The 222,567-nt window shown below is 64.9% G+C and carries 226 protein-coding genes, 2 tRNA genes and 1 riboswitch (2 of these 229 cut by a window edge); of the genes, 109 read left to right on the top strand and 119 right to left on the bottom strand.

Annotated elements, in window-relative coordinates; all coding sequences use genetic code 11:
• Positions 1–527: the start of an indolepyruvate ferredoxin oxidoreductase family protein gene (locus FBZ93_RS15445; RefSeq protein WP_146986781.1), read on the bottom strand. Its footprint begins 2,950 nt before the window's first position; the window shows 527 of its 3,477 coding nt (coding positions 1–527); it begins with the start codon at positions 525–527; its stop codon lies off the left edge, out of view.
• Positions 528–683: 156 nt separating this feature from the next.
• On the opposite strand from FBZ93_RS15445, the gene FBZ93_RS15450 reads away from it, so the two are divergent.
• Positions 684–1,139: an Lrp/AsnC family transcriptional regulator gene (locus FBZ93_RS15450; protein WP_146986782.1), complete on the top strand. Its 456-nt coding sequence runs from the start codon at positions 684–686 to the stop codon at positions 1,137–1,139.
• Positions 1,140–1,327: 188 nt separating this feature from the next.
• On the opposite strand, the gene FBZ93_RS15455 is transcribed toward FBZ93_RS15450, so the two are convergent.
• The gene (locus FBZ93_RS15455) at positions 1,328–1,834 is read right to left on the bottom strand and encodes a hypothetical protein (protein WP_246667499.1); all 507 of its coding nucleotides are present in this window, start codon (positions 1,832–1,834) and stop codon (positions 1,328–1,330) included.
• A 62-nt stretch (positions 1,835–1,896) separates the two neighbouring features.
• A complete protein-coding gene (locus FBZ93_RS15460; protein ID WP_246667500.1) occupies positions 1,897–2,244 on the bottom strand; it encodes a hypothetical protein in 348 nt (115 codons plus the stop codon).
• A 190-nt stretch (positions 2,245–2,434) separates the two neighbouring features.
• Here FBZ93_RS15460 and FBZ93_RS15465 point away from each other — a divergent pair, with 190 nt between their 5' ends.
• The gene (locus FBZ93_RS15465; protein ID WP_146986784.1) at positions 2,435–3,355 is read left to right on the top strand and encodes a LysR family transcriptional regulator; all 921 of its coding nucleotides are present in this window, start codon (positions 2,435–2,437) and stop codon (positions 3,353–3,355) included.
• A 358-nt stretch (positions 3,356–3,713) separates the two neighbouring features.
• Here FBZ93_RS15465 and FBZ93_RS15470 read toward each other — a convergent pair whose 3' ends face one another.
• The 3 genes from FBZ93_RS15470 to FBZ93_RS15480 are packed head-to-tail and all read right to left on the bottom strand — an operon-like array spanning position 3,714 to position 6,953.
• Positions 3,714–4,499, bottom strand: a complete 786-nt coding sequence (locus tag FBZ93_RS15470; RefSeq protein ID WP_146986785.1) for a fumarylacetoacetate hydrolase family protein — start codon at positions 4,497–4,499, stop codon at positions 3,714–3,716.
• A gap of 12 nt (positions 4,500–4,511) precedes the next feature.
• On the bottom strand, positions 4,512–5,876 hold the full coding sequence (locus tag FBZ93_RS15475; protein WP_146986786.1) for an LLM class flavin-dependent oxidoreductase: 1,365 nt from the start codon (positions 5,874–5,876) through the stop codon (positions 4,512–4,514).
• 24 nt (positions 5,877–5,900) lie between these two features.
• Positions 5,901–6,953, bottom strand: a complete 1,053-nt coding sequence (locus tag FBZ93_RS15480) for an Ldh family oxidoreductase (RefSeq protein WP_146986787.1) — start codon at positions 6,951–6,953, stop codon at positions 5,901–5,903.
• A 401-nt stretch (positions 6,954–7,354) separates the two neighbouring features.
• Between FBZ93_RS15480 and FBZ93_RS15485 the strand changes: the two genes are divergently transcribed.
• Positions 7,355–11,461 carry a bifunctional diguanylate cyclase/phosphodiesterase gene (locus FBZ93_RS15485; protein WP_146986788.1) on the top strand — a complete coding sequence of 1,369 codons (4,107 nt, stop codon included), beginning with the start codon at positions 7,355–7,357 and terminating at the stop codon, positions 11,459–11,461.
• Here the strand turns inward: FBZ93_RS15485 and FBZ93_RS15490 are convergent.
• From FBZ93_RS15490 to FBZ93_RS15500, 3 genes are all read right to left on the bottom strand, one after another.
• Positions 11,435–11,776, bottom strand: coding sequence for a hypothetical protein (locus FBZ93_RS15490; protein ID WP_146986789.1), 342 nt, complete (start codon positions 11,774–11,776; stop codon positions 11,435–11,437). The two genes, FBZ93_RS15485 and FBZ93_RS15490, sit on opposite strands and share 27 nt — an antisense overlap.
• A gap of 57 nt (positions 11,777–11,833) precedes the next feature.
• Positions 11,834–12,073: a DUF2171 domain-containing protein gene (locus tag FBZ93_RS15495; RefSeq protein WP_146986790.1), complete on the bottom strand. Its 240-nt coding sequence runs from the start codon at positions 12,071–12,073 to the stop codon at positions 11,834–11,836.
• A 68-nt stretch (positions 12,074–12,141) separates the two neighbouring features.
• Entirely contained in the window at positions 12,142–12,612 is a 471-nt protein-coding gene (locus tag FBZ93_RS15500; RefSeq protein WP_246667501.1) for a cupin domain-containing protein, read from the bottom strand.
• A 219-nt stretch (positions 12,613–12,831) separates the two neighbouring features.
• On the opposite strand from FBZ93_RS15500, the gene FBZ93_RS15505 reads away from it, so the two are divergent.
• Positions 12,832–13,431, top strand: coding sequence for a 3-keto-disaccharide hydrolase (locus FBZ93_RS15505; RefSeq protein WP_146986791.1), 600 nt, complete (start codon positions 12,832–12,834; stop codon positions 13,429–13,431).
• 62 nt (positions 13,432–13,493) lie between these two features.
• Here FBZ93_RS15505 and FBZ93_RS15510 read toward each other — a convergent pair whose 3' ends face one another.
• Both FBZ93_RS15510 and FBZ93_RS15515 read right to left on the bottom strand, forming a co-directional pair.
• Positions 13,494–14,996 carry a hypothetical protein gene (locus FBZ93_RS15510; protein ID WP_246667502.1) on the bottom strand — a complete coding sequence of 501 codons (1,503 nt, stop codon included), beginning with the start codon at positions 14,994–14,996 and terminating at the stop codon, positions 13,494–13,496.
• A gap of 94 nt (positions 14,997–15,090) precedes the next feature.
• A complete protein-coding gene (locus FBZ93_RS15515; protein WP_146986792.1) occupies positions 15,091–16,200 on the bottom strand; it encodes a glycoside hydrolase family 5 protein in 1,110 nt (369 codons plus the stop codon).
• Between the two features lie 242 nt (positions 16,201–16,442).
• Here FBZ93_RS15515 and FBZ93_RS15520 point away from each other — a divergent pair, with 242 nt between their 5' ends.
• Positions 16,443–17,390, top strand: a complete 948-nt coding sequence (locus FBZ93_RS15520; protein WP_146986793.1) for a cupin-like domain-containing protein — start codon at positions 16,443–16,445, stop codon at positions 17,388–17,390.
• 64 nt (positions 17,391–17,454) lie between these two features.
• Here FBZ93_RS15520 and FBZ93_RS15525 read toward each other — a convergent pair whose 3' ends face one another.
• The 3 genes from FBZ93_RS15525 to FBZ93_RS15535 form a co-directional block, all read right to left on the bottom strand.
• Entirely contained in the window at positions 17,455–18,402 is a 948-nt protein-coding gene (locus FBZ93_RS15525) for a DUF5996 family protein (protein WP_146986794.1), read from the bottom strand.
• Positions 18,403–18,579: 177 nt separating this feature from the next.
• A complete protein-coding gene (wrbA, locus tag FBZ93_RS15530) occupies positions 18,580–19,179 on the bottom strand; it encodes an NAD(P)H:quinone oxidoreductase (protein WP_146986795.1) in 600 nt (199 codons plus the stop codon).
• Between the two features lie 92 nt (positions 19,180–19,271).
• Entirely contained in the window at positions 19,272–19,970 is a 699-nt protein-coding gene (locus FBZ93_RS15535) for a pirin family protein (protein ID WP_146986796.1), read from the bottom strand.
• A 126-nt stretch (positions 19,971–20,096) separates the two neighbouring features.
• Between FBZ93_RS15535 and FBZ93_RS15540 the strand changes: the two genes are divergently transcribed.
• Both FBZ93_RS15540 and FBZ93_RS15545 read left to right on the top strand, forming a co-directional pair.
• The gene (locus FBZ93_RS15540) at positions 20,097–21,011 is read left to right on the top strand and encodes a LysR family transcriptional regulator (protein ID WP_146986797.1); all 915 of its coding nucleotides are present in this window, start codon (positions 20,097–20,099) and stop codon (positions 21,009–21,011) included.
• Between the two features lie 242 nt (positions 21,012–21,253).
• A complete protein-coding gene (locus FBZ93_RS15545; protein ID WP_146986798.1) occupies positions 21,254–23,725 on the top strand; it encodes a hypothetical protein in 2,472 nt (823 codons plus the stop codon).
• On the opposite strand, the gene FBZ93_RS40600 is transcribed toward FBZ93_RS15545, so the two are convergent.
• Positions 23,722–24,039 (bottom strand): hypothetical protein, encoded by a 318-nt coding sequence (locus FBZ93_RS40600; RefSeq protein ID WP_167529039.1) that lies wholly within the window; start codon positions 24,037–24,039, stop codon positions 23,722–23,724. The genes FBZ93_RS15545 and FBZ93_RS40600 overlap by 4 nt on opposite strands.
• 5 nt (positions 24,040–24,044) lie before the next feature.
• On the opposite strand from FBZ93_RS40600, the gene FBZ93_RS15550 reads away from it, so the two are divergent.
• Positions 24,045–24,419, top strand: a complete 375-nt coding sequence (locus FBZ93_RS15550) for a hypothetical protein (protein ID WP_146986799.1) — start codon at positions 24,045–24,047, stop codon at positions 24,417–24,419.
• Positions 24,420–24,479: 60 nt separating this feature from the next.
• Here FBZ93_RS15550 and FBZ93_RS15555 read toward each other — a convergent pair whose 3' ends face one another.
• From FBZ93_RS15555 to FBZ93_RS15570, 4 genes are read right to left on the bottom strand one after another with little or no spacing between them, the layout of a single operon-like run.
• Complete coding sequence (locus FBZ93_RS15555; protein WP_146986800.1) at positions 24,480–24,947, bottom strand: YbaK/EbsC family protein; 468 nt, start codon at positions 24,945–24,947, stop codon at positions 24,480–24,482.
• Between the two features lie 20 nt (positions 24,948–24,967).
• Positions 24,968–25,711, bottom strand: a complete 744-nt coding sequence (locus FBZ93_RS15560) for a haloacid dehalogenase type II (RefSeq protein WP_146986801.1) — start codon at positions 25,709–25,711, stop codon at positions 24,968–24,970.
• Positions 25,708–26,550, bottom strand: coding sequence for a dienelactone hydrolase family protein (locus FBZ93_RS15565; protein WP_146986802.1), 843 nt, complete (start codon positions 26,548–26,550; stop codon positions 25,708–25,710). The genes FBZ93_RS15560 and FBZ93_RS15565 overlap by 4 nt, the downstream gene beginning before the upstream one ends.
• A 36-nt stretch (positions 26,551–26,586) precedes the next feature.
• Positions 26,587–27,471: an amidohydrolase family protein gene (locus tag FBZ93_RS15570; protein WP_146986803.1), complete on the bottom strand. Its 885-nt coding sequence runs from the start codon at positions 27,469–27,471 to the stop codon at positions 26,587–26,589.
• 458 nt (positions 27,472–27,929) lie between these two features.
• On the opposite strand from FBZ93_RS15570, the gene FBZ93_RS40605 reads away from it, so the two are divergent.
• Both FBZ93_RS40605 and FBZ93_RS40610 read left to right on the top strand, forming a co-directional pair.
• Positions 27,930–28,100 (top strand): hypothetical protein, encoded by a 171-nt coding sequence (locus FBZ93_RS40605; protein WP_167529055.1) that lies wholly within the window; start codon positions 27,930–27,932, stop codon positions 28,098–28,100.
• Between the two features lie 268 nt (positions 28,101–28,368).
• Entirely contained in the window at positions 28,369–28,542 is a 174-nt protein-coding gene (locus FBZ93_RS40610; protein WP_167529056.1) for a hypothetical protein, read from the top strand.
• A 24-nt stretch (positions 28,543–28,566) separates the two neighbouring features.
• Here the strand turns inward: FBZ93_RS40610 and FBZ93_RS15575 are convergent, their stop codons facing one another.
• Entirely contained in the window at positions 28,567–29,652 is a 1,086-nt protein-coding gene (locus FBZ93_RS15575; RefSeq protein WP_146986804.1) for a P63C domain-containing protein, read from the bottom strand.
• 140 nt (positions 29,653–29,792) lie between these two features.
• On the opposite strand from FBZ93_RS15575, the gene FBZ93_RS15580 reads away from it, so the two are divergent.
• Together FBZ93_RS15580 and FBZ93_RS15585 are read left to right on the top strand one after the other, a co-directional pair.
• Positions 29,793–29,900 (top strand) — tRNA-Val (locus FBZ93_RS15580).
• Between the two features lie 161 nt (positions 29,901–30,061).
• Positions 30,062–30,952 (top strand): transposase, encoded by an 891-nt coding sequence (locus FBZ93_RS15585; protein ID WP_146986805.1) that lies wholly within the window; start codon positions 30,062–30,064, stop codon positions 30,950–30,952.
• 9 nt (positions 30,953–30,961) lie between these two features.
• Here FBZ93_RS15585 and FBZ93_RS41090 read toward each other — a convergent pair whose 3' ends face one another.
• A complete protein-coding gene (locus FBZ93_RS41090; RefSeq protein WP_208764016.1) occupies positions 30,962–31,360 on the bottom strand; it encodes a hypothetical protein in 399 nt (132 codons plus the stop codon).
• Between the two features lie 331 nt (positions 31,361–31,691).
• Between FBZ93_RS41090 and FBZ93_RS15595 the strand changes: the two genes are divergently transcribed.
• The 3 genes from FBZ93_RS15595 (at position 31,692) to FBZ93_RS15605 (ending at position 33,482) form a co-directional block, all read left to right on the top strand.
• A complete protein-coding gene (locus tag FBZ93_RS15595) occupies positions 31,692–31,934 on the top strand; it encodes a hypothetical protein (protein WP_146986806.1) in 243 nt (80 codons plus the stop codon).
• A 658-nt stretch (positions 31,935–32,592) separates the two neighbouring features.
• Entirely contained in the window at positions 32,593–32,718 is a 126-nt protein-coding gene (ykgO, locus tag FBZ93_RS15600; RefSeq protein WP_002718645.1) for a type B 50S ribosomal protein L36, read from the top strand.
• Positions 32,719–32,825: 107 nt separating this feature from the next.
• Complete coding sequence (locus FBZ93_RS15605; protein ID WP_146986807.1) at positions 32,826–33,482, top strand: tetratricopeptide repeat protein; 657 nt, start codon at positions 32,826–32,828, stop codon at positions 33,480–33,482.
• A 95-nt stretch (positions 33,483–33,577) separates the two neighbouring features.
• Here FBZ93_RS15605 and FBZ93_RS40615 read toward each other — a convergent pair whose 3' ends face one another.
• Positions 33,578–33,754: a hypothetical protein gene (locus FBZ93_RS40615; RefSeq protein WP_167529057.1), complete on the bottom strand. Its 177-nt coding sequence runs from the start codon at positions 33,752–33,754 to the stop codon at positions 33,578–33,580.
• Positions 33,755–34,142: 388 nt separating this feature from the next.
• On the opposite strand from FBZ93_RS40615, the gene FBZ93_RS15610 reads away from it, so the two are divergent.
• Both FBZ93_RS15610 and poxB read left to right on the top strand, forming a co-directional pair.
• Positions 34,143–35,117 carry an alpha/beta fold hydrolase gene (locus FBZ93_RS15610; RefSeq protein ID WP_146986808.1) on the top strand — a complete coding sequence of 325 codons (975 nt, stop codon included), beginning with the start codon at positions 34,143–34,145 and terminating at the stop codon, positions 35,115–35,117.
• A gap of 109 nt (positions 35,118–35,226) precedes the next feature.
• Positions 35,227–36,963 (top strand): ubiquinone-dependent pyruvate dehydrogenase, encoded by a 1,737-nt coding sequence (poxB, locus tag FBZ93_RS15615; RefSeq protein ID WP_146986809.1) that lies wholly within the window; start codon positions 35,227–35,229, stop codon positions 36,961–36,963.
• A 60-nt stretch (positions 36,964–37,023) separates the two neighbouring features.
• On the opposite strand, the gene cycA is transcribed toward poxB, so the two are convergent.
• Positions 37,024–37,419 (bottom strand): cytochrome c-550 CycA, encoded by a 396-nt coding sequence (gene cycA / locus FBZ93_RS15620; protein WP_146986810.1) that lies wholly within the window; start codon positions 37,417–37,419, stop codon positions 37,024–37,026.
• A 248-nt stretch (positions 37,420–37,667) separates the two neighbouring features.
• Here cycA and FBZ93_RS15625 point away from each other — a divergent pair, with 248 nt between their 5' ends.
• Positions 37,668–39,161 (top strand): FAD-linked oxidase C-terminal domain-containing protein, encoded by a 1,494-nt coding sequence (locus FBZ93_RS15625; protein ID WP_146986811.1) that lies wholly within the window; start codon positions 37,668–37,670, stop codon positions 39,159–39,161.
• Here FBZ93_RS15625 and FBZ93_RS15630 read toward each other — a convergent pair.
• Positions 39,158–39,571, bottom strand: coding sequence for a hypothetical protein (locus tag FBZ93_RS15630; RefSeq protein WP_146987051.1), 414 nt, complete (start codon positions 39,569–39,571; stop codon positions 39,158–39,160). The genes FBZ93_RS15625 and FBZ93_RS15630 overlap by 4 nt on opposite strands.
• Positions 39,572–39,797: 226 nt before the next feature.
• On the opposite strand from FBZ93_RS15630, the gene FBZ93_RS15635 reads away from it, so the two are divergent.
• A complete protein-coding gene (locus tag FBZ93_RS15635; RefSeq protein ID WP_246667503.1) occupies positions 39,798–40,943 on the top strand; it encodes an acyltransferase family protein in 1,146 nt (381 codons plus the stop codon).
• 142 nt (positions 40,944–41,085) lie between these two features.
• Here the strand turns inward: FBZ93_RS15635 and FBZ93_RS15640 are convergent, their stop codons facing one another.
• Positions 41,086–41,571 carry a putative quinol monooxygenase gene (locus tag FBZ93_RS15640; protein ID WP_246667504.1) on the bottom strand — a complete coding sequence of 162 codons (486 nt, stop codon included), beginning with the start codon at positions 41,569–41,571 and terminating at the stop codon, positions 41,086–41,088.
• Positions 41,572–41,763: 192 nt separating this feature from the next.
• On the opposite strand from FBZ93_RS15640, the gene FBZ93_RS15645 reads away from it, so the two are divergent.
• The 5 genes from FBZ93_RS15645 to FBZ93_RS15665 all read left to right on the top strand — a co-directional run bounded on the left by FBZ93_RS15645 (position 41,764) and on the right by FBZ93_RS15665 (position 47,057).
• The gene (locus FBZ93_RS15645; protein ID WP_146986813.1) at positions 41,764–42,453 is read left to right on the top strand and encodes an ArsR/SmtB family transcription factor; all 690 of its coding nucleotides are present in this window, start codon (positions 41,764–41,766) and stop codon (positions 42,451–42,453) included.
• Positions 42,454–42,485: 32 nt separating this feature from the next.
• Positions 42,486–43,724: an FAD-binding protein gene (locus tag FBZ93_RS15650; protein ID WP_146986814.1), complete on the top strand. Its 1,239-nt coding sequence runs from the start codon at positions 42,486–42,488 to the stop codon at positions 43,722–43,724.
• Complete coding sequence (gene glcF / locus FBZ93_RS15655; protein WP_146986815.1) at positions 43,721–45,037, top strand: glycolate oxidase subunit GlcF; 1,317 nt, start codon at positions 43,721–43,723, stop codon at positions 45,035–45,037. Before FBZ93_RS15650 ends, glcF begins: the two co-directional genes overlap by 4 nt.
• Positions 45,038–45,294: 257 nt before the next feature.
• Positions 45,295–45,684, top strand: a complete 390-nt coding sequence (locus FBZ93_RS15660) for a histone (RefSeq protein WP_074129708.1) — start codon at positions 45,295–45,297, stop codon at positions 45,682–45,684.
• A 383-nt stretch (positions 45,685–46,067) separates the two neighbouring features.
• Positions 46,068–47,057 (top strand): TorF family putative porin, encoded by a 990-nt coding sequence (locus FBZ93_RS15665; RefSeq protein ID WP_146986816.1) that lies wholly within the window; start codon positions 46,068–46,070, stop codon positions 47,055–47,057.
• A gap of 149 nt (positions 47,058–47,206) precedes the next feature.
• Here the strand turns inward: FBZ93_RS15665 and FBZ93_RS15670 are convergent, their stop codons facing one another.
• Positions 47,207–48,949, bottom strand: coding sequence for an ABC transporter ATP-binding protein/permease (locus FBZ93_RS15670; RefSeq protein WP_146986817.1), 1,743 nt, complete (start codon positions 48,947–48,949; stop codon positions 47,207–47,209).
• 309 nt (positions 48,950–49,258) lie between these two features.
• On the opposite strand from FBZ93_RS15670, the gene FBZ93_RS15675 reads away from it, so the two are divergent.
• Complete coding sequence (locus FBZ93_RS15675; protein ID WP_146986818.1) at positions 49,259–50,929, top strand: L-lactate permease; 1,671 nt, start codon at positions 49,259–49,261, stop codon at positions 50,927–50,929.
• A gap of 208 nt (positions 50,930–51,137) precedes the next feature.
• Complete coding sequence (locus FBZ93_RS15680) at positions 51,138–51,545, top strand: META domain-containing protein (RefSeq protein ID WP_167529058.1); 408 nt, start codon at positions 51,138–51,140, stop codon at positions 51,543–51,545.
• Positions 51,546–51,573: 28 nt separating this feature from the next.
• Here the strand turns inward: FBZ93_RS15680 and FBZ93_RS15685 are convergent, their stop codons facing one another.
• A complete protein-coding gene (locus tag FBZ93_RS15685) occupies positions 51,574–52,254 on the bottom strand; it encodes a hypothetical protein (RefSeq protein ID WP_146986819.1) in 681 nt (226 codons plus the stop codon).
• A gap of 255 nt (positions 52,255–52,509) precedes the next feature.
• On the opposite strand from FBZ93_RS15685, the gene FBZ93_RS15690 reads away from it, so the two are divergent.
• Both FBZ93_RS15690 and FBZ93_RS15695 read left to right on the top strand, forming a co-directional pair.
• Positions 52,510–53,163, top strand: a complete 654-nt coding sequence (locus tag FBZ93_RS15690) for a bifunctional transcriptional activator/DNA repair enzyme AdaA (protein ID WP_146986820.1) — start codon at positions 52,510–52,512, stop codon at positions 53,161–53,163.
• Complete coding sequence (locus tag FBZ93_RS15695) at positions 53,103–53,582, top strand: PaaI family thioesterase (RefSeq protein ID WP_146986821.1); 480 nt, start codon at positions 53,103–53,105, stop codon at positions 53,580–53,582. Before FBZ93_RS15690 ends, FBZ93_RS15695 begins: the two co-directional genes overlap by 61 nt.
• A gap of 90 nt (positions 53,583–53,672) precedes the next feature.
• Here the strand turns inward: FBZ93_RS15695 and FBZ93_RS15700 are convergent, their stop codons facing one another.
• From FBZ93_RS15700 to FBZ93_RS15710, 3 genes are all read right to left on the bottom strand, one after another.
• Complete coding sequence (locus tag FBZ93_RS15700; protein WP_146986822.1) at positions 53,673–54,137, bottom strand: ester cyclase; 465 nt, start codon at positions 54,135–54,137, stop codon at positions 53,673–53,675.
• A 198-nt stretch (positions 54,138–54,335) separates the two neighbouring features.
• The gene (locus tag FBZ93_RS15705; protein ID WP_146986823.1) at positions 54,336–55,535 is read right to left on the bottom strand and encodes a hypothetical protein; all 1,200 of its coding nucleotides are present in this window, start codon (positions 55,533–55,535) and stop codon (positions 54,336–54,338) included.
• A 151-nt stretch (positions 55,536–55,686) separates the two neighbouring features.
• A complete protein-coding gene (locus FBZ93_RS15710) occupies positions 55,687–56,163 on the bottom strand; it encodes a MarR family winged helix-turn-helix transcriptional regulator (protein WP_146986824.1) in 477 nt (158 codons plus the stop codon).
• Positions 56,164–56,260: 97 nt separating this feature from the next.
• On the opposite strand from FBZ93_RS15710, the gene FBZ93_RS15715 reads away from it, so the two are divergent.
• On the top strand, positions 56,261–56,629 hold the full coding sequence (locus FBZ93_RS15715; RefSeq protein WP_146986825.1) for an antibiotic biosynthesis monooxygenase family protein: 369 nt from the start codon (positions 56,261–56,263) through the stop codon (positions 56,627–56,629).
• Positions 56,630–56,822: 193 nt separating this feature from the next.
• On the opposite strand, the gene FBZ93_RS15720 is transcribed toward FBZ93_RS15715, so the two are convergent.
• From FBZ93_RS15720 to FBZ93_RS15730, 3 genes are all read right to left on the bottom strand, one after another.
• The gene (locus tag FBZ93_RS15720) at positions 56,823–57,113 is read right to left on the bottom strand and encodes a hypothetical protein (RefSeq protein ID WP_146986826.1); all 291 of its coding nucleotides are present in this window, start codon (positions 57,111–57,113) and stop codon (positions 56,823–56,825) included.
• A 94-nt stretch (positions 57,114–57,207) separates the two neighbouring features.
• Positions 57,208–58,851 (bottom strand): chaperonin GroEL, encoded by a 1,644-nt coding sequence (gene groL / locus FBZ93_RS15725; protein WP_050628570.1) that lies wholly within the window; start codon positions 58,849–58,851, stop codon positions 57,208–57,210.
• Between the two features lie 239 nt (positions 58,852–59,090).
• A complete protein-coding gene (locus FBZ93_RS15730; RefSeq protein WP_018269780.1) occupies positions 59,091–59,387 on the bottom strand; it encodes a co-chaperone GroES in 297 nt (98 codons plus the stop codon).
• A gap of 318 nt (positions 59,388–59,705) precedes the next feature.
• Between FBZ93_RS15730 and FBZ93_RS15735 the strand changes: the two genes are divergently transcribed.
• Complete coding sequence (locus tag FBZ93_RS15735) at positions 59,706–60,224, top strand: hypothetical protein (protein ID WP_074129204.1); 519 nt, start codon at positions 59,706–59,708, stop codon at positions 60,222–60,224.
• A 425-nt stretch (positions 60,225–60,649) separates the two neighbouring features.
• Here FBZ93_RS15735 and FBZ93_RS15740 read toward each other — a convergent pair whose 3' ends face one another.
• From FBZ93_RS15740 to FBZ93_RS15750, 3 genes are all read right to left on the bottom strand, one after another.
• Positions 60,650–60,913 (bottom strand): hypothetical protein, encoded by a 264-nt coding sequence (locus tag FBZ93_RS15740; protein WP_146986827.1) that lies wholly within the window; start codon positions 60,911–60,913, stop codon positions 60,650–60,652.
• Between the two features lie 200 nt (positions 60,914–61,113).
• Entirely contained in the window at positions 61,114–61,860 is a 747-nt protein-coding gene (locus FBZ93_RS41095) for a hypothetical protein (protein WP_208764018.1), read from the bottom strand.
• A 296-nt stretch (positions 61,861–62,156) separates the two neighbouring features.
• Positions 62,157–62,933, bottom strand: a complete 777-nt coding sequence (locus FBZ93_RS15750; protein WP_146987054.1) for a protein phosphatase CheZ — start codon at positions 62,931–62,933, stop codon at positions 62,157–62,159.
• Between the two features lie 310 nt (positions 62,934–63,243).
• Here FBZ93_RS15750 and FBZ93_RS15755 point away from each other — a divergent pair, with 310 nt between their 5' ends.
• On the top strand, positions 63,244–64,053 hold the full coding sequence (locus FBZ93_RS15755; protein ID WP_146986828.1) for a L,D-transpeptidase: 810 nt from the start codon (positions 63,244–63,246) through the stop codon (positions 64,051–64,053).
• Between the two features lie 153 nt (positions 64,054–64,206).
• Here the strand turns inward: FBZ93_RS15755 and FBZ93_RS15760 are convergent, their stop codons facing one another.
• The 6 genes from FBZ93_RS15760 to FBZ93_RS15785 form a co-directional block, all read right to left on the bottom strand.
• Positions 64,207–65,010, bottom strand: coding sequence for a DUF2076 domain-containing protein (locus FBZ93_RS15760; protein ID WP_167529059.1), 804 nt, complete (start codon positions 65,008–65,010; stop codon positions 64,207–64,209).
• 194 nt (positions 65,011–65,204) lie between these two features.
• Complete coding sequence (locus FBZ93_RS15765) at positions 65,205–66,047, bottom strand: ChbG/HpnK family deacetylase (RefSeq protein ID WP_146986830.1); 843 nt, start codon at positions 66,045–66,047, stop codon at positions 65,205–65,207.
• Entirely contained in the window at positions 66,044–67,090 is a 1,047-nt protein-coding gene (locus tag FBZ93_RS15770; protein WP_146986831.1) for a glycosyltransferase family 2 protein, read from the bottom strand. Before FBZ93_RS15770 ends, FBZ93_RS15765 begins: the two co-directional genes overlap by 4 nt.
• Positions 67,091–67,228: 138 nt before the next feature.
• Positions 67,229–68,206, bottom strand: a complete 978-nt coding sequence (gene hisG, locus FBZ93_RS15775) for an ATP phosphoribosyltransferase (RefSeq protein ID WP_146986832.1) — start codon at positions 68,204–68,206, stop codon at positions 67,229–67,231.
• The gene (locus FBZ93_RS15780; RefSeq protein ID WP_146986833.1) at positions 68,203–69,369 is read right to left on the bottom strand and encodes an ATP phosphoribosyltransferase regulatory subunit; all 1,167 of its coding nucleotides are present in this window, start codon (positions 69,367–69,369) and stop codon (positions 68,203–68,205) included. Before FBZ93_RS15780 ends, hisG begins: the two co-directional genes overlap by 4 nt.
• Positions 69,370–69,661: 292 nt before the next feature.
• On the bottom strand, positions 69,662–70,408 hold the full coding sequence (locus tag FBZ93_RS15785; protein WP_146986834.1) for a 16S rRNA (uracil(1498)-N(3))-methyltransferase: 747 nt from the start codon (positions 70,406–70,408) through the stop codon (positions 69,662–69,664).
• Between the two features lie 84 nt (positions 70,409–70,492).
• Between FBZ93_RS15785 and FBZ93_RS15790 the strand changes: the two genes are divergently transcribed.
• The 3 genes from FBZ93_RS15790 (at position 70,493) to ubiA (ending at position 73,108) form a co-directional block, all read left to right on the top strand.
• Positions 70,493–70,975: a hypothetical protein gene (locus FBZ93_RS15790; protein ID WP_146986835.1), complete on the top strand. Its 483-nt coding sequence runs from the start codon at positions 70,493–70,495 to the stop codon at positions 70,973–70,975.
• A 458-nt stretch (positions 70,976–71,433) separates the two neighbouring features.
• Entirely contained in the window at positions 71,434–72,165 is a 732-nt protein-coding gene (locus FBZ93_RS15795) for a hypothetical protein (protein WP_146986836.1), read from the top strand.
• Positions 72,166–72,175: 10 nt separating this feature from the next.
• Positions 72,176–73,108 (top strand): 4-hydroxybenzoate octaprenyltransferase, encoded by a 933-nt coding sequence (ubiA, locus tag FBZ93_RS15800; protein ID WP_146986837.1) that lies wholly within the window; start codon positions 72,176–72,178, stop codon positions 73,106–73,108.
• Positions 73,109–73,350: 242 nt separating this feature from the next.
• Here the strand turns inward: ubiA and FBZ93_RS15805 are convergent, their stop codons facing one another.
• Complete coding sequence (locus tag FBZ93_RS15805) at positions 73,351–73,875, bottom strand: DUF6101 family protein (protein ID WP_146986838.1); 525 nt, start codon at positions 73,873–73,875, stop codon at positions 73,351–73,353.
• Positions 73,876–74,152: 277 nt separating this feature from the next.
• Here FBZ93_RS15805 and FBZ93_RS15810 point away from each other — a divergent pair, with 277 nt between their 5' ends.
• The 6 genes from FBZ93_RS15810 to lpxK all read left to right on the top strand — a co-directional run bounded on the left by FBZ93_RS15810 (position 74,153) and on the right by lpxK (position 79,753).
• On the top strand, positions 74,153–75,541 hold the full coding sequence (locus FBZ93_RS15810) for a TldD/PmbA family protein (protein ID WP_146986839.1): 1,389 nt from the start codon (positions 74,153–74,155) through the stop codon (positions 75,539–75,541).
• Positions 75,528–76,337 (top strand): 3'(2'),5'-bisphosphate nucleotidase CysQ, encoded by an 810-nt coding sequence (locus FBZ93_RS15815; RefSeq protein WP_146986840.1) that lies wholly within the window; start codon positions 75,528–75,530, stop codon positions 76,335–76,337. Before FBZ93_RS15810 ends, FBZ93_RS15815 begins: the two co-directional genes overlap by 14 nt.
• Before the next feature lie 145 nt (positions 76,338–76,482).
• Entirely contained in the window at positions 76,483–76,731 is a 249-nt protein-coding gene (locus tag FBZ93_RS15820) for a DUF4170 domain-containing protein (RefSeq protein ID WP_050628541.1), read from the top strand.
• Positions 76,728–77,441, top strand: coding sequence for a lysophospholipid acyltransferase family protein (locus FBZ93_RS15825; protein ID WP_146986841.1), 714 nt, complete (start codon positions 76,728–76,730; stop codon positions 77,439–77,441). The genes FBZ93_RS15820 and FBZ93_RS15825 overlap by 4 nt, the downstream gene beginning before the upstream one ends.
• Entirely contained in the window at positions 77,404–78,738 is a 1,335-nt protein-coding gene (locus tag FBZ93_RS15830) for a 3-deoxy-D-manno-octulosonic acid transferase (protein WP_146986842.1), read from the top strand. The genes FBZ93_RS15825 and FBZ93_RS15830 overlap by 38 nt, the downstream gene beginning before the upstream one ends.
• Positions 78,731–79,753, top strand: a complete 1,023-nt coding sequence (gene lpxK / locus FBZ93_RS15835; protein WP_146986843.1) for a tetraacyldisaccharide 4'-kinase — start codon at positions 78,731–78,733, stop codon at positions 79,751–79,753. Before FBZ93_RS15830 ends, lpxK begins: the two co-directional genes overlap by 8 nt.
• 14 nt (positions 79,754–79,767) lie before the next feature.
• Here the strand turns inward: lpxK and FBZ93_RS15840 are convergent, their stop codons facing one another.
• A complete protein-coding gene (locus FBZ93_RS15840) occupies positions 79,768–79,995 on the bottom strand; it encodes a DUF2093 domain-containing protein (protein ID WP_076864917.1) in 228 nt (75 codons plus the stop codon).
• Between the two features lie 187 nt (positions 79,996–80,182).
• Between FBZ93_RS15840 and FBZ93_RS15845 the strand changes: the two genes are divergently transcribed.
• A complete protein-coding gene (locus FBZ93_RS15845) occupies positions 80,183–81,013 on the top strand; it encodes a dienelactone hydrolase family protein (RefSeq protein WP_146986844.1) in 831 nt (276 codons plus the stop codon).
• Positions 81,014–81,095: 82 nt separating this feature from the next.
• Here FBZ93_RS15845 and xseA read toward each other — a convergent pair whose 3' ends face one another.
• On the bottom strand, positions 81,096–82,712 hold the full coding sequence (gene xseA / locus FBZ93_RS15850) for an exodeoxyribonuclease VII large subunit (RefSeq protein ID WP_146986845.1): 1,617 nt from the start codon (positions 82,710–82,712) through the stop codon (positions 81,096–81,098).
• A 149-nt stretch (positions 82,713–82,861) separates the two neighbouring features.
• On the opposite strand from xseA, the gene FBZ93_RS15855 reads away from it, so the two are divergent.
• From FBZ93_RS15855 to purD, 4 genes are all read left to right on the top strand, one after another.
• Positions 82,862–83,404, top strand: coding sequence for a DUF2306 domain-containing protein (locus FBZ93_RS15855; protein ID WP_146986846.1), 543 nt, complete (start codon positions 82,862–82,864; stop codon positions 83,402–83,404).
• Positions 83,401–83,952 (top strand): hypothetical protein, encoded by a 552-nt coding sequence (locus tag FBZ93_RS15860; RefSeq protein ID WP_146986847.1) that lies wholly within the window; start codon positions 83,401–83,403, stop codon positions 83,950–83,952. Before FBZ93_RS15855 ends, FBZ93_RS15860 begins: the two co-directional genes overlap by 4 nt.
• Before the next feature lie 4 nt (positions 83,953–83,956).
• Positions 83,957–84,256: a winged helix-turn-helix domain-containing protein gene (locus tag FBZ93_RS15865; RefSeq protein WP_146986848.1), complete on the top strand. Its 300-nt coding sequence runs from the start codon at positions 83,957–83,959 to the stop codon at positions 84,254–84,256.
• Positions 84,257–84,353: 97 nt separating this feature from the next.
• The gene (purD, locus tag FBZ93_RS15870) at positions 84,354–85,631 is read left to right on the top strand and encodes a phosphoribosylamine--glycine ligase (RefSeq protein WP_146986849.1); all 1,278 of its coding nucleotides are present in this window, start codon (positions 84,354–84,356) and stop codon (positions 85,629–85,631) included.
• Between the two features lie 97 nt (positions 85,632–85,728).
• Here the strand turns inward: purD and FBZ93_RS15875 are convergent, their stop codons facing one another.
• Entirely contained in the window at positions 85,729–86,961 is a 1,233-nt protein-coding gene (locus tag FBZ93_RS15875) for an acyl-CoA dehydrogenase family protein (RefSeq protein ID WP_076864913.1), read from the bottom strand.
• A gap of 115 nt (positions 86,962–87,076) precedes the next feature.
• On the opposite strand from FBZ93_RS15875, the gene FBZ93_RS15880 reads away from it, so the two are divergent.
• A complete protein-coding gene (locus FBZ93_RS15880) occupies positions 87,077–87,982 on the top strand; it encodes an alpha/beta fold hydrolase (RefSeq protein WP_146986850.1) in 906 nt (301 codons plus the stop codon).
• A 255-nt stretch (positions 87,983–88,237) separates the two neighbouring features.
• Here the strand turns inward: FBZ93_RS15880 and FBZ93_RS15885 are convergent, their stop codons facing one another.
• Positions 88,238–88,684 carry a nucleoside deaminase gene (locus FBZ93_RS15885; protein WP_246667505.1) on the bottom strand — a complete coding sequence of 149 codons (447 nt, stop codon included), beginning with the start codon at positions 88,682–88,684 and terminating at the stop codon, positions 88,238–88,240.
• A 144-nt stretch (positions 88,685–88,828) separates the two neighbouring features.
• On the opposite strand from FBZ93_RS15885, the gene FBZ93_RS15890 reads away from it, so the two are divergent.
• The 3 genes from FBZ93_RS15890 to FBZ93_RS15900 all read left to right on the top strand — a co-directional run bounded on the left by FBZ93_RS15890 (position 88,829) and on the right by FBZ93_RS15900 (position 92,197).
• Positions 88,829–90,901, top strand: a complete 2,073-nt coding sequence (locus FBZ93_RS15890) for a pseudouridine synthase (RefSeq protein WP_146986852.1) — start codon at positions 88,829–88,831, stop codon at positions 90,899–90,901.
• Between the two features lie 6 nt (positions 90,902–90,907).
• Complete coding sequence (gene rsmD / locus FBZ93_RS15895) at positions 90,908–91,465, top strand: 16S rRNA (guanine(966)-N(2))-methyltransferase RsmD (protein WP_146986853.1); 558 nt, start codon at positions 90,908–90,910, stop codon at positions 91,463–91,465.
• 117 nt (positions 91,466–91,582) lie between these two features.
• Positions 91,583–92,197 (top strand): hypothetical protein, encoded by a 615-nt coding sequence (locus tag FBZ93_RS15900; protein ID WP_146986854.1) that lies wholly within the window; start codon positions 91,583–91,585, stop codon positions 92,195–92,197.
• A gap of 278 nt (positions 92,198–92,475) precedes the next feature.
• On the opposite strand, the gene mutL is transcribed toward FBZ93_RS15900, so the two are convergent.
• A complete protein-coding gene (mutL, locus tag FBZ93_RS15905; RefSeq protein WP_146986855.1) occupies positions 92,476–94,293 on the bottom strand; it encodes a DNA mismatch repair endonuclease MutL in 1,818 nt (605 codons plus the stop codon).
• Positions 94,294–94,526: 233 nt separating this feature from the next.
• Here mutL and FBZ93_RS15910 point away from each other — a divergent pair, with 233 nt between their 5' ends.
• Complete coding sequence (locus FBZ93_RS15910; RefSeq protein WP_146986856.1) at positions 94,527–94,847, top strand: ribbon-helix-helix domain-containing protein; 321 nt, start codon at positions 94,527–94,529, stop codon at positions 94,845–94,847.
• 75 nt (positions 94,848–94,922) lie between these two features.
• Here the strand turns inward: FBZ93_RS15910 and FBZ93_RS15915 are convergent, their stop codons facing one another.
• The 4 genes from FBZ93_RS15915 to FBZ93_RS15930 all read right to left on the bottom strand — a co-directional run bounded on the left by FBZ93_RS15915 (position 94,923) and on the right by FBZ93_RS15930 (position 97,884).
• Positions 94,923–96,491 (bottom strand): GMC family oxidoreductase, encoded by a 1,569-nt coding sequence (locus FBZ93_RS15915; protein WP_146986857.1) that lies wholly within the window; start codon positions 96,489–96,491, stop codon positions 94,923–94,925.
• A 24-nt stretch (positions 96,492–96,515) separates the two neighbouring features.
• Positions 96,516–97,064, bottom strand: a complete 549-nt coding sequence (locus FBZ93_RS15920) for a gluconate 2-dehydrogenase subunit 3 family protein (RefSeq protein WP_146986858.1) — start codon at positions 97,062–97,064, stop codon at positions 96,516–96,518.
• A gap of 103 nt (positions 97,065–97,167) precedes the next feature.
• Positions 97,168–97,563, bottom strand: coding sequence for a VOC family protein (locus FBZ93_RS15925; RefSeq protein ID WP_146986859.1), 396 nt, complete (start codon positions 97,561–97,563; stop codon positions 97,168–97,170).
• The gene (locus FBZ93_RS15930) at positions 97,564–97,884 is read right to left on the bottom strand and encodes a c-type cytochrome (RefSeq protein WP_167529072.1); all 321 of its coding nucleotides are present in this window, start codon (positions 97,882–97,884) and stop codon (positions 97,564–97,566) included.
• A 402-nt stretch (positions 97,885–98,286) separates the two neighbouring features.
• Here FBZ93_RS15930 and FBZ93_RS15935 point away from each other — a divergent pair, with 402 nt between their 5' ends.
• Positions 98,287–98,601, top strand: coding sequence for a hypothetical protein (locus FBZ93_RS15935; protein ID WP_146986860.1), 315 nt, complete (start codon positions 98,287–98,289; stop codon positions 98,599–98,601).
• Between the two features lie 211 nt (positions 98,602–98,812).
• Here FBZ93_RS15935 and arfB read toward each other — a convergent pair whose 3' ends face one another.
• The 8 genes from arfB to FBZ93_RS15975 form a co-directional block, all read right to left on the bottom strand.
• Positions 98,813–99,232: an alternative ribosome rescue aminoacyl-tRNA hydrolase ArfB gene (gene arfB, locus FBZ93_RS15940; RefSeq protein WP_146986861.1), complete on the bottom strand. Its 420-nt coding sequence runs from the start codon at positions 99,230–99,232 to the stop codon at positions 98,813–98,815.
• Positions 99,233–99,570: 338 nt separating this feature from the next.
• Complete coding sequence (locus FBZ93_RS15945) at positions 99,571–100,935, bottom strand: M16 family metallopeptidase (protein WP_433995412.1); 1,365 nt, start codon at positions 100,933–100,935, stop codon at positions 99,571–99,573.
• Positions 100,932–102,323 (bottom strand): M16 family metallopeptidase, encoded by a 1,392-nt coding sequence (locus FBZ93_RS15950; RefSeq protein ID WP_208764019.1) that lies wholly within the window; start codon positions 102,321–102,323, stop codon positions 100,932–100,934. The genes FBZ93_RS15945 and FBZ93_RS15950 overlap by 4 nt, the downstream gene beginning before the upstream one ends.
• 150 nt (positions 102,324–102,473) lie before the next feature.
• Complete coding sequence (locus FBZ93_RS15955; protein WP_146986864.1) at positions 102,474–103,205, bottom strand: hypothetical protein; 732 nt, start codon at positions 103,203–103,205, stop codon at positions 102,474–102,476.
• 100 nt (positions 103,206–103,305) lie between these two features.
• A complete protein-coding gene (gene lspA / locus FBZ93_RS15960) occupies positions 103,306–103,803 on the bottom strand; it encodes a signal peptidase II (RefSeq protein WP_146986865.1) in 498 nt (165 codons plus the stop codon).
• A 162-nt stretch (positions 103,804–103,965) separates the two neighbouring features.
• Positions 103,966–106,965, bottom strand: coding sequence for an isoleucine--tRNA ligase (gene ileS, locus FBZ93_RS15965; protein WP_146986866.1), 3,000 nt, complete (start codon positions 106,963–106,965; stop codon positions 103,966–103,968).
• Between the two features lie 263 nt (positions 106,966–107,228).
• Entirely contained in the window at positions 107,229–107,756 is a 528-nt protein-coding gene (locus FBZ93_RS15970) for a sugar O-acetyltransferase (RefSeq protein ID WP_146987056.1), read from the bottom strand.
• A gap of 17 nt (positions 107,757–107,773) precedes the next feature.
• The gene (locus tag FBZ93_RS15975; RefSeq protein WP_146986867.1) at positions 107,774–108,745 is read right to left on the bottom strand and encodes a bifunctional riboflavin kinase/FAD synthetase; all 972 of its coding nucleotides are present in this window, start codon (positions 108,743–108,745) and stop codon (positions 107,774–107,776) included.
• Positions 108,746–108,959: 214 nt separating this feature from the next.
• Here FBZ93_RS15975 and FBZ93_RS15980 point away from each other — a divergent pair, with 214 nt between their 5' ends.
• The gene (locus FBZ93_RS15980; protein ID WP_016844467.1) at positions 108,960–109,355 is read left to right on the top strand and encodes a response regulator; all 396 of its coding nucleotides are present in this window, start codon (positions 108,960–108,962) and stop codon (positions 109,353–109,355) included.
• Positions 109,356–109,619: 264 nt separating this feature from the next.
• Here FBZ93_RS15980 and FBZ93_RS15985 read toward each other — a convergent pair whose 3' ends face one another.
• From FBZ93_RS15985 to uvrC, 7 genes are all read right to left on the bottom strand, one after another.
• Positions 109,620–110,474 (bottom strand): TIGR01459 family HAD-type hydrolase, encoded by an 855-nt coding sequence (locus tag FBZ93_RS15985; protein ID WP_146986868.1) that lies wholly within the window; start codon positions 110,472–110,474, stop codon positions 109,620–109,622.
• Between the two features lie 15 nt (positions 110,475–110,489).
• The gene (locus tag FBZ93_RS15990) at positions 110,490–111,905 is read right to left on the bottom strand and encodes an EAL domain-containing protein (RefSeq protein WP_146986869.1); all 1,416 of its coding nucleotides are present in this window, start codon (positions 111,903–111,905) and stop codon (positions 110,490–110,492) included.
• Positions 111,906–112,080: 175 nt separating this feature from the next.
• A complete protein-coding gene (gene prmB, locus FBZ93_RS15995; RefSeq protein ID WP_146986870.1) occupies positions 112,081–113,031 on the bottom strand; it encodes a 50S ribosomal protein L3 N(5)-glutamine methyltransferase in 951 nt (316 codons plus the stop codon).
• Positions 113,031–113,498, bottom strand: a complete 468-nt coding sequence (locus FBZ93_RS16000; protein WP_146986871.1) for a molybdenum cofactor biosynthesis protein MoaE — start codon at positions 113,496–113,498, stop codon at positions 113,031–113,033. The genes prmB and FBZ93_RS16000 overlap by 1 nt, the downstream gene beginning before the upstream one ends.
• 8 nt (positions 113,499–113,506) lie before the next feature.
• Positions 113,507–113,758, bottom strand: a complete 252-nt coding sequence (gene moaD / locus FBZ93_RS16005; protein ID WP_146986872.1) for a molybdopterin converting factor subunit 1 — start codon at positions 113,756–113,758, stop codon at positions 113,507–113,509.
• Positions 113,755–114,369 (bottom strand): CDP-diacylglycerol--glycerol-3-phosphate 3-phosphatidyltransferase, encoded by a 615-nt coding sequence (gene pgsA, locus FBZ93_RS16010; protein ID WP_016844474.1) that lies wholly within the window; start codon positions 114,367–114,369, stop codon positions 113,755–113,757. Before pgsA ends, moaD begins: the two co-directional genes overlap by 4 nt.
• A gap of 192 nt (positions 114,370–114,561) precedes the next feature.
• Positions 114,562–116,670 carry an excinuclease ABC subunit UvrC gene (gene uvrC, locus FBZ93_RS16015; RefSeq protein ID WP_146986873.1) on the bottom strand — a complete coding sequence of 703 codons (2,109 nt, stop codon included), beginning with the start codon at positions 116,668–116,670 and terminating at the stop codon, positions 114,562–114,564.
• Between the two features lie 265 nt (positions 116,671–116,935).
• Between uvrC and FBZ93_RS16020 the strand changes: the two genes are divergently transcribed.
• Positions 116,936–117,559, top strand: a complete 624-nt coding sequence (locus FBZ93_RS16020) for an outer membrane protein (RefSeq protein ID WP_146986874.1) — start codon at positions 116,936–116,938, stop codon at positions 117,557–117,559.
• Between the two features lie 275 nt (positions 117,560–117,834).
• On the opposite strand, the gene FBZ93_RS16025 is transcribed toward FBZ93_RS16020, so the two are convergent.
• The 4 genes from FBZ93_RS16025 to FBZ93_RS16040 form a co-directional block, all read right to left on the bottom strand.
• On the bottom strand, positions 117,835–118,047 hold the full coding sequence (locus FBZ93_RS16025; protein ID WP_016844477.1) for a cold-shock protein: 213 nt from the start codon (positions 118,045–118,047) through the stop codon (positions 117,835–117,837).
• A 260-nt stretch (positions 118,048–118,307) separates the two neighbouring features.
• Positions 118,308–119,168: a 23S rRNA (adenine(2030)-N(6))-methyltransferase RlmJ gene (locus FBZ93_RS16030; protein ID WP_146986875.1), complete on the bottom strand. Its 861-nt coding sequence runs from the start codon at positions 119,166–119,168 to the stop codon at positions 118,308–118,310.
• A gap of 230 nt (positions 119,169–119,398) precedes the next feature.
• Complete coding sequence (locus FBZ93_RS16035) at positions 119,399–120,085, bottom strand: ribonuclease T2 family protein (RefSeq protein WP_433995413.1); 687 nt, start codon at positions 120,083–120,085, stop codon at positions 119,399–119,401.
• 113 nt (positions 120,086–120,198) lie between these two features.
• Complete coding sequence (locus tag FBZ93_RS16040; RefSeq protein WP_146986876.1) at positions 120,199–120,675, bottom strand: hypothetical protein; 477 nt, start codon at positions 120,673–120,675, stop codon at positions 120,199–120,201.
• Positions 120,676–120,841: 166 nt separating this feature from the next.
• Between FBZ93_RS16040 and FBZ93_RS16045 the strand changes: the two genes are divergently transcribed.
• From FBZ93_RS16045 to FBZ93_RS16055, 3 genes are all read left to right on the top strand, one after another.
• Positions 120,842–121,141, top strand: a complete 300-nt coding sequence (locus tag FBZ93_RS16045; protein WP_146986877.1) for a hypothetical protein — start codon at positions 120,842–120,844, stop codon at positions 121,139–121,141.
• A gap of 44 nt (positions 121,142–121,185) precedes the next feature.
• The gene (locus FBZ93_RS16050) at positions 121,186–121,716 is read left to right on the top strand and encodes a DUF3617 domain-containing protein (protein WP_146986878.1); all 531 of its coding nucleotides are present in this window, start codon (positions 121,186–121,188) and stop codon (positions 121,714–121,716) included.
• A gap of 682 nt (positions 121,717–122,398) precedes the next feature.
• Positions 122,399–124,585 carry a TonB-dependent siderophore receptor gene (locus FBZ93_RS16055; protein ID WP_246667506.1) on the top strand — a complete coding sequence of 729 codons (2,187 nt, stop codon included), beginning with the start codon at positions 122,399–122,401 and terminating at the stop codon, positions 124,583–124,585.
• Between the two features lie 68 nt (positions 124,586–124,653).
• On the opposite strand, the gene FBZ93_RS16060 is transcribed toward FBZ93_RS16055, so the two are convergent.
• From FBZ93_RS16060 to FBZ93_RS16070, 3 genes are read right to left on the bottom strand one after another with little or no spacing between them, the layout of a single operon-like run.
• Positions 124,654–126,039 carry an ATP-binding protein gene (locus FBZ93_RS16060; protein ID WP_146986880.1) on the bottom strand — a complete coding sequence of 462 codons (1,386 nt, stop codon included), beginning with the start codon at positions 126,037–126,039 and terminating at the stop codon, positions 124,654–124,656.
• 9 nt (positions 126,040–126,048) lie between these two features.
• Positions 126,049–126,753, bottom strand: coding sequence for a response regulator transcription factor (locus tag FBZ93_RS16065; protein WP_433995416.1), 705 nt, complete (start codon positions 126,751–126,753; stop codon positions 126,049–126,051).
• A 20-nt stretch (positions 126,754–126,773) separates the two neighbouring features.
• Entirely contained in the window at positions 126,774–127,322 is a 549-nt protein-coding gene (locus FBZ93_RS16070) for a MarR family winged helix-turn-helix transcriptional regulator (RefSeq protein ID WP_050424914.1), read from the bottom strand.
• 331 nt (positions 127,323–127,653) lie between these two features.
• Here FBZ93_RS16070 and FBZ93_RS16075 point away from each other — a divergent pair, with 331 nt between their 5' ends.
• From FBZ93_RS16075 to FBZ93_RS16095, 5 genes are all read left to right on the top strand, one after another.
• Entirely contained in the window at positions 127,654–128,733 is a 1,080-nt protein-coding gene (locus FBZ93_RS16075; protein ID WP_146986882.1) for a branched-chain amino acid aminotransferase, read from the top strand.
• A 253-nt stretch (positions 128,734–128,986) separates the two neighbouring features.
• The gene (locus FBZ93_RS16080) at positions 128,987–129,451 is read left to right on the top strand and encodes a YegJ family protein (protein ID WP_246667519.1); all 465 of its coding nucleotides are present in this window, start codon (positions 128,987–128,989) and stop codon (positions 129,449–129,451) included.
• 72 nt (positions 129,452–129,523) lie between these two features.
• Positions 129,524–131,038 (top strand): histidine--tRNA ligase, encoded by a 1,515-nt coding sequence (hisS, locus tag FBZ93_RS16085; RefSeq protein WP_146986884.1) that lies wholly within the window; start codon positions 129,524–129,526, stop codon positions 131,036–131,038.
• A gap of 113 nt (positions 131,039–131,151) precedes the next feature.
• Positions 131,152–131,355, top strand: coding sequence for a tautomerase family protein (locus FBZ93_RS16090; RefSeq protein ID WP_018269806.1), 204 nt, complete (start codon positions 131,152–131,154; stop codon positions 131,353–131,355).
• Positions 131,356–131,509: 154 nt separating this feature from the next.
• Positions 131,510–131,920 (top strand): thioesterase family protein, encoded by a 411-nt coding sequence (locus FBZ93_RS16095; RefSeq protein WP_146986885.1) that lies wholly within the window; start codon positions 131,510–131,512, stop codon positions 131,918–131,920.
• Between the two features lie 158 nt (positions 131,921–132,078).
• Here the strand turns inward: FBZ93_RS16095 and proC are convergent, their stop codons facing one another.
• Together proC and FBZ93_RS16105 are read right to left on the bottom strand one after the other, a co-directional pair.
• Entirely contained in the window at positions 132,079–132,909 is an 831-nt protein-coding gene (proC, locus tag FBZ93_RS16100; RefSeq protein WP_146986886.1) for a pyrroline-5-carboxylate reductase, read from the bottom strand.
• A 166-nt stretch (positions 132,910–133,075) separates the two neighbouring features.
• Positions 133,076–133,576: a YbjN domain-containing protein gene (locus FBZ93_RS16105; protein ID WP_016844492.1), complete on the bottom strand. Its 501-nt coding sequence runs from the start codon at positions 133,574–133,576 to the stop codon at positions 133,076–133,078.
• A gap of 443 nt (positions 133,577–134,019) precedes the next feature.
• Positions 134,020–134,173: riboswitch (FMN riboswitch) on the top strand.
• A gap of 79 nt (positions 134,174–134,252) precedes the next feature.
• Here FBZ93_RS16105 and FBZ93_RS16110 point away from each other — a divergent pair.
• Positions 134,253–134,834, top strand: coding sequence for a 6,7-dimethyl-8-ribityllumazine synthase (locus FBZ93_RS16110; RefSeq protein ID WP_146986887.1), 582 nt, complete (start codon positions 134,253–134,255; stop codon positions 134,832–134,834).
• A 201-nt stretch (positions 134,835–135,035) separates the two neighbouring features.
• Complete coding sequence (locus FBZ93_RS16115) at positions 135,036–135,842, top strand: SDR family NAD(P)-dependent oxidoreductase (RefSeq protein WP_146986888.1); 807 nt, start codon at positions 135,036–135,038, stop codon at positions 135,840–135,842.
• A 161-nt stretch (positions 135,843–136,003) separates the two neighbouring features.
• On the opposite strand, the gene FBZ93_RS16120 is transcribed toward FBZ93_RS16115, so the two are convergent.
• The 8 genes from FBZ93_RS16120 to FBZ93_RS16155 all read right to left on the bottom strand — a co-directional run bounded on the left by FBZ93_RS16120 (position 136,004) and on the right by FBZ93_RS16155 (position 142,852).
• Positions 136,004–136,957 (bottom strand): ribose-phosphate pyrophosphokinase, encoded by a 954-nt coding sequence (locus FBZ93_RS16120; protein WP_028344316.1) that lies wholly within the window; start codon positions 136,955–136,957, stop codon positions 136,004–136,006.
• Positions 136,958–137,136: 179 nt separating this feature from the next.
• On the bottom strand, positions 137,137–137,745 hold the full coding sequence (locus tag FBZ93_RS16125) for a hypothetical protein (protein WP_146986889.1): 609 nt from the start codon (positions 137,743–137,745) through the stop codon (positions 137,137–137,139).
• Positions 137,746–137,847: 102 nt separating this feature from the next.
• Positions 137,848–138,780, bottom strand: a complete 933-nt coding sequence (locus FBZ93_RS16130) for a MerR family transcriptional regulator (protein WP_146986890.1) — start codon at positions 138,778–138,780, stop codon at positions 137,848–137,850.
• Positions 138,781–138,854: 74 nt separating this feature from the next.
• Complete coding sequence (gene pgeF / locus FBZ93_RS16135; RefSeq protein ID WP_146986891.1) at positions 138,855–139,622, bottom strand: peptidoglycan editing factor PgeF; 768 nt, start codon at positions 139,620–139,622, stop codon at positions 138,855–138,857.
• Entirely contained in the window at positions 139,619–140,677 is a 1,059-nt protein-coding gene (locus FBZ93_RS16140) for a class I SAM-dependent methyltransferase (protein WP_146987058.1), read from the bottom strand. Before FBZ93_RS16140 ends, pgeF begins: the two co-directional genes overlap by 4 nt.
• An 84-nt stretch (positions 140,678–140,761) precedes the next feature.
• Positions 140,762–141,607, bottom strand: a complete 846-nt coding sequence (gene lgt / locus FBZ93_RS16145; RefSeq protein ID WP_146986892.1) for a prolipoprotein diacylglyceryl transferase — start codon at positions 141,605–141,607, stop codon at positions 140,762–140,764.
• A gap of 5 nt (positions 141,608–141,612) precedes the next feature.
• The gene (locus FBZ93_RS16150) at positions 141,613–142,104 is read right to left on the bottom strand and encodes a GNAT family N-acetyltransferase (RefSeq protein ID WP_146986893.1); all 492 of its coding nucleotides are present in this window, start codon (positions 142,102–142,104) and stop codon (positions 141,613–141,615) included.
• A 16-nt stretch (positions 142,105–142,120) separates the two neighbouring features.
• Positions 142,121–142,852 (bottom strand): dienelactone hydrolase family protein, encoded by a 732-nt coding sequence (locus tag FBZ93_RS16155; RefSeq protein WP_146986894.1) that lies wholly within the window; start codon positions 142,850–142,852, stop codon positions 142,121–142,123.
• A 178-nt stretch (positions 142,853–143,030) separates the two neighbouring features.
• Between FBZ93_RS16155 and FBZ93_RS16160 the strand changes: the two genes are divergently transcribed.
• From FBZ93_RS16160 to ychF, 4 genes are all read left to right on the top strand, one after another.
• Positions 143,031–143,291, top strand: a complete 261-nt coding sequence (locus FBZ93_RS16160) for an accessory factor UbiK family protein (RefSeq protein WP_146986895.1) — start codon at positions 143,031–143,033, stop codon at positions 143,289–143,291.
• Between the two features lie 323 nt (positions 143,292–143,614).
• Complete coding sequence (locus FBZ93_RS16165) at positions 143,615–144,340, top strand: 50S ribosomal protein L25/general stress protein Ctc (RefSeq protein ID WP_050424926.1); 726 nt, start codon at positions 143,615–143,617, stop codon at positions 144,338–144,340.
• A gap of 55 nt (positions 144,341–144,395) precedes the next feature.
• Positions 144,396–145,007, top strand: coding sequence for an aminoacyl-tRNA hydrolase (pth, locus tag FBZ93_RS16170; protein ID WP_146986896.1), 612 nt, complete (start codon positions 144,396–144,398; stop codon positions 145,005–145,007).
• A gap of 53 nt (positions 145,008–145,060) precedes the next feature.
• On the top strand, positions 145,061–146,158 hold the full coding sequence (gene ychF / locus FBZ93_RS16175; RefSeq protein ID WP_074128000.1) for a redox-regulated ATPase YchF: 1,098 nt from the start codon (positions 145,061–145,063) through the stop codon (positions 146,156–146,158).
• Positions 146,159–146,430: 272 nt separating this feature from the next.
• Here the strand turns inward: ychF and FBZ93_RS16180 are convergent, their stop codons facing one another.
• Positions 146,431–146,706 (bottom strand): metal-sensitive transcriptional regulator, encoded by a 276-nt coding sequence (locus tag FBZ93_RS16180; protein ID WP_050424929.1) that lies wholly within the window; start codon positions 146,704–146,706, stop codon positions 146,431–146,433.
• A 65-nt stretch (positions 146,707–146,771) separates the two neighbouring features.
• On the opposite strand from FBZ93_RS16180, the gene FBZ93_RS16185 reads away from it, so the two are divergent.
• Positions 146,772–149,225 (top strand): heavy metal translocating P-type ATPase, encoded by a 2,454-nt coding sequence (locus FBZ93_RS16185; RefSeq protein WP_146986897.1) that lies wholly within the window; start codon positions 146,772–146,774, stop codon positions 149,223–149,225.
• Between the two features lie 105 nt (positions 149,226–149,330).
• On the opposite strand, the gene FBZ93_RS16190 is transcribed toward FBZ93_RS16185, so the two are convergent.
• From FBZ93_RS16190 to trxB, 3 genes are all read right to left on the bottom strand, one after another.
• Complete coding sequence (locus FBZ93_RS16190; protein WP_146986898.1) at positions 149,331–150,251, bottom strand: 4-hydroxy-tetrahydrodipicolinate synthase family protein; 921 nt, start codon at positions 150,249–150,251, stop codon at positions 149,331–149,333.
• Between the two features lie 526 nt (positions 150,252–150,777).
• Positions 150,778–151,698: a LysR family transcriptional regulator gene (locus FBZ93_RS16195; RefSeq protein ID WP_028344089.1), complete on the bottom strand. Its 921-nt coding sequence runs from the start codon at positions 151,696–151,698 to the stop codon at positions 150,778–150,780.
• A gap of 2 nt (positions 151,699–151,700) precedes the next feature.
• The gene (gene trxB, locus FBZ93_RS16200; RefSeq protein ID WP_146986899.1) at positions 151,701–152,666 is read right to left on the bottom strand and encodes a thioredoxin-disulfide reductase; all 966 of its coding nucleotides are present in this window, start codon (positions 152,664–152,666) and stop codon (positions 151,701–151,703) included.
• A 283-nt stretch (positions 152,667–152,949) separates the two neighbouring features.
• Here trxB and FBZ93_RS16205 point away from each other — a divergent pair, with 283 nt between their 5' ends.
• Positions 152,950–153,429: an Lrp/AsnC family transcriptional regulator gene (locus FBZ93_RS16205; RefSeq protein WP_050402725.1), complete on the top strand. Its 480-nt coding sequence runs from the start codon at positions 152,950–152,952 to the stop codon at positions 153,427–153,429.
• 120 nt (positions 153,430–153,549) lie between these two features.
• On the opposite strand, the gene FBZ93_RS16210 is transcribed toward FBZ93_RS16205, so the two are convergent.
• The 4 genes from FBZ93_RS16210 to FBZ93_RS16225 form a co-directional block, all read right to left on the bottom strand.
• Positions 153,550–153,945 (bottom strand): DoxX family protein, encoded by a 396-nt coding sequence (locus FBZ93_RS16210; RefSeq protein ID WP_146986901.1) that lies wholly within the window; start codon positions 153,943–153,945, stop codon positions 153,550–153,552.
• Between the two features lie 353 nt (positions 153,946–154,298).
• Positions 154,299–154,772: a transcription elongation factor GreA gene (greA, locus tag FBZ93_RS16215; protein WP_089025704.1), complete on the bottom strand. Its 474-nt coding sequence runs from the start codon at positions 154,770–154,772 to the stop codon at positions 154,299–154,301.
• Positions 154,773–154,968: 196 nt separating this feature from the next.
• On the bottom strand, positions 154,969–158,433 hold the full coding sequence (carB, locus tag FBZ93_RS16220) for a carbamoyl-phosphate synthase large subunit (protein WP_146986902.1): 3,465 nt from the start codon (positions 158,431–158,433) through the stop codon (positions 154,969–154,971).
• Between the two features lie 160 nt (positions 158,434–158,593).
• On the bottom strand, positions 158,594–159,769 hold the full coding sequence (locus tag FBZ93_RS16225) for an MFS transporter (protein WP_146986903.1): 1,176 nt from the start codon (positions 159,767–159,769) through the stop codon (positions 158,594–158,596).
• A 109-nt stretch (positions 159,770–159,878) separates the two neighbouring features.
• Between FBZ93_RS16225 and FBZ93_RS16230 the strand changes: the two genes are divergently transcribed.
• Positions 159,879–160,247: an ArsR/SmtB family transcription factor gene (locus FBZ93_RS16230; protein ID WP_146986904.1), complete on the top strand. Its 369-nt coding sequence runs from the start codon at positions 159,879–159,881 to the stop codon at positions 160,245–160,247.
• 175 nt (positions 160,248–160,422) lie between these two features.
• On the opposite strand, the gene FBZ93_RS16235 is transcribed toward FBZ93_RS16230, so the two are convergent.
• Together FBZ93_RS16235 and FBZ93_RS16240 are read right to left on the bottom strand one after the other, a co-directional pair.
• Positions 160,423–160,498 (bottom strand) — tRNA-OTHER (locus FBZ93_RS16235).
• Positions 160,499–160,575: 77 nt separating this feature from the next.
• Complete coding sequence (locus FBZ93_RS16240) at positions 160,576–161,265, bottom strand: class I SAM-dependent methyltransferase (protein ID WP_146986905.1); 690 nt, start codon at positions 161,263–161,265, stop codon at positions 160,576–160,578.
• A gap of 139 nt (positions 161,266–161,404) precedes the next feature.
• Here FBZ93_RS16240 and FBZ93_RS16245 point away from each other — a divergent pair, with 139 nt between their 5' ends.
• On the top strand, positions 161,405–161,932 hold the full coding sequence (locus FBZ93_RS16245) for a Dps family protein (RefSeq protein WP_146987059.1): 528 nt from the start codon (positions 161,405–161,407) through the stop codon (positions 161,930–161,932).
• Between the two features lie 169 nt (positions 161,933–162,101).
• Here the strand turns inward: FBZ93_RS16245 and FBZ93_RS16250 are convergent, their stop codons facing one another.
• From FBZ93_RS16250 to carA, 4 genes are all read right to left on the bottom strand, one after another.
• A complete protein-coding gene (locus FBZ93_RS16250; RefSeq protein ID WP_146986906.1) occupies positions 162,102–162,623 on the bottom strand; it encodes a cupin domain-containing protein in 522 nt (173 codons plus the stop codon).
• A 72-nt stretch (positions 162,624–162,695) separates the two neighbouring features.
• Entirely contained in the window at positions 162,696–163,796 is a 1,101-nt protein-coding gene (locus FBZ93_RS16255) for a mandelate racemase/muconate lactonizing enzyme family protein (protein WP_146986907.1), read from the bottom strand.
• Between the two features lie 141 nt (positions 163,797–163,937).
• Positions 163,938–164,432 (bottom strand): PaaI family thioesterase, encoded by a 495-nt coding sequence (locus FBZ93_RS16260; RefSeq protein ID WP_146986908.1) that lies wholly within the window; start codon positions 164,430–164,432, stop codon positions 163,938–163,940.
• A 140-nt stretch (positions 164,433–164,572) separates the two neighbouring features.
• Positions 164,573–165,766 carry a glutamine-hydrolyzing carbamoyl-phosphate synthase small subunit gene (gene carA / locus FBZ93_RS16265; protein ID WP_146986909.1) on the bottom strand — a complete coding sequence of 398 codons (1,194 nt, stop codon included), beginning with the start codon at positions 165,764–165,766 and terminating at the stop codon, positions 164,573–164,575.
• A gap of 160 nt (positions 165,767–165,926) precedes the next feature.
• Here carA and FBZ93_RS16270 point away from each other — a divergent pair, with 160 nt between their 5' ends.
• The 8 genes from FBZ93_RS16270 to FBZ93_RS16305 all read left to right on the top strand — a co-directional run bounded on the left by FBZ93_RS16270 (position 165,927) and on the right by FBZ93_RS16305 (position 172,321).
• Positions 165,927–166,628: an alpha/beta fold hydrolase gene (locus FBZ93_RS16270; RefSeq protein ID WP_146986910.1), complete on the top strand. Its 702-nt coding sequence runs from the start codon at positions 165,927–165,929 to the stop codon at positions 166,626–166,628.
• Positions 166,629–166,742: 114 nt separating this feature from the next.
• Positions 166,743–167,198, top strand: coding sequence for a GatB/YqeY domain-containing protein (locus FBZ93_RS16275; protein WP_146986911.1), 456 nt, complete (start codon positions 166,743–166,745; stop codon positions 167,196–167,198).
• Between the two features lie 15 nt (positions 167,199–167,213).
• Entirely contained in the window at positions 167,214–167,681 is a 468-nt protein-coding gene (locus FBZ93_RS16280; protein ID WP_146986912.1) for a hypothetical protein, read from the top strand.
• Between the two features lie 60 nt (positions 167,682–167,741).
• Positions 167,742–169,259, top strand: a complete 1,518-nt coding sequence (locus tag FBZ93_RS16285) for an FAD-dependent oxidoreductase (protein WP_146986913.1) — start codon at positions 167,742–167,744, stop codon at positions 169,257–169,259.
• Between the two features lie 57 nt (positions 169,260–169,316).
• On the top strand, positions 169,317–170,927 hold the full coding sequence (locus tag FBZ93_RS16290) for an acyl-CoA synthetase (protein ID WP_146986914.1): 1,611 nt from the start codon (positions 169,317–169,319) through the stop codon (positions 170,925–170,927).
• A 32-nt stretch (positions 170,928–170,959) separates the two neighbouring features.
• Complete coding sequence (locus tag FBZ93_RS16295) at positions 170,960–171,430, top strand: MarR family winged helix-turn-helix transcriptional regulator (RefSeq protein ID WP_146986915.1); 471 nt, start codon at positions 170,960–170,962, stop codon at positions 171,428–171,430.
• Between the two features lie 81 nt (positions 171,431–171,511).
• The gene (locus FBZ93_RS16300) at positions 171,512–171,880 is read left to right on the top strand and encodes a nuclear transport factor 2 family protein (RefSeq protein ID WP_146986916.1); all 369 of its coding nucleotides are present in this window, start codon (positions 171,512–171,514) and stop codon (positions 171,878–171,880) included.
• A gap of 3 nt (positions 171,881–171,883) precedes the next feature.
• On the top strand, positions 171,884–172,321 hold the full coding sequence (locus FBZ93_RS16305; protein ID WP_146986917.1) for a hypothetical protein: 438 nt from the start codon (positions 171,884–171,886) through the stop codon (positions 172,319–172,321).
• A gap of 183 nt (positions 172,322–172,504) precedes the next feature.
• Here the strand turns inward: FBZ93_RS16305 and FBZ93_RS16310 are convergent, their stop codons facing one another.
• The 4 genes from FBZ93_RS16310 to FBZ93_RS16325 are packed head-to-tail and all read right to left on the bottom strand — an operon-like array spanning position 172,505 to position 174,284.
• The gene (locus tag FBZ93_RS16310; RefSeq protein WP_146986918.1) at positions 172,505–173,020 is read right to left on the bottom strand and encodes an SRPBCC family protein; all 516 of its coding nucleotides are present in this window, start codon (positions 173,018–173,020) and stop codon (positions 172,505–172,507) included.
• 32 nt (positions 173,021–173,052) lie between these two features.
• Complete coding sequence (locus FBZ93_RS16315) at positions 173,053–173,520, bottom strand: SRPBCC family protein (RefSeq protein WP_146986919.1); 468 nt, start codon at positions 173,518–173,520, stop codon at positions 173,053–173,055.
• Positions 173,513–173,977 carry an SRPBCC family protein gene (locus FBZ93_RS16320; RefSeq protein ID WP_146986920.1) on the bottom strand — a complete coding sequence of 155 codons (465 nt, stop codon included), beginning with the start codon at positions 173,975–173,977 and terminating at the stop codon, positions 173,513–173,515. Before FBZ93_RS16320 ends, FBZ93_RS16315 begins: the two co-directional genes overlap by 8 nt.
• Positions 173,970–174,284 carry an ArsR/SmtB family transcription factor gene (locus tag FBZ93_RS16325; RefSeq protein WP_097671540.1) on the bottom strand — a complete coding sequence of 105 codons (315 nt, stop codon included), beginning with the start codon at positions 174,282–174,284 and terminating at the stop codon, positions 173,970–173,972. Before FBZ93_RS16325 ends, FBZ93_RS16320 begins: the two co-directional genes overlap by 8 nt.
• A gap of 120 nt (positions 174,285–174,404) precedes the next feature.
• On the opposite strand from FBZ93_RS16325, the gene FBZ93_RS16330 reads away from it, so the two are divergent.
• The 3 genes from FBZ93_RS16330 to FBZ93_RS16345 all read left to right on the top strand — a co-directional run bounded on the left by FBZ93_RS16330 (position 174,405) and on the right by FBZ93_RS16345 (position 177,207).
• Positions 174,405–175,844 (top strand): LVIVD repeat-containing protein, encoded by a 1,440-nt coding sequence (locus tag FBZ93_RS16330; RefSeq protein ID WP_146986921.1) that lies wholly within the window; start codon positions 174,405–174,407, stop codon positions 175,842–175,844.
• 7 nt (positions 175,845–175,851) lie between these two features.
• Positions 175,852–176,385 carry a hypothetical protein gene (locus FBZ93_RS16335; protein ID WP_146986922.1) on the top strand — a complete coding sequence of 178 codons (534 nt, stop codon included), beginning with the start codon at positions 175,852–175,854 and terminating at the stop codon, positions 176,383–176,385.
• A 204-nt stretch (positions 176,386–176,589) separates the two neighbouring features.
• Positions 176,590–177,207: a LysE family translocator gene (locus FBZ93_RS16345; RefSeq protein ID WP_050426284.1), complete on the top strand. Its 618-nt coding sequence runs from the start codon at positions 176,590–176,592 to the stop codon at positions 177,205–177,207.
• A gap of 26 nt (positions 177,208–177,233) precedes the next feature.
• On the opposite strand, the gene FBZ93_RS16350 is transcribed toward FBZ93_RS16345, so the two are convergent.
• From FBZ93_RS16350 to FBZ93_RS16360, 3 genes are read right to left on the bottom strand one after another with little or no spacing between them, the layout of a single operon-like run.
• Complete coding sequence (locus tag FBZ93_RS16350; RefSeq protein ID WP_146986923.1) at positions 177,234–178,157, bottom strand: FAD binding domain-containing protein; 924 nt, start codon at positions 178,155–178,157, stop codon at positions 177,234–177,236.
• Positions 178,154–180,835 (bottom strand): molybdopterin-dependent oxidoreductase, encoded by a 2,682-nt coding sequence (locus FBZ93_RS16355; protein WP_146986924.1) that lies wholly within the window; start codon positions 180,833–180,835, stop codon positions 178,154–178,156. The genes FBZ93_RS16350 and FBZ93_RS16355 overlap by 4 nt, the downstream gene beginning before the upstream one ends.
• On the bottom strand, positions 180,832–181,494 hold the full coding sequence (locus tag FBZ93_RS16360; protein ID WP_146986925.1) for a TetR/AcrR family transcriptional regulator: 663 nt from the start codon (positions 181,492–181,494) through the stop codon (positions 180,832–180,834). The genes FBZ93_RS16355 and FBZ93_RS16360 overlap by 4 nt, the downstream gene beginning before the upstream one ends.
• Before the next feature lie 172 nt (positions 181,495–181,666).
• Here FBZ93_RS16360 and FBZ93_RS16365 point away from each other — a divergent pair, with 172 nt between their 5' ends.
• Positions 181,667–181,900 (top strand): DUF6894 family protein, encoded by a 234-nt coding sequence (locus FBZ93_RS16365; protein WP_050426421.1) that lies wholly within the window; start codon positions 181,667–181,669, stop codon positions 181,898–181,900.
• A gap of 9 nt (positions 181,901–181,909) precedes the next feature.
• On the top strand, positions 181,910–182,077 hold the full coding sequence (locus FBZ93_RS40625; protein WP_167529061.1) for a hypothetical protein: 168 nt from the start codon (positions 181,910–181,912) through the stop codon (positions 182,075–182,077).
• An 18-nt stretch (positions 182,078–182,095) separates the two neighbouring features.
• Here FBZ93_RS40625 and FBZ93_RS16370 read toward each other — a convergent pair whose 3' ends face one another.
• From FBZ93_RS16370 to FBZ93_RS16380, 3 genes are all read right to left on the bottom strand, one after another.
• Complete coding sequence (locus FBZ93_RS16370; RefSeq protein WP_146986926.1) at positions 182,096–182,788, bottom strand: response regulator transcription factor; 693 nt, start codon at positions 182,786–182,788, stop codon at positions 182,096–182,098.
• A 78-nt stretch (positions 182,789–182,866) separates the two neighbouring features.
• On the bottom strand, positions 182,867–184,564 hold the full coding sequence (locus FBZ93_RS16375) for a PAS domain-containing sensor histidine kinase (RefSeq protein ID WP_146986927.1): 1,698 nt from the start codon (positions 184,562–184,564) through the stop codon (positions 182,867–182,869).
• On the bottom strand, positions 184,561–185,277 hold the full coding sequence (locus tag FBZ93_RS16380) for an RrF2 family transcriptional regulator (RefSeq protein ID WP_246667508.1): 717 nt from the start codon (positions 185,275–185,277) through the stop codon (positions 184,561–184,563). The genes FBZ93_RS16375 and FBZ93_RS16380 overlap by 4 nt, the downstream gene beginning before the upstream one ends.
• A gap of 154 nt (positions 185,278–185,431) precedes the next feature.
• Between FBZ93_RS16380 and FBZ93_RS16385 the strand changes: the two genes are divergently transcribed.
• The 9 genes from FBZ93_RS16385 to FBZ93_RS16430 all read left to right on the top strand — a co-directional run bounded on the left by FBZ93_RS16385 (position 185,432) and on the right by FBZ93_RS16430 (position 193,389).
• The gene (locus FBZ93_RS16385; protein ID WP_146986928.1) at positions 185,432–186,379 is read left to right on the top strand and encodes a helix-turn-helix transcriptional regulator; all 948 of its coding nucleotides are present in this window, start codon (positions 185,432–185,434) and stop codon (positions 186,377–186,379) included.
• A gap of 548 nt (positions 186,380–186,927) precedes the next feature.
• Positions 186,928–188,133, top strand: a complete 1,206-nt coding sequence (locus FBZ93_RS16395; protein ID WP_146986930.1) for an NAD(P)/FAD-dependent oxidoreductase — start codon at positions 186,928–186,930, stop codon at positions 188,131–188,133.
• A gap of 73 nt (positions 188,134–188,206) precedes the next feature.
• On the top strand, positions 188,207–188,998 hold the full coding sequence (locus FBZ93_RS16400) for an acetoacetate decarboxylase (protein WP_146986931.1): 792 nt from the start codon (positions 188,207–188,209) through the stop codon (positions 188,996–188,998).
• 31 nt (positions 188,999–189,029) lie between these two features.
• Positions 189,030–190,205: a DUF3734 domain-containing protein gene (locus FBZ93_RS16405; protein ID WP_146986932.1), complete on the top strand. Its 1,176-nt coding sequence runs from the start codon at positions 189,030–189,032 to the stop codon at positions 190,203–190,205.
• Positions 190,206–190,249: 44 nt separating this feature from the next.
• On the top strand, positions 190,250–191,032 hold the full coding sequence (locus FBZ93_RS16410) for a 3-hydroxybutyrate dehydrogenase (protein ID WP_146986933.1): 783 nt from the start codon (positions 190,250–190,252) through the stop codon (positions 191,030–191,032).
• Between the two features lie 37 nt (positions 191,033–191,069).
• Positions 191,070–191,504, top strand: coding sequence for a DUF1275 family protein (locus FBZ93_RS41740; protein WP_146986934.1), 435 nt, complete (start codon positions 191,070–191,072; stop codon positions 191,502–191,504).
• Positions 191,483–191,800, top strand: coding sequence for a DUF1275 family protein (locus FBZ93_RS41745; RefSeq protein WP_167529062.1), 318 nt, complete (start codon positions 191,483–191,485; stop codon positions 191,798–191,800). The genes FBZ93_RS41740 and FBZ93_RS41745 overlap by 22 nt, the downstream gene beginning before the upstream one ends.
• A gap of 235 nt (positions 191,801–192,035) precedes the next feature.
• Entirely contained in the window at positions 192,036–193,199 is a 1,164-nt protein-coding gene (locus FBZ93_RS16425) for a PepSY-associated TM helix domain-containing protein (RefSeq protein ID WP_146986936.1), read from the top strand.
• A gap of 7 nt (positions 193,200–193,206) precedes the next feature.
• On the top strand, positions 193,207–193,389 hold the full coding sequence (locus tag FBZ93_RS16430; protein WP_146986937.1) for a hypothetical protein: 183 nt from the start codon (positions 193,207–193,209) through the stop codon (positions 193,387–193,389).
• Between the two features lie 5 nt (positions 193,390–193,394).
• Here FBZ93_RS16430 and FBZ93_RS16435 read toward each other — a convergent pair whose 3' ends face one another.
• Positions 193,395–194,192, bottom strand: coding sequence for an N-formylglutamate amidohydrolase (locus FBZ93_RS16435; RefSeq protein WP_146986938.1), 798 nt, complete (start codon positions 194,190–194,192; stop codon positions 193,395–193,397).
• 103 nt (positions 194,193–194,295) lie between these two features.
• On the opposite strand from FBZ93_RS16435, the gene FBZ93_RS16440 reads away from it, so the two are divergent.
• From FBZ93_RS16440 to FBZ93_RS16450, 3 genes are all read left to right on the top strand, one after another.
• Complete coding sequence (locus tag FBZ93_RS16440) at positions 194,296–195,198, top strand: transglutaminase family protein (RefSeq protein ID WP_146986939.1); 903 nt, start codon at positions 194,296–194,298, stop codon at positions 195,196–195,198.
• 2 nt (positions 195,199–195,200) lie between these two features.
• On the top strand, positions 195,201–196,013 hold the full coding sequence (locus FBZ93_RS16445) for a transglutaminase-like domain-containing protein (protein ID WP_146986940.1): 813 nt from the start codon (positions 195,201–195,203) through the stop codon (positions 196,011–196,013).
• 125 nt (positions 196,014–196,138) lie between these two features.
• Positions 196,139–196,537 (top strand): gamma-glutamylcyclotransferase family protein, encoded by a 399-nt coding sequence (locus FBZ93_RS16450; protein ID WP_146986941.1) that lies wholly within the window; start codon positions 196,139–196,141, stop codon positions 196,535–196,537.
• 5 nt (positions 196,538–196,542) lie between these two features.
• Here the strand turns inward: FBZ93_RS16450 and FBZ93_RS16455 are convergent, their stop codons facing one another.
• Entirely contained in the window at positions 196,543–197,097 is a 555-nt protein-coding gene (locus FBZ93_RS16455) for a chlorite dismutase family protein (protein WP_146986942.1), read from the bottom strand.
• Between the two features lie 200 nt (positions 197,098–197,297).
• Between FBZ93_RS16455 and dnaG the strand changes: the two genes are divergently transcribed.
• Positions 197,298–199,313, top strand: coding sequence for a DNA primase (dnaG, locus tag FBZ93_RS16460; protein ID WP_146986943.1), 2,016 nt, complete (start codon positions 197,298–197,300; stop codon positions 199,311–199,313).
• A 253-nt stretch (positions 199,314–199,566) separates the two neighbouring features.
• Positions 199,567–201,699, top strand: a complete 2,133-nt coding sequence (gene rpoD, locus FBZ93_RS16465) for an RNA polymerase sigma factor RpoD (protein ID WP_146986944.1) — start codon at positions 199,567–199,569, stop codon at positions 201,697–201,699.
• A gap of 355 nt (positions 201,700–202,054) precedes the next feature.
• On the opposite strand, the gene FBZ93_RS16470 is transcribed toward rpoD, so the two are convergent.
• From FBZ93_RS16470 to FBZ93_RS16480, 3 genes are all read right to left on the bottom strand, one after another.
• A complete protein-coding gene (locus FBZ93_RS16470; RefSeq protein ID WP_050426044.1) occupies positions 202,055–202,291 on the bottom strand; it encodes a hypothetical protein in 237 nt (78 codons plus the stop codon).
• A 182-nt stretch (positions 202,292–202,473) separates the two neighbouring features.
• The gene (locus FBZ93_RS16475; protein ID WP_146986945.1) at positions 202,474–205,308 is read right to left on the bottom strand and encodes a CHAT domain-containing protein; all 2,835 of its coding nucleotides are present in this window, start codon (positions 205,306–205,308) and stop codon (positions 202,474–202,476) included.
• Positions 205,305–205,646 carry a hypothetical protein gene (locus FBZ93_RS16480; protein ID WP_146986946.1) on the bottom strand — a complete coding sequence of 114 codons (342 nt, stop codon included), beginning with the start codon at positions 205,644–205,646 and terminating at the stop codon, positions 205,305–205,307. The genes FBZ93_RS16475 and FBZ93_RS16480 overlap by 4 nt, the downstream gene beginning before the upstream one ends.
• A gap of 99 nt (positions 205,647–205,745) precedes the next feature.
• Between FBZ93_RS16480 and FBZ93_RS16485 the strand changes: the two genes are divergently transcribed.
• From FBZ93_RS16485 to FBZ93_RS16495, 3 genes are all read left to right on the top strand, one after another.
• A complete protein-coding gene (locus tag FBZ93_RS16485) occupies positions 205,746–206,156 on the top strand; it encodes an ester cyclase (protein WP_146986947.1) in 411 nt (136 codons plus the stop codon).
• A 163-nt stretch (positions 206,157–206,319) separates the two neighbouring features.
• Positions 206,320–207,126, top strand: a complete 807-nt coding sequence (locus tag FBZ93_RS16490; protein ID WP_146986948.1) for a lytic murein transglycosylase — start codon at positions 206,320–206,322, stop codon at positions 207,124–207,126.
• 121 nt (positions 207,127–207,247) lie between these two features.
• Positions 207,248–208,093, top strand: a complete 846-nt coding sequence (locus FBZ93_RS16495; RefSeq protein WP_146986949.1) for an FRG domain-containing protein — start codon at positions 207,248–207,250, stop codon at positions 208,091–208,093.
• A gap of 317 nt (positions 208,094–208,410) precedes the next feature.
• On the opposite strand, the gene FBZ93_RS16500 is transcribed toward FBZ93_RS16495, so the two are convergent.
• Positions 208,411–209,295, bottom strand: a complete 885-nt coding sequence (locus FBZ93_RS16500; protein ID WP_146986950.1) for an SDR family NAD(P)-dependent oxidoreductase — start codon at positions 209,293–209,295, stop codon at positions 208,411–208,413.
• Positions 209,296–209,456: 161 nt separating this feature from the next.
• Here FBZ93_RS16500 and FBZ93_RS16505 point away from each other — a divergent pair, with 161 nt between their 5' ends.
• The 4 genes from FBZ93_RS16505 to FBZ93_RS16520 all read left to right on the top strand — a co-directional run bounded on the left by FBZ93_RS16505 (position 209,457) and on the right by FBZ93_RS16520 (position 213,159).
• Positions 209,457–209,858 (top strand): response regulator, encoded by a 402-nt coding sequence (locus tag FBZ93_RS16505; RefSeq protein WP_146986951.1) that lies wholly within the window; start codon positions 209,457–209,459, stop codon positions 209,856–209,858.
• 103 nt (positions 209,859–209,961) lie between these two features.
• Positions 209,962–210,573 carry a LysE family translocator gene (locus tag FBZ93_RS16510; RefSeq protein ID WP_146986952.1) on the top strand — a complete coding sequence of 204 codons (612 nt, stop codon included), beginning with the start codon at positions 209,962–209,964 and terminating at the stop codon, positions 210,571–210,573.
• Between the two features lie 714 nt (positions 210,574–211,287).
• Positions 211,288–212,502 (top strand): GGDEF domain-containing protein, encoded by a 1,215-nt coding sequence (locus FBZ93_RS16515; protein ID WP_146986953.1) that lies wholly within the window; start codon positions 211,288–211,290, stop codon positions 212,500–212,502.
• A gap of 36 nt (positions 212,503–212,538) precedes the next feature.
• A complete protein-coding gene (locus tag FBZ93_RS16520) occupies positions 212,539–213,159 on the top strand; it encodes a peptidoglycan recognition protein family protein (protein WP_146986954.1) in 621 nt (206 codons plus the stop codon).
• Between the two features lie 48 nt (positions 213,160–213,207).
• Here the strand turns inward: FBZ93_RS16520 and FBZ93_RS16525 are convergent, their stop codons facing one another.
• Positions 213,208–214,029 carry a phosphotransferase gene (locus FBZ93_RS16525; protein WP_146986955.1) on the bottom strand — a complete coding sequence of 274 codons (822 nt, stop codon included), beginning with the start codon at positions 214,027–214,029 and terminating at the stop codon, positions 213,208–213,210.
• Positions 214,030–214,221: 192 nt separating this feature from the next.
• Between FBZ93_RS16525 and FBZ93_RS16530 the strand changes: the two genes are divergently transcribed.
• Positions 214,222–215,304, top strand: coding sequence for a dienelactone hydrolase family protein (locus FBZ93_RS16530; RefSeq protein ID WP_167529063.1), 1,083 nt, complete (start codon positions 214,222–214,224; stop codon positions 215,302–215,304).
• Positions 215,305–215,432: 128 nt separating this feature from the next.
• Here the strand turns inward: FBZ93_RS16530 and FBZ93_RS16535 are convergent, their stop codons facing one another.
• The 3 genes from FBZ93_RS16535 to FBZ93_RS16545 form a co-directional block, all read right to left on the bottom strand.
• Positions 215,433–216,350 (bottom strand): NADP-dependent oxidoreductase, encoded by a 918-nt coding sequence (locus tag FBZ93_RS16535; RefSeq protein WP_146986957.1) that lies wholly within the window; start codon positions 216,348–216,350, stop codon positions 215,433–215,435.
• A gap of 327 nt (positions 216,351–216,677) precedes the next feature.
• Positions 216,678–217,574, bottom strand: coding sequence for an RNA polymerase sigma factor RpoH (rpoH, locus tag FBZ93_RS16540; protein WP_021077401.1), 897 nt, complete (start codon positions 217,572–217,574; stop codon positions 216,678–216,680).
• Positions 217,575–217,790: 216 nt separating this feature from the next.
• Positions 217,791–218,810: an RluA family pseudouridine synthase gene (locus FBZ93_RS16545; protein ID WP_146986958.1), complete on the bottom strand. Its 1,020-nt coding sequence runs from the start codon at positions 218,808–218,810 to the stop codon at positions 217,791–217,793.
• Between the two features lie 11 nt (positions 218,811–218,821).
• Here FBZ93_RS16545 and FBZ93_RS16550 point away from each other — a divergent pair, with 11 nt between their 5' ends.
• The 3 genes from FBZ93_RS16550 (at position 218,822) to FBZ93_RS16560 (ending at position 221,733) form a co-directional block, all read left to right on the top strand.
• Positions 218,822–219,157, top strand: coding sequence for a hypothetical protein (locus tag FBZ93_RS16550; protein WP_146987061.1), 336 nt, complete (start codon positions 218,822–218,824; stop codon positions 219,155–219,157).
• Between the two features lie 126 nt (positions 219,158–219,283).
• A complete protein-coding gene (locus tag FBZ93_RS16555; RefSeq protein ID WP_146986959.1) occupies positions 219,284–219,931 on the top strand; it encodes a ubiquinol-cytochrome c reductase iron-sulfur subunit in 648 nt (215 codons plus the stop codon).
• A 71-nt stretch (positions 219,932–220,002) separates the two neighbouring features.
• Positions 220,003–221,733 (top strand): methanol/ethanol family PQQ-dependent dehydrogenase, encoded by a 1,731-nt coding sequence (locus tag FBZ93_RS16560; protein WP_076866523.1) that lies wholly within the window; start codon positions 220,003–220,005, stop codon positions 221,731–221,733.
• 323 nt (positions 221,734–222,056) lie between these two features.
• Here the strand turns inward: FBZ93_RS16560 and FBZ93_RS16565 are convergent, their stop codons facing one another.
• Positions 222,057–222,567, bottom strand: the 3' end of a protein-coding gene (locus FBZ93_RS16565; RefSeq protein WP_146986960.1) for a xanthine dehydrogenase family protein molybdopterin-binding subunit. 1,805 nt of this gene lie beyond the right edge of the window; 511 of the gene's 2,316 nt are visible here — the last part of the coding sequence; its start codon lies off the right edge, out of view — the gene reads right to left on this strand; the stop codon is at positions 222,057–222,059.

Here is a 222,567-nt window from a genome sequence, read left to right on the forward strand (position 1 = left end):
TGCAGCGTCGGCATGAACCAGCTCATGAAGGCGACATCGGACTGGTGCGGCATCGAGGACGACACGCAGCCATGATCATCGCCGGCGACGACAAGCACGCCGCCATGCGGCGAGGAGCCATAGGCATTGCCGTGTTTCAGCGCGTCGCCGGAGCGATCGACGCCGGGACCCTTGCCGTACCACAGCCCGAACACGCCATCGACCTCGCGATCCCGCTGCGTCTCGACCTGCTGCGAGCCGAGCACGGCGGTCGCCGCGAGGTCCTCATTCACCGCGGGCAGGAATTCGATGCGGCTTTCCTTCAGAAGCGCGCCGATCTTCCACAGTTCGAGATCGACGCCGCCGAGCGGCGAGCCGCGATAGCCGGAGATGAAGCCCGCGGTGTTGAGTCCGCTCGCGCGGTCGCGCCTGATCTGGTCGAGCGCGATGCGGACGATCGCCTGCGTGCCGGTGAGGAAGACGCGGCCGCGCTCCCTGCTGTAACGCTCGGACAGCTGGTAGGCGTCGAGCAGCGGCATCTGGCCCATGAGTGACCCTTCCAGGAATCGAAATGTCTGATTGGACAAGGCTATGCCCGTGGGGCTGGTAGGTCTTACCTATGTATCCTCCCTGCACCCTGGATTCGGTCGAAGATTGCTGAAGTCGGGTGTATTTGGTAAAATCTACCAAATCGGAGGCTCGACATGGTCGAAGAGCAAGACGAGCGCATTCTCGCCGAACTGCAAAAGGACGGCCGCGCCACCAACCAGCAACTTGCCGAAACTGTCGGGATGTCGACCTCGGCGTGCTGGCGCCGGGTCCGCGCGCTGGAGGAGTCCGGCGTCATCTCGGGCTATTCGGCGCTGGTCGCGCGGGAGCGCGCGGGCTTTGCGACCTCGGCGATCCTGCACGTCTCGCTGGAGCGGCACGACGTGAAGTTCGTCGACGAGTTCGTCGCGCGGGTGACGAAGCGCCGCGAAGTGCTGGAATGCTTCGCGACCACAGGCGATGCCGACTACCATCTGCGCGTCGTCGTGCGCGACATGGATGCCTACAACAAATTCCTCGACGAGTTCATGTTCCGCATCCCCGGCATCCGCCACGTCCGCACCAACGTGATCCTGAAGGAAATCAAGACCGGCGTGGCGCTGCCGTTTTGATGGAGATGCCGCGACGGCCCTGCCACAAGCGCGCTGTCGTCCCGGCGCAGGCCGGGACCCATAACCACCAATGCGCATTGTTGCGTGCAGCTGGAACGACAAATCCCGTCCACGACATCCGCTGCGGAGTATGGGTCCCGGCCTGCGCCGGGACGACGATGTTGATGCAGCGCTGCGCTCTACCCGTCCTACGCCTCAGCCGCCTTGGCCCGCATCAGCAGCATGAAAATCATCACGTGGCTCACCAGCAGCAGCGGCACATACAGCGCCGGAATGTAGATGCCGGCGCCGAACAGGCCGGGACCCGCGTTCTTCGTCGCGCCCATGTAGTAGGCGTTGAGAAGATCCAGCGTGCCCCAGATGTTGAACAGCCAGACGATCGGAAGGGCGATCGGCCAGCGCCACGATAGCGCCGCCATCGCGAGCAGCGCGAGAACAGCGGCGGTCAGATCGCCCCAGCCGACCGCGCCGGCAAACACCGGATTCACCTCCGGCGACACGAAGCCTGTGACCAGGAAGTTCATCCCGAGAAACCGGAAAGCATGGAACGCCGCAAGCAGCCGGAGCGCCTCATGGCGCGGCATCGCGCGGAGCGCCGGCCAGACATAGGTGGCGGCCACCACGGTACTCGTCAGAAAAGCTCCGGCGACGCTGAGCAGGAATGGAATGTTGAGAGTGATTGGCACGGCCGGCATCCTCTATTGTCGATGTGGTCGCGAGGCCGAACCCGTCGACCGGGTTCGACCTCGGCTTGCGTTCAGGGCTTGGTGACCAGCAAACGCAGCGGCAGCAGCGGGCCGACCGCGATGTATTCGTGGTCCATGATGTCCAGCTTGGACAGCGGCAGGCCTTCCATGATCGCGTGCGCCTCGGCGGTGTCCTTGGCGTCGAGCAGGAAGACGACGCCGCGCCCGTCGGAGCGCGAATACCATTCGCGCACCTTGCCATTGAGATAGAGCTGCACGGTCTGCCGGATTTCATCCGGCATCACGGCCATCACCTGGTCGCGGGTGACGCCGGGCTTGACGGTCAGGATGACCATCACGCCGGTGGTGATGGTCGAGGTGGCTTGTGCTTGGGCCTGGGCAGGGGAGGGAGTGGTCATGGTGGTTAAGCCTGTCAAAGTGAGGGTGAGGGCAAGGAGGGTGTGACGGATTGGTTTCATCGGTCGCATGTCTCCGTTCACGACTTACGTCGTGATGTCGCGTGGAGCAGCGTGTGTCGCGGTGCTGCTGCCTGTGGCTGATGTAGGGCGGCTTTCCGCGAGCGACTATTCGCGATAATGTTGACGGGCCATGAAGCAGAACTTCACAGTCCGGCAGGGCGCGCTGGACGGCGTGGAGGCGTTCCTCAGCGTCGCGCAGCACCGCAGCTTTCGCCGTGCGGCGACCGAGCTCGCGGTGACGCCATCGGCGATCAGCCAGGCGGTGCGCGCGCTCGAGGCGCGCCTCGGCGCCGTGCTGTTCATCCGCACCACCCGCAGCGTCGGCCTCACCGAAGCCGGCGAACGCTTCCTGGCGCGCGCAAGGCCTGCGTTCGAGGAACTGGTCGCCGCGAGCGGGGCCGCGCGCGAGCTCGGGCAGAAGCCGGCCGGGCTGCTGCGCCTCACCGTGCCGCGCTCGGTGGTGCCGATCCTGCTGGAGCCGCTGATCGCCTCATTCTGCAAGGCCTATCCCGAGATCGAGGTCGAGCTCGCCGCCAGCGAGGAGCTGCTCGATCTCGCCGCCGGCGGTTTCGATGCCGGCATCCGGATGGGCCAGTTCATCAACCCCGACATGGTCGCGGTTCGCCTGACCAAGCCGTTTCCTTTCGCCATCGTCGGCAGCCCGGACTATCTCGCGCGCCGCGGCCGGCCGAAGCGTCCCGACGATTTGCGCGATCACGCCTGCCTGCGGTTGCGCCGATCGAACGGCGGGCTGGCGCCGTGGTCGCTGAACGACAATGGCCGTTCGATCGATCTCGCCGTGTCCGGATCCTTCATCGGGCATGATTTCCCGACGCTGGTCGGTGCGGCCATCGAAGGTGTCGGACTGGCGCAAGTGCCCGCGCCGCTCGTCACCGGTGCCGTGAGGGAGAAGAAGCTGGTCCGCGTGCTGGAGTCCTTCGCGACGACGACGCCGGGCGTGTTTCTCTACTATCCCGGCCACCGCCAGATCATGCCGAAGCTGCGCGCCTTCATCGATCATGTGAAGAGCCAGCCGGGGGCCGTGCGCTAGCTCGAATGTAGGATGGGTGGAGCGAAGCGTGATGACACCGCGCTGCTTGAAATCTTGAATCGAGAACCATCCCCATCGTCGTCCCGGCGAAGGCCGGGACTCATTACCACGAATGTGAATCATTGTGCGACGCCGTGGCCACAGCGCGCTTCAACAACACAACCCTGTGGTTATGGGGCCTGGCTTTCGCCAGGACGACGAACGGACAGAAGCGTGTACTTGGGCTCTATCACCGTCACCCTGAGGAGGCCGCGCAGCGGCCGTCTCGAAGGGTCGACGGCCACCAGCTGGGCCGTTCATCCTTCGAGACGCGCGTTCCGCGCTCCTCAGGATGACGGATCTATCGGAGTGCACGCCCTCACACCTTCTCCTTCACGAACCTGTTCCGCAAGGTCCCGATGCCGGTGATGTCGACCTCGACCACGTCGCCGTCCTTCAAATCCGGCGAGGCGCCGTCGGTGCCCATCCAGATCACGTCGCCGGGCGACAGCGTGAAGTATTTGCTGAGCTCGACCAGGAACGGCACGATGCCGAAGATCATCTCGTTGGTCCGGAAGCGACCGGTCTCCCTGCCGTTGACCCGGATCGCGGTCTCCATGCGATCGAGATCGACGTCGGTCTCGATCCACGGGCCCATCGGCTTGAAGGTGTCGGCGTTCTTGGCGCGCCACAGCCCGCGATCGGCCTTCTGCCAGGTGCGCTCCGACACATCGTTGCCGATCGTGTAGCCGAACACACAGTCCATCGCATTGGCTTCGGTCAGGTGTTTGGCCGTCTTGCCGATCACGACGACGAGCTCGCCCTCGTAATGGATCTTCTCGGTCGCGCTGGCCGGGATCACGACGTTCTCATCATGGGCGATCAGCGCGTTCTGCGCGCGATAGCCGATCTCGGGCCGATCGGGCACATTCGGCACCGTGCCGGCCTTGTCCGCGGCCTCCTTGAGGTGCTTCAGGTAGTTCAGCCCGACGCAGTAGAAGGTGCGCGGGATCAGCGGCAGCTCGATCTTGACGTCCTTCAAGGCGTGGGTCTTCGCCGTCTTGCTCCATTCGCCGAACGGATCGCCGTTGACGGTCGTGACGGTGTCGCCCTCGACGAGACCCCAGGAGGTCGTGCTCGCGGCAGTGAATTTCAGCCAGCGCATGATGATGTCCCTCTATTCCGCGGCCAGCGCGCGGGTCTTCCAGGCGCCCGCCGCCGGGCGCTTGAGTCCAAGATTTTCCCGCAGCGTCGTGCCGGCGTAGTCCTTGTGGAACAGCCCGCGCTTCTGCAACTCGGGCGCCACGTGGTCGACGAAGTCGGCATAGGACCCCGGCACGTAGCTCGCCGCGACGACGAAGCCGTCGCAGCCGCGACCTTCGAACATTTCCTCCAGCCGGTCGGCGATCTCCTTCGGGCCGCCGACCATCGCGTCCTGCACCTGGCCGCGGCCGGAGAAGGTGATGAAGTCGCGGGTCGAGGGATTGGTCTTGCCGGAGGTGCGCAGCACGCCGTCGCGGATGCCGAGCATGCCTTGCATGCCCTGCAGCTCCTCTGTGGTGAGCGGCTCGTCGATCCCCTTGGCGCCGAAATCGAAGTTGAGGCCTTCGGCGAGCAACGACAGCGCATCGATCTCGAGCGGCAGCTTCTGGATCACCGCCATGCGATCTTCGGCCTCGGCCTTGGTCGCGCCCGTGACCGGCGTGATCAGGTTGCAGAGGAACATCTGGTCGGGATCGCGGCCGGCCTTGGCGGCTTCGCCCCGGATCGCGTCATAGCCCTGCTTGGCGTTGGCAAGGTTGCGCGCCGCGGTGAAGATCACCTCGCCCCAGCGCCCGGCAAAGCGCTGGCCGCGGCCAGAGGCGCCGGCCTGGATCACGACGGGGTGGCCCTGCGCCGAGCGCGGCACGGTGAACGGGCCGCGCGAGGTGAAGAACTGTCCTTTGTGGTCGAGCCGCTTCACCTTGGTCGGATCGGCGAAGCGGCCGCTTGTCTTGTCGATCACCAGCGAGCCGTCTTCCCAGGCGTCCCAGTGACCGAGCACCACCTCCATGAACTCGTCGGCACGGTCGTAGCGGAGATCGTGCTCGAGATGCTGCTCGCGGCCCATGTTGAGTGCTTCGCCGTCATTGACCGACGTCACCACGTTCCAGGCGGCGCGGCCGCCCGTCATCAAATCGAGCGTGGCGAAGCGGCGGGCGACGTCGAACGGCTCGAAATAGGTGGTGGAGGCGGTCGAGGCGAGCCCGAGCTTGGTGGTGACCATGCCCATCGTGGTCAGCACCACGATCGGGTCCATCTTCACGCAGCGGATGCCGTATTCGACGGTGTGGGCGTGATCGTTGCCGTAGCGATCGGGCATTGCGAGGCGATCGTCGAAGAACGCCATGTGGAATTTGCCGCGCTCCAGGATGCGCGCGATCTCCTGGTAGTAGTCCGCCGACATCGAATCGTCGCGCGACTCCGGGTGGCGCCAGGAGCTCGGCAGGTTGGTGCAGTTCTGCGCCTGCAAAAAGCCAACCAGCGCCATTTGCCGTGTCATGTCGTTCTCCTTTGCTCGGATGGTTCAGCGAAGGTCGAGGTCGTTGGTGAGCTTGTAGTCGGCGGCGAGCGCCTTCAGCTTGTCCCAGGTCGCATCCTCGATCTCGATGCCGTCCTTGCGTCGCTGTTGCTCGCGCAGATGTTCGATCTCGCCCGGATAGAACACGCCGCGGCTCCCTTCCGAGGGCGGCGTCGATTTCAGATAGCGGGCGAAGTCGGCGACCTCCTTCTTGAAATCCATGAGCGGGCGGAACGCAGCGACGTTGAACACCGCCATGAAGCAGCCGTCGTTGTGCCGGCCGGTCGGCTCGACGCCGAAACCGAGGCCGGTCAGAAGGCCGCACAGCACCTCGACCATCGCGGCAAGGCCCGAGCCCTTGTAGCCTTCGCTGCCGCCGAGCGGCAGCAGCGCGCCGCCCTTGCGATAATCCCTGGGGTCGGTGGTGTCGCGCCCCTCGGCATCGATGATCCAGCCCTTCGGGATCTGCTCGCCGCGCGCCACCGCGAGCTGGATCTTGCCCGCCGCGACCGCCGAGGTCGCCATGTCGAGATAGAACGGCGCCTCGAGATCGGAGGGCACCGCGATCGACAGCGGATTGGTGCCGAGCCGGGCCTCGCGGCCGCCGAACGGGGCGACATGCTTCGGCGAGCGGCCGGAATCCGCGGCCGCGATCCCGATCATGCCCTCGCGCATCGCCATCAGCGGATAATGCGCAAGACGCCCGACATGGCTCTGCCGGAACACGGTGCAGGCCGCGACATTGGCGGTCTTCGCCTTGTTGATGGTCATCTCCATCGCCTTGGCGTTGACGTGAAAGCCGAACCCCCAATGACCGTCGATCACGGTCGTGGTCGGCGTCTCCTGCACGACGGTCCATTTCGCGCCGGGCACGATGTGGCCGGCCTTGATCCGGTCGATATAGGTTGGGATCGCGATCACGCCGTGGGAGTCGTGGCCGGCGAGGTTGGCGTTGACGCAGCCGGAGGCGACGGCGCTCGCCTCCTCCTCCGATGCGCCGGCGCCCTTCAGGAGCGCCGCGCCGATGCGCGTGAGACGGTCGGCCTGGACGATCGGCATGGGATTTTCCTCGCGGTCGGCCCGCGTGATGCGCGGGTCTTGCTTGCTGTTGTCGGCGTCATGCTCTCAAAGCGCCGAGGTGCGAGCAAGGGCAGAAAATCCGGTCCGCCATACCGCCAGCAGGGTGCTCGCGGCCATGTTTTCACGGAGTGGAACGGGTGCGGTCGCGAAGCGGAATTTGGCGGCTCGGACGGCCCAGGCAGGCCCGGGATCCGGGCCCCTCAAGCCTCCGCCTCAGGCTGGCACACCGGCGTCCGTAATATCCCGGAAAACGGCCGTCCGCGTTCGTCAGCCGTTTACTTTGTCGTGCAACTTGCCGGATACGCTAACCACCACTTAGGCCTATCGCGGGCAATCTTCCGCTCCAGTTTGGAGGGGTGGCCCCGGGGCCTTCAGGAATCGTGCAGTCGAGCATCGGGCGTACATTCGCGGCGTTGAATGCCACCAACGAAGCGATCCTGTACGCGAAATCACCAGAAGAACTGTACGCAAAGGTTTGCGAAGCCGCGTTCTCGAGCGGGAGCTTCCTGGCCACGACTGTCTTTTTGCTGGAGCCGGATACCGGTCTGCTGACATTCGCAGCCGGTTGCGGCGACGATGTCGCGCGTCTGCGTAGCATCAGGATCTCCGCGACCGCCAACACCCCGGAAGGGGAGGGCGTCGCCGGCCGCGCGTTCCGCGATCAGAGCGCCAATGTCAGCAACGACTATGTCAACGACGCCCGTTCCGCGGCCTGGCGCAGCGGCCTCGCGGCGGCCGGCGTCGGCGCGGCGGCGGCGATGCCGCTGGTCTGTGGCGGGCGCAGCGTCGGCGTCTTCATGGTGACCCGGCGCGAGGTCGACTCGCTCGGTGAGGAGATCGTGTCGCTGCTGGAGCGCATGGCGGCGAACGTGTCCTACGCGCTCGACAATTTCGACCATGAGGCGTCACGCAAGAGCGGCGAGCGGGCGATGCGCCGGCTGAACCGCATGTTCGGCGCCATCAGCGCAACCAATGAGGCCATCCTTCGCGCCAAGACCGAGCACGATCTCTATCAGCGGGTGTGCGATGCCGCGGTGTTCAGCGGAAAATCCTTCGCTACCGTGGTGCTGCTGGCCGAGCCTGACACGCACTGGCTCGAGCCCGTCGCCGGCACCGGCGAGGCGATCGACCTGATCACGCAGACGCGCTTCTCGACCGATCCGGACAATCTCTACGGCAAGGGGATCTGCGGCGAGGCGTTCCGCACCCAACGGCCGTGCGTCGAGCACGATATCCCGATATCGGCGAGCCCCTCTCAGAAGCAGGCCGGTGGCAGCGGCCTGATGGCCTGCGTCGCGCTGCCGCTCACCCGGTTCGGCAGGAGTATCGGCGTCCTGATCTTCTTCACCGGCAATTCCTGGGCCCGCGACGAAGAGATCATCGCGCTGCTGGCGGGCATCGCCGAGAACGTCTCGGTCGCGCTCGACACGTTCGGCCGCGCCACCGAGAAGGCCAGGGCCGACGCCGAACGCGAGCGGCTGTCGCGGATGTTCGCGGCGCTGAGCGCGACCAACGAGGCGATCATGCGGGCGCGGTCGCGGCTCGAGATGTTCGAGCTGGTCTGCGCCGCGGCGGCGCATGGCGGCGGGTTCAACTCCACCAGCATCCTGATCGCGAAACCCGGCGATGATTTCATGGAGATGATGGCGGTCGCGGGACCGACCGCCGAGAATGCACGCCGCCTCAACGTCTCGCGCAGCGAGGCGCGGCCCGAAGGACGCGGCGTCTGCGGCAGGGCGTTCCGCTCCCGGCGCGCCTGCATCAACAACGATTTCATGGGCGATGTCGCCAACAGCCCGTTCCGCGACGTCATCGACCGCGAGGATGCGCGGTCGGGCGCGGCATTTCCGTTGATCGTCGACGACGAGCCGGTTGGCGTGATGCTGTTCATCTCCGCCAAGCGCAACACCTTCTCCGCGGAATTCGCCGAGCTGCTGCAACGGCTCGCCGACAACGTCTCCTATGCGCTCGGCAGTTTCGATCGCGCCGACGAGAAGGCGCGGACCGAGGAGCAGAAGGAACGGCTGAGGCGGATGTTCGCGGCGCTGAGCGCGACCAACGAAGCGATCATGCGGGCGAAATCCCGCAGCGAGCTGTTCGATCTGGTCTGCGACGCCGCGGCGGTCGGCGGTCAGTTCATTTCGGCCACGATCCGCCTGGTGCGTCCGGGCGAGGCCTTCCTGGATAACGTGGCGGCTTCCGGCCCCGACCGGGTGCGGGCCCGCGAGGTCCAGTTGTCGGCCGATGCGACGCGCCCGGAGGGACAGACGCTGACCGGCGTTGCGATCCGCACCCGCAGGCCCTGCATCAGCAACGATTATCTCAGCGACTTCGACCCTGAATCGCATGTCTATCCGATCGTTCGCGACAGCGGCAGCAAGTCCGGCGCGGCCCTGCCGTTGCTCAAGAACGGCGAGGCGATCGGCGCGCTGGTGTTCCTCTCCAGCGAATTCGGCACCTTCAGCCCGGAAATGATGGCGTTGTTGCAGCGGCTCGCCGAGAACGTGTCGTTCGCGCTCGCCAATTTCGACCGCGCCGATGAAAAGGCGCGGGCCGACGAACAGAAGGAGCGGCTGTCGCGGATGTTCGCGGCGCTGAGTGCGACCAATGAGGCGATCATGCGGGCGAAGTCCCGCACCGAATTGTATCAACTGGTCAGCGAGGCGGCCGCGACCGGCGGCAAGTTCACGTCGACCACCATCGCGATGGCGCAGGGCGGCAGCGATTATCTTAGTATTGTCGCGATCGCGGGCCCGGCAGCCGAGGGCGCGAGCCAGGTGACGCTCTCGGTCAACGAGGCGCACCCGGAGGGCCGCGGCGCCTGCGGCAGGGCGTTCCGGTCGGGCAAGGCCTGCATCATCAACGACTATTTTGCCGACACCGAGACCACAGCCTTCCACGAGCGGGCTCGCCTCGACGGGACGAAGTCCGGTGCCTCCTTTCCGCTGATCGTCAGCGGGCGGGTGGTCGGCGTCATGATTTTCGTCGCGATCGAGAAGGACACCTTCACGCCGGAGTTCGCCGAGCTGTTGCAGCGGCTCGCCGACAATCTGGCATTCGCGCTCGAAAGCTTCGATCGCGCCGACGAGAAACACAAGGCGGACGAGCGGATCGAATACCTCGCCTCACATGACAGCCTGACCAATCTGCCGAACCGCGAAACGTTCAATGAGATGCTGCGTCACGCGATCTCGGCTGCGGATCGCCATCGCCGGCAGGTCGCGGTGCTGTTCATCGATCTCGATCGATTCAAGATCATCAACGATTCGCTCGGCCACGACGCCGGCGACATGCTGCTGGTGGCGATCGCCGAGCGGTTGCGCGGATCGTTGCGCGCGAGCGACGTGGTGGCGCGGCTCGGCGGCGACGAGTTCGTGGTCATCCTGGAGGAAACCGCCGAACGGGGCGACGTCGAGCGCATTGCCGGCGATCTCCTGATTTCGTTGAGCCAGCCGCTGACGATCAGCGGGCACGAGTGCCACACCACGGCCTCGATCGGGATTGCGATGTATCCCGCCGACGGCTCCGACGTGCAGACGCTCACCAAGAACGCCGACATGGCGATGTATCTTGCCAAGGAGGACGGCAAGAACGGCTTCCGTTTCTTCTCCAATGAGGTCAGGGCGCAGTCGATCGAGCGTCTGACCATGGAGAGCGCGCTGCGCCGCGCGCTGGAACGCGAGCAGTTCTCGCTCGACTATCAGCCCAAGGTCGACATGGCGAGTGGGCAGATCAGCGGCGTCGAGGCGCTGCTGCGCTGGACCCATCCCGAGCTCGGCAAGGTCTCGCCGGGGCAGTTCATCCCGCTCGCCGAGGAGATCGGGTTGATCGTGCCGATCGGCCGCTGGGTGCTGAAGGAGGCCTGCGCGCAGAACATGGCGTGGCAGCACCGCGGCCTCAAGGCGGTGACCATGGCGGTCAACCTCTCGCCGCGACAGTTCGGCGATCCGCATCTGCTCGACGATATCGACGAGGCGCTGGCGGCGAGCGGCATGTCGCCGGCGCTGCTGCAGCTCGAGGTCACCGAGAGCATGGTGATGCGCAACGTGACGCGTGCGGTCCGCGTGCTCGACGCGATCCAGAACCGCGGCATTCGCCTCGCGATCGACGATTTCGGCACCGGCTATTCGTCGATGTCGCTGATGAAGCAGTTCCCGATCGACACGATCAAGATCGATCGCTCCTTCGTGCGCGACCTGCCCGATGATTCCGAGGACGTCGCGATCGCGCAGGCGATCATCAGCATGGGCAAGGCGCTCGGCATGACCATCGTGGCCGAGGGCGTCGAGACCTCCGAGCAGCAGGAGTTCCTGCGCGCGCATGCCTGCGACGAGATGCAGGGCTTCCTGTTCAGCCGGCCGCTGCCGCCGCGCGATCTTGCCGAGCTGCTGAAGGCGTCGACGTCGCCCTCGCTGCAGCCGTCGCTGGAGGACGAGGCGACCGGCGAGGCCGAGGCGGACCTAGGGCGGAAACGCGCTGTCGTCTGACGGCTGCACCGGCAGGTCGCGGACGTCGGAATCGGTGGATGCGACCTTGCGCGAGAAATCATAGGGCCAGGGCAGCGTGGTCTGGCCGGCCAGGGTCTGGCGAAGCACGCGCGTGCCGTCTGCAAAGCTCGCGCCGTCAGGCAGGCGGAGCTGACGGCACCAGTTCGACGGCAGCGGGCCGACGGCATCGCGCAACTCGAACGCCGGTCCCCACCACCACGCCGGGGCCGGAGGCCGCTCCGGCTCGGGAATGGCGCGCCAACGCGCGAACTCGTCGGCGATGCGGGCAAATTGCAGCTTGGCGGCGGGATGCATCGAAACCCCTTCCTTAGGGCCGCGATGATAGCATCGCCGCCTCCTCGCGCAACGCAGCTATTGGCGGCCGTGCTGCCAATGCGCCGTAACGTCGGCGCCCGATTTGTTGAGGTGGACGTGCTGGTCGACATGGTCGACCCAGGACAGCGGAATGAAGTGATGGTGCTGGCCGTCGGGCGAGCTTTGCTTGGTCAGCTTGATCTTATCGGTGCCTTCCATGTGGTCGACCTTGCCGACCGTCTTCTTGTCCGACGAGATCACATCCATATGTTCCCGAATGTCGGCGGCTTTCGCCATGCGTTATCTCCTCGTCATGATGAGGGGATGAAACGCCGCCTGGATGCGAAGGTTGCTATAGGCTTCCGCTACTTCTGCTCGACTTCTGTTGCGGTGGCCGGGCCTTCGCCCATGATCAGCAGCACGGCATCCTCGTCCTTGGCGCCGTCCCAGTGTACCTGCTTGCCGAAATGAGTGACGAAGCTTCCGGCCGGCATCGCCACCGTGCCGTGATCGGGATCGAATTTCGGACCCGAGCCGACCCACCAGGTGCCTTTCAGCACGACGATGTAGCGATCGTTGGGATGGAAGTGCGGCCGGCTGAAGTGATTGCCCTTGGTCCATTTGGTGTAGACCATGTAGAAGCCGGGCTTCGACGGATCACCGACCACGACGGCATTCTGCGCGCCGCGCGCGTCGACCGGGCTCCAGGGAATCTGGTCCGGCAGTTTGTAGGTGACGGCGGCCGGATTGAGCTCGGCCGCGGAGCTGACGCTCAGCGTGCCGGCAAACACCAGCGGCATCATCAGGTATCGCCAGGACCGGTTCGACGCCGTCATCGTATCCTCCGAGTTCAATTCGTTCGGGCAACGGCTGCGCCCGTATGTCGCATGATGCTAGTCGCTCTCGCTTCCAAAGGACAAGGCGCGTCCATGCATGTCTGACCTCAAGATTGCGTCAGCGGCGCGTGACACAACGCAGTTGCAATATCAAAAACGCATTTACGCGGCTGCAGACGATGATAGGTTGCGCGCCAACCAAAAGACGGGAGAACAACCTTGAAGAAGCATCTGTCGATACTGGCGGCGGGACTTGTGATCGGTGCGGCCGCGCTGCAATTCTCCACCAGCGCATCGGGGGACGACGGCTGGATTACGCTGCTCGACAGCTCCAAGAAGGGTGACTGGGACGAGGTCGGCAAGGCCAACTGGGCGATGAAGGACGGCGCGCTGGTCGCCGACAAGCTCGACGGCAAGGATCTCTCCTATCTCGTCAGCAAGACCCAATACAAGGATTTCCAGATCCGCGCCGAGTTCTGGACCGACGAGGACGCCAATAGCGGCGTGTTCATCCGCTGTGAAGGCAACAAGACGATCGACTCCAAGGTCTGCTACGAGGTCAACATCTTCGACAAGCGGCCGGACCCGACCTACGGCACCGGCGCGATCGTCGACGTCGGCAAGGTCGATCCGATGCCGAAGGCGGCCGGCAAGTGGAATGTCTACGAGATCACGGCGCAGGGACCGCATTTCGTCGTGACGCTGAACGGCCAGAAGACCGTCGACGCGCAGGACTCCAAGCACGCCAGCGGCTACGTCGCGCTCCAGTATGGTTCGGGCGTGGTCAAGTTCCGCAAGGTGCAGATCAAGCCGCTCTGACGGCGCAAGGTCGAGAGGAGCCCGGTCGCGCCGCGGCCGGGCTTCCTGCCGCGTCGCGTGCGCTATCGGCCGGCGGCCTTTGGATCGTCGCCTTGCGTGCGCAAATGATGGCCGATCACGAGCCCGGTCAGGCACAGCAACAGCCCGAGCGCCGGCGGCGCAAACAGCGCCTCTTCCTGGAAGATGCCGTTCACCAGCACGACCATCGTGCCGAATGCGGCGAGCCCCTGGATGAGGATTCCGGACGAGGCGTAGAGGCGCCAGGCCTTCAGCGCCATCGCAAGAAAGAAGCCGAGCGGCACCAGTGCGCCGATGCCCATCTGGTAGAGCAGCACGCCGACCGCGCTTTCCACCGCGCCGTCCATCGTGCCGGCCGCTTGCGCGGCGTTCCAGTCGATCGAGAAGTAACCTTCGGAGAGATTGCCGCCGACGCCGAGGCCGCGGCCGATCGGGTTCTGCCGGAATCCGTCCCAGCCGCCCATGAAGCCGATCACGTGAAAGTCGCCGATCTGGAGTCCGATATGGATGGCTGCGATGGCGTACACCACGAGCCCGACCAACGCGACGGCAAGGGTGATGGTGGCGCCGAACAGCCAGGTTGCCGTCCAGGCCAGGGCCACGAAGATGACCAGGATGAGCGCGCCCTTGACGCTGCAGAAGATCAGCAACGGGATCGCGGCCAGCGCCAGCCAGCGAAATCCGACCGCGAACAGAAACAGGATGGAGAAGGCGATCCCGTAGCCGAAGCTGATCGGGCTCATATTCGGTCCGAAGATGCGCAGAATTGACGACAGTCCGAGATCCTCGAACAACGGGCTGTTGAGAAAGCTGAAGCGGAAGCGGTCGATCAGATCCACCGGCACGTTGCCGGTTTGGCGCATCTCGGCTTCCCAGGATCCGGAGCGGGTCGCCTTCAGCTCGTCGAAATGCCAGAACGTGTAGCCATTGGTGATGGTGAGCCAGAAATCGCGGAACATCAGTTCGACATAGCCGCAGACGATCAGCAGCACAGACACCGCCACCAGGAACGGCGTGACGCGGATCTCGAAGCTAGCGGCGGTCAGCAGCGACAGCTGGAACAGAAAGATCGGAAACGCGATGTTGCGCAGATAGACGAGGGCCGCATGCGGGTCCTGCGTGGCGCCGAGCAGGAAATACCCCGTCACGACCGCGAGGGTTAACAGCCCCCATTTCATGATCCGGTCGACGTCAGTTGAATGCTTGCGTTCGCGCAGCACATACAGCGCCAGCGTCACCAGCCACATGACAGCGCAGATCAGGAAATTGTAGCCTTTGACGAAATCCATCTCCTGCTCGGTCGTCATGTAGGATGACAGGATCGAGACGAACAGGTTCTGGAAGAAGATGATGAAGACGGCGATCGACGGCGCGTAGGCCGGCGCCGCGAGCACGATGGCGCAGCCGATCAGGCTTTCGACGACGATCGCGAGCCCGGCGTTCGCCGCCTGCATGATTGGCGCGAAGGCGATCGATGCCACGGCGATGCCGAGCGCCGGAAGCAAGTCGCCGGCCAACAGCGGCCGCGGGGCTATCTCTGCTCGCACAGGCTCTGACCTAAGATGACCGGACGTGTGGGCACACCACACCGCATCGTCGATCTAGCCGCGCATTGTGTAAAAACGGGTTAACCAGACGGGGCTAGCGGGTTCCGAGCAGCGCCTTGAGCACCCCTTGGTCGGCCTTGCCGGTCACGGCGTCGGCCAGGCCAAAGCCCTGTGACATTTCCCAATGTGTCCAGCCCCAGCATTGCTGCCGGGCGTAAGCCGTGACGCCGGCGAGCCAGCGCAACCGGCTGTCGCGCGGCGCGCCGGCCTTGAGCACCCCGAACTCATTGATGATGATCGGCCGGGAGTATTGCCGCTGCCAGGCGGCCGCGGGTTCGAGCCATTTGTCGATGCCGCGGTCGGGGATGGCGCGGTCGACCATCGCGAGCGCCCTGGGCCTGTTCAGCACGGTCAGCTGTTCCCGCAGCTGTTGAACCCTGGGATCGTCGGCGCGGGCCGGATAGGGCAATCCGACGACGTTGTGGAGCGGCTCGTTCGGATCCCAATGCGCCTGATGGGTGAACACCATCGGATCGTAGAAGTGGATGGCATAGACGACGTTGGGATCATCGAGCGGCTTAAAGTCGGGCAGCGAATCCGCGCGTTGCCAATTGACCGGACCCGTGATCAGCGTGGTCTGCGGCAGCAATTGGCGAATGAAGCCGGCAAGCTCCCGGGCTTCGCCTTGCCATTGCGCGGCAGCAACCTCCGGCTCGTTCAGGAGTTCCGCAAAGACCCGATCGGACGGGTAGCGCTGGATGATCCGCGCCAGCTCGCGCCAGGCGCTCTTCATTTCGGTCATCGCGCCCTGCGGATCGTCCTTGTGCAGCGCGTTGAAGTACCGGCCCGAATGCAGGTCGATCGACACCGCATAGCCGAGCCCGAGCAGGGTCTTCAGCGCGCTATCGACGGTTTGCAGGCGGGCGTCGATGTCTGCCTTTGTAGCGAAGCGCGGCATGACGAAGTCGGCAGGCACCGGCAGCCGGATGTGGGTCAGGCCGGCCTTGCGCAGCTCGAGCAGCAGGCCGCGCGGCGGCGCCGAGCGCGGATCGGCGATCCAGCCGTCGGCATTGACGCCGCGCGACAAGGCCTCGAGCCGGTCGGCGGGAACGCCGTCGATCAGGGAAGGGCAGGCCCGCGCGGCGACGGACAGCAATATGGATGCGGCGGCAAAAACGACGGGGATCGACGATAGCCGGGCCATTGGACGATCAACTCGCGATCATGTTGCAGCGGCGACGTGGTTCGGTCATTCGGTCCTGTCGGCCATGGCGGCCGGCTCCGGAAACGTCGCGGTTAGCCATATCGGCGAGACATTAGCGTTGCGTAACCCCGCGCGCATACGCGACGGCACCGTTCTTGCCAATCCCTGTTCAAGAGCAGCCCGCTCGTCCCGGAACGGGACATCGGATGAAGCGAAACGGCGCAGCTTCCAGGAGCGCGACCATGACGACAGGCAGGATCTTCACGGATTGGGATGACAACCATTCGAGGCTCTGGAGCCGTCGGCCGATCCGGCTCGAGCACACCATGCACCGGCAGCCGGCGTTCTCGATCGACGATCTCGCGAAGCTGATTGAGCACTATCCGCGCGAGCACTACAGCCTGGTCAAGACCGGCACGAAGGGATCGAGCCGGGTCTGGCGCGAGGGCGAGATCGGCAGGCTGCGCGGCCATCAGGTGATCGAGGCGATTTCGCGCGGCGGCCTGTGGCTGAACCTGCGCAACGTCACTGCGGTCGATCGCCGCTACCGCGACATGATCGAGCGGATGTTCGGCGAGATCGCAGCCAGGGTTCCCGGCTTCGACGCGCCGACGCATCAGGCCGGCATCCTGATCTCGTCGCCCGATGCGCAGGTCCATTACCACGCCGATCTGCCGGGGCAGGGCCTGGTCCAGATCGCCGGCCGCAAGCGCGTCTATATCTATCCCAACACGCAGCCGTTCATCCGGCCCGAGCATCTGGAGAACATCGCGCTGTTCGACGTCGAGGTCGATATCCCCTACGAGCCCTGGTGCGACTGGCATGCGCAGGTGATCGATCTCGAGCCCGGCGAGATGCTGAACTGGCCACTCAATGCGCCGCACCGCGTCGAGAACCTCGACACCGTCAACATCTCGATGACGATCTCCTATGTGAACGACGACATCCGCCGCACCCAGATCCTGCATCTCGCCAACGGCATGCTGCGTCATCGCTTCGGCTACGCGCCGCGCAGCCGCAGCATCCGCGGCCCGGTCTTCTTCGCCAAGCAGGTGATGCAGAAGCTGCTGCGCGACGGCAAATGGGTGAAGCGCGAACGCGCCGTGCAGCGCGCGATCGACTTCCGCCTCGACGAGAGCGATCTCGGCAAAATTGTCGACCTGCCCAACGCGGCGCTGGCGGCGGCGTAAGCGAGCTTGCCGGTTGCAGGTGCTGGAATGACGGTGTTGACGACACCGGTTGAGAAACCCGGCGCTAGACCGCTCTGACTACGCCCGGCTGGCCCGGCGTGCATTCCAGCGCAGCACGGTCCCAGTTCGCGTTGATCGCCGCTGCCTCATAGCTCGATTGCAGGAATTCGAGCAGCACCTTGTCCGGGTCTGCGGCCGCCCGCACGGCGTCGTAGGGCAGGATGAATTCGCCGAGTGCCTCGCTGAAGAATGCCGCGCCGGGGCGCACCGGCGTGCTGCGATAGCCCGCGGGTTCGGGATAGGCGTAGGAGTAGAAAGCGGGATAATCGATTGCGCCGCCGCCCGGCCAGAAGCCGGCGCTGCTGACCTCGTGCGAATAGGCCTCGTGCGCCACCGCGTCGGGCAAATGGGGCACGCCGCCGGGATGTTGCGGGGCCGTTCTGCCGGAAAAGCGCGTCACCGCGAGATCAAAGCTGCCCCAGAAGAAATGCACCGGGCTCGCCTTGCCGAGGAAGCCGGTCCGGAATTGCTTGAACACGCGATCGCAGTTGACGAGGATCTGGTGAAACCGGCGCACCGCATCCGCGTCGTACGACGCATGCTGCGTATCCTGCGAGAACGGGATCGGGGCGGTGACTTCGTTTGGGATCTCGTCGATGGCGACGTCGATCCCGAGGTCCTTCAGATTGGTCATCGTCGCCGCGTAGAAGCTTGCGACCGATTGACCGGCCAGCGCCAATTGCCGCTCGGTGCCGTCGCTGGTCGAGATGCGGAGCATGTGATCGACGAAGTCGAAGTCGATCTGGAACGTGCGGTCGCCGTCGGGGATCGGCGAGGTCGTCAGCCCGCGCGCCGTGACGTAGAGCGTGACGTGCCAGGAGTGATTGAGCCAAGGCGACTTCGCCAGCCGGATCTTGCCGGCGATCTGGGTGAAGAGCTGGAGCGTGGCACTGCTGTCGCGCCACGCCGCGGTCGGCAGTTCCGGCCAGCGGGTCTTCTGTGTGTTGGTCATGGCAAACCTCTAGGCTGCGCCGACAGGAAGTCTTGCGGAATATCACGAAAATGGTCCCGATGATTTCGGGAACCGTCGCTTCCAAAAAATGCAGACAGGGCGGCAATCGCCAGGAAGTGCCGCCCTATCGCGTGGCCGTTAGGCGTGAAACCCAACCGCAAAGCTCAGCCGTTCGGTTTAGCCGTGCAGTTTCCTGGCGGCCTCCGCGACCGCGCGGCCCTGATAGCGGGCGCCGGCCAGTTCGTTCTCGCTCGGCTGGCGGCTGCCGTCGCCGCCGGTGATGGTGGTCGCGCCGTAGGGCGCGCCGCCGGTGACCTCGTCGAGCTTCATCTGGCCGGCAAAGCCGTAGTTCAGGCCGACCACCGTCATGCCGAAATGCAAGAGGTTGGTGATGATCGAGAACAGCGTCGTCTCCTGGCCGCCATGCTGGGTCGCGCTCGAGGTGAAGGCGGCGCCGACCTTGCCGTTCAGCGCGCCCCTGGCCCAGAGCCCGCCGGCCTGGTCGAGGAAGTTGGCCATCTGCGAAGCCATGCGGCCGAAGCGGGTGCCGGTGCCGACGATGATCGCATCGTAATTGGCGAGATCATCGATCGTAGCGATCGGCGCGGCCTGGTCGAGCTTGTAGTACGACGCCTTGGCGACTTCGGCCGGCACGAGCTCGGGCACGCGCTTGATGTCGACGCTGGCGCCGGCTTCGCGTGCGCCTTCCGCAACGGCATTCGCCATTGCTTCGATGTGACCGTAGGCGGAGTAATAGAGAACAAGAACCTTGGCCATGATGGCCTCCTTTTTTGGGCTGAGTCGGCGGGAGATGATTGGGGGGAGGAGCATGCGCGGACGTCCGTCCGCGCATGCAGGGTGAGGCGTGATTACGCCGCGTCGACCAGCACGAGCTCGGCATCCTCGAGCGCGGTGATCTTCAGCGTGGCTTCATCGCGGATCGCGGCGCCGTCGCGCGCATTGACGCGCACGCCGTTGACCTCGATGCTGCCGGCCGCCGGCACCAGATAGAGGTGACGGGCCTTATCGGCGGCGTATTCCGCGCTTTCGCCGGCCTTCAGCGTGGTGGCGAGCACCCGCGCGTTGGCCCGGATCGGTAGCGCATCATCGTCGCCGTCGATGCCGGAGGCGATGGTGACGAGCTTGCCGGAGCGGTTCGACTTCGGGAACGGCTTCGATCCCCAGGTCGGCTGGCCGCCCTGCGTCGTCGGCTCGATCCAGATCTGGAATATCTTCGTCTTGGACGGCTCCAGATTGTACTCGGAGTGACGGATGCCGCTGCCGGCGCTCATCACCTGCACGTCGCCGGCTTCGGTGCGTCCCTTGTTGCCGAGCGAGTCCTGGTGCGTGATCGCGCCTTCGCGAACATAGGTGATGATCTCCATGTTGGCATGCGGATGCGCCGGGAAGCCGGAGTTGGGCGCGATCTCGTCGTCGTTCCACACCCGCAGCGCGCCGTGGCTGACATTGGCGGGGTCGTAGTAGCTCGCAAACGAGAAGTGGTGCTTGGCCTTCAGCCAGCCGTGGTCGGCACCGCCCAGCTTTGCGAATGGTTTCAGTTCGATCATGGTTACTCCGTTCGATGGGTTGGTTTCGATCTCGTTGACCGCTTGGATATGCCTCCGGCTGTGGTATAGAAATAGAAACTATTGAAACTCATTGTTTCCAGAACTGAGCAACCAGGACAGCGGCCAATGTCGAAACTGCCGGACTTCGAGGCGCTCGCGATCTTCGCAAAAGTCGTGGAATTGCGGTCGTTTGCAGCCGCCGCGACCGAGCTTTCGCTGTCCAAGGCCACGGTCTCGAAGGCGGTCAGCCGGCTCGAGGAGCGGCTTGGCGCGCGGCTGTTCAACCGCACCTCCCGCCGCCTGGCGCTGACCGACGCCGGCCAGAAATTGTCGGAGCGCGCAGCAAGGCTGCTCGCCGACGGCGAGGCCGCCGAGAACGAGGCGCTGGCGCAATCGACCACGCCGCGTGGCCTGGTACGGCTCGCGGTGCCGATGAGTTTCGGCATCAAGACCGTGGCGCCGTTGCTGCCGGAATTCATGGAGGCCTATCCGGAGGTCGCGATCGATCTGCATCTCAGCGACGCGACCGTCGATCTGATCGGCGAAGGCTTTGATGCCGGCCTGCGCATCGCGCGGCTGCCGGATTCCTCGCTGATCGCGCGGCGGCTGTGCGGCATGCCGCGCTACACGGTGGCGGCGCCGTCCTATCTGAAGCGCAACGGCCGGCCGACCCATCCGATGCATCTCGCCGAGCACAAATGCTTCGGCTACGCCTATCTCTCGACCCAGGGCGTCTGGCACTACACCAACGCGTCGGGCGAGCAGGCGAGCGTGCGTCCGGCCGGCCAGCTGCGCGTCAACAATGGCGAGGCCGTGATGCCCGCGCTGCTCGCCGGCCTCGGCATTGCTGATCTGCCCGACTTCATCGTCGGCGATGCAATCGCACGCGGCGAGGTCGAAGTGATCCTGAAGGGCTGGAAGCAACCCGAGGGCGCCGTGCATCTCGTCACCCCGCCCGGCGGCCCGCGGCCCGCCCGTGTCGAGGTGCTGGCGGATTTCCTCGCCAAGCATTTCGCCAAGGGCCGCGCGCAGCGCAAGTAGAGAGCCGCGCGCAGCGCAAGTAGAGGGCCGCGCGCAGCGAAAATAGAAAATAACGGAGCGCACGCTACGGAGGCGGAAGCGCTCGCGCGGGCGAGGCCAAAGGCCGCGCGCGCCGTCACATTCGTGTCATCCCTTTTAAATTGTATAGATTGTGTGAACTAACCCATGATCGTGGGCAGGCGCGATCGTCTATCTCTTCATCCTGAACCTGTTGCCGCACAGCACATTTTCGGAGGAACCAGATGATTGATCTGACCAAGCATGACTTCACGTCATTGTCGGTGAAGGATCTGCTCGATGCCCGCGAGGCTTATCATGTGCATCTGGCCCATCTGCAATCGGTCTACGCCACGGCGATCGGCCGCTATCTGATCCGCGACAGCGATCGCAACGCGACGGAACGGCGGCACCATTCCAAGCCGCAGGCACTCGGACCGCGCACGCTGTTCAATTCGTCGGTCAAGGACTGGTCGTGGCCCTGCATCCTCGTCTTCGTGCGGGACTGGATGAAGCGCTCCGAGTTGAAGAACCATCCGGAGAAGCAGGACCAGCTGGTGCCGCCGTTCCTGTATCTGCCGGATGGCCGCGTCGTGCCGACCTGCGTCGTCAAGGTCGATCCGAACGAGGGCAGCCCCGGCATCGTCGACCCGCCGGTGTTCAAGAGCGACCTGGTCGGCGGCGGCTTCCCGGTCCAGACCATGATTCAGGGCAAGATCCATCGCGGCTCGATCGGCTGTCTCGTCACCAACGGCGAGACCGTGTTCGCACTCTCCAACCGCCACGTGGTCGGCGCGGCCGGACGCGAGATCTTCGCCGGCTTCAAGAACACCGACCGGCGTCTCGGCGTCAGCGATGCGCTGCAACTCGGCAAGCGCGCCTTCAGCGACGTCTATCCCGGCTGGCCCGGCTCGCGCGTGGTGGCCAATCTCGATGCCGGATTGATCCGCGTCGACGACGTCAAGGGCTGGACCGCGCAGATCTACGGCGTCGGCCAGGTCGGCGACGTCGTCGATCTCAATGTCGGCACCTTCCGCCTCGAGATCATCAACCAGCCGCTGATCGCCTTCGGCGCGACCAGCGGATTGATGAAGGGCAAGATCATCGGCCTGTTCTATCGCTACAAGACCGTCGGCGGCATGGAATATGTCAGCGATTTCGTGATCGGTCCGCGCGACGGTGACACGCCGCTCAACAACTATCCCGGCGATTCCGGCACGGTCTGGTTTCTCGACGACCCCGACGCCAAGAAGAACGCCGGCGGCGCGCGCATCCTCAGCCCGCTAGCGCTCGAATGGGGCGGCCAGGAATTGTTCGGGTCAGGCGGCAAGGTTCCGATGCAGGTGGCGCTCGGCATCTGCATGGCGACGCTGTGCCGCGAGCTCGATGTCGAGTTGATCGGCGACTGGAATGCAGGCCACACCGAGTATTGGGGCGAGTGGGGACACGTCAAGATCGGCGCCTACGCAACCGGCCTGATTGATGCGAAGCTGCCCAAGCTCTCGGCCATGATGGATGCCAATTCCGACAATATCGGCCTCGACGACAAGCTGCTTGCCGACCTCAAACCGTATCAGCACGGCACCTTCGCGCCGCTGGCCGACGTCGCCGACCTGGTCTGGCGCTTCACCCGGCACACCGACGAAAGCAACCATTTCGCCGACATGGACAAGCCCGGCAAGGACGGCAAGACGCTGCTCGATCTCTGCGCCGAGTCGACGCGCAACGTCGATCCAAAAGTCTGGAACGACTATTACGACGGGATCGGTGAGGACCGGCGCGGCGCGCTGCCGTTCCGGGTCTGGCAGATCTTCGACGAGATGGTCGAATACGCCGCCGCCAACAAAAAGCTGGAGTTCGTCTGCGCCGCGGGCATCGTCGCGCATTACATCGGCGATGCCTGCCAGCCGCTGCACATTTCGCAATTCCATCATGGCCTCGATCCGAACGACAAGAAGCACGCCAAGGTGCACAGCGTGTACGAGACCACGATGATCGGCCGCCACGGCAAGGATCTCATCAAGATGATCCCTGACGCGAAGACCAGCGACGTCGCGGAGATTGCTTCGGGTGCAACGCCGACCGGTCGCGATGCCGCCGTCGCCGTGGTCGCGCTGATGCAGCGAACCGTGAAGCGGCTGCCGCCGATGACGATCGTCAATTTGTTCAACTCCCATATGGGGAGCGGCCAGGTCGACGTGATGTGGTCGAAGCTGAAGGATGCCACGGCGGCCTGCATGCAGGACGGCGCCAAGACGCTTGCGAGAGTCTGGGAAGCGGCCTGGCGTGCCGGTGCGGGCGAAGATCGCGGGCAGGGCGGCAAGTTCGATCAGGGCAGCCTGAGCAAGCTCTACAACGACCCCAGCTTCCTGCCGGCGTATCCGCTCCAGCAGCTCACGCTGGATGCCAACGACCACATCGTGCCGGTCGGCGGAGCCGGAGCGCGGCGCCGGAGTGCGCCAATCGCACGCCGCGCGCGCCCGCCGGCCGCGAAGAAGGCAGCCAAGAAGGCTGCCAAAAACACGGCCAAGAATACGGCAAAGACTACGGCCAGGAGAGCGCCCAAGAAGGCTGTGGTGAAGGCCGTGGCGCGCAAGCGTCCGGTCGCGGCCGCTCCGGTTCGCCGCGCAGCCGCCAGCAAGAAGACCGCAACCAAGCGCGGCGCGGCCAGGAAGCGGTCGGTCGCAAAGACACACAAGGCGTCGCGCAAGCATTAGGATCTGCGCCTGGCGACGGCCGATGTCGTGGCGGCGTCGAAGGTGTCGAGACCTTCGACGCCGCACTTCGTTTGCATGCATGTGGCTGCGCCGGGGTTTTCAAAATTTGTTGCAGACGACAGCGCGCGGTTGATCGCGGCGGTGAAGAAGATCGGCAAGGTCGAATAGGGAACCTCAGTCCGTTCGCCTTCACATTTAGTTGTCCGCAACCTCGTTCCTTGCAACGATCCTTGGCCGCATTCATTTGCCAGCCTGAAGCAAATCGCCGCGCGGAACTTGCGCGTGCGCGGATCAATCACGTCGAACGAGGGCACTGTGCATGAAGACGCAGCGGATCGTCCTGAGCGTAGCGATCGCGATCGGCGGCCTCGCCGCCGCAACGCCTGCGTGGTCGCAGGAGTATCGCGGAACCTGGGAACAGCAGATGGCGTGCACGCCGGATGTGTGGCGGCTCTGTGGCGATCAGATTCCCGACACCAACCGGATCGTCGCCTGCCTGCGACAGAACACGCCGCAACTTTCCAGCGGTTGTCGCGCCGTATTCGAGTCCAATGCAAGCACGCAGCAGCCGCAAACCCAGGGGCGCGCGCCGCAGCAGCACCCGCAGATGCAGCAACGGCCGCGCGCACCACGGCAGATCCAGCCGGCGCCGGTTGCGCCGCCGCGGCCGGCCCCCGGCGATGATGAGGACTAGAGCGCTTTTGAGCGAAGTGGACGCCGGTTCGCGTAAGGAATACGCGTCAAACCAGAATCCCTAAGACCTGACTTCGCAGACATCGACCCACTCGGCCGCGGTCAGCTCCGCCATCCGGTCGGGCGTGATGCGCACCGCGCTGTGTGTCGAGCCGGCGGCCGGCACCACGACGTCGAACGCCTTCAGCGATACATCGCAATAGACCGGCAGCGGCGTCTTCAGACCGAACGGACAGACGCCGCCGACCTCATGGCCGGTGATGTCGGCGACCTCGTCGAGGCCGAGCATCTTCGGCTTGCCGCCGAAAGCCGCCTTTACCTTCTTGTTGTCCATCCGCGATGTTCCGGCGGCGACGATCAGCACCACGCGGTCGCCGACCCGCAGGCTCAGCGTCTTGGCGATCCGCGCCGGCTCGACGCCATAGGCCTCGGCCGCCAGCACGACGGTTGCGGAGCTCACAGCGGATTCGATCACGGTGATTTCGGGCGCCTTCTCGGCGAAGAAGGCGCGGACGGACTCGATGCTCATGAAGTTCAGGACCTTGCTAGTCAGGATCTGGCAGACACCAGGGCAGGAAGCTCGGAGAGGCCGTGGATCCGGTGATCGGGCACGACGCCGAGCTCGTCCATCTGGGTACGCAGCGCCTTGAACATCGTCAATGGGGCGACCGTCTCGCTCTCGACGCAGGCCAGCGCCATCGCTTCCGGCGCCACCCGTTCGATCCAGGCGACACTGAGTCCAAACGCCTTGGCGCCGCAGGCGTCCCAGGGATTGGAGGAGATGAAGAGCACCTCCGCAGGAGGTATTTTCAACACTTCTTCGATCAGCGTGTAGGCCTCGGGCGCCGGCTTGAACACCTTGTGGGCGTCGACGCTGATGGTTGCATCGAGCAGCCGGTCGAGCCCCGAATTGCGCACCAGCGCGTTCAGCATGTCAGGGCTGCCGTTGGAGAGGATCGCGAGCTTCTTGTCCTTCATCGCCTCGAGCGCTGCGACCGCATCCGGATACAGCGCCAGATGCTGGTACTTGTCGATGATGCGGGCGAAGGTTGCTTCGTCATATTGCAGGCCGAGGCAGCGCAGCGTGTAGGCGAGGGAATCGCGGGTTGCGACGGCGAAATCCTGGTAGCGCCGCATCAGCGTGCGCAGCCAGGAATATTCGAGCTGCTTGATGCGCCAGATCTGCGTGATGATGTCGCCATAGCCGGGGAACGCATCCTCGGTGACATCGGCCACGGACTGGACGTCATAGAGCGTACCATAGGCGTCGAAGACGATTGCTTTGATTGTCATTGTGATCTCTCTTGCCCGCCGATCGTCGCATACAGGAATTTCCGCAAGGCGTCGACGGATTGGTCCCGTGCGGCCTCGTTGAATTCGAGGTGATGACCAAGCAGCGTCCGGGGCGTGCCAAAAGCTGGCACGTCGAAATCATGATAGGCGCCGGGATAGACGATGAGTTTGATTGGATACCCTGTGTCCTTCCGGCGCGAGATTCCGTAGTCGTCGCGGCCCTCGGCCAGGCTCAGGCATTCCCTGGCCGGCGTCCAATCGTCGAGCTCGCCGACCATGATCAGCGTCGGCACCGTCATGTCACCCTTGATGTTGAGGCAGGGCGGGTAGAACGCCACGGCGGCACGGAATTTCTCAGTCGCGTTACGTTCGATCGCCCCGCGCTCCACCGAGAACAGGGCAAGCTCGGCGCCTTGCGAGAACCCGACCACCGCGACGCGGGCAGGATCGACGGACGATTGCCGTGCCAGGAAACTCAGCGCGCGATAGGCGTCATTGACGGTTGCGGCCGGCGGCCCGCTCGCGCAGGCACTTGTGATGCCGCGCGGTCCGAACCGGTCGACCGTGAGCGTGACATAACCCCAGGCTGCCAACAGCCTGCCCCAACGCTCGTCGAGTTGTTTGAAGAACCCGCTGCAGCCGTGCAGCAGCACGACCGCAGGAGAGGGGCCTGGCCCGTCCGGCAATCGCAGATAGCCTTGCAGCGGTTGCGCGCTTGCGAGCGGGGTCTCGAATTCGACGAAGGCGGGCGGCTGCCCCGCGCCAGCCGCATGGTCCGGCCCTGCGCTTCCGATCAGAAGCACGGCGAGGGATGCGGCAAGTCCGGTGAAGTTCGCCATGAACCACCTCCGAAGCTTGCCGCCAACAATACTCCCTTAAATCCCCAAAATCTTCCGCGCGTTCGCCTTCAAAACTTTCGGCCGGATCTCCTCGCGGATGTCGAGCTTGGCGAAATCGGCGAGCCAGCGATCCGGCGTGATGACCGGCCAGTCGGAGCCGAACAGCATCTTGTCCTGCAGGATCGAGTTGATGTAGCGCACCAGGATCGGCGGGAAATATTTCGGAGACCAGCCGGAGAGGTCGATATAGACGTTCGGCTTGTGAGTCGCGACCGACAGCGCCTCTTCCTGCCAGGGGAAGGAGGGATGCGCGAGGATGATCTTGAGGTCGGGGAAATCGGCCGCGACGTCGTCCATGTACATCGGGTTGGAATATTTCAGCCGCATCCCCATGCCGCCCGGCATGCCGGAGCCGACGCCGGTCTGGCCGGTGTGGAACAGCGCGATCGCGCCGCCGTCATTGATCGCCTCATAGAGCGGGTACGCCATGCGGTCGTTGGCGTAGAAGCCCTGCATGGTCGGATGGAATTTGAAGCCGCGGACGCCGTAGTCCTCGATCAGCCTTCGGGCCTCGCGCACGCCGAGCTTGCCCTTGTGCGGGTCGATCGAGACGAACGGGATCAGGACGTCGAGATGATCGGATGCGACCTCGAGCATTTCGAGATTGTTGTAGCGGCGAAAGCCGGTCTCACGTTCGGCGTCGACCGGGAAGATCACCGCAGCGATGTTCTTCGACCGGTAGTAGGCGGCGGTCTCCGGCACGGTCGGCGGATGCTTGTGCGGCGACTTGAAATAGTCGGCCATCTGCGCCTGGAAATCGTCATAGCCGTCATCGCCATGCATGCCGCACGGCTCCTCGGCATGGGTGTGGATGTCGATCGCGACGACTTTCTCGATGTCAGGCAGTTTGAGCTTGGGCATTCGGCTTCCCCGGCGGCGTGTTTGTTGGTGATGGAAAATAATTATATGATATAACGATTTTCGCAAGCGGTCTGGTTGATGGGGGCGTGGTTTGCGGATTGATCCGGTTCGGCTGGGAAAGTCCGCCGGGATCGGTCAGGGCCCGGCCCGCAAGCACGATTCGGTGCTGTCCGTATTTAAGCCCCCGTGTCCTAAGCTGAATTTGAAAGTGTCCTAGTTCGGATTCACCGAACGGAAACCATGGTTTAGCTGCCGTTCTCGGTAGGACTACCGAACGGCGGTCACCGAATGTTCTGCCCATCCACGGCTCTTATGCCGGTATAGGATTCACTATGCAGTTTGTGCCAGTTCCCGACCGGAGTTCTCCGTGGGTGAACTGAGTTCCCGAAAACGATCCGGAACGGACCCATTCCTTGACGGTTGGATAGCCGTGATCCTCGAAGATGGGAGATCATGGGATGTTCAAAGCAGAACAAACCACCGTCCGGTGCAAGTGCGGGCAAGAGCTGACGAACCTCCGCCTTCTCGTTGACAGCCAGACGGGAACGCGATTTTTGACTGAGCGCTGCGAGGCGTGCGGAGAGATCGCCATCATTCTGGCAAACGCCAGCTCCAGCACCGATGTGTGACAAGTGTGCGCAGCTTGACGAGAAGATCGCACACATCCGCATGCTGGCCTCACAGATAGTCGATCAGTTCACCTTGGACGCGATTGCTGCCCTCGTTGAGGATTACGAAACGCAGAAGCGCGATCTGCATCCCGAACCGAAAGAGTAAGGCCGCCCCGGTTGGCGGCCTCATTCGTGGGTGAACGGGTTCCGAAAGTTAATCTGCGTTATTGTTTGCGGAGTTCCGCATGCACTAATTTCCTTGGCGCAGGCAGGGAAACGCGCGCCCATGAAGGACATGAAGGCGCACTTGGAGAAGCTTCGCATAGAAGCGGAAGAGTGCGAATTAATCAGCAAGCTCGCGACCAACGCGACCAAGAAACATCTATTTGCCAAGCTGGCTGCCCATCACCGCACGCTCGCTAACGAAGTCGAGCGAGCGATGCAAAATCCTAAACAGTGAGGCCGCCTCAGTTGGCGGCCTCTTTCATTTTGGATGACCAAATAAATCGGCCTGTGGACTTGGAACTGGCTCCGGGTCCGGTTCGTGCGCAACTGTGGTCTCAGCCATCAGGGGCAACTGCAAGGTATCTCCCCTCTTAGGATGGGCGATATCCAGCATTAGCTTAAACTGGCTCCATGTTTTCGATACCCGCATCAGCGTGACAACCGCGTGCAGATGCTGAGCTAAAGCGGGATGGCCTACATCCTCGGTTAAGAGCTGATGATGTGCTCCCTTTCGGCGACCACCCTCAATCGGGTTTCTCTTTTCCAACTCGTCGAGGATTTGCGGCGCAAGGCGCGCATAGACAATATCCTTTGTGTAGGCCGCGACGACTTGCGGAGGATTCTTGCTGCGTCCATGCCACTTCCAACCTCGCAGCCGGAATATGTGCTCATAGAATTCATCCGGGAATCGCTTGGCCCAAGCAGCGAGTTCGTGCCGCAAGAAGCGATCAAGCATTTCTTGAAGCGCTTCACGATCGCGAGAAGCTTGAAAGCCCGTTGCCTCATCGACCAACCCAATGATGCCGAGCCGCTGTAATCCCCGAGAGAGCATGTCGCACGCCTCGATGATGTGCGCGTAGCGTGTCGGGACCTTCTTGTTTGTGACCAGCTCTGACGTTCGGAAGTCTAGATAGACGTTACAAACCAACGGCAGCATCAAGGCGTCATAGCCAACGGCGCGATTGCCGGACATATCCAAGTAAAATATGGGTTTGGTCGAGTCCCTCAACTCATTGGAAATAAAAGGTTCTAGGGCCTTCGCCTGCAAAAATGAGGGTAGTTCGTCGAGGGTCGATTGAACGCCTGTTCCGGCCTTCGGCGTTGACGAGCGCCCGATAGCGCGAAGGAATTGCCCCTGCGAAAGAACGCGCCTGCCGTCCGACAGGTTGGCCGCAGGAATGATTGCTTCACCAATCCTCACCGGCCCTTCATGCGTTGCGCGAGGCAGATTCTTTGCCCATCGCGCCTCAATAGCCTTCTTGGCGATCTCTTTCCGCCGTTCAGGACTCAGAGCAGCGGCTCTCGCTGCTCCACCTTTCGCTTTTCCAGAAGGTTCGTTTGCCATGACGGCTCCATACTTGCATTGATCCTGCAAGAATATACTTGCATTCCGAAATTGCAAGTATATAGTGGAACCATGAGCAAGCGAACACACACAAGCAAACGCCCCGCTGGCCTTTCGGCTAGCGGGGCGTTTTTGTGTGCGGAAGCGTGGCAGAGTGGCCTATTGCACCGAGCTTACCCCTCGGCGGACCTTTGGGCGTCCAAACCCCTCGCAGGGTCCCGTCAGTTCGAATCTGACCGCTTCCACCATCAAACCAGTGGGACCGGCGCGGCGGCAACCGCTCCGATCCCGATCAAACACCCCGGGGATGAGCCCGAGGCGAATGACCATCTGGATAATATACGCCCGGCAAGGCGCTATTTCCAGCTTCGCCCGAAGCCCGCCCCCTTCAACCCGAAGGATGAGCTTCGTGAACGTTCTCTCTCGCGATCAGCAGATTGCAATTATCGCCTGCCTTACCGAAGGCCAAAGCATCCGCGCCACTGAGCGCATCACCGGCATTCACCGCGATACCATCATGCGCCTTGGTGCACGCGTCGGCCGTGGCTGCGCCGAACTGCATGACCGCATGATGGTCGGCATTCGTTGCGGTCGTTTGGAGCTGGACGAAATCTGGGGCTTTGTCGGCAAGAAGCAGAAGCGCGTTGAGCGTCACGAGATCGGCCACAAGGGCGACCAATACACGTTCATCGGCATGGCCTCCTCTGCCAAGGCGATCATCAGCTATCGCACCGGCAAGCGCGACACCGAGAATACGGACCTGTTCGTGCAGGACCTTCGCCAGCGCGTCATCGGTGCCCCTGAGATCAGCACCGACGGTTTCCATCCCTACAAGGTAGCGATCCGCGACGCTTTCAACGGTCGCGCCCACCATGGCGTGATCGTAAAGACCTACAGTGTAACGAACCTGGCTGTAAAAGAAGCCGCGCGCCGCTATAGCCCTGCTGAAGTAGTAGCAGTAAGCCGTGAGGTAGAGAGCGGTATGCCGGCGAACATCTCAACCAGCTACGTTGAGCGCCAGAACCTCACGCTGCGGATGACGCAGAAGCGCTTTGCGCGCCTCACCAATGGCTTTTCAAAGAAGTTGGATCACCACGCCGCGGCCGTCAGCCTGTACGTTGCTCACTACAATCTCTGCCGCGTACATGAGGCCCTTCGGACCACGCCAGCGGTCGCGCTTGGCGTTGCTGAGCGCGTGTGGACGATTGGAGATTTGCTAGATGTCGTGTTGTCGTTGGAGCCGAACCGGCCGGTTCGCGTAACGCGAAACTTCACGGTAATCGACGGCGGGCGCTCTTAATTGAGCGCCCTAATCCCCTGAGGTGATTGTCGGCCAAAGGGCCGTAATGTTCTGGCAGTTGGCTTGGATTTCCTTCATCCGATTCACCACCGACTTGACGCCCGGCCAGACCTTCTTCGATCCCACATCGATCACGTAGCACATCGGCCCATGTGCCTCGCCGTGGCTATGCAGATAGGTTTTTCCGTATTCTTGCAGAAGCGCAGAGGCAAACGCGCCGCCATCCTCACCAAGCGGAAACGTCTTAGGGAAATGCAGCTTAACCGCCCCTACTAACTGCGCTCCCTTTTTGCCCGGCGCCGTCAGAATGATGTCGGGCCGAATGGAAATTTCGACGTTGTGGACAGTCAGCTTTGGTGGCGAAATGCTCCCCGAGCTGAGGTGTTGCGTCTTTGAAATCGATGTCATCGAGCATGGTTTGGAACGCTTCTAGCGCGTCAATATTTGCCTCGATTCGCCGCTGAGTTCCGATCTTCTCAGGCGTCTGTTGCTCTAGACTCGCGATTGCTTTGTCGAGGACCGCAGTATTCTCAAGATTAGAAGACAAGCATAGGGATATAGCCTCAGTAGCTTCTCTGTAATACATCACCTTATAATCTTGCGGAAACTTCTGATCCCTCAATATTTGCCGTTGACGCGGCGCTTTGGCTTGAATAAATTCTGCTAGCTTATTCAAACTGATACGTGGTTGCTTAAACGAGTCCTTGGCCATTTTATCCCCTTCTGAAGGAACCCGGACATGGACGAATACTTTGCTTCCTTGCCTGTAACAAATGCAACCGTAATTTGCGTTGGCGGCATCACCACACGCGAAGTCCAGCAAGCCAATGATGACGGGATCGCTGTAGACGGGAGCGGCTACTACCTGTTTCTGGCGAACGAGGCTGAGCCAAAGCAGCCCATCCAAATCCTCGCCAAGTTCGTCTCAGAGAGAGAAGCGGGCCGGTTCGCTCGCCTGCTTTCGTCCAGATCGGCCGCGTAAAAGAAACGGCCCCAGCGAGGGGGCACAAGCTGAGGCCGCTATTTGCACTCTTCGTCCAGACGCCGCCGGTGGGGGCGCAGCACCCGGACATAGGACAAACCCGGCCGACGCCGCGCTCGTTCCTAAAAGAAAGGCCCCGGCACCTCTGGGGGCCTAGAGGCCGGTGCCGGGGCAAGTCGTCCTATGTTAAATCGGGACGTGACCCGACAAAGGCAGGCTAACGATGGAACTCGGGGGCGGCCACTTTTTTCCCGATCCGTAGTCACCCGGATGTTGATGTCCTAATTCCCGGTAGCGAGTGTCCTAACTAGGACAGCACCCACGATTCGCCGGTCTTGCCGCCGCCGTCGGGGGATGCCGGCGGGACGGGCCGCGGCGCGACAATCGTTGCGGCCGCCGTTTCCGAAGCGATCTCAACGGTATGGCCGAGTAGCCGACGTAGGGGCCAGGCCGGGATATGGCGGAAAATCGGCCCATCTCGGTTGACATTTAACGGTCCGATGGCTTAGAACCCGGCCGTCCCGCGCGGCAGGCCGCTTGTCGGGATAAATCCCATTTGGCCGACTTTTGGCTTGCCCAGGTTATTGGCTTGCCCGAGTGTTGGCATTGATCAGGTACGGCCTCCAACACGGGCCTTTCGAAGTAACAGGATTGTCCCATGAAGGTCCGTAACTCGCTGAAGTCGCTGCGCGGCCGCCATCGCAACAACCGTCTGGTCCGCCGCAAGGGCCGCGTCTACGTGATCAACAAGGTTCAGCGCCGCTTCAAGGCGCGCCAGGGTTGATCCGAGCGGTCGATCCCGCGCGGATCGCCGGCTGATTCCAATATCCTTCACAGGTCTTTGACGCCGCGCTGCTTTGCAGTGCGGCTTTGTGCGTCTAGACTTCGGTGATGGGATTAAATTTCTTTGGCCCGACCAACCGCCGGCTGGCGATCCTGATCGCCGCGCTTCTGGCCATGCCCGTCGCGGTCTTCGCGCAGGACGATCCGCGGGTGATCCCGCCGCCGAAGGCCCAGAAGAAACTGCCGGAAGCGCCGACCAAACTGCCGAAGGTTCCGGCCGACCGCACCCGCGGGCTGGATTTCCTGTTCGGCGCGCTGAAGGCCGCGCCCGATGAGGACAGCGCCCGCCATGTCGAGGCGCGGATCTGGGCGCTGTGGCTGCAAACCCCGAGCGATACCGCCGCGCTGCTGATGGTGCGCGCCAAGGCTGCGCTCGACGCCCAGAATGTCGATGTCGCGCTGAAGCTGCTGGATGCGGTGATCAAGCTCCGGCCCGACTATGTCGAGGCCTGGAACCGGCGTGCGACGATCTACTACCTGAAGAACGACTACGTCCGTTCGCTGGGAGATCTGCAGCAGGTGCTGACCCGCGAGCCCCGCCATTTCGGCGCGCTGGCGGGTGTCGGCATGATCATGCAGGACATGGGCGACGACAAGCGCGCGCTGGACGCCTTTCGCAAGGCGCTGGCTGTCGACCCCTACCTCGAGAAGGTGCCGCAGATCGTCAAGCAGCTGACCGAGAAGGTCGAAGGCCGCGACATCTGATTGCCTACGATTGATCGCGATCGCGGTCCGATGGACGCGATGGGCACGCTAGCACGAGCTTGATGCTTGCTCGCGATACGGTCCGGCGCAGGAGACTAGTGCAGGAACTTGCCGCGGGACGCGTTGTCCTGGGCGATGGCAGCATAGAATTGCTGAAGCTCCGCCTCCAGGTGCTCATTCACGAGCAACAACGCCTTCAGGGCGCCGCGCAGGTCGCCATTGCAACTCGCCACGATCTGGTCGATGGCAGCATCGCTAGGGTCGGAAATCATGGTACTCCTCCGATTACTTCCCGTTGAACTCGTCGTGCGGACGCGGGTTCCTGTGGATACAGTGTATAAGCCCAGAAGCATCCAGGTAGCGTCCCGGTTTGGATGAAGCCTCGCGTCTGATGGCGAAATTGCCACCGGCAATCTATGAAATTACTAATGACGCAGGTATGAACCCGCTATCCACAGGCTGGGCGCATTGTGGACAACTCTATGCCCGGCGCGAGCCCGGAAAATCGACATTGGCTTTCCGAACTAGAGCGGGCCCGGGCAGGGCCCAAATCCGGCACTGGGCGAAACCAGATTTCGGCTACTCCGTAATTTCGGGGTGGCCAATACCCTTCAGATACCCAACTCCCTTCAGGCACCCGACAGGCCCCGGACCCTCTCGATGTTGACCGCGATCATCGTGCTGGCGGCCGCCGGGCTGGCGCTGGCCCTGGTGCTGGCCTTGGCAACGCTAATCGGCGTGGCGCTGATCCAGCGCGCCTTTCCGCCGCAGGGGTGCATGGTCGATGTGGCCGGCGCGCGGCTGCACGTGGTCGAGTTCGGCCCGCGCGATGCCGCGGGGCCGCCGGTCGTGATGCTGCATGGCGCCAGCTCCAACCTTCAAGCGATGCACCCGCTCGGCGAGCGCATCGCCAGGACGCGTCGGGTGATCCTGATCGACCGGCCGGGGCATGGCTGGAGCACGCGCGAGCACGTTGCGGATTCGACGCCTGCGGTCCAGGGTCGGATGATCGCGGAGGCGCTGACCAAGATCGGCGTCAGCAGGGCGATCGTGGTGGCGCATTCCTGGGCCGGCGCGCTCGCGCTGCGCATTGCGCTCGATCATCCGGAGCGCGTTGCCGGCCTCGTGCTGCTCGCCCCGGTCGCCTATCCCTGGCGAGGTGGCGCCGGCCGCTATAACGACGTGATCTCGACGCCGCTGATCGGACCGTTGCTGGCGCACACGATCACGCTGCCGCTCGGCCTCCTCGTCGCCAATTCGGGCGCGAGCGGTGTGTTCGCACCGCAGCCGATGCCTGACGATTTCGTCCGTGACAGCGCGACATTGCTCCTGCTGCGCCCGCGCGAGTTCATCGCCAACGCGCGCGACCTCGTCACGCTGAAGGCTGCTGTGGTCGAGCAGGCGCCGCGCTATGTGGAGATCAAGGCGCCGCTGTCAATCATTTCGGGCGACGTCGACAAGACGGTCACGACCAGGATCCATTCGCGGTTGCTCGCCGCCACAGTGCCACAGGCAAAGCTGATCGTGCTGCCCGACGTCGGCCACATGGTGCAGTACGCCGCGCCCGATCTCGTGGCGTCGGAGATCGAGGCGATGGCCGGCCGCATGACGCGGCCGATGGTGACGGCGCCATAGCTGCCGCGCAGTCGCCGCGCGAATGTGATCCGGCAAGACTTGCGTCGCTGCGTGGCGCCGAACATCATGTTGCCGCGCGGTATTCCGATTTCATCAAAGGACGTCTCTCATGCGGATCGACAACATCGCCGACCTCATCGCCGAAACCCTTGCCCAGGCCGGCGTGAAGCGCATCTACGGTGTCGTCGGCGACAGTCTCAACGGCTTGACCGAGGCGCTGCGCAAGCGCGGCACGATCGACTGGCTGCATGTGCGCCACGAGGAGGTGGCGGCGTTCGCCGCGGCCGCGGAATCCCAGATCACAGGAGATATTGCGGTGTGCGCGGGCTCCTGCGGCCCGGGCAATCTGCATCTCATCAACGGACTGTTCGACGCGCATCGCAGCCGCACCCCGGTGCTGGCGATCGCGGCACAGATTCCGTCGGCCGAGATCGGCGGCGGCTATTTCCAGGAGACCCATCCGCAGGACCTGTTCCGCGAATGCAGCCATTATTGCGAGCTGGTGTCGGATCCGGCGCAGCTGCCCTACATGCTGGAGAACGCGATCCGCGCCGCGATCGGCAAGCGCGGCGTCGCCGTGTTGGTGCTGCCGGGCGACGTCGCGATCCGGCCGGCGCCAAAGCGCGACATCGCGCCGAATGCGGGCCTGCTGCCGCCGGTGCCGGTGGTGCGTCCCGCCGATGCCGAATTGAACGCGCTGGCCGGGCTGCTCAACGGCGCAAGGCGCATCACGCTGTTCTGCGGCCGCGGCTGCGCCGGCGCGCATGACGGTCTGCTCAAGCTCGCCGAGACGCTGAAGAGCCCGATCGTGCATGCGCTGGGCGGCAAGGAATATGTCGAATACGACAACCCTTACGACGTCGGCATGACCGGCTTCATCGGCTTCTCCTCCGGCTATGCCGCGATGCATGGCTGCGACGTGCTGCTGATGCTGGGCACCGATTTTCCCTACAAGCAGTTCTTCCCGACCGGCATCAACATCGCCCAGGTCGATCTCCGCCCCGAAAATCTCGGCCGCCGCTGCAAGCTCGATCTCGGCATCGTCGGCGACGTCGGTGAGACCATCGCCGCGCTGCTGCCGAAGCTCAACCCGAAGACCGATCGCAAGTTTCTCGACGCCAGCCTCGCGCATTACAAGGACGCCCGCGCCGGGCTCGACGATCTCGCTCGCGGCAAGCCGGGCTCGAGCCCGATCCATCCGCAATATCTGGCGCGCCTGCTCAGCGAGCAGGCCAGCGAGGACGCGGTGTTCACCGCCGACGTCGGCACGCCGACGATCTGGGCCGCGCGCTATCTGAAGATGAACGGCCGCCGCCGGCTGGTCGGCTCCTGGGTCCACGGCTCGATGGCCAATGCGATGGCGCATGCGATCGGCGCGCAGGCGGCGCAGCCGGGACGGCAGGTGGTGTCGATGTCCGGCGACGGCGGCTTCGCGATGCTGATGGGCGATCTGATCACGCTGACCCAGGCCAAGCTGCCGGTGAAGGTCGTGATCTTCAACAACAGCGTGCTCGGCTTCGTCGCGCTGGAGATGAAGGCCGCCGGCTTCATCGAGACCGGGGTCGATCTGAAGAATCCGGATTTCGCGGCGATGGCCCGCGCCATGGGCATTCACGGCGTCAGGGTGGAGGATCCCGGCGAGCTCGAGGGCGCGATCCGCGACGTCTTCGCGCATGACGGCCCGGCGGTGCTCGATGTCGTGACCGCGACGCAGGAATTGTCGATGCCGCCGACCATCACGCTGGAGCAGGTGAAGGGCTTCAGCCTGTGGGTGCTGCGTGCCGTGATGAGCGGCCGCGGCGACGAGGTGGTCGATCTCGCCAAGACCAATCTCTTGCCGCGCTGAGCGCAACAAAAGCGTCCGCCCTGGCTGGAGCACAGGGCGGACGCCGTCCGATACCGCCGATTACTGCTTCTGCTTGCCGTCCTTGTCGAAGGACGAAATGTACGCCCAAACGTTCTGGGCCTCGGTCTCGTTCTTGATGCCGGCGAACGCCATCTTGGTGCCGGGGATCTTGGCCTTCGGATCCTTGATGTATTCGAGGAACTGCTCCTTGTTCCAGGTGATGCCGGAATTCTTGTTGGCATCGGAATAATTGTAGTCCGGTGCGGAGCCGGAATGGCGGCCGTCGAGGCCGTTGAGCTCGGGGCCGACCTTGTTCTTGGCGCCTTCGCCGATCGCGTGGCAGGCGAGGCATTTGTTGAACGAGGTCTTGCCGGCGGCGGCATCCTGCGCCAGCGCGGAGGATGCTGTGGCCAGCGATGTGACGACCGCCAGCGCGCTCAAGGTCTTTAGGTTCATGGGGTTCTCTTCGTTTCGTCCCGGGGGGTAGTGATCTTTTGTGGCATGTCCGGCTTGGACAGGACAAGCCACGAAACTTTGACAGGTTTCATGACCGCCCGCTTGTCCGAGAGAGAACTCGTCATTGCCGGGCGGGGCAATCCGACCTTCGGCCGGGTGACTGTAACAAGGCGACTGAAACAGGTGCAGACGTGATTGATTTGTCGTAACAAATCGGCAAAGGGCAAACGCCCGCCGAGGGAACAGCAATGTCCATCATGATGCCGGCGGCCGACCAGGCCGTGCTTGCTCGCCGCGCCGAAATCGTGGCCGCCTTGCGCGCCATCGTCCCGGGTGAGGGCGTGATCGACAGCGCCGCCGAGATGCTGGCCTATGAATCCGACGGCCTGACCGCCTATCGGCAGCCGCCGATGGTCGTGGTGCTGCCCGATACCACCGAGCAGGTCGCAAAGGTCCTCAAATACTGCCAGGGCCAAGGCATCAAGGTGGTGCCGCGCGGCTCCGGCACCTCGCTGTCCGGCGGCGCGCTGCCGCTCGCCGACGCCGTGCTGCTGGGCCTCGGCAAGTTCAAGCGGATTCGCGAGATTGACTTCGACAACCGCGTCGTTGTCACCGAGCCCGGCGTCACCAACCTTGCGATCAGCCAGGCGGTCGCCCATGCCGGCTTCTACTATGCGCCCGATCCGTCGTCGCAGATCGCCTGCTCGATCGGCGGCAATGTCGCGGAGAATTCCGGCGGCGTGCACTGCCTGAAATACGGCATGACCACCAACAACGTGCTGGGCTGCGAGATCGTGCTGATGTCGGGCGAGATCCTGCGCATCGGCGGCAAGTCGGCCGAGAATGCCGGCTACGATCTGATGGGCATCATCACCGGCTCGGAGGGCCTGCTCGGCGTCATCACCGAGATCACGGTGCGCATCCTGCAGAAGCCGGAGACGGCGCGCGCGCTGATGGTCGGCTTCGCCGAGGTCGAGGCCGCCGGCGAATGCGTCGCACGGATCATCGGCGCCGGCATCATCCCGGGCGGCATGGAGATGATGGACAAGCCCGCGATCCACGCCGCCGAGGCCTTCGTTCATGCCGGCTACCCGCTCGACGTCGAGGCGCTTTTGATCATCGAGCTCGATGGTCCCCAGATCGAGGTCGACGAGCTGATCTCGCGGGTCGAGAGCATCGCCAAGGGCTGCGGCTCCGTGACGCTGCAGATCTCCAATTCGGAGGCCGAGCGCAACCTGTTCTGGGCCGGCCGCAAGGCGGCGTTCCCCGCGGTCGGGCGCATCTCGCCGGACTATCTCTGCATGGACGGCACCATCCCGCGCGGCGCGCTGCCGAAGGCGCTGGCGCGGATCCGCGACCTCTCGGAGAAATATGGTCTCGGCGTCGCCAATGTGTTCCACGCCGGCGACGGCAATCTGCATCCGCTGATCCTCTACGATGCCAACAAGCCGGGCGAGATCGAGAAGGCCGAGGCGTTCGGCGCCGACATCCTGCGCTGCTGTGTCGAGCTCGGCGGCGTGCTCACCGGCGAGCACGGCGTCGGCATCGAGAAGCGCGATTTGATGCCGGAGATGTTCACCGAGGTCGACCTCAACCAGCAGCAGCGGCTGAAATGCGCCTTCGATGCCGAGGGCCTGCTCAACCCCGGCAAGGTGTTTCCGACGCTGCATCGCTGCGCCGAGCTCGGCCGCGTCCATGTCCACGCCGGCAAGCTGGCCTTCCCGGACATCCCGCGGTTCTAGTACCGTCGCAGCAGGCCGACCGCCGCGCCGCTGTCGCCATATGCGGCGCAGGCTCTTTCCGGGTCTTCGATCAATTCCGAGCGGACGCGCTTGAAGGTCTTTCCGGCCGCTTCGGACACTTCGGGGCGGAATTTATCCGGATCGTAGTCATTGCCGTCGTGGGCCTTGATGGCCGCGTCAAAGGCGTTGATCAGTGCCATCGCGGCATCAGGGCTGCCGAGCGCTCTGGCGCCGAGTTGAACGCCGCCCGCACCGTTGGCCTCATAGCCGGTGCAGCGTTGTTCGAGCACGGCGGCTGCGGTGGCGAGCTGTTCGAGGAACGTCGCCTCGGCGTCGGTGAGAATTGCGGCACGCGCCTGTCCTGCCACCATCATCGAGAGCAGCGCGACGGCTGTCAGTTTGATGTTCATTGGGGCGATTCTCCCTGCGGCGGTCGAGCCGCGATCACAATCACCGGTCGCCGAACGATACATTTCGACGGATTGCGCTCACCAGCCGATAACCTTAACCGATGCTTGCCGCGACGACCGTCAGGGCCACCGCTGCGCGTCGTGCAGTTTGCGGCTTGCACCATTTACACGGCCTTCAACTGTTCCCCGGTATTTTCGCAAGATGCACGTCTTCGGGAGCACATCGATGCCCAGCCTGGCCGATCAGCTGGCGCTTTCGCGCAATCGGCCCGCGGGTTTCGACTACATGCGGATCGCGCTGGCATCGACGATCATCTGCCTGCACGGCGCGAACGTGACGCTCGGGCTCGGCCGGGCGCTGGAAATCCAGAGCACGCTTCGCATCGGCATCGCGATGATCCTGGCGCTGTTCTTCTCCCTGAGCGGCTTCCTGGTGACAGCAAGCCTGCAGCGCTGCAAGAGCCTGATTTCCTTCCTCGGCCTGCGCGTGCTTCGGATCGGGCCCGCGCTCGCGGTCGAGACGACGCTGTCGGCCATCATCATTGGTTCGGTCTTCACCGAACTGCCGTTGGCGGAGTATGTCGCCGACCCGAAATTCCACGCCTATTTTCTCAATATCGTCGGCGACATCCATTACGAGCTGCCGGGCGTATTCCTGCACAATCCGCTGCCGGACGTGGTGAATGCCCAGCTCTGGACGGTGCCGTACGAATTGTGGTGCTACGTCGTGCTGGCGCTGCTCGCGGTGACCACGATCTGCTTCAACCGGGTGGCCTACCTTGTGTTCCTGGTGGTCGTTCAGGTCGCGCTGGCGAGCTACGACATCTACCGCTGGGACGAAGTGCCGATCCAGCTTCGCCCGCATCTTCTGGTGTTCTGCTTCCTTGCCGGCGTCGGCTTCTACCTCTGGCGCGACAAGGTGCCGTTCAACCGCACCGTCTGCCTGCTGGCGTTGGTGGCCTGTGCCGCCGGCATGGCCACGGGACGCGGCGACGCGCTGGCGCCGGTGCCGGCCGCCTATGTCGCATGCTATCTCGGCCTGATGAATCCACGGCGGAGCTGGATCGTATCGTCAGGCGACTACTCCTACGGGCTCTATCTCTATGGCTTCGTCATCCAGCAATGCGTTGCCTCGTTCGGCCCGCCGGTCCAGCATTGGTATCTGAACATCCTGATCAGCCTGCCGCTCGCCTTCGGCGTCGCCGTCGCGTCCTGGCATCTCGTCGAGAAACATGCGCTTCGGCTGCGGGGTCATGTCGAGACGCTTGAGGCCGCGGTGCTGTCGCGGATCGCGATCGTCGGTTTCTGGCGCAAGCCGCCCGAGCGGGTCGAGCTGCACGCAAGGCTCGGCAACAGCAGCGCGTCGATCTGACCTGCGCCCGCGGGAAGGGGAGCCCCGGTTCTGATTGAATCAGAACCGAGGCTCCAGCTTCTTGTTTTGACGCGTTTTCTTCGCGCGAACCGGGGCCACTTCGCTCGAAAACGCTCTGGTATCCTCCCCGCCGCGCCACCGTTCACAGCAGCGCGTATTGCGTCCGCTCGCGCTTGGCGAGCAGCGGCAGCGCCTGCTCCGCGATATAGGTCTTGAAATAGGCGCTCTCCGCATGCGCCTTGAACGCCGCTTCGTCCTGGAACAATTCGTAGAACAGGAACTGCGCCGGATTGTCCTTGCCGCGGCCGATCAGGAACAGCTTGGTGCCGGGGTCCTTCTGCGCCTCGGGCAGGAAGCTGTCGAGGATTGCCGCGACCTTGTCGGCCTGGCCTTCCCTGGCTTCCCATTGCGCGACGACCAGAAGGCCTGACGTGTTGATCGCATCGCTGATGGTTCTCGTGCTCATCGCATAGTGCTTCATCTGCATTCCTCCGTTGTTTTGCTCCGATCGCGCTTGCGATCCGGCCCAGGGCGAGACGCCGGCGATCGTCATGATCGCGGCGAACGAGCCGATGGCCGATCGTCGGGTGAGCATCATCGTCGTGGTGGGAGCTTCCGAACGCTTCATGATCGCCTCCAGATGATTGGCGCCAACCGTCATGCCGGCCGAACCGCAAGGCGAGAGATAGTGGATCGCTCGTTGAACTCGGTTAGGTGGCGATCGAAGTGTCGATGTCGTGAACATTTCGATCATGATCGAAGCGTTGCGGCAGCGCGACGTGCGACAAATGGATGACTTAGACCAACGCTGGAGCCGGCCATGCAGACCATCGCCCCCGAGCTTGCCGAACTCGCCGCCCTGATCGCCGATTCCGGCCGCGCCGGCATCCTGTCGCGCCTGATGGACGGGCGCGCGCAGACCGCGAGCGAGCTGGCGCGGGTCGCGAGCGTCACGCCGCAGACCGCGAGCTGGCATCTGGCGCGGCTGGTCGAGCGTGCGCTGCTCAAGGTCGAGCGGCGCGGTCCGCGCCGCCTCTACCGGCTGGCCACCCCGCTGGTTGCGCAGATGCTCGAGGGGATGATGACGGTCGCGGCGATCGATCCGCATCCGTCCCGGCCGCCGCCGTGGATCGATGCGGAAATGCGCCGCGCCCGAACCTGCTACGACCATCTTGCCGGCGAGCTCGGCGTCGCCGTCACCGACGCAATGCGGGAACACGGCCACCTCCACCTCGACCAGGAAGCCGGCGAGCTGACCGCGTCGGGCCGCGCATTCCTCCGTGATCTCGGCATCGACCTGCGTGCGCCGGCGCGAAGCCGGCGGCTGTTGTGCCGGCCCTGTCTCGACTGGAGCGAGCGGCGTCCGCATCTGGCCGGGCGGGCAGGGGCCGCGGTCGCCGACCTCGCGTTGCAGCGCGACTGGATCCGGCGCCGGCCGCAGGGCCGTTCGGTCGAGATCACCGAGGCCGGGCTCGTCGCATTCAGGGACCTGTTCGGCGCGCGCATTTGATTTCGGAGCCGAATTTCGATACCGCCTAGCGGGTGGAAACGCTCAAAGTCAGAGACATCAAGGATGTCGAAGAGGTGGTGCGCGCGGCTGTCGCCAGCGAGCAGCCGCTCGAGGTCATCGGTCATGGATCGAAGCGCGCCATCGGCCATCCGATGCCGACCAATGCGGTACTCGACGTCTCGGTGCTGAACGCCGTCACGTCCTATGAGCCGAACGAGCTGATCATCAGCGTCGAGGCCGGTGCGCCGCTCGCCGACGTGCAATCCCTGATCGATGCCAAGAACCAGCAATTCGCCTTCGAGCCGATGGACATTTCGGTGCTGCTCGGCGGCGCGGGCGCCGGCACGATCGGCGGCATGATCGGTGCCGGCCTTGCCGGTCCGCGCCGCATCAAGGCCGGCGGCATCAGGGATCATCTGCTCGGCGCCCACGCCGTGTCCGGGTTCGGCGACAGCTTCAAGACCGGCGGGCGGGTGGTGAAGAACGTCACCGGCTACGACCTCTGCAAGCTGCTCACCGGATCCTGGGGCACGCTGGCGGTCATGACCGAGGTGACGCTCAAGGTCATGCCGAAGCCGGAAGCGGAACGCACCCTGGTGCTGCGCTCCCTCGACGACGTCACGGCCAACAAGGCGATGACGGCGGCGCTGGGGTCGCCCTTCGACGTCTCGGGCGCGGCGCATCTGCCCGGCTCGGTGCTGCGGTCCGCAACCGGGGCGCTCGCCGGTCTCGCGGCCGCCGGTCAGCCGGTCACGCTGGTGCGGCTCGAGGGGATCTCGGCCTCGGCGGCACACCGGGCCGCGTCGCTGAGCCAGACGCTTTCATCCTATGGAACGGTCGACAGCCTTGCTGACGACGCCTCGGTTGCGATCTGGAGCGCGCTGCGCGACGTGGCGCCGTTCGCGACAAACGGTGCGCTCGGTGCCTGGCCGGTGTGGCGCATCGTTTGCCCGCCGGCCTCAGGCGGCGCGCTGGGCCAGGCGCTGGCGCGCTCGACCGGCGGCGACGTGATCTATGACTGGGGTGGCGGGCTGATCTGGGCCGCGGTGCCGCCCAACGCAGATGCGCAGGCCACCCTGGTCCGCGGCCAGGTCGAGGCGATCGGCGGACATGCCACCCTGCTCCGGGCCACTGAGGATGTGCGCCGTGCGGTCGACGTGTTCCAGCCGCAGGCCGCCGGGCTTGCCGCGCTGGGCGAACGTGTCAGGGCGAGTTTCGATCCGAGGTCGGTCCTCAACCGCGGCCGGATGACGAAAGGCCTGGGTGCATGAAGACCGAGTTTACCCTGGCGCAGCTCGCCGATCCCGACATCCAGGAAGCCGACAAGATCCTGCGCGCCTGCGTGCATTGCGGCTTCTGCACCGCGACCTGTCCGACCTATGTGCTGCTCGGCGACGAGCTCGATAGCCCGCGCGGCCGCATCTATCTGATCAAGGAGATGCTGGAGAAGGACAAGCCGCCGACGGCGGAGGTGGTCAAGCATATCGACCGCTGCCTGTCGTGCCTCGCCTGCATGACCACCTGTCCGTCGGGCGTCAACTACATGCACCTCGTCGACCAGGCCCGGGTCAGGATCGAGCGGGACTATCAGCGGCCGCTGACCGAGCGGCTGCTGCGGTCGGTGCTCGCCCTCGTGCTGCCGCGGCCGGGCTTGTTCCGGATCAGCATGGTCCTGGCCGGGCTCGCCCGTCCGTTCGCAGCGCTGCTGCCGACGCCGTCGGTCGGCGCGTCGAGCCCCGGCCTGCTGCGGCGGATCAAGGCGATGCTGGCGCTCGCGCCGCGCGGCCTGCCGCAGCCGGGACCGGCAGCGGGAACCGTGTTTGCAGCGACCGGCCGGCGGCGCGGCCGGGTCGCGCTGCTGCAGGGCTGCGCCCAGCAGGTGCTGGCGCCGCGCATCAATCAGGCCGCCATCAACGTGCTGACCCGGCACGGCGTCGAGGTGGTGCTGGTCAGGGACGAGCAATGCTGCGGCGCGTTGACCCATCACATGGGACAGGACGGCGACGCGCTGGCGCGCGCGCGGGCCAACATCACGGTGTGGCAAAGGGAAGCGGACCAGAACGGGCTCGACGCCATCCTGGTGACGACCTCGGGCTGTGGGACAGTTGTCAAAGACTACGGCTACCTGCTGCGCGAGGACAAAACATTCGCCGAGCCGGCGCAGCGAATCTCGGCACTGGCGAAGGATATCACCGAGTATCTCAGCACTCTCGAGCTCGCACCTTCAACGCAGAAGGGCGACGTCACCGTCGCCTATCACTCGGCTTGTTCGTTGCAGCATGGACAGAAAATCACTCAACTTCCGAAAGAATTGCTTTCCAAGAATGGATTCGTGGTGAAAGATGTACCTGAGAGCCATTTGTGTTGCGGTTCGGCGGGGACCTACAACATTCTCCAGCCCGACATTGCGAGCAGATTGCGCGATCGCAAGGTCGCCAATATTGCGCTTGTCAAACCGGACATGATCGCCGCGGGCAATATTGGGTGCATGGTTCAGATTGCCGGCGGTACGTCAGTTCCTGTGGTGCACACGATTGAGCTTCTCGATTGGGCGACAGGAGGTCCCCGGCCAGGATTGAATTGATCGACTGCCACTCGAGCATGATCCGGACCTCAGCCTTGCCCTGACGCAACGTGTCTGACGCAACTTGTCTTACGCAATGTGTCTGAAGCAATGTGAAGGACCGGCGCTTCCTCGGCCACAGACGCGAAGCGATCGCGCGGCCATCATGCCCGACAAGCGAAGTGGAGGGTGCCTCTCCCCGAGGTGCAGCCAACGTCCGGCAAGCGATCACTTCAATACGCCCGGCGGACTCACATAGCGGCAACAGGAGGACCACGATGGCGAAGTCGAAGAAGGCGAAGAAAAGCAAGAAGGCCAAAAAGGCCAAGAAGGCGGTAGCGGCCAAGAAGAAGTCGGCCAAGAAGTCCGCGAAAAAGTCGGCCAAGAAGGCTGCGAAGAAGTCAGCAAAGAAATCGGCGAAGAAGTCAGCCAAGAAGGCTGCGAAGAAAGCCGCGAAGAAGGCTGCTCCGAAGAAGGCCGCGCCCAAGAAGGCTGCGAAGAAAGCTGCCAAGAAGAGCGCTCCGAAGAAGGCCGCCGCGCCCAAGCCGGCTGCCCCGGTCGCAGCACCGCCGGCGCCCGAACCTGCGCCGCAGCCGGCCCAGAGCTGGGCCACGCCGAGCCACGAGCCGGCGCCGAGCTGGGGCACCTCCGACGGCGAGCACCACTAACCGAACCTGCATTGGTTCACCTGATCGAAGCCGCAGCGGACGCCGCTGCGGCTTTTTCCGTATCGACAGTCCGTAGTTTTGCGGAGCGGACGATTCGCGTCGACGCCGCCCGCAGGCGCGTCGAACCGTTGCTCGTTTCCGGCTGAGTGGGTCGTTCAACCGGAACGGGAGCCTCAGTCTTGTGGTGCAAATGCAACACCCGCCAACCAACGTGTGGCGTCACTGCCAGAACGCCTAAAAAGTCGGCAGATGCATGTCTTTTCGCCTTCTCCAAAATGGGGGTGCGTTTCAGATTGATCACACGCGATTGAGTTGCAGTCCGTTATCGCGCGCCCTGGGGGCCACCGGAACTGGGCTGTCTGGAAAAGTAGATGGGGATCGTCATGAAGAAACTGGCTTTGTTAGCAACGGCGCTAGCAATGATTTCGAGCTCGGCAATGGCAGCTGACATGGCGGTGAAGGCCGTCAAGGCGCCGCCGCCGGCTCCCTTCGATCCCTGGGATATCGCCTTCGGCGCCGGCATCGTCAGCGACTACATCTTCCGCGGCGTCACCCAGTCGAACCACAACCCGTCGGTCACCGCCTATTTCGAGCCGCGCTACAACGTCAACAAGGACCTGCAGCTCTACATCGGCACCTCGACCGAAAGCATCTCGTTCGCCAACCGCGCCGCGGCTGAGGTCGACGTCTACGGCGGTATCCGCCCGACCTTCGGCGCCTTCGCCTTCGACATCGGTGTCTGGGGTTATCTGTATCCGGGCGGAACCTGCTACTTCGGCGCGCCGTTCGACACCGCCGGCAAGCCGCTCAGCCCGGAATGCGCAGTCAACGCTCTGGCGAACGGCAACGTGATGAAGAAGGACGTCTCGTTCTTCGAAGTCTACGGCAAGGTGACCTACACCATCAACGACAACTGGGCGTTCACGCTGAACGAGTACTACTCGCCGAACTTCCTCAACACCGGCGCCTGGGGCAACTACTCCTCGATCATCGGCAAGTACACCGCGCCCAGCACCGTGTTCGGTACCAGCGGCGTCGGCATGTACGTGTCGGGTGAGTTCGGCCGGCAGTGGCTCGGCACCTCGGACAGCTTCTACGGCGTCCCGGCGTTCCCGAACGGCATCAAGTATGCCGACTACAACACCTGGAACATCGGCATCGGCTTCACCTACAAGGTGTTCACGCTCGATCTGCGCTACTCCGACACCGACCTGTCGAAGGGTAATTGCAGCGCCTTCACCAGCGATTTCACCGCCGGCGGCACCACCAACGTCACCCCGATCAATCCGGGCGGCACGGGCTCCAACTGGTGCGGCGCGGCTGGTATCGCCAAGCTCTCGGTCGACCTGACCGCGATGTCCAACCTGAAGTAATTTCCTCTTCCGGGGATCAAGGGGCGGCAGAGCAATCTGCCGCCCCTTTTGTTTTCGGTGGCTTGGTTTTCGGCGGCCGGTGCTGCGGCTTCGATTTCACCTCTTCCTAGGGAGAGGTGACCCGCGCCCGCGGCCCTCGCTCCGCTCGCCTATGACGCCGGAACCTCGACCCTGTCGCGCAAGGTGAAGCGCTCGCCGTCACGGACCAGCGCGACGTTGTGCTCGTGGAACGCATCGAGCGTCGAGCGATGGCCGATCGACACCACCGTGGTGTCGGGCAGCTTCTCGGCGATCAGCCGGTAGAGCGCGGCTTCCGACGGCTCGTCGAGCGAGGCGGTCGCCTCGTCCAGGAACAGGAATTGCGGTGCGTGCAGCAGTGCGCGGGCGATGCCGAGCCGCTGTTGCTCGCCGAGCGACAGCATCCGGTTCCAGTGCGCCTCTTCCCCGAGCCGCGCCGCGAGCTGCGGCAGTCCGACGGCGGTGACGACCTCGCGCACCCGCGCCGCGTCGAATTTCGCGGCCTCGCCCGGATAGACCACGGCGTCGTGCAGTGACCCGATCGGCAGATAGGGACGTTGCGGCAGCATCATCAGCGTGGCACCGGCGGGGACATTGATCGCGCCCTTGCCGAACGGCCAGATGCCGGCGATGGCGCGGAACAGCGTCGACTTGCCGGCGCCGGAGGGGCCGGTGACCAAGGTGCGTGCGTTGCCGGGAAGGCTGAAGCCGTCAGCCGCGAGCAACGGCTTGCCATCGGGCAGGGTGACCACGAGATCGTCGAGTTCGATGCCACGGTCGCCGGCGGGCTTGACGTGGATGATGTCCTGCCGCTGTGCGAGCGCATCGCCGCCGCGGATCGAGCTCTCGAAGCCATCAAGTCGTGCGACCACCGATTGCCATTCGGCCAGCGTCCGGTAGGCCGTGATGAAGAAGGACAGTGACTCCTGCACGCTGCTGAAGGCGGAGGCGGTCTGCATCATGCCGCCGAGCTGGATCTTGTTGGCGAAATAGGCCGGTGCGATCAGCACGTATGGGAAGATCACGGCGGCTTGCGAATAGGTCGCAGTGAAGGCGGTCAGCTTCTTGGTTCGCTGCATGATGTCGAGCCAGTTCCCGACCACGAATCCGAAACGATTGAGCAACCGCGTGCGCTCCGCCGGCTCACCCTCGAGCAGCGCGATCTGCTCGGCGTTCTCGCGGGTGCGCACCAGGTTGAAACGGAAATCGGCTTCGAAGCGCTGCTGCCGGAAGTTGAGGTCGACCAGCGGCCGGCCGATCAAATGGGTCAAGGTTGTGCCGAGGATCGCGTAGATCAGTGCGCCCCAGACCAGATAGCCGGGAAGCGCGATGTCGTTGCCGAACAGATGCAGCGGCGCCTGATTGGACAGGCCCCACAGGATGACCACGAAGGATGCAAGCGTGACCACGGAGCTCAACAGTCCGATCCCGAGCGTCAGGGTCTGTTCGACGAAGCGCTGGGTGTCGTCGGCGATACGCTGGTCCGGGTTGTCGGCCGCATCGCCGAGCAACTGCATGCGGTAGTGGTTGGCATCGTGCAGCCAGCCGCCGAGATAGCGCGTGGTCATCCAGCGCCGCCAGCGGATCTGCAGCCATTGATTGAGATAGAGCTGGTAGACTTTCAGGGCGATCCAGAACGCCGCGAGCACGCAGAAATAGCCGATCTGATAGGTGAAGACCGCCTGATCGCGTTCCTGCAGCGCATTGTAGAAGACATTGTTCCAGCGGTTGAACAGCACGGTGAGAAAGACGCTGGCAAGCTCGATGACAATAACCGCGGCCAACAGTCCCCGGCCTGCCCATTTGTCATCGGAGTTGAAATAGGGCGAGGCGATGCGCCACACCGTCGCGAGCGTCGAGCGAATGTTTTTCACAGATTATCGTCTCCGGGGAAGCGGCCACAAAGGCCTGAAGAATCGGGACAATCAGGGCGATCCTCGACTAAAGTCGTAGGTCTGGCATGCAAGCGTTGGCTTGTCCCGGCGATCGAGTCAACCCTAGCATGACGACAACGGCGAGGGGCGGGGGACCTTCGATTTTTCGCGAGGATGTGAGCGATCCTTACCGATCGTTCATTCGCGAGCCGGGGCTACGACTTTTCCGACGGACTCCCGCATTCGCACCAGCGCGTCTGGCCGCGCCGATGCCGGCGCGCTGCATAAAAATGTGGGAAGGATCCCGAGATGAACACCTGGAATCAAATCTACAATCCGCTGGGCAATGCGGGGCTGTCGACGATCGCCGCCGCGGTTCCCGTGGTCACGCTGCTTGTCCTGATCGCCAGCGGCAAGGTGAAGGCGCATATCGCCGCCATCATCGCCGTGATCGTGACGAACCTGATCACGATCTTCGTCTTCACGATGCCGGCCGGCATGTCGGTCCGCGCCACGCTGCTCGGCGTCGTCACCGGGTTCTTCCCGATCGGCTGGATCGTGCTCAATGTCATCTTCCTCTACCAGGTCACGGTGAGGTGCGGAAAGTTCGAGCTGCTCAAGCGCGCGGTCGGCGGCGTCACCGAGGATCGCCGCCTGCAGCTGCTCTTGATCGCATTCTCGTTCGGCGCCTTCTTCGAGGGCGCCTCGGGGTTCGGCACGCCGGTCGCCATCACCGGCGCGGTGCTGATCGGGCTCGGCTTCTCGCCGCTTGCGGCCTCCGGCCTGTCGCTGATCGCCAACACCGCACCGGTCGCGTTCGGTGCGCTGGGCACGCCGATCCAGGGCCTTTCTTCGGTCACCGGGCTCGATCCCTATATCCTCGGCGCGATGGTCGGCCGCCAGTTGCCGCTGTTCTCGCTGATCGTGCCATTCTGGGTGGTGTGGGCGTTCGCGGGCTGGCGCGGCATGAAGGAAGTGTGGCCGGCGATCCTGGTCACCGGCGTGTCGTTCGCGGTCCCGCAATATGTGATCTCGAACCACATCAATCCGTGGATCGTCGACATCGGCGCCTCGCTGATCTCGATGGGCGCGCTGATCCTGTTCCTGAAGGTGTGGCAGCCGCAGCAGCTCTGGCTGTCGCCGAAACTGCGCGGCCGCGATGAATCGGCGGCGACGATGGCTTCCGCTCCGCCTCTCGACAAGACGCCGCTGACCCAAAGCGAATTGTGGAGCGCACTGCTGCCGTGGATCATCGTCTGCATCCTGATGTTGATCTGGGGCAACGGCGCCTTCAAGACCTGGGCCAACGCCAACTTCACCTGGAACTATGCGGTCCCCGACCTCGACAAGCTGATCTTCAAGGTGCCGCCGGTGGCCGCCAAGCCGACGCCGGAAGGCGCGGTGTTCAGCTTCACCTATCTGTCGTTCACCGGCACCGGCATGCTGATCGCGGCGATCATCTCGGGTCTGTTGATGGGCTTCTCGCCGCTCAAGCTGATCGCCGAGTATGGCCGCACCATCCGCATCTGCGCGATCTCGCTGATCACGATCTCGGCGATGCTGGCGATCGGCACGCTGACCCGGCTCTCCGGCGTCGACGCCACGCTCGGTCTCGCTTTCGCCGCGACCGGCGTGCTGTATCCCTTCTTCGGCACCTTGCTCGGCTGGCTCGGCGTGGCGCTGACCGGATCGGATACCGCCTCCAACGTGCTGTTCGGCAATCTGCAGAAGATCACCTCCGAGCAGCTCGGCCTGTCGCCGATCCTGATGGCGGCGGCGAACTCGTCCGGCGGCGTGATGGGCAAGATGATCGACGCGCAATCGATCGTGGTCGCCTCGACCGCCACCAACTGGTACGGCCACGAGGGCTCGATCCTGCGCTACGTGTTCCTGCACTCGATCGTGCTGGCGTGCCTGGTCGGTCTGTTCGTGACGCTGCAGGCCTATGTGTATCCGTTCACGGAGCTGGTCTTGAAATAACGCGGCGAGGCGTCGCCCAAACGAAATCCCCGCGGGTCACGAGCCCGCGGGGATTTGCATTTTCAAGCTATTTTTCTCGGGCGGCCAAGCTGGCCAATCCCGGCCTCGTCCCATAGAAGGGGCGGCATCAGAGCATGATCCGGAAAAGTGGAAGCCGGTTTTCCGAATGGATCATGCTCAAGAGCGATCCTGGGAATGGCATGTTTCGATGAAGCGGATTCTGAACGGCGGCATGGCCGCGTTGGCGCTCCTTGCCGCGGCTCTTGTCGCGATTCCAGCCGAGGCTCAGGAAGGCTTCCCGTTCGGCGACGTGATGACGCTCGACGCCGCGCGCATGCCGGGCTCCAAGCGGATCCCCTCGATCGAGGTCGGCGACAATGGCGAGGTGATCCTCGAGCTCTGGTGCGATGGCGGCAAGGGTCAGTTCTCGGTTGCCGGCAACACCATCGTCTTCGTTCCCGGCGCGATGGAGAACCGCAACTGCACGCCGGACCGGGCGCAGGCCGACAAGGATCTGCTGGCGGCGCTCGGCGACATGACGAGCTGGCGGCGGCACAATGAAGAGGTGATCTTCTCCGGAAGCAAGTCGCTGCGCTTCCTGATCAACGGCAACTGACCGCGGTCGATCGCGTCGGCGCAGGCATTCAGGGCGTCGCGATCAATCCGCTTGCGGTGGCGACGATCCAGCGATTGCCCCAGCGCACGATGGAATCGACCCGGCCAAGGCCGGGGACGACGTCGCCCCGCGCGGCCATCTTGACGCCCTCCGGGCCCTCGAGCACGGCGGTGCCGTCGCGGACCTCGACCACCGACCATCCGGGAATCGTGCTCGGCCGCGTCTCCGGTCCCGCTGCCAGCTGCGGCTTCGATCCGAGCATGGCGGCTTGCGCGCCGAGCGTCGTCGGCGCGGCCCCCAGCACTTGCGGGCGCGGGCTGGCGGGGGTGGTCTTCGGAATGCTGCCGGTGACCGATGGCTCGGCATTGGACGCGGTCCGCCGCGGGCTCTCGCTTCTTCGGCTCGGCGGTGCCTCCGCGACGTGCGGGACGGGCGCTTCCTTCTGGGCGACCGGGAGGGGGGCGGGGCTGGCAAAGTCGTGCCAGTTGGCGCCACCGGTCCATCCCAATACGAAGCTTGCGGCGAGCGCCGTGGCGGCCAGCAGCGCGGTGCCGATGCGGTCGGCGAACGGCTCCCGCAGCAGCAGGGCGGCGTCGTGGTTCTCGTTGGAGACGTCCCAGAGGTCCGCCGCCGTCTGCGCCGGCGAATGACCCTCCGTCGCATCTGTCGGCCAGATGCTCTCGGGGTTGATCGGCTCGCGGTCTTGCATGGCGTGACCTGTGTTCGGTGACGCAAAGGATGATCCTCGAAACTAAATCGAGCCTTAATTTTCGGTGACCGAACTGCGGCAGCACGAAGTCTTTTGGTCGCAGGCCCCGTAAATTGACGGGGCATCACGCATGAGTACGGGCGCTATCAAGTCTTGTGCAGCCTTGGATCGGCGCCCCGCGCGCAGCGGTCGTTTCCGGACGTGGTCTCCGCAAAGCGGGTCGTTTCGGCGTGCGGCCACGGCTATAGCGGACGCATGCTCGACTTCGCCGCACAATATGCAGCCTTTCAATGCCGCGACCCGGCCTGGGACGGCATCGTGTTCGTCGCGGTCAAGACCACCGGCGTGTATTGCCGCCCGGTCTGCCGTGCGCGCACGCCGCTCGCCCGCAATGTGCGGTTCTATGGCAGCGCCGCCTCCGCCGAGCGCGCCGGTTTCCGGCCCTGCCTGCGCTGCCGTCCCGAGGCGGCGCCGTTCTGTCCGGCATGGAAGGGCACCAGGACGACCGTCGAGCGTGCGCTGGCGCTGATCGAGGACGGCGCACTCGACCACGGCAATATCGCCGCGCTGGCCGATCGGCTCGGCATCGGCGCGCGCCATCTGTCGCGCCTGTTCGCCGCGCATCTCGATGCCTCGCCGCTGCAGGTCGCGCTGTCGCGGCGCGTGCAGCGTGCCAAGCGCCTGATCGACGGCGGCGATCTTCCGCTCGCGCTGGTGGCGCAGCGCGCCGGCTTCTCCAGCGCAAGGCGCATGAACGCCGCCTTCGCAAAACTCTACGGCCGCTCGCCCGCCTCGTTGCGACGGAAGCGGCCGCCAGGCGTCACGATGCAACCCAATGGAGACCAGCAATGGCCAAGAGCTACGGCAAGAGCTACGGCACCGTCAGTGCCGAACAGAAACTCGCGATGAGCGGCCTCGACTTCGTCCAGGGGCTCGCCTCTGGCGCCCTGCCGCTCAACACCATCGCGCGGACGCTCGGCTATGACGTCACCGAGGCCGAGCGCGGCCGCGTCGTCGTCACGCTGCTGCCGACCGACGCGCATCTCAATCCGGCCGGCACCGTGCATGGCGGTCTCACCGCGACGCTGCTCGACAGCTGCATGGGCCTTGCGGTGCAGTCGACGCTCGACGCCGGTACCAGCCAGACCACCCTCGAGTTCAAGATCTCGTTGCTGCGTCCGATCACGCCCGACACCGGCCCGATCCGGGCCGAGGGCCATGTGCTCAATTGCGGCCGCCGCGTCGGCACCGCCGAGGGCAGGGTCACCGACACGAAGGGACGGCTGCTTGCGCACGGCACGACGACGTGCCTGATCTTTCCGGCTTGATGCGGATTGCCTTGTAGGCGCCGGCACGGCACCCAAAGATGCGATGCCGGCCCAGTAACATTGGAGCGTGTTAGTCGACGAAGGGCGGTTTCAACCCGCGTAGCCACTCGGTTCGGGCAGGCGAATGAGACCGAGCTGAAGCATGGCGGTGATCGCATCTTCCTGTCCGAGCTCCTCGGCGATCCGTCCGTCCTGCACGCGCAGCACGGTGGTGCCGGCGAACGTCATCTTGCGGCCGGAGGCCGCGGGCAGCGAGCCAAGCCGGAAGTCGCTGAACGCGGGTCCGGTGTGGGTGCCGCCGCCTTCCCAACGGCCGACGACGAGGTCGCCTTCCGCGACGAGATCGCCGACGCCCCAGAAATTCAGATCCGGAAACGCCTCGCGAAACTCGGTCATGAACTTGGTCACCGCGGCGCGGCCCTTCTTCGGCTCGTGCATCGGGTAGTGCACGACAATGTCGGCGGTGGCGAGCTCGTTGATGATGCGCGGATTCCAGGGGTTGCCCCAGAATTCCTTGAACCAGCGGCCCACGACGTTCTTGTTGTCCTCTGACATCTGTTCGTCTCCATTTGCGCGTTGCCGGTATCGCGGCCGGCGTTGTGTCGATGCGCGCATTAGGCAATTTGAGACGCGTGTCGCACCACCCGATTCCGGATCGGGCGTGCTGTCAGCCTTCGGACGAAATTCCGCTTTGTCGATATGATGCTTGGCGCCGCTTCCCGAACGTCGTCGCGCAATCGGGAAGCGGGTGGCTTACCGCCACACCGACTTGTCGGCGTCCCAGCGCTGGCCCTTGAACTCCTTGAGCAGCGCGTCGATCGCACCGTTGTCGTCCTTGGCCTCGCTGCCTTCCTCGTCGCTGCTGGAATCGTCGGACAGATTCAGCTTGGCGCCGGCGCTGTCGTCCGAGGTCGAGACGGTGGGGCTCGAGACCCACAGCATCAGCTTGTCGGAGCTGCCGGGCTTGTCGGGCGAGACGAGGGCGGTGACCTCGTAGTTCTGGGTGAGGCCGAGCGCAGGGTAGACTGCGCTGGGGCGCTTCAGCACCAGCTTGAGCTTGCCGGTGTTCGCATTCCATGTCGCGGAGGCGGGCTTTGCGACAAGCGCCTTCGCCAGCACGCCAGAGACCGCGGTTGCGAGCTTGTCCTTGTTGATCTTGTCGCCGTCGCGCCAGTCGGCGGCGGCGAAGCGGATGGTGCGGTCCATCTCGACCACGCCGCTGGTCCAGCCGGCCGCCGTGACGCCGGGCGCCGCTTTCACCTTGGCGAGCAGCGCGCCGGCGTGCTCGGGGTCGACGGTGAGATTGATGGTCTGCTCGCCGGAGCGCATCGCATCGCAGGTCACCGAGAGGCTCGAGGTGCCGATCTCGACGGCCTCGCCCTTCAGGCTCTTGAGGAAGTCCGCGGCTGCATCGAGCTTCACCCGCACGCCGATCGATTCCGGCGAAACGTCGGTGAAGTCCTTCGGCTGCGGCGTGATGCCGTCCTCGGTGGCCTGGTTGTCCTGGAATTCCTTCTCGCTGAGATCGGAATTGTCGGTCGAGGCGACCTCGGTCACGGTCTGTTCGATCGTGATTTGGCCACGGAACTCGAAACTGTCGCCGGTCTGCTTGCGGTTCAGCTTGATCGTGACCGGCTGCTTGTCGGCGACGCTCTGGGTGCTGCCGGACAGCGTCTGGCCGTTGACGGTGAGGTTGGCGACGAAGCGGTCCTTGCGGTCGGAGCTCTTGTCGGCGGGATAGCAGACGTCGAGCACGGCCGCGGTCACGGTCTTGCCCTGGCGGGTTTCCTTCAGCACGACGTCGGCGTTGCCGTCCATCAGGCCGTCGATCGCGGTGAAATAGCGCGTCTCGGGGCCGCCACCGGCTGCCGGCTTCGTTTGCAGCTTCATCTGGGCGAGGGCAGGCGCCGAGGCGATGGCAAGACCGAGCAGCAGGAGCGGGAGCGCGCGCATACGATGAGTCCTCGAAGGGCAGAATCGGTTCCGTCGTAACTAGCAAACCTCCGTGTCATTGCGCAAAAAAGAAGGCCGCGTGACGGCGGCTGCCGCGTTTGGAACGACTTGACCTTTGGCACTTTCATGACGAACGCAGACGTGCCGTGCGTTATCCGCGGCCGTCAGGTTCCTCGCCTTTCTCAAGCCTGCCGCGCAGCGTCGTCACGACGCGGCTCACGGTTTCGATGTCCGTCACAGACAGTCCGTCGGAAAGGCCGTTCACCCAGGGCAGTTGCAGGCGCATCGCCGCGTCGAACGCTTGCCGGCCCTTGTCGGTCAGTACGACGAGCTGGGCGCGGCGGTGATGCGGATTGGTCTCGAATGTGACGAGCCCTTCCCTTTCGAGGTCGTTGACGATGCGCTGCACGTTCTGCCTGGCAGCGCCGAGGTCGCGCGCCAGCCACGCGACCGGTTGCGGGCGTTCGGCGGTGACGATGGCGCCGAGGATCTGCCAGCGGGCGCTGGTCAGCCCGAGCCCCGCCACCAGCCGGTCGCCTGACGTGAACAGCAGACTGTTGAGCCGGAACAGGTCGAGAATCAGGCCGCTCAGGGCTTCACCCGCCGGCGTTCGCTTGGTCTGTGGCATTTGTCACCATAGGTGTATGTTGACATCATAATGTCAATATTGTTATGTATCGATATGATCGAAATGACATCATAGCACCATATCAACGGAGCAAGCCATGCCGCATATGCGTCCCCTGGACCCCGCATTCCCGATCGACCGCCAGCTCGCGGTCGAGGCCACCAACGTCGTGCTCGTCAACCTCTTCACGCTCGATGCGGCCGACGAGGACACCTTCCTCAGGGCTTGGCAGGACGACGCCGCCATCATGAAGCGGCAGCCCGGTTTCATCTCGACCCAGCTGCACCTCGCGCTCGGCGACAGCCCGGCCTACCTGAATTACGCGGTGTGGGAATCCACCGCCGCCTTCCGCGCCGCCTTCATCAACCCGGAGTTCAGGGCCAAGCTCTCGGCCTATCCGGCCTCGGCGGTGGCATCGCCGCATCTGTTCCGGAAGGTCGCGGTGGCTGACATCTGCGTCGCGTAGTTTCCTATTCGTCATGGCCGGGCCTGTCCCGGGCCATCCACGTCATTGCGAGCGAAGCGAAGCAATCCATCGTGCCGCAAGCGGAAAAATGGATTGCTTCGTCGCTATCGCTCCTCGCAATGACAGTGATGCCAAGCATCACAGCCCGTCGGCGAAGGAAAAAGCGAAGTTTGGATGTCGTCACAAAGATCGGTCAGCTATGCACCAGCATGCCGACGCCGAGCGTGGCGACACCGGTCAGAAAGGCTATGTCGAGAAATCGCAGCGGCGCCTTTGGACGATGACCGATCGAACCGAAGATGACGTAATAGAGCCCATAGCCCGCGCCGAGCACGGCGAACGTCAGCGTCTGCTTGAACCAGAACGTCACGACGACGGCAAAGGCATCGACGCTGTCCTGGACATAGGCGCCCAGCGCGAGCACCGCGCCGATCGCGTAGAACAGTGCGAGCGTTGTCGTCAGTGATTTGGCGTCGCGGGACATCGGATCGTCTTTACATCTCGATCGTGATCAAATCGCAAAAAAGAAGGCCGCCCGGAGGCGGCCTTCGATCTCGATGTCGATGTGCGGAGGGGGCTTAGAAGCCGCCCATGCCGCCCATTCCACCCATGCCGCCGCCCGGCATCGCCGGCGCCGCGTCCTTCGGCACTTCGGCGACCATGGCTTCGGTGGTCACCAGCAGGCCGGCCACGGAGGAGGCGTCCTGCAGCGCAGTGCGCACCACCTTGGCGGGGTCGATGATGCCCTTGTCGACCATGTCGACATAGTCCTCGGTCTGGGCGTCGAAGCCGAAGGTCTCCGACTTGTTCTCGAGGATCTTGCCGACCACGATCGAGCCCTCGACACCGGCGTTCTCCGAGATCTGGCGGACCGGAGCTTCGAGTGCCTTGAGCACGATATTGATGCCGGCCTGGACGTCGGCATTCGGGTTGGTGAGACGGCCGACCGCCTTCTTGGCGCGCAGCAGCGCGACGCCGCCGCCCGGCACGATGCCTTCCTGCACCGCGGCGCGGGTCGCGTTCAGCGCGTCCTCGACACGATCCTTCTTCTCCTTGACCTCGACCTCGGTCGCACCGCCGACCTTGATCACGGCAACGCCGCCGGCGAGCTTGGCGAGGCGCTCCTGCAGCTTCTCACGGTCGTAGTCCGAGGTGGTTTCCTCGATCTGCGCCTTGATCTGGCCAACGCGGGCGTCGATGTCCTTCTTCTTGCCGGCGCCCTTGACGATCGTGGTGTTCTCCTTGTCGATCACGATCTTGCCGGCGCGGCCGAGCATGTTCACCGTGACGTTCTCGAGCTTCATGCCGAGGTCGTCGGAGATCAGCTGACCGCCGGTCAGGATCGCGATGTCCTCCAGCATCGCCTTGCGGCGATCGCCGAAGCCCGGCGCCTTGACGGCGGCGACCTTGAGGCCGCCGCGCAGGCGGTTGACCACCAGCGTCGCCAGCGCCTCGCCCTCGACGTCCTCGGCGAGGATCAAGAGCGGACGGCCGGACTGCACCACGGCTTCCAGCACCGGCAGCATCGACTGCAGGCCGGACAGCTTCTTCTCGTGCAGCAGGATGTAGGCATCCTCGAGCTCGGCGGTCATCTTCTCGGCGTTGGTGATAAAGTACGGGCTGAGGTAGCCGCGGTCGAACTTCATGCCCTCGACGATGTCGACCTCGGTCTCGAGCGACTTGTTCTCCTCGACGGTGATGACGCCCTCATTGCCGACCTTCTGCATCGCCTGCGCGATCATCTTGCCGATCGCGGCATCGCCGTTGGCCGAGATGGTGCCGACCTGGGCAACTTCCGACGAGGAGGCGACCGGCTTGGCGCGCTTCTCGATGTCCTTGATCACGGCGGCGACCGCGGTGTCGATGCCGCGCTTGAGGTCCATCGGGTTCATGCCGGCGGCGACCGACTTGGCGCCCTCGCGGACGATGGCCTGGGCCAGCACGGTCGCGGTGGTGGTGCCGTCACCGGCGGTGTCGTTGGTCTTGGAAGCGACCTCGCGCAGCATCTGCGCGCCCATATTCTCGAACTTGTCGTCAAGCTCGATCTCCTTGGCGACGGTGACGCCGTCCTTGGTGATGCGGGGCGCGCCGAACGACTTCTCGATGACGACGTTGCGGCCCTTCGGGCCGAGCGTCACCTTCACGGCGTTGGCGAGCACGTCGACACCGCGCAGCATGCGGTCGCGGGCGTCTCCGGCGAATTTTACGTCCTTGGCAGCCATTGATTTGAACTCCTGAATGTGTGGGGCGGTTGTTTGCTGTTTGTCATCGCCGGGGAGGCTTCCCCTCTCCCCTTGTGGGAGAGGGTGGACGCGATGCGGGAGCATCGCGGACGGGTGAGGGGTCTGTCTCCGCGGATGGAGACCCCTCATCCGGCGCGCCTTGCGCGCCACCTTCTCCCACAAGGGGAGAAGGGAAGAGGGTCGCCACGCAGACGCAGCGGACCTCGGAGTTCGTGGGCTTACGCCAGCACGCCCATGATGTCGGACTCCTTCATGATCAGGAGCTCCTGGTTGTCGAGCTTGACCTCGGTGCCCGACCACTTGCCGAACAGCACGCGGTCGCCGACCTTGAGGTCGATCGGGATCAGCTTGCCGGCCTCGTCGCGGCCACCCGGGCCGACGGCGACGATCTCGCCCTGCGACGGCTTCTCCTTGGCCGAGTCCGGAATGATGATGCCGCCCTTGGACTTCTCCTCGGCATCGATACGCTTGACCACGACGCGGTCATGCAGTGGGCGGAAGGTGGATTTAGCCATGACGTTCCCTCTTGGAGGCTCGGTTTCAGGTCCGGTTCATCGAGACCGGCGTTGAATGCCGGCCCGGTCGGCGCAGGGCAGGACGCCCTGCGCATTTAGCAATCGTGGTGCGAGAGTGCTAATTGTGGGCCGGGAAATATGGCTTGGCGCAGTTTCTGTCAAGCAAACGGGTTAAGGCCTTGGTGAGGCCAATATAGGATGGTGGACCAGAAACCAAATCGTAGCGATGACGTAATTTTGTCAGACGTCATTGCTCCGTCTTAAGTTTTACGCTTGGCTGCAGGACGGGTGCGGCCGGGACATAGTCGGGGGATACATATGATCAGGTCACTCAACGCGCGATTGGTCGCACGGTTCGCGGCCGTTTCGGCGCTGACGACACTCTTGGGAGCGTGCGGCAGCATGAGCCTGCCGTCGTTGTCGTCGAACCCCGAGCCGGCGCCCTCCGAACCGGGGGTCGCCCCGGAAATGCCGGCGAGCATCCGCCCCGACGAGATCGTCGGCCGCTGGGGTCTCGCCTCGTTCCAGAATCCCGCCGACCGCGCCCGCACCGAGGCCGCCGCGCGCGGCCAGTGCAAGCAGCCTTACGTGATCGGTGCCGGCCAGAACGGCGGCGTCATCATGCATCTGGCCGACCAGGCCACCCCGCAGGAATTGCGGCTCAAGGGTTCCCCGAGCGGCAAGAACTATATCGGCCCGCCCGGACCGGTGCCCGGCGAGCAGGACCGCGAGATCATCTCGTTCGACGGAAGGGTCCTGATCACCCGCTTCGTCGACAAGGACGCCGCCACCCGCTACGGCAACATGGTCTACGTCCGCTGCGCGCCAAGGGCGTAACGAAGAGGCCTGACTTCTCCCGAGCTAGTGCCACATCGGCAGTGCACCTCTCCCCTTGTGGGAGAGGTCGAATTGCATCGCCAGATGCAATTCGGGTGAGGGGTATCTCTCCGCGGGTGACTCTCTCTCGGTCCGAGTTCGCGGATCGAACCCCTCATCCGGCGCTGCGCGCCACCTTCTCCCACAAGGGGAGAAGGGAAGGCTGCCGTCATTGCGAGGAGCGAAGCGACGAAGCAATCCATCGACCCGCATCTGCGGTGCAATGGATTGCTTCGCTTCGCTCGCCATGACGGAAGGATGGGATGCTGCCCAAATAAAAACGCCGGCACTCGAGGCCGGCGTTTTCCCTTGTCTCTGAACAGACCTCGGAGGACGAACCTCGCTTGTTGTCCGCCGCCCAAAGTCGCGACCGGCAAACAATTGCCTTACCGCCGCACGCCAACGCGGTTGACGCCGCCATTCATGTTGCCGCCCACGTTATGACGTACCGCGGCGCGCGCCACCGGACGCGGCCTGAGCACGACACCCGCCCGTGCCACGCAACCGTGCGGATAGCCGACATAGGTGCAGTAAACGACGGCCTTGGCCGGTGCTGGAGTGAGAGCGACACCTGCAACCCCCAGGGTGAGGCTGGCCGCAATCCCCGCAACTGTCATCGACCTGGTGGAAAGAAAGTTCGTCCGATGCATGGTGATCCTCCTCATCGCGGGCGACCGAAAGGGTGGTCGAGCCGCTTCATGCGCGGCCCAGCATGTGAGTGGCGTGGGTCAGGTGGTGTTGACGTAGATCAACGCACGGCGTGCCCGTCGCTATGCACGATCGGTATACTGCATCGTGAAGGTCAAATGGGCGGCTCGTTGAGCCGCCCCGTGATGCCATTGTGCCGACTTCACTGACAAACGTACATGTTGCCGTCAGCCATCTTCGTCATCGTGCCGGGTTCGCAGCTGATGCCATTGGCTGCCTTGTAGTCCGCCCATCCGGCATATCCGTAGTAGGGACTGACCCCCTGGTAGGCTCGTGCCGGGTAGTAAGGCTGGCCATAGTGGGGATCCGTCTGGGCGGCATATGAATTGGTCCAGTCGTTTGTGCCCCAGCCGGAATACGCCGCCGTCGTTGCGGCTGCCGTGGCGACCGCTGCCGTTGCGGCGATGCCCGCGCCGGCGTAGCCGTATCCGTACGCGGCGCGTCTTGCGTGGCGACGCGCAACGCCCGCGACGCTCACGGGCGTCAGCGGCCGGCCCACACGCGCCTGGGCGCATTCGACCGATGCTGAAATGCCGCCATGCTCGGACCAGGTGATGGAGAACAGTGTCGCGCAAGCGAAAGTCGAGAGCGCAATTGCAGTAGTCCTGACAGTTCTTCGCGTCATGTTGAATCTCCAGTGTTGAGTTACTCCAGTAGCTCCCCCCAAAATCAGAGATCCGATCACAAGGCGCAGGCGATCCGCACGAATGAAAACCCGCCGCTCATCGCCACAGCCGCAAAAGACCGCCTCGCGCTTCAGCAGCGCCCGAGAGATGCCGACTTCACCTCGCCGGATGTGCGCGGCGAGCGGCGGCAAACCTGTGATGATATGCTGAGTGGAAGTACAAGCCCCAACCTGGGGCGACCGGATTTGCTCCGGAAGTCCCATGCAACCGGCACCCAATGTTGGCTCCCGGCACATGCATGACAATTTCCCTCACACACAGTATGCGTCAGCGACACAAAAGCTGCCAGCAGATTTCCAGCTGTCGCAATTGGCACAAATTGCATGTGATCGAGAGAGGTTCTGACTGATCTCTCACCTGCCTCGACACTGCTTGATCCAAGTCAAAGGTCTAGAAGTTCTGGACGTTGGTGCCGATCGCGCAGCTCGGGGCCCGGGCTATCGCCCAAACAAAAACGCCGGCCCTCAGGACCGGCGTTTCGTCTGTCTCTGGACTGACCTCAGTTGAACATCGCGTCGATGTCGTCCTGCGAGGCGTGGCCGGCGTCGCCGTCGAGCTTGGGGCCGTTGAGCAGGCGGGCATCGCCCTCGCGGGTGTCGACGATCGGCGGGGAGTGGGTCTTGATCGCGTCGACGCCGCCCCAGATGTTCATCATCTCGTTGATGTGCTGCTCGATGAACTTCATCGTCTGCATCACCTTGCTGATGCGCTGGCCGGTGAGGTCCTGGAAGTTGCAGGCCTCGAAGATCGAGACCACGCGCTCCTGAATGTCTTCGCTGAGCCGCTTCTGCTGGTCCGGCGTGACGTTGTTCGCCAGCGCGCTCGCGGCCTGGTCGATCGCCTCGACCGCTTCGAGGATCTGCTGGGTGGCCTGCTCGGTGCCACCGACCACGGCGCCGAGCTCGCCATTGACCTTGGCCATCTCCTCGCCGTTGAAGCTCTTGCCGTGCAGCACCGCGATCTCGCGCTTGGTGCGGCTAATCGCATCGTGGATCAGGTCGAGCTCGACCTTGAGCTTCTCGCACTGTTCGACCTGCGCGCGGTAGGTCTCGAGTAGCGCGAGGGTCTCGGCGACTTCGCGGGCGACCGCGGCATCGACGCTGTCGCCGCTGCGCTGCGCCGGTGCTGCGGCCATCTGGGCGCGGATCGAGCGAAGCTCGGCCATGATCTCGCGATGCATCGGACCGAGGTCGGCACCACCGGCCACGTCCGGCTCCGGCATCACAACCTCACCCATCGCCTGCTCGACACGAAAACGCTTGCGCTTCACTGACATGATTTTCATTCCCGCCCCTTCACTGCAGTCCGTTCTAGACAGCGCGGATTTAACGTCAGGTTCACGCGGGAACAGTTTGCGCGGATCGTGCGTCACCGCGGCGCTACCTGCGATTAACCATGTCACTGCGGCGTTCACGCAAAATAAACGCTACCGGGCAAAACCACGCCGCATTGCCGACGTGGTGAATCCAAACGGCCGATCCGTTTACCAAACCGATGCGGTTTTCATTGCTTATTGACCACGTGCAACGGCGCAAGTCGGCGCCCTCGCGCATCACGTCACGACGAAACCAGTACAGAGTACGTCGATGTTCAGGAAAACCACGCTTGCGCTGCTCGCCGGCGCGTCTTCTCTTATTGCCGTTCCCCATCACGCCATGGCGATCGACGCGGTGACCTCAGCCGAGCCCACCGTGATCTACGCCAACCAGGGCGCACCGCAGCCGCCGATGCGCACCGCCTATGTGCAGCCGCAACGCTCCAACATGGGCGGCGGCTTCATCGAATTCCTGTTCGGCGATGCGCCATCGTCGCAGGGTTATGCGCCGCAGCCGATGTATCAGCAGCAGCCGGCCTATTACGGCAATCGCCAGGGGCTGCCGCCTATGGATCCGCAGCAGCAGATGATCCGTCAGCAGCAAGAGGCCGCGGGCGATCCGACCCAGCGTCCGTTCGATCCGCAATATGAAAAACAGCTGGTCGACTATCACGGTAAGGAAGGCGCCGGCACCATCGTGGTCGATACGCCGAACAAATTCCTCTATCTGGTGCAGGGCGACGGCCGCGCGCTGCGCTACGGCATCGGCGTCGGACGGCCCGGCTTCACCTGGGCCGGCACCAAGACGATCTCGGCCAAGAAGGAGTGGCCGGCCTGGACGCCGCCGCCGGAAATGCTGGCGCGCCGTCCCGATCTGCCGCGGCACATGGAAGGCGGTCCGGAGAATCCGCTCGGCGCCCGCGCGATGTATCTCGGCTCCTCGCTCTATCGCATCCACGGCTCCAACGAGCCCTGGACGATCGGCACCAACGTCTCGTCCGGCTGCATCCGGATGCGCAACGAGGACGTGATCGACCTCTACGGCCGCGTCAATGTCGGCGCCAAGGTCGTCGTGATGTGAGAGTGTAGCCCGGATGCAGCGAAGCGAAATCCGGGACGGACTTCATCGCGGATAGACCTGCCCCGGATTGCGCTTCGCTCCATCCGGGCTACGATTGATCAAACTAAAACGGCCGCTCGATTGGAGCGGCCGTTGTCGTTTCAGCGATCGCGTTTACGCGTAATCGCTGTTGTCGTCGCCGCCGTTATCGTCGAAGTCGTCGGCGTCTTGATCATCGTCGCTGTCCCGGTCGGCCTGCGCCTGGTCGAACGCGCCGGCGCGCGAGCCGCTGTCGCGGTTGGAGCCGATGTCGTTGACCCCGGCGTCACGCGCGAGGTCGCTCGATGACTGGTCGCCGCCCCAGGGACGCGAACCGCCAGTGAGGCTGCCGGCATCGGCCAGCGACTGGTGGCCGCTGCCACCCATCATGCCGCGGATGCTGGAGAGCAGCAGCCCGCCGCCGACCACACCGGCCGCGGCCGCAGCCGCGGTGCCGAGGAACGAGCCGCCACCGCCACCGGGCGCGCCGCTGCCGAAGGCCGGGGGCTGGGGGCCGTTATACGGCTGGCCGTATTGCGGCTGGCCGTAGCCGCCGGCCTGCTGGATTGCCTGTCCCGAGTTCCAGACCGGGCGGCCGCCGCCGATGTCGGGCGCGCGCACCGGCGGCACCGAGCCGTGCGGCTGGCCTTGTCCCTGGCCGAAGATCGCATCGCGCATCGAATCGAGGAACCCGCCGCCCTGCTGCTGCGCCCCCTGCTGCTGGCCGACCGCGGCCTCGAGCTCCTGGATCCGGTCATGGGCGCGCTTCAGTGCCTCGTCCTGCACCAGCGCGGTCTGCACCAGCGCGTAGACCGCATTCGGCGCGTTGCGCAGGCCCTGCATGATCGCGGACATGGCCTCGCTGTCGCGCGGGGCATTCTCCAGCTTGGCGAGCCGGTCGAAGAGATCGTCGATCAATTGGCGTTCTTGCGGTGTCATGGCGTTCTCCATCGCGTCGATCGAATCGGCGCGCGGCTGATGTAGGACGGGCTTTGTGGCGCAAGGAGTGGGGGCCAGAATTAAATTTATGTATGCGACAATACGACCGGATGAACCTGAAGCGTTTTCGAGCGATGTGGATACCGGTTCGCGCGAAGAAAACGGGCCAAAACAAGCGTCAGGCCTGTGTAACTCTATTCGAGTGTAACTTTATTCAGGGCCAGCAGCGCCGGGAAATCGTCGCCGGCGAGATAGGCATGCTCGGTTTCGCGCTGCGTCGTCAGCGGGTCGAGGCTCTCAAGTGTTTCATCAACGAAACCGGGGTGGCACATCACCAGCCCGTCCTCCGGCAGGCCGTCGAGAAAGCCGCGCATCAGCGCCGCGAAATCGTTCTCGCGGGTGAAATCATAGGCGCCGGCGAAGGCCGGGTTGAAGCGCAGGCCGGATCGCTGCGCCTTGATCCGGAACTGGGTGCTGAGCACGTTGAGCACCAGCGCCTTCGGTGCCGCCAGCTGGCGCGCGAGCGGACCTTCGCGGCCGCACTGCCGCACCCAGGCGTCCGGCGCGCGCTCCTTCACGGCGCGCAGGAAGCCGTCGCGGACCTGCGGGAACAATTGCGCGTGCTGGTGGCCGTCGACGAAATCGGGCGCGCGGCCGAACAGCTCGTGGAACGCATCGAGCTGCGCCAGCACCTCGGCATGAACCAGCTCGGCGTCGAGCCGGTGCATCAGCCCGGCGCGCAGCAGCCGCGGGAACGGCAGGAACATGTCGCCGTCGAGCGGGCGGAAATGCATGGTCAGCGGCCGGAACGGCGCGGTCAGCGTCACATGCAGCCCGATCGCGCAGCGCGGGCTTTTCGCGACCGATTCCTGCAATGCGGCCGCGGCCTCGCGGCCGATCGCCGGCGTCACCATCATCACCGACGTCGCATTGAGGCGGCCGCGATCGATCAGATCGCGGATCGCGCGGTTGACGCCGTCACTCAAGCCATAATCGTCAGCACACAGCCAGATCCGGCGCGGCGGGATTTCGCTCATTCGGCGGCGGTCCGCTCGGAGGCATCTTGCGTCGCGCCGCCGTCGGCGTGCTTCTCGGTATGCTCGGCGACGAAGTAGATCGGCCGGGCCTTCAGCTCGGAGAGGATCTTGCCGATATATTCGCCGACGATGCCGATCATGATCAGCTGCACGCCGCCGATCGTCATCACGCCGATCATCAGCGACGGATATCCGGGCACCTGCTTGCCGGTGGTCAAGACTTCCCAAAGGATCGAGAGGCCGAACAGGAAGGCCGCGCCCGCGAGCAGCGCGCCGAGCAGGCTGGCAAAGCGCAGCGGGGCCACCGAGAACGAGGTCAGGCCCTCGATCGAGAGGCCGATCAGCCGTCCGGCGTTGAAGGTGGTGACGCCATGCGCCCGCGGCGCCGGCTCGTAGTCGACACGGATCTGCTTGAAGCCGATCCAGCTGGCGAGGCCCTTGAAGAAGCGGTTGCGCTCCGGCAATTGCCGCAAGGCCGCCGCCGCGCGCGGCGACAGCAGGCGGAAGTCGCCGGCATCCTCGGGGATCTGCTGCCGCGCGCCCCAGTTGATCAACGCGTAGAAGCCGCGCACGGCAAGCCGCCGCGCCGCCGATTCATTGTCGCGATGCGCCTTCGCGGTGTAGACCACGTCGTAGCCGTCATCGATCCAGTGCGCGACCAGTTGCTCCACCAGGGTGGGCGGATGCTGGCCGTCGCCATCCATGAACAGCACCGCGCCGCGGCGGGCATGGTCGAGGCCGGCCATCAGCGCCGCCTCCTTGCCGAAATTGCGCGACAGCGACACCACCTGCAGGTCGAGCCCATCGGCGGGCAGGCCGCGCGTGATGGCGAGCGTATCGTCAGCGCTGCCGTCGTCGACATAGATCACTTCGCAGGCCAGCCCGTAGCGGGCGCGCAGCGACCTCGCGAGGTCGATCAGCCGTTGGTGCAGCGCACTTAGCCCGGCGGCCTCGTTGTAGACGGGCACGACGATGGACAGACCCTGCGCGGCGGCGGTCTTGGCGGTCGTGGTCAGGCTGGAAACGTCAGAGCCCAGCATCATCGGTCAGGTTCCAGAACTAGAGCGTTGTCGGGCGAAGCGGGTTCCGGTTCGCGTGCAGAAAACGCGTCACAACGAGCGATCACGAACACAATATGGTACCGGCGGCCGGCTGTCGCCAACATGAACGGCCGGGCCGACTCATTGTCGCAGGAACGCCTCGAGCTTGGCGAACAGCGGATTCTCGCGGTCGAACACATAGTCCAGCGACACCACCGAGACGGTTTCGGCGCCGTGCTCGCGCAGGAAGCTGCCGAGCGCGTAGAGCTTGTCCGGTGGGCAGTGCAGCGTAAGCATGCCCGACGAGGTCGGGCCGCCGAACGGGGCGACCACGCCGAAGCGCTGATGCGCCTCGGACAGCAGCGCATCGTTGCAGCCGGCGAAGCGGGTGCGGACCTCGCGGTACTTGGCCGCACGGGCCCGTGCGGCGATGTGGTCGAGGATGACGCGCGCGGTCTCGCGGGCGCCGGTCGACCAGTCGGCATCCTTTGAGGCCACCAGATTGGCCTGGCTGCGCAGCATCACGCCGTCGTCGAGCACTTTCAGCCCGTTGGCGGCGAGCGTCGCGCCTGTCGTCGTGATGTCGACGATCAATTCGGCGGTGCCGGCCGCGGGCGCGCCTTCGGTGGCGCCGGCGCTCTCGACGATGCGGTAGTCGCCGACGCCGTGCTTGGCGAAGAAGCCGCGCGTCAGGTTGATGTATTTGGTCGCAACCCGCATGCGGTGATTGTGCTGCTCGCGGAAGCCGCTCGCGACGTCGTCGAGGTCGGCCATGGTGCGGACGTCGATCCAGGCCTGCGGCACCGCGACCACGACATTGGCGAAGCCGAAGCCGAGGCCTTCGATCATCAGCACGCGCTTGTCGGGATCCGGAATGCTCTCGCGCACCAGGTCCTCGCCGGTGACGCCGAGATGCACCGCGCCGCGCGCCAGATTGGCCGCGATCTCGCTCGCCGACAGATAGGCGATCTCGACATTGTCGACGCCGGCGATGGTGCCGCGATAGTCGCGCGCGCCGCCCGCCTTCGACAGCGTCAGCCCGGCGCGGGCGAAGAAGCTTTCCGCGTTTTCCTGCAGGCGTCCCTTGGACGGAACGGCGACGACAAAGGGCGTGCTCATTGGGTGGCTCCGCGGCCGGCGGCCTTGCCATGCCGGGTCATCGCCTCGATCCAGACCGAGAAGCCGACCGCGGGGATCGGATTGGCCGATCCGAGCTGCGACATCAGCCCGTCATAGCGGCCGCCCGCGACCAGCGGCTCGCTGCCGTTGCCCTTGGCGTGCAGCTCGAATTCGAAGCCGGTGTAGTAGTCGAGGCCGCGGCCGAATGCGGTCGAAAACCGCGTTGTCCTGATGTCGATGCCGCGCGCGGCCATGAAGCCGACCCGGCTCTCGAACTGGTCGATCGCGGCGGCAAGGTCGAGCTTGGCGTCACTGGCCAGCGCGCGCAGCTGCGCCACCGCGTCGTCGGGATCGCCCGAGATGGCGAGGAAGCGCTTGATGGTCGCGACCGCATCGCGCGGCAGCGCGCCGGCCTTCAAGGTCGATTGTTCGAGGAAGCGGTCGGCGATCTCGGCCACCGTGCGGCCGCCGACATTGGTGGTGCCGGCAATCGACATCAGGTCGGTGACCAGCGCCAGCGCCGCCTTGCGGTCGGAGCCGGCCAGCGCCGCCAGCACGCCCTCATATTCGTTGCGGCCCGGCGCGGTCGAGAGTGTCAGCTGCTCGATGTCGTCGGTCAGCGAGACCTTGCGGTTGAAATCCTTGATCAGGCGCCGTCGCCACACCGGGTAGAGCTCCAGTGCATCGATCAGCGCGTTGAACAGCGCGACGTCGCCGGTGCGGATCTCGACGTCTTTCAGCCCGAACGCGGTGGTCGCCTCCAGCGCCAGCGCCAGCATCTCGGCGTCGGCCGCGGCGCGGTCCTGCCGTCCGAAGGATTCGATGCCGGCCTGCAGGAACTGGCTCGGCGCGCCGCCGCGATAGCGGAACACCGGGCCGAGATAGCTGAAGCCGGCCGGCTGGCCGGCACGAGGCGAGGCGAGGTAGTCGCGTGCCACCGGGATCGTGAGGTCCGGGCGCAGGCAGAGCTCTTCGCCGCTTGGGTCGGTCGTCAGATACAGGCTCTTGCGGATGTCCTCGCCGGAGAGGTCGAGGAACGGCTCGGCCGGCTGCAGGATCGCCGGTTCGGACCTGACGTAACCGGCCTGCGCGAACGAGGCCAGCAGCGCATCCGCCCATAGAGCGGATCCGGCGGCGGATCGTGGTGCGGCAGCTTCGGTCATCTCAAGGTCCAATTCGCCCCGCAATCGCGTTTCGAGGCCGGTTCCAAAGGTGGTGTTGGCGGAGCCCTTAGCACGGCCGATCCATGGTTACGACAGGGATCAGCCAAAGATCAGCCAAGTGGCTTAATGATTGGGTTCGTTAACGATTTTGCGACGGCTTGGCTAGGTGCAGATGTTCCCCACAGGCGCGGCGTCGTAGCCCGGACGGAGCGCAGCGAAATCCGGGTCACCTCGCCTCGTTGTGGACCTACCCGGATTGCGCTTCGCTTCATCCGGGCTACGCAGCTCGCCCTTACTGCCCCCAATCCCCGAGCGCCGCCTGCACCAGTGCCAGCGCGGCGACGGCGGCGGTGTCGGCGCGCAGGATGCGCGGGCCGAGTGCGAGGCGCAGGATGGTGGGCTGGCGCAGCAGCAGCGCGCGCTCCTCCTCGGCGAAGCCGCCTTCGGGGCCGACCAGGACGTCGACCCCGGCATTCAGAGCCTTCGCCGCCTGCAACGCCTGCACCGGGTTTTCGACCTCGGCCGCCTCGTCGCAGAACACCAATAGCCGCGCCCGGTCGCGGCCGGCGAGGAAGCGCTCGAGGGGCACGGGATCGGCGACCTCGGCAAGCGAGATGATGCCGCATTGCTCGGCAGCCTCGACCACATTGGCGCGCATCCGTTCGCCATTGACCCGCGACACCTGGGTGAAGCGCGTCAGCACCGGCACCAGCCGCGCGGCGCCCATCTCGACGGCCTTTTGCACCATGTAGTCGAGCCGCGCATGCTTCAGCGGCGCGAACACATAGGCGACGTCGGGCAGGCGATCCTGCGCGCGGGTCTGCGCCGTGATCGTCAGCGTGTCGGCGCGCTTGCGGCCGGAAATCGCCGCGCGCCATTCGCCGTCACGCCCGTTGAACACCAGCACGGTGTCGCCGGCACCAAGCCGCAGCACGTTGCCGAGATAATTGCTCTGGTCGCGTTCGAGCGAAACGGTTGCGCCGGCGCCAAGCGGCGCATCGACGAACAAACGGGGGCTGCGAAAATCGTGTTCGGGCATGTCCTATTCCGGTTCCGGGCCGCGTTTTAGCCCAAAAGACGCTGCCAGGTAGCGGCGATGTATCGGCTCATGCCCATGTAGCCCTTGAAGGCGATCGGAGAGGCACTCGTGTTGGTCTATCGCTCATTGCTGCTGCTGGCACTGGCCGCTGCATCCGCGCCGGCCGGCAATGCGTTCGCTCAGGGCGGACCTCCGCCATTTCCGAGCGATGGCGCTGTCCCAGAGCCATCTTCCGAAGCCTGCACCAACGATTTCGCTTCGCTGCGCCGGGATACCGAGGCGAGGGGCAGGTTGATCAAGGCGGCCGCGGATCGCCACGCGCCGCCCGCCGAAGCCTGCACCTTGATCAACAGCTACAACCAAGCCGAGATCAAGATGATCAAATTTGTCGAAGCCAATGCGGCCCGCTGTGCAATTCCGTTGCAGATTGCGGTCCAGCTCAAGACTGGTCACACCAATACCGAAACATTGCTCAGGAAGGTCTGCGCGAAGGCAGAACAGGCTGCAGCCCGGCCCGCAGGACAGGTCGGCGACTTCGATCACCTGATCAACCGTCAAATTCCCTGACGGCCATCGTTCGCCGGCGCCGAGGCGGCTTCAGTGCCGCGCGCAAATTTACCAAACCGAACAACACCGTAATCCCGCGGACTCGCCATGAACTCGCAGGCCGACTAGAAAGGAACTGTCGATACATTGCTTCTGTCACCAAGTCATATTGAAGTCCGAGGGGTCGCTTGCACGCGGCCCCTTTTGTTGTTCGGCCGGTGCGGCCCGCAGATTCAGGTCGGCGGATGACCGAAAATCCTGTTCAGGCAGATTTGAAGCCCCGTTTTTACCGCCGTTCGTAGCCTAAAGGCTTAGAATCCGGGAACAATTTAATGTGGCCGGTGTGGCCCTACGCCGCGCTGTCGCCCAAATCCACGGGTTGTTAAGGGCTCACAGGAATCGTAAAACGCCCCCAATTTCGTTGCTTCGTTTTCGTTGCGCTGGGGTTGCCTGGACCTTTTGCCGGAGAAACACCCTCGATGATCCGCCGACTGATCGTGCTGACCGTTGCCGCGACCGCCCTCTCTGCGGGGCAGGCCGCTGCGCAGAGCGCTTTTCCGGCTCCGCTGCCTGGACAGGCCGGCAGCGTCAACGACCCCGCGTTCCCGCCGGTGAATGGCGCGCGGCCGGCCAGGGCCGCGACCGCTCCCGATCCAGCGTTCCCGCCAGTCAACGGCGCGCCGGCGGCCAGGGTCGGCGCTACGCCGTCGGCATTTCCGTCCAATGGTGCGGCTCCGATCGCCGGCGGCGGTCTGTCATCCCCACCGCCCCCGCCGGGGGCCGGTGGTGGTGGGGGTCCCGGTGACGCCTGCATGAAGGATTTCGTGCCGCTGCGCGAGGAGACCGAGAAGCGCGGCAAGGCGATCAAGGCGGCCAGCGACCGGCACGCCAGCCCGCAAGAGGCCTGCAAGCTGATCGGCAATTACAGCCAGGCTGAAGTCAGAATGATCAAGTATGTCGACACCAACGCGACGAAGTGCGGAATTCCGCCGCAGGTCTCCAACCAGCTCAAGGACGGTCACAAGAATACCGAAGCGCTGCTGAAGAAGGTCTGCAACGTCGCGGAGCAGGCGGCGGCGCAGCCGCGCGGGCCCGCGGGGCCGTCGCTGAGCGACGTGCTCGGCTCGTCCGCCTCGCTGCCGGAAGCGACCCCGACCAAGAAGGGCGGCAGCACCTTCGACACCCTGAACGGCAACGTTCTGACCCGATGATGGATCGCAGATGAGCGATGTCTCCGCCCGCGTTGCCGACTCCACAGGCAACTGGGTGGATACCCATGCGCCGGTCTGGTCGCGGCCCTATCTGCGGCTTGCGCGCTACGACCGGCCGATCGGCTCCTGGCTGCTGTTGATGCCATGCTGGTGGTCGGCGGCACTCGCCGCCGGCGTCGCGCATGATGTTCGCTCGCTCCCGCTCACAGTCCTGCTGTTCTTCATCGGCGCCTTCGTGATGCGCGGCGCGGGCTGCACCTGGAACGACATCACCGACCGCGATCTCGACGCCAGGGTCGAGCGCACCCGGTCGCGCCCGATCCCGGCCGGGCAGGTGACGGTGACGCAGGCGGTGGTCTTCATGGTGCTGCAGGCGCTGATCGGGCTCCTCGTGCTGCTGCAGTTCAACCGCTTCGCGGTCATGACCGGCATCGCCTCGCTGGTGATCGTTGCGATCTACCCGTTCATGAAGCGGATCACCTGGTGGCCGCAGGTCGTGCTCGGCCTCGCCTTCTCCTACGGCGCCCTGATGGGATTTGCGGTGACGCTCGAACGCATCGATCTGACCGCGATCGCGCTCTACGCCGGATCGATCGCCTGGGTGATCGCCTATGACACCATCTACGCCCATCAGGACGCCGAGGATGATGCGCTGATCGGCGTCAAATCCACCGCGCGGCTGTTCGGCGCGCGCACCCATCGGGCGCTGGTGATTTTCTATGGCCTCGCCGTGCTCTTGATCGGCGTGGCGTTCGCGCTCGCAGGCGCGCGCTGGCCGGCCTGGATCGGCCTTGCGGCGTTTGGCTTGCACCTCGCCTGGCAGGTCCGCCGGCTCGACACCAGCGACCCGGCGCTCTGCCTGCGTATCTTCAAATCCAACCGCGACGCCGGCTTCATCCTGTTCGCGAGCATGGTCATCGACGCGGTGATGCGGGCGGGGTAATCGCTGCGTCCTCATCCACGCTGTCATCGCCCGGTGCGGGTGATGGCACCACGTGTTTGACGTATTGAATCGAGAACCATCCACCGCCGTCGTCCTGGCGAAAGCCAGGACCCATTACCCCAGCTGCCCATTGTTGCGCGACGCCGGAGCTATGATCCCGTTCACAATCAAACTCGGTGGTTATGGGTCCTGGCTTTCGCCAAGACGACAAAGAGTTTGAGGCTCGACCTGAGTGCGAAAACTCAATCCCGCGCGATGATCTCGCGTTCGTCGCGATGCACGTTGGCTTCGTTGAGACGGAATCCGGCGCGGCGGCGGACCAGGAATTTCGGGCGGCGCGCGCGGATCGCGTTGCGGCGTCGGCGGCGCGGGGCAGGCGTCCGCGGTGCCGGCTCGCTCAGTTGCGGCAAACGGAAGATGTCGCTCCACATCTGCCAGGCGGAGGTGATTTCATCGGCATCCGAACTGGAGCCGAGCGGAATGGAGAGCGCGGGATCGCGGTGCACCAGCACCAGCATCTGCGCGTCGTCGATGCCGCGCACCGCGACGCCGAGGAAATCGCTGACGCGGACATTGACCGCCATCCGCATCCCGAGAACGGCGCGGCGCAGCACGACATGTTCGCGATGAAGCTCGACCTGCCGCGTGCCGCCGTCCGCGCGCGCATCCTGCGCGTGGAAGCTGAGCGGAAGGGAAAGAGGGTCGAGCCGCATTGCGCAGCTCGACCCGGCGGAATTGATTCCGCTTGTTGGTGTTTGACGCCTCAAAGCTCTAGTCTCCCCGCCGGGATTATGTTCCCCGGTCGATGTGTGAGAGCCTAGCCGAGCGATTGCCGTTTCGGCTTAAAAAGCCTGGTTAATCGCTCCTCACCTGGCGCCATGATTGACAAGAGGTTGGCCCGCATGATTGACGAAGCCTTGCACCGATCACTCAAATCTTTGTTGCCTGCCGGCGCAAAGTGCTTGAAATCCCTGTGAATCCGGCACATCTGGTGAGGTCTGTCGACCTCGTTCCGGGCCCCCCTCAATCCGCAGGAATTCGTTCGTGAACTCTTCACCATCTGCATCGCGACACGGCGATACCTCCGATCTGTTTGACCAATCCGCGCTCAGCGACCTCGCGCAGCGCCTGGTCGATGCCGCCAAGCGCGCGGGCGCCGATGCCGCCGATGCCATCGCGGTGCGCGGCGTCTCGCAAGGCGTCGAGGTGCGCGATGGCCGGGTCGAGGAAACCGAGCGCTCCGAGGGCGACGACGTGGGTCTGCGGGTGTTCGTCGGCCAGCGCCAGGCCGTGGTGTCGACCAATGACGTCACCGGCGACGGGATCGCAAAGCTCGCCGAGCGCGCGGTCGCGATGGCGCGCGTGGCGCCGGACGACAAATATGTCGGGCTGGCCGATCCCGCGCTCCATGCGCATGATTTCCCTGACCTCGATCTGCTCGACCGCAATGTGCCGACCACGGCCGAGCTCGAGCAGCGCGCCATTGCGGCGGAGGCTGCGGCGCTCGCGGTCAAGGGCGTCACCAAGTCCGGCGGGGCGTCGGCCTCGACCGGGATCGGCGGCATGGTGCTGGTGACGTCGACCGGTTTCCACGGTTCTTATCTGCGTTCCAGCCACGGCATCTCCACGACCGCGATTTCCGGCGAGGGCACCGGGATGGAGCGCGACTACGACTTCACCAGCGCGCCGCATGCCTCCGATCTCGATTCACCCACGACCGTTGGCCGCAAGGCCGGCGAACGCGCGGTGGCGCGGTCGAACCCGCGCAAGGTCGAGACCTGCAAGGTGCCGGTGGTGTTCGATCCGCGGGTTGCCGGCTCGATCGTCGGCCATCTGGTCGGCGCCATCAACGGCGCCTCGATCGCGCGCAAGACCAGCTTCCTGAAGGACAAGCTCGGCGAGCAGCTGTTCTCCAGGGACATCCGTATCATCGACGATCCCTTGCGCGTGCGCGGCCTGCGCTCGCAGACCTTCGATGCCGAGGGCGTCAAGGTGAAGAAGATCGCGCTGATCGACGAAGGCGTGCTGACCACCTGGGTGCTGGACTCCGCGACCGCGCGCGAGCTCGGCCTGATCACGACAGGGCATGCGCATCGCGGCGTGTCGTCCTCGCCGTCACCCGGAACGTATAATCTGCATCTCGAGCCCGGTGTGGTGACGCCGAAGGAGCTGATCTCCGACATCAAGCAGGGCTTCTATGTCACCGACCTGATCGGCTCCGGCGTCAACGGCGTGACCGGCGATTACAGCCGCGGCGCGTCCGGCTTCTGGATCGAGAACGGTGAGATCACCTATCCGGTCAGCGAAGTGACCATCGCAGGCCATCTGCTGCCGATGTTCAAGTCGCTGGTCGCCGCCAACGATCTGGAGTTCCGCTATGGCGTCAATTCGCCGACCTTGCGCATCGAGGGCCTGACGCTTGGCGGACGCTGATACGGACGACTGGACCAAGGCGCGCGATGCCGCCTTGCTGACCAGATCGGTGCAGGAGGCGGGCCGGCTCGCGCTGTCGCTGTTCCGCACCGAATTGAAGAACTGGATCAAGGGCGCGTCCTCGCCGGTCTCCGAGGCCGACATCGCGGTCAACGATCTGCTGGAGCAGCAGCTGCGCTCGGCGACGCCGGCCTATGGCTGGCTGTCGGAGGAGAGCGCCGACGACGCGAGCAGGCTCGACAGGCGCTTCACCTGGATCGTCGATCCGATCGACGGCACCCGCGCCTATCTCGCCGGGCGCGAGGATTGGTGCGTCAGCGTGGCGCTGGTTGAAAATGCGTCTCCGGTACTCGCGGCGGTGTATGCGCCGGTGAGCGAGGAATTCTTTTTCGCCGCCCGCGGGCAGGGCGCCACCCTAAACGACGCCGCCGTGCACGCGACCGCGGGCGTCGATTTCAATTTTCCGCGCATGGCCGGACCGAAACCGCTGGTGCAACGGCTCAGCCCGACGCCGGACGAGATCACGCTGTTTCCGCGGATCGGATCGCTGGCCTTGCGGTTGTGCCGCGTAGCACAAGGTCGACTTGACGCGGCCTTCGCGGGCGGGCAAAGCCGCGACTGGGATCTTGCCGCCGCGAATTTGATCGTGCAGGAAGCGGGTGGTAAGATGACAGCGCTCTCGGGGGAAGCGATTGAGTACAATCGCCGGGAGGTGACGCATGGGGTGCTGGTGGCAGCAGGACGCGAACGTCATGCACGCATTGTCGAGCATTTTCGCAGCCGTCCATTGCCGTGAGGCCTCGCTGATCCGCTCCGCGCTTCCGATTGTGACAACAAGACTTGTTACGACAGACTTGTGACGACCAGACTTGCGACGACACGACCTGTGACGACCACGACTTCAGTTCTTTGCCGGGCATCTCGTTAGGAAAACCACCACCATGTCAGACAATGCCCAGCCTCAGCTGCTTCACCTCGTTATCGGCGGCGAGTTGACCGATCTCGAGCACAACACCTTCAAGAATTTGGACGAAGTCGAGATCGTCGGCGTCTACCCGAACTACGCGACCGCCTATGCGGCCTGGAAGGCGAAGGCGCAGGCGACCGTGGACAACGCCCAGATGCGCTATTTCGTCGTTCACCTCCACCGGTTGCTCGATCCTGAGCAGGACACAAAGCACTCCCATTGAAACGACTATTTCGCGATCTGCTGCGCAGCGGCTTCGTGCAGCGCGCGCTGGGTGTGCTTGCGGCCGAATATCTGCGGCTGGTCTGGTACACCAACCGCTTCATCTATCAGCCGTCTGACGTCTACGAGATCGTCGAGCCCCTGATGCCGGCGATCTTCGTGTTCTGGCACGGCCAGCACTTCATGACGCCGTTCATCAAGACCAAGGCGAGCTACCGCGCCAAGGTGCTGATCTCCCGCCACCGCGACGGCGAGTTCAACGCCCTCGCGGTGGAGCGGCTCGGCATCGGCACCATCAGGGGTTCCGGCGACCATTCCGGCGCGTTCCATCGCAAGGGCGGCGTCGGCGCCTTCCTGGAGATGGTGCGGGCGCTGGAAGACGGCTGCAACATGGCCACCACCGCCGACGTGCCGAAGCGGGCGCGGGTGGCGGGTCTCGGGGCCATCATGCTGGCGCGGGAAACCGGCCGGCCGATCGTCCCCTTTGCGATGGTCACCAGCCGATTCATCCGGTTGAAAAACTGGGATTCGACCACCATCAATTTGCCATTCGGGCGCGGCGCAGTGGTAGGTATTGAGCCGGTCTATGTGCCGCCCGATGCCGACGCCGCGACCATGGAAAAGCTTCGGCAGCACGTGGAGAATCTGCTCAACGAAGCGACCCGGCGCGCCTATGCAGCCGTCGGGCGGCCGGAGGCAACGCTTGGCTAGCTCGCTACCGATGACGTTGCGCGTCTACCGCAAGCTGTCGTCCGCGATGGTGCCGCTCGCGCCTGCCCTGATCAAGCGGCGGCTCAAGCTCGGCAAGGAAGATCCCGAACGCGTCGGCGAGCGGCGTGGCGTCAGCGCCGACACCAGGCCGCAGGGCCCGCTGGTGTGGATCCACGGCGCCAGCGTCGGCGAGGTGCTGGCGGCGGTGGGGCTGATCGAACGGCTGCGCGCGCTCAATCTGCGCATTCTGCTCACCTCGGGGACAGTGACCTCGGCCGCGATCGTCGCCAAGCGTTTTCCGCCCGACGTGATCCATCAATACGTGCCGTATGACTCACCGCGCTATGTCGCGCGCTTCCTCGATCACTGGCATCCGTCGCTGGCGCTGTTCATCGAGTCCGATCTGTGGCCGAACCTGATCCTGTCGAGCGCCGCGCGGCGGCTGCCGATGGTCCTGATCAACGGGCGGATGTCGCAGCGCTCGTTCCCGCGCTGGCGCCGGGTCTCCAACACCATCGGCGCGCTGCTCGGACGGTTCGACATCTGCCTCGCGCAGTCGAAGACCGACGCCGAACGCTTTGCCGCGCTCGGCAGCCAAAACGTCGTCGTCACCGGCAACCTCAAGCTCGACGTCGCGGCGCCGCCGGCCGATCCCGCCAAGCTGGAGCGGCTGATGTCGGTGACGCGCGGCCGCGCGATCGTGGTCGCCGCGTCGACCCATCCCGGCGAGGAAGAGATCCTGATCGAGACGCACAAGTCGCTCGCCAAATTCTTCCCCGGGCTGCTCACGGTGATCGTGCCGCGGCACGCCCATCGCGGTGAGGCGGTCGCACAACTCGTGACGGATGCCGGCCTGCGCCCCGGCCTGCGCTCGCACGAGGACCTGCCGGTCGCGACAACGGATATCTACGTCGCCGATACGATGGGCGAGCTCGGCCTGTTCTACCGCCTGGCGCCGATCGTGTTCATGGGCGGCTCGCTGGTCCCGCATGGCGGCCAGAATCCGATCGAGGCGATCAAGCTTGGCGCTGCGATCGTGCACGGCCCGCACGTGTTCAATTTCACCGACGTCTATGACGCGCTCGATCGTAGCGGCGGCGCGCGGCGCGCCGACGACCGGGAAGCGCTGGTCAAGCAGCTCGGCCAGTTCCTTGCCGATCCCGCGTCGCGTGATGCGTCGCTGGCCGCTTCCGAGCGCGTCGTCGAGCAACTCGGTGGTGCGCTGGAACGCACGGTGACCGCTCTCGAGCCCTATCTGTTGCAGTTGCGGCTCGAGATGGGAGCCGCCAATGCGTGAGCCGGCCTTCTGGCACCGGCCGTCGTCTTGGATCGCATCTCTGTTGAGCCCTCTTGCCGCGCTGTACAGCGCGGTCGCCGCGCGGCGGATGCGGCAATCCGGCGCTGATGCCGGCATTCCGGTGATCTGCGTCGGCAACTATCATGTCGGCGGCGCCGGCAAGACGCCGACGGTGCTGGCGCTGGCAAAACTGCTGCGCGAGCTCGACGAACGGCCGGTGGTGCTCAGCCGCGGCTATGGCGGCAGGCTTGCCGGACCGGTCAAGGTCGATCGCGAGCGCCATACGGCGGCCGATGTAGGCGACGAACCGCTGATGATGGCAAGGACCTTGCCGGTCGTGGTGTCGCGCGACCGCGCCGCAGGCCTCGCGCTGGCGCGCGCGCAGGACGCCAGCGTGATCCTGATGGATGACGGTTTCCAGAATCCATCCGTGCTCAAGGACACCTGCCTGATCGTGATCGACGGCACGCGCGGCGTCGGCAACGGCCGCGTGATTCCGGCAGGCCCGTTGCGCGCGCCGCTGTCGCCGCAGCTCGCGCGAACCGACGCGCTGATCGTGGTCGGCGAGGGGAGCGCGGCAGCAAAGATCGCGGCCGATCTCGCATCGCGTGGCAAGCCGGTCTTGTCTGCACATCTGAGGCCCGACCAGGATTCGCTGGCGGCGCTGCGCGGTACTCGTTCGCTCGCCTTCGCCGGCATCGGCGATCCCGCGCGCTTCTTCAACGCGCTGCGCTCAAGTGGCGTCGATGTCGTGCGCAGCCGAGCTTTCCCCGATCATCACGCCTTCACGGCGGGCGAGATCGAACAGCTCACGGCGGACGCGCGAAGCGATGGGCTGACGCTGGTGACGACGGAAAAGGATCTGACGCGGCTGCGCGGTCCGGGCGGGATGCCGGCCCCAGCACAGGCGATCGTGCCGTTCGCGGTGACGATGCAATTCGACGATGCAGCCGCGCTGCGGCGCTTCGTCACCGATCAGCTGTTCAAGGCGCGGGACAGGAGGCTGCGGAGATGAACCGAGCCCTGAGCTCAGGCCTGCGGCTTGACCATGCCGGGATGGTGGCGCTGCAGCACGGCGGTCGGCGTGGCGTAGGCCTCCTGCAGGTCGACGCTCCAATACTTCAGCTCGTCGAGCGGAATCCGGACGTCGGTGATGGCACATCGCACAAAGGTGCCGGGCGAGATCACGCGGAAATCGCCGTCGAGATATTGCACCTGCGCTTCGCCATGGCCCGAGGGACCGAACTTGTTCAGCACGTTTGAGCTCTCCGCCTTGCCTCCGATGAGGCAGCCTTAAATGTTCATGAAGCCGTCTATCACAGATAGGGGGTCATGTCCGCCCGTTAAACCACCGACTTGTGATGATTTGGCGGCGAAAGCGCATGGTAGCGTTGCGGATGTGGTCCGCTGTGTTTGCAGCGCCATGACGAGCCGGCCGGATCGGATGCGCCTCAAGTCAGTTTTCATGTGCCTCGCGATGCTTGCCGTGCCGGCCGCGGCCGCGGCGCCGCTGCCGGCCCCGCGTCAGGTCGAGATTCCCGATGGCAATGTCACGCTGCACGCGCAGCTCTACCGGCCCGACGGCGACGGCCCGTTCCCGACGGTGATCGCACTGCATGGCTGCGGCGGTCTCGCCGGACGCTCCGAGGCCGTGCTGCCGCGCTACCGCGATTGGGCCGAGCAACTGCTCACGTCAGGGCATGCGGTGCTGCTGCCGGACAGTTACGGCTCGCGCGAGCTGGGTCCGCAGTGCCGCATCAGGGAGCACCAGGTCCAGACCCGCCGTGCCCGGGTTGCGGACATCAATGCCGCGCGGCAGTGGCTGGTGCAGCAGAAATGGGTGGCGAAGAGCCGCATCAGCCTGATCGGCTGGGGCAATGGCGCGGCCGCCTTGCTGTGGGCGGTGCGGCCGCAGATGTGGTCGCGCAACGGCGAGCCGGACTTCCGCTCGGCCGTCGCGTTCTACCCGGATTGCCGCACCTCGTTCGGTCTCGGCTGGAGCGCGCGGGTGCCGACGCTGGTTTTGATCGGCGCGCGCGACGATGTCACCTCATCATCGGCCTGCCACCAGATGGTCGACGGCGCGCACGGCCGCAGCGCGCTTGCAAAGATCGTGGTCTATCCCGAGGCCTATCACGATTTCGACCGTGCCAATCTGCCGCTGCATGCGGTCGCGGCCTCCGATGCCGAGATCGCTGAACGCGGTCACATCGGCACCGATGCGGATGCGCGCAAGGACGCGCAGAAGCAGGTCGCGGAGTGGCTGTCGCGCTAGAGCATGATCCGGAAAAGTGCGCAGCGGTTTTCCCCGCGACAAACGCGAAGCGTTTGCGCGTGGATCATGCTCCAAAAAAAGGTCAGAACAAGCTGCCCTGGTCGACCGGCTTGGTGACGCGCTTCGGCGCCGCCGGTTTCGCCTCGCGCTGAGGCTTCGGCTGGCTCTCGGGCGTCGCCGTCGGCTGATCGGCATTGGTGGTGGCGGCGACGCGGCCATCGGCGAACTCGATCGACACGTCGGCGTTGGGTCCGACCGCCGCGGCGGAATGGATCGCGCGTCCCTGCGCGTCGCGCACCAGCGCGAAGCCGCGCGCCAGCACGCCGCGATAGGACAGCGCCGATAGCAGCTGGCTGCGATGGGCGACCCGTGCTTCGAGCCGCTGCATCGTCGTCAGCAGCGCGCGGCGGGCGCGCTCGGCGAGGCGGTGGGTGCGCTCGAGATCGCGGGCGATCGCGTTGCGCTGCGCCTTGGCATTGGCGAGCTTCGAGGCCTTGAGCCGGATCTCGAGCCCGCTGAAACGCTCGCGCCTGCGATGCAGCAGCGCGCGCGCCGACAGTGTGATGCGCTCGCCGGATGCGGTGAGCCGCTGCCGCGCATGCGCGACCTGGCCGCGCAGCACGCCGATGGTGAGCCGCGAGCTCGACGCGGCAAAGCGGCGGAAATGCGCGTGCGTATTGGCCTTCAGCCCGCGCGGCAGCCCGGCGGCGAGATGATCGAGCCGCTGCCGCGGGATCGCGAGCAGTTCGTTCGCCGCAGGCAGCGCGCGCGCCGCGGCACGCAGCTCGGTGCGGCGGGCCTCCTGGGCGCGCTGCCAGCACACCATGGTGCGGCGGGCGAGCGCCTGGACCTCGACGAACAGCTCGCTGCGCACCGGCACCGCCATTTCGGCAGCCGCGGTCGGCGTCGGCGCGCGCTTGTCGGCGACGAAATCGATCAGCGTGATGTCGGTCTCGTGGCCCACCGCCGAGATCAGCGGGATGTGGCTGTCGGCCGCGGCGCGGACCACGATCTCCTCGTTGAACGACCACAGGTCCTCCAGCGAGCCGCCGCCGCGCGCGACGATCAAGAGATCGGGGCGCGGAATCCGGCCGCCTTCCGGCAGCGCGTTGAAGCCGCGGATCGCGGCCGCGACCTGTTCGGCCGAGCCGTCGCCCTGCACCTTGACCGGCCAGACCAGCACGCGGCGGGGAAAGCGGTCTTCCAGGCGATGCAGGATGTCGCGGATCACGGCGCCGGTCGGCGAGGTGACGACGCCGATCACCTCGGGCAGCCAGGGCAACAGCTGCTTGCGGGCCTCGTCGAACAGGCCTTCGGCCGCGAGCTTCTTCTTGCGCTCCTCCATCAGCGCCATCAGCGCGCCAACGCCGGCCGGCTCCAGCGAATCGATGACGATCTGGTACTTCGAGGAGTTCGGATAGGTGGTCAGCTTGCCGGTGGCGATGACCTCGAGGCCTTCCTGCGGCTTGAAGCGCATCCTTGCGTGGGCGAACTTCCAGATCACCGCCTCGATCTTGGCGCTCTCGTCCTTCAGCGCGAAATAGCAATGGCCGGAGGAGTGCGGGCCGCGAAATCCGGAGATCTCGCCGCGAACGCGGACATGGCCGAACCGGTCCTCCACCGTCCGCTTCAGGGCGGAGGAGAGTTCCGAGACGGTGAATTCGGGCGCGTTGACGAGATTCGGCGCGGCAGCAGTCATTTGCAGGTGATTCGGCTGTTTGTGAGCTTCACCGCAACGTAGGGACTTTTGCCCGCCATCGCCAATGCGCGCGCTTGTTTGTCCATATACTCTGTGATACAGAGTTCTCTGTAATCGGCTAAAAGACGAATTGGCCAGAGGGCTGACCGATGATCCCGCAGGCGACGTTGGCAGGTTTCGTCCATTCCGCGGCCGGCGCGGTTCATGCCGCCGTGGCGCTGCTGTGCATCGGTGTCGGGCTGATCCAGTTCTTGCGGCCAAAGCGCGGCGCCGGCCACCGGGCGCGCGGCTATTTCTACGTCTACGCCATGCTGGTCGCCGACGGGACCGCGATGCTGGTCTTTCGGTTCACCGGCGCCTTCAACCTGTTCCACCTCGGCGCGATCATGAACTTCGCCTGCATCGTGGCGGCGGTTGTTCCGCTGCTGCGCAGCCCGCGCCCGATGAACTGGCGACTGCAGCACTACACCTTCATCTCCTGGTCCTACGTGTCGCTGATATCAGCGGCAGCAACCGAAATCGCGGTGCGCCTGCTGCCGCTGACGACGCGCGGGCAGGTCGGGCTGGTGGCATTGGGGCTGTCGATCGCGACCATGACGATCGCCTATGTCCTGATCGGCAAATATCGTCCGCCGGCGGAGGCGCCGCTTTTGTCCGCCAATCTCGCCGAGCAGAGTGGGGTGCCATCATGATCGATAGCCAGCAGGCCAGCGCGGCGCTGAACGACATCAACGACATCGTGCATCGCCTCCGCCAATCGCAAATCTACCAGACCGCCAGTCTGATCATCATCATGTGGGGCGTGTTGGTCTTCCTGGGCTACATCGCCAACTACACATGGCCGCCTCAGGGCTATGCGATCTGGGCCGTCGTCGATCTCGTCGGCATAGCAGGCTCAATCGCAATTGCCACGTTCAGCGGTACAGGTCCGGGGGCGGGCGCTTTCGCCATCCGCTTGCTGATGGCGTTCCTGCTCTTCATCGCATTCGGCATTTTCTGCTCGGTGGTGCTGGGCCATTTCGGACCGCGCCAGATGCTGGTGTTCTGGCCGGTTTTCACGATGCTGTTTTACGCGCTCGCCGGCCTGTGGTTCGGCTACGCCTTCATTGTGATCGCGCTCGGCAGCAGCGCCTTGATCGTGACCGCCTACTTCTACGCCGGTCCGGCACTGCTGTTGTGGATGGCGCTGGTACATGGCGGCGCGCTCGTTCTCGGCGGGCTCTGGATGCGCCGGATCTGACGCGATGGCCGACCTCGACGAGATCATCCACCAGCCGCTGCGGCTGCGGATCATGGCGGCGCTCAACGCGCTGCCGGTTTCGACCGGGCTTGAATTCGCCAGGCTGAAGAAGCTGACCGGCGCCACCGACGGCAATCTCGGCGCCCATATCGAGACGCTGGCGAGGGCCGGCTATGTCGCCGTCGACAAGGCGTTCGTCGGCAAGAAGCCGCAGACCACCGTGACGGCGACCGCGGCCGGCCGTGGCGCCTTTGCCCGCCATGTCGCGACCCTGCAGGAGATCATCGCCGGCAAGCAGCCGTGAGGGGGAATGACGGGGGAATCGGCCCCGTCGCCCCTTGCGGGCCGGCGGGGATTCGTGCGACCGACACAGCTCTTACACCCTTTTGAGCCTGTACCTGATGAACATCCTCCTGCTCGGTTCCGGCGGCCGCGAACATGCGCTGGCGTGGAAGATCGCCGCATCCCCGCTGGTGACGAAACTCTGGTGCGCGCCGGGCAATGCCGGGATCGCGCGCGAGGCCGAATGCGTCGCACTCGATGTCGCCGACCATGCCGCGGTGATCGAATTCTGCCGGCGCAACGCGGTCGATCTGGTGGTGGTCGGTCCGGAGACGCCGCTGGCTGCCGGGATCGTCGACGATCTCGCTGATGTCGGCATCAAGGCGTTCGGGCCGAGCAAGCAGGCCGCGCAGCTCGAGGGCTCCAAGGGCTTCACGAAGGACCTCTGCAGCGAGTTCAGCATTCCGACCGGCGCCTATCGCCGCTTCGACAATGCGAGGGATGCGCTTGCCTACGTCCGTGCCCAGGGTGTGCCGATCGTCGTCAAGGCCGACGGGCTCGCCGCCGGCAAGGGCGTCGTGGTGGCGCAGACGCTGTCCGAGGCTGAGGCTGCCATTGCGATGATGTTCGAGGGTGCGTTCGGCTCGGCCGGCGCCGAGGTCGTGATCGAGGAATTCCTCTCGGGCCGCGAGATCAGCTTCTTCGCGCTGTGCGACGGCGAGACCGCGATCCCGCTCGCGACCGCGCAGGACCACAAGCGGGTGTTCGATCACGACAAGGGCCCGAACACCGGCGGCATGGGCGCCTATTCGCCGACGCCGTTCGTGACGCCCGAGGTCCACGACCAGATCATGATGCGGATCATCCTGCCGACGGTCGCCGGAATGAAGAGCCGCGGCATCCCGTTCAAGGGCGTGCTTTATGCCGGCGTGATGCTGACCGCGCAGGGCCCAAAGCTGTTCGAATACAATGTCCGGTTCGGCGATCCTGAGTGCCAGGTGCTGATGCTGCGGATGATGTCGGACATCGTGCCGGCGCTGCTCGCCTCGATCGACGGGCAATTGAAGAACTTCGATCTGCGCTGGTACCCGGACCCGGCGCTGACGGTGGTGATGGCGGCCAAGGGCTATCCCGGCGACTACATCAAGGGTACGCGGATCGACGGCCTCGATGACGCCGCCAAGGTCGACGGCGTCGAGATCTTCCACGCCGGCACGGTGGCGAAGGACGGCGCAATTCTCGCCAATGGCGGCCGCGTGCTGAACGTCTGCGCGATGGGCAAGACGGTCACCGAAGCGCGCGACCGCGCCTATCAGGCCGTCGATCGCATCAAATGGCCGGAAGGCTTCTGCCGCCGCGACATCGCCTGGCAGGCGGTGGAGACGGAGAAGGCCTAGCTCACCGCGTCATTGCGAGGAGCGAAGCGACGAAGCAATCCATCTATCCCCTGTGTGGAGGAGTGGATTGCTTCGCTTCGCTCGCAATGACGATTAACTACAGCAAGTCCCCGCCCGCCGCGCTGGCCGTGGTGCCGTGCTCGCGGAACGCCTTGATGACGTTCTTGCCGATCTTCCACTTGTGCACTTCATCCGGGCCGTCGACCAGCCGCTGCGAGCGCACCTGGGTGTACCATTTCGCCAGCGGCGTATCCTGGCTGAAGCCGAGTGCGCCGTGCAGCTGGATCGCGGTGTCGATCACCTTGTGCACCATGTGGGCGTGGAAGATTTTCGCAATCGAGTTTTCCTGGCGGATGTCGAGGCCCTTCTCGGCCTTGTAGGCGATGTGAAGCAGCATCAGCCGGCCGATATAGAGCTCGCTGGCGCAATCGGCGAGCATGAACTGCACCGCCTGGCGATCGGCCAAGAGCTGGCCGAAGGTCGAGCGCTTGGTGACGTGGGCTGCCGCCATGTCGAGCGCGCGCTGCGCCTTGGCGACGTTGTGCATGCCGTGGCGGAGCCGGCCGTAGGCGAGGCGATGCTGGCCCATGTTGAAGCCGTTGCCCTCGCCGCCGAGCAGGTTGTCGGCGGGCACTTTCAGATCCTTGATCTCGATCTCGGAGTGGCCGCCATGGATCACGTCGTCGTGCGGCCCCTCGATCGCCATGTTGGCGACGTTGCGCTTGATGCGGTAGCCGGGGTTGGGCAGCTCGACGATGAAGGTCGAGTATTGCTTGTGGCGCGGCGCGTTCGGATCGGTCTTTGCCATGACCAGCGCCATATCGGCGACGCTCGCCGACGAGGAGAACCATTTCTCGCCGTTGAGGATGTAGTTCTCGTTGCCGTCCTTCACCGCCGTGGTCTGCATGCCGGTGGCATCGGCGCCGGCGGCCTTTTCGGTCATCGAGAAGCAGATGCGCTTCTCGCCATTCAGCAGGGGCTTGAGGAATTTTTCCTTCTGGTACTCGGTGCCGTGCGCCAGGATCGTCATCATCGAGGCGTCGTCCGGTCCCTGCGTGTTCATCGAGAGCGCGCCGAGCATGCTCTCGCCGAGCTCCATCTGCACCAGCGCATTGGCGAGCGGGCCGAGGCCCATACCGCCATACTCCTTCGGCACGAAGGGGCACCACAGGCCCTGCGCGCGGGCCTTCTTTCGCAGCGGTCCCAGCACCTCGGCAAGCGGCTTGGTGTCGAGTTCCTTTTCCGCCGGAATGCACTCGTCGTGCACGAATTTGCGAACCTTCTCGCGGATCGCCTTGGCCTCGGCGGGAATCTCAAAATCGATCGACATGGCACTTCCTCGTTTCATGTTGTTGTTGGCAGGACCTCAGGATGGCATAAACCAGGCCAGCGGCAACGCCGAACAAAGTTTGAAGCACGGCGCACGCGGCCGGGAGGAGCTACCGATGCCTGATCTCGCTGATCTTTTTCCCGGCTATGAGTCGAAATGGATCAACACCTCGCAGGGCCGCATCTTCGCCCGCGTCGGCGGCAAGGGGCCGCCCTTGCTGCTGCTGCACGGCTTCTCCTCGACGCATGTGATGTGGCACACCGTTGCGCCGAAACTCGACGACAGCTTCACGCTGATCATCGCCGACCTGCCGGGCTACGGCTGGTCCGACATGCCCGAGAGCGACAAGGATCACACCCCCTATACCAAGCGCGCCTGGGCGAAGACCATGGTCGAGGCGATGGAGCAGCTCGGCCATGTGCATTTCGCGCTCGCCGGCCACGATCGCGGCGGCCGGGTGTCATACCGGCTCGCGCTCGATCATCCCGGCCGGCTGTCGAAGCTCGCGGTGCTCGATATCGCGCCGACCTATGATTACTGGCAGAAGCTCAATCGCCTGTCGGCGCTGAAGATCTACCATTGGGCGTTCCTGGCGCAGCCCTATCCATTGCCGGAGACGCTGATCTCGGGCAATGGCGAATTCTTCCTCAAGCAGAAGATGGCGAGCCAGACCCGGACCAAGACGCTGGATGCGATCGATCCGCGTGCGCTCGAGCATTACCTCGCGCCATTCCGCGATCCCGCGCGGATCCACGCGATGTGCGAGGACTACCGCGCCGGTGCCTATGCCGATTATGAGATCGACAAGGCCGATGTCGAGGCCGGCAACAAGATCACGATCCCGATGCTGGCACTGTGGGGCGATGCCGGTGTCGCCAGCGCGGCGACGACACCGCTCGACACCTGGAAGAATTGGGCCACCAATGTCAGCGGCGCGCCGGTGGCGTCAGGACATTTCCTCCCCGAGGAAGCGCCGGACGCGACGGCGAAGCTGCTGCGGGAGTTTTTCCTGGCGGGGTAACCTCGCGCTTGCACCGTCATCCTGAGGAGCGCGCTCTTGCGCGCGTCTCGAAGGATGCACGGCCCGGCCGGTGGCCGTCGATCCTTCGAGACGCGCTACGCGCTCCTCCAGCGACAAAGGCGAAGCCTTTGCGCGGGGATGACGGGGATACCTTGCTGCCCGCTTCGTAGCCCGGATGGAGCGAAGCGAAATCCGGGACGGTCTCCGCGGATGGGCTCCCGGATTACGCTGCGCTCCATCCGGGCTGCGGCTTCGTCACCGCCGCTCCCTGAAGAACTCGCGCAGCAGCGTCGCCGCTTCGGTCTCTCCCACCGCGCCGTAGACCTCCGGCACGTGGTGGCAGGTCGGCTGCGCGAAGAACCGCACGCCGGACTCGACCGCGCCGCCCTTGGGGTCGGCGGCGCCGTAATACAGCCGGCGGATGCGGGCAAAGGAGATCGCGCCGGCGCACATGGTGCAGGGCTCGAGGGTGACATAGAGGTCGCAATCGACCAGCCGTTCGCTGCCGATGGCGTCGGCGGCCTGCCGGATCGCCAGGATCTCGGCGTGCGCGGTGGGGTCGCGGTCGGTCAATGTCCGGTTGCCGGCGGTGGCGATCACCTCATAGCCCCGCACGATGACGCATCCGATCGGAACTTCGCCCGATTTTCCGGCATTTTCGGCCGTTTTCAGCGCCAAATCCATGAAAGAGGGGGCCGACATGCCTCGTATCATCCGAAGAAACCTGCTAGTAGCTTCGCCTTCAGCAAAAGTGGATGCCGGTTTTGCGTCAAGCGCGCTGCCAACGGGGCGCGCACGACCCGGTTGGCCCTTGCACCCCAATTGAACGCCCAGGCGAGAACATTCATGCCCCGCGATAGCGACAAACACAACGATTCCCGCGGCCGGCGTGATCGGCCGGGCGGTGGCCGAGACCGCGCCAGCGGCGGCAAAGGCCGCTCCGGCGCCGCGCGTGCACCGGACAAGAAATTCGCCAAGCGCGGCTTTGCCGGCAAGGACTTCGCCGGTAAGGGCGATGGCGACAAGCGGCCTTATCGCGGCGACCGCGAAGACCGTCCGCCGCGCCGCGATTTCGGCGACAAGCCCAGATTCAGCCGTGACGATCGTCCCCGTGGCGACCGGCCGTTCCGCGATCGGCCGGCGCGCGATGGCGAGGGCGGCAAGCGTCCGTTCAAGCCGCGCGGCGAGCGCCGCGATTTTGACGCAGGCGATCGTCCGCAGCGTGGTCCGCGGTCGGAAGGCCGGTCATCCGATCGCAAGTTCGGTGAAAAGCGGTCCTTTGGCGATCGCGAGAAGCGTCCCTATACGCCGCGCGGCGAGCGTGACGGCGAGAAGCGTTCCTTTGCGCCGCGCGGTGAGCGCGCCGAGCGCAAGTTCGACGACCGGAAGTTTTCGCGCGGCGATCGCGACAAGGGTTCGTTCCGCGACAAGGGCGAGGGCCGTCCGTTCCGCCGCCGCGAGGATGGCGATGCACCGCGCCGCGATTTCGGCGATCGGCCGCGCTTCAAGCGCGACCGCGACTTCGAGGGCCGCGACCGCAGTGACGAGAAGCCCTGGCAGAAGCGCGACCGCAAACCGCGCGACGATCGTGGCGGTGACGAGCGTCCGCGCTTTTCGCGATCGCGCGACGATCGCGGTGGCGATGAGCGTCCGCGGTTCTCCAGGTCCCGCGACGATCGTGAACAGGGCGATCGTCCGAAGTTCAGCCGGCCGCGCTGGAAACAGGATGAAGACGGCGGTGATCGCCGTGACAGCCGCCGCCGCGAGCGACCGGAAGGCCGCACCGACTGGCAGGAGCATCCGCGCAGCGAGGGTCGCTTCTCCGACCGGCCGCGCCGCGACAACGAGGATGACAGCAGGATCTTCACGAAGCGCCCGGCGTTCGGCGGCCGCGGTGCCTATCGCGAGCGCACCTCAGACGATCGCCGCGAGCGTCCCGAGCCGAAGCCGAAGAAATCAGGCGAGCGCATCGCCAAGGTATTGGCGCGCGCCGGCCTCGCCTCGCGCCGCGATGCCGAGGAGATCGTCACGCAGGGGCGCGTCACGGTCAACGGACGTGTGATCAACTCGCCGGCGCTCGACATCACCGACAACGATGTCGTGGCGGTCGACGGCAAGCCGTTGCCGCCGCGCGAGCGGACGCGGCTGTTCATGTATCACAAGCCGCGCGGGCTGATGACGACGCATGCCGATCCCGACGGACGGCCGACCGTGTTCGACAATCTGCCCGAGGGCCTGCCGCGCCTGATCTCGATCGGCCGGCTCGACTTCAACACCGAGGGCCTGCTGCTGCTGACGAATGACGGCGGGCTGGCGCGGACGCTGGAGCATCCCGACACCGGTTGGCTGCGCCGCTATCGCGTGCGCGCGCATGGCGAGGTGACGCAGGCGCAGCTCGATCAGCTCAAGGACGGCGTCGAGGTCGATGGTGTCAAATACGGACCGATCGATGCGACGCTGGAGCGCGACCAGAGCTCTAACGTCTGGGTGGTGTTCGCGATCCGCGAGGGCAAGAACCGCGAGGTGCGCAACGTGATGGCGCATCTCGGGCTCGAGGTGAACCGACTGATCCGGATCTCCTACGGGCCGTTCCAGCTCGCCGAGCTCGAGGAGGGCAAGGTCGAGGAGGTCAAGACGCGGGTGCTGCGCGAGCAGCTCGGCGAGAAGATCGCCAAGATCGCCGGTGCCGACTTCACGCGGCCGGAGCAGCGTGACGCTGGCGACGATGCCCCCGCGAAGAAGCCGAAGGCCAAGCGCGAAACCATCAACGACCGCAAGGGTCGCCGCGTGCTGGTGCAGCGTACCGGCAGCGAGGAAGCCCGTGCCCGCAACGAGGACGAGGCCAACGGCTACGGCCCGCCGCGCCGTCCCAAGCGCGGCTATCACGGCAAGCGCGATTTCAAGCCGCAGGACGAGTAAACGTCGATGCGGGTCGTCGGGGGCAGGCTGAAGGGCCGCAATCTCGCGTCGCCCTCGGGCCGCGAGATCCGGCCGACCGCGGATCGCTTGCGCGAGTCCGTGTTCAACATCCTGGTCCACGCCTACGATAATCCGATCGAGGACGCCCGCGTGCTCGATCTGTTTGCCGGCACCGGCGCGCTCGGCATCGAAGCGGCCTCGCGCGGCGCAAAGTTCACGCTGTTCGTCGACAACGGCGCCGAGGCGCGGGCGCTGCTGCGCAACAATGTCGAGTCGCTCGGCCTCGGCGGGACCACCAAGGTCTATCGCCGCGATGCCACCGACCTCGGGCCGGCGCATCCGGTCGAGCCGTTCTCGCTGGTGTTTCTCGATCCGCCCTACGGCAAGGGCCTCGCCGACAAGGCGCTGGCCTCATTGCGTGACGGCGGCTGGCTGACGCCGGGCGCGCTGCTGGTGGTGGAGGAGGCCAAGGCCGCGGCGTTCGCGGCGCCCGACGGCTTTGAGGAGCTCGAGCGGCGGGCCTATGACGACACGGAATTCGTCTTCCTTCGCGAAAAAGTGTAGGGCGCACCGGCCTCCCTCGACCTTATGCTGCGCCACGGTGGAGATTGTCATCGGGCTCGGACCGGTTGGACTATTCCACCTTACGACGGACCAATCACGGCTTTCGGAGCGTGAACCATGGCCGATACTCTCGCCGGGCTCGCAGTTCAGCTGGAGACGCGCGTCAAGGCGTTGCGCGGCGCGGGCGATGACACCGCGCTGCTTGCGGCGGCGCGTGACGCCGCCGACCAGATCGGGCGCCGTCGCGGCGCGCTCGATGCCGACGCGCACGAAGCGCTCGGGATGATTCAGCGGATGACATTCAACGCCGCGGCCGATTGCTGGCCGGGCTGGGGTGTTTCGGACAAGCCGATCGATCCGGCTCACCTGCTGGCGGCGCGCGACCTTGCCGAGCACTCGCTGGATCTTGTGCAGGAGCTGGAGCTTGGACCGGCGCGGCTCGGAACGGGCGCCTGGCTGGTCGGCGCCTTCGACCTGGCGCTTGGCCGCTATGACGAGGCGATCGACATCTTTCGCGGCGCGCGTCAGAACTATGCCGCCGCGCGCGCACCCGGCCTGGTGCTGCTGACGGACGGCTATGTCGCGATCGCACGGCAATTGGCCGGGGACCGGACTTCATCCGACGATCAAGGTCTCGTTCAAGTCTGCGAGCGGATCGCGGCAGGCGGGTTCGAGCACGGCGACGAATGGATCGCGCAGCTGCGCACGGCGTTGGAGGTCTTCACGCGGTAAGAACTTGTAGGATGGGTGGAGCGCAGCGATACCCATCGTCGTGCCGCGCGGACGGAAATTGATGGGTATCGCTGCGCTCCACCCATCCTACGGCCGACCTGTCGTCCCTGCGAAAGCAGGGACCCATAACCACAGATGCGCAGCGTGGAAGCGAGCTGCGGCCCCAGCTTCTCTCAAACCAGACATTGGTGGCTATGGGTCCCAGGTCGCGCGTAGCCTGTCATCGAGCGGCGCTTCGCGCCGACCCGTTGGCTTGCCCGGGACGACGGGGACCGAGACTATCTCCGCCCGAACAGCTTCTCGATATCGCTCAGCTTCAATTCGACATAGGTCGGCCGGCCGTGGTTGCACTGGCCGGAGTTCGGCGTGTCTTCCATCTCGCGCAGCAGCGCGTTCATCTCTTCCGGCTTGAGGCGGCGCCCGGCGCGGACTGAGCCGTGGCAGGCCATGGTGGCGGCGACGTGCATTAGCCGGCGCTCCAGCGGCAGCGCCTCGTCCCACTCCGCCATGTGCTCGGCGAGGTCGCGCAGCAGGCCGGCCGCATTGGCCTTGCCGAGCAGCGAGGGCGTCTCGCGCACGGCGACCGCACCGGGACCGAAGGATTCGATCGCGAGCCCGAACGAGGCCAGCTCCTCGGCCCGGTCGAGCAGTTTCTCGACGGTCGCTTCGTCGAGCTCGACGATCTCGGGGATGAGCAGGATCTGCCGCTGCACGCCGTTCTTGGCCAGCGAGGCCTTCAGCCTCTCATAGACGATGCGCTCATGCGCCGCGTGCTGGTCGACCACGATGAGGCCGTCGCGAGTCTGCGAGACGATGTAGGTTTCGTGGATCTGGGTGCGCGCGGCGCCCAGCGGCCTGTCGAGCAGATCGGGCGCGGGTGCGGCCTCGAAGCGCACATCGGCGGTCGGCGCGCCGACATCGAAGGCGGCCTGTCCGGGCTCGGCGAAGGCGGTCGCCGCCGCGCTCTCGAAGCCGCGCATCGGACCAGCCGGATAGGACGGCGAGCTGCGCCAGTCCCAATTGCCCGGACGCGGTGGCGTGAAGGCCGGGCGGAACGCCTGCAATGTCGCGCCGTCGGCGGTGTTGGCCGCGGTGCGCCGGCCTTCGCGCGCGAGACCGTCCTTGAGCGCGTGCACGATCAGCGCGCGCACCAGGCCGGCATTGCGGAAGCGCACTTCGGTCTTGGCTGGATGCACATTGGCGTCGACCTCCTGCGGATCGCAGGTCACGAACAGCGCCACCACGGGATGGCGGTCGCGCGGCAGATAGTCGGAATAGGCCGCGCGCACCGCGCCGAGGATCAGCTTGTCGCGCACCGGGCGGCCGTTGACGAACAGATATTGCCCGAGCGCATTGGCGCGGGTCAGCGACGGCGCGGCGGCAAAGCCCTCGACCACGACGCCCTCGCGCTCGGATCGGACTTCGATCGCGCTGGCGCGGAAATCCGCGCCGAGGATATCGCCGAGCCGCGTCAGCCGGCCGGCCGCGCCGGGCAGCGCTGCGGCCCAGGTGACCGGCGCGCGCTCTTCGCCGGCCAGCGTGAAGGCAATGTCGGGGCGCGCCATGCCGAGGCGCCGCACCACTTCGCGGATCGCTTCCGCCTCGGTGCGGTCGGTTTTGAGGAATTTCAGCCGCGCCGGCGTCGCGTAGAACAGTTCATTGACCTCGACGCGGGTGCCCTGGCCGAGCGCAGCCGGCATGATCTCCGATTTCTCGCCACCCTCGACCGACAGCGACCAGGCGTGCGGCTCGCTGGCATGACGCGTGGTGATGCCGAGTTTGGCGACCGCGCCGATCGACGGCAGCGCCTCGCCGCGGAACCCGAGCGTGCGGATGCGCAACAGGTCTTCATCATCGAGCTTGGAGGTGGCGTGGCGGTCGACCGCGAGTGCAAGGTCCGACCGCGTCATGCCGCCGCCGTCGTCGGTGATGCCGATCCGGCGCCGCCCGCCGCCATCGGTGAACACGTCGATCCGGCTGGCGCCGGCGTCGATCGCGTTCTCGACCAGTTCCTTGACCACGCTCGCAGGGCGTTCGACCACCTCGCCGGCGGCGATGCGGTTGACGAGCTGTTCGGGAAGCTGGCGGACGGGCATGGATTGCGCGATCGGACACGGATTCGAGGTTGGGCGGCATTCTAGTCGGCCGGCCGGCCAAATGCATGGGCCGGTCCGCGAATGGCTGCCTTTAGCTGGGGATGGAGCCAGCCTATCGCCTTGAAGACACTCACCTTCGCGTGTGCGGCGGCTACGTCCTACGTGGCGATTGTGGGGCCGCAGGCGCAGGTATATCGTTTAGAAAAATTATAAGTTCTTGCCGGAGGAACGCCATGTGCCATCTTTTCGCGCACCAGCCGCAACGCGACTATGAATCGCAGACCCGATCGTTGCGGATCGACGGCCATTGCACCTCGATCCGGCTGGAAATGTCGTTCTGGGATACGCTGGAGGAAATCGCGGCCAAGGAAGGCATGACGCTAGCCAAGTTCCTCACCACCTTGCACAACGAGGTGCTCGACCATCACGGCGAGGTCAACAATTTCGCGTCGCTATTGCGCTGCTCCTGCCTGATCTATCGCGCCAAGGCCAATGCGCCGGCGGTGGTTCCGGACTATCGCCCCACGACAGCGATCATGGACGCCGCGGAATAGAATTTCCGCCCATCCGCGACCCAAAAGAAAAAGCGGCCTTGTCCCGACGGACAAGGCCGCTTCAGTCAGAGGGACCTAGATCTCCTTGCGCTGCATTGCGCCGGCGATGCTGTCGGCCTGGCGGATCGCCAGCGACACGATCGTCAGGGTCGGGTTGCACGCCGCCCCGCTCGTGAACTGGCTGCCGTCGGAGACGAACAGGTTCTTGATGTCGTGGGTCTGGCCGAACTTGTTGACCACGCCGTCGCGCGGCTTCTCGCTCATCCGGTTGGTGCCCATGTTGTGGGTCGAGGGATAGGGCGGCGTCGGATAGGTCACGGTGGCGCCGACCGCCTCATAGACCGCGGCACCCTGCTTGTAGGCGTGATCGCGCATCGCGACGTCGTTCGGGTGATCGTCGAAATGCACGCTCGCGACCGGCATGCCGAACTTGTCCTTGACGTTCGGGTCCAGCGTGATGCGGTTGGTCTCCTGCGGCATGTCCTCGCCGACCAGCCACATGCCGGCCATCCGCGGATAGCCTTCCATGGCGCTGGTGAAGCTGCGGCCCCAGGCGCCGGGATTGAGGAACGCCGCCATGAAGGGCAGGCCGAGCGACAGCGTCTCCATCTCGTAGCCGCCGACGAAGCCGCGCTTCGGGTTGTTGGCGGCCTCGTCGCGGATGATGCCGGCCATCGTGGTGCCGCGATACATGTGCACCGATTTCTCGAAGCTCGCATACACGCTGCCGGTCATGTGCCGCATGTAGTTGCGGCCGACCTGGCCGGATGAGTTGGCAAGGCCATCCGGGAACATGCTGGAGGCGCTGTTGAGCAGCAGCCGCGGGCTCTCGATCGAGTTGCCGGCGACCGCGACCACGCGGGCCTTCTGGCGCTGCATCGCGCCGGTTTGATCGGCATAGACCACGCCGGTGACCTTGCCGGATTGATCATGCTCGATCTTGATCACCATGCTGCCCGGGCGCACCTCGAGATTGCCGGTGGCCTCGCCCTTCGGGATCTCGGTGTAGAGCGTCGACCATTTGGCGCCCGACTTGCAGCCCTGGAAGCAGAAGCCGATCTGCTGGCAGGAGCCGCGGCCGTCGCGCGGCTCGCTGTTGATCGCCATCCGTCCGGTGTGTACCTCCTTGTAGCCGAGCTTCTTGGCGCCGGCCTCCATCACCTTGAAATTGTTGTTGCCGGGCAGTCCGGGAATGCCGTTGGTGCGGGTGACGCCCATCTTGTTCTCGGCCTTGGCGTAATAGGGCTCCATCTCGGCGAGCGTGATCGGCCAGTCCAGCAGATTGGCGCCGGGGATGTTGCCGTAAGCCGACTTGATCTTGAACTCGTGCTCGTCGAAGCGCAGCGAGGCGCCGGCCCAGTGCACGGTGGAGCCGCCGACCGCCTTCACGATCCAGGCCGGAATGCTGGGAAAGTCCTTGTGCACGCGCCAGCTTCCCGATGTGGTGCGAGCGTCGGACCAGGCGAGCTGGCTGAAGCTGTCCCATTCGTCGTTGATGAAATCCTGGTTCTCGATGCGCGGCCCGGCTTCCAGGATCACGACCTTGATGCCCTTCTGCGCCAGTTCATTGCCGAGCGTTCCGCCGCCGGCGCCGGAGCCGACGATCACGACAACGCCGCTGTCATTCAGATCGAATTTTGCCATAGCTTCCTCCTTGGCGTTGTCCGTTCAAACCTTCGGCAACCAATCGATGTCGGCGAAGCCGCGCTTGATGTAGCCGCCATGCTCGGCGGAGGAGCCCTCGTAGCCGAACCGCGGCCAGACCTCCTTGTTGTTGTAGAGCGAGGCGATGAGATCGCCGCGGATCTGCTGGAAGAATGCGCTTGTCTCGATCCGTTGCAGCAGCGCGACGCGATCGTTCTCCCAGGCGACCTGCGCATAGGGCATCTTGTGGCGCTCGTTGGCTTCCTGATCGAGCCGGGCTACGCCGTCATTGATCAGTGATTTGACCGCCGGATCCTTCGCGGCCTTGGCATCCCATGGCTTGACCGCCGTGATGTAGTAGCTGTCGCCGAGGAAATCGTGCGGATAGATGTCGCGCGCGACCTTGAGCAGCGTCTTCATCGTGGCCGGTGTCAGCGTCGAAGCGTCTTCGGCCCAGGCATCGGTGATACCGAGCCCGGTCGATGTCGCGATTGCAACGGCGGGGGCGGTGACGGCTGCGCCTTTGAGAAACACACGCCGGTCATATCTGCTGCGTCGATCGATTTCTCTCATGGGTTTCCTCCGTAATTTATTTTCTGTTTGGATTTGCAGTTGGATCATTTTGTCTGAGCATGATCTTGCCGGAAAACCGGTAGCCACTTTTCCGGATCATGCTCTAGCCAAAGCGCCCGCCGCGCTGGATCACCTCGATCTTGTAGCCGTCGGGATCGGAGACGAAGAAGAAGCGCGCCAGCGTCCGGCCGTCATGCTTGAAGTCGCGCAGCGGACCGGGCGACAGCTTCTCCTGTTCGAAGCGCGCGTGCTCGGCATCAACGTCATCGACGACGACGGCGAGGTGGCCGTAGCCGTCGCCGAGCGCGTAGGGCTCCTTGCGATCGAAATTGACCGTGAGCTCGACCTCGAAGGGCGAGGACGGATGGCGCAGATAGATCAGCGCGAAATCGGGAAAGCGCAAATTGTCCGCGATCTCGAGGCCGAATGCGCGGTGATAGAAGTCGAGCGCCTTGGCCTCGTCGAACACGCGGATCATCGAGTGCACGGGTTTCGCCATTCAGTTCAGCTCCTTCAGATAGGCGATGATCATGGCGCGGGTTTCCGGCTTGGCCTGCCGATAGGCCATCACGCTGCCCGGGATCACCTCTTGCGGGTTGGTCAGCCAGGCATCGAGCCTGGCATCGTCCCAGACGAAATCGGCCTTGGCGAAAGCAGCGGAATATTTGAAGCCGTCAGCCTTGCCGGCATGGCGGCCGACGATCTTGTAGAGCGACGGTCCCTGCCGGACCGGATCCGACGTGTTTGACGTGTGGCAGGTCGCGCATTGCTGCTTGAACAGCGTCGCCCCGTCGGGCGGCTTGGCGGCAGGCAAGGGCATTTGCGCGGCCGCAATTTGCACTGCAAGCATTGCGCTGCAAAATCCCAGCGCCAACGTCCATCCTGCAGCCCACCTTGCGCGCAGCTTTGTCATATACATCACCGCCCTCTGTGCCGTGACTGTAGGAGGCTGAAATCCGCCGTTGGTAGTAGCGGGCTGTTTCACGGCAGAACAAAGAAGGGCGGTGGTTTGGCGCGGAACCGGTCGCTGCCGCATATGCGGACGACAAATCCGCAAAATGACCGCGAAATCCCTGCACGATCACCACACGACGCAGCTTGCATTGCGTGTGCGCCGTTTGCGGAAATTCAGTCTCGCGCGATGGGGTTTAGGGTCGGCGCTGCAAACGGCGCACGACCTGCGCCGCTCCGTCCATCGTCAATCAAAGTCCAGGAGAAATGGATGACGTTTGCAAAAACCAGCGTGCTCGCCCTTGCCATCACGGCCGCGATGGCCGGCCCCGTCCTGGCACAGGGAGCGGCGACACCCAATACCCAGCTTCGCGGCGGCGCAGCGGGCGCAGGAACGATGCAGCAGGGCGGCGGCATGTCCGGCAGTGGCGATGAGGAAATGGCGGCGCAGCCGACGTCACCGAGCCAGAAGAGCGGCACCAGCGCCAAGTCGGGCAGCAAGGGAACGGTCGGCAGCAGCAGCGGCCACGCGACGACGCCGAAGCCCGGCGGTTCCGAGATGGCGCCGGGAACCAAGAAGTACTAAGGCGCGATGACGCGATGAGATGTGCTGAAGCGCTATCGCGCTTCGGCTTCTTGTTTGAACATGATCTCCGCGTAAACGCGTTCTGCGTTTGCCTGATCTCGTCCCGCGATGATCGGATCCCGGATGCAGCGCATGCGCTGCGTCCGGTGCTCCCTGTTCCTTTGACGCGTTTTCTTCACGCGAACCGATATCCACTTCGCGCGAAAACGCTCTAGTCGTCGAAACGGCGCGTGCCGCGGCCGGCCTTGATGTCGCTGCGGCGCTTCTTGCCTTCGAGCCGGCGCTGCTTGGAGCCGAGCGTCGGTTTGGTCGGCCGCCGCGGTGTCGGCCGCACCATCGCTTCCTTCAACATCTCAAGCAGCCGCTCGATGGCGTCCGCGCGATTGCGCTCCTGGGTGCGGAAGCGGAACGCCTGGATCACGATCACGCCATCCTTGGTCATGCGGCTGCCGGCGAGCCGCGCCAGCCGCTGCGCGGCGTCCGGCGGCAGCGCGATCTTCGTCGTGTCGAAGCGGAGCTGGGCCGCGGTCGAGACCTTGTTGACATTCTGCCCGCCCGGACCGGAGGCGCGGACAAACACGATCTCAATATCGTTCTCGTCGATCGTAAGGTCGCGGGCCACCCGCAGCATGACATCACCCGGTGCAGGGAAGAATCGGCGGCCGCAGGATAGCGGGTTTGTGTTGCGTGTGCTCGGGCCGGGTTGATGTCGCGTCGGCTACGTCTGGCGCCGGCGTGTGTGGCTCACCCCTCTCCCCAACCCTCCCCCGCAAGGGGGGAGGGAGCCCATCCGCTTGCGCGTCCCTGACGATCGAAAGATCAGCGTTCGACGCGATCTGCGCGATCCAGGTGAGGATACGATGTGAGGTGAGCACGCCTCGCAGGCTCCCTCCCCCCTTGCGGGGGAGGGTGGGGAGAGGGGTAGCCACAACGGTGGTGCGTCTGAAAAGGCGGACGCGCCGACGCGCCTCAGTTCGCCTTCGGCGGCGCCGACACCGGTTGCGCGGCGGCTTGCGGGGCGCGGCCGACGACCACGGTGAGCAGGCCGTTGCCCCACAGCCGCTTGGAGACCCGCTGGACGTCGTCGAGCGTCACCGCATCGACGATGGCGCTGCGCTTCTCGATGTAGTCGATCGGCAGCTTGTCGAGCTGGTACTGCAGCATCGCCTGCGCGAGCTTGGAGGAGGTGTCGAGCGCCAGCATCTGCGAGCCTTTCAGATAGGACTTCGCCTCGTCGAGCTCCTGCTGCGTCGGACCTTGCTCGGCGATGCGGCGGATCTCCGCCTCGATCGCATCGATGGTCTCGCCGGCGCGGTCGGCGCGGGTGCCGGTGTTGCCGATGAACAGCGCGGAGTGATCCATCCAGAGCAGCGCCTCATAGATCGAGTAGGCAAGCCCGCGCTTCTCGCGCACTTCCTTGTAGAGCCGCGACGACAGCCCGCCGCCGCCGAGAATGTGGTTCACCACATAGGCAGCCATGAAATCCGGATCGTGCCTGTTGATGCCGGGACCGCCGAAAGTGACGATGGTCTGCGGCACATCGAGCGGGACAAAGGCGCGCTGCGGCGGCTTGGTCGCCACGACGTCGGGAACCGGCGTCAATTCGGCCTTGGCCGGCAGGTCGCCAAAGGTCTTGTCGAGCAGCTTGCCGAGCGTGTCGGCGTCGACGTCGCCGACAACGGCGATCCGCAGCGTATCCTTGGCGATGATGCGGCGGACATAGTCCTTGAGGTCTGAGATCTCGATGGTGGGCACGCTCTCGAGCGTGCCGGTCGCCGTCCTGCCATAGGGATGATCGCCGAACGCGAGCTCGAGGAACTTGCGGCCGGACAGCGAGGACGGATTGGTCGATTCGCGGCGCAGGTTCGAGATCACCTGGGCGCGGATGCGTTCGACGTCCTTCGGTTCGAACCGCGGCGAGGTCAGCGCCATCCGCAGCAGATCGTAGGCTTCGTCCTTGTTGTCCTTGAGCATGCGCAGCGAGCCGCGGAATTGGTCGCGGTTGGACTGGAAGCTGAGCTCGATGGCGCGGCGCTCGAGCCGTTCGTGATAGGTCTTGGAATCGAGATCGCCGGAGCCCTCGTCGAGCAGGTCGGCGACCAGATTGCCGACGCCGGGCTTGCCGGGCGGATCCTGGCTGGCGCCGCCGCCGAAGGAATATTCCATCGCGATCAGCGGCACGGTCGCGTCCTGCACGAACCACGCCTCGATGCCGCCGGGCGATACCAGCCGCTGGATCTTGGCCGCGGCCTGCGAGGGCACTGACGTCAGCGCCAGCATCGCGGCGCATGCGCCGCCGATCAGCGCCGCGCGGCGGGTGAGGGAATAGGTCACGAGCGCTTCTCCTCGCGTTTCGGCGCAGTATCCTTGATCAGATAGCCGGTCACCGACCGCTTCTTGTCGAGCCAGGTGGCGGCTGCGGCGCGCACCTGCTCGGCGGTGACGGCGCGAATGCGTTCCGGCCAGCTTCTTATGTCGTCGATGCTCAAGCCCGTGGTCAGCGCGCCGCCATACCAGCGCGCCAGCGTCGCCTGGTTGTCCTGGGCGTAGATCGCTTCCGCAATGAGCTGGGTCTTGACCCGTTCGAGATCCTCGGCGCGCGCGGGGTTCTGCGCGAGATCGGCGATCACCTTGTCGATCGCGTCCTCGATCTGGGCGAACTCGACGCCCGGCTTCGGCGTCACCGCGATCGAGAATTGCGACGGATCGAGCGCGGTGCCCTGATAGCCGGCGCCGGTCGAGATCGCGAGGCCCTTGTCGATCACCAGCGAGCGATAGAGGTAGGAGTTGGCGCCGCCGCCCATCAATTGCGCCAGCACGTCGAGCGCCTGGCTCTCGCCCGCCGCCCCTGTCGTCGCCGAGGGCACCAGATAGTAACGGCGCAGGTTCGGCTGCTCGACGCGCGGATCCGACAGCGTCACGGTGCGCGGCGCGGCCGGTGTCGGCTCCTGCGGCCGCACGCGCTTCTCGGCGATTGCCTTCTGCGCCGGGATCGGGCCGAAATTCTTCTCGACCAGCGGGCGGATATCCTTGACGTCGACATCGCCTGCGATGACCAGGATCGCGTTGTTCGGCGCATAGAAGCGGCGGTAGAAGGCGAGCGCATCCTCCCGGTCGAGCTTCTCGATCTCCTGGTGCCAGCCGATCACCGGCCGGCCGTAGGGATGGTTGAGATAGAGCGCGGCCATGATCTGCTCGGTGAGCCGGGCATCCGGGTTGTTGGCAACCCGCATGTTGAATTCCTCGAGCACGACGTCGCGCTCGGGCAGCACATTTTCGTCCTTCAGGATCAGGCCGGTCATGCGGTCGGCCTCGAATTCCATCATGGTGGGCAGCTGCTCGCGCGGCACGCGCTGGAAGTAGCCGGTGTAGTCGTTGGAGGTGAAGGCGTTCTCGTTGCCGCCGACGCGCAGCACGGTCTGCGAGAACTCGCCGGCCGGGTGCTTGGCGGTGCCCTTGAACATCAGATGCTCGAGGAAATGCGCAAGGCCCGATTTGCCGGGCGTCTCGTCAGCGGAGCCGACCTTGTACCAGATCATCTGCGTCACGACCGGCGTGCGGTGATCGGGGATCACCACGACCTGCAGGCCGTTGTCGAGCGTGAAGCTCGCGGGGCGTTCCGAGGTGACGGTGGTCTGGGCGCGGAGGCTGGTGCCCGACAGCGGGATGGTTGAAACAAAGGCGGCAGCGAACAGGGCAATCGATCGGCGTGAGGGCATCATGGTCCTTATGAAAGCCCGGACACACAGCCGGGGCGCGAAAGCAAGCCATCGTACACGGTCGTCTCCGTGCCCGTCGTCACGAAGCGGAGAGACCGACGTCCACCCGCATTAAGCTTTGCTCATGTCAGCCTTCGCCCAACCGGCCAAGCGTCACTGCAGCGGTTTTCCGGTCATGACGTCGTATTGGCCTTCCAGCCCCTTCGGCTTCATCGGGCCTGTGCCATAGGCATAGCCTGAAGACGGCGTCTGGTAGCCCGGAGGGGGCTCGGTCAGGGAGTCGCGCGTCGGCTCACCCGTGAACGGCTTGGACTCGCTGCTGTTGCCCTTGAAGATGCCGAGCAGACCGCCGTTGTAGCCGAGCTGGCTCGGCATCAGCGACGGATTGGTGCTCACGCCGGGCTCCATTGGCTCTTTCCTGCCGTCGGTGGCGGTCTGCTGCTTCCGTCCGGCCTCGATCTCGGCCTGGGTCAGGGGCATCGCCTGCTGCCACGGCTCCTTCTTCACTTCCTTCTTGCGCGCCGCGATCGCGGCCTTGCGGGCGGCGATATCAGGGTCCTTCGGCCAGTTCGGCGCGTTGACCTGCGTGGTCGAGGCGGGCGGCGGCAGGTCGAGCTTCGGCGGCACCACCAGCGGCGAGCGCTCGCGGTAGTCGATGCCTTTGCTGGCGGCGCTCTTGGCGCCGAGGCCGGTCATCAGATTGTCGATGATCCGCTCTTCGAAGGTCAGGCCGTCATCGCCGTCATCTTCGTCGTCGCCGGCACGCACCGGGCCAGCGGTCATGACGAGGCCAATCCCGGCCGCAACGAAAGCCAGACGCAGGCCGCGCATCAGCGGCAGCCGGGACGTCTCGATCAGGTAACCGCGGGCTTTGGTGTTGCGCATCGCGCTTTCCCCATTTCAAAATTCGCCAAAGCGATCACTGGCTTAGCGCACAGTTCCGCTGGGTGCAGGTCGGCCGCCGACCGGCTCGTATCGGCCGGGATCAGGGCGCTTTTACGGCGGGGGTCCCCATGACGGAATCATACAATAGGGCCGCCACGCCAGCAACGATCGCCACGTCGGCGAGGTTGAAGATGTACCAATTATAGGCTTTTCCGGCGATCTCGACGTGAAACAAGGCAAAATCGACCACGGCGCCGTAGGCGAAGCGGTCGATGCCGTTCCCGATCGCGCCGCCGATGATCAGGCCGAGCGACACCGTCGCAAGCCAGGTCCGCGACCGCGCCATCCAGATCGCCAGCGCGATCACGGCGGCGGCCTTGATCACCATCAGCAGGATCTGGGCGGCCGGGGTCTCGCTCTGGAACCAGCCGAAACTGATGCCGGGATTCCAGGCCAGCACCAGGTCGAAGAACGGCGTCACCGTCACCGGGGCGTGGCGTGCGATGTCGAGGACATGGAGCAGCCAGAGCTTGGAGGCCTGGTCGGCGATCAGGGTGATGACCGCCGCCAGCACACCGGCGCGAACGGGAGGGGTCATCGGCTTCCCGTCAAAGGTGTCGTCCCGGCGAAGGCCGGGACCCATACGCCGTGTCGGGTATTGTTTGAATGACTCGGGGTCATCAACTTCAGTCCATTCTAGACAGCGGTGGTTATGGGTCCCTGCTCCCGTGCGCAATTGCGCACTAGGCAGGGACGACGGCTAGGTCGTAACCCCCAGCGCCTTCCACTCGCGCAGCGCCTGCGCGTCGCGCGGCGAGACGTCGGGATACTCAGGGTCCTCGCCGACCGTGGGCAGGATTTTCCATGAGCGCGCGCATTTGGTGCCGACCGCCTTCTCGACCACCACGGCAACGCCGGGCACCGCATCGAGGCGGAAGGCGTTCGCCGGCGCCTCGCCTTCGCGCACCTCGTAGTTCGAGGTGATGCAGACTTCGGCGAGATCGATATCGAACAGCGCGGCCAGCATCGTGCGGTCGGCGATGTAGATCACCGGCGATGCCTCGAGCGAGGAGCCGATCCGCTTGGCGGCGCGCTCGAGCTCCAGCGCACCGGTGACGACGCGGCGGACGTCGCGGATCGTCTCCCACTTCGCGGCGAGGGCATCGTTGCTGAACTGCTCGAGACCTTCGGGGAACAGCGTGAGGTGCACCGAAGGCTCGGCGTTCGGCCGGTACATCCGCCAGGCTTCGTCTGTGGTGAAGCTCAGGATCGGCGCCAGCCATTTCAGGATCGCGTCGCACAGCAGGTCGATCGTGGTCAGCGCTGCCTTGCGCGCCACCGAGGACGGTGGGTCGCAATACAGCGTGTCCTTGCGGATATCGAAGTAGAACGCCGACAACTCGGAGTTCATGAAGGCGGCGAGAGTTGCGACCACGGTCTTGTAGTCGAAGGCGGCATAGGCCTTGCGGATGGTCTCGGTGTGGCCGGCCAGTTCGTGCAGCATCAGCCGCTCGAGCTCGGGCATCTCGGCGAACGCGACCTTCTCAGCTTGCTTGAAGTGATGCAGCGTGCCGAGCATCCAGCGGATCGAGTTGCGCAGCTTGCGATAGGTCTCGATGGTGTTCTTCAGGATCTCCGGACCGATGCGCTGGTCGTCGGCATAGTCGGTGGCGCAGACCCACAGGCGCAGGATATCCGCGCCGGAATCCTTGATCACCTTTTGCGGCTCGACCGTGTTGCCGAGCGACTTCGACATCTTGCGGCCGTTCTCGTCGAGCGTGAAGCCGTGGGTCAGCACGATGTCGTAGGGCGCGCGCCCGCGCGTGCCGGCGCTTTCCAGCAGTGACGAATGGAACCAGCCGCGATGCTGGTCAGAGCCTTCGAGATACATCACGGTGTCGTTGCCGCCGTCGACCTTGCGGACGATGTTGCCGAGCTGCGGGAAGTTCTGGCGGTCCTCCAGCACGAACGCGTGCGTGGAGCCGGAATCGAACCAGACGTCGCAGATGTCGTCGACCTTCTTCCAGTTTTCGGACGCGCGGCTCCCGAGGAAGCGCTCGCGGGCGCCGTCCATGTACCAGGCGTCGGCGCCTTCCTCCATGAACGCCTCGGTGATGCGCTGGTTGACCACCTCGTCCTGCAGGATCTCGGCCGAGCCGTCAGCGTTCTCGCGCACGAACACGGCGATCGGCACGCCCCAGGCGCGCTGCCGCGAGATCACCCAGTCCGGACGGTTGGCGATCATGCCGTTGATGCGGTTCTCGCCGGCCGGCGGCACCCATTGGGTGACCGAGATGGCGTGCAGCGCGCGGGCGCGCAGCGTGTCGCCCTTCCTGGCGTGGCCGTTCTCCGCGATGTCCTTGTCCATCGCGATGAACCATTGCGGGGTGTTGCGGAAGATCACCGGCTTCTTGGAGCGCCAGGAATGCGGATATTGGTGCTTGAGGCGGCCGCGCGCGAGCAGCTTGCCGGCCTCGATCAGCGCCTTGATCACCGCCTCGTTGGCGTCGCCCTTCTCGCCCTTGTCGTTGAGCACGCGTTTTCCCGTGAAGCCCGGCGCCTGCGCGGTGTACGCGCCGTTCTCGTCGACGGTGTAGGGGATCGCGGTCGGGATGCCGCGCGCATCGAGCTCGCGGGTGTTGGCCGTCCAGACGTCGAAGTCCTCGCGGCCGTGGCTCGGCGCGGTGTGCACGAAGCCGGTGCCGGTGTCGTCGGTGACGTGCTCTCCGGCGAGCAGCGGCACGATGAATTCGTAGCCGCCGCCGAAGCTCTTCAACGGATGCGCGCATTCCACGGCGTCGAGCGTGTCGCCGGGAATATCGCGGACCTTCTCATAGGACGTGACGCGGGCCTGCTTGAACACTTCGGCGGCGAGCGCATCGGCCAGGATCAGGAGGTCGCCGGTCTTCGCCCAATTGTCAGCGGGCGCATCCGTCACCTTGTAGAGGCCGTAGCCGATCTTCGGCGAGAACGAGATCGCGCGGTTGCCGGGCAGCGTCCATGGCGTGGTGGTCCAGATCACGACCGAGGCATTGGCGAGCGCGCCATGCGCCGGCGAGGTGACCGGGAATTTCACCCACACCATGTCGGAGGTGTAGTCCTCGTATTCGACCTCGGCTTCGGCCAGCGCGGTCTTCTCGACCACGCTCCACATCACCGGCTTGGAGCCGCGATACAGCGTGCCGTTGGCGGCGAACTTCACCAGCTCGCGGGCGATCTGCGCCTCGGCCGGATAGCTCATCGTCTGGTAGGGATGATCCCAGTCGCCGATGATGCCGAGCCGCTTGAACTCCTCGCGCTGCACGTTGATCCAGTGCGTCGCATAGGCGCGGCATTCCCGGCGGAACGCGACCATCGCGGCGGAGTCGCGGAAGTCCGGCTTCTGCTTGCCCTTGGAGCGGTAGTTCTCCTCCTCGATCTTCCATTCGATCGGCAGGCCGTGGCAGTCCCAGCCCGGCACATAGTTGGAGTCGAAGCCGAGCATCTGCTGGCTCTTGGTCACGACGTCCTTGAGGATCTTGTTCAGCGCATGCCCGATATGGATGTTGCCGTTGGCGTAGGGCGGGCCGTCATGCAGCACGAATTTGGCGCGGCCCTCGGCTTCCCGGCGGAGCCTGTCGTAGAGGCCGATCTCGTTCCAGTATTTCAGGATTTCCGGCTCGCGCTGGGGCAGGCCGGCGCGCATCGGGAATTCCGTCTGCGGCAGGTAAAGGGTCTTGGAATAGTCGTTAGCGTCGGTCTTTTGCGGCTTGTCGGACATGAAAGCTCTGATTTGGCAGGTGCGGGCGCGGAAACGCGATCAATCGCGGGTGAAAACGGCGAAAGTCCCGGTCTTGCGCCGAGCCTTGAGGCTCAGGCGGAAGCCGGGCCGCTAATCCGTATGATGCGCCGCGAAAACATGGGGTTTCCATAGCAGCCACGCGGGCAAATCGCAAAGCCCCCAGTGGCCGGCGGACCGTTTCGCTCACCGTCACCCGGAGGCTCGCAAGAGCATCAGGGTGACGGGTCAAGAACCGTATGCCTTTAGGCAGGCCGCCGCCGGGCCGGATTTCCGGCCACGATGGTACCGGCCGCGACGTCCCGCGTCACCACGCTGCCGGCCCCGACCAGGGCGCCGTCGCCGATCGTGACGCCGGGCAGGATGATGGCGCCCCCGCCGATCCAGACGTCGCTGCCGATCCGGATCGGGCGGCCGAATTCCAGTCCGGCGCGCCGGGTTTCGGCGTCGCGCGGGTGGTCGGCGGTATAGATCTGCACGGCGGGCCCGATCTGGGTGCGGTCGCCGATCACGACCTTGACCACGTCGAGGATGACGCAGTTGAAGTTGAGGAACACGCCGTCGCCAAGGCTGATATTGCTGCCGTAGTCGCAGAAGAACGGCGGGCGGATCACGGCGCCCTTGCCGACCTTTCGGAAGCGCTCGGCAAGCAGTGCGTGCAATTCGCCCGCGGAGGACGCGCCCGAGGCGTTGTAGCGCGCCATCCAATGTTCCGCCGCGGTATGGTCGGCGGCAAGCTCCGCATCCGGGCGATACAGCTCGCCCGCCAGCATTTTCTCTTTTTCTGTCTTCAACCAATCGCTCCGAGCTGCGGGAACGCGTCCGGCGCGGCGGCGAGTTGCGCGCGCGCCTTGGCGCTGTCGTCATCCATCTGGCGTATCAACGCCTCGATGGTGTCGAATTTCAGCTCTTCACGAATGAAACCGATGAATGCGACATCGAGGACCGTGTCGTACAGATCGCCCTTGAAGTCGAACAGGAACACTTCGAGCAGCGGCGCGCCGTTGTCGAAGGTCGGCCGGCGCCCGAAGCTTGCGACACCGTCGAACCGCTGCGTGCCCTTGCCGACCCGCACCGCATAAATGCCGTGCTTCAGGCCGCAATGCTTGTCGAGGCGGATATTGGCGGTGGGGAAGCCGAGGTCACGGCCGCGCTTCTCGCCATGGATCACCTTGCCGGTGACGAACCACGGTCCGCCCAGCATCGTGGTGGCATCGGTGACCTCGCCCTCGGCAAGCGCCATGCGGATCGCGCTGGAGGACACCGGCCGCTCCTCGATGTCGACATGGGCCTGCACATCGACCTCGATGCCGAGCCGCGGCGCTTCGCTGACGAGCAGGCTCGGCGAGCCGACCCGGCCCTTGCCGAAATGGAAGTCGTAGCCGACCGCGATGCCGCTGATGCCGAGCCGGCGGATCAGGTCATGGTGAATGAAATCCTGCGCCGTGGTCCCGGCGCGCGCCTTGTCGAAGGTCATGACGACGGCGCCGGCGAGGCCGGTCGCCGCGAGCAGCCGCAGCTTGTTGGTCTCGTCCGTGAGGCGGAATTGCGGGGTGTTCGGGCTGAAGAATTTGCGTGGATGCGGCTCGAAGGTCACGGCGAGCGCGGGCACGCCGCGCGCTCTGCCCATCGCCAGCGCCGCACCGATCACAGCGCGGTGACCGAGATGGACGCCATCGAAATTTCCCATCGCGACCACGGCGCCCTTCGGGATGGCGCTTTCGGGGGTGTTGTCGCGGATAACGGTAAAGCCGGTGCTCATGTCAGATATTCTTCAAGGATTCTTAAGCATGATTGTTGCGGGCCGGACCGTGACGCGGCGGCGGCGTGGAAGTCAAGCTTAGCGAAAATCGCGTCAAATCCGTAACAATCCGGATTCAGCCGGTTAACGCGCTGTTTAACGCCAGCTGTTACTCGTTGCCCGAAACCTGCGTTCGTGCAGAAGCCAAGTTGCGTCAGGCGTTTTGGGGGAAAAGATGGCGGTTGATTTGTCCATGCCGGTTCTGGTGGTTGATGATTACAGCACCATGATCCGCATCATCCGGAATCTTCTCAAGCAGCTTGGATTCGAAAATATCGACGATGCTTCCGACGGCTCCGCGGCGCTCAACAAGATGCGCGGCAAGAAGTATGGCCTGGTGATTTCCGACTGGAACATGGAGCCGATGACCGGATACGACCTGCTCAAGGAAGTCCGCGCCGATCCCAATCTGGCGACCACGCCCTTCATCATGATCACGGCGGAATCCAAGACCGAGAACGTGATCGCGGCCAAGAAGGCCGGCGTGAACAATTACATCGTCAAGCCGTTCAACGCGGCGACGCTGAAGACCAAGATCGAGGCGGTCTTCCCGGACATGGCGACCGCGTAAGACGCTCGTCCATCGCATCAACTGAAATTCACGTCATGCCCGGGCAGAAGCGCGAAGCGCGTCTTCGCGCTAGATGGCCCGGGCATTTCCGTCTTTGGGGTTGACGGCAAGACGAGCGGACGCGTCCGCAATTTCGGAATATTAGAAGTATGCCCCTGAGTTGCCCGACGTGTCAAGGCGACCGGTCGAACATCCGGCGCCGTGGGCCACTTTGCATGGGGTTGTTTTCGATATTTTGGCAGCGCGCCCCTGCGGGAGTGGCCGCTACCACTTCAGCTCGCGCATCAGCGCGCGGGGCGGGTGGCCGAACAATTCCTTGATCGAGGCCGCATCGAGCTGCTCGATGCCCTCGAACTGTTCGGAATGGATGCCGCGAGTGACGAACAGGAGATCGATGCCGAAGCCAAGGGCGCCGGCGAGATCGGTGCGCACGGAATCGCCGATCGCGAGCACGCGGCTGCGTTCGGTCGGATGTCCGCGGTGCTCGGCGGCCAGCGCCATGGCGCGCTCGTAGATCGGCCGGTGCGGCTTGCCGTAGAAGATCACCTCGCCGCCGAGCTCGCGATAGAGTTCGGCGACCGCGCCGGCGCAATAGATCAGCCGGTCGCCGCGCTCGACCACGATATCCGGGTTGGCGCAGACCAGCGTGAGCTTGCGCTCGAGCGCTTTCAGCAGCGTGTCGCGATAGTCCTCGGCGGATTCGGTCTCGTCGTCGAACAGGCCGGTGCAGATGATGTAGTCCGCCTGCTCCAGCGGCACCATGGTGGCGTCGAGGCCGCGATGGATCGAGCTGTCGCGCTCCGGGCCGATCCAGAAGATCTTCTGGCCGGGATGGGCGGCCACGAAGTGCCGCGTCAGGTCGCCGGAGGAGACGATCGCGTCATAGGTCTCGTCCGCAACGCCGAGCTTGCGCAGCTGGCGCTGCACGGAATCGGCTGGCCGCGGCGCGTTGGTGATCAGGATGACCGTGCCGCCCTGCTTGCGGAAATTGTGCAGGGCCTCACAGGCCTCGGGAAAGGACTCGAGCCCGTTATGCACGACGCCCCAGATGTCCGACAACACGACGTCGACATCGCCGACAAGGTCGCGCAATTGCTCCACGAAGCGCAATGAGGTCATGATGCAGGCCGTTGGCTAGCTCGGACCGAGCGCGCGGCGCGCCAGCGCGGCGCTGCCGGTTGCGCGCGGCGGCGCTGTTGGGCTGGAGACAGGTGCGGAAGTGCCGGCGCCATTGAAGTCCTGGGGGTTGGCCTGCGGAGCTTCGGCGGTAGCAGATGCCCCTTCCGGCCGCAACGGTCGCGGCGGCGCGAACAGGAAGCCCTGGCCGAAGCGGACATCGTAATCGAGCAGGTCGACCACCGAGCGCTCGCCCTCGATCCGTTCGGCGATCAGGTCGATGCCGAAGCGGCCGAGCAGGTCGGACAGATCGGACGGATGGATATCTGACGTCGCGCTCTGCCTGGCGTCGAGCAGCAGCGCCGCCGGCACCTTGATGAAGCGGACACCCCGATCGGCGAGCTCGCGCGGCTCGAGGCGGAGGTCGCTGACATGGTCGATCGAGAACCGGTAGCCGCGTTGCGACAGCGCCGCGAGGTTCTCGCTTTCGACCGGGCCGAGATTGCGGAAGGTCGCCTGCTTGAACTCGAGCACGAAGGACGGCGCCAGCGCGCGGTTGGCCTCGAGAAAGTCGAGGCACTGGGTGAAATGCGCGGGGCTGGCCAGCGTCGCCGCCGAGACGTTGCAGAACACGCCGACATCCTTGCTGCGGATCATCAGGCGGCGCAGCACCTGGACGCAGCGGAGCATCACCATGTGATCGATGCGGCCGATCAGGCCGGCGGCCTCGGCGGCCTCGATGAAGTCGTCGGCGGCAAGCACCTGGTCGCGCTCGTCGCGCAGCCGCGTCACCGCCTCGTAATAGCGCACCTTGCGCTGCGGCAGCGTCACCATCGGCTGCAGGTAGATGTCGAGCCGGTTCTCGTCGATCGCATGCCTGATCGCGGCAACGAGCTGGGCCTGGCTGCGCGAGATCGGCGGCGGAGGCGGCGCAACTGGCGGCGGGGGCGCGAACACGACGGTCGGGGCCGGCGCCACCGGTTGCAGCAGATCGTCGCGCGGCGAGGCGTCGGGCTGCGCCACCGGGGCCGCTGCCAGCAGATCCTCATGATGGGCGACGGATGCCGCAAGCTGCCGCACCAATCCGCCAAGCTCGTTGATCTCGCCGGCCATGCCCTGCATGCGGTCGGCGCCGGTGGAATTGGCCGAAGCGATCCGGCCCTCGACCGCGGCCAGCCGGCGGCCGAATTCGGCGACCTGGCGGGCGAGGTCAGCGGTGCCGCGCGACAGATCCGCGATCTGGCCGCCGACATCGCTGCGGTCGCGCAACCGCATCGAGACCGCATTGTAGAGGATCAGGCAGGTGAGGGCGGTGAGCGCCACGATCGCCGATTCCGATCCGCTGATGCCCGCCACCGAATACAGGACGAAGCCGAGCGAGGCTGCGACCAGCACCATGCAGATGGCGATGAAGATCGTCGAAATGCGAATCATGTCGCGCGCCCGCGCCCTCCGTCCGAACATCCCCGGCGCGCAAGCTTAGCACCATTGTTGATTCGACGGGCCTGCGATCTTTGGAACCGGCTGGAACTGCACACGATTTTCGCTTCGCCCGATCCGGTCCCGCAGTCCAGTTCCGTAATGGTCCGGATCGGCCGCGCCGGGCCGCTCAGAGGTCGGCGGCGGCGATCCAGAATACCTCGCCCTCGGAGTCCTCGGTGTCGAGCCAGAGCAGCGGCAGGTTGGGATAGGCGGCCTCGACATTGTCGCGGCCGCGGCCGATCTCGCAGAGCAGCCCGCCTTGCGGAGTCAGATGTTGCTTGGCCTCGTCGAGCAGGCGGCGGACGATATCGAGCCCGTCAGCGCCGCCGTCGAATGCGATCTTCGGCTCGGCGCGGCACTCGCGCGGCAATGCCGCCATGCCTTCGGCGTCGACATAGGGCGGATTCGAGATGATGAGATCATAGGTGCTGTCGCCGAGCGGCTTGAACAGATCGCCGCGATGGAGCGTCAGGCGGTCCTCGAGACCGTGGTCGGCGACGTTGCGCGCGGCGACCTCGAGCGCATCCTTTGAAATATCGACGGCATCGACGTCGGCGTTGGCGAAATGCCGGGCGGCCAGAATCGCAAGGCAGCCGGAGCCGGTGCAGAGGTCGAGCACGCTTTCGACCTCCGCGGGATCGCCGATCAGCGAAGTGCCGTCCTCGTCGCCGCCGAAATGCGAATCCAGCAATTCGCCGATGAACGAGCGCGGCACGATGGTGCGCTCGTCGACATAGAACGGCAGGCCGCGCATATAGACCTTGTTGACGAGATAGGCGGCCGGCTTGCGCGTTGCGATCCGCCGCTCGATCAGGTCGAGGATCTGCTTGCCCTCGCTGATCGTAACGCGCGCGGTCGCGAAATTCTCGAACTGGTCGGGATGCAAATGCAGCGTCTCAGTGATCAGGAACGCGGCCTCGGCGACCGGATCGGTGGTGCCGTGCGCGAACACCAGCTTTGCCGCGTTGAAGCGGCTCACCGCGTAGCGCAGGTAATCGAACAGGGTGTGAAGCTCGCCCGCGCCGACCTTCGGCGCGGCCGGGCTGCGCTTTGCCGGCACTTTGCTGCGCTTGGCCATCAGGATTTGGTCCAGCGCGCGGCGGCCGCGTCGTCATGGTCGCGCGCCTCGATCCAATTCGTGCCGCGCGCGCTTTCCTCGCGCTTCCAGAACGGTGCGTTGGTCTTGAGATAGTCCATCAGGAACTCGGCTGCCTCGAACGCGGCCCGCCGGTGCGCCGAGGCGGTGACGACCAGCACGATGTTCTCGCCCGGCGCGATCCGGCCGAAGCGGTGGATGATGGTGAGGCCCTGCAACGGCCAGCGCGCCAGCGCCTCGTCGGCGTGGCGCGTGATCTCGGCTTCTGCCATGCCGGGGTAATGTTCGAGCGTCAGCGCGGCGATCGGCTCGCCCTGTTCGCTGCCGCGGCAGATGCCGCTGAAGCTGACCACCGCGCCGACATCGGTGCGGCCCTTGCTCAAGGTCGCGATCTCCTGCGCGACGTCGAAGTCGGCTTCCTGGATCCGGATGGTCGCAGTGACGGTCATAAGTAGATCTAACCGCCCGTCATCGGCGGGAAGAACGCGATCTCGCGGGCACCGATGATTGCCGCATCCTGCTTGACATGGGCGTGGTCGATCGCGGCGCGGATCACCGTGGGCTTCTCGAACGCATAGGCATAGGCATCGTCGCGCGCGGTCAGCCAGCCGATCAGGTCGGCGACGGTGCGCACCTCGGCCGGCGGCTCGACGGTCTCTTCGGCCTTGCCGACGCGTTCACGCACCCAGGCGAAATATTTCAGCTTCATCCCTCATCCTCCTTGATGAGGTGATGGATGCCGGCGCGGAAGTAATCCCAGCCGGTATAGATCGTGAAGATCGCCGACATCCACAGCAGCACGATGCCAATCAGGGTGGTGGCCGGGAACACCTGTTCGCCCGCTTCGCCCGCGATCAGAAAGCCGATCGCCACCAGCTGGATCGTCGTCTTCCATTTGGCGAGCTTGGTGACGGGTACGCTGACCCTGAGCCCCGCGAGATATTCGCGCAGGCCCGAGACCAGAATCTCGCGGCACAGGATCACGATCGCCGCCCATAGCGTCCAGCCGTGGATCGAATTGTCGGCGGCCAGCATCAGCAGGCTGGAGGCGACCAATAGCTTGTCGGCGATCGGATCGAGCATCCGGCCGAAGGCGGACTGCTGGTCCCACATCCGGGCGTAATAGCCGTCGAGATAGTCGGTGATCCCCGCCGCAATGAACACGGCAAGCGCCACCCAGCGCAGCCACAACGGGCCGTCCAGGATCGACTGCCAGTAGACGCAGCCGATCACCACCGGAATGGCGGCGATCCGGGCGTAGGTCAGGATATTCGGGAGGGACATGGTCTTGGTCTGTCCCCGGGTCGTGGCGATGTTCATCCGTTCTACCAATACCGCTGAAGCGAGAAGGTCAACCGTGCGGGCGCCAAAGCGCGGCAACATTACGTGGAATCGTCATGGCGCCTTAGCTCGTTGTTTAAGCGTGACCTTTTCGTAACGTTGCCTGACACTTTTCCGCATCATGCCCCAGATGCCCTGTCGCAGGCGACGCCCTGATGAATAGCCTTTGGTTTAACCCGGCTGGGCGTGGAAAAACTCGAAAATCTTGCGGGCACTCTCGGCGCTGACGCCGGGAACCTTACCGAGGTCGGCGATCGAGGCCCGCTCGATCTCCTTGAGCGTTCCGAAGTGGTGCAGCAAGGCACGTTTGCGCGACGGGCCGATGCCCGGGATCTCCTGCAGGCCAGCCTCCCGGATGTCCTTCTTGCGCAGCTTGCGGTGCGAGCCGATCACGAAGCGGTGGGCCTCGTCGCGCAGCCGCTGGATGAAATACAGCACCGGGTCGCGCGGCTCCAGCTTGATGGCCTCGCGGTCCGGCATGAACAGGGTTTCGCGCCCGGCATCGCGCTCCGGCCCCTTGGCCACCGCCATCAGCGAGACCCCGGTCAGGCCGAGATTTGCGAAAATCTCCCTGACCGCGTTGAGCTGGCCGCGGCCGCCGTCGATGATGACGAGATCGGGCCATTGCGGGAACGACTCGTCGTCGGCCTTGTCGCTTTCGTTCGGCTTTGCGCCGTCTTTGGCAGCCTCGCCCTCCGGCGGCTTCAAGAGACGCTTGAAGCGGCGCTCCAGCACCTCGCGCATCATCCCGTAGTCGTCGCCGGGCGTCAGCCCCTCGGACTTGATGTTGAACTTGCGGTACTGGTTCTTCATGAACCCGTCGGGTCCCGCCACGATCATCGCGCCGACCGCGTTGGTGCCCTGAATGTGGCTGTTGTCGTAGACCTCGATGCGCTTTGGCGTGTGCGGCAGGCCGAGCGTCGTGACCATGCCTTCGAGCAGCCGGCTCTGCGTCGCGGTGTCGGCGAGCTTGCGGCCGAGCGCCTCGCGCGCATTGGTGAGCGCATGGCCGATCAGCTCCTTCTTCTCGCCGCGCTTCGGCACGGAGACCTCGACCTTGGATCCGGCCTTCACCGACAGCGCGTCGGCGAGCAGCGCGCTTTCCTCGATCTCGTGCGACAGCAGGATCAGCTTCGGCGGCGGCTTGTCGTCGTAGAATTGCGCGAGGAACGAGGACAGCACCTCCTCGGGCGTGAAGCTTTTCTCGGCCTTCGGGAAATAGGCGCGGTTGCCCCAGTTCTGGCCGGTGCGGAAGAAGAACACCTCGACGCAGGAATAGCCGCCTTCCTGGTGGATCGCGAACACGTCGGCCTCTTCGACCGTGCGCGGGTTGATGCCCTGCTGCGACTGGATCGCCGACAGCGCTGCAAGGCGGTCGCGGTACAGCGCCGCGGTCTCGAATTCGAGCTCGCCGGAGGCCTTCTCCATCTCGGCCGCGAGCAATTCCTTCACGGCGTGGCTGCGGCCGGAGAGGAATTCGGTCGCCTCGCGCACCAGTTCGCTATAGCCGGGGAAATCGATCTCGCGCGTGCAGGGGCCTGCACATCGCTTGATCTGATAGAGCAGGCAGGGCCGGCTGCGGCTTTCGAAGAAGCCGTCGGTGCAGGAGCGGATCAGGAACGCGCGCTGCAGCGCCGTGATGGTGCGGTTGACCGCGCCTGCGTTCGCGAACGGGCCGAAATAGCGTCCGGGCCGCGACTGAGCGCCGCGATGCTTGAGGATCTGCGGCGCCCAATGGTCGCCTGAGATCAGAATATAGGGAAACGATTTGTCGTCGCGCAGCTGCACATTGAAGCGCGGGCGGAGCTGCTTGATCAGGTTGGCTTCGAGCAGCAGCGCCTCGGTCTCGGTCATGGTCGAGACGATCTCGACATGCGTGGTCGCCGCGATCATGCGCAGGATGCGCGCCGGCAGCGGCGCGTTGGCGCGCGCATAGGACGACAGCCGCTTTTTGACGTTCTTCGCCTTGCCGACATAGAGCACGTCGTTGGCGGCATTGAGCATGCGGTAGACGCCGGGCGAGGTCGGGGCGAGGCGGACCGCGTTCTCGATCGCGGCGTGCCCGACCGAGAGCGTCCCCTCGGCGACGGCCTCGGTGGCGTCGTCGGCAGCCTCGGGCAGGCGCGCGTCATCCTCCTCCTCGGCGGCGGAGGTCTCGGGATCGACATCGCTGGTGTCGAGCGTCAGGTCGTCCTGTGACAGGTCGGACTTTGAACCGCGCCGCGGCTTGGAGACGGCCTTGTGGGCCGGCGTCGGGCGCTCGGGAGAATCGTGAACCATGGGCCGTAAACTAAGCGCTTGGGGGACCGCTCGCCAGCGTTGGCGGCACCGGAAAACAGTCCCGATCGCAGCAGGTTACCGAGCCCGCGCCGCGGCCGCGGCCGGCAGGTAACACATTGTTAAGACTGATGAGCAGGCCGGTAACCGAGCTTAACAGCCCTTTAACTTAAAACTCTCGATAAACCTTAGCGAAAAAAGTGGAATTCCGTAACCACGCCGGCCCTGGGGCCGGCGGGCTGCGGCAGTTGCGTGGTGGAGAGTAGCTATGACCCGGTTGGTTGCGCGTGCGCTGGCATTGATCGTCGCAGGCTGGACGACCTCGGCGGCGTCGGCCGATCTCAACTACGGCTCGCCCTATACCGTTTATCAGCCGCTCAATGCCTATAGCTGGGCAGGTCCCTATCTCGGCGGCAACGTCGGCTATGGCTGGGGCTCGGTCGAGAACAACCCGACCAAGCCGTCCGGTTTCGTCGGCGGCGTGCAGGCCGGCTACAATTTCCAGAACGGTTCACCCTGGGTGTTCGGTTTCGAGGCCGATATCCAGGGCACCACGGCCGACGATCGGTTCGCGCCCTGGAAATTCTCCAACCCGTGGTTCGGCACGGTGCGCGGCCGCGCCGGCTATGCGGTCAACAACGTGCTGTTCTATGCGACCGGTGGTCTCGCCTTCGGCGAACTGCGCGGCGAGACCTTCGGCATGACGGAGAGCCACACCAATGCGGGCTTCACCGTCGGCGCCGGCGCCGAAATGGGCTTCGCTCCGCACTGGAGCGCCAAAATCGAATATCTCTACGTCGATCTCGCCAACAGCAACTTCACGGTCACCGGCGGTGCGTCGAACGGCTACAGCTTCAGCCTGGTTCGCGCCGGCATCAACTATCACTTCTGAGAACAAGAAAACGTCTGATCTCAACTCCCGGTCGCGGCTCGCGCGGCCGGGTTTTTCTTTGCGCAGGTCAGGGCGACATCGCGCGCGGCAGCGTCGACGCCGCGGCATCAGCGCAGCCAGCCGGTCGGCCGCACGCATCTGATATGCGGGCACCGTCAGCCGCGTCCGCATCATGCAGGTGGTCATGCAGCGAGCGCGAGCCACGCGCCCGGCAATCAATTCACACGCAACGCTTCATTCGCCGTTCAGGACGAGCCGCGCATCGCGAGGGCTCGTCATGAAACCACCAGGTTGACGGCTTTCGGGCCCTTGCCCTTCTTGTCCGGTTCAACCTCGAACGTAATGCGCTGTCCTTCAGTCAGGTCCTTCAATCCTGCACGCTCGACAGCTGTGATGTGAACGAACACATCGCGGCCGCCATCATCAGGCTTGATGAAGCCGTAGCCACGCTCTCCGTTGAAGAACTTGACTGTCCCAGTCATGGCCATCGGGAAACTCCTCCCCCGTATTGCTCCACCGCTACGCGCACGCCGCGCAGCGGTTGACCGACATTCGCTTGTCGGAAGCTTGGCCACCTGAACAGGCCGGCGTCACGCCGCCGGTCTGCCTGGATTTATTTCGGCCTTGTCACTCCGCCGCAACCATTCGCGGAAGCGGAACGTAAAGCCAGTCGTAACAGGATGAGCATAATACGGTTCCGCGCAAATTGCCTATGCTCAAAATCGAACTTTTCAGTGGGTGCTACCGATCAAGGTTTAGGCGTCTCGAGTCTGAAGCGTGCCGCGCCTCCCTGACCAAGCGGCTTCTCGAGTTCGGGCAGGATGATCTTCAGCTCGTTCGCCAGCGTCCACGGCGGATTCACTATCAAAAGGCCGGTGGAAACGAGGCCAGCGTCGGATTCTTGCGGCGCTACACTGAATTCCAAACGCAAGCATTTGCCGGCGGGCCTGCTGCTTGCTGTTGCAGTGGCCACGCTGCGCGCGAGGTCGTCGGTGGCCCTCCGGGATTTTACGGGGTACCACAAAAGGTACGCGCCGGTCGGCCACTTCGCATGCGCTTCCGTAAAAGCACTGGCCAGCCGCTCGAACTCATCCTTCGCTTCGAACGGCGGATCGATCAGCACGAGGCCGCGCCGCTCGTTCGGCGGCACGAAGGCGGGCAGCGCCATCCAGCCGTCGAGATCGACGACGCGCGCCTGCGCGTCGCGGCGCAATGCATCGATCAACTGCTTGCGCGCGCCGGGCTCGAGCTCGCACGCCGTCAGACGATCTTGCGGACGCAGCAGCGCTCGTGCGATCAGCGGCGATCCCGGATAGGTTTTCAATTCGCCTCTCGGATTGAATGCCCTGACGATGTCGAGATAGGGCCCGATCAAGGGCAACGCCTTGTCTGAGAGCCGCGCCTGCATCAATCGCGCGATGCCGGTGAGCCATTCGCCGCCGCGCTGCGCTTCGCTCGACGTCAAATCGTAGATGCCGGCGCCGGCATGGGTGTCGATGACGCGGAACGGCGCCTGCTTCTCCTGCAAATAGGTGAGCATGCGCACCAGCACGATGTGCTTGATGACGTCGGCAAAGCTGCCGGCATGAAAGGCGTGACGGTAGTTCATGCTGTTATCGCGCTGCGCTCCTGAGGGTGCGCATGTTGTACTTCGTCATGCCCGACCTGTCCCGGCCTTCGCTCAAGCTTCGGCGGGGTTGACGTCTGAGCTCGGCGGGGCCTTGGCGCAGCCGGCTCCCGGGCATCTGCGCCTCGTCTCGCCGGTTTCGCGACGGCGTCGACGACCGGGACGCTCCGCGCGACGACACGCGTCCGCCCGGCGATGACGTGGAGCAGGCTTCAGCCGCCGCGAACCGGCGGCATCAGCACCTGATCGCGGCGGCAGGCGCGGCGATCGATTTCCTCGCAGGACCGGAATTGCAGATCCTTGCTGAGGCAGATCCGCACTTCGCTGAGCCGCTTGCTGTCGCAGGTCACCGAGATCGCGGAGTTGCTGAGCCCGGGATTGGCCTTGATGAACGCCGTCTCGAGTTCGTCGGGCGCGACCGTCTTCGGCTCCGACAGTTGCAGGAATTCCTCGGGGATCTTCACCGCGGCGCGGGCCTTGCGGATGGCTTCGAAATAGGCGCGCTCGCCGAGGCCGGAGCAGGTGCCGTGCTTGTCCCACTCGTTGTAGATCAGTCCGGGCGCCGGCATCAGGTCGAGCATCGAGGTCATGATGTTGCGGGCGAGCCGCGGCGAGGGGCGCTGGCAGTATTCCGGAAAGCCGCGCTCATATTGCGGCCACAGGCCGTGCACCACGAAGGAGTAGGGCCGTCCGCCGCACTGCGCCTGCGTGCCGCGGCCGTTGTTGCCGCGCTCGCTCGCCGCCTCGCAGAACGACGGCGACCAGGACAGCGACAGCACGTAGAAATCGAACTCGCCCGGCGCATTCTGGCGGCGATCCTGGGCCGAAGCCGCCACCGCTCCGCTCAGAACAAAGGCAATCGAAATCAAAAATCGGGAAATTGTGACCAACCGAGGCATCAAACGCTCCCTCACGCGACCGTTCGGAGCCTAGCAGGCTACCGGAACATTTCAAGAACAAAAAGCCGCCGGCTGAATGGCGGCGGCTTCTGTTTTACTAATCCGGTCGGAGATCAGGGCCGCGCGGCCTTGCAGGACGGATTATAGGCCCAGTTGCGGTCAAGCCCGGCGACGCACCATTCGACGCCCTGGTTGAAGCCGGAAAAGCCGCCGTCCTCGATGATCGAATAGTGAACCTTGCGCACCTTGCCGTCGCTCAGCAGCGCGTCACCCGAGCAATAGCGGCGCGGGATATTGTCGGCCTGCCAGGGCCGGAACGCGGTTTCGTGAACCCCGCTGAAGCCGGTGATGACGAGCGGCGAATTCCAGAAGGTGGCTTCCTTCTCGTGGAATTGATCGCTGATGGCCGCCAGGGCCTTCTCGCACGGGGCGACATTGCCGTCGTAGCGCGGGCCCGACAGCCAGAAATTCAGCTCGAACGGATTGGCGGCCTGGGCCGTGCCCCCGAAGGCCAGCGTGCCGACCACGAGTGCGGCGCCGAGGCCAAGCGTGCGGCCGAGTTTGTTGCGGGAGTTGAACAGGTTGCGCATGGGAATCCACCCGATTATCCGATGCGGCGGACGGTGCCGTGAAGCCCCGGCAAGGTCAAGTGCAACGCGGCAACACCTGCCGAGAAGTCCACCTTTAGCTGCCGGCTCGTTCTTTTCACCGTCGCCGGCGCACTCTATGTTGGCATCCAGCGAAATGGAGTCTGCGATGCGAAGGAAATTGGCTGCGTGCCTGGTTGCCGTTTGCGGGATGCTGGCCGTCGGTCCGGCGCAAGCCGACTGGATGCAGCCGGTGCCGCCGTTCAAGGGTAATGATACCGGCGGTATCATCGCCTATACCCTGGCGACCCAGACCGACGCCCGTCAACTCGCCGTCGATCACTGCGCCTCCTATGGCAAGGTCGCCAAGTTCCTTGCGGTGCAGCGCTATCCGGGCGGCTACATCTCCTTCGCCTGCCGCTGGGTACCCTATGGCTCGGCGCAGAGGCCGGTGCGCACGCTCTACTGAGCGCGCCCTCAAATCCTTCGATCGTTCAGCCGGGAGCTAGCCGCATGACCCGACAGCTTGCCTTGCTTGGCTCTGCCGTTTGCCTTGTCCTGTCGGCCGGCGCCGCAAGCGCCGTGGACCTGCCGATCCGCAAGGCCGGTCTGTGGGAGATGAAGATGGTGCGGACCGGCGGTCCGATGCCGGAAATCACCATGCAGCACTGCACCGACGAGACCACCGACAAGGAGATGAGCGCGGCGGCCTCGCCGATGGCCAAGGAAGTCTGCTCCAAGCAGGACGTCCAGAAGACCGCGACCGGCTATGTCAGCGACAGCGTGTGCAGCGTCGCCGGCATGTCGATGCAGAGCCATGCCGAGATCGTCGGTGATTTCAATTCCGCCTACACGGTGAAGAGCACCTCCCATGCCGAGGGCGGCGCGGCCGGCTCCCGCGACACCACGATGACCATCGAGGCGAAATGGCTCGGCGCCTGCAAGAGCGACCAGAAGCCCGGTGACATCATCATGCCCGGCGGCATGAAGATGAACATCAAGGACATGGAAAAGCTGAAGGGCCTGCTGCCCAAGCAGAAGTAAGGCGCAGCGCTTCCGGTTGCGGCCGCGCGCCTGAATGCATCGCCTCTCATGCCGAGAGGTTGCGACACTGTTCACCCCGTCATTGCGAGGAGCGATAGCGACGAAGCAATCCATGCTTCCGCGTACGCCGTGCGATGGATTGCTTCGCTTCGCTCGCAATGACGAGGATAGATCCGTCACCTCCGCTGGTTCGCGCCAGCCGTCAGCGTGCAATGACGCGGACTACGGATCGAAGATGTCGCGCGCGACTGCGCAACGCGTGAGCATTGCAGGATGCAATCAACATCGTCGAGAGGGCGCCTTGTATCTCGCGAGCAATCCGAGAGAGCGAAGATGCGCATCGACTGCTTGGTGCTGATTGCTTGCTCTCCGTGCTGATAGGTGCTGCGACAATGTGTCGTTTTTGAATCGCTCCAATGTCGCGCGTCGTCCGCGCTTCAAGCGATTCTATTTTGCACGTGTGGAATTTCGCTCTTCTCGCCGATAGAAGTCCGCCCCAGTCGATGCCCGCGCAATGACGAACACGCAGGCTCGATCGAGATCAGTCTGGGGGATGTGTTCGGTGGGAATGGCTTCGTATCGGAGCAGGCGCAGCTTGCTCGGATCAACGGCTGCGATCAACGCAGCGTTTCTCGGTTCGGTCATGCTTGCGCCAGTCGGCGCATACGTCGCGAGCGCTCAGGTGCAAACCGGCTCTCCGCAGAACGATGCAAATGTGCTTCCGGCGGTGACGGTGGATCAACCCGGCGCTGCAAGGAAGCGCAGTGCAGTTGCTTCAAGTCAGAACACCAGGTCTTCGCGCGCGGTCGCGGCGAGCCGACGCAGTCGTGTTGCGGCGCCCGCTCAGAGCCAGGCTCCGCGGTCGCCGGGCTTAGCCGGCGCGATCGGTACGACGACCGGTTACGTCGCGACCGGCAGCACGGCCGGCACCAAGACCAACACGGCGCTGATCGAGACGCCGCAGTCGCTTTCAGTCGTCACGCAGAAGGAGCTCAGGGATCGCAACGTTCAGACGCTCAAGGACGCCGTCAGTTACACGCCTGGCGTCACCACCACGGCGTTCGGCTATGATCCCAGGTTCGACAGTTTCTACATTCGAGGTTTCGATGCGACCTATACCGGGATCTATCGCGACGGCCTGCGCCAGGGCGGCGGTAACTTCGCGATTCCCAAGATCGAGCCTTACGGTCTCGACAGCGTGTCGATCCTGCGCGGCCCGGCCTCGGGCCTCTATGGTCTTGGCTCTCCCGGCGGCATCGTCGACGTCACCACCAAGCGACCGCCGTTGACGGCGTTCGGCGAGGTGCAGCTGCAAGGCGGCACCTACGATCGCTACCAGGGCAGCTTCGATATCGGCGGTCCGGTGCCGGGCAGCGATCAGCTGTATTACCGGCTCACCGGTTTGCTCCGTGACGCAAAGACCTGGTATCCCGGCAACGACGATGATCGCGCCTATATCGCGCCGGCGCTGACCTGGCGGCCGGATGCCGATACGTCGTTCACGATCCTGAGCGAATATCAGAGCAGCCGGACCGCCGCGAGCATCGGCAACTTCCGCACGCCCGACGGACGATTGACCGACATCTACTCGAACGATCCGGCCTTCAGCGCCATGGATCAGAAGCAGTATCGCATCGGCTATGCGTTCGAACACCATGTCGACGACGTGTGGACGGTGCGGCAGAACTTCCGCTTCTATCAGGTCGACACGGACGCGAAATACACCCAGATCGATTCGATCGACAGCAGCACCAATCTCGCGTCGCGCTCCGCCTGGCGGATCCTGGATCGTTTCAACACCGTGACGCTCGACAATCAGGCCGAGGCCAAGTTCAATCTCGGCGCGATCAAGAACACGGCGCTGTTCGGCGTCGATTACGGGCACGCCTACTACAACGACAAGATCGGCTACGGAGCAGCTCCCGATCTCAATCTCCTGACCATGAATTACGGCGCCCAGGCGATCGCGACGCCGGCATTCTCGATCTTCAACAAGCAGTCGACCGACGAGGTCGGCCTCTATGCGCAGGAGCAGGCCAGGCTCGGCGGCTTCATCCTGACGCTCAATGGCCGTCAGAGCTGGGTGTCGCAAACCACGACGGCAGGTCTCGACGGCGTGCCGTCGACGCAGAAAGCCAACGCCTTCACCGGCCGCGCGGGCCTCGCTTACGTCTTCGACAACGGCATCGCGCCCTATGTCAGCTACGCGACGTCCTTTGCTCCGCAGGTCGGCGTCGACGCATCGGGATCGCCGTTCAAGGCGACCGCCGGCGAGCAGAAGGAGGTGGGCATCAAGTACCAGATGCCGCAGCTTCCGGTGCTGCTGACCGCTGCGGTGTTCGACATCACGCAGGACAATGTCTTGCGCACTGATCCCGGCAACATGGCCTTCCAGGCCGCAACCGGGCAGGTCGAGTCCAAAGGCGTGGAGCTCGAGGCGAAGCTGGCGCTCAAGCAGGGCTTCGATCTCACCGCGGCCTACACCCATCTCAACGTCGTGATCACGCAGGGCAATCCCGACACGACCGGCAATGAGCTCTCCGGCATTCCGAGAAATTCCTTCGCCGCCTTCGGCAAATACACCTTCCAGTCCGGCGTTCCGGTCGAAGGGCTCGGGCTTGGTCTCGGCGTCCGCTATATCGGAACGAACTTCGGCAACGACCAGAACACGTTCCAGAATGCGGCGACGACGTTGTTCGATGCCGTGATCGATTACGATTTGGCCAAGCTCGACCGGCGCTTCCTCGGCGCCACCATGCGCGTCAATGCCACCAATCTGTTCGACACGCGCTATCAGACCTGCCAGTCCGGCTACTGCTATGCCGGAGAACGGCGTCAGGTGATCGGCACCTTGTCCTACCGCTGGTAGCTCTGGCTTGTTGTTTGGACGCGTTTTCTTCACGCGAACCGGCGTCCAGTTCGCTCGAAAACGCGATGCTAGACAGGCACCCGCACCTGCGCCCGCAGGCCGCCCATCGGGCTTTCGCCGAGCATGATATCGCCGCCATGCGAGCGGGCGATGTCGCGGGCGATTGCCAGTCCGAGGCCGGTGCCGCCTTCATCCTGGTTGCGGGCGTCATCGAGCCGCAGGAACGGCTTGAACACTTCCTCGCGCATGTTGGCGGGGATGCCGGGGCCGTCGTCGTCGACCGTGATGTTGAGATAGCGGTGGTCGCGCTGGCCGGTGATCGAGATCGTGTTGGCATGGCGCGCCGCGTTGGACACGAGGTTGGCGAGGCAGCGCTTGAACGAGGCCGGCTTCACCGTGACGACGGGCAGGCCGTGGAACGCGACGGTCGCGGTGTGGCCGTTGCGCTCGGCGTCGCTGCGTAATTCCTCAAGCGCCATCGCCATGTCGGTCGGCTGCGCCACCTCGCCGGAATCGCCGCGCGCGAAGGCGAGGTAGTCTTCCAGCATCATCGACATCTCGTCGACGTCCTTGCGCATCGCGTCGATCTCGGGACCTTCACCAATCAGCGCGAGCTCGAGCTTGAAGCGGGTCAGGATGGTGCGCAAATCGTGCGACACGCCGGCGAGCATCGCGGTGCGCTGCTCGATCGAGCGCTCGACGCGCGCCTTCATCTCGATGAAGGCCTGTGCCGCGCGCCGCACCTCGCGCGCGCCGCGCGGCCGGAAGTTCGGCGCCTCGCGGCCCTTGCCGAAACTCTCGGCGGCGTCGGCGAGCCGCAGGATCGGCTTGATCTGGTTGCGCAGGAACAGCACGGCGACGATCAGGAGGATCGTCGAGGTGCCAAGCATCCAGAAGATGAAGATCTCCGAATTCGAGGCGTAGGCTGCGCTGCGCTGGGCGAAGATCCGCATCACGGAATCGTCGAGCTGCACGCGGATCTCGACCAGATTGGACTTGCCGACGGTGTCGATCCAGAACGGACGGCTGATCTGGCGGCCGAGTTGCACCGAGAGGGTCTGGTCGAGCAGCGAGAAGAACGGCTTCGGCCCCGGCGGCGGCATGTCGCCGGCGGGGAGGAAGTCGACCACCAGCTGCAGCTTCTGGGCGATGTGGCGAAGCTGCGCGCGGTCCTTGTCCTGCGGGTAATTCTTGTAGACGTCGATCAGCGCGGCGATGTCGGACACCACCGCGGCCGACAGGCGCCGCGTCACCGTATTCCAGTGCCGCTCCATGAACACGAACGCCACCACGGTCTGCAGGATCACCATCGGCACGATCATGATCAGCAGCGCGCGGGCGTAGAGGCCGGTCGGCATCCAGCTCTTGAACGCATTGCCCATCCAGCCGTTCGCCTTCGAGACGCGCTGCGAGGCGTTCTTGATCAGGGTCAGGCCGGAATCGAGCGTGCTCATGCGGTATCTTTACGGCGAGGCGACCAGGCGATAGCCGATGCCGCGGACCGCCTGCAGGAACAGCGGATTGGCGGGATCGTGCTCGATCTTGCGGCGCAGGCGGTTGATCTGCACGTCGACCGCGCGTTCGTTGACGGTGCCGCCGGAGGTCAGCTCGGCGCGCGGCACGGTCTCGCCGGGCGCGCTGGCGAGGATCCGCAGCATCTCGCGCTCGCGGTCGGTGAGATGGATGATCTCCTCGCCCTGACGCAGCTCGCTGCGTTCGATGTGGAAGATGTAGGGGCCGAACGCGATCTGTTCGACCACCGTGACCTGCGGCGGCGCAGTGCGCTTGAGGATATTGCCGATGCGCAGCACCAGCTCGCGCGGCTCGAACGGCTTGGCGACATAGTCGTCGGCGCCGATCTGCAGGCCCTCGATGCGGGCCTCCGCCTCATGGCGGGCGGTCAGCATGATGATCGGCACCGTGGAGGAGGTGCGGATGAAACGGGCGAGGTCGAAGCCGTTCTCGCCGGGCATCATGACGTCGAGGATGAGCAGGTCGAAATGCAGCCCGAGCAGCTTGGCGCGCGCGTCGGTGGCGCTCATCGCCGTCGTGACGCGATAGCCTTCGCCGGACAGAAAGCGCGACAACAGGTCGCGAATACGCCGATCGTCGTCGACCAGCAGGAGGTGCGGCGCGTCGTCGGCCGGCTCGACCGGCGCGCGCATCATGGTTGCAGCCTGCACCAGGTTCACTCCCTTGTTTTCTTGCCGCCGCCGAAGATCGCTTCGAGCACCTTGTCAGGATCGTCGCGGTCGATCATCGCGCGGAGGAACTGGCGAACCGTCTCGACGCCGGCCGGATCGATGCCGGCGATCGCGCGGTTGATGCGGTCGGTCTGCAGCCCTGCGAGCTTGGCGACCAGCGCCTCGCCCTTCGGCGTGGCGTAGAGCAGGCGCTGCCGGCGGTCGTTGTTGCCGGTCTTCTGCACGATGTAGCCTTCGTCCAAGAGCTGCTTGAGCACGCGCCCGAGCGATTGCTTGGTGATGCGCAGGACGTCGAGCAGGTCCGCGACCTTCAGGCCGGGATAGCGGGTGACGAAGTGGATGACGCGGTGGTGGGCGCGGCCGAAACCGAATGCCTCCAGCTCCTGGTCGGCGTCGCCGACAAAGTCGCGGTAGGCGAAGAACAGCAGCTCGATGATGTCCCAGCGCAGGTCGCGTCCGCCCGCGGCAGGAGCGTGATCGTCTCCCTGCGAATCGGGCTTGGCTGCCATGCCTGAGAAATTTATGTCAGTCATATTGACGTATCTTGGGTTCAATGTTACAAAACTGCCTGTCACGACGAAACATTAGGTCGTTTCGTTCCCGACAGCGTTTGAGTCGGCCTGCAAGAGCCTGTGAGGCGGTTTGGGCCGCAAATTGGACTACCGTGCGATTGTCGAGCGGCATTTCGGCAAACATACTGGACTTCAGCATTCCGCAAAAGCATGTCTAAACGGCATGTTGGAGATGGAAACCGGCCCGTGCGGCCGGTGGTGGTGAAGTCCGGGCCAGCCGAGCCTGGTGGCTCCGGGGGAAACAGGCCGGCGCCCGGTATGGCGCCGGTTCCGACAGCGGAAAGCAAGAAAAATGACTTTGAAATTCGACATCCAGCCTTCGCCGAATGCAACCTCCGACAAGGATCGCGCGGCGAAGCTCGTGGACCCGGGCTTCGGCCGCGTCTTCACCGACCACATGGCGATCGTCCGCTACAGCCAGGGCAAGGGCTGGCACAGCGCCCGCGTCGAGGCCCGCGCGAATTTCCCGCTCGATCCGGCCGGCGCGGTGCTGCACTACGCCCAGGAAATCTTCGAAGGTCTCAAGGCCTACCGGCGCGATGATGGCGGCGTGAACCTGTTCCGTCCCGACGCCAACGCCCGCCGCTTCCACGATTCGGCCGAGCGCATGGCGATGGCGCCGCTGCCCGAGGATGTGTTCATCGACGCGGTCGAGCAGCTGGTGCGGATCGATCGTGCCTGGATCCCGGGCGGCGAGGGCAGTCTCTATCTGCGGCCATTCATGATCGCGAGCGAGGTCTTCCTCGGCGTGAAGCCGTCGGCGGAATACATCTTCTCGGTGATCGCATCGCCGGTCGGCTCCTATTTCAAGGGTGGTCCCGCGCCGGTGTCGATCTGGGTGTCGGAGAATTACACGCGCGCCGCGATCGGCGGCACCGGCGCCGTCAAGTGCGGCGGCAATTATGCCGCCAGCCTGCGCGCGCAGGCGGAGGCGATCGAGCGCGGCTGCGACCAGGTCGTGTTCCTCGATGCGGTCGAGCGCCGCTACATCGAGGAGCTCGGCGGCATGAACATCTTCTTCGCGTTCGACGACGGCTCGCTGCTGACTCCGCCGCTCGGCACCATCCTGCCCGGCATCACCCGCGACTCGATCATCGCGCTCGCCAAGGATGCCGGCACGCGCGTGCGCGAGGAGCTCTACACCATCCAGCAGTGGCGCGCCGACGCCGCCAGCGGCAAGCTGAAGGAAGCGTTCGCCTGCGGCACCGCGGCCGTGATCTCGCCGATCGGCAAGGTGTGCTCGGCGAGCGGCGATTTCCAGATCAGCGGCGGCGTGGCCGGCCCTGTGGCCATGGGCCTGCGCAAGAAGCTTGTCGACATCCAGTACGGTCGCACCAACGACCCGCATAACTGGATCAGAAACGTCGCCTGACACTGCGGGTCCACCGCTGACGGGTATCAATTTGGCGCCTCTTCCTGTGCAGGGAAGAGGCGCTTTGCTTTGGAACTCCAGCAAGCACGCCGACCCTTCGCTTCGTTCGTCATTTTTCCGTGCTATCAGCCGTCATCGCATGAACGGGCTGCCGCGAGCGCGCGACAAAGTCTCGCCTATCGCTTCAAGCAATCTCAACTCACGTGATGAAATGACCAAAACTCTCGTAACACGTCTGACTTCTGCCGTGCTGATGACGGCTGCATTCGCGTTCGCCGGAACGAGCACCGTGCGCGCGGAGGACCGCTCGCCCGTGATCGATGTTCGCACGGCCGACCCGGAGATGAATGCCGCGATCGCCCATGCGCGCGAGACGCTTCCGGCATTCTGGGCCTCCTATGAGGCGCCAAAGCCGTCCGAGACCCAGCACTCCCTGAAGGTCCGCTTTCCGACCCATCGCAATGAGGGCGAGCACATCTGGATGCGCGAGGTGAAGAAACTGCCGAACGGCGGCTATGCTGGCCGGTTCGCCAACCAGCCGCGCGACCTGCCGGGCAAGCAGGCCGGCGACCTCGTCGAGTTCAAGGAGGCCGATATCTCGGACTGGATGTTCATGCGCAACGGCAAGATCGTCGGCGGCGAGACCATCAAGCCGCTGCTGAAATCGATGCCGAAGGCCGACGCCGACGCGCTTCGCGCGCGGATGGAGCAGCCTTAAAGGCCGGCGTTTTAGCCGCGGCGGGGCGCAGAGCGGGTTGCCGCTTTGCGCGTCCACTGATAAATGCCGCCAATGGCCGAAAAACCCAAAAAACCCCAGAAACTGAAGGCGCGCCTGCCGCGCGGGCTGGAAGATCGCGGCCCGGCCGCGATCAACGCCACGCGGGCGATGGTCGAGAAGATCCGCGCCGTCTACGAGCTCTACGGCTTCGAGCCGGTGGAGACGCCGGCGATGGAATACACCGACGCGCTCGGCAAGTTCCTGCCCGATCAGGACCGTCCCAACGAGGGCGTATTCTCGTTCCAGGACGATGACGAGCAGTGGATCTCGCTGCGCTACGATTTGACCGCGCCGCTGGCGCGCTATGTCGCGGAGAATTTCGACGCGCTGCCGAAGCCGTACCGGTCCTATCGTTTCGGTTATGTCTTCCGCAACGAGAAGCCGGGTCCCGGCCGCTTCCGTCAGTTCATGCAGTTCGATGCTGACACGGTCGGCTCGGCGACGCCGGCGGCCGATGCCGAGATCTGCATGATGGCGGCCGACACGATGGAAGCGCTCGGCATTCCGCGCGGCTCCTATGTCGTGAAGGTGAACAACCGCAAGGTGCTCGACGGCGTACTCGAGGCGATCGGCCTCGGCGGCGACGACAATGCAGGCCGCAGGCTCACCGTGCTGCGTGCGATCGACAAGCTCGACAAGTTTCCCGCCGACGAGGTTCGCAAGCTGCTCGGTCCCGGACGATGGGATGGCGGTGAAGAGGGCAAGGGCGACTTCACCAAGGGCGCTGAGTTGAGCCCGGCGGATGCCGATATCGTGCTGGCCGTCACGCAGCAGCGCGACGACTGGAAACAGGCGATCGCTGCGGCCGAGACCTACCTTGCCAAGAGTGCGGTTGGTCAAGCCGGCGTGAGCGAGCTTGAAGAGATCGCCAAGCTGGTGGCGGCGTCCGGCTATGGCGCGGATCGCATCCGCATCGATCCCACCGTCGTTCGTGGGCTCGAATACTACACCGGCCCGGTCTACGAAGTTGAGCTGCTGCTCGACACCAAGGACGAGAAGGGCCGCCCGGTGCGGTTCGGCTCGGTCGGCGGTGGTGGCCGCTATGACGGCCTCGTGTCGCGCTTCCGCGGCGAGCCGGTGCCCGCGACCGGCTTCTCGATCGGCGTGTCGCGCCTGCAGGCGGCGCTGACCATGCTCGGCCAGCTCGACACGCAGGCCGAGTTCGGCCCCGTGGTCGTCACCGTGTTCGATCGCGACCGCGTCGCCGACTACCAGAAGATGGTCGCGCGGCTGCGCCAGGCCGGCATCCGCGCCGAGCTCTATCTCGGCAATCCGAAGAACATGGGCAACCAGCTCAAATATGCCGACCGCCGCAATTCGCCTTGCGTCATCATCCAGGGCTCTGACGAGAAGGCGCGCGGCGAGGTGCAGATCAAGGATCTGATCGAGGGTGCCAAGGCGGCGGCTGCGATCGCCTCCAACCAGGAATGGCGCGAAACGCGTCCGGCGCAGTTTTCCTGCGCGGAGGCCGATCTGGTCGCGAAAGTCCGCGAAGTCCTCGCGCGGCATGGCGTAGCGTGGGGATAGCTGGTTTGTCATGCGCGGGCTTGACCCGCGCATCCATCTTCAAAAAGATGCAGCGCCCGCCAGACCGGCAAATGACCGGCTTGCGCGTCAACGACAACCAGGGAGACATTCCAATGCCTGAGATCACCGTGAGCATGGCCGCCGGCCGCACCGACGAGCAGAAACTCGGCATGATGCGCGACATCACCCAGGCGCTGGTGAAGAATCTCGGCGTCGATGCCGACGCGGTCGTGATCCAGATCAACGAAGCGCCGCTGCATCACAAGATGAAGGGCGGCAAGTCGTTCGTCGAGCGCGCGGCCGCGGCGAAGAAATAACCCGGCTTTCTCCACGAGTCGTCCCTGCGAAAGCAGGGACCCATAACCACCGATGCCCGGTTGTTAGACTCGCTGGGGCCCCAGCTTCTAACGATCAGCACTGGTGGTTATGGGTCCCGGCCTTCGCCGGGACGACAGCTGTTTTGAGGCACCAATGGACGCACGCGACTTCATCAAGATCGGCATGAGCGCCGAACGCATGCTCGTGGTGCCGCCGGAGCGCACGGTCGGGCATTTCGTGCCGGGCATGCCGATGGTCTATGCGACGCCGATGATGATCCTCGAAATGGAGATGGCGTCGGGTGATGCGATCCGTGGCGCGTTGCAGCCCGGCTGGGTCACGGTCGGCACCGAGGTCGATATCCGCCACCTTGCCGCTGCACTCGTCGGCGCCACGGTACGCACCACCGCAAAAGTGATCGCGGTCGAGCGCCGCGTGATCCGCTTCGAGGTCGAGGCGTTCGAGGGCACGCGCAAGCTCGGCGAAGGCCGCCACGTCCGCGGCCTGATCAATGTCGAGAGTTTTAATAAGCGTCTTGCCGGAACGTCGGCGCAAGCGCAATGAACGCCCTCTTTGATGTGCTCTGAGCCACTTGTTCAGGCGTCATCCTGAGGAGCGCGTAGCGCGTCTCGAAGGATGGGCCACGGGCCGTGCACCCTTCGAGGCTCGCTCCGCTCGCACCTCAGGGTGACGGGACAAGGGGTGATGGTGTGGGCGAGAAACTACTTCGCCAATTCCTTCGAGCGCCTCGTTGCCGCGGCAATGGCGCGGATCATGAGCGGCTGCAGGCCGTCATTCGCCATCAACACCTCGAGCGCAGCAGCGGTGGTGCCGCCGGGCGAGGTGACATTCTGCCGCAACGTCGCCGACGGCAGATCCGAGCGGTGCAGCAGCTCGCCGGAGCCGGCGACGGTCGCGCGCGCCAGCGTGGTTGCGAGCTGCTCGGGCAGGCCGGCCGCGACGCCGGCGCGAGCCAGCTCCTCGGCGAGCAGGAAGACATAGGCCGGGCCGGAGCCGGAGACCGCCGTCACCGCGTCCATCAGGTTCTCATCGTCGACCCATTCGACGAGCCCGGTCGCCTTCATCAGCGCATCGGTCATGGCGCGCTGCGCGGCGGTGACGCGCTTTGACGGCACCGCGACCGTGATGCCGCGGCCGATTGCCGCCGGCGTGTTCGGCATCGCGCGCACCACCGCGCCGCCCACCACTTCCTCGAGCGCTGCGATGGTCGTGCCGGCCATGATCGAGACCACGAGCGTCGAGGGGCCGACCAGCGCCTTCAGCGCAGCGCCGGCGTCGCGGAACGATTGCGGCTTCACCGCGACGACCAGCGTGTCGACCGTGCCGAGCTCCGTCGCCTGCGGATTGAGCCGCACGCCCTTCGCGGCGAGTGCCGAGATCTCCGGCGACAGATACGGATCGATCACCGCGACCTGCTTGGGCGCAAGGCCCTGCGCGAGCCAGCCGGTCAGCATGGCGCCGCCCATCTTGCCCGCGCCCGCAAGCGCGATGGTGCCGGAAGTGTTCGTCAATGCGCTGCTGGATGTGCTCACAGGTGGCTCCGCAAACTCTGTGTCGTCCCGGCCTTGAGCCGGGACCCATAACCACAGGCGGTTCTAGTGAAGCGTGACGCCAGCCACAAGCAGTTTGCTCAACCACTGGGGCCGCGGAGTATGGGTCCCTGCTTTCGCAGGGACGACACTGAGTATGCGGATGCCCTTACGCCTCACCCTCGGTATCGAACATCGCGGCGGCCATCGCCTCGGCGGTCGACTTGCCGGCCCACACCACGAACTGGAACGCCGGATAGTAGCGCTCGCAGGCGTGGATCGCGTTGACCACCATGGCTTCGCATTGCGCGGTGGAGGCGGTGAGGCCGCCGGGCAGCACCAGCGCTTGACGATGCATCACCATGCCGGTGTGGGTCCACAGATCGAAATGTCCGACCCACAATTGTTCGTTGATCGCAGCGACCAGCCGCTGCACCTCGGCGCGGCGCGCCTGCGGCATCTTCATGTCGAAGGCGCAGGCGAGATGCAGCGCCTCGATCTCACCCATCCAGGTGAACGAGAGCTGATAGTCGATCCAGTCTCCCTTGGAGACGATCGTCACCTCGTCTTCGCCGGAACGCTCGAACGCCCAGTTGTTGTCGGTGGCGATATCCTCGACCACCGCAAGCGGGTTGTTCCGGGAATCGATAATGCTTTCGAGGAGGGACATGCCGTCTCGGACCTTGTTCTTATGATCGCTTGATACGCACACGGAAGCCGGCACTTGCGACATACTGCGTCGTGGCCGAGTGCAGTTCCTTGACCGGGCTTCCGGATGCCCCTGGACCTGACGCCGATGAAGTGATGTGATTTGCGGAATCCGCGCAACCGCACGCCGAGTCCGTCCACAGCCAAAGCGCGCATCGTCCACAGCTGATCTCCGCCACACTTGTGATTTTGCGAACAAATCGGAATCATCGTGGTCGGTAAACGATTTGTTAACCATTTGCCGGCGCTTCGCCGCACGCGTGAATCAGCCTTTCCGGCGCTCACACCACTCTGCAAGAGCCGCGGCGCGCTCATGGGGACATGCCGTTTCCCCGTGCCAAAGGCCTTGCCCGGCTGTCGCGGTTTGGTCATATTTCGTCTCAGGCACGTCCATCCCGGGCGTGCCGATGTTCTCAGGGCGGGGTGAAAATCCCCACCGGCGGTAAGGGTGATGAGCCCAAGCCCGCGAGCGCCTTCTTCCGCGAAGCCGGGAGAAGGGTCAGCAGATTCGGTGCAATTCCGAAGCCGACGGTTACAGTCCGGATGAAAGAGAACGGTTGCGGCAGCCAACGCGATTTTTCGCGTGGGCTCGTGTCGTTGTCCGTATGCCCTGATTCTGGTCCTGAAAGAGGAAAGCCATGAATCAGATGTTGCAAGACACTGAAGTTCAAGACACTGAAGTCCAAACCTCCCAAGCAGAAAGCGCTCCCGACACGCCGGCAAATCCGCCGGCGCCGGAGCATCCGCACTTCGCAAAGCCACAGCGGGTTGCCTTCGTGCAATCGTCCTGGCATCGCGATGTGGTGGAGGAATGCCGCATCTCCTTCCTGAAGGAGATCGAGGCGCGTCACATCACCAATGTCGACGTGTTCGAGGTGCCGGGCTCGTTCGAGATTCCGCTGCACGCGCAGCTGCTGGCGAAGACGCGCCGCTACACCGCGATCGTCGCGGCCGGGCTCGTTGTCGATGGCGGCATCTACCGCCACGAATTCGTCGCCGACACCGTGATCAAGGCGCTGATGGATGTGCAATTGCGCACCGAGGTGCCGGTGTTCTCGGCCGTGCTGACGCCGCAGCAATTCCACGAGACCGAGGTGCATTACGACTTCTTCCGCAAGCACTTCGTGATCAAGGGAATCGAGGTCGCGGAAGCCTGCGCCAACACGCTGCTCAGCCTGGAACGTTTGCGCGGCCAGGTCGCGGCGGGGATACCTGGCTAACGCGCATGATCCGGACCCGGAGGGCCGCGTTAGCGCAAAGTGTGAAGCGGTTTTCCGAAAAGATCATGCGCAAATAACAAGAGCACCAAGCGCTCAAGCCCTGACGCCAAAGCGATTCCGGCATGCGTGCCGGGATCGCTCTCGCGCGCCGCGCGTTCGGTTATGCTTGCCGGCATAAATCTGAATGCGCGGGAGGCGCCCATGACCGAACAACATTCTTCCGACTGGCTCGGCCTGTCGGGTCGCGTTGCCGTCGTCACTGGCGGAGGCGGCGGCATCGGCCGCGCCACCGCGGTCAGCTTCGCGAGCGCCGGCGCCAAGGTCGCTGCGCTCGATCGCGACGAGCACGGGCTGGCGGAGACCAAGGCCAAGCTTCGCGAATTCGGCGACGGTCATCTCGTCGCAAGCTGCGACACCACCAGCGAGGATAACGTCGCGGCCGCCGCTGACGCCGTCGCGCGCACGCTTGGTTCTTGCGATATCCTCGTCAACACCGCCGCGGTGCTGCGTCCCGGTGGGCTCGATACGCTGCCGCTTGCCGAGTGGAACGCGGTGCTTTCGATCAATCTCACCGGCTACTTCATCTGCGCGCAGGTGTTCGGCCGGCAGATGCGCAAAGCCGGGCGCGGTAGCCTGATCCACATCGCCTCGATCGCCGCCAGCAACGCGCAAGGGCAGAGCGGCGCTTACAGCGTCAGCAAGGCCGGTGTCGTGATGCTCTCGCAGCAGCTCGCCGCCGAATGGGGGCCGCACGGCATCCGCAGCAATGTGGTCAGCCCCGGCCTCGTCGTCACGCCGATGAGCCAGGCGTTCTACGATACGCCCGGGGTTACCGAGCGCCGCACTGCCGTGGTGCCGATGCGCCGGATCGGCGCGCCGCAGGATATGGCTGACGCGACGCTGTTCCTGGCCAGCGACCGCTCGTCCTATGTCAATGGTGAGGAGATCATCGTCGATGGCGGCTACGCGCGGACGCTGATGAGCCATGTGCCGCGGCCGGGATTTTAAGGACGCCGCATCCACACACTCGGTGTCGTCCCGGCCTTGAGCCGGGACCCATAACCACGAATGTTTATTGATTGCGAAAGCTGCGGCCACAGGTTTGCGCCATAACGGCGGCCTGTGGTTATGGGTCCCTGCTTTCGCAGGGACGACGGCTAGTATTGGTTCTAATCGAACAGGCTCGACACCGACTCTTCCGCCGCGGTGCGGCCGATCGCTTCGGCAATCAGGCCGGCGATCGAGATCTGGCGGATGTTCGGCGCCTTGTTGACGGCTTCGGTCGGCAGGATCGAGTCGGTGATGACCAGCTCCTTCAGCCGCGACGAGGCAATGCGTGCGGCGGCGCCGCCGGACAGCACGCCGTGGGTGATGTAGGCCGAGACTTCCTTGGCGCCGTGCGCGATCAGCGCCTCGGCGGCGTTCACCAGCGTGCCGCCGGAGTCGACGATGTCGTCGACCAGGATACAGTTGTAGCCGGCGACGTCGCCGATCACGTTCATCACCTCGGACTCACCGGGGCGTTCGCGGCGCTTGTCGACGATCGCCAGCGGGGTGTTGATGCGCTTGGCGAGGCCGCGCGCACGCGCCACGCCGCCGACGTCGGGCGACACCACCATCACCTTGGCGAGGTCGAACTTTTCCTTGATGTCGCGCACCATCAAGGGCGCCGCGAACAAATTGTCGGTCGGGATGTCGAAGAAGCCCTGGATCTGGCCGGCATGCAGGTCGAGCGTCATGACGCGGTCGACGCCGGCGTGCGAGATCAAATTGGCGACGAGCTTGGCCGAGATCGGGGTGCGCGAGCCGGACCTGCGGTCCTGCCGGGCATAGCCGAAATAGGGCACCACCGCGGTGATGCGGCGCGCCGAGGAGCGGCGCAGCGCGTCGGTGATGATCAAGAGTTCCATCAGATTGTCGTTGGCCGGAAACGACGTCGACTGCAGGATGAACATGTCCGAGCCGCGGACGTTCTCCTGGATCTCGACGAAGATCTCCATGTCGGCGAAGCGCCGGACCACGGCCTTGGTCAATTCGATGCCAAGTCCCTTGGCGATGTCCTGCGCCAGCGCAGGATTGGAGTTGCCGGCGACGAGCTTGATTGATCCGTTTTTTGCCGACATCGATGCTTCCCCCCGCGCCTTGCTGGATACGACGTTCAGCATCTCAAGTCCTTACAGAACCGGCGGGTTTTCGGTGCGCGAGGGAATATCAGGCAGGCGGCTCCGCTGGCAACCCATTAGGTCGCCTTCGCCGCGGTTTTCCTGGGCAAAAAACGCATTTCCCCGGGAGATACCGGGGGTTAGTTGGCGGAATAGCTGAGTGCCACGGTCTCGGGCGCAGCGGCGGCCGGGGCGCTGACCATCGCCGGCCCACGGAGCTCCGGTGCCGGGGCGGGGGCCGGGCCGCCATTGATCATGCTGGAGAGGCCGCTGAGGCCGGCCTGGGCGATCTTGCGCAGCACCAGATCGTCGGCGGCGGCCCAGGCGTCGCGGCCGGCCTTGCCGGCGGGCTCCTCGCCGGAGAGGCGGAGCGCGCGTTGCTGGTTGCTGTCGTAGACGTCCCAGACCCACGCGATCATGGTGCGGCCGCGCACCACCTGCGCCGACAAATAGCTGCGCACGCGGTAGGACGCGCTGCCCTCGCGCGACACGATCGATAGGCTGCGCAGCTTGGATTCGCTGTCGAGCACGCCGACCATGCGGTCGAACACCTGGGGCGGCGGGCCGTCGATCGATTCGAACGCGACGGTTGCGCCGCTGCTCGCCGGGGTGGCCATGGCATAGGAGTCGGCAACATTGCCGCCGGCCGCACAGCCGCCGAGCGCACACGCGATCGCGAGCCAAGTGGCTGCGAGCGCGGCACGCACGGCTGTCCCAGTTTGAAACTGGTGGTTTGACGCTTCCCTCATTGCGTCCTGCGATATCGTTAAAACGGCTTAACGTCTAGGGCAGGACGGCCACAGCCCTTAACCGATCCGGAGGCCGCGCCACGAGGTTTCGGATTTCCCTGTTCAGTCAGAGAGATGGTGCCGCATCGCTGCAGTGATCCAGGCCCACTCGCGGTTCGGGCTCGCGTCCGGCGATTGCCCGCGCATGATGGCGACCAGCTCCCAATAGCGCGCCGCGCGGGCGTCGTGCAGCGCATACTTGCCGCGAATCCAGTTGCGGAAGTCGAGGTCAGGTTCTCGCTTCAGCAATCGTGCCGACGTTTCCAGCCAGTCGCGCGCCAGCGCCTGGCCGGCTTCCGAATCCGGCGCGAGGCCGCGCGCGATGATCTCCTTGGCTCTCGCCAGCACGGCCTCGTTGGCCTGCTGCCAGGCGGTGAGGTCCAGCACGTGATGATTCCAGACGTCCTCGGCGTTGGCGCGCATGTTGGCGACAAGCGTGGGATCGCTGAGCATCTGCGACAGCTCGATCCAGGCATCGCATTGTTCCGGCGTCGGCTCGTCGGGCAATTCGGGGACGCTGGTCTCGATCATCTGCCGGATCCATTTCCGGTCGATGTTGATGCCGTCGGATACTTTCTCGAAAAAGCGTTCGACGACGTTGCGGCGTTCAGTGCGGGACAGCTGCGTCATGGTCAGGAATCTCCTCAAATCTGCTTCGGTGAGTTGCGGTGAACGCAACGCAGCCCGCAGGGCCGAGGCGACGCGGCGCTGCGCCGCGATCTCCGCTTCCAGCGTCTCGAGGCGGAGCTTCAGCGCCTCGACCAGCGAGAGCTCCTTGCTCAGGACCTCACGAATGGCGTCGAGACCGAGCCCCGCATCGCGCAGGCAGCGGATCAGGTCGATGCGAACCAGTTCGTCGTCGGTGAAGACGCGATAGCCGCTCGCGGTGCGGCCGGCCGGCGGCAGCAATCCCTGGTCCGAATAGAAGCGGAGCTTGCGGACACTGATTCCGCTGAGCCGTGCCGCCTCGCCGATGCTGTAGGTGCGTTGTGTCATGCGCCGCTTGTCCGGTCTCCAGCAGGTGGAGAGTCAAGCCGCTTGTCGCACAAATATCGAGAGGATACCCGGCGTCAGCCTTTCAGCGCGATGGCGTGAACGTGCCGGCCGTAATCGGCTTCCTTGCGGTGCACGGAGCGGCGGTAGCTGAAGCAGCGCTCGTCGGAATAGGTGTCGATGCCGAGGTCGTCGATCATCAGCACGCCGGCATTCTCCAGCCGCATCCGGATGAAGCCGGCGAGATCGAACATCGCGTGGCCGTCGCGTTCGCTGGGCATGAAGAACATGCCGTTCTCGGCATCGGCCTCGATGAAGCGCTCGACGAATTCGTTTCCGACCTCGTAGGATTCCTTGCGGATCAACGGGCCGATCGCGGCGACGATGCCACCGCGCTCGGCGCCGAGCTTCTCCATCGAATCGATGGTCGATTCCAGCACGCCGGTCAGCGCGCCCTTCCAGCCGGCATGCGCCGCGCCAATCACCCGCGCAGTGGGATCGACGAACAGGATCGGGCCGCAGTCGGCGGTCGTGACCGAGATCGCAAGGCCTTCGGTGCGCGTGACGAGCGCGTCCGCCTTCGGGCGCGGCGCGCCGTTCCAGGGGCTATCCACGACAGCGACGTCAGGCGAATGAACCTGATGCACGCTGATCAGGTGATCGAGCGGCACGCCGAGTTGCGCTGCCATGCGCCGCCGGTTCTCCGCGACCTTGGCCGGATCGTCGTGCGAGCCGAGCCCGCCGTTGAGCGCGGCATAGATGCCCTCGGAGACGCCGCCCTCGCGCGAGAAAAAGGCGTGGCGCAGGCCTGGAATGGCCGACAGCAGTGGTGATCCCAATGTCATTGTTCGGTCTCGTCAGGCTGATCGCTGAGGCCCGCGATCGAGGTGAGGCGCGGGTCGGAGATGGCCATGACCTTGAACATCGAGCCCATCCCGCCGCGCCCGGAATCGGTCAGCCGCCTCAGCGCGCCGGCGATGTCGGCGGACATTTCGGGGCTCGCCTTCGCCATCAGTCCGGCGGCGCGGGCCTCGACGCCGAGGCGCTTGAGGAAGTCGCCCTGCGTCGCCGGCCCGTGGACCAGCGCGCCGACGTCCTCCGCGGCCCGCGCCAGGGCCTGGAAGTCGACATGCGCGGTCACGTCGGCCTGTCCGGGGTTCTTCAGCGGGTCGGCGAAGCTGTGGCGCGCGATCGCCTGGAAGGTGTCGCCGGCGTCGCTGCGCAGATGGCCGTAATCGATGATCAGCGCGGCGCCGTCCTGGTCGCGCACCCGCGTGGCGAGCTTCATGATCTCGTTGTCGGGCCGCCATTCGAACACGGCGCCTAGCGGCGCGGCGCGCACCAGCGGCGGCAGCAGCACCTCGAAGTGCGGCGTCGGCTCAGGGGCGGGCGCGAAATACAGGTTGCCATTGGCGTCCATCCCGACCGTGCGCTCGTGCCAGCCGGTCTCGCGGCGGACCATCTGGTGGATCGGCAACACGTCGAAATATTCGTTGGCGAGGATGACGGCCGGTCCCTCGGGCACATCGTCGATGCTGTCGTGCCAGGTGACGTTGCGCACGCCGGTCAGCGTCGCCTGCTGCTTCTCGCGCAGCACCGGATTGACCTCGACGAGATGGATGCTGAGCGACTGGTAGAGCGGCGGCAGCACGCGCAGCGCACGCAGCGCGTCGGACATCATGGTGCCGCGGCCGGGCCCGAGCTCGATCAGACGGAGCGTCTCCGGCGAGCCGATCGCGCGCCAGATCGATGCGCTCCACAGCCCGAGCAGTTCGCCGAACATCTGGCTGACCTCGGGCGCGGTGGTGAAATCGCCCTCGCGGCCGAGCGGATCGCGCGACAGGTAATAGCCGTAGCGCGGATGCATCAGGCACAATTCCATGTAGCGCCAGACCGGCATCGGCCCGGACAGCTTGATCAGCTTCCTGATCTCATCCAGCAGCGGGGAGGGTTCGCTCACGGCCTTCCTTGGAATGAACTTGCTTCAGGTTGGAGTTGTCGGTGCCGGCCCGTTGGCCCTGCGGCGAACGGCGGCCGTGATGATGATAGCGCCGACAATAATCATTGGCACCGACAGCAGCATCCCCATGGTTAGTCCGCCCCACAGGAATCCGAGCTGCGGGTCCGGCTCCCTGAAGTGCTCGCCGATGATCCGGGCAATGCCGTAGATCGCAATGAAGCTGCCGAGGATCAAGCCGGGCCGCTTGAGTGCACCCATCCGGATCATGATCGCCAGCGCCGTGAACAGCACGATGCCCTCGAGGCCGGCCTCGTAGAGCTGGCTCGGATGGCGTGGCAGCGGCCCGCCATTGGGGAAGATCATCGCCCAGGGCAGGCTCGGGTCGGCGTGGCGGCCCCACAATTCGCTGTTGATGAAATTGGCGAGCCGGCCGAGGAACAGCCCGATCGGCGCCACCGCGGTGGTGATGTCGCCGAGCGACAGGATCGAAATGTTGTTGCGGCGGGCAAACAGCATCACCGCGGCGACGCAGCCGAGGAAGCCGCCGTGGAACGACATGCCGCCCTTCCACAGTTCGAGGATTTCGGACGGGTGCTCGATGAAGAAAGGCAAATTGTAGAACAGCACATAGCCGGTGCGGCCGCCGACGATGATGCCGATGGTGACCCAGAGGATGAAATCGTCGAGCTGCGGCAGCGTGATCGGCGCTGGCTCGCCCCACAGCCGATCCTTCTTGATCAGCGAGCGGGCGTAGACCCAGCCCAGCACGATGCCGACGATATAGGCCAGCGCATACCAGCGGATCACGATCGGCCCGAGCGCGAGCGCGACGGGGTTGAACACCGGAAAGTCGATCAGCAGGAGCGGCATCGGGATCAGAGCGCTTTCGTGTAGACGGCGTAGGGCACGCCATGAATGGGCGGAGCGTCATGGACCTTGCTGAAGCCCATCTTCAGATACATCGGCAGGGCGATCGTCATGATGGGACTCGTGTGAAGCGCGATGGTCCGGCACCGGTCGCGCCGCGCTCTGGCGAAGCATTCCGACGTCAACGCATGCCCGAGTCCCTTGCCCCTGTCGACCGGGTCGACGACCAGCATGCGAATGATCGGCCATGCCTGATCGAAGAATGCGGCCTTTTTGACGCCGGGCCCGAAATAGCCGACCGCGCCGGCAAGCCGGTGGCCGAGATCGGCGACGATGATCTCGCCGCCGGAACTCAGCTCGGAGGTTCGCGACAGGCCGGCGCGCATCGCCGGCCAATCGTCGAAGGCGTCGCGGAATTGGTCGAAGGCGGCAACCGCGAGCCGGTTCACCTCGTCGGCGTCGGAGCTTCGGTAGTCTCGAATTCGCGCGTCCTCCGCCATCCCAATTCTTCGGGCCTCAGACCAGGTTGCGGCGGTAGAGCGCGAGCAGCCGCTCCCAATGGCGTTCGGCGGCGTCGCGGTCATAGACCGGGCGCTTGGGGAAGGCGAAGCCGTGATGGGTGCCGGGATAGATCTCGACCTCGTTGTTCGAGCCCTTCATGCCCGCCTTCACCTGCTCGATGATCTCCGCCGGCGCGTAGATGTCGGTCTCGGCGCAGGCGAAATAGAGCTCCGCTCTGGTCTTCTGCGCGGCGAGATGCGGGCTGTCCGGCTGGTCGGTTGCCAGATGCGTGCCGTAGATCGAGGCGGCGGCCTTGACCCGATCGCCGAAATGCGTCGCGGCGTTCACCGCATAGCGGCCGCTCATGCAGTAGCCGACCGTGCCGATGATGTTGGTGTTGGCGGCCTTCTGGGTCCCGGCATAGGCGAGCAGGCCCTTGGTGTCTTCCATGACCAGCGGAATGTCGAGCGAGTGCATCAGCTCGAACATGCGCTTGCGCTCGGGTGATTCCGGATCGGGATTGATCGGGCCGAGCTCCATCACGCCGGCGCGGTAATACATGTTCGGCAACATCACATAATAGCCCGACGTGCCGAGCCTGCGCGCCATGTCGCGCAGCTCCTCGCGGATCGCCGGTGCATCCATGTAGAAGATGACGACAGGGAAGGGGCCGCCGCGTTCGGGATGGGTGATGAAGGTGGTGGTCTTGCCGTCCTTGGTCGGGATCTCGACGGTCGCTTCGATCATGGCGTTTCTGCTCGCGTTATGTGTGCGATTTCTGTTGTGAGTTCATACGATTGCAAGGAAACCGGAGCATGACAAGGCAAGCGCTCGGGAGGCCTGCCATTCGCGGCGGACTTGAACCGGATGGCGGGGATCGCCATTGTCTTGAGCGCAAGCCAGTGAACGCGGAGAGTTTTGCGAGATGACCCAGACCAGCAACCGGTTTTTCGATGAGATCGGCCGTCTGATGAACGATGCCGCAGGCGCCGCCCAGGGCGTCAAGCGCGAGGTCGACACGGTCATGCGCAACCAGGCCGAACGGATTCTGCGCGACCTCGACGTGGTCAAGCGCGAGGAGTTCGAGGCGGTCAAGGACATGGCCCGCCTGGCGCGCGAGGAGAACGAGGCGCTGAAACTGAGGATCGCCGCGTTGGAAGCCAAGCTCGGCGGTTCAGCGGGCTGATGTCTTCACCCTCCCCTGGAGGGGGAGGGTCGCCGCGAATGCAATGAGCGGCGGGGTGGGGTGAAAGTCCCTCCGCCCGAACAGTGCCCGTGTTGAGAGATCACCCCACCCCGGCCCGCATTCCGCTTCGCTGCATGCGGTCCGACCCTCCCCCTCCAGGGGAGGGTGAAGCAAGAAAATTTCCTTCATTTCCTTGTCATTTCGGCCCTTTGGGGCTAAAAGCCCGCCACGTCCGCGGCCCCCGCACCCCTGGAGGCTTGCTGTGGACCTGAGCATGGGCCGCGCTGCGGCCTTTAACTTTTTAAATACAAGGACTTAACGCTATGGCGACCGTCAAGGAATTGAAGGCGACCGCGCGTCCGAAGAGCGGCAAGGGGGCCGCCCGGGCAGAGCGTCGCGCCGGGAGAGTTCCCGGAGTGATCTACGGAGACAACCAGCCCCCCGTCACCATCTCGGTCGACGATCGTGAACTGCGCCAGCGCATCCTGGCGGGCCGGTTCCTGACCACGCTGTTCGATATCGATCTCGAGGGCAAGAAGCATCGCGTGATTCCGCGCGACTACCACCTCGATCCGGTGAAGGACTTCCCGCTCCATGTCGACTTCATGCGGCTCGGCGAAGGCGCCACCATCCGCGTCAGCGTGCCGCTGCACATCGTGAACGGCGAAACCTCGCCCGGCGTCAAGCGCGGCGGCACCGTGAACATTGTCACCCACACGCTTGAGCTCGAGTGCGCGGTCGACAACATCCCGCAATACATTGAAGCCGACGTCGGCAGCCTCGAGATCAGCTATTCGCTGCATCTCTCCGATGTGAAGCTGCCGAAGGGGGTGAAGTCGCTGACCCGCGAGGACGCGACCCTGGTTACCATCGTGCCGCCGTCCGGCTACGCCGAAGAGCAGAAGGCCGCGGCTGCGGCGGCTGCTGGTGGCGCTGCGGCTCCGGCCGCGGGTGCTGCGGCTCCGGCTGCTGCCGCTCCGGCTGCGGGTGCTGCGGCTCCGGCCGCGGGTGCCAAGGCTCCCGCCGGCGGTGGCGACAAGAAGAAGTAATCGATCAGGTCGGCGCGCGATCCCCTGATGGCGCGCCGACGTGGGATGCCGCGCCATGCGCCTTTTTGTCGGTCTCGGTAATCCCGGCGCGAAATACGCCAGCAACCGGCACAATATCGGTTTTCTGGCGGTCGACGAGATTGCACGGCGTCATGGTTTCGCACCATGGCGCCGTCGCTTTCAGGGCGAGACCTCCGAAGGCGTCGTCGATCGTGAGAAGGTCGTGCTGCTGAAGCCGAGCACTTTCATGAACGAGTCCGGACGCGCGGTGCAGGAAGCGGCGAACTTCTTCAAGCTCGCGCCCGCCGACATCACCGTGTTCCAGGACGAGCTCGAACTGCCGCCCGCCAAAGTGCGGGTCAAGATCGGCGGCGGGATCGCCGGCCATAACGGGCTGCGCTCGATCTCCGCGCATATCGGCAACGAATATCGGCGGGTGCGGCTCGGGATCGGTCATCCCGGCGTCAAGGAGCTCGTGCACAGCCACGTGCTGTCGGACTTCGCCAAGAGCGACCGGGCGTGGGTGGAGGCCTTGTGCCAGGCCGTCGCCGACAATGCCGGCCTGCTGGCAGCGGGGCACGACGCCTCGTTTGCGAACAAGGTGCATCTGACGATGCAGGCCAAGGGATTTTTCGACAAGGGTGAGAACGGCGGCGAGCCGGCCTGATCCCCTTGTGCCCGGCGCGAGGCCGGACATGACGAAGATGGATAGAGGAAGACATGGGATTCAAATGCGGGATCGTCGGGCTGCCTAACGTCGGCAAGTCGACGCTGTTCAATGCGCTGACCGAGACGGCGGCCGCCCAGGCGGCGAACTATCCGTTCTGCACCATCGAGCCGAATGTCGGCGAGGTGGCGGTGCCCGATCCGCGGCTGGAGAAGCTCGCAGCGGTCGCGAAATCCGGGCAGATCATCCCGACCCGGCTGACCTTCGTCGATATCGCGGGCCTCGTCCGCGGCGCCTCGCAGGGTGAAGGCCTCGGCAACCAGTTCCTCGCCAACATCCGCGAGGTCGACGCCATCGCCCATGTGGTGCGCTGCTTCGAGGATTCCGACATCACCCATGTCGAAGGCAAGATCGCGCCGCTCGCCGACATCGAGACCATCGAGACCGAGCTGATGCTGTCGGATCTCGACAGCCTCGAGAAGCGCGTCGACAATCTCACCAAGAAGGCCAAGGGCAACGACAAGGAAGCCAAGGAGCAGCTCGAGCTGGTCAACCGCGCGCTGGCGTTGCTGCGCGACGGCAAGCCGGCCCGCGGCATGGAGCGCAAGCCGGAGGAGGAGCGTGCGTTCCGCATGCTCGGGCTCCTGACCTCCAAGCCCGTGCTCTATGTCTGCAACGTCGAGGAAGGCTCGGCCAAGGACGGCAACAATTTCTCCAAGGCGGTGTTCGAGCGCGCCAAGGAGGAGGGCGCGGTCGCGGTCGTGATTTCCGCCAAGATCGAATCCGAGATCGCGACGCTGTCGCGCGAGGAGCGTACCGACTTCCTGGAGACGCTGGGTCTGGAAGAAGCCGGGCTCGATCGGTTGATCCGCGCCGGCTACCGCCTGCTCGACCTCATCACCTATTTCACCGTCGGACCGAAGGAAGCGCGCGCCTGGACCATCGACCGCGGCACCAAGGCGCCCGCCGCCGCCGGCGTGATCCATACCGATTTCGAGAAGGGCTTCATCCGCGCCGAGACCATCGCGTATGACGACTATGTCGCCGGCAATGGCGAAGCCGGCGCGCGCGATGCCGGCAAGCTGCGGCTTGAAGGCAAGGAGTATGTCGTCGCCGACGGCGACGTGATGCATTTCAGGTTCAATACCTGATTGCAATGTTCAGCGGCGCTTGAAGCGCTGCTCTATCCCCACGTCGTCCCGGCGAAGGCCGGGACCCATAACCACAGCTCTCTGTGACTAGAGCCGCTGTGGCCCCAGCTTTTCCTTAAGGCAGGCAACGGTGGCTATGGGTCCCGGCCTTCGCCGGGACGACGCTGAATGTGAGGTGCCGCTTTCGGCTCTCCCCCACGTCCTGTGGTTATGGGTCCCTGCTTCGCAGGGACGACGCTGAATATGCGGATAGGGCGCAGCTAAAAAGCGTTCTAGCGATCCGCGCGGCCGATCACATCCATCAGCTCGGCGATCTTGCGCCGCTGGTCGGCCTTGTCGCCCGACGAGATCGCATGCTCCACGCAATGTGCCACGTGATCGCGCAGGACCTCTTCCTCGACGCGGCGCAGCGCCGCGCGCGCGGCTGCGATCTGCGTCACCAGGTCGATGCAATAGCGATCCTCCTCGACCATGCCGGCGAGGCCGCGGATCTGGCCCTCGATTCGTTTGAGCCGTTTTAAACAGGATGTCTTGATCTCTTCGCGCATAGGGTTCATATACCCCCCTAGGGTATGTAAATCAAGAGGCCGGGATCCCGGCCGGGAAGAGTTTCGTGGCACAGGCAAAGCACGACCATTCGCACGCGGATCATCACCATCACGGCGCGGCCGCGCATTCCTGCTGCGGCGGCAAGCACGAGCACGGCGCCGCGCCGGCCGAGGCTGCGTTCGCGACCGACCCGGTCTGCGGCATGAAGGTCAATCCGGCGACTGCCAAGCACCGCTTCAGCTACAAGGGCGAGGAATATTTGTTCTGCAGCGGCCGCTGCCGCGAGCGCTTCGAGGCCGAGCCGGAGAAGTACCTCAAGCCGCGCGAGGCGGAGCCGCCGGCGCCGGCCGGCACGATCTACACCTGCCCGATGCATCCCGAGGTGCGTCAGGTCGGTCCTGGCAGCTGCCCGATCTGCGGCATGGCGCTGGAGCCCGAGCAGGTCTCGCTCGACGACGGGCCTGATCCTGAACTGATCGACATGACGCGGCGGTTCTGGATCGGTTTCGCGCTGACCTTGCCGGTGTTCGTGCTCGAGATGGGCAGCCATCTCGGACTGATGCATCTGGTGCCGCAGTCCACCTCGAACTGGATCTCGTTCGTGCTAGCCACGCCGGTCGTGCTGTGGGCCGGCGCGCCGTTCTTCGTGCGCGGCTGGCAGTCGCTGGGGCTTGATCCCGAAAAGTGGCTTCCCGGTTTTCGGACCGGATCAAGCCCTAATCAAAAGCGCACGCGCAATCTCAACATGTTCACGCTGATCGCGATCGGCACCGGCGTCGCTTATGCCTACAGCGTGGTTGCCACGCTGGCGCCGCAGCTGTTCCCGCCTGCATTGCGCGACATGCATGGCGCGGTCGCGGTGTATTTCGAGGCGGCGGCGGTGATCACGGTGCTGGTGCTGCTCGGCCAGGTGCTGGAGCTGCGCGCCCGGGCGCAGACCTCGGGCGCGATCCGCGCATTGCTCGGCCTTGCGCCCAAGACCGCGCGGCGCATCACCGAGCATGGCGACGAGGACATCGACATCGACGCGATCAAGGTCGGCGATCGGCTACGCGTGCGTCCCGGCGAGAAGGTGCCGGTCGACGGCGTCGTCATCGAGGGCAGCGCCGTCATCGACGAATCCATGGTGACCGGTGAATCGATGCCGGTCACGAAGGCCGAGGGCGCGAGCGTGATCGGCGGCACCGTCAACCAGAGCGGCGGCCTCGTGATGCGGGCCGAGAAGGTCGGCCGCGACACCATGCTGTCGCGGATCGTCGACATGGTGGCGAAGGCGCAGCGCTCGCGTGCGCCGATCCAGCGGCTCGCCGATCGCGTCGCCGGCTGGTTCGTGCCGGCGGTGATTGCCGCCGCCGTGCTCGCCTTTATCGCCTGGTCGGTGTTCGGCCCCGAGCCGCGCCTGACCTTTGCGCTGGTTGCCGCCGTCACGGTGCTGATCATCGCCTGCCCCTGTGCGCTCGGATTGGCAACGCCGATGTCGATCATGGTCGGGGTCGGCCGCGGCGCGCATTCCGGCATCCTGATCCGCGACGCGCAGGCGCTGGAGCGGATGGAAGCGATCGACACGCTGGTGCTCGACAAGACCGGCACCCTCACCGAAGGCAAGCCGAAGGTCGTGCGCGTCATTGCCGCCGCTGGCGTCGACGAGAGCGATCTGCTGCGCCTGGCCGCCAGCGTCGAGCAGGGCAGCGAGCATCCGCTGGCGCAGGCGATCATCGGATCTGCCAGGGAACGCAAGCTCGCACCCGCCGCCGTCAGCGATTTTGCATCGCCTTCCGGCAAGGGCGCGACCGGCACGGTCGAGGGCAAGCAGGTCGCGCTCGGCAACGCCGCGCTGATGGCCGAACTGAAGATCGCGACGGCAACGCTGGATCAGGCTGCCGAGGCCGCGCGCCGCGGCGGCGCGACGGCGATCTATGTCGCCGTCGATGGCAGCATTGCCGGCGTGATCGCGATCGCCGATCCGGTCAAGCCGTCGGCGGCCAGCGCGCTGCAGGCGCTGCGCGCCGAAGGCCTGCGCATCGTGATGCTGACCGGCGACAATGAGACCACCGCGCGCGCGGTTGCGAAGACGCTTGGCATCGACGAGGTCGAGGCCGGCGTGCTGCCGGAGCGCAAGAGCGAGGTCGTGCAGCGGCTGCGCGGCGAGGGCCGCACCGTCGCGATGGCCGGCGACGGCGTCAACGACGCGCCGGCACTTGCCGCGGCCGATGTCGGCATCGCGATGGGCGGCGGCACGGATGTGGCGATCGAAAGCGCAGGGATCACGCTGCTCACCGGGGATCTGATGGGCCTCGTCCGCGCGCGGCGACTGTCGGTCGCGACCATGCGCAACATCCGCCAGAACCTGGCGTTCGCCTTCGTCTACAACGCCGCCGGCGTGCCGATCGCGGCCGGCGTGCTGTATCCGCTGTTCGGCATCCTGCTGTCGCCGATGGTCGGCGCGGCTGCGATGGCGCTGTCCTCGGTCAGCGTGATCGGCAACGCGCTGCGGCTGTCGCGGGTGAAGCTGGACTAAGCCAACGAGACCGGTAGCCCGGATGAAGCGCAGCGTAATCCGGGGCCGGTCTCACCACGTGACGATGGCCCCGGATTTCGCTTCGCTGCATCCGGGCTACGGGAGTTAGGCGGGTTGCGGCAGCAGCAACTGCGCGCGGCGCTCCATCTCGGCATCGAGCCAGGTTGCAAGATCTTCGCTCACCTCGACCATCGGCAGCCGCACCTCGGGGCTATCGATCAGCCCCTGGCGCCACAGCCAGTGCTTGGCCGGCGCGGGGCTGGGTTCCGCGAACAAGAGCCTGGTCAGGCCGACGACGCTCTGCCAGGCGGCCAGTGCCGCGTCGCGCTTGCCCTGCCGCAGCAGGGTGCGGATCGCAGCGAAGGTGTCGGTTTCCAGATGCGCCGACAGCAGGATCGCGCCGTCGGCACCGTCCGAGAGCGCGTCGAATGTCTGCGCATCCTCGCCGGTCAGCACGCGGAAGCCGGCCGGCCGCCGGCTGAGGAAGTCGATCGACTGCGCGCGGTCGGCGCAGCAATCCTTCATGCCGGCGATGTTCGGATGCTCCGCGAGCGCCAGCAGCGTCTCGTTGGTGAGGTTCACCGCCGTGCGATAGGGAATGTTGTAGAGCACGATCGGCCACGACGCGTGATCGGCCAGCGTGTTGAAATGCTGCACGAGCCCGCGTTGCGAGGGCCTGATGTAGTAGGGACTCGCGATCAGATAACCGTTGATCGGCCAGTCGGCCGTGTCGTCCAGCGTTTCCTTCATCCTGGCCGTCGAAGCGCCTGACAGCCCGAGGCAGACCGGCAAATGGCGGGAGTTGGCACTAAGCTCGTCGAGCACGACGCTGACGAGCCACTCCAGCTCATCGGTGCTGAGCGCCATGCCTTCACCGGAGGTCGCGCCGAGAATGAAGCCGTCGACGGGGCCGCCGGCATAGTGTCGCACGAGGCGGCGCAGCGAGGTGACGTCGAGTTCGCCGTCGCGGAACGGCGTGATCAAAGGCAGCCAGAGGCCCTGCAATTGCTGGTGTAGCTCAGTCATGTTCCATCTCCTAAGGGGACAAAGCCGGAGACGGGACCAACAAAAAACCCCGTCCAGGCGGCGGGGTTTCGGGATCGTTGAATGCGAAGCTGATCTTATCGCGCGCGATCTCGTGTCCCCGGGAGGGGAGCTTTTTTCGACGAGAGAGCGGCGCACGAAGTCGTGATCATCCGGCAATGATGCTGCGCTGCGAGGTTGTTGTCAATGCACATGCTGACCGTGACGTGCAGCACGTTTGAGCATGACGTCGAGGTGAAGGGACGGAACGATGAAAAAAAGCCGGGCTCAGCAGAGCCCGGCTTAAGGTATTGGCCACGTGAGGCCGACACAATCACCTTCCAAGAGGGATTACTGAACTTCCGCGCCACTGGAGGAGGGGGACATATGCGCGACGCGACCGCTCAGCGTGGCAACACTATGATCCCCATCGACGCCATGCAGCAACTATCCAGGTCGCATGTCAGTCATGCGGAGACCGGGGGCAGCGTGAATATCCCTATAAACCGGCCCTATAAGGCCGGCTTAATCAGGACGGCCAGCGCTGCGCCTTGCTGACCACGAAATCGCGGAACACCTGCACCCGGGCCACCGTCTTCAGCTCTTCCGGATAGACGAAGTAGGTGTCGAGCGCGATCGAGTCGGACTCGCCGAACAGCTGCACGAGGTTGTTCTGTTCGACCAGATAGTCCGGCAGCGCGGCGATGCCGAGGCCCTGCTGGCAGGCGCGCACGAGGCCGAGGATGTTGTTGACCTTGAAGTAGGGTTCGCGCGGACCGGAGCCGTTGCGGCCGGCATCGATCAGCCAGCTGCGGTTCTGCAGATGCGGCGGCACCTGCGAGTCGCCGAGCATGATGATGCGATGCGAGTCGAGATCGTCAAGCGTCCGCGGCGTGCCGAAGCGCTTGATGTATTCCGGCGAGCAATAGGCATGGAAGCCGATCGAGAACAGCTTGCGCTGGATCAGGTCGGGCTGGGTCGGCTTGCGGGTGCGGATCGCAACGTCCGCCTCGCGCATCGACAGATCGAGATCCTCGTCGGTGACGATCAGCGAGATCCGGATGTCCGGATAGAGCGCGGTGAATTCGTCGAGCCGCGGGATCAGCCAGTTGATGCCGAGCGCCGGCGGCGTCGTGATCTTGAGGTCGCCGCTCGGCCGCTCGCGGCTGTCGGTGAGTTTGGCGCGCGCCGCCTGCAGCTGCATGAACACGTCATGCGCGGTGCGGAACAAGAGGTCGCCCTGTTCGGTGAGGATCAGGCCGCGCGCATGGCGGTGAAACAGCGAGACCGAGAGCTCCTGCTCCAGCGCGCTGACCTGGCGGGAGACCGCCGATTGCGACAGGCCAAGCTGCTCGCCGGCATGCGTGAAGCTGCCAGCCTCCGCCGCCGCGTGAAAGACCTTCAGCTTGTCCCAATCCATATCCGTAAATCCGTCGCGAGATCGTGCCATGATTATTCCGCCGCTGCGCGATCGCTCGCGCGAAGAGCCAGGAAGCGTTCGGCCTCGAGCGCAGCCATGCAGCCGAGGCCGGCGGCGGTGACCGCCTGCCGGAAGGTTTCGTCCGCCACATCGCCCGCGGCGAACAGGCCGGGCATCGAGGTCGCCGTGGAGTTCGGCGCCACCTCGACATAGCCCGACGGTTTCAGCTTGATCTGGCCTTTGACGAGCTCCGTCGCCGGCGCATGGCCGATCGCGATGAAGATGCCGTCGGTCTTCAGGTCGGTCAGGGCACCGGTCTTGACGTTCTTGAGCCGCACATGGGTGACCTTGTTCGGATTCTCCGATCCGCAGATCTCGTCGATCGCGGAGTCCCACACCACCTTGATCTTGGGATGCTTGAACAGCCGCTCCTGCAGGATGCGCTCGGCGCGGAAGTGATCGCGGCGATGCACGATGGTGACCTGCGAGGCATGATTGGTCAGGTACAGCGCTTCCTCGACCGCGGTGTTGCCGCCGCCGACCACCACGACTTCCTTGCCGCGGTAGAAGAAGCCGTCGCAGGTCGCGCAGGCCGAGACGCCGCCGCCCTGGAATTTCTCTTCCGAGGGCAGCCCGAGCCAGCGCGCCTGGGCGCCGGTGGCGAGGATGACGGTCTCGGCGAGATAGACGTCGCCGGAATCGCAGGTCAGGCGGAACGGCCGCTGACTGAGTTCCAGCTTGTTGACGAGATCGGTGACGATCTTGGTGCCGACATGCGCCGCCTGCTTCTCCATCTGCTCCATCAGCCAGGGGCCCTGGATCACATCGGCGAAGCCGGGATAGTTCTCGACGTCGGTGGTGATGGTGAGCTGCCCGCCCGGCTGAATGCCCTGGATCAGGATCGGTTCGAGCATCGCGCGCGCCGCGTAGATCGCTGCGGTGTAACCGGCGGGGCCGGACCCGATGATGACGACCTTGGCATGGGTAGGCGCGGGCATTTTGAGATCCCTCTCTTTTGGGGATTTTGATCAGGGACTTGTGCGGGAAGCGCCCCGGAAACGCGTCACGGCGGCGCCAAAAGTGTCAAATCCAAGTCTAGGATATCTGGGAAGCTATGCAAGATTTGCAATCCATGGCAGCGATTTTTCCCCGGAACTGAAGTCACATTCGCGAAATCATGCGCTGCACGCGCAATAAAATTGCGCAATGCTGGCTGGCTGCGCTATGAGAGTTGCCGGCAGACCTGCCAAATCTTCCAAACCCCAGGGGAACCGTAGTCGCGTGTCGAAGAACCTTGACGAGATCGACCTCAAAATCCTCGCCGAGATCCAGGCCGATGGCCGAATCACCAATGTGGAACTCGCCAAACGCGTCGGGATCTCGCCGCCACCCTGCCTGCGCAGGGTCCGCGCGCTGGAAGAGGAAGGCTACATCCAGGGATATCGCGGCCTGCTCGATCCGCGCCGCCTCGGCTACGACGTCACGGTGTTCGCCTCGGTGCATCTGTCGAGCCAGGCCGACGCCGATCTGCGCGCCTTCGAGAATTTCGTGCGCGCCGAGCCGCTGGTGCGCGAATGCTGGATGCTGTCGGGCGAAGTCGATTTCATCCTCAAATGCGTCGCCCCCGACATGGCGACGTTCCAGGATTTCGTCACCCATCTGACCGCCGCGCCGCATGTGCGCAACGTCAGGACGTCGCTGGTGCTGCACAACTCGAAATACGAAGCCGCGGTGCCGCTCGGCGTGAAGGCGGCGAGCTGACGCCGCACACAGCACGTCGGCCGTCATTGCGAGGAGCGAAGCGACGAAGCAATCCATCGCTCCGCATATGTCGACAGATGGATTGCTTCGCTTCGCTCGCAATGACGTGGTGAGAGCGCGCTACCGCTTGCCCATCGCGGCGTCGACGCTGATCGGGCCCGGGCCCGAGGTCGCGAGATACAGGCAGGCAAAGCAGAGCGCGATTGCAAGACTGCCGTTGTTGAGCAGCGGATAGAAGCCTTTGGGGAAATGGCCGATGAAGTAGGCGAAGGCCATTTCGCCCGCCAGGATGAAGGCCACGATCCGTGAAAACAGGCCGATCATCAGCAGCCCGCCCAGGATCAATTCGAGAGTGCCGGCTGCGCCGATCAACGAGAACAGTTCGACTTTCTCGAACATCGTCCCGGAAGGGAATTTGAGAAGCTTGGCGACGCCAAACTGAAACAGCAGCAGTCCTGTGATGAACCGAAACAGGCTCAGCGCCACCGGTTGAAACTTGGAAAACATCTGGTCCATTGTCATTTACCCCCTGATTGACACGCTGGAACATTGCACGATGCAGAACCACACGGTGTTCGCCACCGGAGTGTGATGTCAACACCTAGCGTCTGGAATCATTCCTCGCGCGATTGCAGTTGCGAGAGAACGCACCAGTGACACGGTGACGCGCTGCGATGCGTATTGCGACGCAATCTTCAGCCGAGCCGCAGTCCCCCGACATGATTATATTGCATAAACATGTCACGGCCTCACTAGTATGGCGCGCCGCGGCTCTCCACTCACATTGCTGTCAGACAGGGGGTAAAATGCGGGCACAAAAAAAGCCGCGTGCAGGACGCGGCCTTTTTGCACCAGTCACATCGAGGTAACTACCGCCACTCGACCTTGGTGATCTCATAGGCCTTGGCGCCGCCCGGCGCCATCACCTCGACGGTGGTGCCCTTCTTCTTGCCGATCAGCGCGCGTGCAAGCGGCGAGGTGATGGAGATGCGGCCCTTCTTGGCGTCGGCTTCGACCTCACCGACGATCTGCCACACCGCCTTCTTCTCGGTGTCCTCGTCGATCAGCGTCACGGTCGCGCCGAACTTGATGGTGTCGCCGGACAGTTTCGAGATGTCGATGATGTCGGCGCGCGCGAGCTTGTCTTCGAGCTCGGCGATGCGGCCCTCGTTGTGCGACTGCTCTTCCTTGGCGGCGTGATACTCGGCGTTTTCCGAGAGGTCGCCATGCGAGCGCGCTTCCGCAATGTGTTCGATGATGCGCGGACGATCCTCCGACTGGCGTCGCTTCAACTCGTCCGTCAGCGCGGCGTATCCGCCCGCGGTCATCGGAACCTTATCCATCATCTTCGTCCTTCATCCTGCGCGCCCGGCGGCCTGCAGGAATATCCAGTTCAGCTAACGCAGGAATCAGGACGCACGCGCGCCCGGAAGCCCAGTGATATTCGGCCCCGCTAAGGGCCGTGACAACATCCAATCGCGCGGTGAGTTCCAGCCATTCGGCTAATTGACCGCTTCGGGCCTTCAGCCCGGGCAGCGGTCAGCTTTCGGAAAAGTAACTCTGAAGCGTGCGGACCTCAAGGTCCCCGTCCCGATAGGCCCGGATCCCCCGCGCGGCCGCCACCGCGCCTGAAAGAGTGGTGTAATATGGCACTTTATGCAAGAGGGCAGCCCGCCGCAGCGAGCGGCTGTCGGCCAGCGCCTGCGGACCTTCGGTGGTATTGAAGACCAGCTGGACGTCGCCATTGGTGATGGCGTCGACGATGTGCGGACGGCCTTCGAGCACCTTGTTGACCTTCTCCGTCGGCACGCCGTTGTCGCTGAGATAGCGCTGCGTGCCCGAGGTCGCCATCACCTTGAAGCCGAGCGAGTGCAACAGCCGCACCGCATCCGCGATGCGCATCTTGTCGTCACCACGCACCGAGACGAACACCGTGCCCTGCCGCGGGACGCGCGTGCCGCCGCCGAGCTGGCTCTTCGCGAACGCGACCTCGAACGAGCGATCGATGCCCATCACTTCGCCGGTCGAACGCATCTCGGGTCCGAGCACGGTGTCGACGCCGGGGAAGCGCGCGAACGGGAACACCGATTCCTTCACGCCGACATGGCCGAGCTTCTTTTTCTTCAGCTTGAAGTCGGCGAGCTTCTCGCCGGCCATGATCCGCGCCGCGATCTTGGCGACCGGCGTGCCGATCACCTTGGCGACGAACGGCACGGTGCGGGACGCGCGCGGGTTGACCTCGAGCACGTAGATCTCGCCGTCCTTGATGGCGTATTGCACGTTCATCAGGCCGACGACGTCGAGGCCGAGCGCGAGCTCGCGGGTCTGCCGCTCCAGCTCCTCGATGGTGTTGGCGTCGAGCGAATGCGGCGGCAGCGAGCAGGCGGAGTCGCCGGAGTGGATGCCGGCTTCCTCGATGTGCTCCATGATGCCGACGATGAAGGTATCCTTGCCGTCGCAGAGGCAGTCGACGTCGACTTCGGTCGCATCGGACAGATAGCGATCGAACAGCAGTGGATTCTTGCCGAGCACGGTGTTGATCTGCCCGGTCTTGTCGTTCGGGTAGCGCGCCTTGACGTCGGCGGGCACCAGCTCGGGCAGCGTTCCCAAGAGGTAGTCGTTGAGCTGGGTCTCCTCGCGGATGATCTGCATCGCGCGGCCGCCGAGCACGTAGGACGGACGCACCACCAGCGGCAGATCGAGATCGGCGGCGACCAGGCGGGCCTGCTCGACCGAATAGGCGATGCCGTTCTTCGGCTGCTTGAGACGGAGCTTGTCGAGCACGCGCTTGAAGCGGTCGCGGTCCTCGGCGAGGTCGATCGCGTCAGGCGAGGTGCCGAGGATCGGCACTTCGGCGGCTTCGAGCGCGCGGGCAAGCTTCAGCGGGGTCTGGCCGCCGAACTGCACGATGACGCCGTGCAGCGTGCCGTTGGTGCGCTCGGTCGCGATGATCTCCAGCACGTCCTCGGCGGTGAGCGGCTCGAAATACAGCCGGTCGGCGGTGTCGTAGTCGGTCGACACCGTCTCCGGATTGCAGTTGATCATGATGGTCTCGTAGCCGGCGTCCTCCAGCGCGAAGCAGGCGTGGCAGCAGCAATAGTCGAACTCGATCCCCTGTCCGATGCGGTTCGGCCCGCCGCCGAGGATGATGACCTTCTTGCGGTCCGACGGCGCGCTCTCGTCGGCGAATTCGCCCGCGAACGGCCGCTCATAGGTCGAATACATGTAGGCGGTGGGCGAGGCGAACTCGGCCGCGCAGGTGTCGATGCGCTTGAACACCGGGCGCACCCCGAGCGCATGGCGCCTGGCGGTGACGTCGGCTTCGGTGGTTTCCGTCAGCACGGCGAGCCGCGCATCCGAGAAGCCCATCGCCTTCAGCATGCGCATCGAGAATGCATTCGACGGCAGGCCGCTGCTGCGGACCTTGTCTTCCATCTCGACGATGCTGCGCAGTTCGGCGAGGAACCAGGGATCGATCTTGCAGGAGTTGAAGATCTCCTCGTTCGACCAGCCGAGTCGCATCGCCTGCGCGACCTGCAGCAGGCGGTTCGGCGTCGGCGTGCCGAGTGCGGCGCGGATCGCGTTCTTGTCGTCGCTGCGGCCGAGGCCTTCGATGTCGATCTCGTCGAGGCCGGTCAGCCCGGTCTCGAGCCCGCGCAGGGCCTTCTGCAGGCTCTCCTGGAAGGTGCGGCCGATCGCCATCACCTCGCCGACCGACTTCATCGAGGTCGTCAGCGTGGAGGAAGCGCCGGGGAACTTCTCGAACGCGAAGCGCGGAATCTTGGTGACGACGTAGTCGATCGTCGGCTCGAACGAGGCCGGCGTGGCGCCGCCGGTGATGTCGTTGGCGATCTCGTCGAGCGTGTAGCCGATCGCGAGCTTGGCTGCGACCTTGGCGATCGGGAAGCCGGTGGCCTTCGACGCCAGCGCCGAAGAACGAGACACGCGCGGGTTCATCTCGATCACGACCATGCGGCCGTCGTCCGGATTGATGCCGAACTGAACGTTGGAGCCGCCGGTCTCCACCCCGATCTCGCGCAGCACCGCAATCGATGCGTCGCGCATGATCTGGTATTCCTTGTCGGTCAGCGTCAGCGCCGGCGCCACCGTGATGGAATCACCGGTGTGCACGCCCATCGGATCGACGTTCTCGATCGAGCAGATGATGATGCAATTGTCCTTCTTGTCGCGCACCACCTCCATCTCGAACTCTTTCCAGCCGAGAACGGATTCCTCGATCAGCACCTCGTTGGTCGGCGAGGCATCGAGGCCGCGCTCGATGATGTCGAGATACTCTTCCTTGTTGTAGGCGATGCCGCCGCCGGTGCCGCCGAGCGTGAAGGAGGGACGGATGATCGCGGGCAAGCCGATGTCGGACAGCGCCATCAGCGCCTCGGCCAGGGCCTGCTGCTGGTAGCGCTTGCGCCGCTCGTTCTCGCCGGCTTCCCACTTGCGCTCGAACGCTTCGAGCTCGGCGCCGGACAGCTTGGCCTGATCGGCGAGGTATTTGTCGCGGTCGGATTTCTTCAGCGCCGAGGCGTTGGCGAGCCGCGACCGCGGCGTCTGCAGCCCGATCTTCTCCATGGCGTCGCGGAACAGCTGGCGGTCTTCGGCCTTGTCGATCGCGTCCGCGGTGGCGCCGATCATCTCGACGTCGAACTTCTCCAGCGTGCCCTGCTTGCGCAGCGACAGCGCGCAGTTCAGCGCGGTCTGGCCGCCCATGGTCGGCAACAGCGCGAAGCCGCCGGGCAGGACGTAGCGTTCCTTTTCGATGATCTTGGCGACGATTTCGGGCGTGATCGGCTCGATATAGGTGGCGTCCGCCAGCTCCGGGTCGGTCATGATCGTGGCCGGGTTCGAATTGACCAGGACGATCCGATAGCCCTCTTCCTTCAGCGTCTTGCAGGCCTGCGTGCCGGAATAGTCGAATTCGCAGGCCTGGCCGATCACGATGGGACCGGCGCCGATGATCAGGATGGTGGAGATGTCGGTTCTTTTGGGCATCAGCTCTCGCGGACTGGAATTTGGGCACAAAAAAAGGGCGCGCTTCCCGCGCGTCCCTCGAGCCATGCGCTACATTTTGCAGCGCCGGAAGCGCGATCCCTCGCGCGCGGGTGGTCTTTAGACCAGTTTCCGCACCCGCGAAACCCCCAAAAGCGGCCAATCAACCGGCAATTTTATATGGATTCAGCCGTTCCCGGCGGCTCCGGAACAGGTGCACCGCCAAAGCCATCGCAACGCTCGTGCCGCCAACCCAGCCGAGGTCGGTGGGGCTCGCGGTTGAGAGAACAAGCCCGCCGGTGGCCCCGCCGATGGCGAAGCCGAGATACATGGCGGACGCATTGAGCGACAGCGCGATCGCCGAGGCTTGCGGGTTGATATGGATGATGCTGGCGATCTGGGGCGGATAGAACGCCCAGCCCGAAATGCCCCAGAGGAAGATCAGGAGCAGCACCAGATGGCCGGCCTGGTCGGGGGCAACATATTTCAGCACGAACGACTGCAGGATGAGCGCGCTCGCCATGCCGGCAAGGCCGAGTGCCGCGGTCGATGTGGCGCCGATCCGGTCCGCCATCAGGCCGCCGGTCATATTGCCGATCGCTGCTGCCGAGCCGAACGCGAACAGTGCGAGGCTGACGCCGGAGGCATCAAAGCCGAGTTGCTGATGCAGCGGGATCGCAAGATAGGTGAACACCGTGAAGCCGCCGACCGCCCACAGGATGGTGATGACGAGCGCGGCGAGCACGGCACGGTGCCGTGCGACGGCAAGGCGCTCGGCAAGGTTCGCCGTGCTTCGCGGCAAGCCGCGTGGCAGGCCGAATGCAAGGCCGGCCAGGGCGATCAGTCCGAGCAAGGCCACCATCGCGAAGGTCGCTCGCCATCCCAGCAGGCTGCCGACGACATTGCCGAACGGCACGCCAATGACGGTCGCGACGGTGATGCCCGAGGTGACCAGCGCAACCGCGCGACCGCGCCGTTCCGGGGAGGCCACGGCGACCGAGACGCCGATTGCTGTAGGCATGCAGAGCCCGGCGCCGAGCGCCATTACGATGCGCGACGCCAGCAGGACCGGAAAATCCCAGGCCACCGTCGCCAGCAGATTGCCGACGATGAAGACCGACAGCGCCAGCGTCAGCACGGTCCGGCGATCGATATTGTTCAGCATCACGGCAAGGACCGGCGAGCCGATCGCGTAGGTGAGGGCGTAGGCCGTCACCAACTGGCCGGCCGCTGCGGCGGAAATCTGCACATCCGCTGCGATCGCCGGCAAAAGACCCGCGATCACAAACGCTTCGGTACCGATCGCAAAGGCACCCAGGGCCAGCCAGAACACGCTCATGACGTCAATCCTATTGTTCAATGTTTGTTGAACCATCGTTCGGCCATAACCGAATGTCAATTAGTTCAATAAATATTGAACATTGGATCAGAGCTGCTATGTTGGGCCGATGAGCCGCACGCCTCCACATCCGACCCGCGATCAGATCGAATTGCCCCTCCTGTTGGATTGCCTGAGCGATCCGACCAGGCTTGCGATCGTCTATAATTTGTCCCGGCACGATCCGGCGGCGACCGAGTTGCGCTGCGGGGATTTCAACGCCTTCAGCGGCAAGTCCAATCTCGCCTACCATTTCGCGAAGCTGCGCGAGGCAGGCGTGATCCAGACCCGCATCGCCGGCACCACGCGCTACATGAAGCTGCGCCGCAAAGACCTCGACGCGCGCTTTCCCGGCCTGCTCGATGCGATCCTGAAATCCGCCACGCGCGATGCGGAGCGATTGCAATTTCCGGAATGCGAAGTCGTCAGCGCGGCCTGACGCGCGCGAGGTTGATTGGATTGTTGAGCCGAACTTGCCGACGCCCGGCTGCGCCTTGCTACCTCGGCGCGGCCTTCGTCCGTCTACGCCTTCGCTACGCTCAAGCTACGCCGGACACGCTTTGCCCCGCCGGTCCGGCGTGGCTGCGCCACGCGTAGCCCGTTAGGGCGAAGCGTGGAGGCCCGGCCTGGATTTGAACCAGGATAAACAGTGTTGCACCACTGCCGCGTCGAAGCTTCCGCCACCGGGCCAAGTGGATCATTGCTGATTATTTCAGCGGCCGCTACGTTTACTTTTGGTTAACCCTAATTTTTTCTGCAACCTTTGATCAGTGGTGCGCCACGAACGTCATCCGCCACGGATTGTGCCCGATGTTGCGCGGCGCGCGGGTGGCGCTGAAGCCGGCGGCGGCGAACTTTTTAATCATCTCGTCCTCGCGGTAGCGCTGCAGCCCGATCCTGGTGCGCAGTTGCCGGTAATCGGACAGTGCGGTTGAGGCCAGCCCGACCACCGCATCGCGCAGGAAGCCGTGGACCGCCGCAAAGCGCAGCAGTGCGACGACGTCCCTGGCCATGCCGACTTCCGGCCGCAGGATATCGCCGAGCACGAAACGGCCGGTCGGCTTCAGCAGGCGGTGGATCACGTCGAATGCGGTATCGAGCTCCTGCGGCGTCATGTATTGCGCCACCGAGTTCATCACCACGAGGTCGATCGAGTCGGCCGCCATGTTCTTCAGCTCATCGAGCGAGCGGACGCGGATCCGGGTGTCGGACGCAAAGCGCGCGACCAGACGGCCGCGGACGCCGGGCGCAGGCTCCGCCAAATAGAGCTGGGCGCAGGCATTGGCGACCTTCATAGCCGAGAGCGCCTCGCCGCAGGCGTAATCCAGCACCACGGCGTCGGGCGAAGTGATGTATCCGATAATGTCGTTTGCGATGACCTGGAAATGCAGGTCGCGGTGCAGTCGGCTCGCATAAATCGTATGCGTGGAATCGTAATAGTCGATCCATTCATCCATCGCGTTTGGTATCCGGCAGAATGGGTTCCTGACTTCCAGGAACGGGTGGGCTGACGATGCGTTAGCGGTCCGGCGGCCAATATTCAATGCGCCGAAATACGGGTTCCTAACAGGAAGGTTCAACGTGAGCAAAGCCAAGATTGATGCCAACAAGACCGACAAGATCTCGCCCGACCTCGACACGCCGAGCGACCTGCCGCAGGCTGCGGTGGATACGATCTCGACCTCGCTGAACACGCTTCTGGCTGATGCCTTTGCGCTCTATTTGAAGACCAAGAATTTTCACTGGCATGTCAGCGGCCGGCATTTCCATGATTACCATTTGTTGCTGGACGAGCAGTCGGACGCGATCTTCGCGACCACAGACCAGCTCGCCGAGCGGGTGCGCAAGCTCGGCGGCGCGACGCTGAGGTCGATCGGCGACATCGCCAAGCATCAGACCATCAAGGACAATGACGAGGACTATGTCCCGCCGCGCGAAATGCTGCGCGAACTGATGGAGGACAACAAGCACATCGCGGCGGCGATGCGCAAGGCGCACAAGCTCGCCGACGACCACGAGGACTCCGGCACCGCCGGCCTGCTGGAAACCTTCATCGACGAAACCGAGCGCCGCACCTGGTTCCTGTTCGAGGCCAGCCGCCAGGAAGGCAGCAACGCGGCGTAGTCTTCACCCTCTCCCCTTGTGGGAGAGGGTGGCTTCGATGCGGAAGCATCGAAGCCGGGTGAGGGGTCTCTATCCGCGGATGCAGACCCCTCATCCGGCGCGGATTGCATCCGCGCCACCTTCTCCCACAAGGGGAGAAGGGAAAGGGGCAGCGCCGCTTGCCGATGTTTCAGCGCTTCCACAGCCGCACCAGCGGACCGTCCTTGCCCAGCACCGGATCGGTCGCGGGGACCGCGACCTGCGGGATCGTCTTCAGCGCCCGCGCGTGGTTCTCCGGCGTCGGCCGTTGCAGGTCCATCGGCGGGCCCGGCGGATAGGCGCCGACCACGCTGAAATCGCCGCTCGCCGACAGGCATTGATGCCCGGTGCCGGCCGGCAGGATCGCGACGTCACCGGCTGCGATCTCCAGCGCATGACCATGCTCGCCGCCGAACTGCACCCGTGCGCTGCCGCGGGCGACGCCCAGCACTTCGTGCACGGTGGCGTGGTAATGCGCGAAGTCGTAGACGCCGTTGCGCCACATCGCGCCCCAGCCATTGCTGCCGAACAGCTGCTCGATCGTCGCCTCCGGATTGCTGCCGACGTCGATGGCGGCCCTGTAAACCAGGAACGGCATCGGATTGTTCGGCACCAAGCCGTCGTCCTGGAAGACGAAGGTCTGGGGCTCGGCATCGGAACTGACGACCGGCATGGCTACTCTCCAGCGTTGCGAGCGGCGGTGAGGTCAGGACAGACCAAGCGGCCGGTCCGGAAACCGTTCCCGCTAGATCTTGAACTTCAGCACCTCGTCCTTGAATTTGAGCCCGTGTCCCGGCCGCTCCGGCGCGGTGATCATGCCGTTGGCGATCTCCGGCGGGTCGACCCAGAGGTCGTCGATCAGCGCCATGTTCTCGCACCAGATGCCGTTCGGGATCGACGCCAGCAGGTGCACGTTGAGCTCGGGGAACAGATGCGGCGCGATGGTGATGCCGAACGTGTCCGCCAGCGTCGCGATCTTGCGCAGGTCGGTCATGCCGCCGCGCATCGGGTCCGGTTGCAGGATCGGCAGGCAGGGATTGAGAAAGAACGGCCGCAGATCGTAGCGCGTGAAATGCGTCTCGCCGCCGACGACGCGCATGTCGAGCGCCGCGGCGATGCGCTGATAGCCGGCGAAATCATCGGCCGGCACCGGCTCCTCGAGCCAGTAGATATCGTACTTCTCGAACTTGCGTCCCATCTCGATCGCGACATCGGCGCTCCAGCCCATGTTGACGTCGATCATGATGTCGATGCCAGGGCCGAGCGCCTCGCGCATGCGGCGCACATTGTCGAGGTCCTGCGCCGGCGTGTGAACATGCGCGACCTGCATCTTGATCGCCTTGTAGCCCTGCTTGACGAAATGCAGCGCCTTCTCGATCATCCCGTCGCCGCCGGCGCCACGGAAGCAGCCGGAACCATAGACCGGGATTTCCGAACGATAATGCCCCCACAGCCGATGCAGCGGCAGGCCGGCGCGTTTTCCGAGCACATCCCACAGCGCGATGTCGAGCGCCGACATCGCCATTGCGGCGATGCCGCCGCGGCCATAGGTCATCGTCGCGGTCCACAGATCGCGCCAGATCGCCTCGATCGCGCTGGCGTCCTTGCCGATGACGCGCGGGATGATGCACTCGTCGAGGCAGGCCGCGATCGACTGCATCGCCGGGCGGAACACGAACAGATAGCCCATGCCGGTGACGCCGCCTGCCGTCTCGACGTCGCAGATCAGGATGTCGCGCGTGGCGCCGAGCGCCGCGCCCTTCAGCCAGGGATCGTCGGCCCAGGGGAGCCGCAGCATCGTCACGCGGATGTCGCGGATCGTCATGTCGGAGCTGGCTGACATCATCGGGGTTTCCCTTCATCTGCGGCCGGATCATGTTGCCTGATCTCGGATAAGGGAAACTCAATCACAGAGCGCAGGCAGCAATCCAGCGCGCTTTGTCATGCCTCCAATGCGCCAGGACCTTGCACCAAGACGCGATTGCCTTCAGGTCTTGGGCAGCTCGAACACCAGGCAGGTCGTGGTGGCGTGCGCGATCAGCTTACCCTTGGCGTCGGTGATGCGTGCTTCGGCGGTCGCAACCCGGCGGCCGGCGTTGAGGACCTGGCCTTCGGTGCGGATCGTGCCGGTGTCCTGGCTCATGCCGCGGACGAAGGAGATCTTGAACTCCAGCGTGGTGTAGCCAAAACCCTTCGGTAGCGTGGTCTGCACCGCGAGCCCCATCGCGGAGTCCAACAGGATCGCGGCGTAGCCGCCATGCACCGAGCCGATCGGGTTGTAGTGGCGCAGGCCGGGGATGCTGTGGATCACCACTTGGCCGGGCTCGGCGGTGCAGTCGAACGGCTCGACATTCTCCATGATCGGCGGCTCCGGCAGGGTGCGGGCGAAGATGCCGCGCACGAAGTCGAGCCCCGGCATCGATGCCATCACCTCCATCGACGAGACGCCGTAGGTAGGCTTCGGGGGCGGGCTGTCGGTCATCGGAAATCTCCGTCATTGCGAGCCACCCGGTCGGCGCGAAGCGCCGCCGGATGACAGGCTCCGCGAAGCAATCCATCGCTCCACGCGGGGATGGATGGATTGCTTCGTCGCTGCGCGCCTCGCAATGACGGTTGGCGGCTTTACGCCGCGCGCTTCTTCTGCCGCATCAAATCGGCAAAGCGCTGGAACAGATAGTGCGAGTCGCGCGGGCCGGGCGAGGCCTCGGGGTGGTACTGCACCGAGAACACCGGCTTGCCCTCGAGCGCGATGCCGCAGTTGGAGCCGTCGAACAGCGAGATATGGGTCTGGCTCGCGCCTTTGGGCAACGTCGCCTGATCGACCGCAAAACCGTGGTTCATCGAGGTGATCTCGACCTTGCCGGTGGTCTCGTCCTTGACCGGATGGTTGGCGCCGTGATGGCCCTGATGCATCTTCATGGTCCTGGCGCCGACGGCGAGGCCGAGCATCTGGTGGCCAAGGCAGATGCCGAAGGTCGGCGTCCCCGAGGCGATCACCTTCTGGATCACGGGCACGGCATATTTGCCGGTCGCGGCGGGATCGCCGGGGCCGTTCGAGAGGAACACGCCGTCCGGCTTCATCGCCAGGATGTCCTCGGCCGCGGTCGTCGCCGGCACCACGGTCACCTTGGCGCCGACGCCGGCGAGCAGGCGCAGGATGTTGCGCTTGATGCCGTAGTCGATCGCGACCACGTTGAATTCCGGCGCGGTCTGCTGGCCGAAACCCTTGCCCCACACCCAGGGCGTCTCATCCCAGGTGAAGCGCTGGCCGGAGGTGACCATCGGCACCAGGTCCATGCCCTCGAGGCCGGGCCATTCGCGGGCCTCTTCCTTCAGGGCGTGCAGGTCGAATTCGCCGGCCTTCGAATGGGCGATCACCGCATTGGGCATGCCCTTGGAGCGGATCAGCGCGGTCAGCGCCCGGGTGTCGATGCCGGAGAGGCCGATGATGCCGCGCGCCTTCAACCACTGGTCGAGGTGGCGGGTGGCGCGGAAATTCGAGGGATCCGTGATCGCCGAGCGCAGGATCACGCCGCGCGCACCGGGTGTCGCGGCCATGTTCACCGTCTCGATGTCTTCCTCGTTGGTACCGACATTGCCGATGTGCGGGAAGGTGAAGGTGATGATCTGGCCGGCATAGGACGGATCGGTGAGGATTTCCTCATAGCCGGTCATCGCGGTGTTGAAGCAGACCTCGCCGACGGCGTGGCCTTCCGCGCCGAGACCGAAGCCTTCCAGCACGGTACCATCGGCGAGCACAAGGAGCGCGGTCGGTTTGTGGTCCGGCCAGGCGGGAGCGTTTTCGGATGTTGTCATGAGCCCTTTAAATAGAGGCCGCACGCTGCGGCGTCAAAGCGAAAGGGCGCGGATTCACACGGCAATCCCGGCCGATTTGACAGGCCGGAACGGCCTTTTAATCTAAAGTTCCTCGAAGCGGCCGTTTGCTTGCCGAAAATGACCCGGTCCGGAGCACTCTATGGACAACACGATGCCGATTCTGCTCGTCCCGGGCCTCATCTGCTCGCCACGGATCTTTGCCCCGGTCATCCCGGCGCTGTGGCGGTGTGGGCCGGTCACGGTCGCCAACCACGTCAGGGACGACAATATGGGCGCAATCGCCCGCCGGATCCTGGCCGAGGCGCCGCCGCGCTTTGCCCTCGCCGGGCATTCGATGGGCGGCTACATCGCCTTCGAGATCATGCGGCAGGCGCCCGAACGGGTGGCGAAGCTGGCGCTGATGAGCACCCAGGCGCGGGCCGACACGCCGGAGGCGACCGCCCGCCGCCGCGGCATGATCGAGCGTGCCAAAAGCGGGCAGTTCAAGAGCGTGGTCGACGAGCTGTTTCCCGGCTTCGTGCATCCATCGCGGCAGGGCGACGCAGGCCTGCGCCGGATTGTTGATGACATGAGCGAGGACGTCGGGGCCGAGGCCTTCATCCGCCAGCAGAACGCGGTGCTGAGCCGGCCGGATTCGCGGCCGAGCATGGCCTGGATCAAGTGCCCGACCCTGGTGCTGACGTCCGACACCGACAACACAGTTCCGAATTCATTGTCGGACGAGATGGCGAATGGCATTCCCGGTGCCAAGCTCGTCGTGCTTGCCAATTGCGGTCACCTGCCGCAGCTGGAACAGCCGCAGGCTTGCGCGGATGCGTTGGTTGAGTGGCTCAGGAACTAAAGCGTTTTCGAGCGAAGTGGACGCCGGTTCGCGCCAGGAAAACGCGGCAAACAAGAGTTGTTCTGCTGCCGCAAACTGCCTACATGAAGGGATTACCGGTTCAAGGACACAGAGATGCTGCGCGACGATATCAACACTGCGGTCAAGGAAGCGATGAAGGCAAAGGACGAGCGCAAGCTCTCCACGCTGCGCATGGTCAATTCGACCATCAAGAACGCCGACATCGACGCGCGCGGGCAGGGCAAGCCGCCACTCTCCGATGCCGATCTGCTCGGCCTCTTGCAGAAGATGATCAAGCAGCGCCAGGAGTCGGTCGAGCTGTACGACAAGGGCGGCCGCGCCGAGCTCGCTGACCAGGAGCGCGCGGAGATCGCCGTGATCTCGGCGTACCTGCCGAAGCAGATGTCCGACGACGACGTGAAGGCCGCGATCTCGGCCATCATCGCCGAGACCAACGCCGCCGGGATCAAGGACATGGGCAAGGTGATCGGTGCGCTGAAGGCGAAATATGCCGGCCAGATGGATTTCGGCAAGGCCAGCGGCCTGGTGAAGGCGGCGCTCGCGGGATAGTCGCGGAGGTTTCCGATGTTTCGTGTCGCCGCGGACAGTCTGGAAGCCTATCTCGCCTTTGATCCCGGCCGCACCGCGGATCTCGAACAGCTGCACGCCGTGATGCGCAAGACGGCGCCATCGCTCAAGCGGCATTTTCACGAGGGCACGCCGGCCGGTGATGCCGGCATGCGCATGAACATGATCGGCTATGGCGAGTTTCGCTACGCGATCAAGTCCGGCAAGACCGCGGCCTGGCCGGTGATCGGGGTAGCGCTGCAGAAGAACTATATCAGCGTCTATGTCGCGGTGACCCGCGGCGGCAAGCCGCTGGTGTCCTGCTATGCCGGCAAGCTCGGCGAATTGCGCGCGGGCGGCAACAATTTCAGCTTCGCGGCGTTTGATGATCTGAAGGCTCCCGCCGTTGCGGCGCTGTTCGCCGAGGCCGCCGATATCTTCAAGGCGGATCGGGAGAACCCGGTCCGCTACATGCAGGGAAGCTGATAGCGACAAGGCCCCCGTGAAGGCGACGGGGTGAAGTTCTGGATAAACTGGAGACAGGCCATGGCCGATCAGCAAGCTCCTTCCGGTCCGGATCTGACACAAGGCGTGGACCTCTCCGACTTCCCGGACGCGATGTTGCTCGGCCATGTCGGCGAGGACGACGTGCTGCTGGTGCGCTCGGGGGCGGATATCTTCGCCATCGACGCGCATTGCAGCCATTACCACGGCCCGCTCGCCGACGGCCTGGTGGAAGGCGAGACCGTCCATTGCCCCTGGCATCACGCCTGTTTCGACATTCGCACCGGCGAGGCGACCGCCGCGCCCGCCTTCAACGCGCTCGCCGTCTGGAAGGTCGAGCGCGACGGCGACCGCATCATCGTGCGCGAGAAACGTGCGCAGCCGAAACCGCGCGTCAAGGGCCCGGTCGATGCGCCCGGCAGGATCGTGATCGTCGGTGGCGGCGCGGCAGGCTTTGCTGCCGCCGAGATGCTGCGGCGGCAGGACTATCGCGGCAGCATCGTCATGCTGAGCGGCGAGGCCGCGCCGCCGGTGGACCGGCCGAACTTGTCAAAGGATTTCCTCGCCGGCAGCGCGCCGGAAGACTGGCTGCCGCTGAAGCCGGACAATTTCTACACGGACGCGGCGATCGATCTGAGACTCAAGACCGAGGTCAAGTCGATCGACACCGGCCGCCGCAACGTCGTGCTCGCCGGCGGCGAAATGCTCGCCTACGACCGGCTGCTGCTGGCGACCGGCGCGGAGCCGGTGCGGTTGCCGATCCCCGGCGCGGACCAGCCCCACGTTCACGTGTTGCGCACGCTCGACGATTGCCGGGCGATCATCGCCTCGGCCAGCGGCGCGCGCCGCGCGGTGGTGATCGGGGCAAGCTTCATCGGGCTCGAGGTTGCGGCCTCGTTGCGCGCGCGGGAGATCGAGGTTCACGTGGTCGGGCTGGAAGCGCGGCCGCTGGAGCGCGTGCTCGGGCCTGAGATGGGCGATTTCGTCCGCGCGCTGCACGAGGAGCGTGGCGTCGTCTTCCATCTCGGTGACACCGTGACCGCGATCGAGGGCAAGCGCGCGCGCCTGAAGAGCGGGCCCGTGCTCGATGCCGATCTCGTCGTGCTCGGTGTCGGCGTGAAGCCGCGGCTGGCGCTGGCGGAAGCCGCCGGGCTTACGATCGATCACGGCGTGACAGTGGACGGCTATCTCGAGACCAGCGCTCCCGGCGTCTACGCGGCCGGCGATATCGCGCGCTGGCCCGATCCGCACAGCGGCGAGAACATCCGGGTCGAGCACTGGGTGGTGGCGGAGCGCCAGGGCCAGACCGCAGCGCGGAATATGCTCGGGCAACGCGAGGCCTTCGATGCGGTGCCGTTCTTCTGGAGCCAGCATTACGACGTGCCGATCAACTATGTCGGCCACGCCGAGCAGTGGGACGAGATCGCGGTGGACGGCAGCGTCGCCGGCAGGGATTGCATGCTGCGCTACAAGCGCGGCGGGCGCGTGCTTGCGGTCGCCTCGATCTATCGCGACCTCGAAAGCCTCAAGCTTGAGGCCGCAATGGAGCGGGCGGCCTGACGGCTTTCCCCGCAAGGAGGGGTTTGTGGTCTGACGGCAATGCTCTAATCTGCCGCCATGCTTCAGGAAGCCAAGACCTACGACGAGCTCTATCGCAACTTCCGCTGGGACGTTCCCGCGCGCTTCAACATGGCGACCGCGTGCTGCGATCGTTATGCCGACGGCACCGGCCGGCTTGCGCTGGTCTATGTCGACGAGGAGGGCGGTACCACGCGCACTTCGTTCGACGAGGTCGCGGATGCGTCGCGCCGCTTCGCCGATGTGCTGACTGCCGACGGCCTGGTGCGCGGCGACCGCGTCGCGGTGTTCCTGTCGCAATCGCTGGAATTGCCGGTCGCGCATCTCGCGGCGTTCCGCGCGGCTCTCATCTCGATCCCGCTGTTCGCGCTGTTCGGCGAGGATGCGCTGGAATTCCGCCTGTCGAACTCGGCGGCGAAAGCCGTCGTCACCGATGAGGCCGGCTGGGAGAAGATCGCAAAAATCCGCGACCGGCTGCCCGAGCTGAAGAGCGTCTACATCGTCGGCGGCAAGACGCCGGCGGGCACCAAGCCGTTCTGGAGCGCGATCAGGTCGGCGTCTCCGGAATTTACCACCGTCGACACCTCGGCCGACGATCCCGCGCTGATCATCTACACCTCAGGCACCACGGGCAATCCGAAGGGCGCCCTGCACGCGCATCGCGTCGTGCTCGGCCATCTGCCCAATGTCGAGATGTGCCACAACTTCCTGCCGCGGCCGGGTGACCTGATGTGGACGCCGGCGGACTGGGCCTGGATCGGCGGGCTGATCAACGGCCTGTTCGCGTTCTGGTATCACGGCATTCCGATGGTCGGCCACCGCGCCCGCAAGTTCGAGCCGCAGGCGGCGATGCAGATGATGGCCGAGCTCGGTATCCGCAATGTCTTCCTGCCACCGACCGCGCTGAAGCTGATGCGGCAGGCCGATGTGAAGAATTCGGGGGTGAAGCTGCGCAGCATCTTCACCGGCGGCGAGTCGCTCGGCGGCGAGCTGCTGGGCTGGGTGCGCGAGACTTTCGGCATCGATGCCCATGAGGTGTTCGGGCAGACCGAATGCAATCTCGTGATCGGCAGCAATTCCAATCTGTTTCCGATCCGGCCGGGCTCGATGGGCCGCGCCACGCCGGGCTTCGACGTCCGCATCGTCAACGACAAGGGCGAGGAATTGCCGCGCGGACAGCGCGGCATCATCGGCGTGCGCCAGCCGTGCCCGTGCACCATGATCGAATACTGGCGAAATCCGGAAGCGACGGCGAAGAAATATGCCGGCGAATTCCTGCTGACCGGCGATCTCGGCGTGCAGGATGAGGACGGCTATTTCTGGTACGTCAGCCGCGAGGACGACGTCATCACCACGGCCGGCTATCGCGTCGGCCCGTCCGAGATCGAGCACACGCTGATGAAGCATCCGGCGGTCGCGATGTCGGCCGTGGTCGGCATCCCCGATCCGATCCGCACCGAATTGATCAAGGCCTGGATCGTGCTGCGGCCAGGCTTCGCGCCGAGCGATGCACTGGCGCGCGAGATCCAGGAGTTCGTCAAGGTGCAGCTCGCCGCCCATGAATATCCGCGCTTCGTGCAGTTCGCCGACAGCCTGCCGATGACGGCGACCGGCAAGGTGCTGCGGCGCGAGCTGCGCGCGCTGGGCTAGATTCTCTCCGGCAGGTTCGACACCATACGCCAATGCAGAAGACTGTCTCTCAGGCCCCAGGCCTGCACCGCGCCTCGCTCAAGAAGCTCCACGAACTCGATGCGGCGCTGGAGCTGATGTACTACGGCTGGCGCGGGATGACGCTGTTGGCCGATCAGTATCTTGAGACGGTCGGCCTGTCGCGCCCGCACCATCGCATTCTCTACGTCGTGGCGCGGCGGCCCGACATCTCGATCGGCGCGCTGATCGAGGTGCTCGGTATTTCCAAGCAGGCCTTGAACCGCCCGCTCGGCCTGTTGCTGGAGCGCAAGCTCGTGGCGGCGAAGCGGTCGCCCGAGCAGCATCGTTCCAAATTGCTGCGCCTGACCGCGGCGGGGCAGCGCATCGAACAGCGCGCGTCCGACCACGAGCGCAAGGTTCTTCGCGAGGCATTCGATCGTGTCGGCGCGCCCGGCACTGCTGCGTGGATGGCGGTGATGGGAGCGATCGCCGACGACAACTAGTCGCGCTCTCAAGTCAACATAGTTGACGTGAAGATTTCATCATGCCAATCTTCTGCGCAGTCACGCGGGAGAGGCGATCGCATGGGCGGAGAGATCATGGACCGGGCGGCGGCCGGGCGCTTTGTCGAGGCGTGGTGCGCGAACTGGTGCAAAGTCGATATCGACGCCGTCGTCGCGCATTTTGCCGACAATGCGGAGATGCGCAGCCCCTTGGCGCTGAAACTGACGGATAGCCCTGTGGTCGTGGGGGCCGAGAACATCCGCGCCTATTGGCGCCAGGCTTATGGCGGTATCGAAAGCGCAGATCTCAAGATCCTGAACTGGAGCTGGGACGCGACCATCGCGCGCCTGACGGTGTGGTGGCAATTGGGCGACACGCGCGCCAGCGAGTTCATGGATTTCGACGGTGCCGGCCGCGTGGTGCGCAGCGAAGCATTCTACGGAAAGTAACCCATGCGATTTTCGGATTTCGTCCTGCTGCTCAACGCACTCTGGTTCGGTGCTGCGTTCGTCCAGTTCAGCGTTGCCCAGCGCAACACACTGAAGATCCTGGTCCCGCGCGAGGAGCGTGGCAATCCGATCGCGCCGACCCTGTCGGCCAGCGTCGCGTTTCTCGGCGGCATCAATCTGCCGATCGGGCTGCTGTCGCTGTATTTCCTGCTCGCAAGGCCGCCGTTCTTTCAGGCCGTTGAAGCGCAGCTTGCGCTGTTCCTGTTCTTCGCGGCGTGTCACTTCAGCCAGTTCGCCTACAATCTGCCCGTCCTGATGCGCGGCGGCCGCGTCGGGGTCGCCTACTGGCCGGTGCTGAAGGGGCCGATGCTCAGGATCTTCGTGATCGACGCGACGTTGTTCGTGGCGAATCTGATTGTCGCGCTATTGCTCGTGGCATGACCTACGGGTGCTGGCGTAATCTCTCTCCAATGTCGTCCCGGCGAAGGCCGGGACCCATAACCACAAATGCTTGTGTTGCGCGACGCTGTGGCCCCAGCAAACGCTAACCGCTTAGAGCGGTGGTTATGGGTCCCTGCTTTCGCAGGGACGACGGCGGAGTGTGGGGCGGCTGTAGCGCCGCCCTCACGTCGGCATCGGTATTCCCAATTCCTTCAGCGCCGCCAGCATGCGCGCTGGCGGAGGCATCGGGATCACCATGGCCTTGCCGGTCTCCAGCATGCTCTTCAGGCTGGAGAGGATCGCCGGCCAGCCGGCGCGGCCGCCGGACAGGATGTCGTCGCTGATCGGGCGATCATGAGATTGCAGCAAGGTCAGCTTCACGCCGTCGCCGGCCGGCTCGATCTCCCAGGTGACGAGCGTCGGCCCGAGCTTTTCGACCAGTTGCGGCCAGTTGACGTTGAAGGTGACGGTCAGGCGCCGCAAGGGATCGCACGCGATCACCGCGCCGGAGATGTGCAATGCGCCGTCTGGCGTGCGCACGATGTACGCGCCGCCGAGGCGAAGATCGACCTCGACGGCGTTGCCGGAAAAGTATTTCCGGCTGAGCTCTGCGTCGGTCAGTGCCTGCCACACCTGCTCGGGCGTGGCGGCGATGTAGATCGCGTAGACGATGGCCGGCTTGAATGTCTCGATGTTCATGTCCGCACGTATCCTTCGATAGATCTTCATTGTCATTCGAAGCCTTCGATCCCGAGCGCGGCAGGCGGGATCGCGACCACCTTGCCGGTCTCGAGCAGGCTCTTGAGGCCGGACAGGATCGCAGGCCAGCCCTTGGAAATGCCGTCGAGCAGCTTGCTGCCGACGCCGAAGCCTTCATGGGTCACGGTCAGCTTCACGATCTTGCCGAACGGCTCGAGCGCGAACACGACCTTGGTTGCCGGCTCCTTGCGCAGTTCGGGATCGGCCTCGTGCTTGAAGGTGTAGGCGAGGCGCCGCGGCCGGTCGGCCTCGAGGATTTCGCCGGTGTCGGTGGTCTTGCCGCTCATCACCAGCGCGAGCGGCGAGCCGACCTTCCAGTCCGATTGCAGCTCGGTGTCGAACCAATATTGCCGCGTGAATGCACTTGATGTCAGTGCATCCCACAGTTGCTCCGGCGTGGTCTCGATATAGGTGACGTAGACGAATTCGGGCTTAGGCATGGTAGGGCTCCCTGGCGCCGCTTGTGAGCAGTTCGATCGGCAGTTCGCGCCCGGTCTCCAGGAAGCTCTTCAGGCTCGCGATGACCATCGGCCACCCGCCGGAGATGTCGCGCAGCGTCTTCGGGCCCAAATTGTCATGCGTCATGGTCAGCTTGACGATCCCGCCGTGCGGCTCGATGTCGAAGGTCACGCGCGAGACCTGCTCGCGCTCGACGCCTTCCTTCACGACGTCCCAGCTGTAAGCGAGCCTCTTGGGCGGATCGGCGATCAGCACCTCGCCCTGCACGGCGCGGCGACCGTCCTTGCTGAGATGGTGGGGCGAGCCGACCTTCCAGTCGGACGTGGCGCGATAGCCGAACCAGAAGCGTTCGGTGAACTCGCTTGATGTCAGCGCGCGCCACAGCTTCTCGGCCGTGGTCTCGATATAGGTGACGTAGACGTAGTCGGGTTTACTCATCACGCTTCTCCAATTGTCGTTTTAATTCGCTGAGCGCGGCGAGTTTCCCGCGCTCGAACTTCTTGATCCACCGTTCACCGATCTGATGGATCGGAACCGGGTTGAGGTAATGCAGCTTCTCGCGGCCATGCTTGATCGTGGTGACGAGGTTGGCCTCCTCGAGAATCACAAGGTGCTTGGTGACGGCCTGACGCGTCATGTCGAGGCCGTCGCAGAGCTCGCCGAGCGTCTGCCCGTTCTGATCGTGAAGCCGGTCAAGCAGCGTCCGCCGTGAGGCATCCGCGAGGGCTTTGAAGACTTCATCCATGGGTTGGATAATAGGCAACCAAATGGTTGCATGTCAAGAGCGTGTGTTTAGGCGCCGGTATCGCCGTGCTAGCGTTCCGCACAGCCAACGCAGATTGGCAGGGAACTCGGGGTGATGCGCATGGGTGGTCGCGTTACGGCAGTTTGCTGCACGTTTCTTGTTGTCCTGCTCGCGAATGCTGCGAGCGCCCAGCAGAAGGTCGGCGACCCGCCCGAAGCCTCCAACATGAGGCTGATTGGAACCAACGATCTGCAGGCGCGCAGCGCCTATCAGCCCACGATCCATCACCAGGGCGATCGCTGGATTGCCTATATCGGCCACCACGGCGGCACCGACGACATTCCCGATCCCGTCAATCCGATGACCGGCAAGCCTGAACCAAACGGCACCTCGATCGTCGACGTCACCGATCCCGCGCATCCCAGATATCTGCGGCACATTCCAGGCCAGGAAGGCAAATACGAATCCGGCGGCGCGCAGATGGTGCGGATCTGCGACGGCAAGGATCTGCCGAAGGGCGATCGCAACGCGGTCTACATGCTGCGCACTTTCGGCAGCGAGGCGCATGAGATCTGGAACGTCGCCGATCCTGCCAATCCCGTGCTCATCACCCGGATCGCCGGGCTGAAGGACACGCACAAGAATTTCTGGGAATGCAGCACCGGCATCGCCTACCTGGTGTCGGGCGCGCCGGACTGGCGCACGCGGCGGATGACGCAGATCTACGATCTCTCCGATCCCGCGCATCCCCTGAAGATCAGGGACTTCGGCCTGCCGGGGCAGCAGCCGGGCGCGACCGGCGCGGTGCCGACCGAACTGCACGGGCCGATCTCGACCGGACCAAAGGGCAACCGCGTCTATTTCGGCTACGGCACCAACAAGGGCGGCTTCCTGCAGATCGTCGATCGCGACAAGCTGTTGAGCGGACCGAAAGAACCGACGCCGGACAATCTGACATTCCCGGAAATCGCGCGGATGCCGCTGTCGGCGATGAACGGCGCCCACACGGTGTTTCCGATGCCCGACATGCCGATCGCGGAATTCGCCCGCGACAAGGACGGCAAGACGCGCGACATCGTGATGATCGTCGACGAGGCGATCCAGAATGAATGCGGTGAGGCGCGGCAGATGGTGTGGTTCGCCGACGTGACGACAGAAGCGCGGCCGATGGTGATCTCGAGCTACACCGTGCCCGAAGCCTCCGGCGGGTTCTGCGAACGCGGCGGCCGGTTCGGTTCGCATTCGTCGAACGAGAGCATGGCGCCGGTCTATTACAAGAAGCTGGCCTTCATCGCCTTCTTCAACGCCGGTGTCCGTGCGCTCGATATCCGCGATCCCTATCACCCCAGGGAGATCGGGTACTTCATCCCTTCCATTACGGCGGCGACCGACAAGCGCTGTGTCACCATCGACGGCAAGGAGCGCTGCAAGGTCGCGATTCAGACCAACAACGTCGAGACCGACGAACGTGGCTACATCTACGCGGTCGACCGCGCCAACACCGGCCTGCACATTCTCGAGCTGACCGGCGCGGCGCGGGCCGTCGCGGGCCTGCCGTGAGAATTTCATGATGCGCGCGTGGCCGGTCATCGCGGCGATGTTTCTGGCGCTCGGCGGCCTCTCGGCCGTGGCCGGCTACGAGATGGCGCTGCCGCGAGCCGCTGCATGGCGCGAAATCGCCTGGCCGTTCCCGCGCGACGGCTGGCCCGCCGGCCGCGCCTTCCGTTGTGGTGCGGCCGAGTGCGGCACCGAGGTCGAAGCCTATCTCAGACCAAAGCTCGGCTTCTGCAATTGCGACAGCGGCGTCGCCGATGACGACGAGGTCGACCGCGTTGCCGATGTCGACATGATCGGCCCGCGCTTTGTGCCGCTGGGGGCAGGCGACGTTGTTGATGTCGCCGACATGCCAGGACGGATCAGGGTCTATCGTCTCGACGGAAGCCGCACCGCGATCGGCATCGCGGTCTCGCATCGCTGCGATCTCATGGCAGTCGCGGCGCAGGGCAGGGGCGATGCCGCGCGCGTGCAACGGGTGACGCTGAGATTCCTGGCGTCGCAAGAGGTCAGGACATGGATGGCGGCTGCGATGGAGGGCCGTTGAGGAGCGCCTCTTCCGCATGTGAAAAATGGTGTCGTCACCCGCGAAAGCGGGTGACCCAGTATTCCAGAGACGCTGATGATCAGCCGATAGGCCGCGGCGTACTGGATACCCCGCTTTCGCGGGGTATGACCGACATGAGCAGGAACTGCTTCCTCTTCGCCCGCCGGATGTGCATAATTCATCTTCACCATCAGTGAGCCCCCCATGTCCCTGCAAGCCTATTTTGCCTTTGTCGCCGCCTGCATCGCGCTGGCGCTGCTGCCCGGTCCGATCGTCACGATGGTGATCGCCAACGGCCTGCGCTACGGCACACGCGCCGCGCTGACCAATGTGCTGGGCGCGCAGGTCGGGCTGGCGATCGTGATCGGCATCGTCGCGGTCGGCCTGACCTCGCTGATGGCCACCATGGGCTATTGGTTCAACTGGGTGCGCTTTGCCGGCGCGGCCTATCTGGTATGGCTCGGCATCAAGCTGATCCGCTCGCCGGTCGAGGGCGTCGGTACCGACGACAAGCCGCCGCCGCCGCGCGGCGGATTTTTCCTGCAGGGCTTTCTGGTGCTGCTCTCGAACCCGAAGGTGCTGGTGTTCTTCGGCGCCTTCATTCCGCAGTTCATGGACATGGACAAGCCGCATTTGCCGCAGGTGGCGCTGCTCGGCGTCACCTTCATGGCGACCGCGGTGCTGACCGATGCCGCCTATGCGCTGGCAGCCGGCCGCGCCCGCAAGTTCTTCTCCAAGGAGCGGACGCGGCTGATGTCGCGCATCTCAGGCGGCTTCATGATCGGCGGCGGCATCTGGCTGGCGTTGACCCGGGCGCGGTGAGCCCGGCGCCGAAACGGTCGCCGGCTCTACACCGCGATCCGCTCGACCACGTCGCGCACCAGGCCTGTCAGCAGCTCGAGCTTGTAGCCGGTCATCGGCAGCGGCTTTGCTCCCGATGCCGCCAGCTCGGCGGCTTGCGCGATGGTCGCCGCGTCGGCCGGCTTCCCCTGCAGCGCCGTTTCACTTGCCACAAGACGCAGCGGCACCGGGGCGATGCCGCCCGCCGTGATGTGGACCTGCTGAAACGTGCCGCCTGATATCACGGCCCGCACGCAAATCTCGACCAGCGGCCATTCCGCATAGGAGCGGCTGATGGCGCGCTTGTAGAGTGCGCGCTCGTCGACCAGCGGAGCAGGGAGCTCGATCCGCTCGATTCGCTCGCCCGGTGCGAGGAGATTGTCGGCCGCGCCGTTGCTGCCGTCGCCGAGCAGATCGGCGATAGACAGTCCGCTGCGCCGGTCCGTGGTGACCTTTGCGTCATAGGCGAGCAGCGCCATCGCCATCGTCGACGGATGCGGCGCGACGCACGGGCCGAGATCGAACGCGACGTGATAGAGATGGTTGCCGGTCCGCGCCGGGCAGTCGGAGCCGCCCTTCTTGAGGCAGGCGATCTGCGGATTGCGGAAATACCAGCAGCGCGAGCGCTGCGCGAGATTGCCGCCGAGCGTTGCCATATGCCGGATCTGCGGCGTGGCGAGGCCCTGTGCGGCAGCCGTGATGCCTGGATAGGCCTGCGCGAGCCGCACGTCGGATGCGATCGCCGCGATCGCAGTCAGGGCGCCGATCCGCGCCGCGCCGTCCGCGCCCCACGCAATTCCGATCGTATCGGGACTGGCGGTGAGATCGATGACCTCTCCGCACGACAGGCCGCTGCGGCGGCGCTCCGACAGATCGGTGCCGGCGGCACGGAATTCGGGTCCGGACATTGCCAGTGCAGTTGCGGCGCTCATGCGGCGTCCCTCCCTTTCAGCGCGGCGACGATGCGGTCGGGCCGGATCGGAATTTCGGTGAGGCGGACGCCGATCGCATTGTGGATCGCGTTGGCGACCGCGGCCGAGGTCGGCACCGTCGATGCCTCGCCGATGCCGACGCTGTTGCCGAGCACATGATCGAAGCCGGCCTCGTCGAAGTGCACATCGATCTCCGGCGTGTCGGCGATCCCGGGGATGCGATAGTCCTCCATTCCCGCGGTCAGGACGTCGCCGGTCTTCGGATCAAGCTCGCGCGCCTCATAGAGCGCGTAGCCGAGGCCCTGGATCACAGCGCCGCAGGCCTGGCTGTGGGCCAGTGCAGGCGAAGCGATCCTGCCGACCGCGATGCCGGTATGGACGTTGAGCACACGGACATGGCCGAGCCAGGTGTCGACCTCGACCTCGATGACCTGCACCGAGCTCGGCACGCCGGCCCCAACCGCGATGTTCGAGAAGCGGCGCATCATCCAGCCGAACACCATGCCCATCAGGCCGACTTCGCGCAGCGGCGAGCGGATGCCGGGCGCGGTGTTCTTGCCGTCCTCGCCGCGCGTCTCCACGACCGCGATGTCGGGCGAACGCGCGATCAGCTCGCGCCACGGCGCGTTCGAGCCGGGCGCAGGCTTTCGTGTCGCCTGTTCGAGGATTTGAGCCTTCAGTTTCCGCACCGCCTGCAAGGTCGGCGGCATCACCGAGGCGGTAACGCGGCTGCCGCCGGAGCCGGGCCCTTCGGGCAGCGATGAATCACCGATCCGCACATCGATATCAGAGGGTTCGAGATCGAACTCGCGCGCGATCGTGTCGGCCAGCACGCTGCGGGTGCCGGTGCCGATGTCCTGCGTCGCGGTGCTGGCGACGATACGGCCGCCCTTGACTGCGACCTCGACCTTGACGTTGGGCTGCCAGAGATAGAGCCAGTAGCCCGTCGCGACGCCGATGCCGCGGCGATAGCGTCCGGTCTGTTGTGGCTTGCGATTGCGCCAGATGTCGAGCCCGGAGGCCCAGTCGTAGAGCCGCTGGCGGTTGGGATCGGGATCCCAACGCTTGCGCAGGGCGATCGGATCGACCTTGAGCCGCAGCGCGGCCTCGTCGATCGATTGCTCGACCGCGAATGCCATCGGCGGACCGCCGGGGCCGCGGAAGGCGGCGCCGGGCGGCAGATTGCTGATGACGTCGAAATCCGACAGGTCCTTGGCCTCGGCCGGATAGATCAGCCGCGCCAGGCCCGCAATCGTCGAGTTGGTCGCAGCCCCCGTATCGGCATGCGCGGTGACGGAGAGCGCTTTCAAGCCGCCCTGCTCGGAGGGCAGCAGCGCGACCTTTAGTTCCGCGGCCGGCCGATAGCCGGCAACCGAGAGCTCTTCCTGCCGATCATAGGCGACGCGCACCGGTGTTTTCGCCTCGCGCGCGAGCTCGATGGCGGCAATCGTCTCCGTGCCCAGGCTCGCCTTCGATCCGAAGCCGCCGCCGACGTGATCGGCGATCACGCGGACCTTGTCGTGATCGAGCTTGTAGCGCTTTGCAATCTGCTCCTTTAGGTGAAACACCTGTTGGGTCGATGCGTGCAGCGTCAACCGGTCGCCGTCGAAGCGGGCCACCGCGGCGTGCGGCTCGAGACAGGCATGCTGCTGCGTGGCGGTGCGGAAGGTGGCTTCGACCAGCAGACGGTTGTTGGCCTGCCGCGCCTCGTCGACCCAGCTGCGCGCCTTCTTGGCGCGGGTCGAGAACACCGCGGTCGGACCGCGGATGTTCTGTTTCCACGGCGCCGGCCCGCCGGCCGCTTCCGAGACGTTGCCGGCCCGCTTGCGGCTCGCTTTGTCGAACACCACAGGCGCGCCGTCCTTGCGTCCGGCGTCGAGCCCGACGACCGCGGGCAGCTTTTCGTAGGTCAGCTTGATCGCGGCGAGCGCGGCCAGCGCGGACTTGCGGTCGCGTGCGGCGACCGCCGCAATCGGCTCGCCGACAAAGCGCACGATGCGGTCGTCGCCGAGCAGCGGCACCGCGGTGACGCCTGCGAGCGCGCGTGCCGGCGCCAGATCGAGCGCGGTGATGCGGGCATGCGCCTCGCGCGAGCGCAGGATCAGGCCGTCGAGCTGGCCGTCATGGTTGATGTCGACGGTGTATTTCGCCGCGCCCGTCACCTTGTCGCGCGCTTCGATGCGGGGCGCTGCGACATTGTCGCCGTCGAAGCGGCCGGCGCAGGCATCCGCGACCGCGCGGAAAATCCCGTCATAGGCGCCGCAGCGGCAGAGATGGCCCGACAGCGCCGCGCCGATCTCCTCGCGCGACGGCACCGCCGTTCCCCTGGTCGCGCGCCATTGGTCGCAGAACGCGGTCGCCTCAACGATGAAGCCCGGCGTGCAGAAGCCGCATTGCAGGGCGTCATGCGCCATGAACGCCTTCTGCACCGGATGCAGTCCTGCGGCGCCGATGCCCTCCACCGTCGTCACCGCCTTGCCGGCCGCGGCCTGCGCCGGCATCAGGCAGCTTGCGACCGGCGCGCCGTCGACCAGCACCGTGCAGGCACCGCAGACGCCGGCGCCGCAGACGAGCTTGGTGCCGGTGAGCTTGAGCTGGTCGCGCACGATGTCGATCAAGAGCGCATCGGGATCATCGGGCAGGGATTCGACGCGGCCGTTGACGGTCGTCGTGGTCATGACAGTCCTCCAATTGTCCTGCGTGTCGGCTTCTTTGGGGGCGCCGCCTTCTTGATGGGCGGCTTCTCGGATTTCGGTACGGCGCCGGCGCAGAGCGTCCGCACCATGATCGCCATGTCCTTCAGGAATGCGTCCGCCGGCTGCATCGCCGGGTACTGCGACTTCGCTGCGTAGATCGACATTTCGACCAGGCGCCCGAATTCGGCCGGCGACAGGTCCTGCGGCAGCGCAAGCTGCTGCCGGCGTGCGGTCCGCGCGATGGTCGCGACCATGCGCTCCGCATAACGTGCGGCGTAGGTCTGGTAGAGGTCGCGGGCGTGCACGAGGTGCTCGGAATACAGTTCCTCGAGATGCGGCGAGCCGTCCAGCGATCCGATCATGGTCGACATCCGCGCGGTCATGCCCGCGGCAAGGATGTCGCCGAGATTGCCGCCTGCCGTCTCGGCTTCGGCCACCGCTGCTTCCTCGGCTGCGATCGCGGATTCATGGATGCGCTCGATCACCGCGCGGAACAGCGCTTCCTTGGATTCGAAATGGTGATAGAGCGCCTGCCGCGTCAGGCCGGCCGCCTCGGCGACCTGCTCGATCGAGGAACGGCGAAAGCCGTGCCGGCGGAACACCAGCATGGTGGCATCGAGGATGCGGGTTTTCGGTCCCATTTGACGATTTTGACAAATATGGAAAAACTGTCAAATCGCGATTTGGTGAGGCGGCCTGCCGGGCCGCCTTGCGCCTGTGTGAGACGCGTCACGGAAGGTCGCGTCCCGGCTGCGTAAAGCTTCGTCATGCAAGGGCGAGCCTGCTCGCCTTGGAGCTTTCGAGGATACGCACATGACTCAGGTCTATTTCCATTGCTCGAATACGCGCGGCGTATTGATGGATCGCCGCGGCACCTCGGTGACCAGCCTCACCGAGGCCTGTGAGGCGGCGACCAGCATGATGCGCTCGCTGGTCGCGACGGTCAGTCTGGAAGATTGGCGCGATTGGGCCGTGCATGTCAGCGACGAGGACGGCGAGGAGATCGTCATTCTGCCCTTCGCATTCGTTCTCGGCAAAGCGCACTGAGAGGCAGCCATGCCGTCACCGCTGGCTCTTTGCCGCAGCCTGAATGCGATCGCGATCGGCTGGCAGAATCTGATCGCGCGAATTCGCGATCCCTACCGCCCCGAGCTCCACTACATGCGCGGGCCGGGCCCCAAATGGCGCGCCAAGCACGCCGTTCAAGCCGCGGCAGCCGGCTGAACGCAGACCCGATCCTGGCTAGGCCGCCCGGGACTCGCGCATCGCAGCCGGCAGGGATTCCCAGGTACGAACCAGATCGCCGATCGAGCTCGCCTGCATCTTGCGCATCACGTTGGCGCGGTGGAGCTTTACGGTCACTTCGCTGATGCCGAGATCGAAGGCGATCTGCTTGTTCACACGGCCGCGCGCAACCTCGTACAGGACCTGGCGTTCGCGCGGAGAAAGCGATTCCAGCCGTCGGACATTGCGTTCGACGATTCGGGCATCGGCGCGTTGCGCGAGATCCTTCCTGATCCCGGCGGTTACCGCATCCAGCAGGGTTTGATCGCGCACCGGCTTGGTCAAAAAGTCGATGGCGCCGGCCTTCATGGCCTGTACCGTCATCGGGATGTCGCCGTGGCCGGTCAGGAACACGATCGGCTTGCGCTTGCCGCTTGCTGCGAGATGATGCTGGAGATCGAGACCGCTCGATCCCGGCATCCGAACGTCGAGGATCAGGCACCCGGGCCTCTCCCATACGCTTGCCGCGAACAGGTCTTGCGCCGAGGCGAAGCAGGCGCATTCCATACCGGCCGACAACATCAGTTCCTGCACGGCTTCGCGAACCGCCGGATCGTCGTCCACGATGATGACAAGAGGCTGCTCGGCCTCATCCTTTGGCCGCATCCGACCCAAAGCGGGCTTCTGCGACGTCTCGAGTTCATGTGTCATATTTTTCTCCTCATCGAACTCGCGCTACGCGGCAGCCGTCGTCAACGGCGGTGACGGCGGACTTTCGAAGCACGATCGTCACACCGCCACGGCCTCGTCGGCTGCCACCGGCAGCGTGAACGTGAACGTTGTCTCGCCGGCCGGGCTGGTCTCGGTCCACAGCCGGCCGCCATGCGTTTCGACAATGGAGCGGCAGATCGCGAGCCCCATTCCCATACCGTCCGTCTTCGTCGAGACGAACGGCTCGAATATCCGGTCCGGCGATTCGACGCCGGGGCCGCGATCGCTGATCTCGATCCGCACGCCGCCGCCGGACCTGCGCGCGCGGATGCCAAGCGACTTGGCGTCTCCGACGCCCTCCATGGCCTCGATCGCGTTGCGTATGAGATTGATGAAAACCTGCTGGATCTGAATCCGGTCGCAGACCACGGCGGGCAGGTCGGACTCGATCTGCATCACGACGCTGACGCGGCTCTGCCGTGCGGCGTCGATCATCAGATCACGCGCTTCCGCGATGATTTCGCCGAGCGTCGCGCGTCTCTTCTCTTGCGTCGATTGTTTGAACAGCGCGCGAATGCGGCTGACCACGTCCGCGGCTGCATTGGCGTCGCGAATGATGCGCGCAACGATCACCTGCGCGCGCTCGATATTCGGCGCGTCGGCGGCCAGCCACCGTTGGCAGGCGTGCGAATTGGCGACGATGGCGGCGAGTGGCTGATTGACTTCGTGGGCGATCGAAGCCGAGAGCTCCGCCAGGCTGGCCGCCTGGCTTGCGCGTCCCAGGGTGTCCCGAGTTCGCCGCAACTCATCCTGCGCCTGGACTTGATCTTCGATATCAAGACAGATCCCGTACCATTGCACCACGATGCCTTCGGCATTGCGCATCGGCGCAGCGCGTGCCTCCACCCAGCGATGCACGCCGTCCGAACGGCGAAGCCGATGCTTCAACGAGAACGGCTCGCGTGTCGCGATCGCGCCGCGAACTGCGCCGGTGACGACGACCGCGTCATCCGGATGCACGATGGCCTCGACCGTCGCGGCAAGCCGTCCTGTGTCGAGATGAGCCAATTGGTCGATCGAAAGCCCCGTGAATTGCACCATTCGCTTGTTGAAGTAGGTGGGTTCGCCGTCCGGAGCCAGGCTCCAGATCAGGCCGGGTACGGAATCGACCAGCCGGGACAGTTGCTGTTCGCGTTCGAGCAGGGCGGCTTCGGCCGTCTTCTCGTCGTCGACATCGATGGTGGTGCCGTACCAAGCGGCGATGCGCCCGTCTTGATCGCGTGCGGGCGATGCGAAATTGCGGAACCAGCGATAGGCGCCGTCCGCCATTGGAATGCGATGCTCCAGAACATAGTGATCGCCGGTTGCGAGGCTGTGCTGCCACGCCGCCATGAGCCGATCATAGTCATCGGGATGAACGACGTTCCTCACGCCGAACCTGTCGCGCCCAAGCGGCGACAGGTCTTGCTTGGAGAGCCCCGTGAGGGTCCTGATCCGGCGGCTCATATAGAGAAACCTGCCGCTGGCATCGGTCGACCATGCGAGCGCCGGCATGCTTTCGATGATGCGCAGTGCCTGTTCGGCCTTGCCTGCGCGCATCGTCGCTCGCCGACGTCCGGACCAGATGCAGCAGATGCCGATCACAAGGCAGCTGCACGCGGCGGCGGCAGCCGAAGGGTCGTTCAGCCCATGCATCAACCCAGCCAGTACCAGTCCGATACCGCAGCCCGACAGGGCGAAGCCGAAGCCCTCGGCGAAACGCGCCGCGCCTGTCATGTCCCGCCCGCCCGTTTCAACTTGCGCCGCCGTCGCTTCGAGGGCTTGCCGGGACGATCCGACCGATCGGATCTTCGGGGGCGATCCTTGACGCGATCGCTGATCCAGTCCTGGACTTCCGCGAAGAACGCGGCGGGCGCGGCATGTCCGAAGCGCTGCGCTACGTCGCCGAGGGTCTGTTCGGCCAAGGCGTCGCGCATGGCTTTCTCGGCGCGAAGCATCACCGCGTGAACGGCGCAGGTTCCCTTCGTGGCCCATGTTGGCGGTGTCGCGCCGAACAACGGACATCGCCAGCGCACATCCTGGCAATCGAACAGCGGCTTATCGCCCTCGATGGCATCCACGATGTCCAGAAAGCTGATCTGCGCCGGCGACCTCGCAAGCACATATCCGCCTCCGGCGCCTTCGGACGCCTCCACGATGCCGGCCCTCTCGAGCTTCGGAAATATCTTGGCAACGAAGCTCGGCGAAATGCCCTGCAACTCGGCGAGGTCACGGCTGCTCAACGGCGTGTCACCGGAGCCGACCAGCCACAGCAGGCAATGGATGCCGTATTCGACGCTCACGGTGACGTGTGCCATAACGCGGACTATAGCAGTCTGAGTTCTGGTATGCAATACGCGGATAGTATTTGTCCGAGTTATGCGGATCGACGACACGGTGATGACAGCGATGCGTAGATGCCGCCCTAAGCTGCTGAAGTGACGACGCATTCCGGCATGTGCGTTGGCGTTCCTTCGGCGTGCGCGGTCAACCGACCTAGCCCTCGGGTAAAGGCAACCTATCCTCGCGCACGATATCGGCCGTTTGACGGACGTGGCAGTCGCTTCGATCGACGTTTCCCGCTCCGAAAACGAGCCCGATAGCATGACCGAGCCGCTGTTGCGTGATGGCCCAGAGAGTTTGCCGCCCTCGTCCGAGGCGCGTCAGGCCAACCAGCCGAGTACCGAGCATCGCGCCGCCGATGTCGAGATGGCGCGCGTGCTCGGCACCACTCCGTTTCGCATGGCTTTGGATGCCGCCGGTGGCGGGATCGCTCACTGGAAGCACGAGCCGCTGCACGACGTCGTCGAGCCGATGAGTCACCACGTGATCATGGCCTATAACGGTACGATGCAGCGCATGGAGCGCCGCTCGGGACGCTCGGTCGCGATCGGCACGTTTCGTCCCGGGGTCGTGATCATCATTCCCGAGGGATCAAGCTCCCGATGGGATATTCCGAAGCCTGTCGACGTCGTTCAGCTCTATCTTCCGCGGACGACGCTCGCGCGCGTCGCTGATGAAGCCGACGCCCCATCGACTGATCTGCTGGAGCGGACGGCGCATCCGGACCCCGTTACGTCCAGATTGCTGTTGAGTGCGGCGGATGTGCTGCAGGGCAACGAAGCCCTCGATGCACTGTTCAGGCAGCAACTGACGGATCTTCTGGCGACGCGGCTGCTGGCGGCGCACACCGGCGCGCCGGCGCCGGTCCGGCCGGTTGGCGGCGGGCTGGCGCCGCAGGCGCTGCGCCGCGCCATCGAGCGGTTGCGTTCGGACAGCGAGGCCGACGTCTCGCTCGCGGCGTTGGCATCGGATGTCGGCCTCTCGCGCTTTCACTTCTGCCGCGCGTTCAAGGAGAGCACCGGGCTCTCGCCGCATGCCTGGCTGCGCCAGCACCGGCTCGAGCAGGCCATGAACATGCTGCGCGACACCGATGCATCCGTCGTCTCGGTCGCCGCGGCGCTCGGCTACGGATCGCAGACCGCATTTGCTGCCGCGTTCCGGAAGCTGACCGGCGAAACCCCGAGCGATTGGCGGCGGCGCCTGCGGTAGCAGCAATCGCTCTTCAGGTCGGGCAATCGCTCTGGGGCGCGCTCAGGCCCAATTCGCTAGATCATCGTGGCACCCATTGCCAACAACGGAGACAAGCGATGGCTTGGAGCGATTTAGGCAACTGCCTTGCGATCACGCGGCGAAGCCGGGTGGTTGCGACCGCACTCATGTACGGGCTCACGCTCACCGTCCGCTTCACCTCGGCAGCAGGTGATGACGCGGATTCGCCGGCACAGGCCTCCCAGGGCGCCAATGCCGTGACGTCGGTGATGATCGACGATACGGCTCGAGCGCTCACCCGGGACTGGCTCCCGGCGGCCGCGCAGCCGATCAGTCTTCGCCGCGGATCGCTGTCGAGCGCGCCAGGCTGTCGCGCAGCATGCGAGCGCGCACGGCGTGCGCCGTTTGTATCGAGCTGCGCCGCCCATCGATAGGTACGTGCCTTCGTTCCACCTCTTCGCGTCACCGATCGCGACAGGCTGCCGTCAGCGGCAAGCGGTGTCGGTCACGCGCGGACATCAGAGACTGCCAACCCAAGGAGATATCACATGCGACTAGTCATCATTGGCGCCGGCTTCGCCGGCATGTATGCCGCACTCTCCGCAGCCCGCCTGCGCGACATCCAGGGCGCATCGCCCGAGGAGCTCGAGATCGCACTGGTTGCGCCGGAGCCGACGCTCGTGGTTCGCCCGCGGCTCTACGAACCGAAGCCGGAAACGCTGACGGCGCCGCTGCTCGACGTCTTCAACGCGATCGACGTCGTCTACGTGCAGGGCAGCGCCGAGGCCGTCGACACCAAGGCGCGCACCGTGCAGATCGTCACCGCCAGGGACGCGCGGAAGACGCTGCCTTACGATCGGTTGGTGATGGCGACCGGCAGCCGGCTGTTCCGCCCCAACGTGCCCGGCCTTGCCGAACATGGCTTCAGCGTCGACAGTCTCGAGGACGCGGTCGCGCTCGACCGGCATCTGCACGGCCTCGCCAAGCAGCCGGCATCAGTGGCGCGCGATACCGTGGTGGTCGCCGGCGGCGGCTTCACCGGCATCGAAGCAGCGACCGAGATGCCGGCGCGCCTGCGGGACATTCTCGGCAAGGACGCCAAGCCCCGCGTCATCATCGTCGAACGCAACCCCGCGATTGCGCCGGACATGGGCGAAGGCCCGCGCCCGATCATCGAGGATGCGATGCGCAAGCTCGGGGTCGAGGGCCGGTTCGGCGCCGGCGTCGCCGAGGTCGGCAAGTCCGGCGTCACGCTGTCCAACGGCGAGCGTATCGAAGCCGCGACCGTGGTCTGGGCGGCGGGCATCCGCGCCGCGCCGCTGACCACCCAGATCCCGGCCGAGCGCGACAATTTCGGCCGGTTGCTGGTCGATCGCGACCTGCGCGTGCCGTCGGTCGCGGGCGTGTTCGCCACCGGTGATGCGGCGCGGGCCGCGTGCGACGATGCCGGCAACTACGCGCTGATGTCCTGCCAGCATGCGACGCGGATGGGCGCCTTTGCCGGCAACAACGCCGCGGCCGAGCTGCTCGGCGTCGCGACCAGGCCGTACCATCAGAAGGTCTATGTCACCTGCCTCGACCTCGGCGAGGCCGGCGCGCTGTTCACCCGCGGCTGGGAGCGCAAGGTCGAGCTGGTCGGCGACGTCGCCAAGAAGACCAAGCGGGAGATCAACACGGTCTGGATCTATCCGCCGCGTGCCGAGCGTGCCGCAGCGCTCGCATCCGCCGATCCGGAGCACGTCACCGAAGTCTAGGACGTCCTCCGAACCCGGCCGCGCCCTGCACGGGCGCGGCCACCGTCGACCGTCACAACTGGAGCTCACCACAGTGAAACACGAGACCGTGCGTACGTCGTCGTTCGCGATGCCGCTGACCAGTCCGGCTTTCCCGCCCGGGCCCTATCGCTTCGTCAATCGCGAATACTTCATCATCCAGTACCGCACCGATCCCGAAGCGCTGCGGCGTGTGGTGCCGGAGCCGCTGGAGTTGACCGAGGCGGTGGTGAACTACGAATTCATCCGCATGCCCGACTCCACGGGCTTCGGCGACTACACCGAGAGCGGCCAGGTCATCCCGGTGGCTTACAAGGGCCAGCTCGGTGGCTTCACCCATCAGATGTTCCTCAACGATCATCCGCCGATCGCCGGCGGGCGCGAGCTGTGGGGTTTTCCCAAGAAGCTGGCGCAGCCGAAGCTCGAGGTCGAGATCGACACACTGGTCGGCTCGCTGAACTACGGCTCGGTACGGATCGCGACCGGCACCATGGGCTACAAGCACCGCGCGCTCGACATCGCCGCCGAGGCCCGCAAGCTCGCCGCGCCGAATTTCCTGCTCAAGATCATTCCGCATGTCGACGGCACGCCGCGCATCTGCGAGCTGGTGCGCTACCATCTCGAGGACATCACGGTGAAGGGTGCGTGGAGCGGGCCGGCCGCGCTCGACCTGTACTCGCATGCGCTGGCTCCGGTCGCCGAACTGCCGGTGCTGCAAGTTCTGTCCGCCAAGCACATCATCGCCGACCTCACGCTCGGGCTCGGCGCCGTGGTGCATGACTATCTTGCCGCCGGCCAGGCCACGCCGCAACGCGGCGAAGCCCTGACCGCGGCGAATGCCGGCTGACCAGCCTCGACCATCATCAGGAGTTTCTGCAATGTTGAACGTGATGCGTGAGCAGATCGATGCGCCGTCGCAGCGGACCAGGTCGCTGCCCTACGACGTCGTGGCCCTGGTGCTGCAAGGCGGCGGCGCGCTTGGCGCCTATCAGGCCGGCGTTTATGAGGGCCTGCACGAGGCCGGCATCCGGCCGAACTGGCTGGCCGGCATTTCGATCGGCGCGCTCAACGCCGCTATCATCGCCGGCTCGCCGGAACGAGAGCGGGTCGAACGGCTGCGCAAATTCTGGGAAGGCATCTGTGCCACGCCCGTCGAATGGCCGGCGGGAGAAGGGCTCGCCAACGCCTTGCCGTTCGCCTTCGACATGCGGTCGGCGCACAATGCGCTGGCGGCGATGCGCGCCCTGTTCCAGGGGCAGCCCGGCTTCTTCAAGCCGCGCTTCCCGCCGCCGTTCCTGTCGCCGTTCTCGGGGGCTGCCGCGACGAGCTTCTATGACACGTCGGCACTGCGGCAGACGCTGGAGCAACTCGTCGACTTCGACCGGCTGAATTCCGGCGAGGTGCGCGTCAGCGTCGGCGCGGTCAACGTACGCACCGGCAATCTGACCTATTTCGACACCGCCGAGCGCCGGCTCGGTCCGAAGCATTTCATGGCGTCCGGCGCGCTTCCGCCGGGCTTTCCCGCCGTCGAGGTCGACGGCGAGCACTATTGGGATGGCGGCGTGGTCTCGAACACGCCCTTGTCCCGGGTGTTGTCCAGCGAGCCGCGCGACACGCTGACCTTCCAGATCGATCTGTGGTCGGCGAGGGGCCGCGTGCCCAACGACCTGATGGAGGTGTCGAGCCGGCAGAAGGACATTCAATATTCCAGCCGGACCCGCGCCATCACCGATCAGGCGCTGCGGATGCAGAAGATGCGGCAAGCCCTGCAGCGGACGCTCGCGCTGCTGCCGGAGAGCGCAAGGCAGGATCCGGAGATTCGCGAGATCGCTGAGATGGCCCGCCATCGCTCCTGCAACATCATTCATCTGATCTATCAGTCCAAGATCTACGAGCGTCACTCCAAGGACTACGAGTTCGGGCCCAACGCAATGCGCGCGCACTGGCAGAGCGGGCTCGAGGACATCCGGCGCACGCTGGCCGACCCGGGCCGGCTCGATCGGCCGGCGCCGGAGCTTGGCATCGTCACCCACGACATCCACCGGCGCGACTGAACCCGCGGCGCATCTCATCCCCACACCATCGAAAGGAACTTCCCATGTTGAAGGGCAAGGTTGCCATCGTCACCGGATCGACCAGCGGTATTGGGCTCGGCATCGCCAAGGAGCTCGCCAGCCTGCGCGCCGACATCGTCCTGAACGGGTTTGGCGACAGCAGCGAGATCGAGGCGATCCGCAGCGGCATCGAACGCGAGCATGGCGTGCGCGTCAGCTATGACGGCGCCGACATGTCGAAGGAAGATGCCGTGCGCGGCCTGGTCACCGCGACGGTCGCCAGTTTCGGCCGCCTCGATATCGTCGTGAACAATGCCGGCATCCAGTTCACCGCGCCGGTCGAGGAATTTCCGGCCGCCCGCTGGAACGCGATCCTCGCGATCAATCTGTCGGCCGCGTTCCATTCCATCGCTGCCGCGCTGCCGCGGATGAAGAAGCAGCGCTGGGGCCGCATCGTCAACATCGCTTCGGCCCATGGCCTCGTCGGGTCGACGCACAAGGCCGCCTATGTCGCCGCCAAGCACGGGCTGATTGGTCTCACGAAAGTGGTCGGCCTCGAGACCGCAGGCAGCGGGGTGACCTGCAATGCGGTCTGTCCGGGTTGGGTGCGCACGCCGCTGGTCGACAAGCAGATCGACGACATCGCCGCGCAGCGTGGCATCAGCCAGCAGGATGCCGCCAGAGACCTGCTCGCCGAAAAGCAGCCGTCGCTCCAGTTCGTCTCCCCGAAGCAGCTTGGCGGCACCGTTGCCTTCCTGTGCTCGGGCGCAGCAGACCAGATCACGGGAACGGCGATCTCGGTCGATGGCGGCTGGACGGCACGGTAGCGCACGGCTTCAGCCGGCCACATCCGGGTGATCGCCCATGTCATTGCTCGCGCGAGACCTGCTCGCATTCCCGGCGTCTGATGCTTCCGCGGATGACGCCATGGAGCTGTCGCGCATGGAGGCGCGCCTGCCGGCCCTGCTCAGCGTGATCGCCGGAATGGTTGACTGTACCGGCTTCTTCACGCTGGGCCACATCTTCACGGCCCACGTGACCGGCAACCTTGTGCTGGCGGCCGGCGTTGCCGTCGACGGCGGCTCGTTCCACTGGGCGCAGCTGTTGACCATCCCGGTCTTCATGCTGGCGCTGGCAACCGTCTGGCTGATTGCGCGCGCATCAGGCTTGCACGGCGCGCGACTGGTGCGGCTGTTGCTGCTGGTTCAGTTTCTGATCCTTGCTGCGTTGCTGGTCTTCAGCGTCGTCTCGAGGCCATCCTCCGATCCGGCGGGGTGTTGGCCGGCACGGCGGCGATGATGGCGGTGTCCGCGATGGCCTGTCAGTACGCGCTGCTGCGCATCGCGGTGCGGGGCGCCATCTCGACTGCGGTGATGAGCGGCAATCTGGCCAATGCCGTTTTATCGGCGATGGATTTGCTTTCGATCCGTCATCCTCTGCTGCCGCATGATGCGACGCCATTGAATCATTCGCTCGGCCGTTTGGCCGGGTTCCTTCTCGGCTGTGTCGTTGCCGCGGCGGCGGTCTCGGTGGCCGGAGACTGGACCTGGTCGCTTCCCGCAGCGCTGGCCGGTGTTGCGATCGCCGTGCGGTAAGTCGGCGCTCGAGATCGCAACGCGTTTCGTCGTTCGCCCCGGCTCCATTTAGAACGATCCTAAGAGTTGCTCCGAACGGCACGACGCATTGCCGCAGTTTCCCGGCGCGCTCGTTGCGCGATCGCAACACGATCAACGATAAGCCCGACACTGGACGGGTTCTAACCGCCGCGCTGCTGCGCGCATCCTTCATCGTGTTAGGCAAGAGTGGAGACTCCGGAATTAGGTAGCGACGTTGACTGCGACGACCAAATCCCTGCGGCGATGGGGCGCCGTCCACAAATGGACCAGCCTGATCTGCACATTGTTCATGCTGCTGTTGTGCATCACCGGCCTGCCGCTGATCTTCCACGACGAGATCGATGATCTCTTGCACAGTTCGGTCAAGCCGGCCGAAGCGCCGGCAGGCACGCCGCCGGCCGATCTGGACCATCTGCTGGCCAACGCGCTGGCGCAGGCGCCGGGCAAGGTGCCGCACTTCCTGATCTGGGATCGTGACGAACCCGGCGCGATATGGGTCAGCGTCGGTCCCTCGATCGATGCCAATCCGGTCAACAACCTGCTGATCCGGATGGACACGCATACCGGCGCCTATCTCGATTCCCCCGACGTGACCGGCCGCTTCACCTACATCATGTTGAAGCTGCACACCGACATGTTCGCAGGGCTGCCCGGCAAGCTGTTCCTCGGCTTGATGGGGATCCTGTTCTGCGTCGCGATCATCTCCGGCATCGTGGTCTACGCGCCGTCGATGCGGAAGCTGCGCTTCGGCGCCTATCGTGCGCAGCGGACCCGCGTCGTGCGCTGGCTCGATGTGCACAATCTCGCCGGCATCCTGCTGGTCGCCTGGACGCTGGTGGTCGGCTTCACCGGCGTCATCAACACCTGGGCCGATCTCGTGCTCAAGATGTGGCAGTTCGGCCAGCTCGCCGAAATGACCGCACAGTACAAGGAGCGCCCGGTGCCGTCGAAGCTGACCTCGCTGAACGGCGCGGTTGAGGTGGCGAGGCACGCGGTGCCCGGCATGACGCCGAGCTTCGTCGCCTTCCCGGGAACGCTGTTCAGCAGCAAGAGCCACTACGCGGTGTTCCTGCACGGCGATACGCCGCTGACCTCGCGGCTCTTGAAGCCCGCGCTGATCGATGCCGAAGCCGGAATGCTGACCGACAGCCGCGACATGCCCTGGTATGTGTCGACGCTGTACGTCTCGCAGCCGCTGCATTTCGGCGACTATGGCGGCATGCCGCTCAAGATCGTCTGGGCGCTGCTCGACATCCTCACCATCTTCATCCTCGTGACCGGCGTGTATTTGTGGATGCGCCGGCGCAGAGCGGGCGTGAGCCAGGAACGCGCCATCGCCAATGCCGCCGCGATCGACAACCCCGCGCTCACGTCGTGACATCAGCATGGTCGCACATCGCTCATTGACCCAGATCTTCGCTGCGCCGCTCGTCATCGCGATCGTGAGCACGGTCGGATTGATCAGCGCGCTGGTCGGCGACGGCTGGTGGGATGCCGTCTCATGGGCGGCGCTCGGCCTGCCCGTGCTGCTCTATTTGCTGTTCATCTGGCGACGCCGGCCGAATTGATCGGGCTAGATCAGCGCTTCCGCGCGCAGCGTCGCTTCGATCTCGCCGAGAATGCGCGCCAGCCGCTCGGCCCATGCGGTCTCGCCGGCCTGGTCGGAGATCAGGTCCTGGCGGATCTCGATGCCCGAATTCATCAGGCCGCGCTGCTCGCCATGCACCGGGATCGTGTAATCGGTCTCGTCGCTGACCGCATAGGGCTCGTTGTCGCCGACCACGAGATCGCCCTCGCTGCGCAGATGCTTGAGCAGCAGCGGCGGTAGCGCCTTGTCGTGGTGATACAACGTGCCGATGTGCCAGGGACGCGCGATGCCGGCATAAACCGGCGTGAAGCTGTGCAGCGACACCAGCACGGTCGGCAAGCCCTGCCGCGCACGTTCGTCGATGATGTCGTCGATGCGCCTGTGATAGGGATCGAAGATCTGCGTGCGGCGCATCTCGGCGGCTTCGCGCGACAGGCCTTCATTGCCGGGCACGGTGGTGGCTTCGCTGATCAGCGGCACCGAGCTTGCGACATGCGGCGGGCGGTTGCAGTCGATCACGAGCCGCGAGTAGCGCTGCGCGATCAAATGCGCACCGAGCAGGTCGGAGAGCTTCGTTGCGACGCCGGCGATGCCGATGTCCCAGGCGATGTGCCGCACGAGTTCGCTTTCGGGCAGGCCGAGATCGCCGAGCGGGGAGGGAATCAGCTTGCCGTAGTGATCGCAGGTGAGCAGGAAAGGTGAGCGGCCGGCAGGATTGTGTTCAAGAACCGGCGAAACATCGGTGCTTGCAAGCAGGAAGGATGGACTGCCGCCGTAATTCAAGGGCCTTTTTCCTCAACTTTGCCTATTCGAGCGGCATCTGGTCTGGAATCGAGCAGCTTTCTCTATAGATTAAGCGGTCCGAAATCACGATGATTGTTTGAAGATGCCGCTGCTGACTATTCATCACAAGACCGTTTATCGCTACGCACGCCCGGTGGCGTTCGGCGAGCACCGCATCATGCTGCGCCCGCGCGACGGCCATGATCTGCGCGTGCTCGACGGCGCGCTTGCGATCGATCCGCAGCCGATGTCGCTGCGCTGGATCCACGACGTGTTCGGCAACAGCGTCGCGATCGCAGCCTTCGACGAGCGCGCCGACACGCTGTCCTTTGTCTCGACAGCGACGGTGGAGCACAATCCCGCCGACAGGTTTGCGCTGACGCCGGACGACGCCGCCTATTTCTATCCGTTCCTCTACGACGATGAGGAATTCCCCGATCTGCAGCAGTTCATCACGCCGCAATATGGCGACCCGAACGGCGAGCTGTCGGCCTGGGCGCGGCGCTTCCTCGATGTCGAGGCGCCGACGCTGACTTTCAAGATCCTTAGCGACATGACGCATGGCATCCGCGAGACGTTCAGTTATCGCAAGCGTTACGAGCAGGGCACCCAGCATCCGCTCGATACGCTGCGCACGAAGTCCGGTACCTGCCGCGACTATGCACTGTTCATGATCGAGGCGCTGCGCAGGCTCGGCATCGCCGCGCGCTTCGTCTCCGGCTATCTGGCGATGCCTCCCGGCAGCGCGCATGGCTATGTCGGCGGCGGCTCGACCCATGCCTGGGTGCAGGTCTATCTGCCGAGCGCGGGCTGGATCGAGTTCGATCCGACCAACGGCATCGTCGGCACGCGCGATCTGATCCGCGTCGCTGTGGCGCGCGATCCGCGGCAGGCGATCCCGCTGCATGGCGTCTATCTCGGCGCTGCGGATGCCTTTCTCGGCATGGACGTCGACATCAAGGTCGTCTCGGTCGGCGAGAGCATGGCGGAGCGGGAGACGGCCTGACGATGCAGATCAGGGTCGGCTTCGAGATCACCTACACGGCGCCGCAGCCGACCCCGATGGTGATCATGTTGTCGATCCATCCGTCGCGTTACGCCGACATCGTCGGCACCGAGCGCATTGCGACCGAGCCGGATGTGCCGATCGGCCTCTATCGCGACGGCTTCGGCAATGTCTGCGGGCGTCTTGTCGCCCCTGGCGGCGGCGTCACCTTCCGCGGCAGCGCGCTGGTGCGCGATTCCGGATTGCCTGACGTCGTCAATCCGGCGGCGCAGCAGCTGCCGGTCGAGCAACTGCCCGACGACATGCTGCTTTATCTGATGCCGAGCCGCTATTGCGAGACCGACAAGCTGACCGACATCGCCTGGTCGCTGTTCGCCGGCACGCAGCCGGGCTGGGCGCGGGTGCAGGCGATCACCGATTTCGTGCACCACCACGTGACGTTCGGCTACCAGCACGCCCATCACATGAAGTCGGCGCACGACGTCTATGAAAGCCGCGCCGGCGTCTGCCGCGACTTCGCACATCTGGCGCTGACCTTCTGCCGCTGCATGGGCATTCCGGCGCGCTACTGCACCGGCTATCTCGGCGACATCGGGGTGCCGCCGGATCCCGCGCCGATGGATTTTTCCGGCTGGTTCGAGGTCTATCTGTCCGGCCAGTGGTACACCTTCGATGCCCGCCACAACACGCCGCGGATCGGCCGCATCCTGATGGCGACCGGCCGCGATGCCGCCGACGTTGCGCTCACCACGAGCTTCGGCCGGATGACGCTGGCGAAATTTGTTGTCGTGACGGATGAGGTGGCGGCGGCTTGAGCCGGTCTCTCGTCATCGCGAGAAGCGACGACTTGTCCGCCGAAGCCTTCGGCGAAGGCGGAAGCAATCCATGTCTCCGCTGCGCAATGGATTGCTTCGCTTCGCTCGCAATGACATAGAGGGCCATGACCTCCGATCTCCTCTTCGTCTACGGCACGCTGATGCGCGGCTTCGACCACCCGATGGCGAAGCTGCTGGCGGGCAATGCGGAATTCCTCGGGCCCGCGCAGTGCCGCGGCCGGCTCCACCTCGTGAAGCATTATCCGGGCCTCGTCGTGTCGGACGATGCCGCCGACATCGTGCATGGCGAGCTGTTCCGCTTGCGCGAGCGCGAGGCCATGCTGCGCGAATTCGACATGTATGAGGCCTGCGGCGAGGGCTTTCCGCAGCCGACCGAGTATGTCCGCGAGATGCTCAAGGTCACGCTCGCCGACGGCAGCGTGAGCGAGGCGTGGACCTATCTCTACAACTGGCCGGTCACCGAGCTGCCGCGGATCGCCTCAGGAAAATTCCTCGAGCACTAGCGGCTTCACACTTCCCGCTCGACGCGGATGTCGACCTCGCGCTCGACGAAGCTCCATTCCTCGGTCGCGCGCAGCATGGCGACCAGTTCGTCGAACAGGCTCGCATGCTCGGGTGCGAATTCGAACCAGGTCAGGAAGTCGAAGGGCATGCCGAGGTCGCGGGCGTGAAACAGCTGGCGGGCGATCGCCGGCAGGTATTTCAAGGTCCCTGCGATGTGGTGCGACTTGTCCTCGAAGATCTTGCGGCGCTCCTCCTGGGTCAGCTCCCACCATGCCGCGGATTTCCTGATCGGGATCAGCGCCGCATGCGTCGCCTCGCTGCGGCCGAGCCCGGCCTGAACGGCGGCGAGCTTCTCGCGCTCTTCCTTCTCGGTGTAGCGCAGATGGCTCGCAACGCCGGCGAGCCGCCAGGAGGTCTGCGCCGGCAGCAGCGGCAGCGCGATCGCATCGCTCGCAACGATCGACAGCGCCGCGACCTTCGGCAGCGTCTCGCCCTTCACCCGCGTGATGGACGTGACCTGCCAGCCGCCGCTCTGCCCGCCTCTGAATGTCGTGAACATGGCCTATCCAATCCCGGAACCGGGGAGGGGGCAAGGTGGCTGAAACGTCTCTCCACCGAGGAATCCGGGGTAGCCCGGTGGTGCGGCGGGGCCTGTGAATAGCCCGGAAAAATCCCACATTCTTCGTCCAACCACCCGCCGCCCCTATATGGCTAACCGGTTGATCAGCGACTCACCGGATACCACGCTAAAATCGATCCATGCGTTTCACACCCGAATTCCTCGACGAGCTGCGTGCCCGGCTTCCGGTCTCGGAAGTCGTGGGCAAGCGCGTCAAGCTCAAGAAGGCCGGGCGGGAGTGGAAGGGGCTGTCGCCGTTCCAGCAGGAGAAGACCCCATCGTTCACGGTCAACGACCAGAAGGGCTTCTACCACGACTTCTCCTCCGGCCAGCACGGCAACATCTTCGACTTCGTGATGCAGACCGAGGGCGTCACCTTTCCGGAGGCGGTCGAGCGGCTGGCGTCGATGGCCGGCATGGCGATCCCGGCGGCGAGCCCGGATGCGGCGCGGCACGAGCAGCGCCGCCGCACCCTGCACGACGTGATGGAACTCGCGACCAAATTCTTCGCCGACACACTGGCCTCGCGCAATGGCGCCAAGGCGCGCGGCTATCTCGCCGACCGCGGCATCTCGCCGGCGACCCAGCTCCAGTTCCGGATGGGCTACGCGCCGCCGGATCGCTTCGCGCTGAAGGAGCATCTGGGCGCGCAGGGCATCTCCACGGAGGACATGGTGGAGGCGGGGCTGCTGGTGTCCGGCGAGGACAAGCCGGTGCCGTTCGATCGCTTCCGCGACCGCGTCATGTTCCCGATATCGGATGCCCGTGGCCGCGTCATCGCGTTCGGCGGCCGCGCGCTGGAGAAGGACGTTCCAGCAAAGTACCTAAATTCGCCGGAAACCACGCTGTTTCACAAGGGCGACAATCTCTACAATCTGTTCACCGCGCGGCAGGCCGCCCATGACGGCGCGCAGCTGATCGTCGTCGAGGGCTATGTCGACGTCATCGCCATGGTGACGTCGGGCTTTCCCGGCGCCGTCGCGCCGCTCGGCACCGCGCTGACCGAGAACCAGCTCGGCCTGCTCTGGAAGATGGTCGACGAGCCGATCCTCTGCTTCGACGGCGACCGCGCCGGGCAGAAGGCCGCGTACCGCGCGGCCGACATTGCCTTGCCGCAGCTCAAGCCCGGCAAGAGCCTGCGCATCGCGCTGCTGCCGGAAGGGCAGGACCCCGACGATCTCGCCCGCTCCGGCGGCCGCGCCGCGATCGAGGACGTGATCTCGGCCGCGCGTCCGCTCGCCGACATGATCTGGTCGCGCGAGATCGAGGGCGGCAATTTCGACACCCCCGAGCGCCGCGCCGCGCTGGAGGCTCGGATCGGCGAGCTCACCAATGGCATCCGCGACGAGGTGGTGCGCCGCTATTACCGGCAGGACCTGCAGGAGCGGCTGCAACGCAATTTCGCCCCGGAGGGCGGCCGCGGCGGTTACGGCGGCGGCTTCGGCAGGGGCAATTTCGGCGGCGGGCGAAGCGGCGAATCACCCCGCCAGTTTGCCCCCCGCGGCCCGGCCCGAGGCGGCCAGGGGGGCCGCTTTGGCGGCAAGGGCGGCGCCACCCCCGGGATTTCACGGGGCCCGTATCAGGCCGCGAGCCCCCAACTCGCCAACAGCTCGATCATGCGCGGCCAGCGCAGCGCGATCTCCCGCCGCGAGGCGCTGATCCTGCTATCCCTGATCAACCACCCCTGGCTGCTGCACGACCATCTGGAGGAGGTGGCGGCGCTGGAGCTTGCCCATCCCGAGGCCCACAAGCTCAGGGCCGCCATTATCGCGGCCTTTGCCCACGATCATCACCATTCCCCTGACGTCGAGGAGCAGGCCGAGAAGATGCGCGCCGACCTTGAGGCAAGCGGATTATCGCAGATTCTTCAAAGGGTTGAGCGGGCGATCACAACCCAGGCGGTGTGGGGGACGCAGATCGGCGCGGCGCGCGAGGATGTTTTATCAACCTGGCGTCAACTCGTTGCCTTGCATCAGAAAACCCACGCCTTACTTAGGGAAAGAAAAGATGCGGAAGCGGCCTTGGCTGAAGACTCCAGCGAGGCCAATCTGGCATGGTTGCAGGATATCCAGGCCCGGATGGCAGAAGCCGACGGGACCGAAGCCCTGATTGAAGGGTTCGGCGAATTATCGGGCCGGTTCCAGCGTAATGTCTGATAACAAAAATGCTGCGGACGGCGCCGGCCGAACCCGCAAAAAGACTCGCCAAATCCATGGTTTGGCTGCAAAAACAGGGTTAAGCGAAACTTAATAGCCTCGCGGCTATTCAAGATTGGAAACCGTCGAGACGGATGACAGGGGTGGCGAGATTTTGCGCCGCCCTTTGTGCGTCGAGAGAGTAAATCTAGATATCATGCCGATGTGTGCGCGTGGCGCCATTTTGCATGACCGCGTTTCGGGAGCTTAGTGAATGGCCACCAAGGCAAAGACGCTGCAGGTTAAGGACAAGGAAAAAGACGACAAGGCGGCGGATGCTCCTGAGAAGGATTCCGCTGACGCGCCGTCGCCGTTGCTCGACCTGTCGGATGCCGCGGTGAAGAAGATGATCAAGCAGGCCAAGAAGCGCGGCTTCGTGACCTTCGATCAGCTCAACGAAGTGCTGCCCTCCGACACGACCTCGCCCGAACAGATCGAAGACATCATGTCGATGCTCTCCGACATGGGCATCAACGTCACCGAGGCGGATGACTCTGAAGGCGAGGACGAGAAAGACGACGGCGACGACGAGACCGATAACGAGCTCGTCGAGGTCACGCAGAAGGCCGTCACCGAGGTCAAGAAGTCGGAGCCCGGCGAGCGCACCGACGATCCCGTGCGCATGTATCTGCGCGAGATGGGCACCGTCGAGCTGCTGTCGCGCGAAGGCGAAATCGCGATCGCCAAGCGCATCGAGGCCGGCCGCGAGGCGATGATCGCGGGCCTCTGCGAGAGCCCGCTGACCTTCCAGGCCATCATCATCTGGCGCGACGAGCTCAACGAAGGCAAGATCTTCCTTCGCGACATCATCGATCTCGAAGCCACCTATGCCGGCCCGGAGTCCAAGGGCGGCATCAATCCGAACCTGATCGGCAACAACGGCGCAGAGGGCGCGGCCGCTGAAGGCAATGGCGGTGATGCGCAGGCCGGTGCGCCGGCCCATGTCGCGCCGCCCGCAGCGCCGCCGTCGCCGACCCCGTTCCGTGCAGCGCCCGCCGGTGGCGAAGCCGGCACTGAGGAGAAGGATCCCGGCGAGGCCGCCGCCGAAGGCGACATGGACGACGACGAGTTCGAGAACCAGATGTCGCTCGCCGCCATCGAGGCCGAGCTGAAGCCGAAGGTGGTCGAGACCTTCGACAAGATCGCGTCCGAGTACAAGAAGCTGCGCCGTCTTCAAGAACAGGATATCGCCAACCAGCTGCAGAGCGAGTCGCTGTCGCCCTCGCAGGAGCGCAAGTACAAGAAGCTGAAGGACGAGATCATCGTCGAGGTGAAGTCGCTGCGCCTCAACCAGGCCCGCATCGACTCGCTGGTCGAGCAGCTCTACGACATCAACAAGAAGCTGGTCTCCTTCGAGGGCCGCCTGCTGCGCCTCGGCGACAGCCACGGCGTCGCGCGCGAGGACTTCCTGCGCAACTACCAGGGCTCGGAGCTCGATCCGCGCTGGCTCAACCGTGTCTCGAAGCTCTCCGCCAAGGGCTGGAAGAACTTCGTCCATCACGAGAAGGACCGCATCAAGGACCTGCGCCACGAGATCCAGTCGCTGGCGGCGCTCACCGGGCTCGAGATCGGCGAATTCCGCAAGATCGTGCACGGCGTGCAGAAGGGCGAGCGCGAGGCCCGTCAGGCCAAGAAGGAGATGGTGGAAGCCAACCTCCGTCTCGTGATCTCGATCGCCAAGAAGTACACCAACCGCGGCCTCCAGTTCCTCGACCTGATCCAGGAAGGCAATATCGGCCTGATGAAGGCGGTCGATAAGTTCGAATATCGCCGCGGCTACAAGTTCTCGACCTACGCCACCTGGTGGATCCGGCAGGCGATCACCCGCTCGATCGCCGACCAGGCCCGCACCATCCGCATCCCCGTGCACATGATCGAGACGATCAACAAGATCGTCCGCACCTCGCGCCAGATGCTGAACGAGATCGGCCGCGAGCCGACTCCCGAAGAGCTCGCCGAGAAGCTCGGCATGCCCTTGGAGAAGGTTCGCAAGGTTCTCAAGATCGCCAAGGAGCCGCTGTCGCTGGAGACCCCGGTCGGTGACGAGGAAGACTCGCATCTCGGCGACTTCATCGAGGACAAGAACGCGATCCTGCCGATCGACGCCGCGATCCAGTCCAACCTGCGCGAGACCACGACGCGCGTGCTGGCCTCGCTCACGCCGCGCGAAGAGCGCGTGCTGCGCATGCGCTTCGGCATCGGCATGAACACCGACCACACGCTGGAAGAAGTCGGCCAGCAGTTCTCGGTCACCCGCGAGCGCATCCGCCAGATCGAAGCCAAGGCGCTGCGCAAGCTGAAGCACCCGTCAAGGTCGCGCAAGCTGCGGAGCTTCCTCGACAACTGATCCAGTCGGTATCCATCGAAAAGAACGGCGGGCTTGGGCCCGCCGTTTTTGTTTGGCTAGATCGCATTACGTTTCGAAGGCTAGCGCCCGCGGGCCACCCCTCTCCCCAACCCTCCCCCGCAAGGGGGGAGGGAGCCTGACTAGCGTGCTTGCATCACATCGCTCTACGGCTGGCACTTCGCGCAACGATGCGTGCCATGTGCTGCTGGTCGCAGACGTGAGGGACGTGCTGGCGGCAGGGCTCCCTCCCCCCTTGCGGGGGAGGGTGGGGAGAGGGGCGCCGCTTGCTCTGATGCTGATGGCGTTCGGAGACAGGTCAGCGAGTGGACTTGGCGACGCAACCAGCTCGCCCGCGCTACTTCTTCTTCGCCCCGACCCGCTCGATGGACTTGATCTCGAGCGGCGGGCGGCCACCCTTTTCGGCGATCTCGCGGTCCTGGTCGCGCAGGAAGGCGCGCACCGGCTCGTCGCCGTCGAGCCCGCCAATGAGCTCCGAGGGCACGCGGCGGTTGGAGCGCTGCGAGCCGTCTTCATAGAAGACGTTGAAGAAGGCGAATTCGCCTTTGGGATTGGTCCCGGGTTTTTTCGGCATGCGCGGCTTGTCCTCGATCGGAGCAGGGCTGTCAAAGCAAATCCTGCGCGCTTGCGCGCTGGGCTGCCCTGCGCAATCCGGCGGCGAAGGCCCTTGCGATGCGATCGGACGTAGTCCCGCGACATGTCAAGATGACAACGGCCTGCGAGATGTCCACCGTTCTGTTGCGTCCGGTGTCCGCCTCAGCCCTCGAACAGCACGAACGCCGCCCACACGCTGGCGTCCTTGGCGCCCGCGACCTTGCCGTCGCGCGCATCGCGCCGGGTCTGGCGCAGCGCGTCGGAATAGGTCAGGCCCTCGGCGAGGTGCTCATAGAAGCGCACCGTGAAGTTCGCGGTGCCTTCATCGGCGACCGGCCACAGCGTCAGCAGCGCGCGGCGCGCGCCGGCGATGCCGAGCGCGGTCGGCAGGCCGCGCAGGCCGCTGACAAAACTCTCGTCGCCGCGGCCGGTCTCGCAGGCCGACAGCACCAGCAGATCGAGCCCGGACAGGTCCCAGTCCATCAGTTCGAAGGCATAGAGATAGCCGTCCTTGTCGTCGCGCAGCGGCCAGCGGCTGTCGCCGGCGCCCGACAGCACGATGCCGCTCTGCCAGAGCGTGTCGAGGCCGGACGCGGTGCTGTCGTGATAGAAGCCGTGGGTTGCCAGATGCGCGATGCGGACCTTGCCGATCGCCTCGCGCAGTGCGGCTTCGCTGACGCCGCTTCCGGTCAGCATCACGACCGGGGCGCCGCGCGCGCGGGCGAGCTTGGCGATCGCCTCGATCTCGGTCCGGGTCGCCGGCAGCTGCATCGGCCCTGGAACGCCGTATTCTATGCCGCCGGCGAGCAGCATCGCGCCGGTCTTGTCGATTTTCTCGCGCGCATGGATCGCGATCAGCGCATCGGGGCTGGTCAATAGCCGGATCGTGAACTTGTCCTCCAGCAGGCCGCCGTCGCCGCCGGGCAACAGCGAGAACGGCACCGCAAACAGGAATCCGTCCGGCACCACATAGAGCGTGGTCTTGTCCTTCAGCATGGCCTCCAGCGGTGCGAACAGCCGCGCGTGCAGGCTCTGGAAGCGGCCTTTGGTATCGAGCGCCCTGGTGTCGGAGCTCTTGTCGACGTGCTCTCTGGCGTCGAGATCGGGGACGGTGGCCCGTGTCGTCCGCAGCCGCGCGATCTCGGTCCGCACGCCGGTGTCGACCGTCTTGCCGGGATCGCCGAGATCGACCACGCGCGGCTCGCTCGTTGCGGTCTCGACGATGGCGTAGAGCACGGTCGCCGCCAGCGGCTCCTTCGACTGCCGGTCCGCCTTCCACTGCCGCGTGATGAAGTAGTTGACGACGGCTTCCTGCGCGGCGAGCAGCTGCGCGGGACGGATCGGATCTTGCGGCAGCTTCACCCCGATCGCATCGAGCCGCTTGGCCAGCGCCTTCTCGGCCGCGTCCTGCCGCTGCCACACCGATCTCGCCCAGTCATCGATATTGCCCGACGAGAACAGCTCCTGCTTCTCGCCGTTGAGCCGGAGTGCTGTGCGCACCAGCGCTGCGGTCTCCGCGTCCTTATCCGCGAGCTCGGTCTCGAACCGGCGCAGCGCGGTGGCGTCGCCGCCGCCGAGCGTCTTCCAGCGCAGCACGGCGGCGGCAAAGGCCGGCTGCGCGACGGCGGAGCCGGCCCCGGTGGCGAAGCGGCCGAATGCGAACAAGAGATGGTCGGCCTGGGCGCGGATCGCCTCCGCGACGGCACGATCGCCCGCGGTGCCGACCTCGCGTTTCATCCAGTCGAACATCTCACGGTCGAGCGCGGTGAAGTTCTGCACCGCGCGGTTCGGATCGACAGCGATCAACGCGGTCGCGATGCCGAGCTTGATCTCGAAGGAGATTGGATGCTGCGCGGTGAAGGCGCGGGTTGCGATCGCCAACGCAATTTCGCGCAGCCGCATGCCCTTGTCGCGTTCGCCGCGCGCCTCGCGCTTGCCGGCGGCCAGCACAGCTGCCTTGATGCGGAGGAAATCGGCAAAGTTCTCCTCATTGGCGACGATCGCCTCCAGTCGTTCCAGGTCGGCCGGCGAGATCGCTGTGTCGCCCGCCTCGAGCATGTCGGTGTAGAACAGCCAGGCGTCGGCCTGTCCGGCAAACGTTGGATCCTTCGGCGCCAGCGCGGTCGCGATCGCCCGATGCCGGCGGAAATAGCGGCGAGCGTCGTCGAAGCGGCCGAGCGCGAGGAAATCCTGTCCGGCATTGTTGACCGTGACCAGCGTGTTGAGATGGTTCTCGCCATAATGCTTGGCGCGACCCTCGATCGCGAACAGGTCGAGCTCGAGCGCCTTTGCCGGCGCGCCGATCTCACGCAGCATGTCGGCATAATTGTTGGCGAGTTTCCAGGTGGTGCGATGGTTGGGCCCGAGCGCCTTCTCTGCAAGCACGAAATTATGCCAGCCGAGGTTGGTCGCGGACGCCGCCGATCCGTTGGCCGACAGTGCGACCGCGAGCTTGTCGTTGGCGATCAGCGACACTTCGGAGCCTTCGCCCCAATAGGCGTTGAAGGCCGCGATCGCCTTCATGTAGAGCGGAACCGCTTCGGCGATCCTGGCGTGGTCGGAGACAAGGATGGCGTACATCAGCAGCAGGTCGGCTTTGCCGGGCGTCGATTGCGCGGCCGCCTTGCTCTGAAATGCGCACACGAACAGCTTTTCGGCAAGATCGTCGCGCTTGACCGCGCGCAGCGTCGCAGTTGCCTCGAAATACTGCCCCATCGCGAACTGCGCATCGTCGAGCCTGTCGGTGGCGTCGAGCGCGGCATTGAGCTGCGCAAAGCCTTCGTCGATCTTGCCGCTGCGCGTCAGCGCGATGGCGTTCTTCAATTGCGCAGTGACTGTCGGCACGCTGTTTGCGCCCTGCGCCGGCGCTCGCCTGGCGCGGGAGTCCTGCGCGGCTGCACTGTCGACCGGTCCGGTCAGGACAGTGCCGAACGCGAGGACGATGCCAAGCGATGCGGCGGCCCTGCGCACGCGTGCGAAACCCAAGGCGATCGTCATCGGCAGCACATCCCCATTTCAAATTCGTCACCGGATGCATCCCCAAATGACGGCGTCGTTGCGGCAGCTTGCCCGGCTTTATCGTCGCGCCCTTGCGTGAACAAGACACGGCGGCCGGCCGTGCGGGCGGAACCGGCTTGCCGGGCTCGTGCTTCTTGGTCGCCACCGGCGCCTCCGGCGTTCACCCATCGGCGCGCCTCCGAACCGCCCGCGCGGTACGCCGCTGCTTGCATGCCAGCGGCAGGATCAAGCCATCGGATGATGTTACCGCTGGTCGCCGCGTTCGCCCGGCAACCGCCTTTCGCTTCGAAGCCGAAACGCGCCAGCGCCGAAAGCATTGATTTTTCTGACCTTCGTCACTTGCACCATCCCCTCCGATTCGCGTATGAGGCGCAACCTTGCTTTCATACAACTTTCCTCCTGAGAGCCGATCTCCGATGTCCAACGCCACAAGCGACGCCAACAAGGCGCTCGTGCTCGCGCATTACGACGCCGTGACCAATCGTCTCGATCCCGACGCGATCCGCGCCCAGCTCGCATCCGACTACTTCGACCATGCCGCGGGCAAGCGGATGAGCGCCGAGGAGGTGATCGCGCATGCGTCCGCGATGCACGAGACCTTCGCCGACCTGTCGGCGGTGGCCGAATGCCTGGTGGCCGAGCGCGACATCGTCGCCGGCCGCTTCGTCTGGCGCGGCCGGCACCGCAGCCCGTGGCGCGGCATTGCGCCCACCGGCCGCCACGTCGAATTCCGCGGCATGACGTTCTGGCGGATTCACGACGGCAAGATTTCCGAGCGCTGGGCCGAGATCGATTTTGTGGGGCTGGAGAGACAGCTCAAGGATTGATCATCAGCGTCGTGCCGCTCGGTTGATGAATGCGCCGCGGGAATTCACGGTGCGAACATGGACTGAGGCGTGCAGCTGTGGAAGCGAATGTCGGTGCCGACACTTTGACGGCCTCGTTTGCTCCATGGCATGATCGGCCATTCGAAGCAGGAGGGATGTTTGCATGCTCAGGTGTCGTTTGGCGGTTGTGTTCGGCGCCTTGCTGCTTGCCACCCCCTCCTATGCCGCCCGCTGCGGCGGCAGTTTTCCGGCCTTCGTGCAGTCGTTCTCGCAGGAGGCGGCCAGCGCCGGCATCCAGCAGGACGTGATCTCGGCGGCGCTCGGCGGGGTGCAGCAGGATGGCGGGGTGCTCGCCTTCGACCGGCGGCAGCGCTACACCTTCAACAAGACGTTCGAGCAGTATGTCGCGACCCGCGTCGGCTCGGGGCGCATCAATGGCGGCCGCGCCATGTTGCAGCGTCACGCCGCGCTGCTGTCGAAGATCGAGCAGCAATACGGCGTGCCGCGCCAGATCCTGGTCGCGATCTGGGGGCTGGAGACCGATTTCGGCAAGGGCGACATGGGCAAGCTGCCGGTGTTCCGCGTGCTCACCACGCTGGCGCATGATTGCCGCCGCACCGACCTGTTCCAGGGCGAGCTGCTGGCCGCGCTCAAGATCCTGCAGCGCGGCGACCTCAGGCTCAACGACATGATCGGCGCCTATGCCGGCGAGATCGGCCAGACCCAGTTCCTGCCGTCGTCCTACATCAAGTACGGCGTCGATTTCGACGGCGACGGCCATGTCGATCTGCGCCACTCGGTCGCCGACGTGCTGGCCTCGACCGCGAACCTGCTGCACTCGAACGGCTTCAAGATGGGCGCGCCCTATGGCGAAGGCAGCGCCAATTTCGAGGCGATGCGCGAGTGGAACAGGGCGGTGATCTATCGCAAGACCATCGGGTATTTTGCCGATCAGCTCGTGGGGCGGTGAGGGCGGCGCAAATGTCGTAGGGCGGATTAGCGAAGCGTAATCCGCCGATCGCGCGCGCGATGTCGGCGGATTACGCCTTCGGCTAATCCGCCCTACGGTCACCGAGACTTCAGGTACCCCCATGGAAACCATCGGCAGCCAAAAAATCTGGTCGTTCTTCGACCGCCGGGGATGCCAGGTCGCCAAGAATTCGGCGGTGCGGGAGGGGCCGGGGCATCGCGTCGGCTCTTATCTGGAGCTCGCGACCAAGATCGCCGAGCTGCAATTCCTCAACCGCGACCATGTGCTGCTGTTTCGCGGCCAGGGCGCCGATTTCAGGAACATCAAGCGCAACTCGTCGCTGAAGCCGACGCTGTTTCGCGGCGGCCGCGGCAATCCGGATCAGGCGACGCTGGCGACGCGGTTCGAGGCCTTGCGGCGCGCCGAGCAGATCCTGATCGCGGAGTATGCCAAGGCGAAGTTGCTTGGGCTGGAGCGGCTGAAGCGGCACCGCATCCTGCGCTGGTCGATCCTGCAGCACTACGAGGTCTGCACCACGCCGCTGCTCGACGTCACCCATTCGATCCGCATTGCCGCCTCGTTTGCGTCGCTGGCCGAGACCGGCACCGCGTTCCTCTATGTGCTCGGCGTGCCGAATTTGAGCGGCGCGATCACCGCGAGCGCCGAGGCCGGCCTGCAGATCGTGCGGCTGTCCAGCGTCTGCCCGCCGTCGGCGGTGCGGCCGCACATCCAGGAGGGCTATCTGCTCGGCGAGTATCCCGAGATGTCCGGCACCGAGCAGAAGGAAAACTACTTTCCTTACGAGATGGATTTCGGCCGCCGGCTGGTCGCGAAATTCTCGTTCGCGCCATCCGCGTTCTGGAAGAACGACAATTTCCCGCAGGTGACGCGGAGCGCGCTCTATCCGTCGGAGAAGAGCGATCCGCTGTTTCGGCTGGCGCTCGGGGTGAAGAAGCAGCTGGGGTGAGCAGGCTCGGCGCTGTTCCGTAGGATGGGTGGAGCGAAGCGATACCCATCACCTCACCACGCGGACAGAATTGATGGGTTTCGCTGCGCTCTACCCATCCTACGAGGCCGGTCATTGCGGCCACCGGATGCGGATGTGAGACTCACAGGCAGCGCAACATATTCGGCGTCGTCCCGGGCTTGACCCGGGACCCATGACCACGACTGCCTGTTATGCCCGACGCTGCGGCCCGAGCGTGCTCACCAACTCGACCCGATGGTTATGGGTCCCTGCTTTCGCAGGGACGACGGATCGTGTGCGGCACCGCCGTCGTGCAATCAACTCGCCCGCGCCGCATCGCGCGCGATCCGTCTTGCCGCCGTTTTCTCCATCTGCCGCTGCATCACCTTCCAGTAGGTCCCGGGGCGGAAGCGTTGCAGCAGGTCCATGAAGATGGCGTCCTTGCCGATCAGGATGCGCGGCTGGTTTTTCTCGATGCCGGCGATGATGCGTTGCGCGGCGGCGGCCGGCGTGGTCCGCGCCAGCGTCTCGAAGCGCTCGATGGATTCCGAGCGCCGGGCATTGTCGGTGACGCCGCTGCCGGTGCGCGAGTTGCGCGCGATGTTGGTGGCGATGCCGCCGGGATGCACGACCGAGAGCTTCACCGGACTGTTCGCCATCGCAAGCTCGTGGCGCAGGCTCTCGGAGAAGCCGCGCACCGCGAACTTGGCCGCGCAATAGGCGCTCTGGCCGGGCGGGGCGACGATGCCGAAGATAGAGGAGATGTTGACGATATGCGCCTCGCGCCGTTGCGAAAGCAGCGGCAGGAAGGCGCGGGTGCCGTGCACCACGCCCCAGAAATTGATGTTGAACAGCCAGTCCATCTGCGCCTGGTCGATTTCACCGAACTCGCCGAGCAACGCGACGCCGGCATTGTTGACGACGATGTTGAGGCCGGGATGCGCGGCGCCGGCAGCGTCGGCGAACGCGGTGATCTGGCCGGGCTCGCTGACGTCGACACGGTGTATGGTGACCTTGCGCTGGCTCGCCTTGGTGATCTCGGTCGCCTTGGCGATTTCGGCGGCGGTGGCCTGCAGGCCGCCTTCGTCGCGGTCGGCGATGGCGAGATCGCAGCCGCGCAACGCCAGTTCAAGCGCGAGTGCGCGGCCGATGCCGCTGGCGGCTCCGGTCACGGCGGCGGCGGATCCAGAGATCGCGGTCATGTCGGGTCAGCTCCATCAGAACGAGGCGAGGCGGGTTGCCAGGCGGGAACATGGCGGTTTCCTCGCTTTTCTCAAATTGGAACTGAACCATCCAGCGATTTTAGGCATTTAACATTTGTTATGTGCTCGATCTGAAGCATTCAAACCAAGGGAGGCCCACCATGGGACAGTCAAAGCCCTATCGTGCGAAGGCCTTGGTCGTCGAGGACGATCCGATGCAGCGCGAGATGATCGGCCTCCTGTTAGAGGAGAGCGAGTTCGACGTGATTTCCTGCGAGAGCGCCGAGGCCGCCGAACTGGTGTTGCGGGGCAGCGGCGACAACGTCGTGCTGATGATGACCGATGTCGAGCTGGCCGGAAACATGACCGGCGTCGAGCTCGCCCATGTCGCCAAGAAATACAAGCCCGATCTCGACGTGATCGTCACCTCAGGCAAGCCGCTGCGGCAGCGCCTGCCTGAGGGCACCTTGTTCTGGTCCAAGCCCTGGGCGCCGCTGGACGTGATCCGCCTCGCCGAGACGAAGGCCTCGGAGCTGTCGGGCGGCCGGCCGAGGTCCGTATAACGCAGTTGTCAGCACGGGCGAAGGGCGGCCGGCCGGTGGTCGCTTCCGCCTGCCCGGGCGTCGTGATATTTCCGGACCATGTCGCTCCTCCTTGAAGATTGAAATGACCTGGTCCTTTTTGCTGACCACGCTGATCGTGGTCGCCTCGCCCGGTACCGGCGTGCTCTACACCCTGGCGGTGGCGCTGACCCGGGGCTCGCGGGCGAGCGTGGCGGCGGCGTTCGGCTGCACCCTCGGGATCGTGCCGCAGATGATCGCGGCGATGCTTGGGCTAGCCGCCATCCTGCACACCAGCGCGATGGCGTTCGCGGCGCTGAAATGGGGCGGCGTGGTCTACCTGCTCTATATGGCCTGGCAGGCGCTGCGCGAGCGCGGCGCGCTCGCCGTCGACACCGAGATCAAGCCGCGCTCGAGCGGGCGGGTGATCGTGACCGCGATCCTGATCAACATCCTCAATCCGAAGCTGTCGATCTTCTTCCTGGCCTTCCTGCCGCAGTTCATCGCCGTCGACGAGGTGCACCCGCTGACGCGGATGGTCGAGCTCAGCTTCGTCTTCATGGCGATGACCTTTGCGGTGTTCGCGGTCTATGGGCTGTTCGCGGCGTCGGTGCGCGACCGCGTCATCACCCGGCCGAAGGTGATGGCTTGGCTGCGGCGCAGCTTTGCCGCGGGCTTTGCCGTGCTCGGCGCCAAGCTCGCCTTTGCCGAGCGCTGAGCTCGCATTCGCTCGCGGCCGAGGCTGGCAATAAGCAATAAAGAGGCAGGGCAATAAAAAAGCAGGCCTTGCGCCTGCTGCCTTGCCCATCTGCTGGGGTCGATCGGTTAGGTGAATCTAGGGTTGATGATTTCCGGCTTGGCGTCGTTTCGAGCCGCGGTCCCGGGCCGGGTGCCCGGGCAGGGCAAGAGCCGCTACCCGGGCTGGAATTCGTTACTTCTTGGCGGCCTTCTTCTTGGTGGCCTTTTTCGCCTTCGCCTTCTTCGCCTTCTTCGCTTTCTTAGCCATAGTATCCTCTCAGGGTTTCATGGATTGAACGCGACTCCGAGGCATGCTTGGCGGAGGGCCAGCCTCGCAACATCCTCAGTAGCAAACTCAGCAGATTCGGAGGCGGCTGCCGCGTGCTGTCACGGCGCCGTCATCGTGTTATCCACAGCTGTTACGTGTTTTTGCCAGTTTTTCGCCAGCGTCGGCGTGTCGCGCGTCGCAGCGCCGTCGCGCCGGTCATGCTTAACGACGCGCAAACGGCCGATGCGCGGTTCTTCATCAATTCAAAACCACAGCACGGATTGCTGCGCGGCGGTGACAGTCCGTTAAGCCGCGCGGCCGCATCCTCGCCCGCAAGACAACGGGGATTGTCGTTGGTGGAAACGCCTTAAGGGGTGGCGGTCATTTCAGGGGAGGCGAGGCCGATACGGGTCTCGAACAGGGGCGATGTTGAGCGTTCCGACGCTTTGGACGGTATTCGTTATCAATTTTCTCGCGCTCGGCCTGATCTGGGCCTATGTCGCGCAAAGCTATCCAGCGTTCGGTGCGGCGCGGTTCTGGACCGCGTCCGCCTTCGTCGCGTCCGCCGGCGCCTCCTGCGCGATGCTCCGTGTGATGATGACGGACTCGCTGTTGCCGCTGCTGGCGGCGGGGACGCTGATGGTGTTCGCCGCCGGCCTTGCCGCGATGGGCATCGAGCGCTTCTACGGCAAGCCGGTCGGCTGGCGCAGCACCGCGCTGTCCACCGCGTTCGCGTTCGCCGGCCTCGGCGTCTTCATCTTCGCCTATGACAGCATGCCGCTGCGCATCCTGGTCTACACCGTCGCCCAGGTCATGCCGTTCGCATTGACGCTGAAGCTGTTGCTGTCGCCCGAGAACGGGCGCGTCAGCCCCGGCGCACGGCTCGCCGGCATCGTCGCCTCCGTGCTGATCGGCATCTATGCGCTACGCCTCGTCGGCGCCCTGCTGCAGCCCGGCGAGTACTCCTTCGTTCGCTTCAATGCGGGCCAGTCGCTGGTGATCCTGCTGATGGTCTTCCTGTCGATGGCGCTCAATTTCGGCTTCCTGCTGATGGCGATCGACCGGCTGCGCAACGAGGTCGCCGACCTCGCGCTGCTCGACGATCTCACCGGCGTCGGCAACCGCCGCCATCTCCTGCAGCGGCTGACCGAGGAATGCGCGCGCTCCGACCGCAACGGCGAGGCGTTCGCGCTGCTGGTGATCGACCTCGACGGCTTCAAGGGCATCAACGACACCCATGGCCACGCCGCCGGCGATGCCTGCCTGCAGCACTTCACGCTGATGGCGCAGACGAGACTCCGCCCGGGCGACATGCTGGCCCGCACCGGCGGCGACGAGTTCTGCATCGTGCTGCCGTCCTCGACGCTGCGCGAGGGCGCGATGATCGCCCGCCGCGTGCTGGAGGTCTGCCGCGCCGATGCCGAGCAGTGCACCGGCAACGACATTCCGATCGCGGTCTCGATCGGCATTGCGCAATGGACCCGCGAGATCGGGATGCACCCCGACCGCCTGATCGCCGCCGCCGACCACGCGCTCTACGACGCCAAGAAGGGCGGCAAGAACGGCTATGCGACCTACGAGCCCAGGCTGCCGCCCGAGATGGTCGATGCGCTGGAGGCGACCCTGCGCAAGCGCGCCTGAGCGTGCTAACGAGGGACGCCACTGGATCCCCTCGTCATGATGCCTCGCCTGCTCACCGCGCTCCTTGCGCTCGTGATCTCTTCCGCCGCACTGGCTGAAACCCCCGATCTCGCTGTTATCGCGCGATCGCAGGGGACGCCCGAGATTCCCGGACTGAAGATGGTGTGGCTGTCGCCCTGGGGCGACGTCGCCAAGGCGCATCCCTGGCGCAACATCATCGTGCACCAGACCGAAGGGCCGCAGGGCTCGGCACGCTACGGCGCGCAGGAGCAGCACAAGAACCCGACACGGCGCGGCGTCATGGTCTGGGTCGAAACCGACGGCACGGTCTATTGGGCGGTCGCCGATGACCTCGTTCCGACCCACACCGACGGCGCCGATCGCAACGACAACAAATACGTCGACAACGGCAAGACCTATCACCAGGTGAACAAGGACACCTCGATCGGCGTCGAGTTCGCCGGCAATTACCCCGACGTCACCAAGGGGCCGACCGACGCGCAGGTCGCCGCCTGGCGCGTGCTGGTGAAAGTGCTGCGCGCGCGTTACGGCATTCCGCTCGACCGCGTCTATGCCCACAACTGGATCGACTTCAAGGATGCCCGCTACTGCGAGGGCTGCGCGCTCGCGACCATGGCGCGAGAGTGGGGCGAGTAGGGCGACGACACTGAGCAGCCGCATCGACGGCCACGCGCGCGAAGGGATTCAGCTCTGCGGGCGCAAGGCCGCTTCGGCGCGCTGCATCATCCGCCGCCACCGCTCGCTGGTCGGCCCGCCCATCAGCAGGAAGTAGCGGACGATCGCGATCGGCAGCCAGGTCTCCATCGCTTGCGTCAGCGCCGCTACCGGCGTCCCGGACAGCCGGGCGTATTCGGATTGCGCGGCCGCATGGACCGCAAGCGGCCGCTGCGGATTGTCGGCGACGTCGAGGGCGAGCTCGGCCAGGTTGATGTGAAAGTGCGCATGATCGAAGGCCGCAGGCGCGCGGATCGAAAAGGTCCAGTCGATCAGCCGCGGACCGTCCGCCGTCATGATCACGTTGTTGGGGTGGATGTCGCCATGGCACAGCCCGTCCCCCGGCTGCTGCAGGCGGTCGATCAGCGCGAGGATGCCGGAGGCGGTGTGCCTGGGCACGATGTCGCCCGAGTGCGTGAAGGCAGTGTCCATCCAGCGGCGCAGACGGAAAGCCTCCGGCGGCGGCGATATCCTGTGAACCGACAGGGCAAGGGACGCGAGGATCGCGCCCGCCTGGGCGAACGTCACGCCGCCGCTCCGCGTCAGCTGCAGCAGCGTCGGTCCGTCGAGGCGGGCGAGTACGATGCCGAAGCGTCCGTCGATCGTCACCTCGCCGAACACCTCCGGCGCAGGCACGCCGGCGGCGAAGACCGCCCGGGTCATCCTCACCTCATGCTGGCCGAGCCGCGGCGGGAAACCTTCCTTGAACAGTTTGACGACCTGACCCGGCGCCCAGGCGTGGATGTCAGCCGTGCCGCCCTGGTTGATCTTCTCCCCGAGGGATCCCTGCATCGCATGTCCTCCCGCCGGTCGCAATCAAACACCGGCGGCGGGCAAAAGAGAACGCTCCCGCGATCTCGGCTGCCAGCCATGATCGTGGCTTGTCCCGGGCCGGAGCGTTTGCCAGAATCGCGCCGCGACGCACGGTTTGAGACAAGTCCGGTCGTGGCCCTTGGCCGATATGGCCAAGAGCGTCGAAGCATCATGAAGACCGGCCTTGTGGGATGGCTGGAGCGCCGCGATACCCATCAACTCGTGCTGCCGTGGTGGGATGATGGGTATCGCTGCGCTCCACCCATCCTACAGACTAACAGATTAGCGAGGCTGGCTGGCGGCCTTATGGACAATTATCATATGTCGCAGACTCCCGAACTGCTGAAGCGTCACGCTCTTCGGTTCGGGAACAGGCGACATTGCATGCATCCGCTGCGAACTTCAGTCATCATTATCGCGATATTCTGGATTGCTGTCAGCTCGGCGATTGGAGCTGCATCCGTCCAGTTCGAAGGCGCGCGATACTTGCGAAAAGAGCTGTCGGGAAGTCAGGCGATCGCGGGTGGTGTGCCTCTTTTTCCGCCGGCTCCGAGGCTTGTCGAGGGCTACGTTCAAAAGCCGGATGGCGCGGGACCATTTCCTGCCGTGATACTGCTGCACGGCTGTGCCGGACTGGGATCCCTGTTTGATCCTCGTCTCACGCACAACCTCTGGCCCGACCTGCTTACGTCGTGGGGCTACGCAGTTCTGGTCGTCGACAGTTTTACGACAAGAGGCCTGAAAAATACCTGTGATAGCGATACGAGGTCGTATCGGATGCAGGACGCTTTTGGTGCTTTGGCCTTTTTCGCCAAACAATCATACGTCGACAAAGAGCGCGTCGCGCTGTTGGGCTTTTCAGCCGGAGGCGTCGCGACGCTCGCAGCTCTCAAGAAGCGAGACACGCAAATCTTCGAAATCCCATCTGGGCTCGACTTCGCGGCGGGGATTGCATTTTACCCCTGCTACGGATCAAGCCTCGACACGGTAAAACCGGTCTTGATACTGAACGGCGAGGACGACGACTGGTCGAAGCAATCGGTTTGCCATTCGATGATGAACCTGCGACCCGCACGCGCTGCCGCAGTCAAGCTGATCAGCTTTCCAAACGCGGTCCACGGCTTTGATCGGCCTTCCCTGTATCCCGGTCGAATGGCGTTCGGACATTGGATTGAATACAATGCCAACGCAGCCGAACGTGCAGCACAGGCGGTTCGCGATTTCTTGGTCGATAGCCTGGGCCGCGACCGCTAGGCGCGCCAGCTTTTGGCCCTTCGTCGGCGGCGGAGCGATCGGTATACGTCCCAGCTAGATCGAGGTGCGCGCCGAAGCATCATGCCAAAATCCACCCATCCTACAGGCTGCATCAATCGGCGCGTCGCTCAGCGATGAACGCAAATGATGGTGTTCCCCTTGCGTCGCTCGGTCGGATTCAAGGCGGCGACGGCATCGTCGAGGGATGAGACCTTGCCGATGTGCGTCCGAAGTCGTCCGTCCCGCACCCGCTGGACGATCTCAATCAGTTGGACACGATCGGCTTCGACGACGAAGTCGACCGCAACTCCGCCAGAGGGCCGTGCCTCGGCCGGCCCGACGATGGTCACCAGCGTTCCTCCGGCCCGAATGAGTCCTGCGGACCGCTTCTGAATGTCACCGCCGATGACATCAAACACGAGATCGACTTCGCCGACGTCTTCCAGGGTGTCGTTGTCCAGGTCGACGAACTCTTTCGCGCCCAGGTCGAGCGCGGCCTGACGGTCGGCGGAGCGTCCGGTACCGATGACGTAGGCGCCGGCCTCGCGTGCGAGTTGCGTCACCATCGATCCAACCGCACCGGCCGCGCCATGTGCGAGGACGCGCTGCCCCGCCTGAAGGCGGCCGTGCTGGAACAGCCCTTGCCATGCGGTCAGACCCGAGATCGGCAGGCTCGCGCCCACCGTGAAGTCGACGTCGCCCGGCAGCGGCGCGAGGTTTCGTGCCTCGATCGCCACATACTCGGCTAGCGTGCCGTCGCGATACCAGTCCGCGAGGCCGAACACCCGCTGGCCCACCGACAGTCCCGTCGTGCCATATCCAAGCGCGGTGACCACTCCGGCCAGCTCGTGCCCGGGGATCGACGGTGTCCGGTCGCGATCGACGCGATCGGTCCAGGTCGACGGCCAAGCCAGCTCAGTCGGGGCAAATCCCGACGCATGAACCTGAATGACGACGTCGTTGATGGCTGCCTTCGGCTCGGGCCGGTCCACCAGCTTCATCCCGGCCGTTCCCGCGGCCTGGTCCGTTACGACGATCGCCTTCATCGGAACTATCTCCTCGATCATTTGTCTCGTTGGTGGAGATGTTGCAGCGAGCACGAAAGCGCCGCCTATCAACAAAACGCCAAGCAGTGCGGAACTCCAGACTCCGCGCTTGCGATCTGCGCTGTCCGCACTAACCGGAGCACTAACCCCGATGGATCCCTCCGGTTGCTCGCGCCAGCATAGATGCGTTGCGCCTGATCATAAGAACAGGACCAAGATTGCCGAATTTGGCTGTACCAGGCCCAACGGCTGCCAGCTCCACCCATACTGACAAAAAAAAGCCGGCGTTGCCGCCGGCTTTCGTGTCTGTTGGCTCGTTTGCCGCGGTTAGTGCGCGGCCTCGAGAGCGGCTTCCTGCCGGGCGATCGTGCCCTTGACGGCCGACTGCACCTTTTCGAAGGCGCGGACCTCGATCTGCCGCACGCGCTCGCGCGACACGCCGAACTCGGCGGCGAGGTCTTCCAGCGTCATCGGCTCATCCGCCAGACGACGCGCCTCGAAGATGCGGCGTTCGCGCGGGTTGAGCACGCCGATCGCACCGTTCAGGGCCTGGCGGCGATGATCGAACTCCTCGCTCTCGGCCATCAAGGCTTCGGCGTTGGGCGAGTTGTCGACCAGCCAGTCCTGCCATTCGCCGGCTTCGCCGTCGTCGCGGATCGGGGCGTTGAGCGACGCGTCACCGCCGAGACGGCGATTCATGTCGACCACGTCCTGATCGGTCACGCCGAGGCGCTTGGCAATCAGCTTCACCTGGTCGGGGTGGAGATCACCCTCTTCCAGCGCGGAGATCTTGCTCTTCGCCTTGCGCAGGTTGAAGAACAGCTTCTTCTGGTTCGCGGTGGTGCCCATCTTCACGAGCGACCAGGAACGCAGGATGTACTCTTGTATTGACGCCTTGATCCACCACATGGCGTAAGTGGCGAGACGGAAGCCCTTCTCGGGCTCGAATCGCTTCACCGCCTGCATCAGGCCGACATTGCCTTCCGAGACGACCTCGGAGATCGGCAAGCCGTAGCCGCGATAGCCCATGGCGATCTTGGCCACGAGCCTGAGATGGCTGGTGACGAGCTTATGCGCCGCGTCGCGATCGTCATGCTCGCGCCAACGCTTGGCGAGCATGTACTCCTGCTGGGGCTCCAGCATGGGGAACTTGCGGATCTCGGCGAGGTAACGGGAAAGACCGGATTCTCCATTGAGGACCGGTAACGTAGCTGTACGGGCCATTCGAGCGCCCTCCAGTGGTTCAGACCCCCGATAGCGGCGGGCCCGGCAGGTGGCCGCTGGGTTAAAGCCGGCCATGCTGCGATGTTCCGCGCTGGATATTCAGCGCAGGTGCAACATACACTAAACGGTCCGTGATAGGGAAGGATTGCTGACGTCACGTCCCCGTGTGGCAGGTATAACCTGTTGTCATAACGGAGCTTTTCCGGGAGGGGTGCGTCATACCGCCGCTGCCAGCGCCCGCTCCAGGAGAAGCAAATCCTCCGGCAGGGGCGACTCCCAGCGTAAAAGTTCCCCGGTGCGGGGGTGCTCCAAAGCCAGCAGATAGGCGTGCAGGGCCTGCCGGTCGAGCGCGGTAAGTGCGTGCTTACCTTCCGCGCCGAGCTGTCCGGCCTTGGTCTTGAAGTGGGCGCCGTAAACGCTGTCACCCATCAGGGGATGGCCGAGATGGGCAAGGTGGACCCGGATCTGATGGGTGCGGCCGGTCTCGAGCTGGCAGGCCAGCAGCGAGGCGACAGGCTTGCCGTCGCGGCCGGCAAAGCTCGAGAGCACCTCGAAATGGGTGATCGCCTCGCGGCCGCCCTGGCGCACGGCCATCTTCTCGCGGGCATGCGGGTGGCGGTCGATCGGCGCGTCGATCGTGCCGTGCGGCCGGTTCGGCACGCCCCAGGCGAACGCCATGTAGCCCCGCTCCATCGGGCCGGTACGGCCATGGTCGGCGAACTGCGCGGTCAGCGACTGGTGGGCGTGGTCGTTCTTGGCAACCACCATCAGCCCGGTGGTGTCCTTGTCGAGCCGGTGCACGATGCCCGGCCGCTTGACCCCGCCGATGCCGGACAGGCTGGTGCCGCAATGGGCGATCAGCGCGTTGACCAGCGTTCCCGTGGCATGGCCGGCCGCGGGATGCACGACCAGGCCCCTCGGCTTGTCGATGACGATGATGTCGTCGTCCTCGAACACGATATCGAGGGCGATGTCTTCGCCTTGGGGCTCGGCGGGCGCGGCCTCCGGCACGTCGATTATGATCGTATCGCCGCTAGCGACATGATAAGCGGGGTCGCGGACGACGGCGTCCTTGACGGTCACGGAACCGGCGAGGATCAGCGCCTTCAGCCGGGACCGTGACAGCTCCGGAGTGCGCTGTGCGAGCACGCGGTCAAGCCGGGCCGAGCCCTCGTCGCCAGCGACGATGACCTCCAGCTTCCGACCGCCATTCGAAGAGACTTGTTGCAAAGACATAGAGCCTTGTGATGACCGACACCGCTGTGACCGAACCGACCCCCGACCAGGCCGCGCTGATCGCGCGGGTGCGGCGCATGATGCTGATCGCGGGCCTGACCTCGGCACTGGCCGTGGCCGTCGTGTTGATCGCCATCGGCTACCGCCTTTATCGCAGCGAGGGAAGCCCCGTTTCGGTATCCGACGTCACTGCTGCGCTGCCGAAAGGCGCCCGCATCGTCGCAACCGGCGTCGCCGGCGAGCGGTTGCTCGTCACGCTCGATATAGGCGGTGCAACAGAGATCCGCACATTTGATGCAAAGACGCTGAAACCTGCCGGCAGGCTGAGCTTCGTCAACGAGCCCTGACCTTCGCAATCGCGAAGCCGCGCACGCGATCAACCAAAAGCTGCAGCGTATTTTTTGCGCATGCGTTCGCGCATCGAGAAGGTGTGCCGCCATCTTTTCGGCCGAGTTGCACGTTCAGCTTGCGCCATGTCGCAACCCAACCCCAACGCTTCCATCGAACAATGCGGTGAATCCGATGCAGTGGGGTCGGGCATCGATCCGACGCGCCGCGCGGTGTTGACCGCGCTCGCGGGCTGCGCCTGTCTCGCCGCGATCGAGCCCGCGGCCGCCGACGATGAAGATCAGCCCGGCGCCAGTGAGCGGCCGCAAAAAGCCGATCAGCTTGTGCGCGCCGAAGGCGACAAGGCCGGCCAGGTCATCAAGTCGGATGATCTGACCTTGGGCGGACCGCCCATTCGCGCCTGGCCGCAGGACCCGAAGACCTCGGTCGTCCGCAAAGGTTCGCGGCTCAACGAGGTCGTGCTGGTCAAGCTTGATCCGAACGAGCTCGACGATGCGACGCGCGCCCGCGCGCCTGACGGCATCGTCTGCTACTCCGTCATCTGCTCGCACGCCGGATGTCCGATCACCGCCTGGGTGAAGGAAGAGCAGGGCGACAAAAAAGTTTTGAAATGTCTCTGTCACAACTCCGAATACGATCCGCGGCAGAATGCGCAGGTCGTGTTCGGGCCGGCGCCACGTCGCCTCGCGGCACTGCCGCTGACGGTGGCCGACGGCGCGATCACGGTCGCAGCGCCATTCGTTGGGAAGGTGGGTGCTCAGCAGGGAGGATGAGGCCACACCGGGAGTTCTGCATGATCTAAATAAAACTGAAAAAATAGAACAGAGCAGGGAGGTAGCATCTCATGACAAGCAAGCAGTGGTTACTGTCGAGTTGTGTCGCATTCACGTGCCTCATTTCGACCTATGCCGTCGCGGGGCCGATCGAAAACTACAGTCCGGTGACGTCTCAGCGTCTCGAAAATCCCGAACCCGGCAACTGGATGCTCTATCGCCGGACCTATGACGGACAGGGTTTCAGTCCGCTCAACCAGATCAACACATCCAACGTCAAAGACCTCAAGCCCGCCTGGACCTTCTCGACCGGCGTGATCGAGGGCCATGAGGCGCCGCCGATCGTCAACAACGGCGTGATGTTCGTCGCGACCCCGATGGGGCAGGTGATCGCGCTCAACGCCAAGACCGGCGAGGAGTACTGGCGCTACAAGCGGCAGCTTCCCGACGATCTGTTCCAGCTGCATCCGACCAGCCGCGGCGTCGGCCTGTGGGAGGACAAGCTCTATCTCGCGACGACCGACGACCACGTCGTCGCGCTGGACGCCAAGACCGGCAAGGTGGTCTGGGACACCAAGGTCCAGGACTACAAGAAGGGCCAGTACATGACCCTGATGCCGCTCACCGTCGACGGCAAGGTGATCGTCGGCGGCTCCGGCGGTGAGTTCGGCGTGCGCGGCTATGTCGCCGCGTATGACGCGAGCAGCGGCAAGGAGCTGTGGCGCACCTTCACCATCCCCGGCGAAGGCGAGCCCGGCCACGAGACCTGGAGCGGCGACGACTGGAAGTCGGGCGGCGGATCGGCCTGGATGACCGGCACCTACGACAAGGACACCAAGACGGTCTATTGGGGCGTCGGCAACGCCGCGCCATGGCCCGGCTCGATGCATGCCGGCGACAACCTCTACACCAGCTCGGTGCTCGCGCTCGATCCCGACACCGGCAAGATCAAGACCCACTTCCAGTATCACCAGAACGATTCCTGGGACTGGGACGAGGTCGATGCGCCGATGCTGATCGACATGCAGCGCGATGGACGGTCGTTCAAGAGCCTGGTCCATCCGGGACGCGATGCGATCTTCTGGGTGCTGGAGCGCAAGCCGGACAAGATCAACTATGTCGCCGGCTGGCCGTTCGTGAAGACCAATGTCTGGAAGGGCATCGAGGCCGAGACCGGCCGGCCGATCGTCGATCCCGAGCACAAGCCGGTGCTCGGCAAGCGGGTCGAGTTCTGCCCGTCACTGTGGGGCGGCAAGGACTGGCCGTCGGCGGCCTATAGCCCGAACACCAAGCTCGTCTATGTGCCCGCCAATGAAAACTTCTGCGGCGGTTTCACCGGCGAGAAGCAGCCGCTGGTTCCCGGCCAGCTCTGGCTCGGCACCAAGCCGGAGGACATCGGACTGATCCCCGCGCCGAATGCCGATCATTTCGGCGAGTTGCAGGCGTGGGATCCGGTCACCGGCAAGAAGGTCTGGCAGCACGACTACAAGACGTCGCAGCTGTTCGGCGCGGTGACCGCGACCGCGGGCGATCTGGTTCTCGCCGGCGGCACCAACGACCGCGCCTTCCGCATCTTCAACGCCAAGACCGGCGAGCTGTTGTGGGAGCAGAAGACCAACTCCGGCATCATGGCGATGCCGATGTCCTATGAGGTCGATGGAACGCAGTACATCGCGGTCCAGTCGGGCTGGGGCGTCGACGCCCAGCGCATCCAGGATGCACTGGCCGGCAAGGTCAAGGGCTTCGAGAACAACGTCCCGCAGGGCGGCGTGATCTGGGTGTTTGCGCTCGACAAGAAGTAAGAGACGCGACCTGAGCATGGTCCGATTGAATCGGGCCATGCTCGTGTTTTCTCGAAGACGCTCTGGCGACAGGGGGCGATGCGATCGGGAAGCGGCGGTTGGGGAGACCGGCCGCTTCCCGGTCCGCTCTTGCGTCATTGCGAGCGAAGCGAAGCAATCCATCGGTCCGCATATGCGGAGCGATGGATTGCTTCGTCGCTGTCGCTCCTCGCAATGACGAACTACCCGCCGCAACGATCCGAAATCATCGTGCCTTCTAAGCAAGACGCCCGCGAACAAAGCGTCGCGGGCGTCCGATCTTTTGGTCTAGCGATAGACCAGCCTCAGGTCTCCAGCTGCTTACCGATCGGCAATGCGCGGATGCGCTTTCCGGTGGCGGCGAAGATCGCGTTGATCAAGGCCGGGGCAAACGGCGGCACGCCGGGTTCGCCGACGCCGCTTGGCGGGGTGTCGGCGCCGGGCGGCACGATGTAGACGTTGGTGATAACAGGCGACTCGTCCATCCGGATCACCGGAAAGTCGTCGAAATTGCTCTGCTGCACCTTGCCGTCCTTGAAGCTGATCTCGCCGTATTTGGCGAGACTGAGCCCCATGATCGCAGCGCCTTCGATCTGCGAGTTGATCCGCTCCGGATTGACGTAAGTGCCGCAATCGATCGCGGTGTCGACCCGTGGCACCGTGAACTTGCCCTTGTCGTCGACCGCCACCTCGACGATGGTCGCGATGTAGCTGACGAACGACCGATGCACCGCGATGCCGAGACCGTGGCCTTTCGGCACGGTACGGCCCCACTCGCCCTTCTCGGCAACCAACTCGACGACCTTGCGTAAGCGC

The sequence above is a fragment of the Bradyrhizobium macuxiense genome, from assembly GCF_007993935.1.
GTDB classification, from domain to species: Bacteria; Pseudomonadota; Alphaproteobacteria; order Rhizobiales; family Xanthobacteraceae; genus Bradyrhizobium; species Bradyrhizobium macuxiense_A.

Coding starts and splice junctions, on each gene's coding strand:
- FBZ93_RS15450 (WP_146986782.1), top strand. CDS start 684: ATGGTCGAAGAGCAAGACGAGCGCATTCTCGCCGAACTGCAAAAGGAC.
- FBZ93_RS15455 (WP_246667499.1), bottom strand. CDS start 1,834: ATGCCGGCCGTGCCAATCACTCTCAACATTCCATTCCTGCTCAGCGTC.
- FBZ93_RS15460 (WP_246667500.1), bottom strand. CDS start 2,244: ATGACCACTCCCTCCCCTGCCCAGGCCCAAGCACAAGCCACCTCGACC.
- FBZ93_RS15465 (WP_146986784.1), top strand. CDS start 2,435: ATGAAGCAGAACTTCACAGTCCGGCAGGGCGCGCTGGACGGCGTGGAG.
- FBZ93_RS15470 (WP_146986785.1), bottom strand. CDS start 4,499: ATGCGCTGGCTGAAATTCACTGCCGCGAGCACGACCTCCTGGGGTCTC.
- FBZ93_RS15475 (WP_146986786.1), bottom strand. CDS start 5,876: ATGACACGGCAAATGGCGCTGGTTGGCTTTTTGCAGGCGCAGAACTGC.
- FBZ93_RS15480 (WP_146986787.1), bottom strand. CDS start 6,953: ATGCCGATCGTCCAGGCCGACCGTCTCACGCGCATCGGCGCGGCGCTC.
- FBZ93_RS15490 (WP_146986789.1), bottom strand. CDS start 11,776: ATGCATCCCGCCGCCAAGCTGCAATTTGCCCGCATCGCCGACGAGTTC.
- FBZ93_RS15495 (WP_146986790.1), bottom strand. CDS start 12,073: ATGGCGAAAGCCGCCGACATTCGGGAACATATGGATGTGATCTCGTCG.
- FBZ93_RS15500 (WP_246667501.1), bottom strand. CDS start 12,612: ATGACGGCGTCGAACCGGTCCTGGCGATACCTGATGATGCCGCTGGTG.
- FBZ93_RS15515 (WP_146986792.1), bottom strand. CDS start 16,200: ATGGCCCGGCTATCGTCGATCCCCGTCGTTTTTGCCGCCGCATCCATA.
- FBZ93_RS15520 (WP_146986793.1), top strand. CDS start 16,443: ATGACGACAGGCAGGATCTTCACGGATTGGGATGACAACCATTCGAGG.
- FBZ93_RS15525 (WP_146986794.1), bottom strand. CDS start 18,402: ATGACCAACACACAGAAGACCCGCTGGCCGGAACTGCCGACCGCGGCG.
- wrbA (WP_146986795.1), bottom strand. CDS start 19,179: ATGGCCAAGGTTCTTGTTCTCTATTACTCCGCCTACGGTCACATCGAA.
- FBZ93_RS15535 (WP_146986796.1), bottom strand. CDS start 19,970: ATGATCGAACTGAAACCATTCGCAAAGCTGGGCGGTGCCGACCACGGC.
- FBZ93_RS15540 (WP_146986797.1), top strand. CDS start 20,097: ATGTCGAAACTGCCGGACTTCGAGGCGCTCGCGATCTTCGCAAAAGTC.
- FBZ93_RS15545 (WP_146986798.1), top strand. CDS start 21,254: ATGATTGATCTGACCAAGCATGACTTCACGTCATTGTCGGTGAAGGAT.
- FBZ93_RS15550 (WP_146986799.1), top strand. CDS start 24,045: ATGAAGACGCAGCGGATCGTCCTGAGCGTAGCGATCGCGATCGGCGGC.
- FBZ93_RS15555 (WP_146986800.1), bottom strand. CDS start 24,947: ATGAGCATCGAGTCCGTCCGCGCCTTCTTCGCCGAGAAGGCGCCCGAA.
- FBZ93_RS15560 (WP_146986801.1), bottom strand. CDS start 25,711: ATGACAATCAAAGCAATCGTCTTCGACGCCTATGGTACGCTCTATGAC.
- FBZ93_RS15565 (WP_146986802.1), bottom strand. CDS start 26,550: ATGGCGAACTTCACCGGACTTGCCGCATCCCTCGCCGTGCTTCTGATC.
- FBZ93_RS15570 (WP_146986803.1), bottom strand. CDS start 27,471: ATGCCCAAGCTCAAACTGCCTGACATCGAGAAAGTCGTCGCGATCGAC.
- FBZ93_RS40605 (WP_167529055.1), top strand. CDS start 27,930: ATGTTCAAAGCAGAACAAACCACCGTCCGGTGCAAGTGCGGGCAAGAG.
- FBZ93_RS40610 (WP_167529056.1), top strand. CDS start 28,369: ATGAAGGACATGAAGGCGCACTTGGAGAAGCTTCGCATAGAAGCGGAA.
- FBZ93_RS15575 (WP_146986804.1), bottom strand. CDS start 29,652: ATGGCAAACGAACCTTCTGGAAAAGCGAAAGGTGGAGCAGCGAGAGCC.
- FBZ93_RS41090 (WP_208764016.1), bottom strand. CDS start 31,360: ATGACATCGATTTCAAAGACGCAACACCTCAGCTCGGGGAGCATTTCG.
- FBZ93_RS15595 (WP_146986806.1), top strand. CDS start 31,692: ATGGACGAATACTTTGCTTCCTTGCCTGTAACAAATGCAACCGTAATT.
- ykgO (WP_002718645.1), top strand. CDS start 32,593: ATGAAGGTCCGTAACTCGCTGAAGTCGCTGCGCGGCCGCCATCGCAAC.
- FBZ93_RS15605 (WP_146986807.1), top strand. CDS start 32,826: ATGGGATTAAATTTCTTTGGCCCGACCAACCGCCGGCTGGCGATCCTG.
- FBZ93_RS40615 (WP_167529057.1), bottom strand. CDS start 33,754: ATGATTTCCGACCCTAGCGATGCTGCCATCGACCAGATCGTGGCGAGT.
- FBZ93_RS15610 (WP_146986808.1), top strand. CDS start 34,143: ATGTTGACCGCGATCATCGTGCTGGCGGCCGCCGGGCTGGCGCTGGCC.
- poxB (WP_146986809.1), top strand. CDS start 35,227: ATGCGGATCGACAACATCGCCGACCTCATCGCCGAAACCCTTGCCCAG.
- cycA (WP_146986810.1), bottom strand. CDS start 37,419: ATGAACCTAAAGACCTTGAGCGCGCTGGCGGTCGTCACATCGCTGGCC.
- FBZ93_RS15625 (WP_146986811.1), top strand. CDS start 37,668: ATGTCCATCATGATGCCGGCGGCCGACCAGGCCGTGCTTGCTCGCCGC.
- FBZ93_RS15630 (WP_146987051.1), bottom strand. CDS start 39,571: ATGAACATCAAACTGACAGCCGTCGCGCTGCTCTCGATGATGGTGGCA.
- FBZ93_RS15635 (WP_246667503.1), top strand. CDS start 39,798: ATGCCCAGCCTGGCCGATCAGCTGGCGCTTTCGCGCAATCGGCCCGCG.
- FBZ93_RS15640 (WP_246667504.1), bottom strand. CDS start 41,571: ATGAAGCGTTCGGAAGCTCCCACCACGACGATGATGCTCACCCGACGA.
- FBZ93_RS15645 (WP_146986813.1), top strand. CDS start 41,764: ATGCAGACCATCGCCCCCGAGCTTGCCGAACTCGCCGCCCTGATCGCC.
- glcF (WP_146986815.1), top strand. CDS start 43,721: ATGAAGACCGAGTTTACCCTGGCGCAGCTCGCCGATCCCGACATCCAG.
- FBZ93_RS15660 (WP_074129708.1), top strand. CDS start 45,295: ATGGCGAAGTCGAAGAAGGCGAAGAAAAGCAAGAAGGCCAAAAAGGCC.
- FBZ93_RS15665 (WP_146986816.1), top strand. CDS start 46,068: ATGAAGAAACTGGCTTTGTTAGCAACGGCGCTAGCAATGATTTCGAGC.
- FBZ93_RS15675 (WP_146986818.1), top strand. CDS start 49,259: ATGAACACCTGGAATCAAATCTACAATCCGCTGGGCAATGCGGGGCTG.
- FBZ93_RS15680 (WP_167529058.1), top strand. CDS start 51,138: ATGAAGCGGATTCTGAACGGCGGCATGGCCGCGTTGGCGCTCCTTGCC.
- FBZ93_RS15685 (WP_146986819.1), bottom strand. CDS start 52,254: ATGCAAGACCGCGAGCCGATCAACCCCGAGAGCATCTGGCCGACAGAT.
- FBZ93_RS15690 (WP_146986820.1), top strand. CDS start 52,510: ATGCTCGACTTCGCCGCACAATATGCAGCCTTTCAATGCCGCGACCCG.
- FBZ93_RS15695 (WP_146986821.1), top strand. CDS start 53,103: ATGGCCAAGAGCTACGGCAAGAGCTACGGCACCGTCAGTGCCGAACAG.
- FBZ93_RS15700 (WP_146986822.1), bottom strand. CDS start 54,137: ATGTCAGAGGACAACAAGAACGTCGTGGGCCGCTGGTTCAAGGAATTC.
- FBZ93_RS15705 (WP_146986823.1), bottom strand. CDS start 55,535: ATGCGCGCGCTCCCGCTCCTGCTGCTCGGTCTTGCCATCGCCTCGGCG.
- FBZ93_RS15710 (WP_146986824.1), bottom strand. CDS start 56,163: ATGCCACAGACCAAGCGAACGCCGGCGGGTGAAGCCCTGAGCGGCCTG.
- FBZ93_RS15715 (WP_146986825.1), top strand. CDS start 56,261: ATGCCGCATATGCGTCCCCTGGACCCCGCATTCCCGATCGACCGCCAG.
- FBZ93_RS15720 (WP_146986826.1), bottom strand. CDS start 57,113: ATGTCCCGCGACGCCAAATCACTGACGACAACGCTCGCACTGTTCTAC.
- groL (WP_050628570.1), bottom strand. CDS start 58,851: ATGGCTGCCAAGGACGTAAAATTCGCCGGAGACGCCCGCGACCGCATG.
- FBZ93_RS15730 (WP_018269780.1), bottom strand. CDS start 59,387: ATGGCTAAATCCACCTTCCGCCCACTGCATGACCGCGTCGTGGTCAAG.
- FBZ93_RS15735 (WP_074129204.1), top strand. CDS start 59,706: ATGATCAGGTCACTCAACGCGCGATTGGTCGCACGGTTCGCGGCCGTT.
- FBZ93_RS15740 (WP_146986827.1), bottom strand. CDS start 60,913: ATGCATCGGACGAACTTTCTTTCCACCAGGTCGATGACAGTTGCGGGG.
- FBZ93_RS41095 (WP_208764018.1), bottom strand. CDS start 61,860: ATGGGACTTCCGGAGCAAATCCGGTCGCCCCAGGTTGGGGCTTGTACT.
- FBZ93_RS15750 (WP_146987054.1), bottom strand. CDS start 62,933: ATGTCAGTGAAGCGCAAGCGTTTTCGTGTCGAGCAGGCGATGGGTGAG.
- FBZ93_RS15755 (WP_146986828.1), top strand. CDS start 63,244: ATGTTCAGGAAAACCACGCTTGCGCTGCTCGCCGGCGCGTCTTCTCTT.
- FBZ93_RS15760 (WP_167529059.1), bottom strand. CDS start 65,010: ATGACACCGCAAGAACGCCAATTGATCGACGATCTCTTCGACCGGCTC.
- FBZ93_RS15765 (WP_146986830.1), bottom strand. CDS start 66,047: ATGAGCGAAATCCCGCCGCGCCGGATCTGGCTGTGTGCTGACGATTAT.
- FBZ93_RS15770 (WP_146986831.1), bottom strand. CDS start 67,090: ATGATGCTGGGCTCTGACGTTTCCAGCCTGACCACGACCGCCAAGACC.
- hisG (WP_146986832.1), bottom strand. CDS start 68,206: ATGAGCACGCCCTTTGTCGTCGCCGTTCCGTCCAAGGGACGCCTGCAG.
- FBZ93_RS15780 (WP_146986833.1), bottom strand. CDS start 69,369: ATGACCGAAGCTGCCGCACCACGATCCGCCGCCGGATCCGCTCTATGG.
- FBZ93_RS15785 (WP_146986834.1), bottom strand. CDS start 70,408: ATGCCCGAACACGATTTTCGCAGCCCCCGTTTGTTCGTCGATGCGCCG.
- FBZ93_RS15795 (WP_146986836.1), top strand. CDS start 71,434: ATGATCCGCCGACTGATCGTGCTGACCGTTGCCGCGACCGCCCTCTCT.
- ubiA (WP_146986837.1), top strand. CDS start 72,176: ATGAGCGATGTCTCCGCCCGCGTTGCCGACTCCACAGGCAACTGGGTG.
- FBZ93_RS15820 (WP_050628541.1), top strand. CDS start 76,483: ATGTCAGACAATGCCCAGCCTCAGCTGCTTCACCTCGTTATCGGCGGC.
- FBZ93_RS15830 (WP_146986842.1), top strand. CDS start 77,404: ATGCAGCCGTCGGGCGGCCGGAGGCAACGCTTGGCTAGCTCGCTACCG.
- lpxK (WP_146986843.1), top strand. CDS start 78,731: ATGCGTGAGCCGGCCTTCTGGCACCGGCCGTCGTCTTGGATCGCATCT.
- FBZ93_RS15845 (WP_146986844.1), top strand. CDS start 80,183: ATGCGCCTCAAGTCAGTTTTCATGTGCCTCGCGATGCTTGCCGTGCCG.
- xseA (WP_146986845.1), bottom strand. CDS start 82,712: ATGACTGCTGCCGCGCCGAATCTCGTCAACGCGCCCGAATTCACCGTC.
- FBZ93_RS15855 (WP_146986846.1), top strand. CDS start 82,862: ATGATCCCGCAGGCGACGTTGGCAGGTTTCGTCCATTCCGCGGCCGGC.
- FBZ93_RS15860 (WP_146986847.1), top strand. CDS start 83,401: ATGATCGATAGCCAGCAGGCCAGCGCGGCGCTGAACGACATCAACGAC.
- FBZ93_RS15865 (WP_146986848.1), top strand. CDS start 83,957: ATGGCCGACCTCGACGAGATCATCCACCAGCCGCTGCGGCTGCGGATC.
- purD (WP_146986849.1), top strand. CDS start 84,354: ATGAACATCCTCCTGCTCGGTTCCGGCGGCCGCGAACATGCGCTGGCG.
- FBZ93_RS15875 (WP_076864913.1), bottom strand. CDS start 86,961: ATGTCGATCGATTTTGAGATTCCCGCCGAGGCCAAGGCGATCCGCGAG.
- FBZ93_RS15880 (WP_146986850.1), top strand. CDS start 87,077: ATGCCTGATCTCGCTGATCTTTTTCCCGGCTATGAGTCGAAATGGATC.
- FBZ93_RS15885 (WP_246667505.1), bottom strand. CDS start 88,684: ATGTCGGCCCCCTCTTTCATGGATTTGGCGCTGAAAACGGCCGAAAAT.
- FBZ93_RS15890 (WP_146986852.1), top strand. CDS start 88,829: ATGCCCCGCGATAGCGACAAACACAACGATTCCCGCGGCCGGCGTGAT.
- rsmD (WP_146986853.1), top strand. CDS start 90,908: ATGCGGGTCGTCGGGGGCAGGCTGAAGGGCCGCAATCTCGCGTCGCCC.
- FBZ93_RS15900 (WP_146986854.1), top strand. CDS start 91,583: ATGGCCGATACTCTCGCCGGGCTCGCAGTTCAGCTGGAGACGCGCGTC.
- mutL (WP_146986855.1), bottom strand. CDS start 94,293: ATGCCCGTCCGCCAGCTTCCCGAACAGCTCGTCAACCGCATCGCCGCC.
- FBZ93_RS15910 (WP_146986856.1), top strand. CDS start 94,527: ATGTGCCATCTTTTCGCGCACCAGCCGCAACGCGACTATGAATCGCAG.
- FBZ93_RS15915 (WP_146986857.1), bottom strand. CDS start 96,491: ATGGCAAAATTCGATCTGAATGACAGCGGCGTTGTCGTGATCGTCGGC.
- FBZ93_RS15920 (WP_146986858.1), bottom strand. CDS start 97,064: ATGAGAGAAATCGATCGACGCAGCAGATATGACCGGCGTGTGTTTCTC.
- FBZ93_RS15925 (WP_146986859.1), bottom strand. CDS start 97,563: ATGGCGAAACCCGTGCACTCGATGATCCGCGTGTTCGACGAGGCCAAG.
- FBZ93_RS15930 (WP_167529072.1), bottom strand. CDS start 97,884: ATGCCCTTGCCTGCCGCCAAGCCGCCCGACGGGGCGACGCTGTTCAAG.
- FBZ93_RS15935 (WP_146986860.1), top strand. CDS start 98,287: ATGACGTTTGCAAAAACCAGCGTGCTCGCCCTTGCCATCACGGCCGCG.
- arfB (WP_146986861.1), bottom strand. CDS start 99,232: ATGCTGCGGGTGGCCCGCGACCTTACGATCGACGAGAACGATATTGAG.
- FBZ93_RS15950 (WP_208764019.1), bottom strand. CDS start 102,323: ATGATGCCCTCACGCCGATCGATTGCCCTGTTCGCTGCCGCCTTTGTT.
- FBZ93_RS15955 (WP_146986864.1), bottom strand. CDS start 103,205: ATGCGCAACACCAAAGCCCGCGGTTACCTGATCGAGACGTCCCGGCTG.
- lspA (WP_146986865.1), bottom strand. CDS start 103,803: ATGACCCCTCCCGTTCGCGCCGGTGTGCTGGCGGCGGTCATCACCCTG.
- ileS (WP_146986866.1), bottom strand. CDS start 106,965: ATGTCCGACAAGCCGCAAAAGACCGACGCTAACGACTATTCCAAGACC.
- FBZ93_RS15970 (WP_146987056.1), bottom strand. CDS start 107,756: ATGCTGGCGGGCGAGCTGTATCGCCCGGATGCGGAGCTTGCCGCCGAC.
- FBZ93_RS15975 (WP_146986867.1), bottom strand. CDS start 108,745: ATGAGCACCGGCTTTACCGTTATCCGCGACAACACCCCCGAAAGCGCC.
- FBZ93_RS15980 (WP_016844467.1), top strand. CDS start 108,960: ATGGCGGTTGATTTGTCCATGCCGGTTCTGGTGGTTGATGATTACAGC.
- FBZ93_RS15985 (WP_146986868.1), bottom strand. CDS start 110,474: ATGACCTCATTGCGCTTCGTGGAGCAATTGCGCGACCTTGTCGGCGAT.
- FBZ93_RS15990 (WP_146986869.1), bottom strand. CDS start 111,905: ATGATTCGCATTTCGACGATCTTCATCGCCATCTGCATGGTGCTGGTC.
- prmB (WP_146986870.1), bottom strand. CDS start 113,031: ATGGCCAAGCGCAGCAAAGTGCCGGCAAAGCGCAGCCCGGCCGCGCCG.
- FBZ93_RS16000 (WP_146986871.1), bottom strand. CDS start 113,498: ATGACCGTCACTGCGACCATCCGGATCCAGGAAGCCGACTTCGACGTC.
- moaD (WP_146986872.1), bottom strand. CDS start 113,758: ATGAAGCTGAAATATTTCGCCTGGGTGCGTGAACGCGTCGGCAAGGCC.
- pgsA (WP_016844474.1), bottom strand. CDS start 114,369: ATGAACATCGCCACGACCCGGGGACAGACCAAGACCATGTCCCTCCCG.
- uvrC (WP_146986873.1), bottom strand. CDS start 116,670: ATGGTTCACGATTCTCCCGAGCGCCCGACGCCGGCCCACAAGGCCGTC.
- FBZ93_RS16020 (WP_146986874.1), top strand. CDS start 116,936: ATGACCCGGTTGGTTGCGCGTGCGCTGGCATTGATCGTCGCAGGCTGG.
- FBZ93_RS16025 (WP_016844477.1), bottom strand. CDS start 118,047: ATGGCCATGACTGGGACAGTCAAGTTCTTCAACGGAGAGCGTGGCTAC.
- FBZ93_RS16030 (WP_146986875.1), bottom strand. CDS start 119,168: ATGAACTACCGTCACGCCTTTCATGCCGGCAGCTTTGCCGACGTCATC.
- FBZ93_RS16035 (WP_433995413.1), bottom strand. CDS start 120,085: ATGCCTCGGTTGGTCACAATTTCCCGATTTTTGATTTCGATTGCCTTT.
- FBZ93_RS16040 (WP_146986876.1), bottom strand. CDS start 120,675: ATGCGCAACCTGTTCAACTCCCGCAACAAACTCGGCCGCACGCTTGGC.
- FBZ93_RS16045 (WP_146986877.1), top strand. CDS start 120,842: ATGCGAAGGAAATTGGCTGCGTGCCTGGTTGCCGTTTGCGGGATGCTG.
- FBZ93_RS16050 (WP_146986878.1), top strand. CDS start 121,186: ATGACCCGACAGCTTGCCTTGCTTGGCTCTGCCGTTTGCCTTGTCCTG.
- FBZ93_RS16060 (WP_146986880.1), bottom strand. CDS start 126,039: ATGAGCACGCTCGATTCCGGCCTGACCCTGATCAAGAACGCCTCGCAG.
- FBZ93_RS16065 (WP_433995416.1), bottom strand. CDS start 126,753: ATGATGCGCGCGCCGGTCGAGCCGGCCGACGACGCGCCGCACCTCCTG.
- FBZ93_RS16070 (WP_050424914.1), bottom strand. CDS start 127,322: ATGACTGACATAAATTTCTCAGGCATGGCAGCCAAGCCCGATTCGCAG.
- FBZ93_RS16075 (WP_146986882.1), top strand. CDS start 127,654: ATGACTTTGAAATTCGACATCCAGCCTTCGCCGAATGCAACCTCCGAC.
- FBZ93_RS16080 (WP_246667519.1), top strand. CDS start 128,987: ATGACGGCTGCATTCGCGTTCGCCGGAACGAGCACCGTGCGCGCGGAG.
- hisS (WP_146986884.1), top strand. CDS start 129,524: ATGGCCGAAAAACCCAAAAAACCCCAGAAACTGAAGGCGCGCCTGCCG.
- FBZ93_RS16090 (WP_018269806.1), top strand. CDS start 131,152: ATGCCTGAGATCACCGTGAGCATGGCCGCCGGCCGCACCGACGAGCAG.
- FBZ93_RS16095 (WP_146986885.1), top strand. CDS start 131,510: ATGGACGCACGCGACTTCATCAAGATCGGCATGAGCGCCGAACGCATG.
- FBZ93_RS16105 (WP_016844492.1), bottom strand. CDS start 133,576: ATGTCCCTCCTCGAAAGCATTATCGATTCCCGGAACAACCCGCTTGCG.
- FBZ93_RS16110 (WP_146986887.1), top strand. CDS start 134,253: ATGAATCAGATGTTGCAAGACACTGAAGTTCAAGACACTGAAGTCCAA.
- FBZ93_RS16115 (WP_146986888.1), top strand. CDS start 135,036: ATGACCGAACAACATTCTTCCGACTGGCTCGGCCTGTCGGGTCGCGTT.
- FBZ93_RS16120 (WP_028344316.1), bottom strand. CDS start 136,957: ATGTCGGCAAAAAACGGATCAATCAAGCTCGTCGCCGGCAACTCCAAT.
- FBZ93_RS16125 (WP_146986889.1), bottom strand. CDS start 137,745: ATGAGGGAAGCGTCAAACCACCAGTTTCAAACTGGGACAGCCGTGCGT.
- FBZ93_RS16130 (WP_146986890.1), bottom strand. CDS start 138,780: ATGACACAACGCACCTACAGCATCGGCGAGGCGGCACGGCTCAGCGGA.
- pgeF (WP_146986891.1), bottom strand. CDS start 139,622: ATGACATTGGGATCACCACTGCTGTCGGCCATTCCAGGCCTGCGCCAC.
- FBZ93_RS16140 (WP_146987058.1), bottom strand. CDS start 140,677: ATGCCGGTCTGGCGCTACATGGAATTGTGCCTGATGCATCCGCGCTAC.
- lgt (WP_146986892.1), bottom strand. CDS start 141,607: ATGCCGCTCCTGCTGATCGACTTTCCGGTGTTCAACCCCGTCGCGCTC.
- FBZ93_RS16150 (WP_146986893.1), bottom strand. CDS start 142,104: ATGGCGGAGGACGCGCGAATTCGAGACTACCGAAGCTCCGACGCCGAC.
- FBZ93_RS16155 (WP_146986894.1), bottom strand. CDS start 142,852: ATGATCGAAGCGACCGTCGAGATCCCGACCAAGGACGGCAAGACCACC.
- FBZ93_RS16160 (WP_146986895.1), top strand. CDS start 143,031: ATGACCCAGACCAGCAACCGGTTTTTCGATGAGATCGGCCGTCTGATG.
- FBZ93_RS16165 (WP_050424926.1), top strand. CDS start 143,615: ATGGCGACCGTCAAGGAATTGAAGGCGACCGCGCGTCCGAAGAGCGGC.
- pth (WP_146986896.1), top strand. CDS start 144,396: ATGCGCCTTTTTGTCGGTCTCGGTAATCCCGGCGCGAAATACGCCAGC.
- ychF (WP_074128000.1), top strand. CDS start 145,061: ATGGGATTCAAATGCGGGATCGTCGGGCTGCCTAACGTCGGCAAGTCG.
- FBZ93_RS16180 (WP_050424929.1), bottom strand. CDS start 146,706: ATGCGCGAAGAGATCAAGACATCCTGTTTAAAACGGCTCAAACGAATC.
- FBZ93_RS16190 (WP_146986898.1), bottom strand. CDS start 150,251: ATGACTGAGCTACACCAGCAATTGCAGGGCCTCTGGCTGCCTTTGATC.
- FBZ93_RS16195 (WP_028344089.1), bottom strand. CDS start 151,698: ATGGCACGATCTCGCGACGGATTTACGGATATGGATTGGGACAAGCTG.
- trxB (WP_146986899.1), bottom strand. CDS start 152,666: ATGCCCGCGCCTACCCATGCCAAGGTCGTCATCATCGGGTCCGGCCCC.
- FBZ93_RS16210 (WP_146986901.1), bottom strand. CDS start 153,945: ATGGACCAGATGTTTTCCAAGTTTCAACCGGTGGCGCTGAGCCTGTTT.
- greA (WP_089025704.1), bottom strand. CDS start 154,772: ATGGATAAGGTTCCGATGACCGCGGGCGGATACGCCGCGCTGACGGAC.
- carB (WP_146986902.1), bottom strand. CDS start 158,433: ATGCCCAAAAGAACCGACATCTCCACCATCCTGATCATCGGCGCCGGT.
- FBZ93_RS16225 (WP_146986903.1), bottom strand. CDS start 159,769: ATGAGCGTGTTCTGGCTGGCCCTGGGTGCCTTTGCGATCGGTACCGAA.
- FBZ93_RS16230 (WP_146986904.1), top strand. CDS start 159,879: ATGAGCCGCACGCCTCCACATCCGACCCGCGATCAGATCGAATTGCCC.
- FBZ93_RS16240 (WP_146986905.1), bottom strand. CDS start 161,265: ATGGATGAATGGATCGACTATTACGATTCCACGCATACGATTTATGCG.
- FBZ93_RS16250 (WP_146986906.1), bottom strand. CDS start 162,623: ATGCCGGTCGTCAGTTCCGATGCCGAGCCCCAGACCTTCGTCTTCCAG.
- FBZ93_RS16255 (WP_146986907.1), bottom strand. CDS start 163,796: ATGATGTCAGCCAGCTCCGACATGACGATCCGCGACATCCGCGTGACG.
- FBZ93_RS16260 (WP_146986908.1), bottom strand. CDS start 164,432: ATGACCGACAGCCCGCCCCCGAAGCCTACCTACGGCGTCTCGTCGATG.
- carA (WP_146986909.1), bottom strand. CDS start 165,766: ATGACAACATCCGAAAACGCTCCCGCCTGGCCGGACCACAAACCGACC.
- FBZ93_RS16270 (WP_146986910.1), top strand. CDS start 165,927: ATGGACAACACGATGCCGATTCTGCTCGTCCCGGGCCTCATCTGCTCG.
- FBZ93_RS16275 (WP_146986911.1), top strand. CDS start 166,743: ATGCTGCGCGACGATATCAACACTGCGGTCAAGGAAGCGATGAAGGCA.
- FBZ93_RS16280 (WP_146986912.1), top strand. CDS start 167,214: ATGTTTCGTGTCGCCGCGGACAGTCTGGAAGCCTATCTCGCCTTTGAT.
- FBZ93_RS16285 (WP_146986913.1), top strand. CDS start 167,742: ATGGCCGATCAGCAAGCTCCTTCCGGTCCGGATCTGACACAAGGCGTG.
- FBZ93_RS16290 (WP_146986914.1), top strand. CDS start 169,317: ATGCTTCAGGAAGCCAAGACCTACGACGAGCTCTATCGCAACTTCCGC.
- FBZ93_RS16295 (WP_146986915.1), top strand. CDS start 170,960: ATGCAGAAGACTGTCTCTCAGGCCCCAGGCCTGCACCGCGCCTCGCTC.
- FBZ93_RS16300 (WP_146986916.1), top strand. CDS start 171,512: ATGGGCGGAGAGATCATGGACCGGGCGGCGGCCGGGCGCTTTGTCGAG.
- FBZ93_RS16305 (WP_146986917.1), top strand. CDS start 171,884: ATGCGATTTTCGGATTTCGTCCTGCTGCTCAACGCACTCTGGTTCGGT.
- FBZ93_RS16310 (WP_146986918.1), bottom strand. CDS start 173,020: ATGAACATCGAGACATTCAAGCCGGCCATCGTCTACGCGATCTACATC.
- FBZ93_RS16315 (WP_146986919.1), bottom strand. CDS start 173,520: ATGCCTAAGCCCGAATTCGTCTACGTCACCTATATCGAGACCACGCCG.
- FBZ93_RS16320 (WP_146986920.1), bottom strand. CDS start 173,977: ATGAGTAAACCCGACTACGTCTACGTCACCTATATCGAGACCACGGCC.
- FBZ93_RS16325 (WP_097671540.1), bottom strand. CDS start 174,284: ATGGATGAAGTCTTCAAAGCCCTCGCGGATGCCTCACGGCGGACGCTG.
- FBZ93_RS16330 (WP_146986921.1), top strand. CDS start 174,405: ATGGGTGGTCGCGTTACGGCAGTTTGCTGCACGTTTCTTGTTGTCCTG.
- FBZ93_RS16335 (WP_146986922.1), top strand. CDS start 175,852: ATGATGCGCGCGTGGCCGGTCATCGCGGCGATGTTTCTGGCGCTCGGC.
- FBZ93_RS16345 (WP_050426284.1), top strand. CDS start 176,590: ATGTCCCTGCAAGCCTATTTTGCCTTTGTCGCCGCCTGCATCGCGCTG.
- FBZ93_RS16350 (WP_146986923.1), bottom strand. CDS start 178,157: ATGAGCGCCGCAACTGCACTGGCAATGTCCGGACCCGAATTCCGTGCC.
- FBZ93_RS16355 (WP_146986924.1), bottom strand. CDS start 180,835: ATGACCACGACGACCGTCAACGGCCGCGTCGAATCCCTGCCCGATGAT.
- FBZ93_RS16360 (WP_146986925.1), bottom strand. CDS start 181,494: ATGGGACCGAAAACCCGCATCCTCGATGCCACCATGCTGGTGTTCCGC.
- FBZ93_RS16365 (WP_050426421.1), top strand. CDS start 181,667: ATGACTCAGGTCTATTTCCATTGCTCGAATACGCGCGGCGTATTGATG.
- FBZ93_RS40625 (WP_167529061.1), top strand. CDS start 181,910: ATGCCGTCACCGCTGGCTCTTTGCCGCAGCCTGAATGCGATCGCGATC.
- FBZ93_RS16370 (WP_146986926.1), bottom strand. CDS start 182,788: ATGACACATGAACTCGAGACGTCGCAGAAGCCCGCTTTGGGTCGGATG.
- FBZ93_RS16375 (WP_146986927.1), bottom strand. CDS start 184,564: ATGACAGGCGCGGCGCGTTTCGCCGAGGGCTTCGGCTTCGCCCTGTCG.
- FBZ93_RS16380 (WP_246667508.1), bottom strand. CDS start 185,277: ATGCGTCGTCACTTCAGCAGCTTAGGGCGGCATCTACGCATCGCTGTC.
- FBZ93_RS16385 (WP_146986928.1), top strand. CDS start 185,432: ATGACCGAGCCGCTGTTGCGTGATGGCCCAGAGAGTTTGCCGCCCTCG.
- FBZ93_RS16395 (WP_146986930.1), top strand. CDS start 186,928: ATGCGACTAGTCATCATTGGCGCCGGCTTCGCCGGCATGTATGCCGCA.
- FBZ93_RS16405 (WP_146986932.1), top strand. CDS start 189,030: ATGTTGAACGTGATGCGTGAGCAGATCGATGCGCCGTCGCAGCGGACC.
- FBZ93_RS16410 (WP_146986933.1), top strand. CDS start 190,250: ATGTTGAAGGGCAAGGTTGCCATCGTCACCGGATCGACCAGCGGTATT.
- FBZ93_RS41740 (WP_146986934.1), top strand. CDS start 191,070: ATGTCATTGCTCGCGCGAGACCTGCTCGCATTCCCGGCGTCTGATGCT.
- FBZ93_RS16430 (WP_146986937.1), top strand. CDS start 193,207: ATGGTCGCACATCGCTCATTGACCCAGATCTTCGCTGCGCCGCTCGTC.
- FBZ93_RS16440 (WP_146986939.1), top strand. CDS start 194,296: ATGCCGCTGCTGACTATTCATCACAAGACCGTTTATCGCTACGCACGC.
- FBZ93_RS16445 (WP_146986940.1), top strand. CDS start 195,201: ATGCAGATCAGGGTCGGCTTCGAGATCACCTACACGGCGCCGCAGCCG.
- FBZ93_RS16450 (WP_146986941.1), top strand. CDS start 196,139: ATGACCTCCGATCTCCTCTTCGTCTACGGCACGCTGATGCGCGGCTTC.
- FBZ93_RS16455 (WP_146986942.1), bottom strand. CDS start 197,097: ATGTTCACGACATTCAGAGGCGGGCAGAGCGGCGGCTGGCAGGTCACG.
- dnaG (WP_146986943.1), top strand. CDS start 197,298: ATGCGTTTCACACCCGAATTCCTCGACGAGCTGCGTGCCCGGCTTCCG.
- rpoD (WP_146986944.1), top strand. CDS start 199,567: ATGGCCACCAAGGCAAAGACGCTGCAGGTTAAGGACAAGGAAAAAGAC.
- FBZ93_RS16470 (WP_050426044.1), bottom strand. CDS start 202,291: ATGCCGAAAAAACCCGGGACCAATCCCAAAGGCGAATTCGCCTTCTTC.
- FBZ93_RS16475 (WP_146986945.1), bottom strand. CDS start 205,308: ATGACGATCGCCTTGGGTTTCGCACGCGTGCGCAGGGCCGCCGCATCG.
- FBZ93_RS16480 (WP_146986946.1), bottom strand. CDS start 205,646: ATGCTTTCGGCGCTGGCGCGTTTCGGCTTCGAAGCGAAAGGCGGTTGC.
- FBZ93_RS16485 (WP_146986947.1), top strand. CDS start 205,746: ATGTCCAACGCCACAAGCGACGCCAACAAGGCGCTCGTGCTCGCGCAT.
- FBZ93_RS16490 (WP_146986948.1), top strand. CDS start 206,320: ATGCTCAGGTGTCGTTTGGCGGTTGTGTTCGGCGCCTTGCTGCTTGCC.
- FBZ93_RS16495 (WP_146986949.1), top strand. CDS start 207,248: ATGGAAACCATCGGCAGCCAAAAAATCTGGTCGTTCTTCGACCGCCGG.
- FBZ93_RS16500 (WP_146986950.1), bottom strand. CDS start 209,295: ATGACCGCGATCTCTGGATCCGCCGCCGCCGTGACCGGAGCCGCCAGC.
- FBZ93_RS16505 (WP_146986951.1), top strand. CDS start 209,457: ATGGGACAGTCAAAGCCCTATCGTGCGAAGGCCTTGGTCGTCGAGGAC.
- FBZ93_RS16510 (WP_146986952.1), top strand. CDS start 209,962: ATGACCTGGTCCTTTTTGCTGACCACGCTGATCGTGGTCGCCTCGCCC.
- FBZ93_RS16515 (WP_146986953.1), top strand. CDS start 211,288: ATGTTGAGCGTTCCGACGCTTTGGACGGTATTCGTTATCAATTTTCTC.
- FBZ93_RS16520 (WP_146986954.1), top strand. CDS start 212,539: ATGATGCCTCGCCTGCTCACCGCGCTCCTTGCGCTCGTGATCTCTTCC.
- FBZ93_RS16525 (WP_146986955.1), bottom strand. CDS start 214,029: ATGCAGGGATCCCTCGGGGAGAAGATCAACCAGGGCGGCACGGCTGAC.
- FBZ93_RS16530 (WP_167529063.1), top strand. CDS start 214,222: ATGAAGACCGGCCTTGTGGGATGGCTGGAGCGCCGCGATACCCATCAA.
- FBZ93_RS16535 (WP_146986957.1), bottom strand. CDS start 216,350: ATGAAGGCGATCGTCGTAACGGACCAGGCCGCGGGAACGGCCGGGATG.
- rpoH (WP_021077401.1), bottom strand. CDS start 217,574: ATGGCCCGTACAGCTACGTTACCGGTCCTCAATGGAGAATCCGGTCTT.
- FBZ93_RS16545 (WP_146986958.1), bottom strand. CDS start 218,810: ATGTCTTTGCAACAAGTCTCTTCGAATGGCGGTCGGAAGCTGGAGGTC.
- FBZ93_RS16550 (WP_146987061.1), top strand. CDS start 218,822: ATGACCGACACCGCTGTGACCGAACCGACCCCCGACCAGGCCGCGCTG.
- FBZ93_RS16555 (WP_146986959.1), top strand. CDS start 219,284: ATGTCGCAACCCAACCCCAACGCTTCCATCGAACAATGCGGTGAATCC.
- FBZ93_RS16560 (WP_076866523.1), top strand. CDS start 220,003: ATGACAAGCAAGCAGTGGTTACTGTCGAGTTGTGTCGCATTCACGTGC.